The 230,686-nt window shown below is 35.1% G+C and carries 208 protein-coding genes, 2 tRNA genes, 3 pseudogenes and 1 riboswitch (2 of these 214 only partly in view); of the genes and pseudogenes, 128 read left to right on the top strand and 85 right to left on the bottom strand.

Annotation, left to right across the window (positions count from 1 at the left end; translation table 11 throughout):
* The 3 genes from ACFS3A_RS07650 to ACFS3A_RS07640 all read right to left on the bottom strand — a co-directional run.
* Positions 1–491 carry the 5' end (the start) of an anion permease gene (locus ACFS3A_RS07650; protein ID WP_379824769.1) on the bottom strand. It extends 940 nt beyond the left edge of the window, so the window shows 491 of its 1,431 coding nt (coding positions 1–491); it begins with the start codon at positions 489–491; its stop codon lies off the left edge, out of view.
* A gap of 19 nt (positions 492–510) precedes the next feature.
* Positions 511–1,659 (bottom strand): porin, encoded by a 1,149-nt coding sequence (locus ACFS3A_RS07645; RefSeq protein ID WP_379824768.1) that lies wholly within the window; start codon positions 1,657–1,659, stop codon positions 511–513.
* Positions 1,660–1,895: 236 nt separating this feature from the next.
* Positions 1,896–3,530, bottom strand: coding sequence for an ABC-F family ATP-binding cassette domain-containing protein (locus tag ACFS3A_RS07640; protein ID WP_379824767.1), 1,635 nt, complete (start codon positions 3,528–3,530; stop codon positions 1,896–1,898).
* A gap of 296 nt (positions 3,531–3,826) precedes the next feature.
* Here ACFS3A_RS07640 and ACFS3A_RS07635 point away from each other — a divergent pair, with 296 nt between their 5' ends.
* Positions 3,827–4,270, top strand: coding sequence for a PepSY-like domain-containing protein (locus ACFS3A_RS07635; protein WP_379824765.1), 444 nt, complete (start codon positions 3,827–3,829; stop codon positions 4,268–4,270).
* Positions 4,271–4,393: 123 nt separating this feature from the next.
* Here the strand turns inward: ACFS3A_RS07635 and ACFS3A_RS07630 are convergent, their stop codons facing one another.
* Both ACFS3A_RS07630 and ACFS3A_RS07625 read right to left on the bottom strand, forming a co-directional pair.
* Positions 4,394–5,569, bottom strand: coding sequence for a GlmU family protein (locus tag ACFS3A_RS07630; RefSeq protein WP_379824764.1), 1,176 nt, complete (start codon positions 5,567–5,569; stop codon positions 4,394–4,396).
* Positions 5,570–5,729: 160 nt separating this feature from the next.
* Complete coding sequence (locus tag ACFS3A_RS07625) at positions 5,730–5,984, bottom strand: type B 50S ribosomal protein L31 (RefSeq protein ID WP_031456968.1); 255 nt, start codon at positions 5,982–5,984, stop codon at positions 5,730–5,732.
* Between the two features lie 249 nt (positions 5,985–6,233).
* On the opposite strand from ACFS3A_RS07625, the gene ACFS3A_RS07620 reads away from it, so the two are divergent.
* The 5 genes from ACFS3A_RS07620 to ACFS3A_RS07600 all read left to right on the top strand — a co-directional run bounded on the left by ACFS3A_RS07620 (position 6,234) and on the right by ACFS3A_RS07600 (position 12,503).
* Complete coding sequence (locus ACFS3A_RS07620; protein ID WP_379824763.1) at positions 6,234–6,764, top strand: DUF4199 domain-containing protein; 531 nt, start codon at positions 6,234–6,236, stop codon at positions 6,762–6,764.
* A gap of 8 nt (positions 6,765–6,772) precedes the next feature.
* Entirely contained in the window at positions 6,773–7,729 is a 957-nt protein-coding gene (locus ACFS3A_RS07615; RefSeq protein ID WP_379824762.1) for a glycosyltransferase family 2 protein, read from the top strand.
* An 85-nt stretch (positions 7,730–7,814) separates the two neighbouring features.
* The gene (locus ACFS3A_RS07610) at positions 7,815–9,542 is read left to right on the top strand and encodes a phospho-sugar mutase (RefSeq protein WP_379824761.1); all 1,728 of its coding nucleotides are present in this window, start codon (positions 7,815–7,817) and stop codon (positions 9,540–9,542) included.
* Between the two features lie 301 nt (positions 9,543–9,843).
* Positions 9,844–11,673 carry an ABC transporter ATP-binding protein gene (locus ACFS3A_RS07605; RefSeq protein WP_379824760.1) on the top strand — a complete coding sequence of 610 codons (1,830 nt, stop codon included), beginning with the start codon at positions 9,844–9,846 and terminating at the stop codon, positions 11,671–11,673.
* A gap of 128 nt (positions 11,674–11,801) precedes the next feature.
* On the top strand, positions 11,802–12,503 hold the full coding sequence (locus ACFS3A_RS07600) for a DUF2971 domain-containing protein (protein ID WP_379824759.1): 702 nt from the start codon (positions 11,802–11,804) through the stop codon (positions 12,501–12,503).
* 406 nt (positions 12,504–12,909) lie between these two features.
* On the opposite strand, the gene ACFS3A_RS07595 is transcribed toward ACFS3A_RS07600, so the two are convergent.
* The 4 genes from ACFS3A_RS07595 to ACFS3A_RS07580 are packed head-to-tail and all read right to left on the bottom strand — an operon-like array spanning position 12,910 to position 18,479.
* Positions 12,910–13,629 (bottom strand): hypothetical protein, encoded by a 720-nt coding sequence (locus ACFS3A_RS07595; RefSeq protein ID WP_379824758.1) that lies wholly within the window; start codon positions 13,627–13,629, stop codon positions 12,910–12,912.
* 31 nt (positions 13,630–13,660) lie between these two features.
* Positions 13,661–14,323, bottom strand: a complete 663-nt coding sequence (locus tag ACFS3A_RS07590) for a hypothetical protein (RefSeq protein WP_379824757.1) — start codon at positions 14,321–14,323, stop codon at positions 13,661–13,663.
* The gene (locus ACFS3A_RS07585; protein ID WP_379824756.1) at positions 14,320–16,785 is read right to left on the bottom strand and encodes a TonB-dependent receptor; all 2,466 of its coding nucleotides are present in this window, start codon (positions 16,783–16,785) and stop codon (positions 14,320–14,322) included. The genes ACFS3A_RS07590 and ACFS3A_RS07585 overlap by 4 nt, the downstream gene beginning before the upstream one ends.
* Positions 16,786–16,796: 11 nt before the next feature.
* Positions 16,797–18,479: a M23 family metallopeptidase gene (locus ACFS3A_RS07580; RefSeq protein WP_379824755.1), complete on the bottom strand. Its 1,683-nt coding sequence runs from the start codon at positions 18,477–18,479 to the stop codon at positions 16,797–16,799.
* Between the two features lie 181 nt (positions 18,480–18,660).
* On the opposite strand from ACFS3A_RS07580, the gene ACFS3A_RS07575 reads away from it, so the two are divergent.
* From ACFS3A_RS07575 to rny, 3 genes are all read left to right on the top strand, one after another.
* Positions 18,661–18,951 (top strand): hypothetical protein, encoded by a 291-nt coding sequence (locus ACFS3A_RS07575; protein WP_095952164.1) that lies wholly within the window; start codon positions 18,661–18,663, stop codon positions 18,949–18,951.
* A gap of 4 nt (positions 18,952–18,955) precedes the next feature.
* A complete protein-coding gene (locus ACFS3A_RS07570) occupies positions 18,956–19,249 on the top strand; it encodes a cell division protein ZapA (protein WP_379824753.1) in 294 nt (97 codons plus the stop codon).
* Positions 19,250–19,460: 211 nt separating this feature from the next.
* Positions 19,461–21,020, top strand: coding sequence for a ribonuclease Y (rny, locus tag ACFS3A_RS07565; RefSeq protein ID WP_091497308.1), 1,560 nt, complete (start codon positions 19,461–19,463; stop codon positions 21,018–21,020).
* Positions 21,021–21,088: 68 nt separating this feature from the next.
* On the opposite strand, the gene ACFS3A_RS07560 is transcribed toward rny, so the two are convergent.
* From ACFS3A_RS07560 to ACFS3A_RS07530, 7 genes are all read right to left on the bottom strand, one after another.
* Positions 21,089–22,537, bottom strand: a complete 1,449-nt coding sequence (locus tag ACFS3A_RS07560; RefSeq protein WP_379824752.1) for a sensor histidine kinase — start codon at positions 22,535–22,537, stop codon at positions 21,089–21,091.
* A gap of 224 nt (positions 22,538–22,761) precedes the next feature.
* On the bottom strand, positions 22,762–23,658 hold the full coding sequence (gene xerD / locus ACFS3A_RS07555) for a site-specific tyrosine recombinase XerD (protein ID WP_379824750.1): 897 nt from the start codon (positions 23,656–23,658) through the stop codon (positions 22,762–22,764).
* A 78-nt stretch (positions 23,659–23,736) separates the two neighbouring features.
* Positions 23,737–24,243 (bottom strand): outer membrane protein, encoded by a 507-nt coding sequence (locus ACFS3A_RS07550; protein ID WP_379824749.1) that lies wholly within the window; start codon positions 24,241–24,243, stop codon positions 23,737–23,739.
* A gap of 106 nt (positions 24,244–24,349) precedes the next feature.
* Positions 24,350–24,862: a hypothetical protein gene (locus tag ACFS3A_RS07545; protein ID WP_379824748.1), complete on the bottom strand. Its 513-nt coding sequence runs from the start codon at positions 24,860–24,862 to the stop codon at positions 24,350–24,352.
* Between the two features lie 143 nt (positions 24,863–25,005).
* Entirely contained in the window at positions 25,006–25,587 is a 582-nt protein-coding gene (locus ACFS3A_RS07540) for a porin family protein (protein WP_379824747.1), read from the bottom strand.
* Positions 25,588–25,724: 137 nt separating this feature from the next.
* Entirely contained in the window at positions 25,725–26,303 is a 579-nt protein-coding gene (locus ACFS3A_RS07535; protein ID WP_379824746.1) for a porin family protein, read from the bottom strand.
* Positions 26,304–26,503: 200 nt separating this feature from the next.
* Complete coding sequence (locus ACFS3A_RS07530; protein ID WP_379824745.1) at positions 26,504–27,013, bottom strand: hypothetical protein; 510 nt, start codon at positions 27,011–27,013, stop codon at positions 26,504–26,506.
* A gap of 285 nt (positions 27,014–27,298) precedes the next feature.
* On the opposite strand from ACFS3A_RS07530, the gene ACFS3A_RS07525 reads away from it, so the two are divergent.
* From ACFS3A_RS07525 to ACFS3A_RS07515, 3 genes are all read left to right on the top strand, one after another.
* Positions 27,299–27,859, top strand: a complete 561-nt coding sequence (locus ACFS3A_RS07525) for a porin family protein (RefSeq protein ID WP_379824743.1) — start codon at positions 27,299–27,301, stop codon at positions 27,857–27,859.
* A 150-nt stretch (positions 27,860–28,009) separates the two neighbouring features.
* On the top strand, positions 28,010–28,423 hold the full coding sequence (gene aroQ / locus ACFS3A_RS07520; protein WP_379824742.1) for a type II 3-dehydroquinate dehydratase: 414 nt from the start codon (positions 28,010–28,012) through the stop codon (positions 28,421–28,423).
* 70 nt (positions 28,424–28,493) lie between these two features.
* A complete protein-coding gene (locus ACFS3A_RS07515; protein ID WP_379824741.1) occupies positions 28,494–30,983 on the top strand; it encodes a DUF5686 and carboxypeptidase regulatory-like domain-containing protein in 2,490 nt (829 codons plus the stop codon).
* A gap of 192 nt (positions 30,984–31,175) precedes the next feature.
* Here the strand turns inward: ACFS3A_RS07515 and ACFS3A_RS07510 are convergent, their stop codons facing one another.
* From ACFS3A_RS07510 to ACFS3A_RS07495, 4 genes are all read right to left on the bottom strand, one after another.
* Entirely contained in the window at positions 31,176–32,054 is an 879-nt protein-coding gene (locus ACFS3A_RS07510) for a cation diffusion facilitator family transporter (RefSeq protein WP_379824740.1), read from the bottom strand.
* Between the two features lie 116 nt (positions 32,055–32,170).
* Entirely contained in the window at positions 32,171–33,484 is a 1,314-nt protein-coding gene (gene murA, locus ACFS3A_RS07505; protein WP_379824739.1) for a UDP-N-acetylglucosamine 1-carboxyvinyltransferase, read from the bottom strand.
* 110 nt (positions 33,485–33,594) lie between these two features.
* Positions 33,595–34,326, bottom strand: coding sequence for a DUF4290 domain-containing protein (locus tag ACFS3A_RS07500; RefSeq protein ID WP_379824738.1), 732 nt, complete (start codon positions 34,324–34,326; stop codon positions 33,595–33,597).
* Between the two features lie 3 nt (positions 34,327–34,329).
* Complete coding sequence (locus ACFS3A_RS07495; RefSeq protein WP_066033683.1) at positions 34,330–34,626, bottom strand: DUF493 family protein; 297 nt, start codon at positions 34,624–34,626, stop codon at positions 34,330–34,332.
* 365 nt (positions 34,627–34,991) lie between these two features.
* Between ACFS3A_RS07495 and ACFS3A_RS07490 the strand changes: the two genes are divergently transcribed.
* The 7 genes from ACFS3A_RS07490 to ACFS3A_RS07460 all read left to right on the top strand — a co-directional run bounded on the left by ACFS3A_RS07490 (position 34,992) and on the right by ACFS3A_RS07460 (position 41,430).
* Positions 34,992–35,903: an alpha/beta hydrolase family protein gene (locus tag ACFS3A_RS07490; protein WP_379824737.1), complete on the top strand. Its 912-nt coding sequence runs from the start codon at positions 34,992–34,994 to the stop codon at positions 35,901–35,903.
* A gap of 10 nt (positions 35,904–35,913) precedes the next feature.
* Entirely contained in the window at positions 35,914–36,522 is a 609-nt protein-coding gene (locus tag ACFS3A_RS07485; RefSeq protein WP_379824736.1) for a hypothetical protein, read from the top strand.
* 324 nt (positions 36,523–36,846) lie between these two features.
* Entirely contained in the window at positions 36,847–37,380 is a 534-nt protein-coding gene (locus tag ACFS3A_RS07480) for an AAA family ATPase (RefSeq protein ID WP_379824735.1), read from the top strand.
* Between the two features lie 65 nt (positions 37,381–37,445).
* Complete coding sequence (locus tag ACFS3A_RS07475) at positions 37,446–39,341, top strand: RecQ family ATP-dependent DNA helicase (protein ID WP_379824734.1); 1,896 nt, start codon at positions 37,446–37,448, stop codon at positions 39,339–39,341.
* A complete protein-coding gene (gene fmt / locus ACFS3A_RS07470; protein WP_379824732.1) occupies positions 39,341–40,288 on the top strand; it encodes a methionyl-tRNA formyltransferase in 948 nt (315 codons plus the stop codon). The genes ACFS3A_RS07475 and fmt overlap by 1 nt, the downstream gene beginning before the upstream one ends.
* Before the next feature lie 180 nt (positions 40,289–40,468).
* Positions 40,469–40,741 carry an HU family DNA-binding protein gene (locus tag ACFS3A_RS07465; protein WP_008464760.1) on the top strand — a complete coding sequence of 91 codons (273 nt, stop codon included), beginning with the start codon at positions 40,469–40,471 and terminating at the stop codon, positions 40,739–40,741.
* 128 nt (positions 40,742–40,869) lie between these two features.
* Complete coding sequence (locus ACFS3A_RS07460) at positions 40,870–41,430, top strand: YqgE/AlgH family protein (RefSeq protein ID WP_179008189.1); 561 nt, start codon at positions 40,870–40,872, stop codon at positions 41,428–41,430.
* Here ACFS3A_RS07460 and ACFS3A_RS07455 read toward each other — a convergent pair.
* Positions 41,427–42,263, bottom strand: a complete 837-nt coding sequence (locus ACFS3A_RS07455) for an aminotransferase class IV (RefSeq protein WP_379824731.1) — start codon at positions 42,261–42,263, stop codon at positions 41,427–41,429. The two genes, ACFS3A_RS07460 and ACFS3A_RS07455, sit on opposite strands and share 4 nt — an antisense overlap.
* Positions 42,264–42,317: 54 nt before the next feature.
* The gene (locus ACFS3A_RS07450) at positions 42,318–42,710 is read right to left on the bottom strand and encodes an START-like domain-containing protein (protein ID WP_379824730.1); all 393 of its coding nucleotides are present in this window, start codon (positions 42,708–42,710) and stop codon (positions 42,318–42,320) included.
* Between the two features lie 151 nt (positions 42,711–42,861).
* Here ACFS3A_RS07450 and ACFS3A_RS07445 point away from each other — a divergent pair.
* From ACFS3A_RS07445 to ACFS3A_RS07395, 11 genes are all read left to right on the top strand, one after another.
* Positions 42,862–42,935 (top strand) — tRNA-Met (locus tag ACFS3A_RS07445).
* Positions 42,936–43,184: 249 nt separating this feature from the next.
* A complete protein-coding gene (locus tag ACFS3A_RS07440) occupies positions 43,185–43,640 on the top strand; it encodes a hypothetical protein (RefSeq protein ID WP_379824729.1) in 456 nt (151 codons plus the stop codon).
* An 81-nt stretch (positions 43,641–43,721) separates the two neighbouring features.
* Positions 43,722–44,396: a hypothetical protein gene (locus ACFS3A_RS07435; protein WP_379824728.1), complete on the top strand. Its 675-nt coding sequence runs from the start codon at positions 43,722–43,724 to the stop codon at positions 44,394–44,396.
* Positions 44,397–44,398: 2 nt separating this feature from the next.
* Complete coding sequence (locus tag ACFS3A_RS07430; protein ID WP_379824727.1) at positions 44,399–45,109, top strand: DUF1266 domain-containing protein; 711 nt, start codon at positions 44,399–44,401, stop codon at positions 45,107–45,109.
* A gap of 184 nt (positions 45,110–45,293) precedes the next feature.
* A complete protein-coding gene (locus ACFS3A_RS07425; RefSeq protein ID WP_379824726.1) occupies positions 45,294–45,551 on the top strand; it encodes a hypothetical protein in 258 nt (85 codons plus the stop codon).
* Positions 45,552–45,589: 38 nt separating this feature from the next.
* A complete protein-coding gene (locus tag ACFS3A_RS07420; protein ID WP_379824724.1) occupies positions 45,590–46,048 on the top strand; it encodes a GNAT family N-acetyltransferase in 459 nt (152 codons plus the stop codon).
* 199 nt (positions 46,049–46,247) lie between these two features.
* Positions 46,248–46,769 (top strand): RNA polymerase sigma factor, encoded by a 522-nt coding sequence (locus ACFS3A_RS07415; RefSeq protein WP_379824723.1) that lies wholly within the window; start codon positions 46,248–46,250, stop codon positions 46,767–46,769.
* A gap of 46 nt (positions 46,770–46,815) precedes the next feature.
* Positions 46,816–47,025, top strand: a complete 210-nt coding sequence (locus tag ACFS3A_RS07410; protein WP_179008074.1) for a hypothetical protein — start codon at positions 46,816–46,818, stop codon at positions 47,023–47,025.
* A gap of 12 nt (positions 47,026–47,037) precedes the next feature.
* Positions 47,038–47,883 (top strand): FecR family protein, encoded by an 846-nt coding sequence (locus ACFS3A_RS07405; protein WP_379824722.1) that lies wholly within the window; start codon positions 47,038–47,040, stop codon positions 47,881–47,883.
* 101 nt (positions 47,884–47,984) lie between these two features.
* Positions 47,985–50,603 carry a TonB-dependent receptor gene (locus tag ACFS3A_RS07400; RefSeq protein ID WP_379824721.1) on the top strand — a complete coding sequence of 873 codons (2,619 nt, stop codon included), beginning with the start codon at positions 47,985–47,987 and terminating at the stop codon, positions 50,601–50,603.
* 4 nt (positions 50,604–50,607) lie between these two features.
* On the top strand, positions 50,608–51,447 hold the full coding sequence (locus ACFS3A_RS07395) for a DUF4249 domain-containing protein (RefSeq protein ID WP_379824720.1): 840 nt from the start codon (positions 50,608–50,610) through the stop codon (positions 51,445–51,447).
* Positions 51,448–51,533: 86 nt separating this feature from the next.
* Here ACFS3A_RS07395 and ACFS3A_RS07390 read toward each other — a convergent pair whose 3' ends face one another.
* Entirely contained in the window at positions 51,534–52,670 is a 1,137-nt protein-coding gene (locus tag ACFS3A_RS07390) for an Atu1372/SO_1960 family protein (RefSeq protein WP_379824719.1), read from the bottom strand.
* Positions 52,671–52,737: 67 nt separating this feature from the next.
* Between ACFS3A_RS07390 and ACFS3A_RS07385 the strand changes: the two genes are divergently transcribed.
* Positions 52,738–53,538 (top strand): helix-turn-helix domain-containing protein, encoded by an 801-nt coding sequence (locus ACFS3A_RS07385; RefSeq protein WP_379824718.1) that lies wholly within the window; start codon positions 52,738–52,740, stop codon positions 53,536–53,538.
* Between the two features lie 35 nt (positions 53,539–53,573).
* Here ACFS3A_RS07385 and ACFS3A_RS07380 read toward each other — a convergent pair whose 3' ends face one another.
* The 11 genes from ACFS3A_RS07380 to ACFS3A_RS07330 all read right to left on the bottom strand — a co-directional run bounded on the left by ACFS3A_RS07380 (position 53,574) and on the right by ACFS3A_RS07330 (position 71,646).
* Positions 53,574–54,173: a DUF6624 domain-containing protein gene (locus ACFS3A_RS07380; RefSeq protein WP_379824717.1), complete on the bottom strand. Its 600-nt coding sequence runs from the start codon at positions 54,171–54,173 to the stop codon at positions 53,574–53,576.
* 10 nt (positions 54,174–54,183) lie between these two features.
* Complete coding sequence (locus ACFS3A_RS07375) at positions 54,184–55,107, bottom strand: HipA domain-containing protein (RefSeq protein WP_379824716.1); 924 nt, start codon at positions 55,105–55,107, stop codon at positions 54,184–54,186.
* On the bottom strand, positions 55,100–55,414 hold the full coding sequence (locus ACFS3A_RS07370; protein WP_379824715.1) for a HipA N-terminal domain-containing protein: 315 nt from the start codon (positions 55,412–55,414) through the stop codon (positions 55,100–55,102). Before ACFS3A_RS07370 ends, ACFS3A_RS07375 begins: the two co-directional genes overlap by 8 nt.
* A gap of 3 nt (positions 55,415–55,417) precedes the next feature.
* Complete coding sequence (locus tag ACFS3A_RS07365; RefSeq protein WP_379824714.1) at positions 55,418–55,627, bottom strand: helix-turn-helix domain-containing protein; 210 nt, start codon at positions 55,625–55,627, stop codon at positions 55,418–55,420.
* A 228-nt stretch (positions 55,628–55,855) separates the two neighbouring features.
* On the bottom strand, positions 55,856–57,658 hold the full coding sequence (locus ACFS3A_RS07360; protein WP_379824713.1) for a glycoside hydrolase family 2 protein: 1,803 nt from the start codon (positions 57,656–57,658) through the stop codon (positions 55,856–55,858).
* 424 nt (positions 57,659–58,082) lie between these two features.
* A complete protein-coding gene (locus ACFS3A_RS07355; RefSeq protein WP_379824711.1) occupies positions 58,083–59,501 on the bottom strand; it encodes a hypothetical protein in 1,419 nt (472 codons plus the stop codon).
* A gap of 349 nt (positions 59,502–59,850) precedes the next feature.
* Positions 59,851–60,750 carry a PKD domain-containing protein gene (locus ACFS3A_RS07350; RefSeq protein ID WP_379824710.1) on the bottom strand — a complete coding sequence of 300 codons (900 nt, stop codon included), beginning with the start codon at positions 60,748–60,750 and terminating at the stop codon, positions 59,851–59,853.
* Between the two features lie 197 nt (positions 60,751–60,947).
* Complete coding sequence (locus ACFS3A_RS07345; RefSeq protein ID WP_379824709.1) at positions 60,948–62,042, bottom strand: endo-1,4-beta-xylanase; 1,095 nt, start codon at positions 62,040–62,042, stop codon at positions 60,948–60,950.
* Positions 62,043–62,272: 230 nt separating this feature from the next.
* A complete protein-coding gene (locus ACFS3A_RS07340; RefSeq protein ID WP_379824708.1) occupies positions 62,273–63,865 on the bottom strand; it encodes a RagB/SusD family nutrient uptake outer membrane protein in 1,593 nt (530 codons plus the stop codon).
* A 44-nt stretch (positions 63,866–63,909) separates the two neighbouring features.
* Entirely contained in the window at positions 63,910–66,936 is a 3,027-nt protein-coding gene (locus ACFS3A_RS07335; protein ID WP_379824707.1) for a SusC/RagA family TonB-linked outer membrane protein, read from the bottom strand.
* Between the two features lie 576 nt (positions 66,937–67,512).
* Positions 67,513–71,646, bottom strand: coding sequence for a hybrid sensor histidine kinase/response regulator transcription factor (locus tag ACFS3A_RS07330; RefSeq protein WP_379824706.1), 4,134 nt, complete (start codon positions 71,644–71,646; stop codon positions 67,513–67,515).
* Positions 71,647–71,894: 248 nt separating this feature from the next.
* On the opposite strand from ACFS3A_RS07330, the gene ACFS3A_RS07325 reads away from it, so the two are divergent.
* The 3 genes from ACFS3A_RS07325 to ACFS3A_RS07315 are packed head-to-tail and all read left to right on the top strand — an operon-like array spanning position 71,895 to position 73,937.
* Positions 71,895–72,584, top strand: a complete 690-nt coding sequence (locus ACFS3A_RS07325; RefSeq protein ID WP_379824705.1) for a hypothetical protein — start codon at positions 71,895–71,897, stop codon at positions 72,582–72,584.
* A gap of 40 nt (positions 72,585–72,624) precedes the next feature.
* The gene (locus ACFS3A_RS07320; protein WP_379824704.1) at positions 72,625–73,452 is read left to right on the top strand and encodes an SIR2 family NAD-dependent protein deacylase; all 828 of its coding nucleotides are present in this window, start codon (positions 72,625–72,627) and stop codon (positions 73,450–73,452) included.
* 5 nt (positions 73,453–73,457) lie between these two features.
* Complete coding sequence (locus tag ACFS3A_RS07315; protein ID WP_379824703.1) at positions 73,458–73,937, top strand: hypothetical protein; 480 nt, start codon at positions 73,458–73,460, stop codon at positions 73,935–73,937.
* A gap of 19 nt (positions 73,938–73,956) precedes the next feature.
* On the opposite strand, the gene ACFS3A_RS07310 is transcribed toward ACFS3A_RS07315, so the two are convergent.
* A complete protein-coding gene (locus tag ACFS3A_RS07310) occupies positions 73,957–74,562 on the bottom strand; it encodes a 5'-methylthioadenosine/S-adenosylhomocysteine nucleosidase family protein (RefSeq protein ID WP_379824702.1) in 606 nt (201 codons plus the stop codon).
* Positions 74,563–74,745: 183 nt separating this feature from the next.
* Between ACFS3A_RS07310 and ACFS3A_RS07305 the strand changes: the two genes are divergently transcribed.
* The 4 genes from ACFS3A_RS07305 (at position 74,746) to ACFS3A_RS07290 (ending at position 77,106) form a co-directional block, all read left to right on the top strand.
* Positions 74,746–75,309: a DUF6642 family protein gene (locus tag ACFS3A_RS07305; RefSeq protein WP_179008042.1), complete on the top strand. Its 564-nt coding sequence runs from the start codon at positions 74,746–74,748 to the stop codon at positions 75,307–75,309.
* Between the two features lies 1 nt (position 75,310).
* The gene (locus ACFS3A_RS07300; RefSeq protein ID WP_379824701.1) at positions 75,311–76,231 is read left to right on the top strand and encodes a helix-turn-helix domain-containing protein; all 921 of its coding nucleotides are present in this window, start codon (positions 75,311–75,313) and stop codon (positions 76,229–76,231) included.
* 72 nt (positions 76,232–76,303) lie between these two features.
* Positions 76,304–76,504 carry a hypothetical protein gene (locus ACFS3A_RS07295; protein WP_379824700.1) on the top strand — a complete coding sequence of 67 codons (201 nt, stop codon included), beginning with the start codon at positions 76,304–76,306 and terminating at the stop codon, positions 76,502–76,504.
* 29 nt (positions 76,505–76,533) lie between these two features.
* On the top strand, positions 76,534–77,106 hold the full coding sequence (locus ACFS3A_RS07290; RefSeq protein WP_379824699.1) for a pentapeptide repeat-containing protein: 573 nt from the start codon (positions 76,534–76,536) through the stop codon (positions 77,104–77,106).
* A 94-nt stretch (positions 77,107–77,200) separates the two neighbouring features.
* Here the strand turns inward: ACFS3A_RS07290 and ACFS3A_RS07285 are convergent, their stop codons facing one another.
* The 4 genes from ACFS3A_RS07285 to ACFS3A_RS07270 all read right to left on the bottom strand — a co-directional run bounded on the left by ACFS3A_RS07285 (position 77,201) and on the right by ACFS3A_RS07270 (position 85,655).
* The gene (locus ACFS3A_RS07285) at positions 77,201–78,772 is read right to left on the bottom strand and encodes a DUF5123 domain-containing protein (RefSeq protein WP_379824698.1); all 1,572 of its coding nucleotides are present in this window, start codon (positions 78,770–78,772) and stop codon (positions 77,201–77,203) included.
* A 29-nt stretch (positions 78,773–78,801) separates the two neighbouring features.
* Positions 78,802–80,613: a RagB/SusD family nutrient uptake outer membrane protein gene (locus tag ACFS3A_RS07280; protein ID WP_379824697.1), complete on the bottom strand. Its 1,812-nt coding sequence runs from the start codon at positions 80,611–80,613 to the stop codon at positions 78,802–78,804.
* A 17-nt stretch (positions 80,614–80,630) separates the two neighbouring features.
* The gene (locus ACFS3A_RS07275; RefSeq protein WP_379824696.1) at positions 80,631–83,873 is read right to left on the bottom strand and encodes a SusC/RagA family TonB-linked outer membrane protein; all 3,243 of its coding nucleotides are present in this window, start codon (positions 83,871–83,873) and stop codon (positions 80,631–80,633) included.
* Positions 83,874–84,488: 615 nt separating this feature from the next.
* Positions 84,489–85,655 (bottom strand): MFS transporter, encoded by a 1,167-nt coding sequence (locus ACFS3A_RS07270; RefSeq protein ID WP_379824695.1) that lies wholly within the window; start codon positions 85,653–85,655, stop codon positions 84,489–84,491.
* Positions 85,656–85,756: 101 nt separating this feature from the next.
* Here ACFS3A_RS07270 and ACFS3A_RS07265 point away from each other — a divergent pair, with 101 nt between their 5' ends.
* The 11 genes from ACFS3A_RS07265 to ACFS3A_RS07215 all read left to right on the top strand — a co-directional run bounded on the left by ACFS3A_RS07265 (position 85,757) and on the right by ACFS3A_RS07215 (position 96,204).
* Positions 85,757–86,590: an AraC family transcriptional regulator gene (locus ACFS3A_RS07265; protein ID WP_379824694.1), complete on the top strand. Its 834-nt coding sequence runs from the start codon at positions 85,757–85,759 to the stop codon at positions 86,588–86,590.
* Between the two features lie 70 nt (positions 86,591–86,660).
* Positions 86,661–87,020 carry a hypothetical protein gene (locus ACFS3A_RS07260; protein WP_379824693.1) on the top strand — a complete coding sequence of 120 codons (360 nt, stop codon included), beginning with the start codon at positions 86,661–86,663 and terminating at the stop codon, positions 87,018–87,020.
* A gap of 99 nt (positions 87,021–87,119) precedes the next feature.
* On the top strand, positions 87,120–87,647 hold the full coding sequence (locus ACFS3A_RS07255; protein ID WP_379824692.1) for a DUF3347 domain-containing protein: 528 nt from the start codon (positions 87,120–87,122) through the stop codon (positions 87,645–87,647).
* Positions 87,648–87,649: 2 nt separating this feature from the next.
* On the top strand, positions 87,650–88,210 hold the full coding sequence (locus ACFS3A_RS07250; protein WP_379824691.1) for a helix-turn-helix domain-containing protein: 561 nt from the start codon (positions 87,650–87,652) through the stop codon (positions 88,208–88,210).
* A gap of 449 nt (positions 88,211–88,659) precedes the next feature.
* On the top strand, positions 88,660–91,194 hold the full coding sequence (locus tag ACFS3A_RS07245) for a heavy metal translocating P-type ATPase (protein ID WP_379824690.1): 2,535 nt from the start codon (positions 88,660–88,662) through the stop codon (positions 91,192–91,194).
* A gap of 210 nt (positions 91,195–91,404) precedes the next feature.
* On the top strand, positions 91,405–93,645 hold the full coding sequence (locus tag ACFS3A_RS07240; protein ID WP_379824688.1) for a multicopper oxidase family protein: 2,241 nt from the start codon (positions 91,405–91,407) through the stop codon (positions 93,643–93,645).
* Between the two features lie 34 nt (positions 93,646–93,679).
* Entirely contained in the window at positions 93,680–94,012 is a 333-nt protein-coding gene (locus ACFS3A_RS07235; RefSeq protein WP_379824687.1) for an EF-Tu C-terminal domain-related protein, read from the top strand.
* Complete coding sequence (locus tag ACFS3A_RS07230; protein WP_379824686.1) at positions 94,009–94,431, top strand: hypothetical protein; 423 nt, start codon at positions 94,009–94,011, stop codon at positions 94,429–94,431. Before ACFS3A_RS07235 ends, ACFS3A_RS07230 begins: the two co-directional genes overlap by 4 nt.
* Before the next feature lie 9 nt (positions 94,432–94,440).
* Complete coding sequence (locus tag ACFS3A_RS07225) at positions 94,441–95,127, top strand: hypothetical protein (protein ID WP_379824685.1); 687 nt, start codon at positions 94,441–94,443, stop codon at positions 95,125–95,127.
* Between the two features lie 118 nt (positions 95,128–95,245).
* Positions 95,246–95,404, top strand: a complete 159-nt coding sequence (locus ACFS3A_RS07220) for a hypothetical protein (protein WP_379824684.1) — start codon at positions 95,246–95,248, stop codon at positions 95,402–95,404.
* Positions 95,405–95,529: 125 nt separating this feature from the next.
* A complete protein-coding gene (locus ACFS3A_RS07215) occupies positions 95,530–96,204 on the top strand; it encodes a hypothetical protein (RefSeq protein ID WP_379824683.1) in 675 nt (224 codons plus the stop codon).
* A gap of 137 nt (positions 96,205–96,341) precedes the next feature.
* Here ACFS3A_RS07215 and ACFS3A_RS07210 read toward each other — a convergent pair whose 3' ends face one another.
* Positions 96,342–96,794: a DUF4442 domain-containing protein gene (locus tag ACFS3A_RS07210; protein ID WP_379824682.1), complete on the bottom strand. Its 453-nt coding sequence runs from the start codon at positions 96,792–96,794 to the stop codon at positions 96,342–96,344.
* Positions 96,795–97,049: 255 nt separating this feature from the next.
* Between ACFS3A_RS07210 and ACFS3A_RS07205 the strand changes: the two genes are divergently transcribed.
* The 5 genes from ACFS3A_RS07205 (at position 97,050) to ACFS3A_RS07185 (ending at position 101,319) form a co-directional block, all read left to right on the top strand.
* Positions 97,050–97,505, top strand: a complete 456-nt coding sequence (locus ACFS3A_RS07205; RefSeq protein WP_379824681.1) for a DUF4870 domain-containing protein — start codon at positions 97,050–97,052, stop codon at positions 97,503–97,505.
* A gap of 99 nt (positions 97,506–97,604) precedes the next feature.
* Positions 97,605–97,937, top strand: a complete 333-nt coding sequence (locus ACFS3A_RS07200; protein WP_008464689.1) for a PadR family transcriptional regulator — start codon at positions 97,605–97,607, stop codon at positions 97,935–97,937.
* A gap of 3 nt (positions 97,938–97,940) precedes the next feature.
* Entirely contained in the window at positions 97,941–99,662 is a 1,722-nt protein-coding gene (locus ACFS3A_RS07195; protein WP_379824680.1) for a PspC domain-containing protein, read from the top strand.
* A gap of 3 nt (positions 99,663–99,665) precedes the next feature.
* Positions 99,666–100,400: a head GIN domain-containing protein gene (locus tag ACFS3A_RS07190; RefSeq protein WP_379824678.1), complete on the top strand. Its 735-nt coding sequence runs from the start codon at positions 99,666–99,668 to the stop codon at positions 100,398–100,400.
* 85 nt (positions 100,401–100,485) lie between these two features.
* Positions 100,486–101,319 (top strand): GIN domain-containing protein, encoded by an 834-nt coding sequence (locus tag ACFS3A_RS07185; protein WP_379824677.1) that lies wholly within the window; start codon positions 100,486–100,488, stop codon positions 101,317–101,319.
* Between the two features lie 154 nt (positions 101,320–101,473).
* Here the strand turns inward: ACFS3A_RS07185 and trxB are convergent, their stop codons facing one another.
* Positions 101,474–102,421: a thioredoxin-disulfide reductase gene (gene trxB, locus ACFS3A_RS07180; RefSeq protein ID WP_379824676.1), complete on the bottom strand. Its 948-nt coding sequence runs from the start codon at positions 102,419–102,421 to the stop codon at positions 101,474–101,476.
* A 177-nt stretch (positions 102,422–102,598) separates the two neighbouring features.
* On the opposite strand from trxB, the gene ACFS3A_RS07175 reads away from it, so the two are divergent.
* Positions 102,599–102,673 (top strand) — tRNA-Pro (locus tag ACFS3A_RS07175).
* A 529-nt stretch (positions 102,674–103,202) separates the two neighbouring features.
* Here the strand turns inward: ACFS3A_RS07175 and ACFS3A_RS07170 are convergent.
* Together ACFS3A_RS07170 and ACFS3A_RS07165 are read right to left on the bottom strand one after the other, a co-directional pair.
* Positions 103,203–104,189, bottom strand: a pseudogene (locus tag ACFS3A_RS07170) (recombinase family protein); the annotation flags it as partial.
* Between the two features lie 326 nt (positions 104,190–104,515).
* On the bottom strand, positions 104,516–105,988 hold the full coding sequence (locus ACFS3A_RS07165) for a recombinase family protein (RefSeq protein ID WP_159333377.1): 1,473 nt from the start codon (positions 105,986–105,988) through the stop codon (positions 104,516–104,518).
* A 755-nt stretch (positions 105,989–106,743) separates the two neighbouring features.
* Between ACFS3A_RS07165 and ACFS3A_RS07160 the strand changes: the two genes are divergently transcribed.
* The 10 genes and pseudogenes from ACFS3A_RS07160 (at position 106,744) to ACFS3A_RS07115 (ending at position 115,943) form a co-directional block, all read left to right on the top strand.
* Positions 106,744–107,136 (top strand): single-stranded DNA-binding protein, encoded by a 393-nt coding sequence (locus tag ACFS3A_RS07160; RefSeq protein WP_260031493.1) that lies wholly within the window; start codon positions 106,744–106,746, stop codon positions 107,134–107,136.
* A gap of 45 nt (positions 107,137–107,181) precedes the next feature.
* Entirely contained in the window at positions 107,182–108,255 is a 1,074-nt protein-coding gene (locus tag ACFS3A_RS07155) for a DUF932 domain-containing protein (protein WP_260031494.1), read from the top strand.
* Positions 108,256–108,310: 55 nt separating this feature from the next.
* A complete protein-coding gene (locus tag ACFS3A_RS07150) occupies positions 108,311–108,787 on the top strand; it encodes a DUF1281 family ferredoxin-like fold protein (RefSeq protein WP_260031495.1) in 477 nt (158 codons plus the stop codon).
* Between the two features lie 204 nt (positions 108,788–108,991).
* Positions 108,992–109,594 carry a PRTRC system protein E gene (locus tag ACFS3A_RS07145; RefSeq protein WP_260031496.1) on the top strand — a complete coding sequence of 201 codons (603 nt, stop codon included), beginning with the start codon at positions 108,992–108,994 and terminating at the stop codon, positions 109,592–109,594.
* Between the two features lie 26 nt (positions 109,595–109,620).
* A complete protein-coding gene (locus tag ACFS3A_RS07140) occupies positions 109,621–109,839 on the top strand; it encodes a PRTRC system protein C (RefSeq protein ID WP_038330829.1) in 219 nt (72 codons plus the stop codon).
* Between the two features lie 17 nt (positions 109,840–109,856).
* Complete coding sequence (locus ACFS3A_RS07135) at positions 109,857–111,011, top strand: hypothetical protein (protein WP_260031497.1); 1,155 nt, start codon at positions 109,857–109,859, stop codon at positions 111,009–111,011.
* A gap of 10 nt (positions 111,012–111,021) precedes the next feature.
* Entirely contained in the window at positions 111,022–111,735 is a 714-nt protein-coding gene (locus ACFS3A_RS07130) for a PRTRC system protein B (protein WP_260031499.1), read from the top strand.
* A pseudogene (locus tag ACFS3A_RS07125) lies at positions 111,732–112,541 on the top strand (PRTRC system ThiF family protein). Before ACFS3A_RS07130 ends, ACFS3A_RS07125 begins: the two are co-directional and overlap by 4 nt.
* Before the next feature lie 367 nt (positions 112,542–112,908).
* On the top strand, positions 112,909–113,607 hold the full coding sequence (locus tag ACFS3A_RS07120) for a hypothetical protein (protein WP_260031505.1): 699 nt from the start codon (positions 112,909–112,911) through the stop codon (positions 113,605–113,607).
* Entirely contained in the window at positions 113,601–115,943 is a 2,343-nt protein-coding gene (locus tag ACFS3A_RS07115) for a DEAD/DEAH box helicase (protein ID WP_143884024.1), read from the top strand. The genes ACFS3A_RS07120 and ACFS3A_RS07115 overlap by 7 nt, the downstream gene beginning before the upstream one ends.
* A 3-nt stretch (positions 115,944–115,946) precedes the next feature.
* Here ACFS3A_RS07115 and ACFS3A_RS07110 read toward each other — a convergent pair whose 3' ends face one another.
* From ACFS3A_RS07110 to ACFS3A_RS07040, 14 genes are all read right to left on the bottom strand, one after another.
* Entirely contained in the window at positions 115,947–116,339 is a 393-nt protein-coding gene (locus tag ACFS3A_RS07110) for a response regulator transcription factor (protein WP_143884025.1), read from the bottom strand.
* Between the two features lie 299 nt (positions 116,340–116,638).
* On the bottom strand, positions 116,639–116,902 hold the full coding sequence (locus tag ACFS3A_RS07105) for a molybdenum ABC transporter permease (protein ID WP_143884026.1): 264 nt from the start codon (positions 116,900–116,902) through the stop codon (positions 116,639–116,641).
* A 105-nt stretch (positions 116,903–117,007) separates the two neighbouring features.
* The gene (locus ACFS3A_RS07100; protein WP_143884027.1) at positions 117,008–117,457 is read right to left on the bottom strand and encodes a DUF3872 domain-containing protein; all 450 of its coding nucleotides are present in this window, start codon (positions 117,455–117,457) and stop codon (positions 117,008–117,010) included.
* 11 nt (positions 117,458–117,468) lie between these two features.
* Complete coding sequence (locus tag ACFS3A_RS07095) at positions 117,469–118,029, bottom strand: conjugal transfer protein TraO (RefSeq protein ID WP_260031510.1); 561 nt, start codon at positions 118,027–118,029, stop codon at positions 117,469–117,471.
* Between the two features lie 21 nt (positions 118,030–118,050).
* Complete coding sequence (gene traN, locus ACFS3A_RS07090) at positions 118,051–118,953, bottom strand: conjugative transposon protein TraN (protein ID WP_260031512.1); 903 nt, start codon at positions 118,951–118,953, stop codon at positions 118,051–118,053.
* A gap of 23 nt (positions 118,954–118,976) precedes the next feature.
* Positions 118,977–120,329, bottom strand: coding sequence for a conjugative transposon protein TraM (gene traM, locus ACFS3A_RS07085; protein ID WP_260031515.1), 1,353 nt, complete (start codon positions 120,327–120,329; stop codon positions 118,977–118,979).
* Positions 120,316–120,603 carry a hypothetical protein gene (locus tag ACFS3A_RS07080; RefSeq protein WP_038330851.1) on the bottom strand — a complete coding sequence of 96 codons (288 nt, stop codon included), beginning with the start codon at positions 120,601–120,603 and terminating at the stop codon, positions 120,316–120,318. The genes traM and ACFS3A_RS07080 overlap by 14 nt, the downstream gene beginning before the upstream one ends.
* A gap of 10 nt (positions 120,604–120,613) precedes the next feature.
* The gene (gene traK / locus ACFS3A_RS07075) at positions 120,614–121,237 is read right to left on the bottom strand and encodes a conjugative transposon protein TraK (protein ID WP_260031519.1); all 624 of its coding nucleotides are present in this window, start codon (positions 121,235–121,237) and stop codon (positions 120,614–120,616) included.
* 20 nt (positions 121,238–121,257) lie between these two features.
* Positions 121,258–122,253, bottom strand: a complete 996-nt coding sequence (gene traJ, locus ACFS3A_RS07070) for a conjugative transposon protein TraJ (protein WP_260031522.1) — start codon at positions 122,251–122,253, stop codon at positions 121,258–121,260.
* A 3-nt stretch (positions 122,254–122,256) separates the two neighbouring features.
* The gene (locus tag ACFS3A_RS07065; RefSeq protein WP_260031524.1) at positions 122,257–122,889 is read right to left on the bottom strand and encodes a DUF4141 domain-containing protein; all 633 of its coding nucleotides are present in this window, start codon (positions 122,887–122,889) and stop codon (positions 122,257–122,259) included.
* A gap of 256 nt (positions 122,890–123,145) precedes the next feature.
* The gene (locus tag ACFS3A_RS07055) at positions 123,146–124,960 is read right to left on the bottom strand and encodes a reverse transcriptase domain-containing protein (protein ID WP_260031525.1); all 1,815 of its coding nucleotides are present in this window, start codon (positions 124,958–124,960) and stop codon (positions 123,146–123,148) included.
* 550 nt (positions 124,961–125,510) lie between these two features.
* The gene (locus tag ACFS3A_RS07050; RefSeq protein ID WP_379824674.1) at positions 125,511–127,901 is read right to left on the bottom strand and encodes a TraG family conjugative transposon ATPase; all 2,391 of its coding nucleotides are present in this window, start codon (positions 127,899–127,901) and stop codon (positions 125,511–125,513) included.
* Positions 127,898–128,227, bottom strand: a complete 330-nt coding sequence (locus ACFS3A_RS07045; protein WP_260031527.1) for a DUF4133 domain-containing protein — start codon at positions 128,225–128,227, stop codon at positions 127,898–127,900. The genes ACFS3A_RS07050 and ACFS3A_RS07045 overlap by 4 nt, the downstream gene beginning before the upstream one ends.
* An 11-nt stretch (positions 128,228–128,238) precedes the next feature.
* On the bottom strand, positions 128,239–128,544 hold the full coding sequence (locus tag ACFS3A_RS07040; protein WP_260031528.1) for a DUF4134 domain-containing protein: 306 nt from the start codon (positions 128,542–128,544) through the stop codon (positions 128,239–128,241).
* 193 nt (positions 128,545–128,737) lie between these two features.
* On the opposite strand from ACFS3A_RS07040, the gene ACFS3A_RS07035 reads away from it, so the two are divergent.
* Genes ACFS3A_RS07035 through acpS form a run of 7 tightly spaced genes read left to right on the top strand, consistent with a single transcriptional unit; the run spans position 128,738 to position 132,939 of the window.
* Positions 128,738–129,010 (top strand): hypothetical protein, encoded by a 273-nt coding sequence (locus ACFS3A_RS07035; protein WP_260031529.1) that lies wholly within the window; start codon positions 128,738–128,740, stop codon positions 129,008–129,010.
* Positions 129,000–129,338 carry a helix-turn-helix domain-containing protein gene (locus tag ACFS3A_RS07030; protein ID WP_228429942.1) on the top strand — a complete coding sequence of 113 codons (339 nt, stop codon included), beginning with the start codon at positions 129,000–129,002 and terminating at the stop codon, positions 129,336–129,338. The genes ACFS3A_RS07035 and ACFS3A_RS07030 overlap by 11 nt, the downstream gene beginning before the upstream one ends.
* Complete coding sequence (locus ACFS3A_RS07025; RefSeq protein ID WP_260031532.1) at positions 129,339–130,199, top strand: ImmA/IrrE family metallo-endopeptidase; 861 nt, start codon at positions 129,339–129,341, stop codon at positions 130,197–130,199.
* A gap of 4 nt (positions 130,200–130,203) precedes the next feature.
* The gene (locus ACFS3A_RS07020; RefSeq protein ID WP_143884041.1) at positions 130,204–130,947 is read left to right on the top strand and encodes a thymidylate synthase; all 744 of its coding nucleotides are present in this window, start codon (positions 130,204–130,206) and stop codon (positions 130,945–130,947) included.
* Positions 130,947–131,981: a nucleotide kinase domain-containing protein gene (locus ACFS3A_RS07015; RefSeq protein WP_260031534.1), complete on the top strand. Its 1,035-nt coding sequence runs from the start codon at positions 130,947–130,949 to the stop codon at positions 131,979–131,981. The genes ACFS3A_RS07020 and ACFS3A_RS07015 overlap by 1 nt, the downstream gene beginning before the upstream one ends.
* Complete coding sequence (locus tag ACFS3A_RS07010) at positions 131,978–132,562, top strand: hypothetical protein (protein ID WP_260031536.1); 585 nt, start codon at positions 131,978–131,980, stop codon at positions 132,560–132,562. Before ACFS3A_RS07015 ends, ACFS3A_RS07010 begins: the two co-directional genes overlap by 4 nt.
* A 2-nt stretch (positions 132,563–132,564) precedes the next feature.
* Complete coding sequence (gene acpS / locus ACFS3A_RS07005) at positions 132,565–132,939, top strand: holo-ACP synthase (protein ID WP_143884044.1); 375 nt, start codon at positions 132,565–132,567, stop codon at positions 132,937–132,939.
* Between the two features lie 6 nt (positions 132,940–132,945).
* Here the strand turns inward: acpS and ACFS3A_RS07000 are convergent, their stop codons facing one another.
* The 3 genes from ACFS3A_RS07000 to ACFS3A_RS06990 are packed head-to-tail and all read right to left on the bottom strand — an operon-like array spanning position 132,946 to position 134,797.
* Complete coding sequence (locus ACFS3A_RS07000; RefSeq protein WP_260031539.1) at positions 132,946–133,581, bottom strand: conjugal transfer protein TraD; 636 nt, start codon at positions 133,579–133,581, stop codon at positions 132,946–132,948.
* Positions 133,582–133,586: 5 nt separating this feature from the next.
* Positions 133,587–134,024, bottom strand: a complete 438-nt coding sequence (locus tag ACFS3A_RS06995; RefSeq protein ID WP_038330874.1) for a DUF3408 domain-containing protein — start codon at positions 134,022–134,024, stop codon at positions 133,587–133,589.
* A 5-nt stretch (positions 134,025–134,029) separates the two neighbouring features.
* On the bottom strand, positions 134,030–134,797 hold the full coding sequence (locus tag ACFS3A_RS06990; protein WP_038330876.1) for a ParA family protein: 768 nt from the start codon (positions 134,795–134,797) through the stop codon (positions 134,030–134,032).
* Between the two features lie 724 nt (positions 134,798–135,521).
* Here ACFS3A_RS06990 and mobA (ACFS3A_RS06985) point away from each other — a divergent pair.
* Together mobA (ACFS3A_RS06985) and ACFS3A_RS06980 are read left to right on the top strand one after the other, a co-directional pair.
* Positions 135,522–135,953: a conjugal transfer protein MobA gene (gene mobA, locus ACFS3A_RS06985; protein ID WP_038330878.1), complete on the top strand. Its 432-nt coding sequence runs from the start codon at positions 135,522–135,524 to the stop codon at positions 135,951–135,953.
* A gap of 8 nt (positions 135,954–135,961) precedes the next feature.
* A complete protein-coding gene (locus ACFS3A_RS06980; RefSeq protein WP_260031541.1) occupies positions 135,962–137,239 on the top strand; it encodes a relaxase/mobilization nuclease domain-containing protein in 1,278 nt (425 codons plus the stop codon).
* 160 nt (positions 137,240–137,399) lie between these two features.
* Here ACFS3A_RS06980 and ACFS3A_RS06975 read toward each other — a convergent pair whose 3' ends face one another.
* Complete coding sequence (locus ACFS3A_RS06975; RefSeq protein WP_065720163.1) at positions 137,400–138,551, bottom strand: NAD(P)H:quinone oxidoreductase; 1,152 nt, start codon at positions 138,549–138,551, stop codon at positions 137,400–137,402.
* Between the two features lie 83 nt (positions 138,552–138,634).
* Here ACFS3A_RS06975 and ACFS3A_RS06970 point away from each other — a divergent pair, with 83 nt between their 5' ends.
* Positions 138,635–139,414 (top strand): helix-turn-helix domain-containing protein, encoded by a 780-nt coding sequence (locus ACFS3A_RS06970; RefSeq protein ID WP_379824672.1) that lies wholly within the window; start codon positions 138,635–138,637, stop codon positions 139,412–139,414.
* A 108-nt stretch (positions 139,415–139,522) separates the two neighbouring features.
* Positions 139,523–141,520 (top strand): conjugal transfer protein MobC, encoded by a 1,998-nt coding sequence (mobC, locus tag ACFS3A_RS06965; protein WP_177766423.1) that lies wholly within the window; start codon positions 139,523–139,525, stop codon positions 141,518–141,520.
* Between the two features lie 55 nt (positions 141,521–141,575).
* Here the strand turns inward: mobC and ACFS3A_RS06960 are convergent, their stop codons facing one another.
* On the bottom strand, positions 141,576–147,026 hold the full coding sequence (locus tag ACFS3A_RS06960) for an N-6 DNA methylase (protein ID WP_177766421.1): 5,451 nt from the start codon (positions 147,024–147,026) through the stop codon (positions 141,576–141,578).
* Entirely contained in the window at positions 147,013–147,450 is a 438-nt protein-coding gene (locus ACFS3A_RS06955; protein WP_038330892.1) for a DUF1896 domain-containing protein, read from the bottom strand. Before ACFS3A_RS06955 ends, ACFS3A_RS06960 begins: the two co-directional genes overlap by 14 nt.
* Positions 147,451–147,627: 177 nt before the next feature.
* A riboswitch (Fluoride riboswitch) is annotated at positions 147,628–147,694 on the top strand.
* A gap of 30 nt (positions 147,695–147,724) precedes the next feature.
* Here ACFS3A_RS06955 and ACFS3A_RS06950 point away from each other — a divergent pair.
* The 3 genes from ACFS3A_RS06950 (at position 147,725) to ACFS3A_RS06935 (ending at position 151,176) form a co-directional block, all read left to right on the top strand.
* The gene (locus ACFS3A_RS06950) at positions 147,725–149,047 is read left to right on the top strand and encodes a voltage-gated chloride channel family protein (RefSeq protein ID WP_379824670.1); all 1,323 of its coding nucleotides are present in this window, start codon (positions 147,725–147,727) and stop codon (positions 149,045–149,047) included.
* A 298-nt stretch (positions 149,048–149,345) separates the two neighbouring features.
* Entirely contained in the window at positions 149,346–150,242 is an 897-nt protein-coding gene (locus ACFS3A_RS06940) for an NmrA family NAD(P)-binding protein (protein ID WP_038330895.1), read from the top strand.
* Positions 150,243–150,255: 13 nt separating this feature from the next.
* Positions 150,256–151,176 (top strand): helix-turn-helix domain-containing protein, encoded by a 921-nt coding sequence (locus ACFS3A_RS06935; RefSeq protein WP_038331139.1) that lies wholly within the window; start codon positions 150,256–150,258, stop codon positions 151,174–151,176.
* 46 nt (positions 151,177–151,222) lie between these two features.
* Here ACFS3A_RS06935 and ACFS3A_RS06930 read toward each other — a convergent pair.
* The 6 genes and pseudogenes from ACFS3A_RS06930 to ACFS3A_RS06905 form a co-directional block, all read right to left on the bottom strand.
* A pseudogene (locus ACFS3A_RS06930) lies at positions 151,223–152,034 on the bottom strand (ORF6N domain-containing protein).
* A 71-nt stretch (positions 152,035–152,105) separates the two neighbouring features.
* Positions 152,106–154,190 carry a type IA DNA topoisomerase gene (locus tag ACFS3A_RS06925; RefSeq protein WP_038330896.1) on the bottom strand — a complete coding sequence of 695 codons (2,085 nt, stop codon included), beginning with the start codon at positions 154,188–154,190 and terminating at the stop codon, positions 152,106–152,108.
* 2 nt (positions 154,191–154,192) lie between these two features.
* Positions 154,193–155,683, bottom strand: a complete 1,491-nt coding sequence (locus ACFS3A_RS06920) for a DUF3945 domain-containing protein (protein ID WP_038330898.1) — start codon at positions 155,681–155,683, stop codon at positions 154,193–154,195.
* Positions 155,684–155,788: 105 nt separating this feature from the next.
* Positions 155,789–156,070 (bottom strand): helix-turn-helix domain-containing protein, encoded by a 282-nt coding sequence (locus tag ACFS3A_RS06915; RefSeq protein WP_038331140.1) that lies wholly within the window; start codon positions 156,068–156,070, stop codon positions 155,789–155,791.
* A 37-nt stretch (positions 156,071–156,107) separates the two neighbouring features.
* Positions 156,108–156,236, bottom strand: a complete 129-nt coding sequence (locus tag ACFS3A_RS06910; protein ID WP_257213780.1) for a hypothetical protein — start codon at positions 156,234–156,236, stop codon at positions 156,108–156,110.
* Between the two features lie 262 nt (positions 156,237–156,498).
* Positions 156,499–157,344 carry an RteC domain-containing protein gene (locus tag ACFS3A_RS06905; protein WP_038330900.1) on the bottom strand — a complete coding sequence of 282 codons (846 nt, stop codon included), beginning with the start codon at positions 157,342–157,344 and terminating at the stop codon, positions 156,499–156,501.
* A gap of 211 nt (positions 157,345–157,555) precedes the next feature.
* Here ACFS3A_RS06905 and ACFS3A_RS06900 point away from each other — a divergent pair, with 211 nt between their 5' ends.
* The 12 genes from ACFS3A_RS06900 to ACFS3A_RS06845 all read left to right on the top strand — a co-directional run bounded on the left by ACFS3A_RS06900 (position 157,556) and on the right by ACFS3A_RS06845 (position 168,609).
* Entirely contained in the window at positions 157,556–158,119 is a 564-nt protein-coding gene (locus tag ACFS3A_RS06900; RefSeq protein ID WP_038330902.1) for a helix-turn-helix domain-containing protein, read from the top strand.
* 89 nt (positions 158,120–158,208) lie between these two features.
* A complete protein-coding gene (locus ACFS3A_RS06895; protein WP_038330904.1) occupies positions 158,209–160,620 on the top strand; it encodes a heavy metal translocating P-type ATPase in 2,412 nt (803 codons plus the stop codon).
* A gap of 87 nt (positions 160,621–160,707) precedes the next feature.
* The gene (locus tag ACFS3A_RS06890) at positions 160,708–161,649 is read left to right on the top strand and encodes a cation diffusion facilitator family transporter (protein WP_038330906.1); all 942 of its coding nucleotides are present in this window, start codon (positions 160,708–160,710) and stop codon (positions 161,647–161,649) included.
* Positions 161,650–161,706: 57 nt separating this feature from the next.
* A complete protein-coding gene (locus ACFS3A_RS06885) occupies positions 161,707–162,096 on the top strand; it encodes a hypothetical protein (protein WP_038330908.1) in 390 nt (129 codons plus the stop codon).
* 146 nt (positions 162,097–162,242) lie between these two features.
* On the top strand, positions 162,243–162,584 hold the full coding sequence (locus tag ACFS3A_RS06880) for a hypothetical protein (RefSeq protein ID WP_379824668.1): 342 nt from the start codon (positions 162,243–162,245) through the stop codon (positions 162,582–162,584).
* An 83-nt stretch (positions 162,585–162,667) separates the two neighbouring features.
* A complete protein-coding gene (locus ACFS3A_RS06875) occupies positions 162,668–163,585 on the top strand; it encodes an IS982 family transposase (RefSeq protein ID WP_063970545.1) in 918 nt (305 codons plus the stop codon).
* 253 nt (positions 163,586–163,838) lie between these two features.
* On the top strand, positions 163,839–164,180 hold the full coding sequence (locus ACFS3A_RS06870) for a four-helix bundle copper-binding protein (RefSeq protein ID WP_038330913.1): 342 nt from the start codon (positions 163,839–163,841) through the stop codon (positions 164,178–164,180).
* A gap of 350 nt (positions 164,181–164,530) precedes the next feature.
* Positions 164,531–165,886, top strand: a complete 1,356-nt coding sequence (locus ACFS3A_RS06865; protein WP_260031558.1) for an MFS transporter — start codon at positions 164,531–164,533, stop codon at positions 165,884–165,886.
* Positions 165,887–166,070: 184 nt separating this feature from the next.
* Entirely contained in the window at positions 166,071–166,580 is a 510-nt protein-coding gene (locus ACFS3A_RS06860; RefSeq protein WP_038330915.1) for a plastocyanin/azurin family copper-binding protein, read from the top strand.
* A 106-nt stretch (positions 166,581–166,686) separates the two neighbouring features.
* Entirely contained in the window at positions 166,687–166,926 is a 240-nt protein-coding gene (locus tag ACFS3A_RS06855) for a heavy-metal-associated domain-containing protein (RefSeq protein WP_038330917.1), read from the top strand.
* A gap of 102 nt (positions 166,927–167,028) precedes the next feature.
* The gene (locus tag ACFS3A_RS06850; protein ID WP_052217452.1) at positions 167,029–167,433 is read left to right on the top strand and encodes a helix-turn-helix domain-containing protein; all 405 of its coding nucleotides are present in this window, start codon (positions 167,029–167,031) and stop codon (positions 167,431–167,433) included.
* A gap of 105 nt (positions 167,434–167,538) precedes the next feature.
* Positions 167,539–168,609, top strand: a complete 1,071-nt coding sequence (locus ACFS3A_RS06845; protein ID WP_038330919.1) for an iron-sulfur cluster-binding domain-containing protein — start codon at positions 167,539–167,541, stop codon at positions 168,607–168,609.
* A gap of 96 nt (positions 168,610–168,705) precedes the next feature.
* Here the strand turns inward: ACFS3A_RS06845 and ACFS3A_RS06840 are convergent, their stop codons facing one another.
* On the bottom strand, positions 168,706–169,254 hold the full coding sequence (locus tag ACFS3A_RS06840) for a TetR/AcrR family transcriptional regulator (RefSeq protein WP_052217454.1): 549 nt from the start codon (positions 169,252–169,254) through the stop codon (positions 168,706–168,708).
* 108 nt (positions 169,255–169,362) lie between these two features.
* Between ACFS3A_RS06840 and ACFS3A_RS06835 the strand changes: the two genes are divergently transcribed.
* From ACFS3A_RS06835 to ACFS3A_RS06825, 3 genes are read left to right on the top strand one after another with little or no spacing between them, the layout of a single operon-like run.
* Positions 169,363–170,571 (top strand): NADH:flavin oxidoreductase, encoded by a 1,209-nt coding sequence (locus tag ACFS3A_RS06835; protein WP_260031560.1) that lies wholly within the window; start codon positions 169,363–169,365, stop codon positions 170,569–170,571.
* Positions 170,572–170,594: 23 nt separating this feature from the next.
* A complete protein-coding gene (locus ACFS3A_RS06830; protein WP_038330924.1) occupies positions 170,595–172,286 on the top strand; it encodes a 3-ketosteroid-delta-1-dehydrogenase in 1,692 nt (563 codons plus the stop codon).
* Between the two features lie 8 nt (positions 172,287–172,294).
* Positions 172,295–173,044 (top strand): SDR family NAD(P)-dependent oxidoreductase, encoded by a 750-nt coding sequence (locus tag ACFS3A_RS06825; RefSeq protein WP_177766401.1) that lies wholly within the window; start codon positions 172,295–172,297, stop codon positions 173,042–173,044.
* Positions 173,045–173,211: 167 nt separating this feature from the next.
* Here the strand turns inward: ACFS3A_RS06825 and ACFS3A_RS06820 are convergent, their stop codons facing one another.
* Entirely contained in the window at positions 173,212–173,523 is a 312-nt protein-coding gene (locus ACFS3A_RS06820) for a hypothetical protein (RefSeq protein ID WP_052217456.1), read from the bottom strand.
* Between the two features lie 42 nt (positions 173,524–173,565).
* A complete protein-coding gene (locus ACFS3A_RS06815) occupies positions 173,566–173,832 on the bottom strand; it encodes a hypothetical protein (protein WP_177766399.1) in 267 nt (88 codons plus the stop codon).
* 193 nt (positions 173,833–174,025) lie between these two features.
* Here ACFS3A_RS06815 and ACFS3A_RS06810 point away from each other — a divergent pair, with 193 nt between their 5' ends.
* The 13 genes from ACFS3A_RS06810 (at position 174,026) to lpdA (ACFS3A_RS06750) (ending at position 195,604) form a co-directional block, all read left to right on the top strand.
* On the top strand, positions 174,026–174,589 hold the full coding sequence (locus ACFS3A_RS06810; protein WP_038330931.1) for a helix-turn-helix domain-containing protein: 564 nt from the start codon (positions 174,026–174,028) through the stop codon (positions 174,587–174,589).
* Positions 174,590–174,812: 223 nt separating this feature from the next.
* Positions 174,813–175,883 carry an efflux RND transporter periplasmic adaptor subunit gene (locus ACFS3A_RS06805; protein WP_177766395.1) on the top strand — a complete coding sequence of 357 codons (1,071 nt, stop codon included), beginning with the start codon at positions 174,813–174,815 and terminating at the stop codon, positions 175,881–175,883.
* A gap of 3 nt (positions 175,884–175,886) precedes the next feature.
* The gene (locus ACFS3A_RS06800; RefSeq protein WP_177766393.1) at positions 175,887–179,003 is read left to right on the top strand and encodes an efflux RND transporter permease subunit; all 3,117 of its coding nucleotides are present in this window, start codon (positions 175,887–175,889) and stop codon (positions 179,001–179,003) included.
* Between the two features lie 17 nt (positions 179,004–179,020).
* Entirely contained in the window at positions 179,021–180,319 is a 1,299-nt protein-coding gene (locus ACFS3A_RS06795) for a TolC family protein (protein ID WP_143884071.1), read from the top strand.
* A 65-nt stretch (positions 180,320–180,384) separates the two neighbouring features.
* Positions 180,385–180,954, top strand: coding sequence for a DUF2652 domain-containing protein (locus ACFS3A_RS06790; RefSeq protein ID WP_143884072.1), 570 nt, complete (start codon positions 180,385–180,387; stop codon positions 180,952–180,954).
* Between the two features lie 113 nt (positions 180,955–181,067).
* Positions 181,068–181,517, top strand: coding sequence for a Fur family transcriptional regulator (locus ACFS3A_RS06785; protein ID WP_052217463.1), 450 nt, complete (start codon positions 181,068–181,070; stop codon positions 181,515–181,517).
* A 95-nt stretch (positions 181,518–181,612) separates the two neighbouring features.
* Positions 181,613–182,020: a hypothetical protein gene (locus ACFS3A_RS06780; protein WP_038330938.1), complete on the top strand. Its 408-nt coding sequence runs from the start codon at positions 181,613–181,615 to the stop codon at positions 182,018–182,020.
* A gap of 629 nt (positions 182,021–182,649) precedes the next feature.
* Positions 182,650–187,005 carry a CusA/CzcA family heavy metal efflux RND transporter gene (locus tag ACFS3A_RS06775; protein WP_084106824.1) on the top strand — a complete coding sequence of 1,452 codons (4,356 nt, stop codon included), beginning with the start codon at positions 182,650–182,652 and terminating at the stop codon, positions 187,003–187,005.
* A 5-nt stretch (positions 187,006–187,010) separates the two neighbouring features.
* Complete coding sequence (locus ACFS3A_RS06770) at positions 187,011–188,339, top strand: efflux RND transporter periplasmic adaptor subunit (RefSeq protein WP_083206661.1); 1,329 nt, start codon at positions 187,011–187,013, stop codon at positions 188,337–188,339.
* Between the two features lie 18 nt (positions 188,340–188,357).
* A complete protein-coding gene (lpdA, locus tag ACFS3A_RS06765; protein ID WP_065720933.1) occupies positions 188,358–189,761 on the top strand; it encodes a dihydrolipoyl dehydrogenase in 1,404 nt (467 codons plus the stop codon).
* A gap of 186 nt (positions 189,762–189,947) precedes the next feature.
* The gene (locus ACFS3A_RS06760) at positions 189,948–192,125 is read left to right on the top strand and encodes a heavy metal translocating P-type ATPase (protein ID WP_260031570.1); all 2,178 of its coding nucleotides are present in this window, start codon (positions 189,948–189,950) and stop codon (positions 192,123–192,125) included.
* A 64-nt stretch (positions 192,126–192,189) separates the two neighbouring features.
* The gene (locus tag ACFS3A_RS06755; RefSeq protein ID WP_065720931.1) at positions 192,190–194,082 is read left to right on the top strand and encodes an Nramp family divalent metal transporter; all 1,893 of its coding nucleotides are present in this window, start codon (positions 192,190–192,192) and stop codon (positions 194,080–194,082) included.
* Positions 194,083–194,191: 109 nt separating this feature from the next.
* A complete protein-coding gene (lpdA, locus tag ACFS3A_RS06750) occupies positions 194,192–195,604 on the top strand; it encodes a dihydrolipoyl dehydrogenase (RefSeq protein WP_219242891.1) in 1,413 nt (470 codons plus the stop codon).
* Between the two features lie 249 nt (positions 195,605–195,853).
* On the opposite strand, the gene ACFS3A_RS06745 is transcribed toward lpdA (ACFS3A_RS06750), so the two are convergent.
* From ACFS3A_RS06745 to hppD, 3 genes are all read right to left on the bottom strand, one after another.
* Entirely contained in the window at positions 195,854–196,264 is a 411-nt protein-coding gene (locus ACFS3A_RS06745; RefSeq protein ID WP_038330952.1) for an OsmC family peroxiredoxin, read from the bottom strand.
* A gap of 104 nt (positions 196,265–196,368) precedes the next feature.
* Entirely contained in the window at positions 196,369–197,196 is an 828-nt protein-coding gene (locus ACFS3A_RS06740; protein ID WP_379824662.1) for a helix-turn-helix domain-containing protein, read from the bottom strand.
* 105 nt (positions 197,197–197,301) lie between these two features.
* Positions 197,302–198,462: a 4-hydroxyphenylpyruvate dioxygenase gene (hppD, locus tag ACFS3A_RS06735; RefSeq protein WP_065720929.1), complete on the bottom strand. Its 1,161-nt coding sequence runs from the start codon at positions 198,460–198,462 to the stop codon at positions 197,302–197,304.
* 352 nt (positions 198,463–198,814) lie between these two features.
* On the opposite strand from hppD, the gene ACFS3A_RS06730 reads away from it, so the two are divergent.
* The 8 genes from ACFS3A_RS06730 (at position 198,815) to ACFS3A_RS06695 (ending at position 207,556) form a co-directional block, all read left to right on the top strand.
* Entirely contained in the window at positions 198,815–199,036 is a 222-nt protein-coding gene (locus tag ACFS3A_RS06730) for a heavy-metal-associated domain-containing protein (protein WP_065720928.1), read from the top strand.
* A gap of 40 nt (positions 199,037–199,076) precedes the next feature.
* A complete protein-coding gene (locus ACFS3A_RS06725; protein WP_065720927.1) occupies positions 199,077–199,520 on the top strand; it encodes a DUF3347 domain-containing protein in 444 nt (147 codons plus the stop codon).
* Positions 199,521–199,590: 70 nt separating this feature from the next.
* Complete coding sequence (locus ACFS3A_RS06720; RefSeq protein WP_065720926.1) at positions 199,591–201,951, top strand: multicopper oxidase domain-containing protein; 2,361 nt, start codon at positions 199,591–199,593, stop codon at positions 201,949–201,951.
* Positions 201,952–202,116: 165 nt separating this feature from the next.
* Positions 202,117–203,313 carry an MFS transporter gene (locus ACFS3A_RS06715; RefSeq protein ID WP_038330962.1) on the top strand — a complete coding sequence of 399 codons (1,197 nt, stop codon included), beginning with the start codon at positions 202,117–202,119 and terminating at the stop codon, positions 203,311–203,313.
* A gap of 119 nt (positions 203,314–203,432) precedes the next feature.
* Positions 203,433–204,290, top strand: coding sequence for a heavy metal-binding domain-containing protein (locus ACFS3A_RS06710; protein ID WP_228388405.1), 858 nt, complete (start codon positions 203,433–203,435; stop codon positions 204,288–204,290).
* A 105-nt stretch (positions 204,291–204,395) separates the two neighbouring features.
* Complete coding sequence (locus tag ACFS3A_RS06705; protein ID WP_038330965.1) at positions 204,396–204,617, top strand: heavy-metal-associated domain-containing protein; 222 nt, start codon at positions 204,396–204,398, stop codon at positions 204,615–204,617.
* A 161-nt stretch (positions 204,618–204,778) separates the two neighbouring features.
* The gene (locus ACFS3A_RS06700) at positions 204,779–205,609 is read left to right on the top strand and encodes an RteC domain-containing protein (RefSeq protein WP_038330969.1); all 831 of its coding nucleotides are present in this window, start codon (positions 204,779–204,781) and stop codon (positions 205,607–205,609) included.
* Between the two features lie 708 nt (positions 205,610–206,317).
* Positions 206,318–207,556 carry a site-specific integrase gene (locus ACFS3A_RS06695; protein ID WP_379824660.1) on the top strand — a complete coding sequence of 413 codons (1,239 nt, stop codon included), beginning with the start codon at positions 206,318–206,320 and terminating at the stop codon, positions 207,554–207,556.
* A gap of 129 nt (positions 207,557–207,685) precedes the next feature.
* Here the strand turns inward: ACFS3A_RS06695 and ACFS3A_RS06690 are convergent, their stop codons facing one another.
* Entirely contained in the window at positions 207,686–207,877 is a 192-nt protein-coding gene (locus tag ACFS3A_RS06690; protein WP_379824659.1) for a hypothetical protein, read from the bottom strand.
* 394 nt (positions 207,878–208,271) lie between these two features.
* Between ACFS3A_RS06690 and ACFS3A_RS06685 the strand changes: the two genes are divergently transcribed.
* Entirely contained in the window at positions 208,272–208,550 is a 279-nt protein-coding gene (locus ACFS3A_RS06685; RefSeq protein WP_379824658.1) for a helix-turn-helix domain-containing protein, read from the top strand.
* 139 nt (positions 208,551–208,689) lie between these two features.
* Here the strand turns inward: ACFS3A_RS06685 and ACFS3A_RS06680 are convergent, their stop codons facing one another.
* From ACFS3A_RS06680 to mobA (ACFS3A_RS06670), 3 genes are all read right to left on the bottom strand, one after another.
* Positions 208,690–208,905 (bottom strand): hypothetical protein, encoded by a 216-nt coding sequence (locus ACFS3A_RS06680; protein ID WP_379824657.1) that lies wholly within the window; start codon positions 208,903–208,905, stop codon positions 208,690–208,692.
* Between the two features lie 294 nt (positions 208,906–209,199).
* Positions 209,200–210,495, bottom strand: a complete 1,296-nt coding sequence (gene mobB / locus ACFS3A_RS06675) for a conjugal transfer protein MobB (RefSeq protein WP_379824656.1) — start codon at positions 210,493–210,495, stop codon at positions 209,200–209,202.
* Positions 210,492–210,923 carry a conjugal transfer protein MobA gene (gene mobA, locus ACFS3A_RS06670; protein ID WP_379824655.1) on the bottom strand — a complete coding sequence of 144 codons (432 nt, stop codon included), beginning with the start codon at positions 210,921–210,923 and terminating at the stop codon, positions 210,492–210,494. The genes mobB and mobA (ACFS3A_RS06670) overlap by 4 nt, the downstream gene beginning before the upstream one ends.
* Positions 210,924–211,153: 230 nt before the next feature.
* Between mobA (ACFS3A_RS06670) and ACFS3A_RS06665 the strand changes: the two genes are divergently transcribed.
* A complete protein-coding gene (locus tag ACFS3A_RS06665; RefSeq protein WP_379824654.1) occupies positions 211,154–211,834 on the top strand; it encodes a nucleotidyl transferase AbiEii/AbiGii toxin family protein in 681 nt (226 codons plus the stop codon).
* Positions 211,835–211,872: 38 nt separating this feature from the next.
* Positions 211,873–212,190: a DUF6922 domain-containing protein gene (locus ACFS3A_RS06660; protein ID WP_379824653.1), complete on the top strand. Its 318-nt coding sequence runs from the start codon at positions 211,873–211,875 to the stop codon at positions 212,188–212,190.
* Positions 212,191–212,342: 152 nt separating this feature from the next.
* Here ACFS3A_RS06660 and ACFS3A_RS06655 read toward each other — a convergent pair whose 3' ends face one another.
* From ACFS3A_RS06655 to ACFS3A_RS06630, 6 genes are all read right to left on the bottom strand, one after another.
* Positions 212,343–212,678 (bottom strand): hypothetical protein, encoded by a 336-nt coding sequence (locus tag ACFS3A_RS06655; RefSeq protein ID WP_379824652.1) that lies wholly within the window; start codon positions 212,676–212,678, stop codon positions 212,343–212,345.
* A 266-nt stretch (positions 212,679–212,944) separates the two neighbouring features.
* Complete coding sequence (locus ACFS3A_RS06650) at positions 212,945–213,286, bottom strand: hypothetical protein (protein WP_379824650.1); 342 nt, start codon at positions 213,284–213,286, stop codon at positions 212,945–212,947.
* Positions 213,287–213,337: 51 nt separating this feature from the next.
* A complete protein-coding gene (locus ACFS3A_RS06645) occupies positions 213,338–213,901 on the bottom strand; it encodes a hypothetical protein (protein WP_379824649.1) in 564 nt (187 codons plus the stop codon).
* Between the two features lie 6 nt (positions 213,902–213,907).
* The gene (locus ACFS3A_RS06640) at positions 213,908–214,441 is read right to left on the bottom strand and encodes a hypothetical protein (RefSeq protein WP_379824648.1); all 534 of its coding nucleotides are present in this window, start codon (positions 214,439–214,441) and stop codon (positions 213,908–213,910) included.
* A 12-nt stretch (positions 214,442–214,453) separates the two neighbouring features.
* The gene (locus ACFS3A_RS06635; protein ID WP_379824647.1) at positions 214,454–214,804 is read right to left on the bottom strand and encodes a hypothetical protein; all 351 of its coding nucleotides are present in this window, start codon (positions 214,802–214,804) and stop codon (positions 214,454–214,456) included.
* A gap of 8 nt (positions 214,805–214,812) precedes the next feature.
* Complete coding sequence (locus ACFS3A_RS06630) at positions 214,813–215,679, bottom strand: hypothetical protein (protein WP_379824645.1); 867 nt, start codon at positions 215,677–215,679, stop codon at positions 214,813–214,815.
* Between the two features lie 173 nt (positions 215,680–215,852).
* Here ACFS3A_RS06630 and ACFS3A_RS06625 point away from each other — a divergent pair, with 173 nt between their 5' ends.
* From ACFS3A_RS06625 to ACFS3A_RS06580, 10 genes are all read left to right on the top strand, one after another.
* Entirely contained in the window at positions 215,853–216,260 is a 408-nt protein-coding gene (locus tag ACFS3A_RS06625) for a helix-turn-helix domain-containing protein (RefSeq protein WP_379824644.1), read from the top strand.
* Positions 216,261–216,540: 280 nt separating this feature from the next.
* The gene (locus ACFS3A_RS06620) at positions 216,541–217,590 is read left to right on the top strand and encodes a helix-turn-helix transcriptional regulator (protein ID WP_379824643.1); all 1,050 of its coding nucleotides are present in this window, start codon (positions 216,541–216,543) and stop codon (positions 217,588–217,590) included.
* Between the two features lie 66 nt (positions 217,591–217,656).
* A complete protein-coding gene (locus ACFS3A_RS06615) occupies positions 217,657–220,116 on the top strand; it encodes an N-6 DNA methylase (protein WP_379824642.1) in 2,460 nt (819 codons plus the stop codon).
* Positions 220,117–220,118: 2 nt separating this feature from the next.
* Entirely contained in the window at positions 220,119–221,300 is a 1,182-nt protein-coding gene (locus tag ACFS3A_RS06610) for a hypothetical protein (RefSeq protein ID WP_379824640.1), read from the top strand.
* Positions 221,301–221,309: 9 nt separating this feature from the next.
* Positions 221,310–222,971 carry a type I restriction-modification system subunit M gene (locus ACFS3A_RS06605; RefSeq protein WP_379824639.1) on the top strand — a complete coding sequence of 554 codons (1,662 nt, stop codon included), beginning with the start codon at positions 221,310–221,312 and terminating at the stop codon, positions 222,969–222,971.
* Between the two features lie 2 nt (positions 222,972–222,973).
* On the top strand, positions 222,974–224,152 hold the full coding sequence (locus ACFS3A_RS06600; protein WP_379824638.1) for a restriction endonuclease subunit S: 1,179 nt from the start codon (positions 222,974–222,976) through the stop codon (positions 224,150–224,152).
* A 16-nt stretch (positions 224,153–224,168) separates the two neighbouring features.
* Positions 224,169–224,960: a S1 family peptidase gene (locus ACFS3A_RS06595; RefSeq protein ID WP_379824637.1), complete on the top strand. Its 792-nt coding sequence runs from the start codon at positions 224,169–224,171 to the stop codon at positions 224,958–224,960.
* Between the two features lie 47 nt (positions 224,961–225,007).
* Positions 225,008–227,056, top strand: coding sequence for a DUF262 domain-containing protein (locus ACFS3A_RS06590; RefSeq protein WP_379824636.1), 2,049 nt, complete (start codon positions 225,008–225,010; stop codon positions 227,054–227,056).
* On the top strand, positions 227,046–227,624 hold the full coding sequence (locus ACFS3A_RS06585) for a hypothetical protein (RefSeq protein WP_379824635.1): 579 nt from the start codon (positions 227,046–227,048) through the stop codon (positions 227,622–227,624). Before ACFS3A_RS06590 ends, ACFS3A_RS06585 begins: the two co-directional genes overlap by 11 nt.
* Before the next feature lie 12 nt (positions 227,625–227,636).
* Positions 227,637–230,686, top strand: the 5' portion of a protein-coding gene (locus tag ACFS3A_RS06580; RefSeq protein WP_379824633.1) for a DEAD/DEAH box helicase family protein. It continues 439 nt past the right edge of the window; the window shows 3,050 of its 3,489 coding nt (coding positions 1–3,050); the start codon lies at positions 227,637–227,639; its stop codon lies beyond the right edge, outside the window.

The raw sequence follows: 230,686 nt of genomic DNA, 5'->3' as shown, positions 1-230,686 counted from the left end.
CTCATTGACATAGATTTCATGATTGGATAAATGATCCCTCCTCCTCTCGCTGTATTACTCGGAACAGCTGGCGCTAAAACTAAATCAGCTAATCCTAAACCATAAGCTAATCCTAAAGAACTTTTTCCAAATATTCTAATAAACAAGAATGCAATTCTATTGCCTAAACCTGTTTTTATAAAACCTCTTGCGATAAAAAATGAAATTCCAATCAGCCAGATTACTTTATCCCCAAATCCTTTTAAAGCCAGTGTAATCGATTTACCGGCATCTCCCGGCGCTAAAACCTGAGTAAAAGCAGTTAGAGCAATTGCAATCATACACATGGTTCCCATTGGCGCCGCTTTTAGAATAATTCCTAAAATGGTAGCTACGAAAATGGCAAATAAGTGCCACGCTTCAATTACAACACCATTTGGTGCAGGAATCAACCAAATTGCAATTCCAATTGCCAACGTTATTAAAGTCTGAGGAATTTTTACTTCTTTCATAAAACAAGATTTAAGTGAATTAAAGTCGGAGCTGTAATTGAATTAAAAATAAATCGTCGTTGTAGGTTGACGTATTAGGCACATTTCTGTCAAATCGATCAATTTCAAATCCCATCTCAATGCGACCTGTGTATGCTTTACCAAATTCCAAACTTATCATTGGCGTAAAAGTCTGCCTTACATTTGAATCGACTTGATAATTTGGATCAAAAGTTTCATAACGACAGGACAATTCTAATGCAGTCAATTTTTTATAATTTACTACATATCTCAAATTCGGCAGAAAATAGACGCCTCGCATTTGATAATCCGAAACATCTCCTACTCTGTTTTCAACAGGCAAAGAGAAATACAAGTTATGATTTGTACCTTGTTTGTACTCTATCTGAAGATCAAAAGTAAAACGATCCGTCAGTTTAAAATCACTTGTAATATCGGCTCCGACTGCAAAAACATCTTCTTTAAACACTTTTCCAAAACCGCCATTTAAACCTAAATTTATTTTATGTTCTTTAGACAATTCAAAAACCCATCTTGTAGAATATTGCTTTCCATTATCCTTATCCATTTCTACATTTTTACCATTTCCGTTTAAAACAGAAACTGCATAATTAACGGGGATTTTGCCAATATCAAAAGCTCCGGTTGCCGAAGCTCCTATTTGAAAACTGGTCCAGCCATTTTTTCCAAATTCATAATATTGATTAGAGAAATCGAACGATTTAATGATATCAACAGGAACAAGCTCCTCAATACCAAATGCAGGACGAAACTGCCCTCCTGTTAAAGCGATATATTTATTAAAAGTATATTTTCCGTAAGCATTTTCAAGAACTTTGCCTTTGGTATCCGACTTGAAATCGGCTAAATTAACCAAGATTACAACTTCTGTGGCTTCACTTAGCTTTGTATTTAAGCCCACACGCATTCTTTTAATATCAAAAGATTGCTGAGTTACATCTCCTGTAGCATGATGAACTCCCAAAACATCTACATTATCTCCAAAGCTTTCGAGGTATCTTGCCTGCAAAAGTCCTTTAAGCTGATATTGTGGATATTTCACTTCACTTTCTGTTTTTTCTCCTGCATTTACATCGCCTTGAGCATAAATAAAAACTGGAGTCAGAAGAAAGAAAAAAACAATTGGAACTAGTAGAATTTTACTCATAGACTTCAAATAGATAAAATGTTATTTTTTATTTAACTGAATTCAAAGCATTGTACTTTTTGAAGACCAAAAAGCTAACTACTTCTAGTTAACACGAAATGGGAATACTAAAATAGCAAAAAAATATATTTGTTGTAAAAAAAATTGCATTAAAATAGTGTTATGAAAAATCAAAGCATAAAAAAAGCACAAGAATCAACTTGTGCTTTTTAATCTATAATCGATTCGATTTTATTTTATTTTTCTATTTCTCGCATTGAATCCATTTTCTTATGCGCAAGGAAACCTGCCACATCTTCAAAATGTTCTTTCACTCGTTTATTTCCAAATTCAAAAACTTTAGTCGCTAATCCGTCAAGGAAATCACGGTCGTGCGAAACCAGGATCAAAGTTCCATCAAAATCACGTAAAGCATCTTTGATAATATCTTTAGTTTTCATATCCAGGTGATTCGAAGGCTCATCCAGAATTAACAAGTTAACTGGCTCCAACAACAATTTAATCATCGCTAAACGTGTTTTTTCTCCTCCCGAAAGCACTTTCACTTTTTTAGTGATATCGTCTCCCTGAAACATAAAAGCTCCTAAAATATTTTTAATCTGAGTTCTGATATCTCCAACTGCAATACTATCAATAGTTTCAAAAATAGTAGCATTTTCATCCAATAAAGCCGCCTGATTTTGAGCAAAATAACCAATCTGAGCATTATGCCCAATTTCAACACTTCCGGAATCAACACCGATTTCTTTCATGATTGCTTTAATCATAGTCGATTTACCCTCACCATTTTTCCCAACAAATGCAACTTTCTGACCACGTTCAATAACTATATTCGCGTCTTTAAAAACAACATGATCTCCATAAGCCTTAGACATTTCTTTTACAATAACCGGATATTGTCCAGAACGTGCTGCCGGCGGGAATTTCAAACGCAATGCAGATGTGTCTACTTCATCAACCTGAACAATTTCAAGTTTTTCCAACATTTTCACACGAGACTGAACAGCATCTGTTTTAGAGAATGTTCCTTTGAAACGATCAATGAAAGCACGATTCTCCGCAATCATTTTTTGCTGTTCATCGTAAGCTTTCTGCTGGTGGATACGACGGTCTTTCCTTAATTCTAAATAATGGGTATATTTTGCCTTGTAATCATAGATTCTTCCCATTGTAACCTCAATTGTACGGTTTGTAATATTATCTACAAACGCTCTGTCGTGCGAGATTACCACAACTGCTTTTGCCTGATTCAACAAGAAATCTTCTAACCATTGAATACTTTCAATATCCATGTGGTTGGTAGGCTCATCCAGCAAAATCAAATCCGGTTTTCTTAAAAGAATTTTAGCCAATTCAATACGCATTCTCCATCCTCCTGAAAACTCAGAAGTCTGACGCGTAAAATCTTCGCGTTCAAAACCCAAACCAACTAAAATTTTCTCAACTTCAGCTTCATAGTTTACTTCTTCGATGGCATAAAATTTCTCGCTTAAGTCAGAAACTCTTTCGATCAATTTCATGTATTCGTCACTTTCATAATCCGTACGAACGGTTAACTGCTCATTGATTTCATCTATTTCAGATTTCATTTTAAAAATCTCACTGAAAGCTTTTGAAGCTTCTTCCATAACAGTTGCACCGTCCTCAGTAAGTAAATGCTGAGGCAAATAAGCAACTACAGCTTCTTTTGGAGCCGAAATACTTCCTGTTGAAGGCTTGTTAACACCAGCGATTATTTTTAAAAGTGTCGATTTTCCCGCACCATTTTTACCCATAAGGGCAATTTTATCATTTTCATTAATAGCAAAAGAAACATCGCTAAAAAGTGTAGTTCCACCAAACTGAACCGAAATATCGTTAACTGTAATCATTTGTTTTTGTTAATTTGTTTAATCGGTTAATCGTTTATTTGACTACCCATTTTTTTTGTGGTGCAAAGATAGATTAATTAGATAATTAGACAATTTGAAAATTAGATAATTTTGGAAATGTGTCGATTAGACAATTTTCTTTTTTTTACTACAGATTAAAAAATTAAAAAAATTAATCAGTGAAAATACTTTAATCTCTCGCAAAAAAGAAATTGGACTGATTTTAAAATTTATTGGGTTCTTCAATTTCAAAATTTTAATCTTATCTTGTATAATAATTTTAAAATCAGCAAAATATGAAAACGAAATTAAAACTGACCGTTTACTTAATCGCAGGATTACTATTTGGATTTTCTGCGAATGCACAAAAAACTGTCATTAAAAAAGAAGCTTTGCCGACAAACGCCCAAACATTCTTAAAAACTCATTTTGGGTCGAAAAAACCGAGCTATATATTAGAAGACAAAGAATTACTTTCTACAGAATACAAAGTCAAATTTGACGATCAGCTCGAAATAGAATTTGACAAAAAAGGAAACTGGAAAGAAGTTGACGGGAATAATTCTAAAATTCCGAAATCTATTATTCCAAAAAAAATTACTTCTTACATTAAAACAAATTTCCCTAAAGAGAAGGTTACCAAAATAGAAATTGGATCTTCCGGTTATGAAACAAAACTAACTAATGGTTTAGAATTGAAATTCAACTTAAAAGAAGATTTTATTAAGATTGATAAATAAGCTAAGTTTGAAAATGTGTCAATGAGAAAATTCTCAAAACATTAAAACAACAAAACCCGACAGGTTTTTAAAACCTGTCGGGTTACAAAAATTATCTGATTTTCAAATTGACTAATTATCCAATTAGTCTTTTCTCCACTTTTTGGTTTCTTCGAAAATGTGTTCCATAATCGCTACCTCGGTTGCATCGAATTCTATATTTCTTCGACTCATTACCAGTCTTGCTGTTTCAAAAGCTTTTTTGGTTACATAAGTCGTAAATCCTGCTGCGCCACCCCATGAAAAGCTTGGAACAAAATTTCTAGGAAATCCGGAACCAAAAATATTAGCACTTACTCCAACAACAGTTCCTGTATTAAACATCGTATTGATACCGCATTTACTATGATCTCCCATCATTAAACCACAAAACTGAAGTCCTGTCTTTGCAAAACCTTCCGTTTCGTAGCTCCATAATTTTACTTCTTCGTAATTATTTTTCAGGTTAGAATTATTAGAATCTGCTCCTATATTACACCATTCACCTAAAACAGAATCACCTAAAAATCCTTCGTGTCCTTTGTTGGAATTAGCAAAAAGAACTGAGTTCTTAACCTCCCCACCTATTCGGGATCCCGGACCAACAGTTGTTGCACCATATACCTTAGCCGACATTTTTACCATAGCGTTTTCACATAAAGCAAAAGGTCCACGAATTGCAGTACCTTCCATTATCTCCGTATTTTTACCTATATATATAGGTCCGTTCGAAGCATTTAAAGTAACGAATTCTAATTTTGCGCCTTCTTCAATAAATATATTTTCGGGAGCAATAACATTTACGCTTTTAGGAATTGGCTGCGATTTTCGGTCTTCAGTCAAATAAGCAAAATCCTGACGGATTGCAGCATCATTTTTAGAAAAAATATCCCACGTATGTTCGATGGTGATACAATCATCGTTGTATTGAATAATTTCGTAAGAATCGAAATCAACTTCCTCCTGATTTTCGCTTGCAAAAAAAGCTATTACATCTTCACCTTTAAATATCGCTTGATTTTCAGATAAATTAGAAACCATCTCGGCAAGAGCATCATTTGGCAAATACGCTGCGTTGATCATTACATTTTCTTCCATTTCAACCATCGGAAATTTCTCTGATAAATATTCTTCGGTTATAGTGGTAATTGTAGAACCTAAACGTCTTTCCCATTTTTGACGAATAGTCATAATTCCAACCAAAATATCAGCCACCGGCCGTGTAAAAGTAAAGGGTAATAAAGCATTCCGAACGGGCCCGTCGAAAAGAATGTAGTTCATAAATAATTGAGTGTTTGTTAAAATATTGATTTGGTTACCTGCTCCAAAGTTACAAATATTTTACTGGTTTAATTAAAAACCACTTTAACGAAAAGTAATATTTAACGCATAAAAAAAGCCTTTCGTTTCCGAAAGGCTTTTGTATAATTTAAAACAGCTATTATTTTTTAGCGTGTTTAGCATATTTAGTTTTGAATTTATCAATACGTCCTGCAGTATCGATAAGTTTAGATTTACCAGTATAAAAAGGGTGAGATGTTCTAGAAATCTCCATTTTTACAACTGGATACTCAACTCCGTCAACTTCAATTGTTTCTCTTGTATCTGCAGTAGATTTAGTGATAAAAACGTCATCATTTGACATGTCTTTAAATGCAACTAATCTGTAATTTTCTGGGTGAATTCCTTTTTTCATCTTTTCTTTTATTTATTGTTTTAGAGCATTTTTATTTTGAAGCTTTTTCATGATTAGAAAAAGGTGTAAACAACACTACTCTTTTTTGTTTAAAAATTTAATTATTTTTGAGTGTGCAAATTTACAATTCTTTTTTAATAAACAAATACTTAGCTCACTTTTTTTTAGTTTATTTCGAAAAGCTTTTTTTATCTCCGATTATAGTGGGAATTACTATATTTGTGGATTAATTTTAAAACCTATAGAAATATGATTAATGAAGTTATAAAAAAGAATGGAATTACTTATGGAATTGCTTTAGGAGTTATTCTGGCATTAATTACGGCAACTCTTTATGCTATAGATCTTAAGTTATTTGTTTCGGGCTGGATTGGCGGTCTTACTTTCGTTATTTATGTGGTAGTTGGAATACTATTACTTACCAAAACAAAGAAAGATATCAAAGGCTTTTTCTCTTTTAAAGATGCGTTTACCACTTTTTTTATAGCTACAATTATTGCCGTAGCTATCTCTTCATTATTTAGTATTTTATTATTTAACGTAATCGATCCGGAAGCAAAAAATACTTTAAGTGAATTACTGGTTAAATATATGGCTGAAACTTTACAGAAGTTCGGAACTCCGGCATCTGCTATAAATGAGGCTTTAACTAAAATGAGAGAAAACAATCCTTTCTCAGTAACTGAGCAATTAAAAGGACTTGTTTTCAGCATAATTGGCTATTCCATTTTAGGATTAATTTTAGCTGCATTTTTTAAAAGCAAATCTACACAAGAATAAAAATATAAATGAATTTATCTATACTTATACCGCTTCTAAACGAGGAGGAATCACTTCAAGAACTCTATACATGGATCATTAAAGTGATGCAATCTAACAATTACTCTTATGAAATCATTTTTGTAGATGATGGTAGTACAGATAATTCCTGGCAGATTATTGAAGGTTTTTCTAATGAGAATCCGAATGTAAAAGGCATTCGTTTCATGAAGAATTTTGGAAAATCTCAGGCTTTACATGCCGGTTTTGCAAAAGCAAAAGGTGACGTTATTATTACAATGGATGCTGATTTGCAAGACAGTCCTGATGAAATTCCGGAATTATACGAAATGATTACGGCTCAGAAGTACGATTTGGTTTCCGGATGGAAAAAGAAACGTTACGATTCTGTTGTTGCCAAAAATCTTCCTTCAAAATTATTTAACTGGGCTGCCAGAAAAACTTCAGGTGTTGAGTTAAATGATTTTAACTGCGGATTAAAAGCATATAAAAATGTCGTTGTCAAAAACATTGAAGTTTCGGGCGAAATGCACCGATATATTCCTGTTTTGGCAAAAAACGCCGGATTTGCAAAAATCGGCGAAAAGGTAGTGATCCACCAAGCTAGAAAATATGGTGAAACTAAATTTGGAATGGAACGTTTCATTAACGGATTTCTCGATTTAATTACAATTTGGTTTTTATCTCGCTTTGGAAAAAGACCAATGCACTTATTCGGAGCTATTGGTTCTATCATGTTTATCATCGGATTTTTATCTGCCGGTTATATTGGGGTTTCAAAACTATACCATATGTATAACGGAATGAAATATTCCTTGGTTACCAACAATCCCTGGTTCTATATTGCATTGACCACAATGATCTTAGGGACTCAGCTTTTCCTTGCAGGATTCTTAGGCGAAATTATTTTAAGAACCAAAAACAATGAGGAAAGATATAAAGTAGCACGTGAAGTGAATTTTTGACACCAATCAGGAAAAAATAATCTTTTCGGGTCAAATTAACTTTTGAAGAAAAACTATCTTTATTAAAACATAAAAGAAATTTTACATGAACATAGCACCTAATATTTTAAACGCTGTAAATGAATGGCTGACACCTACGTTTGATCAGGAAACGCAGGCAGCAGTAAAAGAATTAATGACAACCTCACCAAAAGACCTTGAAGAGAGTTTCTACAAAAATCTTGAATTTGGTACTGGAGGAATGAGAGGCGTTATGGGCGTTGGAAACAACCGAATCAACAAATACACATTGGGAAAAAATACTCAGGGATTATCTGATTATTTACACAAAGTTTTCCCAAATGAACCTTTGAAAGTAGTTATTGCTTATGATTGTCGTCATAACAGTAATACACTTGCAAAAGTTGTGGCTGATGTATTTTCTGCAAATGGAATTCAGGTATATTTATTTTCTGACTTAAGACCTACTCCTGAATTGTCTTTTGCTCTTAAACATTTAAAATGCCAATGCGGAATTGTACTTACAGCTTCGCACAACCCACCAGAATATAACGGTTATAAAGTGTACTGGCAGGACGGCGGACAAATTGTTCCTCCGCAGGATGGTGAAATCATTAAGGTAATCGAAAGTTTAGATTATGATAAAATTAAATTCAACGCAAACGAAAGCCTGATTCAATATATTGATACCGAAATCGACAAAGCATTCGTAAAATCATCAATCGAAAACGCAAGTTTTAATACCCCTGCTGAAGCAAAAGACAATCTTCATATTGTATTTACTTCTCTTCACGGAACTTCGATAAAATCTATTCCGGATGTTTTAGCACAGGCTGGTTACAAAAATGTTCACATTGTTCCTGAACAAGCAGTTCCGGACGGAGATTTTCCAACTGTAAAATCCCCAAATCCCGAAGAACCAGAAGCTTTAACAATGGCTTTGGCTTTAGCCGACAAAACAAATTCTGACATTGTTGTTGGAACAGATCCGGATTGCGACCGTTTAGGGGTTGCTGTTAGAAACAACGATGGCAAAATGATTTTGCTAAACGGAAACCAAACTATGGTTTTAATGACTTCTTTCCTTTTGAAACAATGGAAAAAAGCAGGCAAAATTAACGGAAAACAATTCGTAGGCTCAACTATTGTTTCAACTCCAATGATGATGGAATTGGCAACAAGTTATGGCGTTGAATGCAAAGTTGGATTAACAGGATTCAAATGGATCGCTAAAATGATCGTAGATTTCCCGGAACTTCAATTTATTGGAGGTGGTGAAGAAAGCTTTGGCTTTATGGTTGGTGACGCTGTCAGAGACAAAGATGCAGTTGCTGCCACTTTGTTAATATGTGAAGTTGCTGCTCAGGCGAAAGCTGCAGGTAGTTCTGTTTACAAAGAACTTTTACAGCTTTATGTTGAAAATGGTTTCTACAAAGAATATTTAGTTTCATTAACTAAAAAAGGAATGGAAGGTCTGGAAGAGATTAATCAGATGATGATTAATCTGCGTCAGAATCCTTTGAAAGAAATCAATGGTCAACGTGTGATTATGGTTGAAGATTATCAATCATCTACCGCTTTGAATTTATTGACAAATGAAGAATCTTCTATGGATATTCCAAAATCAAACGTATTGATTTATTACACAGAAGATGGTTCTAAAATTTGCGCAAGACCAAGTGGAACTGAACCAAAAATTAAATTCTACATCAGTGTCAACGCAGAATTAGAATCGGTTGCTGATTTTGATGAAGCAGAAAATTTCTTAGATCAAAAAATACAGAACATTATTGCAGATATGCAATTGAAGTAATAACAAAGGGTCACAGACTCTCAGATGCTTAATATAAATTATGCGATAAACAAACAACTGCACAATATATTAAGTTAAATTTTCAGAACTCTGATTTGCATTTGTTTTAAATGTAAATCAGAGTTTTTTTGATAAAAAAAAGCCAAAAAAAATTGAAAACACCCCAATTGGATTAATTTTGTGCAGTGAAAATGCCCTGAACAAATTAGTTTCAGGCTTTTAACCCAAACACCCAAAAAAAACATTAATGCTGAAAAAACTTGAAAGAGCTATTGACCAGCAGAAAACATAATTCACACCAATGAGTAACTTTAAAAAAATAGTTCCTTTTATATACCCATATAAAAAATACGCATTCTTAAACATCTTTTTCAATATTCTGTACGCGCTTTTTAGTACACTTTCTTTTGTTGCATTAATACCAATGCTTCAGGTTTTGTTTGACAAAGCTCCTAAAGTTATCGCAAAGCCTGTTTACACAGGAATTTTTGAAATCAAACAATATGGAGAAAGCTACTTAAATTATTACATCACAACATCCAAACAAAACCATGAACCAGGCTACGTTTTAGGTGTTATGGTCGCCATTATCATTTCGATTTTCTTATTAAAAAACCTTGCCGATTATCTGGCAATGTTTTTCATCAACTTTTTACGTAACGGAGTTTTAAGAGACATGCGTAATACATTATACAAAAAGACTCTGGAACTTCCTTTGGCTTTTTATTCTGAAAAAAGAAAAGGTGACGTAATTTCAAGAATTTCTGCCGATGTAAATGAGGTGCAGACTTCATTTTTAGCTATTTTGGAACTTATAGTAAAAGAACCTTTAACTATTCTTTTTACCATAAGCGCCATGCTTATCATTAGTGCTAAACTAACCTTGTTTGTTTTTATTTTTATTCCGGTATCAGGATACATCATTTCATTGATCGGAAAACAACTTAAAAAACAATCTAGTAAAGCACAGGAAGAACAAGGAAGATTTCTTTCTACTATCGAAGAAACTATCGGAGGGTTGAAAGTCGTAAAAGGTTATAATTCAGAAAACTATTTTAACACTGTTTTTAAAAACTCTACAGAACGATTTTTTGATTTATCAAACAGCATCGGAAATCGTCAAAACCTGGCATCCCCTGCGAGCGAGTTTATGGGAATTACTGTAATTGCTATTTTACTTTGGTACGGAGGCCAAATGGTTTTAATTGACAAAACGCTGGAAGGAGCCGCTTTTATCGCTTATATGGGATTAGCCTATAACATTCTAACTCCGGCAAAAGCAATTTCTAAAGCATCTTACGGCGTAAAAAGAGGAAATGCCGCCGCAGAACGTGTTCTGGAAATCCTGGATCAGGAAAATCCAATTACAAGCAAAGAAAATGCAATTGAAAAAAACACTTTTGACGACAATATCAACATTCAGAATGTAAACTTTAAATACGAAGAAGAAACTGTTTTAAAAGACTTTTCTCTAAAAATTAAAAAAGGGCAAACTGTTGCATTGGTTGGTCAGTCCGGAAGTGGAAAAAGCACCATCGCCAATTTACTGACTCGTTTTTATGATGTTAATGATGGAACTATTTCTATTGACGGAATCAACATCAAAGACTTCAACCTGCAGTCACTTCGTGGCTTAATGGGATTGGTTACTCAGGATAGTATTTTATTCAATGATACTATTAAAGCTAATATTTCATTAGGAAAACTAGACGCTACAGACGACGAAATCATCGAGGCTTTAAAAATTGCCAATGCATATGAGTTCGTAAAAGATCTTCCATCCGGAATTTACACTAATATCGGAGATAGCGGAAACAAACTTTCCGGTGGACAAAGACAACGTTTATCTATTGCCCGTGCCGTACTAAAAAACCCTCCAATTATGATTTTGGATGAAGCAACGTCAGCCTTAGATAGCGAAAGCGAAAAATTTGTTCAGGTTGCTCTTGAAAACATGATGCAGAACAGAACTTCAATTGTAATCGCGCACCGTCTTTCTACAATTCAGAAAGCAGACGTAATTGTGGTTATGCAAAAAGGAAAAATTGTTGAACAGGGAACTCATGAAGAATTAATTGCTCAAAATGGAACTTACAACAAATTGGTAACCATGCAGTCTTTCGAATCGTAAAACTTTCACATAACCAAATAATCAAACACAGATTAAGGAAACATTAAAACTACGTTTAATTTCTTTAATCTGTGTTTATTTTTATAACTTTAGGTTGGTTAAAGAATAAATCATTTAATCTCAAGAAAATGTATCTTAACAACCCCAACATTACACTTCCTGAAGATCCTGACACCATTGTTTGGAAATATCTTGATTTATCAAAATTCCTCGATTTATTGCTCTCAAAGAAATTATTTATGTCGCGTTCTGACAAATTTGAAGATCAATATGAAGGAACTTTCAGCGAACCAACTTACGAAGAAATCAAAAAGCTCGCTGTAGATAATCCCGAGTTTTTAAACTTCTACAAAACACATCGTGAAAGAGTAGCCATTAGCAGCTGGCATATCAACGAATACGAATCTTTTGCCATGTGGCAGATTTTCACAAAAAACAATGAAGGTTTAGCCATTCAGTCCACAATTGGAAGATTACAGAAAGCCGTAAAGCCTGAAAACAATTTTGATCAGTATATTGGCGAAGTCAATTACATCGATTATAAAAAAGAATATATTCCTTTTGATGATTTGTTTTTTCCCTTTTTATTTAAGCGAAAAAGTTTTCAATATGAACGAGAAGTCCGCATTCTTACCGACACTTCAAAAAGCGATATAAAACTAAACGACGGATTAAAAATCCATGTTGACATTAATCAATTAATTGAAAAGATTTACATTCATCCAAAATCTGAAAACTGGTATAAAAAACTGGTAATTGAACTGGTGGAACGTTTGGATTTTGGTTTTGAAATCGAAAAATCAGACTTGGAAAGTGATATTTTGATTTAGAGACGCTAAGATTCTGTTCTGAGATACTAAGGTTCTGAGACGCTAAGATTCTAAGTTTTTTTTAGCCCACAGATTAAAAGGATTAGAAGGATTTTTTTTTCAGTTTCTGATTTATGTTCCGTAGGAACATTTCATTGGTAGAAATTATATGTTCATGGTTATTGTACGTTCCGTAGGAACGTTTGATTTTGATATATTTTTTCGACAATCTAACACATAAAACGGTTCCTACGGAACGTAAATAATTATTCAACATTTTTTTCTACCGACCAGACATTCCTACGGAATGAAAAATAATTATAACAAAAAGGCTGTTACAACAAGTTGTAACAGCCTTTTAATATCTAAAAAAAAACCTTTAAATCTGTGGGCTAAAAAAAACTTAGAATCTTAGCATCTCAGAACCTTAGATAGGCTTATATGCCTTAACCTCCCATTTTTTTGAAGCTAAATCTATATAATTATAATGCAAAACATCATTTTTATCAAACTGACCATTTTGGTTGGTATCTTCAATTGTTCTAAAATACAGACGGTTTTTAGATTCAATTAAATTCCAGTCTACTAATTCTTCCAGATCGGCTGAAACTTTTGTAAAATTTTCTCCACTGATATCACTTAAATACAATGTTTTAATATCACTGGTATCAATTTTTCCGTCTTTATTGGTATCAGAATCTGTAAGCGTATAAACCATCACATTATTATGGGTTTTGTCGGCAATGGTTTTTAAATAAGTTGCCGTTAAAATCAAAACTGGTTTATCCGACAAAGGACGAATAGAATCCGAATCTACTTTCTGAAATTTTAAATTCTGCAGATATCCTGTAATTTCATATTCGCCTAAATTAGAGATTGTAAAACTCACATCGTTTACACTCGAAGATCCATAACGGGCTTTTGACCCTCTTTCAAAAACTCTTAAATCTCCAACCGGATGAATCAAGTAATTGGTTCCTTCCATTTGAATGGGCAAATCGGCAATTTCGATTTGAGTCGTATCTGTTTTGGCAATACTTACCTTGTTTGAAACATCATAACTTACTTTTGGCTTTTTTACTTCCTCTCGGCAACTAATTACTGTTCCGACAAGGATTAGGGCGATATATTTAAAATACTTTTTCATCTGCAACGATTATATACGATTATCAAATATACTATTTTTGATTGTAATTTCTGTTTTTATTGAATTTTACTAGTGCAAAGATGTTAATTAGAACAAGTCCAAAATAGCCCAGAAAAAGAATCCAATATTTTTTAAACAACGACAAAACATATTTTCGCCTAGCTTCCTGTTCCTCTTTTAACCAATCATCTGCACCAACGTTAAGACTTCCGCTTCCGCAAACAAAAACCTTAAGCCGCTTCAAGGATTTGTCTGGCTTTGGCTTTGGCTTTGGTATCATTAAAACAAAAAAATCATTATTATATTGCAAATAATTTGGCATTCCCTCAATTAAAAGAATATCTAAGATTCTAACATAAACTTCATAATTCATTTTATTTCCTAAATGAATTTGAATACCCTTTATTGTGTCGTTTTCACGATTCAATTTCCGAAGCTCTAACTGAAGATTATTTAATTTTGTACTTTCAGCAATTGCCGAACTATTAAAGTCATAAACTTTATATTTTCTTTCAACCGACAAAAATTTCTGTGTCGCTAAAGAATCTGAAGGAAACCAAACATCTATACAACCCTTATTAACAAAAGCATCTGTTTTATAAAAATAAACCATGCATATCAACGGAATCAAAACCAAAGAAATCATTCCTGGCACGTAAAAAATCTTTTTTCTTTTTTTACGTTGTTCGATCATAACCTCGCATTAATCTTAACATTAAAAACCCTCGAAGTCATATAATTTGGAATTGCATATTGATTTTTAGAATATACATCACGAACCCAGGTATTGGTAATCGCGTTTTGATTATTAAAAAGATTGAAAATTTCTAATCCTATAGCTAATTCTTTGAAGTTTTTCAACCAGCCTTTTTTCGTATTTTGCGTACTGCTGTCAACAAAAACTTTAGCAAAACCAATATCAGCTCTTCTGTAATCATTTAATCTGCTTTGATATAAATATGGATCAGAATAAGCTGGCGCTCCTCCCGGAAGACCTGTATTATATACTAAATTCAGATATACTTTTACACTTGGAATATTCGGCATATAGTCCTGAAACAACATGGCAAACTTTAGCCTTTGGTCGGTCGGACGGGCGATATATCCTTTGTTTTCGTAATTTTCCTCCGTTTTCATATAACCAAAACTCACCCACGATTCTGTTCCTGGAACAAATTCTCCGTTCAATCTAAAGTCTAAACCTTGCGCATAGGCTTTTGCATTATTATTGGCTACATAACGAATTCGGACATTATCAATCGAATATACATTGACATCAGAAAGGGATTTATAATACAATTCAGTCACCCATTTAAAAGGACGATTCCACATTTTGAAATTATAATCGTTACTCAAAACAACATGAACCGCTTCCTGTGCTTTCACATTCGGATTTACCACTCCATCCAAATCACGAAGTTCTCTGTAAAATGGCGGTTGGTGATATAATCCTCCTGAAATTCTGAAAACCATATCACCATCCCAATCTGGTTTTATGGCAAACTGCGCACGCGGACTTACAACGGTCTGATTTTTTCCTTCTTCTAAAGCTCCTGAAACATTCCAGCTTTGAAAACGAGCTCCAAGATGATACCAAACTCTACTTGAACCTATTTCAGATTGTTTATTCCATTGAGCATAACCAGAAAATCTATTGATGATATTAAAGTTCGTTGCACGAATATCCTGATATGGCAACAGAGGTCCTGTGTAAGGAGTGTATGGCTGATTATTTTCTGGCAAAATTGCGATTGGCGGATTTATAGAAAATCCAGCAGAATCAATCATTTCCCACTCTACTACTCTATCACGAATAGATTCTCTGGTATATTTTAAACCAAACTCCAGCTGACTTTCTTTCCATTCTTTTGTTCCCTTCAATTCGATATTGGCAATTAAAGCATCCAAATCATTTCGGGCATGATTCAGTTGTGAACCAATTCCACGAGTAAAATCAATTGCAGATGGATCCGTTGGATTTTCCGGATCAACATTTCCCAAACGATATTGTGCTAAAATGTCAAAATGTTCTTTTTCAGTAGTATGAAATAAAGATCCGATTAGTTTTAACGTAAACGAAGGCGAAGCTTTATAAGTTGTTTTCAAAGCTCCGAAATACGTATCATACTGATCTTTTTCCTGTCCCTGATAATAAACAGCAAGTGCCATCGGTTGATCAATTGTTCCGAATTTTGTTTCGCGCGTTAAAGGCTGATACAGATATTTGTTTTCTGAAATATTTCCGAGAAAACTCATTTGCCACTTTTCAGAAATATCATAATTAATATTGGTCTGAATATCTGCAAAAGTCGGGGTATAATTGGTTTGTGTATCCTGGCTATTTACCAACAGACTATTATTTCGGTAACGAACTCCCGTTACAGCTGACCATTTTTTATTTTTAGAAACCAAATCTACAGAAGCGCTTCCTCCCAAAAAACTCGCCTCAAAAGAAGCTCCAAACTGAGTGGGTTTTCTATAAGTAATATCCAGAACAGAAGATAATTTATCTCCAAATTTCGCCTGAAATCCACCCGCAGAAAAATCAACATTCTGCACTAAATCTGTATTAGTAAAGCTTAAACCTTCCTGCTGTCCTGAACGAATTAGAAACGGACGATACACTTCAACCTCATTTACATAAACCAGATTTTCGTCATAATTTCCTCCACGAACCATGTATTGTGAACTTAACTCATTATTAGAGTTCACTCCCGGAAGCGTTTTCAGTACATTTTCTATTCCCGCATTGGCACCCGGAATCTTTTTTATGGTTTCGGCATCAATCGTTGCAATTCCCTGAACTCGTTTTCTATTTCCCGAAGAGACAAAAACTTCTCCCATTTGTTCCTGAGAATTGTTCATAATCGGATTAAATACAAAAACTTCATTTGTTTTCAAATTAACCGTTAAACTGATCATTTTTAAAGAAACGTGAGTGAATATGAGAGAGACCTTTCTATTGGAAGGAACTGTAACTTCAAAAAAACCATTTGAATCAGATTGTACTGAATTTCCCTGCGAAGAAACATTGACACTTGACACTGGATGTTTTTCTGAATCTAAAATTACACCTTTAATACTGGCAGTCTGGGCTAATGAAATATAGCTGACAAATAAAAAAAGAAAAGCGAATATAAACCTGTTATTACTCAAAGATTAGGGTTTTATTTTTGTTGACTTCTAAAAAAATGAGTTTCAAAGATAGCAGTATTTCCTACATTATCAACTACTTCAACTTTTAAATCATTTGCGCCTTCATTCAATAAAGCTTCATCAAAAACATGCGTAATTCTTCTGGCTTTATTTTCATATTCAAACAAAACCCAATTTCCGTTAATATAACCGTTATATGATTTTATTCCCGACAAAGAATCTCCAATTGTAAGATCAATTTTCTTTTGATCGCTTATCCATTTGTCCTGAATCGGTTTTGCAATTTTAATAACTGGCGGAATAGTATCTAAAACCAAACCATATTGACCTAATATTTTTGCTTTCGCAGTAAACACATCGCCTTTTCTAATCGTTCCGTTATGACTTGTTCCTCTTCCGATATACAATTTATCTTTCAAATTTTCAGGATAAGAATCGTCTTTTATGGTAATAGTAAAATTAGAATGAACCGGCACGGTATCATCGTGAATGTAGAGTTTTTTATTCCGAACATCAAAGTTCATATTAAAATCTTCATAGAACGTTCCAGCCGGAAAAAATACCGACATATTGTCTTTTTCGAAATTAGAATCTTTGTTATATCGGATAAAATATTTTCCCGTAGCAGGTTCAGCTTCTACAATTGGTGTTGCAGCATCAAACTCAATTGGAACAGTAACCGTTCTTAAATTCCCAAAGTAATCAGAAACTTCAATTCTGTAAGTCGAGGCCAGATTAGGTTCCGTCTTTATAATACCGCGAAGCGAATCTGTTTTAATAATACTTAAAGCAAAAGGCGTTTTCATAAAAAGTTTCTGCACACGCTGACTCGTCTTTTTATATCGTGAATAATCAATAAAAGCATTGATGCAACGCATTTCATCAAAAGAATAGGTATTAAACTGGTAATTGTAGTTTTGATTTCCGTTTAAGAAACTGGTAACATTAAAAACCCCATTTTTATTAAAAGAAACATCATCTGTATCAATTGCATTAATTCCGAAACCAATCTTCCCATTCGCTTTCACTTTAGAAGCCAGATAATTCCCGTCTTTTTGAAGTGTCATAGCTAACAACAACGGCTGTTTAGACTGATTCACGGTTGCATTATCCAAAGGATAAACATACAGACTGGATAACGTTGGTTTTTTGGTATCTTTAATATTCTGGTCAAAGCCAAAGAAAATCGGATTAATTACAAATTCGGTTTTAGAATCTCTGATTTCAAAATGAAGATGCGGTCCTTCTGAAGAACCTGTATTTCCGGAAAGTCCAATAATCTGACCTTTTGTTACCGAAAGCTCGTTTGGTTTCAGGAACATTTCAATTTCATACGCTTTCTCTTTGTAATGCGTTGCTTTTACATAATCTAGAATTGCTCCAACCGGACTCTGCAAATGTCCATAAACCGAAGTATATCCATTTGGATGCGTAATATAAATACATTTTCCGTTTCCAAAGGTTGATATTTTAATCCTAGAAACATAACCATCAGCAACTGCATGAACACTTAAGCCCTCTCTTTGGTTGGTTTTCAAATCAAAACCCGCATGAAAATGATTGGGTCTTAGCTCTCCAAAATTACCGGAAAGCTGCATCGGAATATCAAGTGGAGGGCGGAAATAGTCTTTAGGATATTGCGTTTGAGCAAATAAAAAATTACAAATAAAAAGGGTAAGTACAGAAAATCTCATAAGCAACATTTTTGCTAAGATAAGTAAAAATAAGTCTAAAAAAGCAAGTAAAAAACTACAAAAAACACAATCAACTGAAAAACATTCATTTATCTATTTTAATGCAAAAAAATCGATAAAAAATTGCATTAATAAAAAGGAATATTAACTTTGTAGGATTAAGTAATGAATAGGATGTATAATGAGTGTAATTGCAGAAATAATTGATACTCTTGAATATAAAGTCGAAAAGCTTTTTGAAAAATCAAAAGGGTTAGAGAAAAATAATCAAGCATTACGATTAGAATTAGCTAAAGCTGCGCAAATTATCCAGAAACAATCTGAAGAAATTGAAGCTTTGAAGAAGCAAAATGAAACACTTAAGATAGCCAATTCGTTGCTTGGCAGCGACAATAACAAGAGAGAGACAAAGCTTAAAATAAATTCATTAATTCGCGAAATCGATTACTGTATAGCGCAATTATCAGATTAGTAATATGGACGGAAAGCTTAAAATTAAAATATCAATTGCCGACCGCGTTTACCCGTTAACGGTTGAACCGGCTCAGGAAGAAGGGCTTAGAAGTGCTTCTAAAAAAATTGATGCTATGATCAAGCAATTCGAAGAAAATTACGCGGTTCGTGACAAACAAGATGTACTGGCAATGTGCGCATTGCAATTTGCATCACAGGTTGAACAAAAACAGATTGATAACACAATCGATGGAGAAGAAACTATCGAGAGAATTAAAAAATTAAACCTGCTTTTAGATCAATATCTCGAAAATTAAACGTTCTTTACAAGAAACTAAGATACTGCCTACATTAGTTCACAATTGGTAAACTCAACACTAACAATTTAGAATGAGCAAATCGTCGCTACTATAGTATGCCCTCCTTTTTGGCTGGGAAACTTGAACAGTGAGTTAGCTCAAAACTTGTCTTTACGAGTTTATTCAAGCAATTAATGTAGGCTTTTTTTATATATAAACCCTAACAAACATGGACATCATAACGATCATTATTGGTATTGTAGGTATTGCAGCAGGATTTGCAATAGCTAAAATTATCGAGAAAAGTAATATTTCAAACCTAATCAAAAACGCTAAAAAAGAAGCGGCTTCCATCTTAAAAGACGCTAATTTAGAGGCCGAAAATATTAAGAAAGATAAGATTCTTCAAGCCAAAGAGCGCTTTATCGAATTAAAATCAGAACATGAACAAGTTATTTTAGCACGCGATAAAAAAGTGGCTGAAGTAGAAAAACGCGTTCGCGATAAAGAATCTCAAGTTTCAAATGAACTTTCTAAAGCTAAAAAAGTCAATGACGATTTTGAAGCTAAAACTGCCGAGTATAACAACAAAATTGAAGTCTTAGACAAAAAACAAGCTGAAGTTGATAAACTTCACAAAAGCCAATTGCAACAACTAGAAGTAATCTCTGGTCTTTCTGCTGAAGAAGCAAAAGAACAATTGGTTGAAGGTTTAAAAGCGGAAGCTAAAACAAAAGCAATGTCTCACATTCAGGAAACTATTGAAGAGGCAAAACTTACAGCACAACAAGAGGCTAAGAAAATTATCATCAATACAATCCAGAGAGTTGGAACTGAAGAAGCGGTTGAGAACTGCGTTTCTGTTTTCAACATTGAATCTGATGACGTAAAAGGTAGAATTATTGGACGTGAAGGACGTAACATTAGAGCACTTGAAGCAGCTACCGGAGTTGAAATTATTGTAGATGATACACCGGAAGCGATCATCCTTTCTTGTTTCGATCCTGTTCGTAGAGAAATTGCGCGTTTGTCTTTACACAAATTAGTAACCGACGGACGTATTCACCCTGCAAGAATTGAAGAAGTTGTGGCTAAAACAGCCAAACAAATCGATGACGAAATCATCGAAGTCGGAAAACGTACGGTAATCGATTTAGGAATTCACGGTTTACACCCAGAATTGATTAAAGTCGTAGGTAGAATGAAATACCGTTCTTCTTACGGACAAAACTTATTACAGCACTCTAGAGAAGTTTCTAAACTTTGCGGTATCATGGCGGCAGAATTAGGACTGAATGTAAAATTAGCCAAAAGAGCCGGTTTACTACACGATATTGGTAAAGTGCCGGATACAGAAAGTGATTTACCACACGCACTTTTAGGTATGCAATGGGCTGAGAAATATGGTGAAAAAGAAGAAGTTTGCAACGCGATTGGAGCACACCACGACGAGATTGAAATGAAATCTTTACTATCTCCAATTATTCAGGTTTGTGATGCTATTTCCGGAGCAAGACCAGGCGCAAGACGTCAGGTTTTAGATTCTTATATCCAGCGTTTGAAAGATCTTGAAGATGTTGCTTACGGATTCAGCGGTGTTAAAAATGCTTATGCAATTCAAGCTGGTAGAGAACTTCGTGTAATTGTAGAAAGCGAAAAAGTTTCAGATGATAATGCTGCAAACTTATCTTTCGAGATTTCACAAAAAATTCAAACAGAAATGACTTATCCGGGTCAGGTAAAAGTTACAGTTATTAGAGAAACCAGAGCGGTAAATATTGCTAAATAATCGAGGATACATACATAAAAAGAAAGGCTGTCAATTGACAGCCTTTCTTTTTATCCCTAATTTAAGCTTCACATATCATTAAAAACGATTTTAAAACTTGTTCCTACTCCTACTTCACTTTCTACCAAAACAGTCCCTTTCATCGCTTCAATTTGATTTCTGGTAATATACAATCCAATTCCTCTGGCTTCTTCGTGTTTATGGAAAGTTTTATACATTCCAAATAAAAGTTCTCCATACATCTTCAAATCAATCCCAAGTCCATTATCAGTAATCTTAAGCGATTTAAATCCTTCAGGCTCTATCGCAAAATCAAAAACAATCACGGGATCTCTATCAGGATGTGCATACTTTATTGCATTTGTGGTAAAGTTCAGCAAAACACTTTCCATATAAGCTGGATTAAAATTAATCGTCAAATACTTCGGAACGTTGTTTATAATTGTTACATTACGTTGTTTATCATAACCTTTAATTGTTGAAATTGTTTTTTCAATATATTCGCACAACATTAACGGAGCAACCGCAATGTTGATATTGCTCTGCGTTTTTACAATCTGAGTCAGATTCGAAATGGTTTCATTCAAATCATTTGAAACAGTACGCAAATGTTCCAGCATTTCTTCTACGGTTTGTCTGTTTACATCAGCATCTATAAAATCTAAAATCGATTTTATATTACCAGCCTGTGTATTTAAATTGTGCGAAACGATATGTGAAAAGTTCAGCAAACGACTATTTTGATCACTGTACAATTTCATCGTTTTTATAAGCTCCAGTTCTTTTTCTTTTTGTGCAGAAACATCGGTATGTGTTCCTATGACACGCAACGGCTTTCCGTTTTCATCGCGTTTAATCACTTTTCCACGATCCAAAATCCATTTATAATTTCCACTAGAAGTCATCACACGATGATAATTCTCATAGTATGGGATTTTATTATCAAAATGTTCCTGAATATCCGAGTAATATTTTGGAAGATCGTCCGGATGCACAATTTTGTCCCATCGTTCAGGATCATCAAAAATATCTGTAGATTCCAACTCCAGGATTTTAAGAGACAAAGAAGAATAAAAAACACTGTTAGTCACCATATCCCAATCCCAGATTCCTGCTGTAGAAGCACCAAGAGCAAACTGAAAACGTTCTTCGGATATCCGAAGCTTTTCCTCTTTGTCTTTTAAATCCGTTATATCCGAAACATGTCCGTAAAAAACCACTTTATCCTCTAAGATTAATTCTGTCTTTGCAGCAATTTTAAACCAACGCAGACCTTTTTTCGGAAGAATAGCCCTAAACTCAATCTCCCATGGCGTAATTTCTTTTCTTGCTTTAATCAAAGACTGAAAAAAATATTCGCGATCCTGCGTTACAATTCTATCGTAAATTATAAACTTAATATCATTAGTAAAATCTGCAGCAGAGAGTTCAAATATTTCATCTGCCGACTTGCTTACAAGCGGAAATGAATAATCATTATCAGCATCAATAATAAATTGAAAAAGTAAGTCAGGCATTTCGGCCAACAATTTTTTATAAAAATTATTTACCTCCAAGCAATCCTCATTTCCATACAAATCAAAAACCATATACTACTTCTTTATGTAAATAAAATATTTCGATTTTTCCTTTAAAAAAAGAGAGAAAAAATCACAACTTATTCTGTAATTGTTTTTATTACAACAATATTTTAACACAATATATAAATTTTTACAACAAAACAAACGCAACATTTAAAAAATTATTTCCTCGGATGAAAACTATGCATCACTTCTTTTAAGAAACTGCGATCCAAGTGCACATAAATTTCTGTTGTTGTAATTGATTCGTGACCGAGCATTAACTGAATTGATCTTAAATCTGCACCATTTTCAAGCAGATGTGTGGCAAAAGAATGTCTCAGCGTATGGGGGCTTATACTTTTTTTTAGGTTAATTTTTTGAGCCAAATCCTTTATAATAGTAAAGATCATAGCTCTTGTTAATTGATTTCCTCTTCGATTTAAAAACAAGGTATCCTCAGCTCCTTTTTTGATATTTAAATTCGGACGGACAGCATTTTTATAAATATCAATATACTTTTGAGTTAATGATCCTATAGGAACAAATCTTTCTTTGTTTCCTTTACCGGTAATTTTAACAAAACCTTCGTCAAAGAACAAATCAGAAATTTTAAGCGTCGTTAATTCAGAAACACGAAGTCCGCAGCCATACAATGTTTCCAGTATCGCTCTGTTTCGCTCTCCTTCATTGGTACTTAAATCTATTGCATCAATTAAATTATCAATTTCCTGAACCGACAAAGTATCCGGTAATTTACGCCCTGTTTTAGGAGCTTCTATTAATTCTAAAGGATTATCATTTCGGTAATCTTCAAAAACCAGATAATTAAAAAAACTTTTTAGTCCGGAAATAATTCGCGCCTGAGATCTTGGGTTTACCTCTTTTGCAACAGCATAAATAAACTGTTGTAAAGTCTCTTCGGAGATTTTTATTGGAGAAACCTCAATCTGATTGGTTTCCAGAAAAAGACACAAACGTTCGATATCGAAGCCGTAGTTTTCAATCGTATTTTTAGACAAACCTCTTTCTATCCTTAAATACGACTGATAATCTTTAATATATCTGCTCCAATTCATATTTACAAAGTAAGTGATTTTTTGGCATAAAAAAACCTTCCTGATTACAGGAAGGTTGAATTTTAAATATTGTAAAAACTAAAACTTATAGTTAAATCCGATATTTAAAGAAGATAGTGTTGCATCATCAGATATTCCTTTATAAGAAGCAAATACTTCAATTTTATCATTTTGGTAACCAAATTTTGGCTGATACAAAACACCTCCGTCTCCGCTTCCACTTCCTGCGTAGATAGCATATCCTAAATCAGCACCCACAAATAAATTATCTGTTATTGAATATTGCGCTGTACCAGCCACTGGAATAAAACCAGCATTATCACCTTTAATATCAACTGAAGTCATACCGTTATAAAAGGTATACGTTTTTGCAAAATAGGTTGTATAACCTGTTGTTGCTCCAACACTGAATTTATCAGCAACATTCCATAGGTATGCCACATCAACACCCAGATTAACAGAATAAGAATCTTTTAAATCACCTAAAACTACACCAGTGTGAGCTCCAACTTTAAAGTGTCCATCCTGTGCATTTGCAAATCCAAATGCCATAACTGCAATTGCAGATAAAATAATTTTTTTCATTTTTTTGTTTTTGGTTAAAATTAATTGAATCAAATATAAAAATTTACTTATAAAAAACTACATTAAAAGATTCCTGATATAAAAAAAAATCTCTTTACAGAAAAGGTCAAAATTTATAATTAAAACCAATATTTAAAGATGCTATATTCCCGTCATTTGTAATTCCTTTATAGGCAGCAAACAACTCTATTTTGTTAGTTTGATAACCAAATTTTGGCTGATACAGAATACCTCCGTCAGAAGTTCCTTTCTTACCGGTAAAAATTGCAAAACCTAAATCTGCTCCTAAAAATAAATTATCTGTAATCGAATATTGCGCAGTTCCTGCTACGGGAACAAAACTGGCATTAGGATTTTTGTGCACATATCCAGGATAAGGACCAGTATTGTAATTATACGATTTTTGAACATAAGCAGTAAAGCCTGTGGTTGCTCCCAGACTAAATTTGTCAGTAATACTCCATAGGTATGCGGCATCAATACCTAAATTAGCAGAATAGGATTCCTGTAAATCACCCACAACAGCTCCAGCATGAGCTCCAACTTTAAAATGTCCGTTTTGTGCATTTGCAAATCCAATAGCCATAAAAGCAATGGCAGATAAAATAATTCTCTTCATTATGTTTTAAAATTAAATTTGTCTGCCAAATATAAAAATATACTTACGATATATTGGTTTTTATTTTAACAATAAAAATACTATAGAAACAAAAAAACCTTTCATAATGAAAGGCTTTTTTTATATTCAAATAAATATTGAATTTATAATTTATATCCCACAGCCAAAGAAAACACGTTGTTTTTAATTTTATAATTAACATCTCCTACATGAAAATCTAAGGCATTTGACAAACCTAAGTTATAACGAAGATCTACCGAACAATCCTGCAGAAAATTATAGCCAATCCCAAAATTCAAACCAAAATCGATAGTTTTAACATGGTCCGTAATATTTAAATTGTTTTCTTCAGCATGCATTAAAAAACCAATTTGCGGGCCTGCCTGAACACTTAACCCCTGAGTGATAAAATATTTAGCCAGAATAGGTAAATTTAAATAACTTAATTTAACATCATTATCGTACGCTATACCATCCTTTACAAATTTATTTTTCACTCCATGAGTCGAGTACAGAATTTCAGGTTGAATCCCAAATTTTTCATCTGTCTTAATTTCCGAAAAAATACCCACCTGATAACCTATTAAAGTTTCATTTTCATAGAAATCACCAGAACTATTCGGAAAATTAACACCTCCTTTAATTCCAAATCTGCTCCCGGTTCCTTGGGCATTTGCAAAACCAAATACCATAAACGCAATCGCAGATAAAATAATTCTTTTCATTATGTTTAAAGATTAAATTTCTCTGCCAAATATAAAAATATACTTACTATAAACCGGCTTTTATTTAATAATAAAAATACTATACAAAAAAAAGCCTTTCATAATGAAAGGCTTTTAGTTATACTTATCAAGAAAGTTTAGAATCTATATGCAGCGTATAAAGCTAAGTTACTGTTTTTTGGACTATCATAGTACTCATCAAAATCATCAACATTGTAGTCAAGAACATTTGACAAACCTACCGTATAACGAATTCCAGCTGAGAAATTATCCGTAAAGTTATAACCTGCTCCAAAATTGAATCCAAGATCTACAGATTTAAAACTATCCTTCACGTCATTTCCATCAGCTTTTGCAGAAACTAAAAATCCAATTTGTGGACCTGCCTCAACAGTAAATTGTTTTGTTACATAAAACTTTGCCAATACAGGAACATTAATATAGTTCAATTTCCAGTCTTCGTCTTGTCCTCCAAAACCGTCAACTTTAGTCCCTTGAGTTGAAAATAAAAGCTCTGGCTGAATAGATAATCTCTCAATGATTTTAATCTCTGCAAAACCACCTACCTGAAATCCTATTAAAGCTTTTGTATCGTCAACATCTCCTCCAACTAAAGAAGATATGTTTAAACCTCCTTTTACCCCAAATCTGGTTTCCTGAGCATTGGTAAATGCAAATGCCATTATAGCTATGGCAGATAAAATAATTTTCTTCATCTTAATTTGTTTTGGTTAAATTTAATAACCAAATATAAAAATATTCTTCATAAAAACTAATTTGGAATTTAACAAATAAAATAGTAATAAGTGTATATAATGTTAATTTGAAATCAATTAAGTTTTAATTTATTAAGCAAAAACAAAAAAGCCTTTTCATTTCTGAAAAGGCTCTTAAAAAAAACCAACTAAATTTTTTTCTAGAAGTGTAATGCGAATCCAACGTTGAATTGGAAAACGCTTTTATAATAATCATCATTAAGAGAAACATTGTAGCGAATTCCTGGCTCGATAGAAACATTATTTCCTAAAAATATCGCATACCCTCCTTGTAATCCTAAGAAAGAAGGATTTTTCTCAGCATCTTTTATAGTCATTCCTGTATAAGATGCTTCTAAAGGAAATTTATTTAGTAAATAATATTTCGCTCCAACTTTATAAGAAAAAGCATTATCACTATGCCCAAAATCACTATAACCAAGACCTGCTTTAAGAGCTAAATTATCTGCAATAAAATAACCACCTTCAGCACCTAAACCCCAATTTGTTTCACCATCTGAAGAAGATAAATGAAAACCAGTATTTCCAACTTCTGTTGCTCCAAAACTTGTATTAGTTTCAATTAACCATTTCCCTTTTGCTGTTTGTTCTTGTGCATTAGCAAATCCAAAAGCCATAACTGCAATAGCAGCTAAAAATAATTTTTTCATGTTTTAATTTTTTAATTATTGTAAGTCAAAACTAAGATTAGACCTACAAAAAACACTCCCTCAGAAGTTTAAAAAACAATAAAATAAGACATAAAAAAAAGAGCAAAAACAAAACTGAAAATCAACATTATAACTGTAAAAATCCTCGTTTAACTACTCAAAAAATGATTTATAGTGGGAATTTTATTAATTATTTAATCTAAATTATAAGGCAATAAAATGCTAAATATGTAGTTTTGAACTTTAGAATAACATTTAAATACCAAAAATTTAAAAAACATTTTTATGAAAAAAATAATTGTAGCCGCTGTATTGTTCCTAGCAACATCAGCAACAATGAATGCACAATTTGTACAAATCGGGGTTAAAGCAGGGGTTAACTTTGCTAACCAAACTGGAGGTTCTAGTTTTGACGGAATTTCAGTTGACAAAGAAGGTATTACAAGTTACCACGCAGGTCTTGTAGCTGAACTTAAATTATTAGAAAAATTCTCCATTCAGCCAGAGCTTTTGTACACTACACAAGGAGCAGAATATAAAAGTGCTGTACAAGATTTTAAAAACGAAATGGGTTATATCGCTATTCCTGTAATGGCAAAAATCTATATGACTAAATCACTTAGCTTAGAACTTGGTCCACAAGCTTCATTTCTTGTAAGTAATAAAAAAGAATTTGACGTTGCAGATCCAAAAACATTCGACTTTTCTCTTAACGCTGGTTTAGGATTAAAAGTAGTTGGAGGTCTTTTTGTTCAGGCTCGTTACGGAATTGGTTTAACTGAAATTTCTAAAGAAGCTGACTTCAAAAACTCTGTATTCCAACTTTCAGCCGGATACATGTTCTAAAAGAATATCACATACTTTTATAAAAACCGTTCTATTAATTAGAGCGGTTTTTTTATTTTTACAAAGTTCAATGGCAAGGGCAAAAATCAATTGCAATTTCAATGTCAAAGTCAAAAGACAATATAATACCTCAACATAAATAATTAAAACATGAAAATCTGCATTATAAACGGACCCAATTTGAATCTTTTAGGAAAACGTGAACCCGAAGTTTACGGTAGCCAGACTTTTGAAGATTATTTTGAAACGTTGAAACAAAAATTTCCAGACATTGAACTTTCGTATTACCAAAGTAATATTGAAGGCGAACTGATTGGTAAAATTCAGGAAGTTGGTTTTTCATTTGATGGAATTATTCTGAACGCCGGGGCATACACTCATACTTCTATTGGTCTTGGCGATGCAATGAAAGCGGTTACCACTCCGGTAATTGAAGTTCACATTTCTAATACTTATGCCCGCGAAAGTTTCAGACATCAGTCCTATCTTTCAGGAAATGCTAAAGGAGTTATTTTAGGCTTCGGATTAAAAAGCTACGAATTAGCAATTCAGTCTTTTTTATAAAGCGTTATTTAACAAATTATTAATAAGCTCGTTTTTAAGTTATTCTATTTTTGTAAGAGAAACCACTTACATGAGAAACTTTACATTACTAGCCCTTTTATTTTTTTCGATTTCTAATTTTGCCCAAATCAAAGGAACTGTTACCGATGAAAAGGGAAATCCGCTTCCGTTTGTTTCCATTTTTGAGGAGGGAACTTATAGAGGAACTACTTCAAACGAACAAGGACAATACCAATTACAAGTAAAAGAAATTGGTAAAAACAGAATTGTTTTTCAATATTTAGGTTTTAAAACCCAAAAAATTACGGTTTCTTCAGAATCTAAAACCGTAACATTGGATGTAAAACTGGTGGAAGAAAGTTTTGCTTTAAATGAAGTTGTTATTGATCCTAAAAATAATCCTGCCAATGCTATTATAAAAAATGCCATTGCCAACAAAAAGGAAAACTCAGATAAAACAGGAAGATTTACAGCCGATTTCTATTCAAAAGGAATGTTTAAAGTCAAAGATCTTCCTAAAAAAATACTTGGTCAAAAAGTAGATCTTGGCGCTGATATGGCTTCCAATTTAGATTCGACCGGAACAGGAATTTTATATTTATCGGAAACGGTTTCTAAAATTGCTTTTGAAAAACCTGCCAAATTAAAAGAGAAAATTATTGCTTCTAAAATCTCCGGAAATAACCGAGGTTACAGCTACAACACTGCTGCCTTATCTACTTATGATTTTTATGACAATACTTTAGATTTTGACGTCAAAATGATTTCTCCCATTGCCGATAACGCTTTCAATTATTACAAATACAAATTGGAAGGTAGTTTTTATGACGACAATAACAATCAGGTCTACAAAATAAAAATCATTCCCAGAAGAGATAAAGAGCCAGTTTTTGAAGGCTATATTTATATTGTAGATGACAGCTTTGCGATTTATGCCATCGATTTAGACCTGAAAGGCTATCGAATGAAAAACGAGTTTACCGAAACAATGTCATTAACACAGAGTTTCAGTTATAATGCAAAAAATAAAATCTGGTCTAAAAACGCTCAGACACTTTCGTTTACGGCAGGTCTTTTTGGAATAAAATTCTCTGGAAACTTTAATTATATATATTCTAATTATGAATTTCCAGCTTCTTTTGAAAAGAAAACGTTTGGAAATGAAATTGTTTCTTTTGAAGCAAACGCCAATAAAAAAGACAATGCTTTCTGGAATGAAATTCGCCCTATTCCTTTGACGATTGAAGAAAGTAATGATTATACCAAAAAAGACAGTCTTTTAGTTATTAGAAAATCAAAAAAATATACGGACTCCATAGATGCTAAAAACAATAAATTCAAAGTTTGGGATATTTTGATGGGGTATGATTATAAAAACACTTTCAAACAATATTCTTTTAATTATCAAGGCTTATTGAACATTGCTTCTTTAAGTTTTAATACCGTACAAGGATTCAATTTAGATTCTGGTTTTTCATTTAAAAAAGAAAATGAAGAGAAAGGAAAATCTACATCAATTGGAACCACTTTTAATTATGGTTTTTCAGATGAACGTTTTAGAGCAACGGGATATTTTTCGCATAAATTCAACAATATAAATTATGCTACAATCGGAGCTTCCGGAGGAACGAAAGTAGCACAGTTTAATAGTGCTGAACCAATTACTAAATTAGTCAATTCTATAAGTTCTTTGTTTTTTAAAGACAATTACATGAAGCTTTACAATTTAGAATATGCGCAGGTTAATTATTCCCAAGACGTTTTAAACGGCGTTAATTTATTTGCGAAAGTGGCTTACGAACAGCGAAAGCCTCTTTTCAATACTACTGATTATTCTTTCTTTAAAAGAGAAGATTTGTATTCTTCCAACAATCCTCTCGATCCAAATGATTTCACCACTGCTCCGTTTGAACAGCATCATTTGTTTAAAACAGGAATTAATGCACGAATAAATTTTGGCAATAAATATATTTCAAGACCTGACGGAAGATATAATTTTAAAGATGATAGATATCCAACTGTAGTTTTAGGATTCGAAAAAGCTTTTGCCGCGAGTGAAAAGAAATACGAATTTGAACGAATTGGAACTTCTGTACAATATGATTTAAACCTAAACAATAAAGGAACCTTGGGCATGAATTTCAGGGCTGGAAAATTCTTTAATGCTGAAAATATTGCTTTTATAGATTATAGACATTTCAACGGAAATCAAACCCACATTGGAACGACGGGACGTTACTTAAATGTTTTCAATTTAATGCCTTATTATGCCAACAGTACGAATGACAGTTATCTTGAAATGCATCTGGAACACAATGATAATGGATATGTTACGAATAAAATTCCTTTATTAAATCTCCTAAAATCAACAATGAATATTGGGTTTCATTCTTTGGCAATCCCAGACCGAAAACCCTATACAGAATTTACGATCGGTTTAGATAATTTAGGTTTTGGCAAATTCAAATTATTCCGTGTAGATTATATACATTCTTACCAAGGCGGCATTCAGCAAAACGGAGTTGTTTTTGGATTGAAGATTTTGAATGCGTTAGACTAAGGTGCAAAGTAACAAAGGTTCAAAGGCTCAAAGTTTTGTACTAAGTCTAAATTCCTTCAAATATTCCCAACATCGCTTGAATTGATAACCTCATATAAAAAATCCGTTTACTCTTAAAAAGTAAACGGATTTTTTTTCTTCAATCTTTGGCCAAATATTTTCATCTATAAAAACCTTTGAGCCTTTGAACCTCTAACAATGATAATCATCCGGTTCTATATGAATCAGAACATTTCCTAACTGTGGAATTTGCTCTTTCAAGGTATCTTGTAATTTATGAGACAAATCATGCCCTTCTTTTACCGAAATTTTAGCTGAAACAATGGCATGTAAATCTACGTGGTAACGCATTCCTGCCTTTCTTATAAAACATTTTTCGGTTCCAAGTATTCCAGGAACTTTCAAAGAAACTACACGGATTTCTTCTACCAAGTCATCGTTTAGGTTTTCGTCCATGATCTCGCCAAGCGCTGGTCTGAAAATTTTATAACTGTTATATAAAATAAAAAACGCTGCAAAAAGCGCCGCCCAGTCATCTGCCGATTCGTAGCCTTTTCCCATAATTAAAGCAATCGAAATTCCAATAAAAGCGGCAACAGAAGTTATCGCGTCGCTTCTATGATGCCATGCGTCTGCCGCTAAAGAAGAACTGTTGGTTTGCTTACTTCTTTTCATTACTACTCTAAAAGAATATTCTTTCCAGATAATGATAGCTCCTAAAACGTATAATGTCCAGGATTTTGGCAAATCGTGGGAAGTCCCAATATTGGAAATACTTTCGTATCCAATAATTGTTGCCGATGTAATTAAAAAACCAACAACCAAAAAGGTGATTAAAGGTTCTGCACGACCATGACCGTAAGGATGATTTTCATCTGCGGGCTTATTAGAATATTTAATTCCGAATAAAACCAAACAAGACGAAAATATATCCGTCGTAGATTCGATTGCATCTGCAATCAAGGCATATGAATTGCCAAAAAAACCTGCGAGACCTTTTATAAGGGCCAGGCAGGTATTTCCTATTATACTAAAAATAGTAGCTTTTATAGCTTTTTGTTCGTTTGTCATTTAGACTATATTTTTTTAGCCACGACCCGAGCGATAGCGAACGGGCGAAGCAATTCACGAATTTTTATTTTCAAAGATTATAAAAAATAATTCGTGAATTGGTGGCTATCAAATTTTTAAGCTCTTACGATTTTCGCACCGATTGCTCTTAAACGCTCATCGATACGCTCGTATCCACGGTCGATTTGCTCAATATTCTGAATAGTACTTGTTCCTTTTGCAGAAAGCGCTGCAATCAATAATGAGATTCCCGCACGAATATCAGGAGATGACATTGTTGTAGCTTTTAATTGAGATTCGAAATTATGTCCCATAACCACTGCTCTGTGCGGATCACATAACATAATTTTTGCACCCATATCAATTAATTTATCCACGAAGAATAAACGGCTTTCGAACATTTTTTGGTGAATTAAAACATCTCCTTTTGCCTGAGTTGCTACAACCAAAACAATACTTAATAAGTCAGGCGTAAATCCTGGCCATGGTGCATCGGCAATGGTTAAGATAGAACCGTCGATATCTGTTTTTACTTCATATCCGTTTTTATGAGCCGGAATGTAAATATCATCATTACGTTTTTCGATAGTAATACCAAGTTTTCTAAAAGTATTTGGAATCAAACCTAAGTTTTCCCAGCTTACATTTTTGATTGTGATTTCACTTTTTGTCATAGCCGCAAGACCAATCCAAGAACCGATTTCGATCATATCTGGAAGAATTCTGTGCTCGCAACCTCCAAGGCTTTCAACACCTTCGATAGTCAATAAATTAGAACCAACTCCAGTGATTTTAGCTCCCATAGAATTTAGCATTTTACACAATTGCTGTAAATAAGGCTCACAAGCAGCGTTGTAAACTGTAGTTTGCCCTTTTGCTAAAACTGCAGCCATTACAATATTTGCAGTTCCGGTTACAGATGCTTCGTCTAAAAGCATATCTGTTCCCTGAAGACCTTCTTCCGGAGACTCTACTCCATAAAAATGATCTTCTCTGTTATATCTGAATTTTGCTCCAAGGTTAATAAAACCTTCAAAGTGCGTATCTAATCTACGACGACCTATTTTATCTCCACCTGGTTTTGGAATATATCCTTTTCCGAAACGAGCTAAAAGTGGCCCAACAATCATAATAGAACCACGAAGCGCTCCACCTTCTTTTTTGAAAGCTTCTGTTTCTAAATATCCAACATTAACTTCGTCAGCTTGAAATGTAATTGAACCTGGTTCGTTACGTTGAATTTTTACCCCTAAATTACCCAGCAAAGTGATTAATTTATTGATGTCTATAATATCAGGAATGTTATTAATTTTTACTTTCTCTCCTGTCAGCAGCACGGCACATAAAATTTGTAATGCCTCATTTTTTGCTCCTTGCGGAGTGATTTCTCCTTTTAAAGGAGTTCCTCCTTCGATTTTAAAAATTCCCATAGATCTTTGTTAAGGTTCTTTTTAAAGTTCCTAAGATTCTGAAATTCTAAGATTCTAAGTTTTTCTTTTCAAAAACCTTAGCACCTTAGTCGCTTAACATCTTAGCCTCTTTATTTATTTTGATTATTGTTTTTTTGAAATGTCTTTTTTTGACCGCCTTTGTTATTGTTGTTTTTATTGTTGTTCTGAATTTTCGGCTGAACACCAGAAGCTGTTTTATTAGACATGCGTTTGTTGGTACGCATTAAATCTGTTGTATTTAACAACTCTTCTGTACTATGCAATAAATTAATTTTTCCGCCTGATAATTCATATAAATGTTCGAAAATCACATCGTCTTTTACCGTGTCTTTATTCCAGCTTAAGAACGATTTTTTCATGTGATTAGCGATAACCATTACCAATGCCGTTTTCATATCTCCATCTTCCCATTTATTCGCAACATCAATCATGTACTTGATATTGTTTCCATAAAATCTGTATTTTGGAAAGTTCTGCGGATATTGCAAAACATCTGGTTTTAACTCTAAAACCTCTCTTGACGGAATTGGATATGGCGATTCTACATTCAGTTTAAAATCAGACATGATAAAAAGCTGATCCCAAAGTTTATGCTGGAAATCCGGAACATCACGCAAATGAGGATTCAAGCTTCCCATAACCTGAATAATGTATTTCGCTGCTTTGTTGCGCGTTTCATCATCTTCGATTGCAGTAGCCTGATCGATCAATTTTTGTAAATGACGACCATACTCCGGAATAATCAAACGCTGTCTTTCAGAATTGTATTCTAAATTATACACAACGTCGCTTGCGGCTTCTCTTTTATATTTTTCGATCATAAGTTATAATGAAACTATACCTTCTATTGTAGATACTTCTTTGTATTTACTAATCACATCGTCTGAGCTGTGCATCGTAACATCTACAGAAACACTGGTAAATTTACCTGTTTTAGATTTTGTTGTTTTAATAACCGCTCCCATTCGATCAAAAGCTTTTTCGACACGCTCTACATTATCTGCTACAGAAGGCACAATAAATTTGTATAAATATTCTGCTGGCCAAGTGTTTGCGTTATCAAGCTCTACTTTTAATCTTTCGTAAAATTCGGCGGTATTTTTTTCTTTATCGTTCTCCATTCGTAATTAAAAATAAACGCAAATATACGGTTTTGATTTTAGACTTTTGAGTTTAGATTTTAGATTTTTTTTGGGCTTAAAACTTTGTTTTAAAGGGACAAAGTTACAAAGGCGCAAAGGTGCAGAGAAAAAAGCAATCGAAGATTATTTCTTTGTAAAATTTACTGTTATATTTGAGAAAACATTACTACAAAATTTGCTCGCAAACATATAGGTTTTTGTTTTTGTCATCCTGAGGAACGAAGGATCACAATCGAAACTCGCCATAGATTGGAGAATTTCTATGTGGTGCTGCTTGCGTGATCCTTCGTTCCTCAGGATGACAAGTTAACATCTAGACTTTGCGAGATTAAAAACACATTACAATGAAAAAACTCCTTTTACTTTTTACAATATTCACTTTTTACAATATTCAGGCACAAGAAGTCAAAACACTGACTTATTTCCAAAACGACACTTTAAAACTGGATTTAGATTTATATCTGCCAAAGAAAAAAGCTGGCGAGAAAATCCCTCTAATTATGTTTGCTTTTGGCGGTGGATTTTCTGGCGGAGAACGTACAAGCGAAAAAGACTTCGGGAAATTTATGGCTCAGAATGGTTATGCCGTTGCGAGTATTTCGTATAGTTTATACATGAAAGGAAAAGATTTCGGATGCAAAGGAACTTTAACTGAAAAAATAAAAGCAATTCAAATTGGCGTGAGTGATATGTGGCAGGCGACAGCTTTTTTAATTGAAAATGCCGATAAATATAATTTGGACACTTCAAAAATCTTTATTTCCGGAATCAGTGCGGGAGCCGAAATTGGTTTTCATGCTTCGTTTTGGGATTATAAACTGATGAATCTTTACAAAAGCAATTTGCCTGAAAACTTTAAATACAAAGGTTTTATAGGAGGTTCAGGAGCCATTCAGGACATTAATTTGATTACAAAAGAAAAAGCGATTCCAATGTTATTGGCGCATGGAAGCAATGATGATACAGTTCCATATAGTGCGGGTTCTCATCGTTCTTGTCCGACAAATGCCTCAGGCTGGCTGATTCTTTTTGGTTCTTATGCCGTTTATAACCAAATGAGAGATTTACATAAAGACATAAAACTGATTACTTTTTGTGGTGGCGGACATGAATTCTCTGGTTATCTTTTTCATGAAGGTCAACAATATGTTTTAGATTTTGTGAATGATGTTTTGAAAGGAAAGAAATTTGAGTCGCATTTGATTGAACCTTCTAAAAAAGGGAAAGGCGCTGGGAAGTATTTATTTTGTGAATAATAAGCCAGAAATGAAACATTCAAAAAAACATATTGCCTTAACATTTATAATGTTAATTTCAATTTATAGTTGCAGAAAAACATCTGCACAAAAATGGGATCAGGTTATAATAGACCCCAAAATCAGTCAAAATAAAGCTTATAAAGAACTAAACAAAGAACAAGAAATCTTTTCATTTTTTGAACTATTAAAAAAACCTGATTCAACTAGTAAGAGATCAAGTGGAGTCTCTTATTATATTCGAAAAAAAAATGAACAAGCAAATAATTTTCCCAGAAATTATAATTGCAGAGCATATTTTTTTCCCCCCAGAGCAGATACATTATCAATAAATATTGGTATCGGAAATGGTTTTGGCGGAAATGGTTTTATAATAAATCTTAAAAACAATAAATTTTACACAGAAGCATATTACTCTACAGATGTAATTATTGAGGGAGAAACAAAACCAACTCATAAAGTCATTTATCAGAAGTTAATTCTAGACAAAGCCAACTACCGAATTGGAGATAGTTTGTTTGGATATATTGATTTTAAATCAATTGAAACCGATAAAGACAACAACCAAACCAACCATTCTGGAAAAGGTTATTTTAGAACAAAGGTTAAGGATTTTTAAGATATCAACTAAAGCCGAAATTTAACATTTTAAAAAAAAGTTTTTTTTTAAACCAATAAAAATTAAAACTCAAAATACACCTACAAGGTTTTGAAAACCTTGCAGAGATAGAGCCTCTAAAAAATAATCCCAAAAACAAAACCATACCTCTCCTCTAGCCCTGATGGAAGCGGAAATCCTTTTGCTTTTTCCTTTAAAAAGCAAAAGATTGCAGCGGACAGCAGGAACCCATGATTGCTAAAAATACCAAATCTTTCGCTTCTTATAAATATTCTTTTTAATTACGAATAAGTTTAGGTAAATTTGCGCTTTATTTTTAGAATTGTGCAAAAACAAATCATAGTTTTACTTGGCGGTCCCGGTACTGGAAAATCAACACTTATTAACGAATTGGTAGCTCGTGGCTTTTGCTGCTATCCTGAAATTTCCAGACAGGTTACCATGAAAGCACAGCAGGAAGGCATTGAGCAACTGTTTCTGGAACAGCCTCTTTTGTTTAGCGAAATGCTTTTGGAAGGTCGTATCGAACAGTACAAAAATGCTCTTGAAGAACCTGATAACGTCGTTTTTATTGACAGAGGAATTCCTGATGTTGTAGCGTATATGGATTATATTGGAGACCAATATCCGGAACGTTTTACTAAGGCTTGTGAAGATTATAAATATTCTAAAACTTTTATTCTGCCGCCTTGGCAAGAAATTTACCAAAGCGATACAGAACGTTACGAAAATTTTGAACAAGCAGTTAAAATTCAGGAACATCTTATCGAGACCTATAAAAATTACGGTTACGAATTGATTGAAGTTCCAAAAGATACGGTTGAAAACAGAATTCTTTATATCTTAGACAAAATTTAGCGAAAGGTTTTAAAGTTGCAAAACTAGAAACTGTTTTCTAAATTTTTAACTTTAAAACTTACGCAATGCTCGGAGCGCAGGATATTCTTCTAAAATACTGGAAACACGACAGTTTTAGACCGTTGCAAAAAGAAATTATCGATTCGGTTCTCGAAGGACAGGATACTTTTGCCGTACTTCCGACGGGAGGCGGAAAATCGATTTGTTTTCAGGTTCCGGCTATGATGCAGGAAGGTATCTGCCTCGTGATTTCTCCTCTTATTGCTTTAATGAAAGATCAGGTAATGAACCTGCAAAAAAGAGAAATTAAAGCTATTGCTCTTACGGGAGGGATTCACACGGAAGAAATTATTGACCTTTTGGATAATTGCCAATACGGAAACTACAAATTTCTTTATTTATCTCCAGAACGTCTACAGTCGGATTGGATTTTGGAACGCATCAAAAATCTTCCTATCAATTTAATTGCTATTGACGAAGCGCATTGTGTTTCGCAATGGGGGCATGATTTTAGACCTGCTTATCTTAAAATATCCGAGCTCAAAAAATTCTTTCCTAAAATTCCGTTTTTGGCTTTGACCGCTACGGCAACTCCGAGAGTTATCGAAGACATTAGAACACAATTGGAATTGAAAAATCCGAGACATTTTCAACAATCGTTTGAGCGTAAGAACATTGCTTACATGGTTTTTGAAGTAGAAGATAAATTGTACCGAACCGAACAAATTCTCAAAAAGAATCCACAGCCTTCTATCATATATGTCCGAAATAGAAAGTCCTGTTTAAACATGTCTTCACAATTGCAGTCGTTAGGATTCACTTCGACGTATTATCATGGCGGACTTTCGGCAAAAGAAAAAGACAAGAACATGCAGTTATGGATGTCACAGCAAGCACAAGTGATTGTGGCAACGAATGCTTTTGGAATGGGAATTGACAAAGACAATGTTAAAACGGTTATTCATACACAGCTTCCGGAAAACTTAGAAAATTATTATCAGGAATCCGGTAGAGCGGGACGAAATGGCGCAAAAGCTTTTTCGGTTTTGCTTTACAATAATTCAGACATGATCCAGACGGAACAACAGTTTATTAATGTTCTTCCAGACAAGAAGTTTCTTAAAACGATGTACATCAAACTCTGTACTTATTTCCAAATTGCTTACGGAGAGGGTTTAGATGAATCTTTTTCTTTTAAATTGAATCATTTTTGCAATAAATACGACTTCCCTACTTTAAAAACTTATAATGCACTGCAGTTTTTGAGTCAGCAGGGAATTATTACGATGTCTCAGGAATTCTCAGAAAAAATCAGTATTCAGTTTTTGCTTGAATCTAAAGAAGTGATTCGGTACATGAGTCTGAATCCTAATGATGAAGAAATTATGCTGGCCATTTTAAGAACCTATCCTGGCGTTTACGAAGTAAAATCAAATCTGAATCTGGGATTGATTGCTAAAAAATCCAATCATACAGAAGAACAAGTCACAGCACTTTTAGAAAAATTAAAGGAAAAGGAAATTATAGAATACAAATCTAAAAACAATGATGCTACTATTTTATTTAATGAAGTCCGCGAAGACGATCTTACTATAAATAGGGTTTCAAAATATTTAGAAAAACAAAATCAAGTTAAAAAAGAACAGCTTTTATCTGTTTTACATTATATAAAAGACACTAAAACCTGCAAAAACAGATTGGTTTTAGATTATTTTGGAGAAAAAACCAACGAAAACTGCGGCATCTGCTCCTACTGTATTACTCAAAAAGGAAAAATTACAGAAGCAGATTCGATTGCCGATAAAATTTTATCACTTTTAAAAACAGCTTCTTTGACTTCGAGAGAAATTGAAACTCAAATTAAAATGGACACAAAGGACATTATTTTGGTTCTTCAGGAATTGCTCGAAAACAATCATATCATTATACAAGCGAATAATAAATACACTTTAAAATCATAATGGAGAAATTGAGAATTATTTTTATGGGAACGCCAGAATTTGCTGTCGGCATTTTGGATACCATTATTAAAAACAACTATGAAGTTGTCGGCGTGATTACGGCTGCAGACAAACCGGCAGGACGCGGACAAAAAATAAAATATTCGGCTGTAAAAGAATATGCTTTAGCAAACAACCTTACTTTATTACAGCCAACCAATTTAAAAGACGAGAATTTCTTAGCAGAATTAAAAGCTCTAAACGCTAATTTACAAATTGTAGTTGCCTTTAGAATGCTACCAAAAGTAGTTTGGGAAATGCCAGATTTAGGAACTTTTAATCTTCATGCTTCTTTATTACCAAATTATCGCGGCGCAGCGCCAATTAACTGGGCCATTATAAATGGAGAGACCAAAACCGGAGTTACCACTTTCTTTATTGATGATAAAATCGATACTGGTGCGATGATTTTAAATTCTGAAATTGCGATTGAACCGGAAGAAACAGCTGGACAATTACACGATCGTTTGATGCATTTAGGAAGCACAACTGTAATTGACACTTTAAAAGTTATCGAAACAGGAAATGTAACCACTACGATCCAGGAAGATAATGACGATATAAAAACAGCTTACAAATTAAACAAAGAAAACTGCAAAATTGACTGGACAAAATCTGGAACAGAAATTAATAATCTTATTCGAGGTTTGAGCCCTTATCCTGCTTCTTGGTGTTTTTTGAAAGATCAAAATGAGGAACTTAACATCAAAATTTATGAAGCAAAACTAGTCTCAGAGTCCCATTCTTATGAGATTGGAAAATTAATTAGCAGTAAAAAAGAAATCAAGATTGCAATAAAAGAGGGTTTTATTCAGTTATTAAGTCTACAATTTCCAGGAAAAAAGAGAATGCTTGCCTCAGAAATATTAAACGGAGTGAGTTTTTCAGATGCTGCAAAAGTCTATTAACATCAGTAAAACAGGGGTTTGTACTTGATTTTCATCGATGAATAACATTCTTTATGAACAAAAAAAGCAAGTTATTAACAATTTTTGCTAAAATTAAAGAAAAGACTTGCACGCAACGGATTTCCTACTAAATTTGTGTATTAACAATTTTTTTTAACCAACAATTAATAACTAATTATTATGAACAAATCAGAATTAATCGATGCTATCGCTGCTGATGCAGGAATTACAAAAGCTGCGGCGAAATTAGCTTTAGAGTCTTTTTTAGGTAATGTAGGGACAACTTTGAAAAAAGGTGGAAGAGTTTCATTAGTAGGTTTCGGATCTTGGTCAGTTTCTTCTAGAGCTGCTAGAGATGGTAGAAACCCTCAAACAGGAAAAACAATCAAAATCGCAGCTAAAAATGTTGTAAAATTCAAAGCTGGTGCTGAATTAGAAGGTGCAGTGAACTAAGTAAGAAAGTTCTCTAAACTTACAATATAATTAAAACCTTCCTTATGGAAGGTTTTTTTATGCGGTTTAACGATTTTTTTTGTGATTTTAATTTTTTTATGATTAAATTTAATAAAAATTGTAACCGTATGATTTCAGAAAAATTAAAAAAAGGACACCTGCTTATTGCCGAGCCTTCAATAATTGGAGATTTATCTTTTAACAGATCGGTAATTTTATTAGCAGACCATAACAAAGAAGGATCAATAGGTTTTATAATTAATAAGCCATTAAAATATACTATTAGTGACTTAATACCGGAAATTGAGGCCAACTTTAAGATATATAACGGAGGACCTGTAGAGCAGGATAACCTTTATTTCATTCACAATATTCCTGAATTGATCCCAAATAGCGTGGAGATTTCGAACGGAATTTATTGGGGAGGTGATTTTGAGTCTACCAAAGACCTTATAAACAGCGGTGCTATTAGCAAAAACAACATTCGCTTTTTCTTAGGTTATACTGGTTGGGACGAAAATCAGCTTGAAAATGAGATGCAGGGAAACTCCTGGATTATTGCTGATAATAATTATAAAAATAAAATTATCGGAAAATCCACTACGCACTTTTGGAAAGAGCAGATTATTGAGCTTGGCGGCGATTATCTTATTTGGTCTAATGCACCTGAAAATCCATATCTGAATTAATTTTCAGAAATGGATTCGTTTAGTTTCTGCACTAATAAATGAACCAGATTTACTTTAAACTCCTTTTTTCGATATTTAGTTATCGGCTGTATTCCTGTGATCACATTTGTCAGAAATAATTCGTCTGCTTTTTGAAGATCAAACGGCGAAATTATTTCTTCTGACACCTCTATGCTTTCTATTTTCTTAGCTAAAGCTAAAATCTGTTTACGCATTACTCCGTTTAAAGCTCCCTCAGAAACAGGCGGTGTAATCAGCTTATTTCCGGAAACCATAAAGATATTGCCCTGAAGTACTTCTACAACGTTCTTGCTGTCATTTAGTAAAATACAATTCGCAAGATCATTTTCATTTGCATAAATACTTCCGGTAATATTAATCATTTTGTTAGTCGTTTTTAGCGACGATAACAATTGTTTTGTTACATAGAAATCTTTATACAAATCTACTTCGTATTCATTTGTATTTATAGTGTAGGCTTTGTTCCCAAGAGAAATAGCATTTATTAAAAATGAAATTTCATTACTTTTAGGAAGATATAAACCGCCATCATTTCTAAAAACGGTGATTCTGGCTCTTGCCGAAGTGGCTATATTTAATTGATTAACCAGATTCAAAATCTGTTCTTCAAAATATTCCATTGTAAAATCCATAGGAATCATCATTCTAACGACACGCATGGAAGCCATTAATCTGAAATAATGATCTTCAAGAAACAAGATTTTTCCGTTGACAATTTTTACTGTTTCGAATATTCCGTCGCCGTATAAAAAACCACGGTTTAGAGTTAGTATATTATCTTCCTGCGCAATGTTTCCGTTAAAATTAATCATAAAAAAACCCTGAATTTTGTTCAGGGCAAATATAAGGTATAAAAAAGACTTTTACTAAACAGATCCTATAAGATGTTTTAGGTCTGAGATTTGATTCTCCCACAATTGTTTAGCTTCACCTAACTCCTCTTTTTCGGCAAAATCAACCACCATTAATGATACGTCTTTAGTCAATTCATCTACTAAAATATGAAGTTCAAAAAAGTAATCAGTGTCTTTACTGCTTTCGTCAACCCATTTAAATTTTACTTTTTCGCCAGATTTTTTTGAAGCTAGACGTGCTTTTTCCTGCGAATCATTCCAGATGAATGTAAAAAATTCACCTCTAGAGTTAACATTGTCAGCGAACCATTCTTGTAAACCTGACGGAGTTGATATATATTGATACAATAATTGCGGCGAAGAATTGATCGGAAACTCGATTTCGTAACGTATTTTTGAATCCATGTGCTACTTTTAATTTTTTTGGAAATATAAGAATATATGTCCAAAAACAATGCGTTTTTAAAAATATTTTTTTTTCTTCATTTTATGCTTGCAAGCTTTAATATTATTTCTATCTTTGCACCCGCAATCAGGAATTCATGATAGCAGTCCAGGCGAGGTAGCTCAGTTGGTTAGAGCGCAGGATTCATAACCCTGAGGTCACGGGTTCAACTCCCGTCCTCGCTACTTGAAATAAAAAAACACCACTTTTGAAGTGGTGTTTTTTTCGTTTATAGCAATATGTAATACCACTAATAATCAGTTTGTTTTATAATTCAAAAGAGTTTTTTTTTACTCTCTTATTTCTAAACAACTCACTATCAACCTCGACATAGTTTATATTTCCAAAATACAGTTTTTATAATTACAAAACAGTTGTACAAAAGTCCAAAAGCTTTTCAACTCTCTATTTAGTAACCTTTAAACTATATTGATATGATTTTTTTTAAACAACCTTTATTCGCTGCATTAATTATAATGCTATTTTCTAATTCTATTGCCGCAAAAGTTAAAATTCCATTTGGAGAAAGAGAAGTATTAAACAAGGTTTATGACCTGCCCAATACAGATGAGTTTAAATTGAAAGATGGAAATTTTATGGATTTAGCGAGAATCCATAAAGAATTTAACATTGCCTACTTTCTCCCACTCTATATCATCGAAGAACCAAAAATAGTAGGTTACGATGAAAAAACGGAAACCTTTTATGACCTATCTCAAAATGAGATAGATGAAATTATAGCATCACAAAAGCTAAATAAAGAAAATCTTCTTCAGTTGCCATTCTATACAAAATATGGTGGCAAATTGGTCGCAGTATTAATTATTGGATTATTGATTTGGGGTTCTATACCATCGAAGAAAGACAAAGTTCAACCAAGAAACGTTTAACCTAACCCCTAAATTATGAACTATAATTATTCCCTTATTCCAATTGTTTTGATTTTGGCCAGTTTAATACTTTCAATAATTATGATTTTGATTTTGACCAGTTTAATACTCTCAAAAATTATGAAAAAGCGCCATCAATCTGCAAAATCTGAAATTGATTTTGATAAAGAACGAGCAAATTATGCTTTATATAAAAATGAACTCTTAAACAATGATTTTTCTTTCCTAAAAAAATGGATGAATGAAAAAACAATCGATGCTTTTACCTCTGCTTCTATTCCTCAAACTATGGGAAGTAAAATTAAAAATTTAATAAGCGATGGTTTAAAAAATGCCGCACTGTCAGCAGTTGGTGTAAAACTAAACTACATAGATACTGACGCTTTCTGGGTTTTAAGTGGCAATAATCTGCATTTTTTCACAACAGATACTGATGGAGAATTAGAAGAACATTTAATTTTTGATGTTTTTCGAATAGAAAAAGCTACATTACAATATTCAGGACTTTTAAAAACCCAAATAGGCTTTTACTCAAAACTTACGGAAGAATATTTGCCTAAAGTTCATGTTATAACCTTTGATATTGACGGACAGCAACTACCTTTAGAAATTCACGACAGAGTCATTTATCATGTAGATCCGACTGATGTATGGAGTGTAAAAAAGCAACTGCAAATCAGGACTAAACACTTAGTGGTTGGAGAAGGTTTTTTAGAAGAACTTAAATCTCGCTTTCCTCATTTAATTTCTCAATAATCATGATTTTGTTAAAAATATGGAGAGCTTTGTCTGGCTTACGATTAAACGACAAAAAGCCTCTAAACGGACAACAACTTGATTACATTTTAGTGAGCTCTATGTACGCCGCTCAACAATCGGCTTTCTTAAATTCTTATTCAACGGGTTTAAGTAAAAATGAAATAAAAAAAATCCTGAAAGATTATTGGGATATCAACACTATTGAAAGTGCACAAGAAACAATCGAAAGCCTATTAGAGAAAAACAATGATCCTTACATTTCTATTTTGTATGAAGCATTTGAAAATAAAGAAAACTATGTTGAAATATTAAAATCAAAATTACCTGATGATGAAAGTATACTACATTATTATGTTCAAATTTACAGAACTATAAATAATACAATTCCCAAAGTCACAGCCCAAGGTATATTTGAAAATTATTCCGAATTAAAAAAAACAAAAGACGCAGGATGGAATTTCGGAAGAGCTTCTTTCATTGCAAGATGCTGTTTTGAAACGGGATATTTATCTGAAAAAGAATTTAGACAATATTTACAAGCAAGCTATGAAGGTTTGAAAACCCATTGTAAAACCTGGAAAGAATACACTTCCAGCTATATTTATGGCAGAGCTTTATGGGGTGGTTCTCACAATGAAGGCATGATTTCCATTGCTAAAAATTTATTAAACAACAAAAAGAGTCCGCTAAAAGATAAAAAGTACATCTAAAATTGATTTTCATTTTCTTCCTAAAATTAGTATTGTATTTCTTTCTATAAACTAAAAGCACCACACCTTTTTAAGTGGTGCTTTTCTATTAATAACAACTTCCTAATTCCAAAAAAATTATAGTTTAGATTTTTTACAACCATCATTAAAAATAGTATTTTTGCAACGAAGTAATAAACACAATATGGATATAGTAAAATTTAAAATCACATCAAAAACGATAAAAGTAGAAGTACGAAATTCGAATAACTATGTTTTTAATTTCAATACTGCCTTAGATATTGCAAAAGAAGACAAAGATGTTTTATTGAAACTATATCATGCATTGGATCTTTTATTTAAAAAAGAAAATCCAATCGAAACGAAGAACTACATTTCGCCTAATCAAACGAATATCTTGGATCAAATTTCTGCTGTTGAAGACTTAGATAGCGAGAAATAATCAATTAATAAAGATTTCCGGCTAAACTTCAATCTAAAATGGAATTAAAATTTAGAAAAGCAAACAAAGAAGATCTTTATCAAATTATCGAAATGCTTTCTGATGATAAATTAGGACAATTGAGGGAATCTTTTCAAAATTCGTTACCGAAAAAATATTTTGATGCTTTTGACATAATTAATAATGATCCTCATCAGGAATTAATTGTTATAGAAAACTGTGAAATCGAAATTGTTGGAACATTACAATTGAGCTTCATCCAGTATCTTACTTATCAGGGCGGTGTAAGAGCACAAATTGAAGCAGTCAGAATTAAAAAAGAATTTAGAGGAAAAGGATATGGAACTCTTTTTTTTGAATGGGCTATCAAAAGAGCAAAAGAAAAAGGCGCACATTTAATACAATTGACATCCGACAAAAAAAGACCTGAAGCCATTCATTTTTATGAAAAATTAGGTTTTACTGCAACTCACGAAGGAATGAAATTACATTTGTAAATCTTTCGTCTTTAAAATAACCAAAAAAACATTTATCATTTCTTTGTAACATTTTCCAATTATAGCGTCAAAATATAGAATTAAATTACGGTTCTTTGTAACTTATTGCATTCATAATATAAAACTGATAATTTTTGAATGCAATAATATTGAAACCAATGAGTTTAGATTAGTTAAAACTAGTCGCGATATTTTCGTTATGGACAATAAAAAGTTTATTTTAAGTTTAAAAAAAGGGAATGAAGCAGCCTTTAAAGAGGTTTACTTCAACTACTATGATAAACTGATCAACATTGCCCGTCGATTTAACCTTACCGTACTCACTCCTGATGATTTTGTACAGGAAAGCCTTTTAAGACTTTATAATAAAAGAGAATTATTAAATGAAGATGTTCTCTTTGATAAACAATTATTTACCATCTGTAAAAACATCATTATCAATCATGTGAACAGAGAAAACAAAATTGTACAACTTGATTCTTCCCAAGTTCACATTTTAGACGAAGAAACCGATTCAGGAATTTTTGAAGAAAGACAAGAAAAGCTTCAAAATTTCATCAATCAGCTTCCTGAACAGCAGCAAAAAATATTTACTTTACACAAACTGGAAAACCTTAGCTATAAGGAGATTGCAGAGATGACGGATCTTTCTGAAAAGACCATTGCCAATCATATTTATCTCGCCAGTAAATTTATTCGAAAAAAAATCGAAAACCATTAGGAACTTTTTTGTTCTCGTTTGTTATCTATAAAAACAAGAACAAAAAATGCATATTGAGGCTTATAAAACCAATGTTCGAACTAAAAAAGACGCCAGTTTGATTGTTGCTCTTTTACAGTTTGTTATTTCCGATTGTATTATAAATTTTGATTTCACCAAACGAGAAAGAATTCTTAGAATCGAAACCAATAGAGAAATAAAGGAAATGGTTTATGGTGTTTTTACCAAACAAGGATTTTATTGCAAAAAGCTCTAACACTTAACAAACATGGAAAAGGAAAACTTTGATGATGAGTTTGATAAATTATGGAACGAAACTCCTGCTTCACATTCAGATGAAATAAAAAAAGCATCATGGGACGAATTCCATTCTAAGGCTTTCGCCGAAAAGAAACGCAAATCGCAACCGTGGCGTTATCTCGCTGCAGCATCTGTATTGCTTTTTGTTTTGATTGGAACCGGAATTTATTTTAATAATCAGCCTTTAGTAGAAAATACAATTGCATCAACAGAAAATGTAATTGAAAATACAACTTCAAAAATTAAATATATTGTTCTTCCTGATAGTTCTAAAGTAGAATTGAGCCCAAATTCCAGAATTTCTTACGGCAATAATTTTGCTTTAAACAGAAAAATTCAGATTGATGGTGAAGCTTATTTTAAAGTAAAAAAAGACAAGCAGCATCCATTTCAGGTTTTCTGCGATGAAACAACGACTACGGTTTTAGGAACTTCATTTATAGTGAAAGAATCCGAAAATGAACAAATAACGGTTGAACTTTTTGAAGGAAGTGTTCAAATGAATGTAAAAGGTCAGAATCAAAAATGGATTTTAAAACCGGGCGAAAAATTTACCTATGGAAATCAAACTGCTTCGGTAACCGAATTCATTCGTTTTATAGATTTTGACAACGAAAAACTAACGAACCTCAGCAAATATATAGAAGAAAACTATGGTTATAAAATTATTCTTCCAAGTGAATATCTGAATCAGAAAATCACAATCCGAATCAATAAAAAAGAAGATTTAAAAACAATTGTACAATTAATATCAGAAATGTATAACCTAAACTTTGAGATCAATGAAGATTTAAAGCAAATTACTTTTCAGTAGAAAAGAAAAAAGGATGTAAGCCGCGAAACTCCACATCCTCCTCATATTCAGGATAACACGAGGTTATTCCAGTTAATAATTATTCAAAAATACAAAATTTCATGAAGCATATAATTTCAGCATGCTTTTTTTTATTCAGCTTATGTATGTCCGCTCAAAGCGTTACAGTAACTGTAGATCAAAATGTAACTTTAAAAGATTTTTTTAAACAAATTGAAACCCAGACAGATTATAAATTTGCTTTTACAGATCAAATTGACACCAATAAAAAATACTTTAATCAAAAAAATACTTTTAAGCAGACTGATATTGAAAAGCTTATTTCGGAACTAAACAAAACGGCATCTGTGCAATTTTCTATAGTTGGCAATAATATTTTTGTGAAACAGAAATCTCAGACAACTAAACCGGCTAAAAAAAAAAGCAAGTTAACCGGACAAATTCTTGATGATGAAAAACAGCCAGTTATTGGTGCTAATATTTATATTATAGAATTGGAAACTGGTACTGTAACGGACTTAAATGGAAAGTACAGCATCGAAATTCCGAATGGAAGTTACACCGTTTCTGTCAGCTATATTGGATTTAAGAATAAGGAAAAACAGGTAAATTTAAATCATGATACAAATCTCAATTTCAACATAGAATCTGACAGTCAGCAATTAGGAGAAGTAATCGTTACAGGCTCTAAAGCTGTAGATACAAGAAATACTCAAATGAGTGTCAATAAACTTTCGATGGAAGATATTAAGCGAATTCCGGCCGCAATGGGAGAACCGGACCCCTTAAAATCGATATTAACATTACCGGGAGTCACAAATGCAGGAGAAGCTTCATCTGGTTTTAACGTACGTGGGGGCGCGGCAGATCAAAATCTGGTATTACTGGATGGTGCTCCGGTATTTGGTGATTCTCATATGTTTGGTTTCTTCTCTATTTTTAATGCTGATATGATTAGCGGCCTGGATTTATACAAAGGCGGAATTCCCTCTAAATTTGGAGGAAGGGTTTCTTCTGTTCTAGATGTAAACCAACAAACGGGAGATTTTGAAAATTATAAAGTAAACGGAGGAATTGGCCTGATCTCAAGTCGTCTTCTGGTACAAGGTCCTATAAAGAAAGGTAAAGGCTCTTTTATAATTGGTGGACGTACTTCTTATGCGCATTTGTTTTTAAAATTAACAGATATTAATAGCTCGATTAATTTCTATGATCTCAATGCCAAATTAAATTATCGTTTTGATGCTAACAACTCACTTAGTTTCTCGGGTTATTTTGGAAATGACCGTATATTTTTTACAGATCAAATTGATATGAATTTTGGAAACACTATGGGAACTTTAAGCTGGAAACATAAATTCTCAGATAGTTTAGATACCAACTTGTCTGTTTTTTATAGTGATTATAAATTTAATCTTGACTTGTTAATTCAGGATTTCAAATGGAAAAATACGGTTCAAACATATGGTTTAAAATACAATTGGAATCACATTTTGGCTTCAAATTTTAAAATGAACTACGGAGTTGAAGGCACTTTTTATAATTTTAATCCTGGTACAGTACAGCCTACAGGTGCAAATTCGCAGTATAATTACCAACAACTGGACAAAAAATATGCTTTTGAATCTTCTGCCTACATGGACTTCGAGCATCAGATTACAGAGAAATTAAACCTTCGATACGGACTTCGTTACAGTTTGTTTTATCGCTTAGGAAGTGAGGAAATAAGTACTTATGAAAACGGAAATGCTGTAGTTTACAATCCGTTATACAATATCTATGAAAAAGGAACTCCAACAGGATCGATATCTTACAAAAGTGGTAAAACGATAAGTAAATTTGATAATTTTGAACCGCGAGCGGCGTTGTCATATTCTTTTAACGATGACGCATCTGTTAAGGCAAGTTACAACAGAATGACACAATATATTCATATGTTGTCTAACACACAATCGCCATTGCCAATGAACATCTGGACACCAAGCGGGCCATTTGCAAAACCGCAACTTCTTGATCAATATGCATTAGGGTATTTTAGCAATTTTAAGGATCGTGATTATTCTTTTGAAGGAGAATTGTTTTATAAAAAAATCCAAAACCGTATTGATTATGTAGACGGCGCAGATATCTTGGCCAACAATAATATAGAACAAGTTATCCTGAGTGGTAAAGCCCGATCTTATGGTATGGAATTATTGTTTAGAAAAAATACAGGCCGATTTAATGGCTGGGTTTCTTATACTTTGTCGAGAGCTGAACAAAAAACTCCCGGAAGAACTGCTCAGGAGCCAGGCATTGCCAACGGAGAATGGTATTTATCAGGTTATGACAAATTGCATAACTTAAGTGTTGTAGGTACTTATCAATACAGTCCAAAATGGTCTTATAATGCTAATTTTTCGCTACAATCTGGTCAGCCGGTAACGTATGCAAACGGATATTATGAATTTGACGGATTTAATGTACCAAACTTTTCGCAAAGAAACGGCAATAGACTTCCTCTTTACCACCACTTAGATTTGGCTGCAACTTACACGCCAAAACCCGATAAAAAGAAAGGATGGCAAAGCTATTGGGTTTTTAGTATCTACAATATCTACAACAGAAAAAATGCCGCTTCTATAACATTTTCTACAAACGATGACACAGGAATAAACGAAACCAAAAAGCTATCTATTTATGGATTGGTTCCTGGTGTTTCTTATAATTTTAAATTTTAACAATATGAATAAAGCAACAAAAAATAATTTTAAAAGTAAATTACTGACCATATTTAGTCTTCTTTTTGTTCTATTGTTATCTTCTTGTGAGGAGGTTGTAAATCTTGATCTTGAAACAGGTGAAGCCAAAATAGTAATTGATGCCGAAATTCTTTGGAATAAAGATACTGACGGAAAAACACAAACTATAAAAATCAGCAAAATGGCTCCTTACTACAATACCAGTACTCCAAAAGTTTCTGGAGCGCAGGTAAGAGTGGTAAATAATGAGGGAACTACTTTTACTTTTGCAGAAACTGATCCGGGTTCTTATGTCTGTACTGATTTTGTACCTGTTCTTAATATGGAATACACTCTTTTTATTGAGGCTGAAGGAAAAAGTTTTACTGCCGTTGAAAAACTTATTTCTGTAACACCAATTAATAAAATAGAGCAAAGATATATGCCAGATGTGGATGGCGATGACTTATTGGTACTTTCTGTTTTTTATAACGATCCGGCTGATCAGGAAAATTTTTACCTGACTTATTTTACTACCGATTTTCTAAAAATTCCTTATTATCTAATTTCTAATGATAAATTTTCTAATGGAAATGAAATAAAAGATGAATTCTCAGACACTGATTTAAAACCAGGAAAAACTGTAAAAATCGTACATCGCGGCATTTCTAAAAACTTTTTTAATTATATGAATTTGATACTTGAAGCATCAAGCGCAAATCCGTTTGGGGGATCGCCGGCAAATATTAGAGGAAACATTGTCAATACTAATAATAGTAATGATTTTGCTCTTGGTTATTTCAGACTTTGTGAAGCCAATACCGTTTCTTATACTATGCAATAAATAAATTGTTTATATATAAAAGACAAAATCCCTTAAATTTTTTTATTTAAGGGATTTGTTTTTTAGCAAGACTTAAAGTTCATAAATTATTCCACTTCAAAAATAGCTTGTATTTCTACCGAAGAATTAACCGGAATTGATGAAGCTCCAAAAGTGGCTCTGGCATGTTTTCCTTTTTCTCCGAAGATTTCAACTGTTAGATTAGAAGCTATGTTCATTAAATCGGCGTGTTTGGTGTAATCGTCTTTTGTATTGAAAATTCCTGTCAGTTGCACACATCTTTTTACACGGTTTAAATCACCGTCGACAGCTTCATTTAAAACTGAAATTACGTTCAACATAGTTAATTGAGTCGCATCTTTAACTTGTTGTTCGTCAAGATTCACTCCTAATTTTCCAGGGTTTAAAATTTTTCCATCTTTCAAAGCAACCTGATTAATAAATATCAAATTTCCCGTACGAACATAAGGCTGATAATTTCCTGCCGGTTTTGGAACTTGTGGCAATACAATATTTTTTTCTTTTAAAAGATCATTTATTGAAGTGGGTTGTTTTTCTGCTATTTCTTTTTTCGAGAAAGTTCCTTTTAATGCCAATGCCACTTTCGCGAAGTTTTTTCCTTGCAATTCTGCCAAATAACGTTCATCTTTTGTTGGTCTTGCAACATCTTTCAAAGAAGCTAAACTAGTCGTTCCCAAAACCGAATTTCCCTGCGGAATCTTTTTATCTATTTTTTCGTTTCCTCTAATTCCGTTAGAAACCAAAACCATTCCGTGTACGGCCAGACTATTCCAAAAAGATTGTAAAGCCAATTCTTTTCCTGCGCCACTTCCTGCTGACATAAATACGGTTGCAGGCATTCCTTCCAAACCATGATTCAACCATAAATCAACCGTTTTTGAAAGAAACTCGCTCATCCCTGTACTGATATTTCCGAAATATACTGGAGAACCTAAAGCAATTCCGTCGTAACTTGTTAGTTCGTCAACTGTAGCAACCGGCACATCTTTAAGTTTTGCATTTGCAGATACTTTTACTTGTTTGATAACTGCCCTAACGTTTGGTTCACTTTCAATTCCTTTGGCTATTTCTTTTGCCAATTCGTAAGTGCCTCCATTATCAGAATGAATAAGCACTAACACTTTTGCTGTTTTACTTTGTGCTGAAGTTATCGTATTTGCCATTGCTAAAATCGCTATTAATAAAAATTGTAATCTTTTCATGTCTTTGTAAATTAAATCTATTTACAAAATTAGCAATGACGTTTTTATTAACTTTGCCAAAAAGTATATGCAAAACGCCAATTTAAAATGCGGATTATCTGAAAAAACTGAAGGTCATTATGTCGACAACATTGTGACAAATGCTTATGTCTGGTATGATAAAAATTGGAAACATGATGATTATGAGCACAAGCATCATCGTTCGCAGCTAACTTTTGTTGAAGAAGGTTATCAATATTTTCACATGGATGAAAAAGTATATCTCGTCCCGCAAAATCATGTGATCTGGATTCCTTCATCTAAAGAACACCGAATTACTTCAGAATCTAAAACCGTTAATCTGATGATTATACTTTTTAAATCGGTTCCTGAAAAAGAGTTTTATCAAAATGTACATGTATTTTCAGCGCCTTCTGTTTTAAAAGAAATGATTTTATATGCTTCTAAATGGGATAAGGAATTATTTGATAATGAAGAAAAAACTAATTTCCTAAATGCGCTTTTAACAAGTCTGCCTTCCTTTTGTCAGGAAAATAATTCTTTGCAAATTCCGGTTTCGGCAGACAGTCGTTTGATTCCTGTTTGTAACGAAATCAACAAAAACTATCAATACGCTTTTGATATTGATGAATTGGCAAAACTGGCTCAAATGTCGGTTCGAAGTTTACAGCGTATATTTAAACAGAACACCAATATTACGATTCAGAAATATTTACAGTTAATCCGGATTCTAAAAAGTATTGAATTGCTGGATACCAATCAATATACTTTGACCCAAATTGCTTTTATGGTTGGGTATAAAAGTCTATCGGCATTTAGTACTTCCTATTTTGCTGTGATTAAAGAGAAACCAAGGGTTAAGAAATGATTTCATTTATAAAATGTAATGCAAAAAATTATTCTCTATTTTATCCAGCCAGTCTTTTTTCGCCACTCCTCGATTTCCTGTTTTCTTTTTTCAAAATCTAATGGTGGCAATTGATTTTCATCTTTAATTCTTCTTCTCATGATCTCAATTTGTTCTTCCAAAGTATTGAAACCAATTTGTTTTCTTCTTTCGTTTACTTTGGTTAAATCATCAAAGAAATTGGGGCTCATCTCGCCGTTTACATCCCAATCAAACTGAGTTCCGTATAACTGAGGCTTATCTTCAAAAACAGTAATTCTATCCGAAAGATAAGCCAGATTTATTGGATCTGCTTTATTTTCGTTAACTGCTTTTTCTAATTCTTTGGCACATTTTCGCATAAAGTCTGGCTGTGCAATTGCATGCTGAATTATAATCCATGCGCTTTGGCTGGCTTCTTCTCCAACTTTATCTATTGACGGATAACCAATTTGATTTATTATAGCTTCTAATTGCTTTGCATTTTCATTATGCAATTTTTCCATTTCCACATTATATCCTGCTGAAAGCTGACCGTTTTGAATGAGTTTTTCTCTCAATTCAAAATCGGCATTTTTGAGTTCGATTATTTTTTCAGCTATTCTTTGATAATTCATTTTATCATTATTAAAATCTTCCAACGCGCTCTTTTAACAACTTAAAATACTTCTCTTTCATATCTTCAGACAAAAAGGAAATTTCAATCAATTCATTCCATTTTTCCACATTCTGAAACATTTTCTTTACTATTTCCTCAATAACTTTATCAGTTAATCCTAATCGGTCTTTTCCAAAATAATCAATTAGATCTGCCGATTTAAAATTGCTTTTTTTGCCTTTTAATTTTAGAGCCATTTCTTCCTGAGGATTTTTTATCGCAATAGAAGAGTTTAGAAAATCATAAGCAGGTGCTAAAGTTGTTTTTCCTGATTTTGTAATCAATGAAAAGTTTTTCAGATGCATATCTTCATTCCCTGTCACGAAACAAAATAATACTCTTTTAAAAAGTTCCGCTTTTTCAATGGAAGGAAATGTGCAGAAATCATCCAAAACCTTTATAATTTTCTCCATTGTAAAATTGTACTTGGTATCTCTGGAACTTCCTGTTAATTGTGCAAAATCTTCTGTGGCAAATTTTCTGCCTTTGCTGTAACGATCAAATCTTTTTATAAAATATGATTTTGAATCATCTTTAGAATAAACCAATCCATGAAGCGGCACTTCGATTCCGTAAAGTTTTGCCATACGCATAGTAAGATCTTCATTCTCTGGTAGCTCAGGAAAAATATCACTTTGAGGTTTGATAATGAAATTACCAAACTGATCTACGATTTCGAATTGTTCTTTTTTAATGGACAAAACAGCACTCAATTTAGGCTGAACACCTTGTATAGACAATTTACTGGCTCTATTAACCGCTTCTTGTCTCTGCTCTGATGCAGAAAAAGGAAGATTATGAAAAGAATTCAATTTAGGAGATAACATTCTTAAACCTTTACTACTGTATAATCCATCTCTACATAATTCATATGTTATTGGGCACCTATTCATAATCAACTTCTTTTACTGTTACCGCTCCCACTAAATCGCTTCCAGTTGCAATAAGTTGCGAAAAATAATCTTTCGTGTCTATTTTATTTATTTTTAAAAGTCCCTCCAGCATTATACCTTCTGGAAGTAATCCTTCAAAAAATGGTGGAAAATTTGAAAAAGAATATTTTTTATGAGCAACTGGCATTGTAAGCGAAACTGGTTCTGCTACATAATCATTATCATATTCAAATAGATAGCTGCCATTTTCTTCTTCTACAAGCTCGCCAGCTCTTACACCATGTACATAAACAATTGCTTTTCTCATCTCTTATTTTTTTAGTGGGCTAATAAATTGCACGTCAATATTCAAAACATTTAGAATCGCTTTTAGACTATCCCATCTCACAGATTCTTTATTTTTTTCAACATCAAATACAGTTGTTTTTCCTATACCTGCTAAATTTGCTAATTCAAGCTGTGTTAATCCTGCAGTTTTACGATGCTCTTTAATTAATTGTCCTAAATTAAAATCATTCATAATTACCGTTTTAACAGTAAATATATTGATTTTTTAAACACAAAAAATGAAATAGAGATATTTTTACCATTTTTTACCGCTATAACAGTAAAAATACACATTAAACAATCTTTTTTTATTCTTTTCAATCTGATTAACGAATATTTACTGCTACAACAGTAAAAAAGAAAAACCTTCAAAATCATTTCTGACTTTGAAGGTTTTTTCAACTCTATTTAAACTATTAACTTATTTATATTCTTTCTCTTTTTGAGCATACCAATCTTTCATCACGTAAAAAGCTTTCTTTTTTATTCCCTGATCCGAGATTAATCCTTTACGGTTGAAGAAATCCTGAATGTTTGGCAACTGTCTTCTTGGAGATCTAAAATCTACGAGAATCCAAGGCGAAACTCCTGCCAAACCTTCAATTCTATTAAACATTTGTGTATTCTGAATGTATAATTCTTCCTGATATTCTTCGTTCCAGCGTTCTTTTTTGTCGCCGTGAAGTCCTTGCAATGCTTCGCCTCCAAATTCACTAATAATAACGGGTTTATTGTACGGAATTACCCACTGCATATCTTTACATGATTCGTTTGTTCCTCTGTACCAGCCTAAATATTGATTGAAACTTACGATATCTACAAACTCATTCATATTATCATGAAGTGTATTTACATTGTTCGGACTTTTGGTCACTTCCATCGCCATGCTGATTAAACGAGTGTTATCCTGCGTACGAGCATATTTTGCCAATTTACTCAGGAAAATATCTCTTTCTTCACTATGTGGTGTTTCGTTTGCAATTGACCAAATCACGATACCACAACGGTTTTTATCTCTGTAAATCATATCGTGTAACTGTCGTTCTGCATTGGCATACGTATCCGGATTTGTCCATGAAATTGTCCAGTAAACCGGAACTTCAGACCAAATCATAATTCCCATTTTTTCGGCTTGTCTGACCATATTTTCGTTGTGCGGATAATGCGCCAGACGAACATAATTACAGCCTAATTCTTTTGCCCAATTCAGTAACGTAATAGCATCATCCTCTGACCAAGCTCTTCCCGATCTGAAAGGTGCTTCTTCGTGTATACTGATGCCGCGTAAAAAGACTTTTTTTCCGTTTAAAAGAATTTCTTTTCCTTTGGTTTCAATAGTTCTAAAACCAATTTGATCTACAATATTTTCATCAGCTTTAGAAATGGTTACCTCATATAATTTTGGTTTTTCAGGTGTCCATAAAACGGGATTGGCTTTGATTTCAAAATAGGCCATTCCTTTTGCATCTGTAGTAACGCTCTTTTTGATTTTCAATTCTGGAATTGAAACAGAAACCGACTCATTTGCTGTTTCACTATTCAGTTTTATCCAGCCGGAAATCTTTCCTTTTTCTTTTTTATCCAATTGAACTAAATAATCTTCGACATATGTATTTGGAACTTGAGCCAAAGTTACGTCTCTTGTAATGCCACCGTAATTCCACCAATCCATATTTACGGTTGGTACATTGTCTTTATGACGTTTGTTATCGACTTTTACAACTACGAAATTGTTTCCGTCTACCAATAAATCGGTTACATCAAAATTGAAAGGGGTGTAACCGCCCACATGTGTTCCAGCCAATTTTCCGTTTACATACACTTTTGCATCGTAATTGACTGCTCCGAAATGAAGAATCCCTTTGGTTTTAGTATCTTTTTTATAATTAAAGTCTTTCTGAAACCAAACAGTTCCTTCATAAAAAAACAATCTTTCGTCTTTGCTATTCCAATCTGACGGAATATCCATTGTGGCAGAAGTGGCGAAATTATATTCGGTTAAATCTGTGGTGTTCCATTTTTTGTTTTCGAAAAATCCGTTGTTTTTAAAAGGCATTAATCGGTAATCGTAATATCCATTTTCCAAAGGATCTACGATATAACTCCATTTTCCGTTTAAGGTAATATTGTTTCGGGCCGCAATATTGGAAACTAATGGAACTTCCTGCGCCATTGCTTTTCCCATCAATAGAAAAGTACAACACAGCATTACAATTTTTTTCATAGTTTTTATTTTTAATTATCTGATTTAATTCAGGAGCTGTATGAGGACACTGATTAAACGGATTCGTTATCACGAAGACGCGGATAAAAACGGATTTTTTTTCAACAAAATAAAATCTGTTTTTTTCTGCGCTTTTGCGAATGCAAATCTGTTTTATCCGCGTTCTATCTACGCAAACTAATTTATCTGCTGATCTGCTAAATCTGCGGGCGGAAATTTCTCTCGCAGATTTGGCAGATTAAGCAGATTTTATTTTTTAAACACATAGAAACATAGGTTTTCTTTGTGTGCAAAAGGCGTTTCACTTGCATAAATACACATAGCTGGATTTTACTAACAAAGTTTAGCTATGTGTTAGAAACTAGTTTCTTTTAGTATCCTTTTTTCAAGTCTAAAAAATCTATGTTTCTATGTGTTTAAACTTTTACATTTTATCAAAATAACGCGTCAATTCATAAGCATTATCATTAATCACTTTCATGTCTTTTAACAATGGCTGATACGGTTCGAAATTACTGTTCACAATTCCTTTATTTGAGTCTCTGTTCGAATAATCCGTACTTAAATCGAGCGGATCGTTATCCATATATTTGAACCAATGCCAGCCTACAGAATTTTTGTTTTTCAGCAATTCCAAAGTGAAATTCTGATAGAAAAGCCCTCGTTCTTTCTGTGTTCGAACCAGCCATCCAGCACCTGTATTATTGGGCAAACCTGAATCTTCTCCTTTGGTGTACCATTCTGTAATTAAAAACGGTTTTCCTGACCACTCGCCCCAATTGTTCATTAAATCCTGACTTGGTTCCCATTTTCTGTAATGATTGATGGAAATAATATCCATGTACTTTCCTGCCACTTTAAAAATCTCCGGATTGGTCAATTCCTGCTCTTTATCCTGATTGAAACGGCATCCTAAATACATGTGGTTGGGATCTGCTTTTCGAAGTGCTTCCGTTACCTTTTTCATGTAGGTTTCAAAATAAAAAGCGGTAAAAGCCATTCGGTCTTCCTGAGTAATATCCGAAGCGGAAGCATTAAAACCTTTTCTTTTATCTAACCATTCTTTTGCAGCAAGATATCCTTGTTCATCTTTGGCCAATAAAGTTAAATGTTTATCTAATGCGTCGTTATACCAAGGAAGTTCATTATCAGTAAAATAACCCATCAAATACTTATCATTTTTGTACTGCGCAACCTCTTTTACCGATTTTTCGATGTAAGCGTCAAATTCTTTATCAAAAACCATTACCAGATCAAAACGGTAATTCTGCCAGCTGGCTTCTTTGTATTTTCCGCCGTATTTCTTGATGTGATCGGAATGATACATTCCCATTGGCGAAATAATCACGGTATAAACCAACGGATTTTCAGCATTTCGAACTAAATCAACATTTGACCACGCTCCGACGCCGTTGAATCCGTTATCGCGAAGTAGTTTTGATTCCTGTTTTACCCAGTTTTCTTTGCTTCCGTATTTTTTATCAAAAGCTTTCTGCTGATTTACCGAACGTCCTGCATTGAAAACTGCAATTCCTTTATAGATATACGGATAACCTTCCGGATCAATAATCCACCATCTGTTGTCTATTTTTTCGGTTCTGAAAAATCCTGTTGCTTCTTTCTGCCAAACTTTCGATCCGCCGTAAATTGAAGTCGGTTCTTGCTTTTTTATTTTAAATCCAGGCAGTTTATCAATGGTTTTAGCATCATAAGCCACCCATTTTGGATCTAAAGCATTTTGTCTGGCTTCAACTTTTTGATAGGTAATTTTATTCTGAGCATTCAACGATATGACACTTGTAAAACAGAACAATACGCAAATGGAATGTTTCTTTAAATTCATTTTTTAATTATTTTTTTGAGAGGAAATAGCAGCTCTAATTTTTAACACATAGTCCCAATAGCTATCGGGATAGATTTACTTTGAGCATAAAAGGCGTTTCACTTGCATAAATGCACATAGCTAGATTTTATCTGCTGATCTGCGAGCTGATATTTCTCTCGCAGATCAGCAGATTTTATTTTTAAACACATAGAAACATAGCTCTACTTTGAGCATAAAAGACGTTTCACTTTCATAAATACACATAGCTGGATTTTACTAACAAAGTTCAGCTATGTGTTAGAAACTAGTTTCTTTCTATACCCTTTCCAAGTCTAAAAAATCTATGTCTCTATGTGTTTAAAAAAAATTATTTAGATAAATAAATGTGGTCAAAATCGAAAGTATAGTTGTTTAAAGCTCTTACATCTTCCGGATCAACGCTTCTTAATACTAAGATATCTTTGATCTTGGTTAAGTCTAATGCCGGATTTTGCTTTTTGTATTCTGCAATTGGAATTTGAACCATGTTCCAGCTTCCGTCTCTTTTCAGTCCGTACAAATTGCTTGTTGCATCAAATTCAACATAACCAGTATTAGTCGCATCTTTCATTCTAAATCTGATTTTTCCAGTACTTGTAGTTCTTACTGCCATATTGATATAAGTGTAAGATGAAATATCTGTGAAATTGACAAACTGCAGAATTGCCATTGCCCATTTTGCTTCTGCTGCAGGCGGAGTTGCCGGAAGAGAAAAGTTTCTGTAAGCGCCTTCATATCCATCTGTTGCTACTTCTTTAATTACAAACTGATTGCTTGAAACCCAATTTAAAACGGGAGCCGTTTTGGTAAAATCAGGATTTTCAGAATAGATTTTAAGAGCATCGGCCGGGATAACAATTGGCGGCGTAGGTGGTGCTTCTACCTCAACTGTGAACGTTTTCTTTTGAATGGTGTTATCTACAAAAGTGATTTCTAAAGTAGTTGTAAAAGTTCCTGATTTGGTATATTTTACTTCAACATTTGGTTCAATTGAAGCTCCCGGAGAACCACCCTGAAAAGTCCATTTTATGGCACGCACTTTTGTTGACGAATCGGTATAAGTTACTGTTTCCCCTCCTTGGATAGCTGTATTTGTTGAAGTCGCATTTAATTCTCCTTTTTTATAAAGATATACTTCGCGTACATCGTCTTCGCAGGAAAGCAAACCTACAAAAAGCACTAAAAGGAAATATTTTAATCTCGGTATATGGTTTAGTTTTATGGTCATGATTTTAATTTTTTTGGTTATTTTTTTATAGAAAATAGAACATCGATTATAGAGAAAAGACTTTTTTATTTTGAAGAATATAGAGAATAGAACATAGAAAAAAGACTTCCTTAAAAATCTCATTTGTGATATCTCTAGTTTCTATTTCCATATTGTATTTTCTTTGTTCTATATTCTATTCTCTATATTCTAAAATCCTATTTCAATCCTTCTAAAAATCCTTGGTAAGCTGGTTTTTTATTATAGTCAGCATCTAAAAGCAATGGATATTCTTTATAGTGCCAAAAAGTTGTCAGCCAAGTATATTTATCGGTTACGCCCCAAGTTGTAATGGCAAATTTCTGGGTTTGAGGCAGTTCTTCGTACATAGTCGTGATGTACTTGTAGGTTTCTGACTGTTTTTGAGCTTCTGCATCATTAAAAACATAGGAATCAGATTTGCTTGTATTGACTTTGATATCCAATTCTGAAATATGAATTAATAATCCAGTTGAAGCCATATCCGTAAAACCAGTTTTCATAGTTTGTCTATTGGTATCTGTGGCATAGTGAAATTGATCTCCAATACCATCAATCGGAACTCCGTTGGCTTTGAATCTGGTTACCATTTTTTTGATTGAAGCTCTTTTTCCTGCATCCAGTACTACGCTGTAATCATTGTAAAATAATTTCGCATCGGGATCGGCTGCTTTGGCATATCGAAAACATCTTCCGTAAAATCCGATTGGATCTTTAAATAATGAGTTTATCACAGTTTCGTTTCTCATTGCGCCGCCGTCAGCAAAAACTTCGTTGACAACGTCCCAGCTTTTTACTCTTCCTTTGTAACGTCCAACTACATCTGTAATGTAAACTTTTACTTTTGACTCGAAGGCAATAGAATCGTATTTGGCATTTTTAAACCATTCTGGAAATGAGTCGTACCAAACCAAAGTATGGCCGTGAACTTCCATATTATTGTCTTTGGCAAAACCCACTAAATAATCGGCTGCAGTATAATTGTAAGCCGTTGAAGAAGACCAAATAGTGGCCATTTTCATTTCAAATTCTGCCGAAATCTGACTGTAATGTTTTAACACAGCACTTTTGTAATTGGCTTCTCCCTGCAGATCTCTCATTTTGACTGCGGCTCCAATTTTAAACTTTGCTTTTTCTTTTAAGGTTTGCGTAATAGGATTTGGATTTCCTGTATCGCCTTCATCTGCATTAATAAAAACTACTTTTTCGTCGTTGCTGCAGGATGCAAACAACAAAACGGTTAGTATACCAAGAATATATTTTTTATTTATCATTTTGTGTCTTTTTAAATCCGGAAGTCAGATTAGGATTATTCCAACTTCCGGATGGGTTATTACTAACTTTTAACCTTAACTTTTTTGGGTGTGATTTTTTAAACACATAGAGACATAGTTTTTGAGAAACTTAAAAAAAGGCGTTTCACTTATTTAAATTCACATAGTAATCTGTGTGTGTGAAACTAGTTTTTTTATTTTAATCTATGTTTCTATGTGTTTAAATCAAATTAATTGTAACCAACATTAAATCCTGCTGGTTTTCCCATTAAATCGATTTGACTCTGCGGAATTGGCATGTTTACCATTGCTGGAGTCATTTTCAATTGTACTTCTCCGGAAATAGTTCCAGACGGACTTGAACGGAAATATAAATTTTGTCTTTCTACCAAAAGTCCAAGTCTTTTCAGCAGAAACCATCTGTTATTTTCGAATGCTAATTCTCTTGCTGATTCGTCTAAATAGTTATTTAATGTCCAAGCTGTCAAATCAAAAGTGGTTACAGTGCTTTCTGGATTTCCAGTGTATCCTCTTCTTCTCACTTTGTTTAAATAAGCCAAAGCTTTAGTATCATTACCTAAATTATGATACGCTTCAGAAGCCAATAAATAAGTTTCAGCCAGTCTGTAATACATATAATCTTTGTAACTATTAGAAGTCATTGGCAGTTTTTCTGAATCGTGATATTTCTTTAAACTCCAATGCCAGGCTCTGTAGTTTCCATTTGGCGCTGCAATGGCTGGATTGGTAATTGGCTGCCCAAATTTTGGATTACTTGGAACGTTGATTTTATAATCTTGATAATTATCTGAATAATAATACGTTTTAAATCTCAAGTCATTTGTCTGATCGTATAATGATTTCAAGTAATTATTTGGATAAAACCAACCTAAAGCCTGACCTCCATAAGCCACATCCTGAACCAATTCGCTTGTATTCAATTCGTAAGTTCTGTGAGTGAAAACACTGCTTAACCATGAACCTCCGCCACCTGCTAATTCATCACTTGGCCCTAATAAAAAGTCTTTTTGATAGGTAAACAGTGATTCTTTATGATTCCCGTTTTGTCCCCAAACATCAATAAGGTTTACCAAACCATGAGTTCCATCATTAATAATGGCATCAAATTGTGCCACCGCTTCTGTCCAGTCTTGCTGCCATAAAGCGCTTTTACCGCGAATGTGTCTGGCAACACCTTGTCCATAACGTCCCGGATCTACTTTAAAAGGCAGATTGGCAATTGCATAATCCAAATCTCCATCAATTAATTTGTAAACATCTGCGTCACTGGCTACTTTATATTCAACTGGATCGTTGATGTTTTGAGGTGTTGTCGGAATTGTATCGATTAGAATGCCGCCATACATTTGTTTTAAATCCAAATACAATTCGCCTCTAATCACTCTTGCCTGTGCTACTAATCTTTTCTTAGCCGCTTCATCCATTTTTATAGATCTTGCCGAGGTAATAATAGCCGAACACCTGTCAATAATTTTATATCCCTGAATCCATTTTGAACCTGTAAACGACTGTGGGTTATGACCAGTTCCGTAAGGTGTATTCCAGGTTCTGTGCAAACCTAAATCAGTTGCCACCATAAAGAATACATTGGCCCATAAATCGCTGTTGTCTCCAGATGGCAGATTGTAAAAACGCATCTGGTTGTAAAGTGCATTAACTCCAACTTCTAAACCGGCCGGAGAATTGTAGATATAATCTACAGAAACTTGATCTTTTACTGTTTCCTCCAGAAAATCTTCGCACGAAGTAAGTCCTAAAGAAAGTCCGAAAATCAAAACAAATAGAAAATTTATATTTTTCATTATCTTGTTATTTTTTATTTATTGAAATGTCTTAAACCTTATGATTAGAAACCTACCTGCAATCCGATAACACAAGTAACAGGTTCTGGATAATCGTATATTTCTTTTTCTGGACTGTACGATTGGTAATCGGTAAGCGTAACCAAATTACTTCCTGTTACGTAAAGTCTCATATTGCTTAATCCTAATGGTTTTAGTGTGCTTTCTGGGAATTTAAATCCAACAGAAACGTTTTGTAAACGTATGTATGAGGCATCTTGCAATCCTAAAGTATTGATGTACGGAGGATCATTTCCGTCTCTTGGTCTCGGCCAGTTTCCTCCTGGATTTTCTGGTGTCCAATAATCTTGTTTGATACCATTTTTAACTCCTCTTAAAGAACCTCCACGAACATAATCATACAAGAATAAGTTATCTCTTGTAACGCCCTGAACTGTATAAATATCTGCTGAGAAATCAAATTGTTTGTATTCTAAAGCAACAGAGAAAGTTCCAAACCAATCCGGCATTTTAGACGTAATTACTCTATCTTGATCTGGATTTGGATTGGCTCCATTTGACGGATCTGCATCCCACAATTTTATATCTCCAGGATATAAAGTAGTTCCTGTTACCAGCGGAATATTTTCTCCTTCCTGATAAATTCCAACTGCTTTATATCTGTAATAAACATCAATCGGTTTTCCAATGAACCATAAGTTTCCAACAGCGTCATCTTCTCTTCCGTCTCCGTCTGCATCTTTTCCGTAGATACTCACAATGCTGTTTTTGTTTTTAGTAAAAGTGGCTCCAAGATTCAGTCTGAAATCTTTTGTTTTAATTACATCACCATTCAAAGTCACTTCCAAACCTTTATTATTTACTTTTCCAATATTAGAAAGTTTGGTCGTGTAACCTGTATTCGCGTTAAGCGTTTCATAAATCAATAAATCTGAAGTATCGGTATTATAAACCTCAACTGTTCCATTCAATCTGTTTTTGAACAAACCAAAATCGGCAGCCAAGTTTAATTGTGTAGAAGTTTCCCATCTTAAATCCGGATTGGATAATTGCGAACCTGGTACATAACCCGAAACTTTTACACCATTGATAATGTAATCTCTTTGTGTCGCTGTTGCCATACTTTGATACGGATCTTTCGGCTGGTTTCCTACTTTACCGTAACTTGCTCTTAATTTCAGGTTGCTGATAACCGGAACGTGCTCTCTCATGAATTCCTCATTCGAAACATTCCATGCTGCGTTGACAGCTGGAAAGAATCCCCATTTATTATTGGCTCCAAAAACGGAAGATCCGTCAGCTCTTCCTGAAACTGTAAAATAATATTTGCTGTCGAAATCGTACTCTAATTTTCCTGCGAAAGAAATTAACGATCTTTCGTTTCCTCCAATTTCAGGTGTATTTAAGAAAGCACTTTCTAAACCATAAATCCCAAGAATATCACTCGGAATTCTACTTGCTGAGTTTCTAAAATCATTGTATTCTGATGAAGTAATCTCATAGACTCCAGTTACGTTAAAATGATTTTTTTCTGCTACATTTAAGTTATAATGCAAAATATTACTCAATTGATACTCTACGTTATCTTGAAATCTAATATAACCGCTTCCTTGTCCAGAGTTCGCAATTCCTGAAAGTGATTTTGAAGAATTGAAAGACATCGCTTTGTAGTTCCAAGATCTTCGGCTGGCATTCAATTTATAAGTAAAACCTTTTGCAAGATTAATATCCAGAAATATATTCATGATATCATTACGATTCAATTCGTTTGTATTGGTTTCGTAAACATCAATCAACGGATTTGGTGTTTCCTGAATTCCTCCCGGCAGATAACGGAAAGAACCATCTTCATTATAAACCTGTCCTAATGGCGATGTATTAATAGCATTATTCAAAATGTTCCCTACATTCGGGCGGTTCGATTCTGAATACTGAAGTGAAACATTCATTCCTACTTTCAGCCAATCTGTAATTCTCTGGTCGACATTTACTCGCATCGCTACCTTATCGTAATCCGAATTAGCAATTACTCCAGAAGTATTGATGTAGTTGATACTCGAAAAAATACTGGTTTTCTCAGTTCCAGATGAAATACTAACACTGTGGTTATTGGTTACACCCGTTCTTAAAACCAGTTTTTCCCAATCGATATATTTTCCGGATTGAACAGATTCCAATTCTAAAGGAGTGAAAACCTGATCGTCTGGTCTGTAAACTCCACCATTGCTTGTTCTGTAGGCTTCTCTTTTTAGCTGTGCAAATTCTTCTCCGCTATAAACATCGAAATTTCTGTTGATGGTTTGAACTCCCGAAAAACCATTGTAAGAGATTTTTGCTTTTCCTGTTTTTCCTCTTTTAGTCGTAATTAAGATTACACCATTTGAAGCTCTTGCTCCATAAATAGATTGAGCAGCAGCATCTTTTAAGATTTCTAGAGAAGCAATATCGTTGGCATTAATATCATTAATGTTTCCAATTACGATTCCGTCTGCAATAACGATTGGTTCGTTGCTTCCATTAATCGATTTTTTTCCTCTGATTTGGATGGAAGAAGAACTTCCCGGTCCGCCATCATTTAAACTTACTTGTACTCCGGCTGCTTTACCACGAAGCATTTCCCCAACATCTGAAGTTGCTACTTTGGTCATGTCGCCCGGTTTTACCGAAGCTACAGAACTGATGACATCGCTTTTCTTTTTGGTGCCATAACCTACAACGATGATTTCGTCTAAGGCTTGAGAACTTGGTTTTAAAACTACTTTTAGGTTTTTCTTGTTTTCGGTTTCCACCGAAACCTCATCCATTCCGATGAAAGAAAATACAAGCGTACTTTTTGGGGCAGTACTGATGGTGAAGTTACCGTCGAAATCGGTTTGGGTTCCTTTTGTACTTCCTTTAACGTGAACGTTTACACCCGGAAGAGGCAATCCTGCATTATCGACTACTTTTCCCGTAATCGGACTTTCTTGTGCACTCGCTGTGGTTGAGAGAATACACATAAACAGTAATAAAACTAGCTTAAGATATTTTCCTTCACGGCAAAACATCTTGACATGTTTGTTTTGTTTCATAATTTTTATTGGTTAGTTAGATAGAAATCAGTCATGATTTATGTTGCAAATGTGACTAATAAATGATGGTCTTAGGGGAGTAAAACATTCGCATTTGGGGGCGTGAATGTGTTTATTTGTATTTTAAAGCCTTTAAAAAGCATTATTCGTAATATAAACCTTAAAAAATTGTGAGGTGTTAATTTTAAATTTAAAATCATTTTAAGTACAAAATTCTAAATGCAAAACTTTTAAATAGGCTGAAAGCCTAAAAGCAAAAAAAGTAGTGCAAAGCACTACTAAAAAATACACCCCTACAAAATTACCCTGAAAGGGTTTTAATATGAATAAAGAATAAAGAGAACTATTAAATTGCTGTCGCCCTTACAGGGCTAGATTATGAATTGCTCTTTTTACTTATGATGCGATGCATCATGCTATTGCTTTTTGCTCTTTCAGAGCAGATTTATAACTTAAAATTACTTTACTTATAAAATCTCTTACTAATAGAAAATATAAAGTCTGTAAAGTTAAATATTAAAACTTTGCTCCCGATATTGCGTAAACCTTCGCTCCCGATAGTTATCGGGATTGCGGTTAAACTTTACTCTGAGTTCCTTTATACTCACTAGGAGACAAATTAAAAAATTTCTTAAACTCTTTACTAAAGTGTTTTCGATCATTAAAACCAACCATATAAGTAACTTCAGAAACCGAATAACTTGTATTAGCTAAAAGACTCGCCGCTTTCTTTAAACGCATATTTTTAATAAGGCCAGCCACAGACTGATTCGTCAACGTTTGCACTTTTTTATACAGTACCGTTCGGCTCATTCCAATTTCGTTGACCAGATCATTTACATCAAAATCAGTATTATCGAGATTGGCTTCAATAATCTGAATTAGTTTTTTTAGAAACTGTCCTTCGGGTGTATTTAGATTTTCCTGTTCCGTATCTTCAATAAATCCGTCGCCATATTTCTGACGCATGATTTCTTTTGCTGATAATAAATTCGCGATCGTCAGTTTTAATTCTTCAATACTGAAAGGTTTCGAAATATAAGCATCTGCACCAGTTGAAAGCCCTTCGATTCTGTTTAAAGTTGACGATTTTGCTGTCAATAAAATAACGGGAATATGATTGGTATTTTGACTTGTTTTTAAAATCGTACACAATTCAAATCCATCCATTTCGGGCATCATCACATCGGTTACAATCAAATCCGGAATTTCTTTTTCCATATATTCCAGCGCCTGGATTCCATTTATGAATTTCAGCACTTTATAATCGGTGTACAAAATATCGTAGACAAAAGAGAGTACTTCTTCATTATCTTCAATTACTAAGACGGTCTTTTTAGAAGTGTTTTCTGTATCCTCAACATATTCTGGTTCATAAAGATCAATTTCAGTTTTAACATCTGAAATCGGATTTGCATTTTCTTCAATCTTAACCGAATTTTCAACAATCTGCGATTTCTTAAAATGCTCTTTTCCTTTCTTTAAAGTAATTGTAAAAATGGTGTTGAAATTAGCGTCGGCTTCAGTCTGTACTTTTATTTCGCCATGATGTAATTCAACAATACTTTTACTTAGCGCCAAACCAATTCCGCTTCCTAAATTGGCGCTTCCGCGTTCGTCCAGCTGGAAAAAGTTCTTAAATATTTTCTTTTTCCTGTTTTCGGGAATCCCAATTCCGTTGTCTTTCACTTTAATTTCAATCGAATCAGAATCTTCTTTTTGCTCGACGGCCAAAGTAATTCTGCCATTCTTACCCGTAAATTTAAAAGCATTCGAAAGCAAGTTGTAGATTACTTTCTCCATTTGGTTTTTATCGAAATAAATCAAAGCTGTATTGATATTCAGTACAAACTTATAATCGATTTTTTTCTCGACCGCAATACCGCGAAACGATTCGTAAATATCAAAACAAAACGAAACAATATCCTGCTGTTCGCAATAGATTTTCATACTTCCTTTTTCGGCTTTTCTAAAATCCATTAATTCGTTAACCAATTTCAATAAGCGATCCGAATTGTTTTTGATGATTTTCAGCTTATGTTCCAGATTCGAATTCTTTTCGGCTCCATTTAATAATTCTTCAACCGGTCCGCTTATCAAGGTCAAAGGCGTTCTAATTTCGTGCGAAACATTCGTGAAGAAATCCAGTTTCATTTTATATAATTCTTCCTGTCTTTCTTTTTCAACCTGTTCCAGATAATACGCTTGTTTTAATAATTCACGGTTTCTTAAAAAACGGAACAATAAAACTCCGGCTCCTGCTAATAAAGCAATATAAATTAAGTATGCCCACCACGTTTTCCACCAGGGTGGTAACATGATAATTTTTAAAGTTTTAACAGATGGATTCCACTCTCCGCCTCCACTTGAAGTTTTGATTTTTAAGGTATAAGTTCCCGAATTCAGGTTCGTCAAATTGATATAATGTTGTGAACCTATTACATGCCATTCGTCTTTATTAAACGAACTTTCCAGTTTATACGCATATTCACTTTTTTCGGGCGAAATAAAATTCATGGCACTAAATTCTATTCCGATATAACCCTGATCATGTTTTAAAGTAATTTCAGAAGTTTCGCTAATGCGTTTTTCCAACGAAACCTCTTTATTTCCTGGTCTTATTTCTTCGTTATTTACGATTAATTTGGTTAGGACAATTGGCGCTTTATCTTCGGTTTTAATTAATTTCGAAGGATTAAAAAGCACTAATCCGTTCGAACAGCCAAAAGCAAGTTCTTTAGCATTCAGCTGTATACTGCAATTATTAGAAAACTGCTTTACTTTCAATCCATCTTTGGATGAATAAGAAGTAATTTCAAAATCGGAAATTCTAAAAGTCGGACTTAACTTTTTGGTTTTTAACTTATAAAGCAAATTATTATCGCTAATCCAGATATTTCCTTCTGAATCTTCCGAAATACTTTTAATGGTTTCATCTGTAAAACCCATTGAGCGATTGATTTCGAAGAATCTTCCTTTCTTTTCGTCAAATAAATTCACTCCGCCACTTTCGGCACCAATCCAAAATCGGTTTTTAGAATCGGTAAACATGACAGTAAGACTGTTGTTGGACAAACCACTTTTTGGGCCAGCTTTAAAAACTCTAGTAATGTGTTTTAGCTTTTTATCAAAATAATTCAATCCATATTGTGTGGCAATCCAAAGTCCGTCTTTTCTGTTTACCAAATCGGTAATAAAATTATCGCTAAGCGAATTATAACTTCCATCAGCCATATAAATTTCGACCGTTCCGTCGGGCATTACTTTTTTCAGTCCGTTTCCGTTGGTTCCAACCCAAAGATCTTCATTATCCATCAACAAAGAAGTAATCGGACGTTCTCTTTCTTTGGAATCCTTTCGCGAAAGCGAGATAAACTGAAACGTTTTACTGCTTTTATTGAATTTGAATAATCCATTGAAAGTCCCGCAAAACAGATTTTGCTCGTTCTGATTGACCAAAGCGGTAATCATATTCACGCTTTTGTCAAAATCATAACCTTCAATCTGATAGATGGTATTTCGGTTATTTCTAAAATCAAGATAATTTAAGCCTCCGCCATTCGTTCCAACCCAAAGTGCGCCGTCATTTTCTCGTGCAACAGCATTTACGAAAGCGGTATTTAATCCGAAATTTGGCTTAACTACTTCTCTGACATTGGTAAAATTGGCATTTGTTTTCTGAAAAAGATTGACTCCTCCTCCATTCGTCCCAATCCAAATATCATTGTGACGATCTTTTAAAAAACATTTTACATCATCGTCAGAAAGGCTGTAACTTTCTAAAGGATTGTGTCCGTATTTGGTAAACTGATTTCTGTCTTTTTTGTAAACACACAGACCGTTTTTTGTAGCAAACCAAAGCGTATTATTGTCCACAGCGACAATATCATTTACCCAGTTTGAAGATAAACTATTTCTATTATTTGTATTCAGAAGATAATTTTTGACAACATTTTTATCGACATCAAAATGAAAAACGCCATTGGCTTCGGTGGCAAACCATAAATCGCCATTTTTTTCTTTGATTACTTTCCAGATTTTAGATTTAAGCAAAGCTTCATTTTCTGCCAAAGCTTTTGGAAGTGTTTTTTTCGAACCGTTTTTAGGATCAAAACATTCTAATCCTTTAGAAGTTCCTACCAAAATGCCATAATTACGATCATAAAACAAAGACAAAACCCTGCTTTTTCTGAATGGCGAATTATGATCGTTTGAGATTTCTTCCAGCAAATATTTCTGTCTGTTCAGTCGTTTAATTCCGCCAAAAGTTCCAATCCAGATTCGGTTTTCATCGTCCTGAATTATAGATGAAATATAGTTTCTTCCGCCTTTTATTTTCTGAACATCAACCCGTACAAAACTTCTTTCGTTTTTATTAAAAAGATTCAGTCCGTTATTGGTTCCAATCCAAAGTTCTTTTTGATTGTCCTCCAGAATGACATTCACATGATTGTTACTGATGCTGTTTAGTATGTCTTTGTTGTAAACATATCGCAGGAAATCATATCCGTCATAACTAATTAAACCGTTCGCCGTTCCGATCCAGATAAAACCTTTTTTGGTCTGATGAATACTCGAAATCATACTCTGCGAAAAACTGGTATCATAGTTAATATGATCAAAGTACAAATCGGAACTTTGAGCAAATGAACTCACAACCATTGCAAAAAATAGAATAAAACTTAAAATGTAGTTTTTGATGCTTTTCATAAACAAAATAGAATAAACGTCCGAGTAATTTAATTGCAATAAACCTATGAAAAAAATCAATCGAATGCAGTGCAAAATAGCGCAATTGCAAAAAATAAAGGAGGGAGTTTTTTCTTTTTAAGGGGTGTAGATGTACTTAATTTAGTTTTCGTTTATATTTGTTTGAATTACATTAACTATAAGCAAGAATATTTATGCAACAACATAGACACTTCTGAAAGTTAATATCTAGTATTAAAAAATAGATTATGAAAATTATTTATAGAAACTCATTTAATAGGTCAATCTCAGAAATTGAAAACTTAAAAATGAATGATTCTGAAAAAGTATTTCTTGTTAATAATATTACTAAGAAAATTGAAACCAATTATCCGAGTGGAAGCTTTCATGTAACCTATTATAAAGATAACAACGAAAAGAATATTTTAGAAAAATTATCAAAAGAATACCCTAATGCTGACGTTTTTAAAATTAGAACTAGAAAAGTTACAGGCAATCATACTTTCGAAATTGAAGATTATATTGAAAATGGAGTTTTAGAGCTCAAAAACAATTTATTAAGGGATAAACGAGGAAGAATAGTCGCTTATAATCAAATTGACATTAGCAATAATCAACCTTCACACGAAGGATCTTTTAAATGTTTTTACAGCAAAACTATTTATAATAATTATTGTGTTCCTAACTTAGAATTTGATTCTTTCCGAGATAAAGATTTTGAAGTATTCAGTGCATCGTATGACAAGAGCGGTAATTTAATCGAAATACTACTTAATTCACAAAGTACGTATGATAAAGAATATTTTTTTCCTAATCAACCTTCTCCTTATGACCTTGAGACATGCAGGAGAATTTGTGATCTAACTAAAGAACAGATGAATTATTTTCTTACAGACGAATTGTTACCAATTCCTAATTTTACTATTAAAAATATATAAACTGATTCGTTAAAAACATTTCTACTTTCCAAAGCTAAACATGCAACAATTAGAAGATATAATACAATATGTTTCCACTAAAAACAAAAGAAACCTCTTTACCTTTTTGACAGGAGCCGGACTTTCTTCAGAAAGCGGAATTCCAACTTACAGAGGTGTTGATGGCATTTGGGTTAAAGGAACACAATTTCATAAACCGGAAGAATTCGGAACTTTTAAATACTTTAAAGAACATCCGGAAGAAGTTTGGCAATATTCGTTGTTTAGAAAGAAAATGTTTCAAAATGCCAAACCAAATGAAAGTCATTACGAGTTGGTTGAAATTGAAAACATCCTAAAAGACCGATTTCATCTTATTACGCAAAACATTGATAATTTACACCGGCAAAGCGGAACTGAAAGAATTTTCGAAATCCATGGCAACAATAGAGAAATAAAATGTTCAAATGGCTGTAAAGAAATCGTAAATCTGCCCGAAGAAATAAAAGGAAAAGAAATTGACGAAGATCTGACTCAAAGAGAAATAGAACTTTTAAAATGTCAAAGTTGCGGAAGCTGGATGAGACCTAATATTTTATGGTTTGATGAATATTACGATGAGAAAACCAATAAAAAATTCAGTTCGTTGAAAATTGCCAAAAATTCTGGAATACTATTTATTCTGGGAACTTCCGGCGCAACAAATCTCCCGATTGCAATTGCAGAAACCACTTTAAAATATGGCGGAACTATTGTTGACATCAATATAGAAGACAATCAGTTTACCGCTTTGATAAAGGATAAAAAGAATAAAATTATTATTCGTAAAACCTCAACCGAAGCTTTAAAAATAATTAAAGAAATGATTAAAAATATACAACGGACTTAAAAAACATGTGCAAATTTTACCTTTTCATAGTACTATCTTTTCTATTGATATCTTGCGATAAGAGAAGTGATATTACCCAAAAGTTATTAGATTCTGTATGTGAGATACATATACAAAACAGAGCAAATCATCGATTTGGAGGAATTAAAGAATATAGAATTACCGATAAAAAAGAAATAGCTTCTCTATGCAATGAATTATTATCATTAAAGCAAGAAAATAATTTACCTACAAAACCATTCGAAGGAACTATTCTTATCGAATTTGTTAGAAAAGATCATGATGGTACAAAAGAATATATTAATTTCCTCTCCACCGGAATTATTCTTAAACCTAATAATGACTATTATATAGATTTTTTAGTAGGCAAATATGTTTCAGATCATTTTTTAGCAAGAATTTTAAAGTATTTGCAAATAGATGCAACTAAAGTTTCTGCATTAAATAACTATCGAAAATCTCAGGAAAAGTCAGCCAAGAATTAGAAATAAAGAAGCCGTTTCACTACAAAACGACTTCTTTATTTTCTATCAATCCTAAAATTTTCCCATAAGCAATCGCCGCTTTATGAACCTGAACCGTCCAGTCTTCGGCAGCATTGTCATCAGCACCGTCTGAAATGTATTTTAAACTCAAAAACGGAATATTTTCTTTCATGGCAATCATGGCTAAAGCATAGGCTTCCATATCGACCACATTGTAAGCGTCAGATTTATGTTCCATTTCGAAGTTATCTCCTGTTCCGCAAATGCCTTCAGGCAAACCATCCATTTTTAAACCGTATTCCAAAACTGGATGCAGACCAGATAGCGGCGTTTCGTATAATGCAAAACCCAAACCGCGAACATCCATATCTCTTTGCACAAATTGAGTACAACAAATTACTTCGCCTTTTTGAAAACTGCTACTCCCAGCAGATCCCAGATTTATAATTACTGCAGGTTTTTTCTTTTGTATAGCTTTAGTCAATTCATAAGCCGCATTTACTTTACCAATTCCAGTAATTAAAACGTTATGTCCTTTAAAAACTTCAGCTGCTTCAGATTCAAGAGCAAATGAGAATAATATATCTTGGACAGCAAAAGATTCTGTCTGGTTAATTTGTATCATGCGTAATTTAATTTTCGGTTTACAAAAATACGTTTTAAAATTTACGCAGTTCTAACCTAAATTTAAAATCTAAAAAACACGTTAAATTCTGGTTTGAATGCGGGATTTTGTTTTTTAAAAAATACTTTTGTTAGAAACAGTTAAAAAGAATTTCCATCTCTAGAAACAAGAAAGAAAAACTGCATGGATAGCGAAAAATTTATTTTCTGCCTCGAAGGCGTGAAAGATATAGACGATCTTACCCCAACGCATGTGGTAAAATGTCTCGAAGAATTGGCTATTGACCAAGGCATTTCGAGCATTCATAAAACTTGCGATACCATTGAAGGTTTAGAAGAAAGTTTGAATATTTTATTGTATGAAGATCATAATTTTAAAGATTATGAAATCATTTATCTTGCCATGCCGGGACAGGAAAACAACATTTGTCTTCATGATTATTATTACAGCATAGAAGAAATCGCCGAACTTTTTGAAGGAAAAATGAAGGGCAAAATCATCCACTTTGCCAATCTTAAAGTTTTGGATTTAAATGAAGAAGAGTCGCAATATTTTCTAGATATAACAGGAGCAAGAGCCATTTCCGGTTATGGATCTACTTATAACAAAATTGCAAGCTGCAGTACGATTGATAAAGCATTTTTTAGTTTGTATCAGGAAAACGATAACTTGATTGAAGTTGTCGAAGACCTTTATGCTAAACATTATAATCTATGCAAACTGCTTGATTTTAGATTATACTATTAAAATGAAAAAGAAGCAGGCTGAGAAAATAAAGACATACAGTCCATCAGGATTTCGGGAGAAGTTTCTGGGAGAAGATAATCCCATACATTTACTTTTCAAATCCAATTCGGATCATTTTTTCTGTCTAGAGATTGAGGAAATCATGCAGATGCAGCATCCTGTTCCACCTTCTAAACATTCTTGTCATACTTTAATCTTTATTTCTTCCGGACAACATGTAATGAAATTGGGACATCAGGAATACATCACGACCGATAACGAAATGATTATGGTACCCGCTGGACAGATTTTCTCTCTTGAAAATGTCAACAACATACACAAAGGTTTTATCTGTCAGTTTCATCCCGATATTTTAATTAGAAAATACGGGAGCCGTGAACTGCTCAATGAATTTGATTTCTTAAAAATTTCAGGAAATCCGAAAGTTAGTCTTCCACAGGAAGATATCGGTTCTATTGTCAATATTTTAGAAAGATTGAAAAAAGAATATTCTGAAACTGCATTTACAGATCTTAATATTGTGCAATCCTATTTAATTACTCTTTTTTATGAAATGAATAAATATGCAGTGAAAACAGCAAAAGGAATTTCGGCTGCTGAGGTTATTACAGCCAAATTCAAAGAGCTCATTCACGATCATATAAAAAACCAGCATCAGGTCAACTATTATTCTTCTCTGCTAAGTGTCACTCCTAATCATTTGAATAAATGTGTCAAAACTGTAACTGGAAAATCGGCTGTAAAATGGATTGATGAAAACATATTGTTAGAAGCCAAATATTTACTGTTCCAAACCTCCCTTTCTGTAGGTGAAATCGCAACTCGGGTAGGTTTTGAAGATCAATCTTACTTTAGTCGTTTCTTTAAAAAAGCAGAAGGAATTTCTCCTATTCGATACCGAAAAATGATTGATAAGTCCTAATTATTGATTATTACATCCTAACAAAAAGCTTTACTTTTTTCAGAAATTTGCCTCTTGAAAAAAATGCAAATTATGATTTATGTTTTTAAAACTTCCGTTGACAGCCAGGCTAAATTTGAGTCGGCATCTGTATTACTAGATCAATTATTGCCCGAATCCCAGTGGAATTTTGATCTTGAAGACTGTGATAATATTTTAAGAATCGACAGTGAACTTGATATTCCGAATCTAATTCTCAATAACGGCATTTTTGATTGTATCGAATTAGAATAAAATTACCCTCAACCTCTTCATAAAAAAATATGGAAACCAAATTATATCAAAACCGAACTTTTGATACTGTAGATTACTCCGATCAGAGTTTATCGAATGTGGAATTTGTAAACTGCGAATTCATTAACTGTAACTTTTCTAAAAGTGATTTGAGTCATAACGATTTCTTAGATTCTACTTTTAAAAACTGTAATTTATCATTGGCTGTTCTTAAGAACACAGGTTTAAAAAACATCAAATTTATCGGATGCAAATTAATGGGATTGGATTTTAATGCCAGCAATAGTTTTTTATTCTCCATGAATTTCGAAGATTGTCTTTTGGATTATTCTACTTTCATTTATAAAAAGCTAAAGAAAACCAACTTTACAGATTGTTCTTTAAAAGAAACCGATTTCTCGAATACGGATTTGTCTTTAGCTGTTTTTAAAAACTGTGATCTTTCCGGTGCTACTTTCGTTGAAAGTATTTTGGAAAAAACCGATTTCAGAACTTCCAGAAATTATGCTTTCGATCCTTCAGAGAATAAAATTAAAGGAACTAAAGTTTCGCACATTGCACTTGCAGGATTACTGGAAAAATTTGATTTAGTTATTGAATAATTTAAAAGTTCTTCTTTTAGAATCATCATAAAAACAGAAAGCGGAATACAATTTAACTTGTATCCCGCTTTTCCTATTTATTAACCATGAATTCTTATTTTATCCAACGTGGATCTCCAATATTATTATCTTTTAATGTTTGATTACCAATTGTAAAATCGCCACTTGCAGCATTTGTAAACTGAGGGTTTAATGCAGACCCTGCAGAATCTGCTCTAAGAGGTGATGTTGGATTTGCTAAATTTAGCGTTGCTGCATTATAATAATTATTATTAGAGAACGTAGGTGCCACTGTTGCAGCTTGATTAGCATATCTCGCCACTGTTTCAGCAAATATTGAATTACGAACAGTAGTAGCATTTGAAACAAAACGAACATAAAGCACTTGATAACCACTAGCCGAAACAGTATTTGTAACTCCATAAAATGTACAACTATCAATTAATGTATTACTTGTTAGTCCTGTTCCTGACAAAGTTGCCGCTGCATCTAATCTGATAAAAGCTCTTGCAGCTGCACATTTATTAAATGTACTCTTTGTTAGAACAATATTATTAACATAACTAGTTCTAAAATCGATAAATTCTCCTGTAGCAGCTGTATCAATATTTGTGAAAATAGAATTTTCTATTGTAATTGATTCAATTTTAGCCACAATATTTGATGTTGTATTAGTAAATGATCCTAAGTAATCATGTACTGTGCATCCGCTTACTAATAATTTTCCATAATTACCATTTTGGTTGTATTTTACGATATCAGTCTGTGTATTATCCCCATTTAATTCTAAATCTACTAAATTTAGTGATGTAGCACCTGCATTGAGTGTGAACCTCACACTAAGTTTTGGTTTGTCTCCTGGACGTAGACCTCTTATGGTTATTGGTTTATTTAAAATAATTTCTCCTGTATAAACAGTATAATTTCCTGGCATCAAAACTAAAATTGCATCTGCGGCGGCAGCTTGAACTTTTGCATTCAGATCATCTTCTGGTTTAACTAAAATGCCTGTACCGATATCAATTCCTGTTTTAAATGTAGCATCTCCTCTTTTCTTTGTTCCATTGTACAAAACAGCAGTATAATCTGTTTCTGGTGTAAGTCCTGTTATTGTAGCAACTCCAGCTGTTTTTTCAGCCGGTGTTATTGCATGAATAATATTTCCGGGGTTTAAAACAATTTGAGTCACACTGCTATTTGGAGTCCATCTCAAAGTTACCTCTTTTGCTTCAATATCAGCATCCTGCACAGGAAACATGATTTGCTCAGATAAAGTAGTAGCAGTTGTAATCGACCATTTAGAATCTTCAATACCAGCAGCGCTTACTGCCTTTACTCTTATCGAATAAGTAGTTTCTCCTTCTAATGCTACTTGAATAGGAAGTTCTGTTGGTGCTACATTTATAGTTTTATAAATTGTGCCAAAACTAGGATCATCTGCACTAAATTCTACTACAAAATGATCTGCATTTTCGCCTTTTTTAACTGTCCAAGTCAATTCAACTGTAGTTTTATTTCTAATTGTAGCTTTAAGTCCAATTGGAGAAAATTCTCTTGTATTTCCTATACCGTCTAATAACGCTTCATTATAACTTTCACAGCTAGAAACAGCAATCGAAAGAAACAATACGGCTATTAATCCTTTAAATATATTTATTGTTTTCATGATAATAACTTCTAATTGATTATTAATTTCTAAAGATTTTCATAACCGTAATCATTTTTTAATTGACCATTACTTGCACTAATAAACACTTGCCATATTGGCCAAAATTGTCTGTTATCAGGATTAACTCCTGGTTTGTACAATGAAGCTATCTTAGTATCAGCTGCTGTGCCTGTCCAAGTCCATGAAGTAGATGAATACAATACTCCCGGATTTGTAGTTTCTCCGCGATTAAGCCCGTAAATATCTAAACTTACATTATCCGCTTTATATTTATAATACAAAGTTGCTGGCACATCAGCATACTGTCCTGAGCGAGCTGATAGTTCTGTCATTTTTTGTTTTGCTTCGTCTAATTTTACTTTAAGCAAATTCCAACGAATAAGCGCTTGTTTACGCTCCATTTCTCCTGTAAATTCATATTTATTTTCCAAAACAAGAGCATTAAACATTGCATCCTTACTAGTTAAACCATCTACATAAGCGTCAACTTTTACAGCCTGATTAGCTGATGCAAATGATCTTCTGCGGATTTCTTTTAAATAAGGTGCTGCTGCACTTGGTCCTTCTAATTCGTTTGCCGTTTCAGCAGCTATAAGAAGTACCTCAGCATAACGCATGTACATTTTATTAACTCCGTCATCATTTGTAGATGTCACATAACGTTTCATCCATTCGTAACGATATTTACCAAAATACCACGTATCTAATGAACCTAATTCTTGTTTTGCAATTCCATTAACTGCTGCACCATATTTATAAGGTACACAAGTAACATCTCTACGAGTATCTGCTTGATCGTAATCGTAGAAAACAAATGGCAATGGTCCAGCTACACCTCCACGGTTAGCACCATTAGCTTGAAATTGATCTGCAGCAGCAGTATGTTTTACAGCAAACGTAAACAACATTCTACCACGTCCGTCAGAAAAAGGAAGTTCCCATAGAGATTCTCCTCCTGCTGTAGTAACTTCTTCGTTGTATTTTCTCCATAATCCTTCAAAAGTAGATTCTAAACGAGCAGAACCACTTTGGATTACTTCACGAGATTCTTTTAATGCCAATGCATACATAGCAGCAACTGAAAGATCTGGATCATTACTTCTTCTTACTCCATCAGGATATTGTTGGAAACCACTTGCAGCCAAAGCCAAACGTGCTCTAAATCCTTTTACAAAAGCCTTATTAACGTGTTCTACTGTACTTGTATATGAAGTTTGATTAGGCCACGCCACCAACGTAGATGCCTCTCCCAAATCTTGAATTATTTGCTTGTAAATAACGTCTCTGCTTGATTTAGGCAAATATAAAGTTGCTGTAGATATTGGTTCAAAACGAGCTGGAACATCTCCCCAAGTTTTAAGCAAGTCAGCATAGTAAATCGCTCTAAGGGTTAAAGCCTCTCCTAGTAATTGCCCCATTTCGCTACCAGCCACAGGGTTTCCATATTGACGTAAACCTACAATACAAATATTGGCACGCTCAATACCTTGATACATCATTGCATAAGCATTATTGGTAGTATTCATTTCGGTATTGGTTGGCTTAGGATCATAAACGCAAAGATCTGCTTTGTCTCCTGCCGTTTGTGAAGCAGCAAACCATTCTACGTCAGTATTAAGTCCGTAATATGGTAAAAATCTTCCTCTATAAGAGTTTGTTTCAGCAAATGGCACTTTTATTCCATCAATAGCTCCTTTTGCAAGTGCTACTTCAGAAAAGATCAAAGATGGCTCTAGTGTCGATTTTGCAGGTGTATCTAGGTAATCATCTTCAAATTGCTGGCAAGAACTAAATAAACCCGAAATTATCAATCCTGCTATTATTATTTTATGTTTCATTTTTGTAATCGTTTAAATTAGAAATTAAGATTCATACCAAAAATCATTTGCCTGCTTCTTGGATAAGGACTCGAATCAACCCCAGGAGTAAGTGGAGTTTTTCTTTTTGTTGAAACTTCTGGGTCAGAACCAGAATAGTTAGTCCAAACAAAAATATTGCTTCCTGTCAAGTAAAATCTCAATTTAGAAACTCCAAGTTTAGATGTAAACATCTCAGGCATTGTATACCCTAATGTCAACGTATTCAATCTTAAGAAAGATCCATCTTCAACTGCCCAATCAGTAAAGATAGCTTGTCTCATATATGGAGACCACATCGTTGTATTGGCATTTAAATCTGCCAACGCTGTAGGATCTGTTACTAATTGGCCTGTTGCAGGATCTAAGTTAGTCCATCTTTTTCCATCAGCCATCGTAGAATTTAAGTTCTTATATTTTCCAGAAGCTGTAGCTGTAGAAAACTCAATTTTATCAGCATTGTATACGTCATTACCAATACTCCAGTTAAAAGCCGCCATTAAGTCAAAACCATAAGCGTTACCGTTAATAACAAAACCTCCTGAACTTTTAGGATTAACATTACCAATAACTGTTTTATCCTTACCATCTACTACGTTATCTCCATTAACATCTTTAAGTTTCATGTCTCCAGGTTTAAGAGAACTTCCGTCACCAACTAAAGAAGTAGAAGTATTCACTACACCACTTTTTAAGACATATTTTCCTCCAACATAATCAAAGTCTGAAACTTCATATCTTCCATCATTTTTGTAACCGTACATACTTCCTAAAGAAGAACCAACCGCTATAAGATAATCATCTCCAATTTGTGAAGAAGCCCAATTAGTAGCTGCACCAAAATCATTCATAATACCCAATGAGTTAATACGATTTTTGTTTACTGCCATGTTGAATGAAAAATTCAATCCATATTTCGCTTTTTCAATTGCAACAACGTTTATAGTAGCCTCGAAACCTTTATTTTGGTTTTGTCCCATGTTACGGTATTGAAAATCATATCCAACTCCTGAAACTGGGAAATTAAGCAATAAGTCGTTTGTTAGATTTTTATAGATATCAAAATTACCACTTAAGCGATTTTTGAAAAATGCAAAATCTAAACCAATGTTCTGAGTAACTGTTGTTTCCCATTTCAAATCAGGATTAGGCATTGTTTTAGAAGGTGCCCAAACGCTAGTAACTCCATTAAGCCATGTTGTTGGTGTAGATTGAAAAATTTGAATTTGCTGTCCAACAGGAATATTATTATTACCTGCTTCACCATAACTCGCTCTTAATTTTAAAAGACTTAACCAAGTTTTATTTTTTAGCCAATTTTCTTCAGACATTTTCCATCCTGCTGCAAAAGCTGGGAAATATCCCCAACGGTTTGTTCCTAAAAATTTACTAGATCCATCTGCACGGAATGTCGCTGAAAGTAAATAACGATTTTTGTAATCATAATTTGCACGTCCGAAGAAAGATAATAATCTATCATCAGGGCTGTAATAATTATCTACTGCTTGAGGAACACCTTGTGTCGTAAGTGTTTTTGCTTTTTCAAAATCAAAGAAACTTGGGTATCCATGTATTGTATTTGTTATTGTATTTGTAGTATAGGTAATACTTTCTTCCCCAAGAAGAGCAGTCAAATGATGATCCTCTCCCATTATTTTTTTGAAGTCGTAATTTAATGTATTAGCATTTCTAAAACGTTTCTGTTTGCCATCTGACATAATCATTGCAGGTAAACCTTGTAAAGTAGCTGTTGGCGAATTATTTACGTAATAAGTTGATCTTCCGTAAAAACGATAATCTGTAATGTTAGAATTATCTAAACCTAAATCTACTTTCAATTTCAAATTATCAACAATTTCCCATCCAAAACTTCCTAACATATTAAAGTTTTTACGAAACTGCTGTGCGTTATTATCTGATATCGCTGTAAAAGGATTTATTAAAACATCTGTTCCGTCTCCAGTAGTATCATCTGATGTCAAACCTTGTACAGGAAGCGGTGCGTAACCCACAATAGTACGCATACGAGAATCTGAAGAAGATTTTTCGTTTTGCTCGTTTACACCACCACCATCAATTTCTGTATCTGAATAACGCATTGTAAAAGCTACATCAATCTTATCATTTAATTTGCTTTTTAAAGCTAATGCTAAGTTGTTTCTTCTGTAATCTGAACCTACCATGATTGCTTTTTCATCGTAACGAGCATAATTAAAGTTATAATTAAGCTTATCCGTTCCGCCTCTAATTCCTAAATCACGGCTTTGCACCTCGCCTGTACGTCCAAAGATCTGCTTTTGCCAATTATCTCCTTTTAAACCATTGTACATGTCGTGATCTTCCCAATTTCCAAAATATTTAGTGTATGAATCTGGATTAGTAGGCACTTTTGTACCGCTTTGAGAAAGTAAAGCATACTCATATTGCCATTTAGTATAATCTTCTGGTGCCAAAACATCAATTTGTTTAGCCATTGTTTTCATACCGTAGAACATATTGAAGTTCACCGCCATTTTTCCATCTTTACCGCTTTTTGTAGTAATCAAAATTACTCCATTTGCACCACGTGATCCGTAGATTGCAGTTGAAGCAGCATCTTTTAAAACAGTCATGGAATCGATATCTGATGAAGAAATATCATTCATACTATTAATAGGAAATCCATCCACAATAATCAATGGTGAAGAATCTTGAGTAAGTGAACCACCTCCACGAACTCTAATTTTAATCTCTGCATCTGGAGACCCCTCTGCTGCAGTTACCTGCACACCAGCGATTCGACCTGTCAAAGCCTCAGCAACATTTGCTACTGGCACTTTCTTCAAATCATTACCTGAGATAGTAGCTACCGCCCCCGTCAAATCAGATTTTTTAGATGTCCCATATCCAATTACAACAACCTCATTCAGGTTATTAGAATCTTCGGTCATCGTTGCATTTACTTTCGATTTTCCTTCTGTAGAAATATCGATACCCTTAAATCCTATAAAAGAAAAACTCAATACCGCTTTCGGATTGGTTAATTTTATTTTATAGTGACCGTCAAAGTCGGTAGAGGTTCCGTTCTTAGTTCCTTTCTCCAGGACATTTACTCCCGGTAGAGAAAGTCCTGCGGCGTCTTTCACGGTTCCCTCTATAGTTGTGCCCTGTGCATACATTTGACTGCCGGTCAAAAAGCACAGTAAGAAAACAAGTTTAAAGCAAAAATTTGCTCCTTTGTTTAATAGTTCTTTAAAGTTCATGGTTGATTGTTTAAGTTGTTAATTTTTTTCGTTTTGGTTTAAGTGGTTTTTTGTGGTTACTTTCAATTCATTTTTTAAATTATTACAGGTATTATTTTATTCTTAATTTTCCTATATCCTCAAATAACAGTGTTAATTCCTGCTACTTTTTAGTTCTTATCACTTAATCGATTTCGAACATCAAAAAAAATGTTGTAATCGATTACACAAACATAGATATTTTTTTTAAACGAAAAATAAATTCTCATAAAAATTTGCTAAAAAAAATTACATATTGAAATTTTTATTGCTTTTTTATGTGAGATATATAATTTATCTTAACTTAAAATATTAAAAATATTATTACTAATCGTTCATTTGATTCTATTTTTATAAAAAAAACAATCGATTACATGAATATTAATTACGAAATTATTAGGTGTTATTTTTACACTTAAAAAATGAAGGAGATGCTAAAAAAAATGAAAAACCGAAATAAAACACCTTGTTTTTTAAAGCGTATTTTCCTATAAAAAGAAGAAAAAAGACAATATCAGACTCAAATCAATCAATCTTGAACATAAAAAAAGCCCTTAAACAAAAGTTAAGGGCTTCAAAAAGAAGTAAAAAATGTTTTTAAATATGCTGAACTGTTACTTGTTTACGGTGTAATCTCATCAATATGAATGTGATAACCATTCCTATAATTGACATTACAACACCGACTAAATTTGGTGATGAGTAACTAAATCCTGCCGCCAAAGGCAATCCGCCAAGAAAAGCTCCTAAAGCATTGCCAATATTAAAACTTCCCTGAAGGGAAGCTGAAGCAATCATTTCTGCTCCTTTTGCAGTGCGAATCATAAGCATTTGAATTGGCGCAATAACAGAGAAAGAAATCGCCCCCGTTAAGAATGTCAAAAATAACGATACGTATTGATTAAAAGAGAAAAAATAAACCAAAACCAAATCAGTTGACATTACTAATAATAATGCTAATGTAGTGGGTGCCGGCGAAAATCGGTCCGCCAATTTACCTCCTGCAAAGTTCCCTACAACCATTCCTAATCCAGCCAAAATCAAGATATACGAGACATCTTCTGGAGAAAATTTAGACACATTTATCAATAAAGGAGCAATATAACTGATCCAAGCAAATAATCCGCCGAAACCAATTGCCGTAATACCTATAATTAACCAGGCTTCTGTTTTCTTAAAAAATTGAAGCTGTGTTTTCATATTTACGCTTTCTCCTTTTTCTAGATTCGGCATCCAGAAATAAATAGCTAAAAATGTGAGCAGACCTACAATAGCAATCAATACAAAAGTATAACGCCAAATAAAGTGATGTCCAATATAAGTTCCAATTGGCACACCTATTAAGTTTGCAATTGTTAAACCGGCAAACATGATAGAAATTGCCTGCGCCTCTTTTCCTTTATCTGCCAAACGGCTTGCGACTACCGCTCCAACTCCAAAGAATGCTCCATGCGGTAATCCAGAAAGAAATCGGGAAGCAAATAAAACATTATAATCAGGAGCAATAATGGACAAAGCATTAAAAACTGCCAGCATTAAAGCTAAAATTAAAAGCATTTTTTTAGGCGCATAATTTCTTCCTGCGATTACCAATAAAGGTGCTCCAATAACAACTCCAAGTGCATAAGCCGAAATTAAATATCCTGCCACAGGAATTGAAACTTTCATATCTGAAGCAATATCAGGCAGTAAGCCCATCATTACAAATTCTGTAATTCCAATAGTTAACCCTCCTAATGAGAGTGCAATAAGACTTTTTTTCATTTTATTAAAAGTAGAAAGGAATGATTTCTACGTTGCAAAATTAACACCGTTAAGCGGAATAGAAATTGTATATTTACAACATAAAATTGTACATTTAAGTTATGCCGAAGTTAAATCAGTTTCAAACGCTTGTACTTGATGAATTTGAAGAAGAGAAATTTCATCTTCCGCCTCATACACATACCTACTATGAGATTATCTACATCAAAAAAGGAAGCGGTGTTCATCATTTAAACAACAATCTTCTTCCTTACAAAGCGGGAGATCTCTTTGTAATTTCGCCAGACGACGAACATTATTTTGATATCAAGAAGAGTACAGGATTCATTTTCATTAAATTCACAGATAATTATTTCAACTCGAAACAGAATCTGACCTGCGATGACTTTTTGGTCAATACTCCCGAAAGTTTCATGAGAGATAAAATTTTAAAAGAGACCGTTTTAAAGTTTGATGAACCTTGCAAAACGATTCTCAAAAACACAGTAGAAAACATTGTAACTTATGGTAAGTATATCGATGTTACCACTTCTCCAATTGTATTCTATCAGATTCTTTCGATTTTTGGTTTAATTAAGGAAACCATTCGAGGTATGAATTTACAAATGAAATCGACACATTTGGATAATGAACAAATTTCCAATTATATTCATCAGAATATTTATCAGCCAAAATTGGTTCAGATCAAAGTAATTGCCGCTCATTTTAATATAGCACAAACCTATTTCAGTGCTTATTTCAAGAGAACTTTTGGTGTTAGTTATCGTGAATACATTCATAACTTAAGAACTACCTTAATCGAAAAAAGATTTCATAACAATCAATTGCCGATTAAACAAATTGCGTACGAATTTGGTTTTACCGATGAAAGTCATTTGACAAACTATTTCAAAAAACGGAAAAACATGAAACCAACCGATTATAAGAAACTCTAGTTAGCAAAATCTTAAATAGTGATTTACTCGAACATTTTTAGTTAAATTTGTATTTCTAAAAACAATTTCTTTGAAAAAGAAAATCCATATAATACTACTTTTTATAACACTTAGTTTCTTTTTGAATCCGGGTTATACTTATGCATGCAATAATGGACATCACAAAGAAATGACTCAAAAAGATGAAAACAGCTGTTCTAAAAAATGCTGTGAAAAGAAAACCTCAAAACAAGAAAAGCATAATTGTGATGGAAAATGCCGCCATTCGGGCTGTACAACTTCTGCACTGCAATTTGTTATTTTGACTTCAAATAACTTTGATTTTCAAAATGATGTGTTCAATTTCGGTTTAAAAAATACTTTTTCTTATTACCCAGAAATAACCATTTCTTCTGGTTTTACTTCCATTTGGCTGAAGCCGAAAATATAATTATTGCATTTATGACAGCCCATATTGGGTCTTTTTTGAATCCAAAAATTTTAAATTAATCTAAAGGAATTTCAAAATTCTTTATCAAATACAAATACAATGAAAAAATCAATTATAGCTTTAACAGCAACAATCGCAGTATTATTTTCTACAACTATTATTCAGGCAAGCACAAATAATACTGAAGCAACAACAATCGAAATTGCCGACTCTCAATTACAATCTGTTTTCGATGCTTACTTTACTGTAAAAGATGCCCTTATTAAAAGTGACAGCAAACTGACTTCGGCGAAAGCTGCAACTTTATTAACTGCTATTACAGCGGTAAAAATGGATAAACTAAAAAGCAACGAACATACTGTTTGGATGAAAGTGGTAAAGAAATTAACCGCCGACGCTAAAAGTATTTCAGCAACAACAGATCTTAAAAAACAACGTGAGACTTTTAAATCTTTATCTAAAGGAACTTATGACTTAATAAAAGTTTCAAGTCCAACCGAACCAATCTACAAACAATATTGCCCAATGGCAGATGCTGATTGGTTAAGCAAAGAAAAAGCAGTGAAAAACCCATATTATGGTTCTTCGATGTTGACTTGTGGAAACGTGGTTGAAACAATCAAATAAATATGAAGCTTTACATCAAAAACATGGTGTGCAGCCGATGCAAAATGGTTGTGAAGTCTGAGTTTGAAAAACTCGGACTTCAAACTATTGCTGTAGAATTGGGAGAAGTAGAACTGAAAGAAGAAATCAGCAACAACCAGAAGGAAATTTTACTAGAAAATCTACAAGCTTTAGGCTTCGATTTAATCGATGATAAAAAAACAAAAACGGTAGAAAGAATAAAAAATCTAATCGTCGATTTAGTTCATCATAAAAACAATGATCTTAAAATCAATTTGTCTGATCATTTAGCTGAAAATCTAAATCAGGACTACAATTCCCTGAGCAATTTATTCTCTGAAATAGAAAACACTACAATTGAAAAGTATTTCATCAGTCAGAAAATTGAAAAAGTAAAAGAATTATTGATTTACAATGAGCTTTCGCTAAGTGAAATTGCTGATATTTTAAATTATAGTAATGTAGCGCATTTAAGCAATCAATTCAAAAAAATTACGGGTTACACTCCTACTTCATTCAAACAATTGAAAGAAAAAAAACGTATTCAGATCGAAAATATATAATTTCTCGCAAAGCCCCAGAGGCGCAAAGTTATTATTTCACGCAGATTTTTAAAGATTTAAGCAGATTCGGCAGATATTTATTTGCAAATTAATCTGCGATATCTGCATGAAAATTTTATTCCAAAGATTGTAAACATAGCCAATGGTTTCAACCATTGGAACACAATCATCAGTACCTAATAATTATCTCAAAGCAAATTCATCACAATACGTCCCCAAGGTTGAAACCTTGGGCTATGTTTAAATACAGTTCGCAAAGTAATCTACACAAAGCTTTGCGAACTTTTAAAAATCTCAAATAAAAAAAACTTATTCTCCTTTGCGTAAATCTTAGCGCTCTTTGCGGTTAAATAAAATTTAGTAAATCTTACAAATCATTCCCAAAATTCTACAAATCAAACTCGACAATAGTTAAGAAATTTGCATTGTAATACTTAAAAACCAATACAATGACTCATCAATATATAATTTCAGGAATGTCGTGCAATGGATGCCGAACTAAAGTAGAAAAAACTTTAAATGAAGTTGAAGGCGTTCAGGCAGAAGTAACACTAAATCCTCCAACGGCTACCATAACAATGGAAAAGCATGTTCCGACAGAAAAATTTCAAGAGGTTTTGTCTGCTGCAGGAAATTATACTATCGAAATGAATTCTCCTAAAAATCATGGAGAATCAGCTGTTAAATTATGCTGTTCAGGTCACAAAAAAGAGCATCATGACCAACATAAATCAGAAACAAAAAAAATGCATCAGAAGAGTGCAAATGGCGTTTATTACTGTCCAATGCATTGCGAAGGAGATAAAACCTATAACAAACCTGGAGACTGTCCAGTTTGCGGAATGGACTTGGTACCTCAAGTTGCAATAACTACAACACAATTTACTTGTCCGATGCATCCGGAAATTGTTTCAAACGAACCTGGCGACTGTCCGATTTGCGAAATGGATTTGGTTCCGATGCAGGCTTCTGAAAGTGAAGAAAACAAAACCTATTCTGATTTATTGAAGAAAATGAAAATTTCGATTTTGTTTACGCTTCCTATTTTCATTATTTCAATGTCAGAAATGATTCCGAATAATCCACTTTACAATATAATGTCTATTGAAAAATGGAATTGGGTTCAATTCTTATTTTCAATTCCTGTTTTGTTTTATGCGGGCTGGATGTTTTTTATTCGCGCTTACAAATCGATTGTGACTTGGAATTTAAATATGTTTACTTTAATTGGAATCGGAACCAGTGTTGCTTTCCTATTTAGTATTGTCGGAATGTTTTTTCCTGATATTTTCCCAGACGAATTCAAATCGCATCACGGAACGATTCATTTGTATTTTGAAGCAGCGACTGTAATTATCACTTTAGTTTTACTAGGACAATTATTGGAAGCCAAAGCACACGGACAAACAAACGGGGCGATAAAAGAATTATTGAAATTAGCTCCGACCGAAGCGACTTTAGTAGAAAAAGGAATTGATAAAGTAATCTCCATTCACACTATCCAAAAAGACGATTTATTAAGAGTAAAACCCGGAGAGAAAATTCCCGTTGATGGAAAAATCTATTTTGGTGAAAGCAGTATCGATGAATCTATGATTACGGGAGAACCTATTCCTGTTGATAAAAAAACAGGCGACATAGTAATTTCAGGAACGATAAACAGTACAAAGTCATTTGTTATGATTGCTGAGAAAGTAGGTTCAGAAACTATGTTGTCACAAATTATACAAATGGTAAATGACGCCAGCAGATCTCGCGCGCCAATTCAGAAATTAGCCGACCGAGTTTCTAAATATTTCGTACCGACAGTTGTTATTATTTCGATTTTGACATTCTTTCTTTGGGCAAAATTTGGCCCAGAACCCGCTTACGTTTACGGACTGATCAATACAATTGCCGTATTAATTATTGCCTGTCCCTGTGCGCTTGGATTGGCAACTCCGATGTCAGTTATGGTTGGCGTTGGGAAAGGGGCACAAAACGGAATCCTGATCAAAAATGCCGAAGCTCTGGAAAACATGAATAAAATTGATGTTTTAATTACCGATAAAACGGGAACCATTACGGAAGGAAAACCATCTGTAGAAAAAATATATTCGGTTAATAATGAGGAAAATTTCCTGCTTCAAAATATTGCTTCGTTAAATCAGCATAGCGAACATCCTTTGGCGCAGGCCGTAGTCAATTTCGCGAAATCAAAAAATAGTTCATTCAAAGAAGTTCAAGGTTTTGAAACTATTGCTGGGAAAGGAGTTTTAGGAACTATCGAAAACAAAAAAGTCGCTTTAGGAAATAAAAAATTAATGGATGAAATCGGTGTTTCTATTTCTAATGATTTAGAACAAAAAGTAACTGCTGAACAAAATCTTGGAAAAACTATTTCTTATATATCTATAGAAAAAGAAGTTTTAGGTTATGTTGCGATTACCGATGCTATTAAAGAAAACAGTGCAAAAGCCATTAAAGAATTAATTGCGCAAGGCGTTGAGGTTATCATGATGACGGGCGATAATCACAACACAGCAAAAGCTGTTGCGGAGCATTTGCATTTGAGTTCTTTTAAAGCGGATTGTCTTCCAGAAGATAAACTAAAAGAAATTGAACGCCTTCAATCACAAGGAAAAATTGTAGCCATGGCTGGAGACGGAATTAACGATGCACCTGCTTTGGCTCAATCCAATATCGGAATTGCAATGGGAACAGGAACTGACGTTGCGATAGAAAGCGCTAAAATCACTTTGGTAAAAGGCGATTTAAACGGAATCGTAAAAGCTAAAAACCTCAGCCATGCGGTAATGTCAAATATCAAACAGAATTTATTTTTTGCTTTTATATATAATACTTTAGGCGTGCCAATTGCAGCTGGGATTTTATATCCATTTTTAGGGATTTTGCTTTCGCCGATGTTGGCTGCGGTGGCAATGAGTTTGAGTTCTGTTTCGGTAATCGTAAATGCTTTGCGATTGAGAAATCTAAAATTGTAGGTTAGGCGTAATTATTTCAACACATAGAAACATAGCTTTGCATTGTGGTAAAGGCGTTTCACTTGCATAAATACACATAGCTATGTGTGGAAACTAGTTTCTTTTATGCTCTTTTTTTAGACAGAATCCCGATAGCTATCGGGAATATCTCTACGTGTTAAAAATAAATTGTGTTCAATGTAGACCAACGATTTAAAATTATAATGTATCATGAAAATCAAATACCTCTTTATATTTTTCTTAATTGCTTTTCAGTTAAAGGCCCAAAAAGTAGTGCGTTACGATTTACACGTTCGTGATACGATTGTCAATTTTTCAGGTAAAGAAAAACGTGCGATTGCTGTAAACGGACAAATTCCAATGCCAACTCTGACTTTTACCGAAGGTGATATTGCCGAAATTTACGTTCATAACGAATTAAAAAAAGAAACGACTTCGATGCATTGGCACGGATTATTTCTTCCTAATAAAGAAGATGGAGTTCCCTATCTAACTCAAATGCCTATTGAACCCGGAACAACTCATAAATATTCTTTTCCGATTATTCAGAATGGAACGTATTGGTATCACAGTCATTCGGGCTTACAGGAACAAATTGGTTTGTACGGACTTTTTATCATCAACAAGAAAAAAGACGATCCAACTATTCGAAAAGGAATTGATGATTTGCCAACGATTCCGGTTATTTTAAGCGAATGGTCAGATCTTAAACCAGAGAATATTCAGCGAATGTTGCACAATGCCAATGATTGGTTTGCTATCAAAAAAGGAACAACGCAAAGTTATTCCGAAGCTTTGAAAAAAGGGCATTTTTCAACCAAAGTTACCAACGAATGGAAACGAATGAATGCTATGGATGTCAGCGATGTTTATTATGAAAAGTTTCTCATTAATGGAAAAAACGAGCAACAGATTTCAGACCTGAAACCCGGCTCAAAAGTTCGATTACGAATTGCAAATGGAGGCGCTTCGAGTTATTTCTGGCTGACTTATGGCGGAGGAAAAATTACCGTTGTAGCCAGCGACGGAAATGATGTTGAACCTGTAGAAGTCGATCGTTTAATTATTGCCGTTTCTGAAACTTATGATATTGTCGTTACAATTCCAGAAGATCATAAATCTTTTGCTTTTTTGGCTACAGCCGAAGACAGAACGGGATCTGCATCTTTGTTTTTAGGAAATGGAGAAAAACAGCCTGTTCATCATCTTTCAAAACTAAAATATTTTGAAGGTATGAAAATGATGAACGATATGATGAAAATGAATGGCGAAATGAACGATATGGGTATGAATATGTCTCTGAACAAAATGGACATGAATGCCGTAATGTATCCGGAAATTTCTGGGGAAGATGAAAATGCAAAACCTGCGATGGATCATTCCAATCATAATATGGATGATATGAAGATGGAAAGTGACAGCACCGAAACTTCTGAAATTGTGACTCTGAATTATGGAATGCTGAAATCTCCTTTCAAAACCAATCTTCCAAAAGACGCTCCTGTAAAAGAATTGCGTTTTACACTTTCTGGAAATATGAATCGCTACGTTTGGAGTTTGGACAATAAAGTAGTTTCTGAAACCGATAAAATTTTAATCAAAAAAGGAGAAAACGTTCGTATCGTTTTATATAATGGATCAATGATGCGCCACCCAATGCATTTACATGGACATGATTTTAGAATCTTGAATGAACACGGCGACTATTCTCCTCTGAAAAATGTAATTGATATTATGCCAATGGAAACCGATACGATCGAATTTCAGGCAAATGCTGATGGCGACTGGTTTTTTCATTGTCATATTTTGTATCACATGATGGCTGGAATGGGAAGAATTTTTAGTTATGAAAATTCAGCTCCAAATCCGTTGATTCATCATCCGGAAATGGCTTTCAAAATGTTGAAAATGGATGATCGAATGTTTCATTTTATGGCAGAAAATGATTTTGCAACCAATGGAAATGACGGTGAAGCGATGTTCAGCAATACACGTTGGAGCATTGGAACGGAATGGAGATTAGGTTACAATGACAAACACGGTTATGAAACCGAAACTCATATTGGTCGTTATATCGGAAAAAATCAATGGTTAATGCCTTTTATTGGTTTTGACTGGCGCTATCGAAAAATGGGAATGGACGAACAGGAACAGAATCTTTTCGGACAAAAAAATACCAAAGACAATCGTTCGGTTTTCAGCATCGGTGCGGAATATACTTTACCAATGCTTATAAAAGCACAAGTTGAGGTTTATACGGATGGAAATGTGAGAGTACAATTTGAACGAAAAGACATTCCGATTTCGCAACGACTTCGAATGAATTTAATGTGGAATACGGATAAAGAATATATGGCGGGACTTAAATATATTGTCGCTAGAAACTTCGGAATCACAACGCATTATGACAGCGATATGGGAATTGGTTTTGGGGTTAATTTGAATTATTAATACTACATTAGCATAGAAATTTTATTCAATTACTATGTTTGGTGAACCTCATTTTATTGCATTATTACAATACAAAAGTACCGAAGAAGGCGGCCGAAAAACTGCAGCAAGCTCTGGATACAGACCACACATAAAGTTTTCATTTGATGAATATATGACTTCTGGAATGCAACTTTTCATTGGTACAGAATTTGTACTTCCAGGAGAATCAGTTTCTGCAGCGATAAGCATTTTATCTTTCGAATATTTTGAAGGCAAACTATATGAAGGTTTAGAGTTTGATTTTCGTGAAGGTGCACGCATAATTGGAACGGGAAAAATAACTGAAATTGTAAATCCGAAACTAAAACGTAATTTCCAAAAATGAAAAAAATAAATTTATTATTCTTGTTCCTCTTCACTTTTCTCCTAACAAGTTGCGATCCTTCACAAGGTATTCTTTTTACCAATAAAGGTGAAAGCAACGTAAAAGTAAAACTAATTATCAATTCGGCAGTTAAAAACGATCAATTGGATGAGATGAAAAAAGGAGATTCAATTGTTTTTAAATTAATTCCGCATAATCCGGAAGAAACAGAAGGTCATATTTATTTTGGAAGAGGACGATGGAACGATGAAAATATTAGCGAAATCAGTAAATCGATTAAAAGCATTGAAATTGAAAATGATAATTATAAGATAGGATACAAATCTCAACCTGCAATACGGAATTTACTAAAAGAAAACTATAAGGGTATAATCATGAAATCGTTAAACATTAAAATTGATGATGATTTTTTCAAATAAAAATTAACAATGAAGAAAATATTTGTCTTCTTAATAATGTTTACCAGAATAAATGCATCAGCGCAATTTGCAGTTATAAAAGACAATGACGGATACGTGAACATTAGAACTGAAGCATCGAAAGGAAATAATACTTCAGACAAATTGAATAACGGTTTTGTAGTGTATTGTTTTGAACCAAAAAACAATTGGATCAACATTGATTATTCCAAAAATGACAAAGACAAAAATGGTTATCTATACAAAGACAGAGTTCAATATTTAACTGAATTCACAAAAATTCCTTTAATCAAAGAAACTCAAACTAAAGTTATTTTTGAGAAAGATGATCTTATCATTAGTATTGAAAGCAAAAAATTCGAATCAAATTTGGAAAAATTAACCTTCTTAGGTAACAACAAATCTTTTCTAAAAGAAATTAACGGAAAATCCTTTTGGGGTACTGATGGTGAAATTCCTAAAATGACTTACAAAAAAATAACTTTAATTATTGACAAAAAAACTATTGAACTTCCTAAAAGCTCTTTTGATGATTTATTTGAACCTACTCTTTTTAACACTCGAATAAATTATGACTCAAAATCTGACATTCTATATATATCATCTAGTAATAGCGACGGAGCTGGTGGATATGAAATTGTTTGGATCATAGAAAAAGGACAATATAAAGAGCGTAAAGTTGCTTATGGCTTCTAGTAAAGAAAACTCACTTTTACCAAAACATTAACAAGAGAACTATTCTTACAAACAATAAATCCATCTATATTTGATTCACTCAATTATAATTCTTCTAACAAAAAACAATTAAAACAAAATGACAAAAGTAATCACAATCGTTACCGTTGCTTTATTTACAATTAGCGTAAGTGCTCAGGACACAAAACCGGCATCAAAAGATAAAGCTAAAAAAGAATCTTGTTGTAAAAAGACAGCAGACAAAAAAGACAAAAAATCTTGTTGTGCTAAAAAGTAACGGTAAGTTATAAAGTAAAAGGCTTCGAATTGTTCGAAGCCTTTTTTTGTAGTCAAAATAAAAACCAAATAAAATTCTGTATATATTTGAATTTCATTGCTTAAATAAACCAACACCTAAATTTTATGGGATTAGACATGAGACCTTTGGGAAAACCCAAACCTGGATTTGAAAATAGATTCAAACAAATAATGCATATTATTCAAGGAAAAGAAAAACAGGAACTCAGCTTCTTTGACAAACTAAAAGGGAAAAAGGTTTTGTCTAAAGAAGAGCTTCTGGAAGAATGGTTTGAAAACCAAATTCAGAGTTATGAAACTATCAAAGCACCTAGAGTTGGATATGATCAAATTGCGAATGACTGGATAAGGGAAAGGTACAATGAAAGTGATAAGGAACTCTCTGAAGAGGATTTTCTAAAAGAATATAATGGCTTTTATGTAATTGAACTATCTAAAGAACCTGATGCTGTACCAATTTACCGAGCAATGGGGCAAGATGAAAATGTATTTAGAGGCCAATTTCTATCTGATTGCGTCGATGTAATTGGCGAAGATTTAGTAAATGAAGCTTGGGATACTAAATTTGCTGACGAAGCATTAGATTATGGAAATCGTTTAATGGAAAAAGCTTTAAAAATTGCTAGAGAAAACAATCTGGAATATCTAAAAAATGAAAAATATCCGCCAGAAAATGCTGATGAAACAAGTATAGAGAGCAAATTACACATTGTTTTTTCATTAGCAAAATGGCTTATTTTTTATGGAAAAAATGGGCATGGCTATGAAGCAGACTTTTAAACTTAGAGAATAAACAAAAGGCTTCAAACAATTCGAAGCCTTTTTTATGTTTTTTCGCCACGAATTTCACTAATTTACACTAATAACTTTGCATTTAAAATTTGTGCTAATTCGTGAAATCCGTTGCAAACAAAACCTTATTTCACTCGAATACTCCATTCAAAATCCATTTCCGAAACTTGGACACCTTCTTCATTTGTTCCGATAGATTTCATCCAGAACGTCTGTCCATCTCCGGTTTCGATTGTTTTTTTAATCGCATCAGCAATTAAATGTCCGTCGTTGCATACGAAAGTTATTCTTCCGGTTGCTTTTTTGGTAAAGTTTCCTTTGTTATTGGCTACTAACATTGATATTTTCTTTCCGCTCTGTTGAATTTGAGAAATAACCAAAGCGCCTGTTGTCAATTCTGCCGCCATAGCCTGAACTGCAAAATACATCGAATTAAAAGGATTCTGATTAATCCATCTGTGTTTGACTGTTACAGTACAACTTGAATCATTTATATCCTTAACACGAACCCCGCAGAAGTAGGCTGAAGGAAGTTTAAACAGAACGAACTTATTAAGTTTTGATACAGAAAGTGCCATGTGATTTATTTTTTTATGTAAAAATACAAAAAAACTATGCGCGCACAATAAATTATTTGACTATCAGAATAAACTCAACAAATCCAATCCTTCCCGATGATTTTCAGCAATTTAAACAAAAAACTCACCTCTTCTTTTTGTTAAAATTATGTTAATATTTGGTACTATGCAAAACAAGATACTAGTTTTTAGACATATATTTGCATAAGAAATTACTATATACTTTTAATCATGCAATCATCAACACCACTCATCATGGAAAAAACATCAGAAAAGAATACAGCAGCATTTACTCATTTGAGTACATTAAGTCAATATATAATTCCGTTTGGGAACTATATTTTTCCGTTAATCATCTGGACAAATTACAGAGACAGATCTGAATTTGCAGATCATCACGGAAAACAGGCTTTGAACTTTCAGTTAAGCTTATTGCTTTATACTTTGATTTTAGCACTTATTGCTATACCAATTTTTATATCTGTCATCTTACAGAATATTCCAATAGAAGCTGTTTTTAATGATCGTGATTTTGTGATTAGAAACTTCGATTTTCAATCACATATCGGAATGCTAAGTGTAGGAATTACAGCTGTAGTACTTTTTGGATTACTAAAATTTGTTGAATTCTTTTTAGTGATTTATGCTTCAATAAAAGCCTCAAACGGAGAATTATATAAATATCCAATTACGATTCCTTTTATAAAGTAATCCTGAAACAGGTTAAAAGTTATATTCGAAATCAATCATCAATCAATCATCATCAATCAAAAAACGAATTGTTCAATCAAAAAAAAACAAAATGAAATTATGAACATTGAAAACACAAAAGCACAGATGCGCAAAGGTGTTCTTGAGTTTTGCATCTTATCAGTACTAAAAGAAAAAGATGCTTATACATCAGAAATATTAGACACTTTAAAAAACGCAAAATTACTAGTTGTAGAAGGAACTGTTTATCCGTTGTTAACTAGATTAAAAAATGACGGTTTACTTAATTATCGCTGGGAAGAATCGACCTCAGGGCCACCACGAAAATATTATGGATTAACCGAGATAGGACAAACTTTTTTAAATGAACTTAGCGGTACCTGGACAGAATTGTCTGACGCTGTAAACTTAATCACCAATCAAAATCAATAAGTCATGAACAAAACAGTAAATATTAACTTAGGCGGGATGTTTTTTCACATCGATGAAGACGCATACTTAAAATTGACACGCTACTTTGACGCTATAAAACGATCACTTAACAACTCTTCTGGTCAGGATGAAATTATTAAAGATATCGAAATGCGTGTTTCTGAATTATTAACAGAGAAACAAAAAAGTGAAAAGCATGTTGTAGGACTGAAAGATGTTGATGAAGTGATTGCGGTGATGGGACAACCGGAAGATTACAGACTGGAAGACGAAGAAAATTCAAATCAATCTTTTAATAATTACAGTCAAAGAAAACACAAAAAATTATACCGTGATAAAGAAAAAGGTTTAATTGGAGGTGTCGCTACAGGGTTAGGTCATTATTTTGGAATTGATGCAGTTTGGATTAAAATCATTTTCCTGATCTTCGTTTTTGCAGGTTTTGGAACTGGAATTTTAGCTTATTTCGTTCTTTGGATCGTAACTCCTGAAGCGGTTACAACTTCAGAAAAACTGGAAATGACAGGAGAGCCGGTAACTATTTCGAACATCGAAAAAAAAGTTCGTGAAGAAATTGACACCCTTTCTGAAAAATTCAAAAATGCGGATTATGACAAAATGGGAAACCAGGTAAAGTCGGGAGCTGAGAGAATAAGTAGTTCATTTGGAGACTTTATCATGACAGTTTTTAAAATTTTTGCTAAGTTTTTAGGTGTAATTCTAATCATAAGCGGAATCGCAACTTTAATCATGTTGTTAATCGGAGTTTTTACTTTAGGAACCAATATTTTTGTTGACTTCCCTTGGCAGAATTTTATTGAAGCCGGAAACTTTACAGAATATCCGCTTTGGTCATTTGGATTATTAATGTTCTTTGCTGTTGGAATTCCGTTCTTTTTCTTAACGCTTTTAGGCTTTAAATTGTTATCTCCAAACTTAAAATCAATTGGAAATATTACAAAATATACGCTGTTAGCAGTTTGGATTATTTCAATTGCCATTTTAGCAAGTATCGGAATTAAACAGGCAACTGAAATCTCTCATGATAATAAAGTAATTGAAAAGAAAACCATAAACATCAAAACAACTGACACATTGTATGTAAAGTTCAAATACAGTGATTATTATACAAAAAGTCTTAATCATTACAGAGAGTTTGAATTTGTACAGGATTCTGCTAACAATGAATTGATTTATTCAAATGACGTTCGATTACATGTTTTACATACAGACCAGACAGTTCCATTTCTTCAGATAGAAAAAAGTGCAAGAGGAAATTCTTTCACTAACGCTAAAAAAAGAGCAGAAAAAATCAATTATAAGTTTCAGGTTAATGGAAATCAATTAATTTTGGATAACTTTTTTCTGACAGATGTAAAAAACAAATTTAGAGGACAAGAAGTTGACATTTATCTATATCTTCCAGAAGGACAACTATTTAAACCAGATAGTTCTGTTAGAGATTATTTCAACTATGAAGACGATTTCTTTAACCTAAATTACAATGGAGATTACAATTATAAAGTAGAAGGATCTAAAGTTAAATGTCTGAACTGTCCGGCAGACGATAATGATGATAATGATTCAGAAGAAGTAACCACTATTGAAAATGACACTATAAATGAAGTTTCGGTTAAAATTAACGGAAAAGAAGTTATAAACGGCAAAAAAACCAAAGGAAAACTAACCACAGATAAAAACGGAGTTATAATCAAAATTAACTAAGCCATGATCAAAATAATCTTTCATATTACAAAATTTGTTATCGCAACCCTAACAGCATTATTGTTTGCTTCATGTAATTTTAACATGAATGCAATTGAAGGAAGCGGAAATGTTACGACTGAAAAAAGAACTGTTCAGGGTGATTTTACCAATATAAAGGTAAGCAACGCCATTGATGTAGTAATCGAACAAGCTGATTCTAAAGAAATCACTGTTGAAGCTGATGATAATCTTCAAAAAGAAATTGTTACTAAAGTAGAAAACGGAACATTGATTATTGAATGTAAGTACAGCTCTTTCCGTAATATTACTTCAAAAAAAGTAACCGTAAAAATGCCTGTTGTAGATAGGATTGAAGCTTCAAGTGCTTCATCTGTTCACACTAAAAATACTATCGAAGGAGAAAATATTACATTAGAGACTTCAAGTGCAGCATCTATGCAGGTAAACATTGAGTCGGACAAAATCTCTGTAGATTCCAGCAGCGGAAGCTCTGTAAATATTGAAGGTAAATCTTTAAGTGTCAGCACTTCAGTTTCAAGTGGAGGAAGTATTGATGCCGACAAATTAATGGCAAATGACATTCAGGCTGAAGCTTCAAGCGGAGGAACAATTTCTGTACGTCCAATTGTAAGTTTAAAAGCTAAGGCTTCCAGCGGAGGAAATATCAATTACAGTGGAACTCCTAAAACTATTGAGAAATCTGAAAGTTCAGGAGGAAATGTTAGCAAAAGCTAAAACAATGTAACTGTTAAATATAAAAGAAATCATTCATCAAAAGTGGATGATTTTTTTATATTTGTCAAAATCAAATCTAGAATTAATGAAAAAAAGTACAGCGCTGCTCCTATTATTATTTGTTACAACATTAACTTTCGCTCAAAAGAGAGAAAAAATTAAAGGTTCTAAAGTTGTAACGACTTCAGTAAAAGAAGTTGGTAGTTTTGACGCCATTGAAGTCGATGATAATTTGGAAGTTTATTTGGAGCAAGGAGAAAAAAACGAAATCAAAATTGAAGCCGATGATAATTTACATGATATCATTGGAATGGATTTAAGAGAAAAAACACTTCGCTTATATACGAACAAAGAATCTACAATCTTCAAGAAACTGGCTGTTAGAGTAACTTATACCAAATCATTAAATAAAGTTATTACTAAAAATGATGCGATTGTTTACGCTATACAAGAACTACAATTAGACGATATTACGATGAATTGCCTAGACTTTTCAAAATTATATCTGAATGTTAAAGCAAAAAAATTCACTTTAATTGCAGATGACAAATCTAAAACTGAACTGAATTTAAAAGCCGATGACGGAAGTTTACAACTAAGTAAATATGCTTCGATCAAAACATTGGTTTCTGCTATAAAATTCAAATGTGATTTGTACCAAAAAGCAAATGCTGCAATCGAAGGTATTGCTGAAAAAGCTACTATAAGATTAGACAATAATGCCGTTTTTACGGGAACTAAATTTACCTTGAAAGAAGCGAATGTTACAGCTGAAAATTTTGCAGTAGGAAGTATTTTTGCAGAAACAACCCTTTCTTTAGCTGTTGGGGATAAAGCAGAAATTTCTCTTTTAGGAAATCCTGCTATCACGCTGACCCGTTTTTCTGAAGAAGCTAAGCTGTTTAAGAAGATTAAATAATTTTGCCTGAGGCTTTTATTTTCTCAAGTTGAATTAGAAAACTAACTATAAAAAGAAAATCCCCGCTGAAGTTTTTCAACGGGGATTTTTTATTGCAAAGATTTCAGTGTTCCAACACTTGAAACAAAATAAACCTGAAAACTGAAACTATTTTTTACTCTTTAGAAGCCAAATATCTTTCAGCATCCAAAGCAGCCATACATCCTGTTCCTGCTGCAGTAATTGCCTGACGGTACACATGATCAGCTGCATCACCTGCTACAAAAACACCCTCAACATTGGTTTTAGATGTACCAGGAGTATTTACAATATATCCAGTTTCATCAAGAGTAATATAATCTTTAAAAATATCTGTGTTTGGTTTATGTCCAATTGCTACAAAGAAACCAGTTGCAGGAATTTCTATTGTTTCACCAGTAGTTTTATTTAAAGCTTTAATCGCATGAACCACATTGTTGTCTCCTAAAACTTCAACAGTATCGTGATTCATTAAAATCTCGATATTTTCAGTTTTACGAACACGTTCTTCCATAATTTTAGAAGCTCTGAATTTCTCACTTCTCACTAACATCGTTACTTTTTTACAAAGTTTAGACAAGTAATGTGCTTCTTCACAAGCAGAATCACCTGCCCCAACTATAACAACATCCTGATTTCTGTAGAAGAAACCATCACAAACAGCACATGCAGAAACTCCACCACCCATATTTAAATAGTGTTGTTCTGATGGCAATCCTAAATATTTAGCCGAAGCACCTGTAGAAATAATTACTGTTTCACAGTGCAATTCGATAGAATCATTAATCCAAACTTTATGAATATCTCCGGAAAAATCAACTTTTGTAGCCCATCCGTCACGAATATCAGCACCAAAACGTTTTGCCTGTTCCTGTAACTGAATCATCATTTCCGGTCCAGTAACCCCATCAACATATCCTGGGAAGTTTTCCACTTCATTAGTTGTAGTCAACTGACCACCTGGCTGCATTCCTTGGTATAATACTGGGGTCATATTTGCTCTGGCTGCGTAAATTGCTGCAGTATAGCCTGCAGGACCAGAACCTATAATAAGGCATTTTATTTTTTCAATTGTATCTGACATAGTATCTATAGTTTTTTTGAGTTGCAAATGTAAACTTTATTATAAAAAATTAGGGCTAAAATAAATCCTAAATAACTATGTCAAAATAAGTTTTATTTATTTTCATTTTTTCCTTTTGTAAATGAAATTTATTTCTATCTTTGCATCCGCTTTCGGGCAGTATTACAAATACATCTTCGGGGTGTAGCGTAGCCCGGTTATCGCGCCTGCTTTGGGAGCAGGAGGCCGCAGGTTCGAATCCTGCCACCCCGACTTCACGGGACAAAGTAGAAAAATCTACTTTTGTCCCGTTTTTTTTTGTATATAACTTTTTGTTTATCAAGTTGATATGTTGTATAAAATCGTTTCGACGAGCGGTTCGAACTTGGCTTTCTGAAAAAATGATTTTTTCAGGGTAAATTGAACCAATATCTTTTGATATCTCTGCAAGTTCTCCTTTCATTACATTTTTCTCTATCTCAATTATCTTGTTAATTCCTTGTTTTATAAGGTCTTGAATGTTATCTGAATCATAATTAACTCTATTTAGCTTTGCTTCCAGAGCAGAAATCTTTGAACTATAGACTGATTTCATTTCTCTATAGTCTTCAGCTTCAATCTGACGAGTAGCAAGCAGGTCTCGCGTGTGAGATAATCGATCTTCATAATCTTTAATTTCTGCCAAAATCTCCTTTTTTTCTGATTGTACTTCTAGTGTTCCACCTAGGTAGTCTTTCGAAATGGTTTCTTCATAGAAAGATCTATTTTGGATTTTAGGAAGAAATTCAATTAAGTCTTCTACAATAGCCGCGTTGACTTTTTCAGCATTCACACGATGCGTACATCCTCCGATACAATGATAATATGCATAGTAACGGCTTCTACCTTTTGATTTACTTCCAGTCAATAACTTACTGCATTCAGGGCAAACCAAATATCCTCTAACCGGAAACTCATCAATGGTTTTTATCTTGGGACGATAGTTTCGTCCGCGTCCATCTAATACGTCCTGTACTTCATAGTAGAGCGATTCAGATATGATTCCCTCGTGTTGCCCATCAACGAAACAGCTTTCTTCGTCTTTGAACTGGGGAACGAATATTTTACCACAGTACAATGGATTTCGTATAACCTGCCAAAAAGCATTCTTGCTACATTTCAATCCCTTTTCTTTCGCTTGCTTAAACACCTGCTCGGTATTGAATATACCTTTCGCTATTTCTTTAAATGCGTACCTTAAAACGGAAGCGTCAGGCTCTTTCGGTGCAATAAATTTCTTTCCATTTTCGGAAGTTTTATTTTCATATGCTACAGGAGCTAATCCCATATAGCGACCCTCTTTCTTCGCTCGGCGCATTCCGTAAAATACATTCAATGCACGACGGTCATTTTCAACTTCAGGAGCCGCAAGATAAAATGCCAGCATCATTTTATTCTCAGGGATAGACAAATCAAGTGGTTGTTCTATCGCCTGCGGTTCTACGCCCAACCCGCGAAGAATGTTAATCATTTGATAGGCATCACCAGCATTTCTGCTGAAACGATCCCATTTTGTGAACAGAATAAGGTTCACATTATTTTTCTTTTTTTTAAGTGTCAGTACAAGATTTTTCCATTCGGGTCTATTGAATGTCTTTGCGGAATGGTCCTCATAGATAATATTTCTTACCTCAATCGACTGATTGATGCAATACTTGCGCAACATCTCTTCTTGGTTTCTCTGTGAATAGCCCTTATCAGCCTGTTCATCTGTACTAACTCGAATGTATAAGTCTGCTATATTTCCCATCGCTAAAAATAATTTATAGACAACTCCGCACAAAAATTATACATAGATCCTGGAACCCTTAACAATAAACTATTTAAGTAATGTATCCTGTCTTTCAATGGTGCTCGTTGGCTTTGTTTGGCACTAAATTACAAAAATCAAAACACCTAACATCTTATTTTTCAGCAATGTTCATAAAAATTGTTTGTTTTGTTGTAAATTGAATTGTAGGACTGTCAGAGTTTAATTTCCTACAATCCTTTATGGGAAAATCAAAAAAAAATGCCCTATAAAGGCATATTTTGATTGAAACTTTATGTATTGAAAGCTTTTAGATATTTCAGATACTATACAATGTATCGATACCCCTTTTTCACTGCCGGACAGAATTTTGATTTTGTGAAAGATTCTCCATCAAATATCAATTTTTCAGGGAATAATATGTTTAGGAAAGCTCTTAAATCTTCACTACTGCTCTGACTTAGAACGCCATCAAGTTTAAGAAGTTCTGAAATATCATTTTTTAAAAGTTCTTCTATATCTGGAATTCTTCCGCTTACATCAGAAAACTTCTTATTTAATTGATCGATTGAGATACCGTATTGGCTCTTTATTTCATTGTATTCTGATGCGTCGATCTTGTCTGTAGCCAATAGGTCCCTTATATGGGATATCCGGTTTTCAAAATCTTTCAATTGTGTAAAAATTTGTTTTTTTGCAGTCTGTATATCTCTTGTTTGCTCAAAATAGCACTCTTTCAAAATTTCCTTATATACTTCTAATAATTCTTTGCGTGGTTTATATCTCCCTAATTCCTGTTCAAACAGTTCAGTTAATTTATCACTCCCAATACGCAGTGAACATCCTTTATAACAATGGTAATAGTTGTAATATCTGCTTCTACCTTTTGATCGGCTAGCTGTTAATAATTTTCCACATTTTGGACAGATCAGAAATCCCCGTAGTGGAAACTCATTACGTGTATCAATTTTTAAGCGATATTTTCTCCCACGCCCGTCTAGGATATCCTGGACTTCTTCAAACAGTTTTTCTTCTAGAATTGCCTCGTGTTGTCCTTCTACAAAATAACCTTCTTCATCTTTGAATGGCGGAATGAATATCTTACCACAGTAAAGCGGATTTCTTATCATCTGCCAGAACGCATTTTTACTGCATTTTAACCCTTTTTCTCTTGATTTTTTCCAAATCTGTTCGGTATTGTAAAGACCTTTCGCCAATTGTTCAAATGACCAACGCAAGACTGATGCATCAGGTTCTTTTGGTGTGATAAATTTGAGACCGCTCTCATCAACTTTATTTTTATAACCTACAGGTGCCAACCCCATATACCTTCCTTCTTTCTTTGCTCGACGCATTCCATAAAAAACGTTCAATGCACGCCTATCATTTTCAACTTCTGGAGCTGCAAGATAGAATGCCAGCATCATCTTATTCTCTGGTATTGAGAGATCTAACGGCTGTTCTATGGCTTGTGGTTCAATATTGAGGTCACGTAGAATATTTATCATTTGGTATGCATCGCCTGCATTACGGCTAAAACGGTCCCATTTGGTAAATAGAATAAGATCGATACGATTCTTGTTTTTCTTCAGATTAGCTATCAATTTTTTCCATTCAGGCCTATTAAAGGTTTTGGCAGAATGGTCTTCGTATATGACATGACGTATTTCTATGGAATGGCTTTCACAGTATTTGCGCAGCATTTCTTCCTGGTTACGTTGCGAGTAACCTTTATCGGCCTGTTCATCTGTGCTTACACGTACATAAATGTCTGCAATGGGCTCTCTACTTACTCTCATCTTTCCAAATATTTTTTTACAGCGATCCGTGCTAGTCTTTTTAAAAACAGAAGCATTCTCGTAGCATCTTCATTTGACATTTCCGTTTTATCACCTTTCATAACTTTCTTAAGTTTCTCAGCGGTGACCTTAGTTTTCTGTGAATTATCTCTCATAACCAATCCTATTTAGAAAATATGGATTTTGAAATTATGGATGATTTTAAAGAGAAAGCCCAAAGATGTAGTCTTTGTCTTTTAAAGGCAGTATTTGACCATATATTATTGGTGACCGAATGAGATAGAAAATAATAAGCTACTGATTGAACACTAAAGTGTTGTAAAACTCAGCCTCGATGGCTGCGTGTTTTCTACGCACATCGGGTCATTATCCAATACCTTTTCCATTGGCTTCCACATTATTTTTTATCCAAGAGCCGGTATGCTGTTTTTGTCCCATTTCAAGAGCAAAGGTATTTCAGTGTTCATAACGCAACAGCAAGGTCGTGCCCTTTGGGTTTGCAAAATAATCTCCACCCATGCGGGTCGTATTTTTTTGACAAAACCTTGCTGCTGCTAAACACTAACCTTTTATGCTCGTGAAACGAAACAAAGCATACTCCGGCTCTTTACACGAATAAAAAAAATGTCAGAAATGAAAAATATCAGCATTGGAAATGGAAAAAGTGAAACGAAAACAAGCACCTCCTCTCATTGCCGAATAAATCAAATCAAAAAAAATCGAACAGGAATTTAACAACGTAAAAATCGAAAATCATGAACATCACAGGAAGACTGACAAGAGATGCGGAAGTACGCACAACGTCACAGGACAAACAAGTAGTAAACTTTTCAGTAGCAACAAACGACAGCTACAAAAACAAGCAGGGCGAACGCATAGAACAAACAACCTATTTCGACTGCTCGTACTGGATAACTCCCAACGTAGCCAGACTACTCACAAAAGGCACACTGGTAGAACTGACAGGCAGAGTAAGTACAAGAGCGTGGAAAGGAAATGACGGAGAGCCAAAAGCAGGACTGAATTTCCATACCTCACAAATCAAACTGCACGGAGGTAGCAGGAAAACAGAAACCGCACAGGCTACTGACAATAACAACAAAGGCAAGGCTAAAGCGGAGCAAACCGAAGATGACCTACCATTTTAACAGCTATCAAATATTCATTTTTCAAACTTTTAAAATTTCAACAACATGGCACATAATATCAATTTCAACAGCAAAACAGGACGTTACTCATTTTTTAGCGTAAAGGAAAAAGCGTGGCACGGTTTGGGGCAAATCGTACAGGACTACCCAACAAGTGAGCAAGCTATCAGACACGCAGGGTTAGATTATGAAGTGGTAAAATCTCCACTCTTTACAAAAAGCTCAGGCATTATAGAAACTGCTAACGGTATCGAGATTGGAAATAGCGAACTGGAAGTACCTAACTATTTCGCCAACATACGCACCGATAACAATGCAGTTTTGGGTGTGGTGGGTAAAGACTATCATATCGTACAAAACAGGGATGCTTTTTCATTCTTTGACAGTATTGTAGGTGGTACGGACGGCATTTTATACGAAACCGCAGGAGCTTTGGGTAATGGGGAACGCATTTTTATCACCGCCAAATTACCTAGTTATATCCGTGTGGGCAATGGCGATGATGTGACAGAAAAATACATCTTCCTTACGACTTCGCATGACGGTAGCGGTAGTATTACAGCCGCTTTTACACCTATCCGTATCGTTTGCCAAAATACCTTAAATGCTTCTTTGCGTAATATGAGCAATGTAGTACGCATTAAGCACACCGCAGGAGCAAAACAACGTTTGGACAATGCACATAAAGTTATGGGAATTGCGAACCAGTTCAGTGACCAATTAGAAGGAATTTTCAATGAGTGGACGAAAGTAAAAGTTTCAGACCAAGAAGTTAAAAAGCTAATCCAACTGGCACTTTGCCCAAATAAGGAAACATTGGAACTGCTAAAAAAAGGTGCGGAAGATGAAGTTTCCACCGTATACAAAAACGTGGTTGAAGATGCTTTTGCTTATGCAATGGTAAGCGATACCCAACAGATGGACACCACAAAAGGTACTTTGTTCGGGGCATATAATGCAGTAACAGGCTATTATCAGAACGTAAGAAATTACAAAGACAACGAAGCCAAATTACAGAGTATTGTAATGGGCGGTACTGCTCAACTTAAATCACAGAAAGCATTTGAATTATGTACTTCTTTTCAGAAAGTTGGTGCAGACGTTTTTCAACTCAATTAATTAAACCATAGGCTACTGCCTTGCAAACGGTGGTAGCCTTTTAAAAACAAATATTATGGCGAATTGGTGCAGTAATACGGTTGTATTTGAGGGGAAACCCGAAGCAATCAGACAGATACAACAACTTTTTCAAACCCTAAAGGAAAAGGAAGAACAAGCCGAAGAGGGGCAATTGCCCGACTTTACAGACAGTACAAACGGTGGGTATTTCTTCAATATCTACTGGAACGAGGGCGATGAAGGGAATTTTCAGTACGAAACAAAATGGTCGCCAAACTCCGAGATACTGCGGAGCATAGCAGACCGCTACCAAGTTGATTTTATACAGGATTATGAGGAAATGGGAAACGGAATATATGGCAGGGCAATCTATCAAAACGGAATACTGGACGATGTATTTTTGAGCGATGAAGACCTAGAAGCGTATGATTTTGACGAAGATAAAGACACCTACCATTTTGAGGGAAAAACCTATGACAGCGATTACGAAATACTGGAAACGCTTTTGGAACGCAAATTATCATTGCTATGAAAGTAACGGATTTAAACGGATGCTCTATCGAAGTCACTGATCTTGATGAAGCCATAAAGATTAGCAAACGGTTCACTGGTTACAGGCACGAGGACGAAAGTTTTTCAGAGTTCGACAAGAGACAGAACGCCTACTGGACAGATATGTTCAATAAACTGACAGCTAAGAAAAAACGATTAGAGGATAAACAAAAAAATTAGAACGATGAACACAAATTTTTTCAATCAGATACAGCAGTTGGACTTTACAGGAGTATTGCAACTGAACATTTCAAAGGGAGCAGAAACCAAGCTAATCGTATCGGTTATGCTTAACAATGAACAATGCGGGGATAGTGCAAAAAACCTTATTCCGCCCCTTACATTCAATGCTACCGCACAGGAGTTTGATGAGGGATTTTTTGAACAGATAACCGCACCAGTACAGACCGTTTCGGGTTTGATGGTGGATATGGAGAAATTCTTGAAGCAAATGGAAGAAGTCAAAAAACAATCGGCAATGGAAAAGGAAAAAGCCGATAAGGAGAAGAAAGAAAAGGAAGCCAAGGAAAAGAAATATAAAGAAGCTATGGCAAAGGCTGACGAACTGGAAAAAGAGGGTAAATTCCGTGAAGCGTGGATGAAAGTGCCGAACCCTGCCGATTTTCCCGACTATGCCGATGCCATACGCAAACGTAAAACTTCACTATCGGACAAATTTGCCACACCGAGCCTTTTCGGTGCAACAGAAGAAGCAACACCCGAACCGATACAATCGGCAGAAGTTACAGACGATTACCCCATTGATAAAGCAGGAGAAGAAGAATAGAAGTACTAACCCAAAAATCAAATGTTATGTTATTAGCAACGCAATTACAACGAGTTTTTATATTGAATGATAAGGGGCAGGAAATCAAACTCAACGACCCCGAACCGCAATGGAGTGTACAAGCAGTAATGAATTTTTATTCCAATACATACCCCATTCTGACTACCGCAAAAGTATCAGCACCACAAATCAAGGACGATACCGTACAGTACCGTTTTGAAAGTGCAATGGGAACAAAAGGTTAAACTAAAACAGTAAAACAATGACTTATGCAACGACATACCGTATCGGGAACATTCCAAATGCCCCAAGAACCCAAGCAAAAGCAATTGCACCGTCAGTTGAGCGAGTTTGCAAACTGGATGCAACGACCGAAAGACGCAAACGAAATCCAAAAGGACAAACAGCAGTCCGTACCAGTAGCCATGTTGCCAATGGTTTTTTAAGGACTTCGTTTCTCCCAAGACTGAACGAAACAGAAACCGTACAGGCTTGCAGGGATAATGCTAAAATGGAAAGGGATTTTTATAGTTCCCTTTCTCAATTGGCAGAGCATTACGGTATCATTCCGAAATCAACGCAATCTTATGGCTACCCCTACAATATCGCATTGGCTTTAAAAGACACCGAAGAACAGCTAAAACTTAAAATAACGGATTGGGAAGAAATCAGACTGATACAGGATAGCAAGAAAGTGTTTTTTACAAGCGAGGAAAGATATAATACTGGTGCAACCCTGTATTACATTCCTGTAATACCCTTATTTCGTTGGTTGAAAGACCCAAAGCGAAAACATACCGCTCAACTGTTTTTGTCAGTTTGCAGTTATTTGTACCACATTGCCGACATTCCATACTACAGACAGGAAAGTAGTTATCTGTACTGGATGTATGAAATGCACAAAGATTGGGTAACCGAGGATGATTACGGAGAAGATACAGAAGCCTACCTCAGCGAATTTTCTCAAGCAGAATGGATTGGCGACCGTATGGAACAGAAAATTTACAACGAAGCTAATTTAAGGCTCTTTAAAGAACGGTTAAACCGTTTTAAATCGAAAGATAAGATTGATGCTGATTGCTTTAAAGTAGCACAGGAAGCCTATGCCATTTATCAGCAATACCCTAATGCAAACGTATTCCGCAATGCCCGACCAAATGGCGAAGCCAATGAAGAAGACATGGAAAATATCATTTCAATGGAGAAATATGTTTCATTCTGTGCAGACGGTACAGGCTGGCTTATGGATAATGTGGTAGAATCCGTTAACAACGAATTACAGGAATACGGACAGATGGAAGAACCCATTATTATCAAACGGTTTGACGGAAGTGATATAACCGCCAATACTTTGGATTTTGAAAACCGTTTGCTACCGATGATAAATGAATTGACATACATTTTGAATAATTTTTAAAAACAAAGCTATGAACGATATAACACAGGATTTCGGAACGCTATACTACCCAAAATCAGCATTGGTATTTTATCAGACTACTGGAAAGGGTAACAATACTTATGTAGAGCATTTTGATATGGATAAAAACGGTACGCCCATTAATGCACACCCTTTAACCGTAAAGGAAGCTAACCAACTGGCTAAGGCTTTGAAGACCGCCAAAGAGGAAAAAGAACCGTTATTGAAACCGCAGGGAATATTAAGCAATGAGGTTTTATACTTTGAGCCTAATGCAAACAAAGTAGTTTGGTTTACCAAAGCCACACAAAGGGAAATGTATTTTGTAGAAAGTCTGGGCATACCTAAAGGCAAAGCCAATGTACCGCCTATGCTGTGGGTAGCCAACCGAAAGGGTTTAGCAGTTTTCGCCTTGTCAAATAGCAGAAGACCTACAATAAAAACAAAGCTGTACAATGCTCCCTTTTTTAACGTGTATGAGGACGGCAATGTATGTATGGGTACGGTAGATGTACGCATAAAGAAAACCGCTTCATTGGAAGAATTTATAAACAAATGGGAAGGTTTTTTCTTTAACAGCTATTTCAGTCATTTAATGCACGGTCATAACCCGATAAATGGAAATTGCGTAAGCCATTGGGAGAGTTTAATTGTCACTGGCGAAGCCTTTCCAATGGAAGTATTGACAAAAAGTAATCTAACCTTAAAAGACATATTGCGATGAACAACGAAAAAATAAAAGTCCATTTTACAGACAGCAGTTTGATAAATGCTACCAATCCCATATCGGTAAACCTTATCGGTGCAGGTGGTACAGGCTCAAAGGTTTTGACCGCCTTAATGGAAATGAACCACAGTTTAATAGCTTTAGGACACGCAGGATTGTCCGTTCGCCTTTGGGATGATGATGTTATTACAGAAGCAAATTTGGGCAGACAGCGTTTCGCTGAATGTGAGGTAGGATTATATAAATCCGTTGCTCTCATCAACCGAGCAAACCGTTTTGCAGGTACAAACTGGAAAGCCGAAACGCAGAAGTTTGAAAAGGACAGTTTGAGCAAAGTTCCCGAAAACGCACAAGCGACAATCTTTATTACCTGCGTGGATAGTGTAAGAGCAAGATTTGGTATTGCTGAAATATTAAAAGCATTGGACTACGGAAAGTATTACCATCATACACCAAAATATTGGCTAGATTACGGCAACAGCCAATACACAGGACAGGTATTATTATCAACCATAGGAGATATAAAACAACCCAATTCCGACAGATACGAAACCGTTTCTAATCTGCCAATGGTTACAGAAGAATTTGGCGATTTGCTGAAGCAGTCCGAACAGCAAGACGACACACCAAGTTGCAGTTTAGCTGAAGCATTGGAAAAACAGGATTTGTATATCAATTCGTCATTGGCTCAAATGGGAAGTTCTTTGTGATGGGGTCTATTTCGTAACGGATTGACAGAATACAGAGGCTTTTTTCTAAATCTGAAAGACTTTCGTTCACAACCCATTCCAGTCGCCCGATAGCCGAAATCGGGCGGCAAAAAGATACTCCCTCCCGAAGGTCGGGGCAGTCTTTTTGCATCTAAGCGGAACAACCACTTTGCCAAAATGTAAGGCTACGAACCGTCCTCACGTCACATTTCATCAAACAGGTTGCGATCTGTTTTGCAGGGATATTCGTTATCCCTTTTTGTCGTTTATGATATGACTTCTTTTCTTTCCACGCATCGACCAAAGAAAAGAAGCAAAAGAACGTCGCTTGGTTAGGATAGATTTTTGTTTGCTAGTTGTTTAAACATTGCTTTAATTCAGTAAGTTTGTTATTTGTAGCAAGATTCGTTATTGAATTTCTATTTGACCAAAAATAAGTAATTATAAATCAGAACCACTAATGAATATTAACCATATTGATAATAAAATACTTAGTAAACTCCCAATTGGTTCTGAATGCAATATTAACTGCATTCATATAAGAATTGATGATTTTAAGCCTATCATTAAAGAAATAGAAACTAATATTTCTGATACGAGTTGGATAAATAATTTGGATGAAATTTCCAAGAAAGTTTTTAAAGCAAATGCTGAAAAAACTATTAACAAGATAGTTAATGAAATAATTGCAAAAGTTTCAACTACTGTGAATACGGATATTGGCGAATATATTGTTTCATACTCAGCACAACACGCGTTGGAAGTTAAATTCCTACATAAAAAAATACCTCTAGCCGAACTTTTGAAAGAAAAAATATCTGGTAATCCTGGTTTTGACTTTCACAGCATTAGTTCTGCTAATTATTTAATATTTGGAGAAGCAAAGTTTAGCACAAATGATACTCCAAGACCTGAAGCATTAGTACAAATAAATAATTTTATTAATGATAGAGATAATGGAGAATTACTTTGGTTACAACCATTTTTAGACGAAACTACAAAAAACAACATCATTAATGATGAAAAGGGATATGCCGCGGCATTTTCTTTCAATAGTGCTAGTATTATCACGATATTGAATAATGCTCTTGATTCTAAACCAATTAAAGAGATAATTAAAAACAAAGAATTATATTTAATCGCGGTAGAATTATGTTAAGTAACATTTTATTTCAGCAGAAGGTTGATGAACAAACTATTAAAGAAATTCTTTTTGACTTTCATAAATATGGACCTGTCAGCAACAGTCATTTAGAATCTTTATCGTATTTAAAAAAATATATACCAGAAGATTTTAAAAAATATGAAGGGAAATTAATGTTTCTTATGGGACTGTTTTACAAAACAAGCACACCTAATTCGTTCATCGAAACAATATATAATGTATATGCTGAATCAATAATTGAAGAAACAGGGCATAATTTTACACCTGTTCAAGCCGATGCGTATAATTCAATAAAGAAATACACCAATTTTTCGTTTTCTGCTCCAACAAGTGCAGGGAAATCTTTTCTATTTCAAGAACTGATAAAAGAATCCAAGGGAGATATAATTATTATTTTGCCATCACGAGCATTACTTTCAGAATACTTAATAAAAGTTAAAAAATTAGTTTCTAAGGAAACATTAGTACTTCAATTCATTGAAATTGTCAACACTAAGCGCACAAAAAACAGAATTTATATTATTACTCCTGAACGGGGTGAAGAGATTTTCAGGAATATAGATAATCTAAATTTAGAACTAATATTATTGGACGAGGCTCAGATTTCAGAAGAAGGAATTAGAGGAATGAAATTTGATTCTTTGGTTAGGAGAATTGATAAAAAGCTAAAAAATGTTAAAAAAATTTTTACTCATCCATTTGTACTCAACCCAGATGCTCAATTCAAAAAACATGACATTACAAACAACACAGATTCAGAAACATACAATCAAAAGACTGTCGGAAAAATATACATTGAGCATTTTGATAATGGTTTTAAATACTTTTCGCCTTTCGACGATAGAATAAAAGGAAGAGGTATAGATAATAATATTGTTAAAGAGATCATTCAAAATAATGGTACAGCTTTAATTTATATATCTAAATCAAAAATATATGATGGGAGTTTTATTGAAACTTTTGCCGAGTATATTGAATTGTGTCCTGAAATTTCAGATGAAAAAGGTTTATCTTATATCAGTAAACTTGAAGAGTTTTTGGGAACAAAAGATGACCGAGAAAAAAACTCTGTATTAATTTATTTAATGAAACGAGGAATTGTTATCCATCATGGTTCAATACCGCTTAAAGCTCGTTTAATAATCGAAGATTTCGTTAATGGACATCATGCAAAAATTTGCTTTTCAACATCAACTTTAATTCAAGGCATTAATATGCCTTTCGATATAGTCTGGATCAATAATTTCACATTTACTGGAAACGAAGATCAAAAAACTCTTAATCTAAAAAATTTGATTGGTAGAGCTGGACGGACAACAACTGAAAATGATTGTTTTGACTTCGGTTACGTAGTGATAGAGAAAAAAAACAAAAAGCTCTTTATAGAAAGGCTAAATAAAGAGTCGAAGTTAACAACTACATCTAATTTAGATGACACAACAGATCCTAACAATGAAGATTTTATAGATATTGTTGACGCAATTAAAAATGACACCTTTAATGTTGATTTACAGCTTACTGAGAGCCAGATTAAACGGATATCAGGTGCAAACCTTGATGACGAAATAGTTTTTATCTTAGATAAATTTCTAAATAAGCAATCACAACCGTTAACTGTAAAGGAATATTATAGACTAGAAGATGATCAAAGAAAAAAAATTAAAATATCGTTTGAAAATATATATAAAGCACATCTTAGGCGTACTGAGTTATCAAATGGAGAAAAAAATGTTCTCAGTACGTCTATTCCAATTTTACTCTGGCAAATTCAAGGTAAATCGTTTGCTGAAATTATTTCATTACGACATGCTTTTTTGTCAGAAAAAGATTATAGGAGGGCATTGAGAAGACAATTATTAAAAAAAGAGATAACTTCTAGAGAATTTAGACTATTATTATCAAAGAAAAAAGTTAGGTTTTCTTGCATCGCAGAACCTTTGCCAAATAAGACCTTTAAACGACCAGTTTCATTATTTCCAAGAGATACCAATATAGTTGATATTGATTTTGACAAGATAATATATGATACCTATGATTATATAGACAAAGTGTTGTCATTATCCCTTAAAGATCCTTTGTCAAGTGCCTTTATATTATATTTTCAAAAAACTAATGATATTAGAGCACAAGTTTTAAGCAATTATATAAAATACGGTACTAATAATGAGACTGAAATATGGTTAATTAAATACGGATTTAGTTTTGATGAAATTGAAGAACTTATCGAATATGTTGAAAAAATAGATGAAACAGAAATCGTCTTTAAGAAAAATATAGATGAATACACTGAAAATTTTGACAATTTTAAATTAATTGAAAGATATCTATAAATCCTAGCCATTGACAGCCTTGTCAATGGCTTTTTTAAAATTATCTACGTCACTACCAAGAATTAGATAATTTGAAAAACCAATATCCAAAAGAGCCTTGCCTACTTGCTCATCGTCAATATCACTATGAGCAAGTAGCTTAATCGATGGATATTTTGATCTCAATTTCTGTAGCTGTTCCAGTATATTCTTGTCGTAAAAATCAATGTCAATAATACAAACCTTTGGTATAGATTTTAAATCAGATAATTGAATTAATCCATCTTTAATACTTTCCGATCTAAACAACACTTCAATTCCTGAAGCTATGAGTTCGTTGTAAATCAGATCCAAAATTGGGCTTTTGCCATCGATAAAAGCAAGGGTGATTTTTTGTTGTGATGTACCAGTTTCCATATTTATTCTCGTATCAAATTAATGGATTGCCTGCACAAAAAAGAAGCGTAGGCAACTACAACTTATCGATACTGAGGCACTGGTATACCCGACAACGAATAAGCGAGCGCCCACGCCTAGCGTGAGCGTTCCTACTTATTGTCTTGTTGTCTTATTTTACTAAGTAAATATACTAAAGTCGTTTTAATTGATTAGCATTCTCTCTATAATTGTAACCCTTATCAATCTTTATCTCTTTTAAAAACAAAAAATCGGATAACCTTTTAGATATCCGATTCTCCTAAAAATGTAATTAGAAATTATTTTTGATTTGATTGCTCTGTTTTTATTGCCTTTTTTTCACGAGAGTAAACCCACACTGACAACAGCCCGAAAATAATCAGTGCATAAGCTATCCATTTACCAACTCGTTCAAGAAACTTAATGGTGACCTGCTTTTCATAAGACGAAAAGCCCTCTGCACCAGAGTGACTTCTTCTATAAAACTTTCTTCGGTTAATCCAGTAACGGAGTGCCAAACCTGCAACTAAAGATATTATCCCTATAACCAATGAAGAAATCATAACAAAATCACTTTAAATTCACATTTTAAATTTACAAAATAATTTTCCCACTCATTATCCTAAAAAAGAAATCCTGTCATAAAAAGGCAGGATTTCTTTTTCTTTTTAATCACTACTATTGAACTGAAAACTCAATTGTTTTTCGTTCCCAAAACTATCCGAAATCCAAACGTCAAAGGATTGTGAAACTGCTGAAGTTGAAGTATAATACAATCGAAATTGTTCCGATGCCAAAGGATACAAATCATTCGGAAGATACGGAGGCTCATTATAATACTGCAAAGTACCTTGTCCGTCGAATTGGAAGTAGCGTAGGAAATATTGTGTGTTGCTGTAATTTCCTGTACGCTGTATGGTAATGCGTATCTCAACGGTCTGCCCATTGGTAACATCTTTAGGCACTGGCATTACATTGACCTCGAAAGGAAAATCGTTCTTTATTTCGAGTTCATCATCTTTGCTACAAGATACCAAAGTAACCGAAGCTGTAAAGATTGCCAATAGTACATATATCGCTAGTAATCCTATTCTGAATTTATTAAATATTGCTATCATCGTTTTATGTTTTAAAAGTTAAACCTTAATCCCACACCTGCGGACAGTCGGAACTGTCGCAAATCTGTACTCCATAACACTTTGGTACGCCCTTGCAAAACCAATACAAATCTGTCAGACAGGTACGTTTCAAAGGTCAGGCGACCACCGGCACCGTAAATGAAATTATCCTCACTCATTATTTTCGCACCATCATACAGCATCGTTTCGCCACGGTTGATGTTTTCGTAACCAACAACACCTGTTATCCCGGCATTCAGTGTGATATTCTTACGGGCATCGCCTAATAAAAAGAAACTGTAACCTCCTTCAACGGTGTAGGTTTCCTGCGGTATTTGGAGCGATTTATAATCGTGGTATTGGTGTGTGTATTCCAAAGCCCATATCTGATAATTTCCGTTTTTACCGTTCACGGTCATACCAAGACTGATGTAATAATCATTACCGATTTTATCATCAGACAAAATACCTGTGCTTATTTCCAAACCTTTTTGTTTAGGTAACATTCTTTGTGCCTGTGTTACCATGATGGCCATAAAGAGCAACATCACGGTGTAGATATATTTTTTCATTGTAATTGCTTTAAAAGGTAATTAAAATTTCAGGTGTATATCATTGATTACACGGGCTTTGATTAAGTCCGAATTTTCTACCTGAAGTGTTTGGTGTCGTCCACCGTTTTTCTCAAAGATTTCAATTAGCAATACCTTATCATCGGCAATGGTAAACTGGTCTAACAGAAAAACATTTTGTTCGGTAGATTGTCCGTTTATTCCGTCTTCCAAAGGCTTGTAAGTGCGAAGCGGTATTATAGGTCGTTCCTGTATTACGGTACGTTTGGCTACCTTTTTATCTACTACCTTGAAATTGATAAAATCAATGTTAAACGGCACATTGCTTTTGTTCCTTAATTCCGTATGGAAATAGTATTTCCCATTGTGGATATAGATACCTTTCAGGATAAACTGAATACCGAAGCTCTTTGCCCCGATGTGTTTTACTATACGTTTGTCTTTCTTGTAAATGGTTTCCAATAACAAACCAGCCAAAGACGGAGAATTGTTGCCCAATTCTTCAAACAGCACATCGTTTCCGTTGGCTTTATCTACTGCTTTTTGCATTGTTAGCAGGTCGTAGCTCAACGCTTCCGGGTAAGAACTGTAATACACATTGAAAGAGTAAAAACGACCATCATTGGTAATGACGGAAAAGTTGGTTTCGGCTTCAAAATTCCGAACCGATGCTTTTACACGCAATACGTTTTCTGTATCTTCTGCTTTTCCGGCAATCAGGTACTCACTTCCTAAATCCACATAACGAATGGCAGTAGGGAAAATCAGGTGCGAGGTTTTATCGTAGGTTACTTCCATACGATATGGCTCAATTCTGCCCAATTCAAGGGGTGTTTTTACAGGTACACTATCCTGTGCAAAGGAGGTTACGGCAAAGCCGATGGTCAGGGCAACTGCCCAAAAGGTTTTAAAAATATTTTTCATTTGTCTAAATATTGAGTTTAACATTATTGTTTTGATACAAGAAAGACCTGATGTCCTGCTTTTAGCGAAACTTTTGGGGTACGTACTTTCTTGGCGAAATAGCCCGAAATGCCCTGCACCACGCCACGGCTTAAATCAGCAGCTACTTGTTGTCCTGCATTTTGGGTAAGCATCAGACTTGTTCCTGATTGTTGGCTCATATTACCCGCCATTTCGGTAAGAGCATTCATTTCCGGAGAATACGGAACATACAGACCTTGCTGTCCATCCAGATCATAGATAGTAATATCAACCGGAATGATATTACCTTCCAATTCAACAGAGGTAATTTTAAGCTGTAAACGTCCGTTTTGAAACTTGGCATTAGCCGTTACAACCGTTCCCTGCGGAATAGTACGGCTTGGTGTTTTTGCAGGTTCTAATAATCGTAACCGAACACCAGTTTCGCCAACCACCGTCTGTGCATCGTTTACACAGGCTTTGATACTATTTTTGGGCTGTACAATTTGTTCGGAAATACCTGCGGTATAAAATCCTCTGTTTCGGGTTTCGCTCCAATTTTCCAAAAACTCACTATCTGTAGGCTCCCGATATAAAGCAGATACCGTATTTTTCCTTGCAGCAGTAAATGATACAAAATGTTCTTTTTTATTCTCACCCGAAGCCACTGAAGTGGTACTATTTGTTGCAGGTACAGGTTGTTCTGCGGTGTTGGTATTCGTATTTGTCGGGAGATATTTTGCCGCCATCTGATAGGATTTTTCCATCAATGCAATCTGGTCATCTACAGTTGTAGGCTTTGGCAGATCTCTATCAGCTAGTTGTTCTTTCAACTCGTCCAATTGCTTGCGAAGTTCCATTGTTTCAGAATTGTTGTCCTGATAGAAATTACCCAATGTACTTTGTGCATTTCGATAGCTGTTCAATGCAGGATTACTGTTTCTTCCCGAATTTCTACTACCACCTCCATAGCCGGTGCTTTCATCATCATCTTCGGTAAATTCATCCACAGGCTCTTTCTTGTCATCGGTGTTCCAATAATCTGAAAGCGTTGCTAAACCATTACGCTTCTCCTGTTCTTTGCGTTCCAACATTTCAAGTTCATACGCCTTGCCTTTGTCGGCAGGCATTCCTGCTCCGGTAGCCTGTGGCACGTCATCGTTTAGCCCGATGTTTTCGATTTCCTTTTTGTCTTCCGACGGTTTAAAAATTAAATACATACAACCCACGAAAACAATACCCATCAAACCAAAAATCAAAGGCTTTTTGAGCTTTTCCGTTTTATTCTCCTTACCGTTTTGCAGTACATCCGCGGTTTCTTTCGGGTTACCCTCCGTTACCCGAACAACCGACTTTTTGTTCTCATTTTCTTTCATAAATCTGATTTTTTAAAATTGTTGATAATGTGTCCTGTAACCTTGCAGGACTTTCGTTCTTTTTAAGGACAGGGTTTTCAATATGCTCTATCTGTATATCGTTTTTTGAATTGCTTGTATCGTACCATACTTTGGTAACAACGCCTACAGTAAGCAGTAGATAACCAATAAAGAAGTACAGCGTGTATAGGTGTTGCTTCCTCAATGGTAAAGCCCTCCAACTGTTGTCCAGCTTGTCAAAAAACCTGTCCATATTTTCCTTGAATTTTTTCATATATCCTGTTTTAACGTTCGATGACCTCTATATCCTTGTTCTCTACCACCGCAAATTTTTCGATGTTAAAACCTTGGGGATTGTTGTCGGAACGAACGGAGTTTACGAGATAGCAGGAAGTAACCAGGTTACGACGTGTTACATTACTTGACCTAATGATGAACTGCTTTGCGTAGGTACGCACCGCATAAGGATAATTGTCAAAGTTGCACACTACACTATCTACCTCTATGCTTTGCTGTACATTACCCGAAATAATACGGCTGTAATACCCTTTTTCAGAAAGGTCTTTGTAATAATCAAAGGCTGATTTATCGGCAAGATTGAAAGCCCTGCTCATATTACTTTCAATGGCATTCTTGTCGGGAGCCAGCGTAAAGAACAGTTCATGAAAACGCCTAACGTGTTCCCGAGCCTCAACAGGTCGATTAATATTGGCATCTTGAGACAGGGCAAGCATTAAGGATTTGCCGTTATCCAGCACATAGATTTTTTGGCGTTGCTCATCGGCAAAGCTGTACGATTTCCATACGGCATATCCTACAACACCAATACAGAGAACTGCAAATACTATGGCATACAAACGTATCTGCCTAAAGCTGTTTTCTATATTTCTTAAAGTTTTAAATTCCATTTTTAACTGATTTAATTATTTTATTTTCCCATTAATTTGCCACCGATATTCCCTGCTGCCGAACCAGCTCCTGCACCTGCGATATTGCCAGTTTTCATAGCCGTTTGGTTTACGTTGCGTGTAAAGTTTCCTGCACCTCCGGCTTGGATTACCCAACCTGTCACTGTTGGTATGGTGAAGTATCCGATAATGCCAATAATCATAAAAATGATGTACACCGTATTGCTCGTATCAGGTATATAAGTTGGGTCTGCGAGCATAGCTATATCCCGTTCTAATATGAGGGATTGTATCCTTGCCAACATAGAGCTGAACAGATCTGAAACAGGTAGCCAGAGATATACACTGACATACCTGGTGATCCATTGTGTTAGTGTTGATTGAAAGCCATCCCACACGGAGATGGCAAAAGCAATTGGGCCGAGAATGCTTAAAACAATCAGGAAGAACGTTCGGATAGTATCAATGACTAAAGCCGCAGCTTGAAATAGTATTTCGAGTAGGTTACGAAACCAATCTTTGATGGCTTTTTCGATTTTGTAGGCTTGCCTATCCATATACATTCCGGCCATTGTTCCAATATCCGATGGCGACCAGCCCAGTTCCTCCAGCTTTTTATCAAACTCTTCGTCCGATACCATATAGGCTGTTTCGGGGTTTCTGACCATTGCTTCATATTCCAATTGGTCTTTCTGTTGTTGCAGTTTGTTCAGATCGAGTACCTGGTCTTCGAGTATTTGATGGGTTCCGGTTACAACAGGACTTAATACCGCATTAATGGTTCCCAACACGATAGTTGGGAAAAACATAATGCAAAGTCCTAAGGAAAATGGGCGAAGTAAGGGGAACACATCAATAGGTTCGGCACGGCTTAAAGCCTGCCAAACCTTTAATGCTACATAGAACAAAGCTCCCAATCCTGCCAAACCTTTCGCAACCGCAGCCATATCGCCTGCAAGAGGCATCATATCATCGTAGAGCGAACGCAGAAGTTCGTGAAGATTATCCCATTCCATGATTTACCAGTATTTTTGGTTAGAAGTTCCGTACAGATCAAGCACCCTTTTGGCATCGTTTTTCTTCTTTGCTCTTAGGTAGCTTACTGATATGTTCTTATTGGTGTAATAGCGTACAAGGCTGTGGTATTCTTTTACTTCTTTGTACACACGGTCAATAATATCCATACGCTCTTTGTCATTTAGCGAAAGACTTGATGCACTGATAATTTGCTTCAATTCCTTTAGCAGTTCTGTACTTTCATTCAGCAGTGCCGAATAACCGTTACCAATGGCTACTAACTCATTTGGTTTGAAATTTGGATCGTTCATCATCTTACCGAAATTGGTCACATACATCTCGGATACATCGCCCACGATTAAAACTGTTTGTTGCACCTTACGGGCATCTTTCACAAGGTTGTTGATGGCTTGGAGTTTATCGTAATATTCCTTGCCTTGTTTGTACACTTTTTCAACCTCTTTGAAGTTCTTTACCACATTGCTAACCGTAGAGGAAGTCTGTACGATTTCGTTCGCAGAGTTGAGAATACCTGATGCTAAATTTGCTGGGTCAGTTACGACAAATTGAGCTTTTGCTGACGGTGCTACGACAAACAGTATTGCCGTGAGCATCATTAAAAATATTTTTTTCATTGTCTTGAAATTTTAAATGATTACTTATTGATTTAATTCATCACGCCTTTGCATAGCGATATGCTTAATGGCGAGTTCCACATTACCGTCCAATTCGGAAGCGAGTTGCATCACTTCCATTTTTTCGGTTTCTTCTGTCGTGTAAGCGTAGGATAAGGACCCGGCGCCTTGCCATATTGACTATGGTAGGTTTCCAAGAACTCTCCCCCGAACCGTACGTACCTGTCTCCAGGTATACGGCTCTCCATCAATTTATTCAGTCTAACTTGCCTGCGTGTATCTTATCGTGGCATTTTGAGCATACTGCCAAGGTTTTTCTTCTCCTTGCACTCATTCGTTTTTCCCAGTCTTGCTTACCTTTCAGGTCTTTCAATTTGCGTATATGGTGCATTTCCAATTTCTCGTTGGCACCGCATAATTCGCATTTCTGGTTTTGCAACCTTGTTATAAGGCTGTTTCTTCCTCCTGTAATGGTAACTGTGACAGGTAAACTATCCACGTAAGCACCACGGGCAGCTTTTTGGCGTTTGAAACCCTCTTTGTAAAAGCGTCTGTACATTATATCTCCTTTCCTGTTTTTGTAGGGAATGGAAAACACTCCGTTGATACATCTTTTAGTCTTTTCCTGACTAATTGAAGTTTGGTATTTCAGTGCATACGTTTTGTACATACTGTACTCCAAGATGTAAGAAAATGACTGGACAAACGAGCTGTTGTTGGCAATTGAGTAATAATTGTAAAAGCCCCGTATTTCAGCGTTGTACTGACTGATGATTTCTAAGTCATCCAAGTCTTTCATGTAATAGCGTGAGCGTGGTTTCCAAACTTCTGTGCCTTTTTCATTTACCAGGTTCATGGCATTATAGCTCAGTAGCCTTTTCTTCATCACGTCTACTGTGACACGGAGTACAATCTTATCTCCGAAACATCTTACGGTTCTACCGTGCTTATCTCTCTTGGCTTCATCGGAGTTTCGCACGGAGACATCAAAGCCTAAGAATTTGGCTGGTTTCTTAGCATTAGTCACCAAGGTTTTTTCATCAGACAGTTCAAGTTTCAGTTTTTCATCAAGGTAAACCTTGATGTCTTCCTTTATCTTTTTGCAGTCTTCTTTGCTACCTATGACCCCGATAAGAAAATCGTCCGCATACCTAACGTATTTTAACTTTCTGAAACTACCATCCATCTTGTCATAAGCTGGATATTTGTTTCTTTCCTGTCTCAACTCTTTGATGTACTTAATCATCTGCTCTCTGACAGTTTCGTCTGTCTCACATTTGAGTTTCTTGGCCAAGCGGTATCGTCTCTGTTCGTGTAGCCTGTACTGGCGTGTTGCCGTAGTTCTTTTACCCTTATCGAAGTCCTTGATATAATCCTTGACATATTTATCGAGTTTATCAAGGTAAATGTTGGCAAGGATGGGGCTTACAATCCCACCTTGCGGTGTGCCACTGTATGTTTTGTGGTACACCCAATCTTCAATATACCCTGCATTGAGGAACTTTCGTATCAACCGAATGAACCTGTCGTCAGCGATACGCTCCTTTAGGATACCAATCAATATTTCGTGATTGATATTGTCGAAGAAGCCTTTTATATCGCCCTCGATGAACCACCGTACAGCAGTGAATGACTGTTGGACGCTTAATAGGGCTGTGTGACAGCTTCTATTGGATCGGAACCCATGTGAAGTATGCTCAAAGCTCCCCTCATAAATTGCTTCCAATATCATTCTGATAACCTCCTGCACTAATTTGTCATCAAAAGATGGTATACCAAGCGGACGTTTCTTCCCGTTCTTTTTCGGAATGTATGTCCTCTTGGATGGGTTTGGCTGATAGGTCTCGTTTCGCAACGATGCAATCAGCCTTTCAATGCGGGATATACTCATTCCGTCGATGGTCTTTCCATCAACTCCTGCCGTCATATTGCCTACTTTACTGTAGATTTTCTGATAGGCGATAAAGTACATCTCTTCATTGAACAGAACCTTGTACAGCCTTTCGAATTTATAGTCCGTGTTTCCGCTGTGCCTTATTAGACTGTTCAATACTTTTTCTGGATTTCTCATAATGTCTCTCACATTTTCCGTTAATCGTATTAAACTAAATTGACTGTCTCCCTTCGCCATGTACAGGGCTTTCCCCTGCTCGGACTACTACGGAGACTCCGTTGCCGTATCGGATATTCAGGAGCTTTTTCCATAGCCACGCCTGTGGCATTCCGACTTAGGCAATCCCCATTTAGACATATAGCAACTATTGGCACGTTAGATTGTCGGATGCGATGTTCGCCCTTTTCTGCTTATTGCAGTTACGTTGTGGTCTGTTTATGCTATCACTACTACCTGTCATTAGGATATTACCACAAAGTGACGTTGGTAACTGTCTTCCGTCACTGCCTAAGAACTGACCGTTCGGACTGTCGTTCAATCAATCAAGACTTCATCCTTATATCTAACTTTTCAACTCGCCATTCAGTCGCAACACGACAATTAGTTGACTTATGGCTTTTCCGACATGCTACACTCCCCGTCGGGTTTCCCGTTCGGATAAGTCGGCTGTTGATGGGCGTTATAAACACTTGCCCAGTGGTTGCCAAACCACATTCACTATATGCCCTTATGGGCGCACCAAATATTCTTCAAGGCTTACTTCCGTTGCGTACACTGCCGAGTGTGTTCCGCCCAATCCAATCCAAACTTCCTTGTACAAGCGACTGGCATCGTTATTCATGTTGATGGATAGTACCTGTGCTTTCTCTTTATCCGTAAGCCCCAGCATCGTCTGTATATCATCAAACTTGTTCATGTACTTACGCTGATCTAAGAGAATTTTACAATCTGAATTGTTGATGATACTTTCTTTGACGATGGGCGATTGAATAATATCATCTACTTCCTGGGTTACGACTATAGCTTCGCCGAAAAACTTTCTAACCGTTTTAAAGAGGTACTTTATGTACTCTGCCATTCCTTCCTTTGCGATTGCTTTCCAAGCCTCCTCAATCAGTATCAGTTTGCGAATACCTTTCAGTCTTCGCATTTTGTTGATAAAAACCTCCATGATGATAATGGTTACGATTGGGAAAAGTATTTTGTGATCCTTGATCGCATCAATTTCAAACACGATGAAGCGTTTAGAAAGTAGGTCTAACTGTTTGTCCGAGTTCAGCAGATAGTCATACTCGCCACCTTTGTAATAAGGCTCTAAAACGTTGAGGAAATTGGCTATATCAAAGTCTTTTTCACGAACCTGTTTTTCTTCGAGTACCTTGCGGTAATCTCCTTTTACATATTCGTAAAAGCCATTGAACGATGGGAAAATGCCCTCGTTTTTTATACGGTCGATATAACCTGAAACCGCATTGGAAAGAGCAACTTCCTCTGACCTTGTAGGCGGTTCATCGTCACGTTTCCAAAGCGTGAGTATCAAAGTCTTGATACTCTCACGCTTTTCAATGTCGAACACACCATCATCGGTGTAAAATGGATTAAAGGCAATCGGGTTATCTTCGGTATAAGTGAAGTAAACACCGTCTTCGCCTTTAGTCTTTCCTTTGATTAATTCGCACAACCCCTGATAGGAGTTACCTGTATCTACCAGCAGTACGTGAGCACCTTGCTCGTAGTATTGCCTAACCATGTGATTGGTAAAAAAAGATTTACCCGAACCTGACGGACCAAGAATAAACTTGTTCCGGTTCGTGATAATGCCCCGCTTCATTGGCAAATCCGAAATATCCAAATGAATAGGTTTTCCTGTAAGCCTGTCAGCCATCTTGATACCAAATGGCGATGGTGAATTGTGATAATTGGTTTCTTCGGTGAAGAAGCACAAGGCTGGCTCAATAAAAGTGTAAAAACTTTCTTCGCTTGGAAAATCACCTGCATTGCCTGGCATTCCTGTCCAATACAGGGTAGCTACATCCGTTGTATTGTGGCGTGGCTTGCATTCCATCAATGCTAATGCACTTCCGCAATCGTTCTTTAGTTGTTTCAACTCTGTAGAATCTTCCGACCAAGCCATAATGTTGAAGTGTGCCCTTACGGAAGACAGCCCAAACGAATGTGCTTCGTTCAGGTACTTCTCAATCCACTCTTTGTTGATTTGATTGGCACGACTGTACCGAGCCAGTGAGTGCATATTCCTTGCTGACTTCTCAAACTTTTGCAGGTTGTCTTCGCTGTTATCTAAAAACAGGTATTGGTTGTAGATGTGGTTACAGCTCAACAATAATCCCACAGGAGCAGCGAATGACAAACGACAGTCGCTTCGATCAGTGGAAAGTTTTTCAAATCGGGTATCCGCCGAAACGGTTGCAGGCAAATCGTCTGTATCCGACAAGGTATGCAGGGACAACCTTTTGTTTCCAATACGGACTTCTTCAGCACTGAGTGCTATATCCTGCATTGCCGTTCCGTTTTCTCTTGACAGCGTTAGGTATTGTTCCAGCAATCCCTGTGTTTCGTCCGTACCAATGATATCGTCTTCAGTCAAACGTCGCAGGCTTATAAAGCCGCTATCGTTCACAATACGCTCAAACTGAGCCACCACTTCCATAAATCGGTGTATCGTTTCTTTATTGATTTCCTTTGGAATAAGCGTACCCTTACAAAGCGAACTGAAATTACTTTGCATACGCATTCTATTCTTGGTCGTCTTGGTTAGAAACAGATAGCAATAATGGTTTAGGAATGGTCGCTCGTTAAAATGACGTTGGTAGGATTTTGACAGAAAACTTTGGTCTTCCTGTGCCAGATCGGGAGCGTAGTTTTCTTTGATGTACCAATCCTGTTTATGAATGACTGTAAAGTCTGGCAAGGTTTTGATTGCCTTGTGCCAAGCGGAATGGATAGCCTCGTATTCTGCCGACGCAACGGTAAACAGTTCTGGCAACCGTACTTCAAAACAGGCGGTAATGTCTGCATCTTTAGAAAGAATGCAGTTGTTCTCTATTGCTAGCAAAGGAAATTTGTTTTCCAATGTGGCTGTCTTAGCTACATTTCTCATACGGTTTTGGGTTTAGGAGTGAATCTTAAATACCTGTGTACAGGCTTGCGACAGATTATGTAGCGAGGATGCCTTTTTATGGCTCCCAACTTCATCAGTCCGTGTTCGCCATATTTCCTGTTCAGTGAAAAAGTCTGCCATACGATGAGTGAAGCACCTCCGGTTCCGAGTAATAGACAGATGTAAGAATTTACACCTGCCATATACATTATCATCACGAAGATTAAGGTACCGAGCAATCCACCTGCGAAGATGAAAAGGTACTGTGCTTTCAATCCCTTAAATTCTACCGTTCTTCCGATGCCTTTGTTGATATTGTAATTCATAAGGCAAAAGATTAAAGAAAGAATGAACGTAGAATAGTAGCCGCTACAATCAGGAAGATACACGCACCGAACCATGAAGCTGCCGTCTTCGAAGTATCGGGGTCGCCACTACTGAATTTGTTGTACACCTTAACGCCTCCGATAAGCCCAACCACCGCACCGATGGCGTAAATTAATTGGGTTGCGGGGTCGAAATAACTTGTTACCATTTGGGTAGCTTCGTTGATCCCAGCCGAACCATTTCCCTGTGCGAAAGAACCAATTCCTGACAACATCGCTACGGTTGCCAGCAAAACTTTTTTTCTTTGTTTTTCCATAATTGAAACACATTAATTTGTTTTTGTTATCCCACACCTTGCGGGCTTTCGGGACAAAGATGTTTCGGAAATCAAGGGGTTATAACAAAGTGGCAGTCAAAGGAATGATTTGGCGTTGAGTGGCATAAATATTTATCAAAATATTTTGATTGTAAGAAAATCTTACATAATTTTGTATGAAATTCTTACAATCATGGGAATATTAGAATTAGAAAAAGAAATAATTGAGATTATACAAGAAGTTTGTATTCATCAAGAAGTTGAAGAAGTCGTAAGTGGAAATTTCTATCCTGGAAATTTCATTATGAGTCAAGTGTTAGTTTCCATTTTTTCTCAAATTGAGATTAAAACAGGTATTACTATACCAAATGATTGCTATATTTTCCATGATCAAAAAACGAAGAAACAATTAAATATAAAAGAGGCTGCAACGAAGCTATTAAAATTGTCAAAAAATGAACAATAAGGGTACTATGACTGAAAGAGAACAAATTGCTGAAAGATTAAAAGAAGCAAGGGTTATGTCTGGCTTGTCGCAAGAAAATGCTGCAAAAATCTTACAAATACAAAGACCAGCTATTTCTGAAATAGAAAGTGGAAAACGAAAAGTAAGTGCAGAAGAGATTATTCAATTTGCTAAGTTGTACAAAGTAAGCACTTCATGGCTTTTGTTGAAAGAGGAAAATGAATCGGCTTTAGATGAGCAAACAAAAATTGCTGCAAGGGAATTGGGGAAAATGGATGAATCCGACAGAAAGAAGCTATTAGAAATCTTAAGAATACTTCCGAAATAAATGAATGAGTTATATACAAGTGCTATCCGAAAAGCAAGTGAAACAAGACTAAAATTAGGGCTCAGTTTATATGAGGCTATAAACATCTACGATGTTTGTTCTAAATTAAACATAGATGTACAATTCGTTGATATTAATATGGAAGGTCTTTATGTAAATAATATCATTATGAACAATACAAGCCAACCCAAAATTATAATTTCACGTCTACGTCCGCTCCCAAGAAGAATTTTTACTTGCGGACATGAATTAGGTCATCATGTTTTTAACCATGGATTAAAATTAGATATTCTTACAGACGAAAATGACAACTCAAATTACAAAAGTGATGATGAGAAATTAGTTGATGCATTTTCTGCACATTTGTTAATGCCAATTGCTTGTGTACAATCAGAGTTCAAAAAAAGAAAGCTTGATTTTAATACCGCAAGAGAAATTGATTATTATATAGTTAGTTCTGTATTAGGGGTTGGATATCAAACGTTAATTACACATTGTAAAGTCAATATGTTAATGAATGAATATAAATACATGGAATTATCTAAACATACACCTTCCAAAATATTCAAAAAGCATTTTGGCAACGTTGAAGAAAAAGCATATTTCAAGATTATTGATTTTAAAACAAATAATCAACCTATTGATTTAGAAGTTTCAAACTACTTAGTTATTCCTTCTGATTTAGAAGTTGATAATAACTATTTAGAAAAGATAAAAAGCACAGAAGTTGGGACACTATATTTAGCGAAAAAATCTGGAATATCTTCCATTTATTCAACAAGTGGTGAAACCAGTTGCTTTGTGAGAATCCAACCACAGAACTATATTGGTTTTGCGGAATATAGACATTTAGAAAACTAATAAAATGAATATACCAGTACTAATAGAAGAGAATAATTTATCGAAAGCATGGTGTAAAGTCTTACAACATATAATCGATAACTCGGGTAATGAAATTACACCATTAGTTTTGACTTTATCTGATTTTGACGAGGATAACACTATAAAAAACGAATTGAACAAAGATTTGGCAGAACACCAACTAGATTCAATTGATATTGTTTCTGAAACAATATTTCCACAATCTTTATATCTGTTTAACAAAAGTAACCGGCAAGAGTTGTTTAGATTGTATTTAGAAAACGTTTTACCAAGGCTAAAGAAAATTGATAAGCGAAACAGTGCAGGAACTTATTTTGAACGCCTTATAGCATTTGGAGACAGTAAAAAGAATCAATTAGAAATAATAATTGATTCTTTAAGTGAAGACTCTAAAATAAAACGTCGCTCGAAATCACAAGCTGCTATTTTTGACCCATTAAAAGACCATAAAAATGGCGTATTCCAGAGTTTTCCTTGTTTACAACATGTTTCATTCTATAAATCAGAAAATGGAGGATTAATAATAAATAGCTTTTATGCTATGCAGTATTTGTATCAGAGAGCTTATGGAAACTGGTTAGGGTTAATCAATCTTGGAAAGTTTGTAGCACAGCAAGCTGGATTAGAATTGGAACGATTTAATTGTTTTGTTGGAGTTGAAAAATTAGACCATTTAACAAAAGCTCAAGCAAAAGGATTAATAATTAAAATGAAGGTAGAAAACTAATGAGTACAATAGCTAAAAAGCAGAACACTTTTACAATATATAAGCCATTATTACCTGCTAAAACAACAGAGGTATTTGATAGCTATTGGAGGTTTGCGGTATTACGACAAGATGTTTTTTTTAGTCGAATACAAGGGGATAAATATCCTTGGACAAACGACCCCATTTTATCTAAACATAAATTTACAAATGCTTACAGGGCTTCGGATAGAGTAAGTCAGTATTTAATTAAGGAAGTTATTTACAATGATGATTATTCTAACTCACCCGATGAAGTTCTTTTTAGAATACTGTTGTTCAAATTGTTTAACAAAATTGACACATGGGAATTGCTAAAAAAAAATATTGGAGACTTAAATTATGAAGAATTTGATTTTAAAAGGTATGATAAAGTTCTAAGTAAGGCTTTCGCAGAAAAGAAGACAATCTATTCAGCAGCATATATAATGCCTTCTGTAAGGCAATTTGGCTACGAGCGAAAACACTCAAATCATTTAAAATTGATAGATTATATCTTGAAAAAAGACACTTCTATACAACTTATGGATTGTAACAAAATGCAACAAGCATTTGACATTGTTAAAAGTTTTCCGGGATTAGGCGATTTTTTAGCGTATCAAATTTTAATTGACATTAATTACTCTAATATAATTGATTTTTCAGAATCAGAATTTGTAGTACCTGGCCCTGGAGCTTTAGGTGGAATAAGTAAATGCTTTGCTAATACAGGAGGGTTAAGCAATGTTGAAATCATTAAACTAATGACCGATAGGCAGGAAATGGAATTTGAAAGATTACAGTTAGATTTCAAAACACTTTGGGGAAGGCGATTACAACTGATAGATTGTCAAAATTTATTTTGTGAAGTAGATAAATATGCAAGAGTAAAACATCCTGATATAAAAGGCAATAGTGATAGAGTAAGGATTAAGCAAGTGTACAAACTTAACTCTAAACCTATTGACTATTGGTTTCCTCCAAAATGGGGAATTAACGAAAACATTATTTTTGATTTAAAGAATAAAATACGATGATAAAACAAATTAAGAAAAAGTTTTTTGACGACAACTATATATCTAGGGAGCAAATCCCTAGATATTTTAACGTGTCATTTAAAGAAGTAGGAAATGACCAAAAGAACGAAGTAAGAGTAATTTCTAATGGAACTGAACAACTTGGAGATGTTATTAATGACAACTCTTATAAAAATGATTACTATCGTTATCATGATATATTTCATTATTCGTTTGCCGCTCTATTGGGATGGTCTCCATGTACAAGAGCCATGATGAAAAGAAAACGAAAAAGTAACAGTTTGGTTGATGAAATAGAAGACGGTGCAAGAGCCACAATTACGGAGGAAGCAATTTCTATGATTATATTTAATGAAGCAAAAAGAAAGAATTTTTTTAAAGGAAAATCAAAAGTATCAAAAACTACTTTGAGAATAATTAAAGAAATGACAGAGAATTTTGAAGTAAGCGTTCGTACCTCTGAAGAATGGGAATATGCCATATTACAATCTTATGCTGCTTTTAGATTTCTGATATCAAATCAGGGAGGTCTTATAGAATTTGATACAGCAAATAGAAAATTAAAACATATTTCATTTTAGTAATGATTATTTCAATTGGCTGTGATATAGTAGAACATACTGTTTCACGAAAGTTAGATTGGGAAAATAATAGAGCTATACAATCTAGAATCTTTTCTAATAGAGAGTTAGACCTCTGTCCAGCAAAAGGAACACTACAATTTCTTTCGGGTAGATTTGCGGCAAAGGAGGCTATTCTAAAATGCTTGTTTACAGGTATGGAAGACGGAATTGCTTTAACCGATATTGAAATATTAAAAGAAGATGCAGGAAGACCAAATATAATCTTATCAGGTACTCCACTACACCTATCTATATCTTTAGGGATTAAGAACTGGCATGTTAGTATAAGCCATTCTTCTTCTTTCTCTCAGGCTTTTGTTATTGCTGAAGGATAAAAATCCTTACACAAACTCCCCAATGTCAAAATCATTCAAATCACTTTTCCGCAAAGTGGAAGAACTGGCATCCGTTTCAGAAATGATTGTGCTATCCAAAAGCTCCGCAATTTTTCTGGATGCACCGTCCATGGAATTTTCCAGTAGGCTGAATAATTCGGTTCCCTGTATTTTATGAACTATAGCTATCGCTGTTTCCTTTTGGGCTGTTTCCAATTTTTCTTTTTGGAGCAATACCCCCACGGAGCTTAGTTCTTCAAAAGTAACCCCTTGGGCTAAACCATTATTGCCACCGGATATTCCATACCTGTTCCATTCTTCTTCCTCTTCCTCAAAATCAGGCGTATTACTAAAAACCTCATCCAGTTCTTCCTGCGGAATTTGAATACCTAAGTTTTCATTCTCGTCGTATTCTATGTCTAAATTAGCAGGATTAAACTGTAGGTCCTCCATTTGGCGTTCAGTGGCGGTGTTTGGCACTAATTGGCATCTTATAGGTTTCGGTTGCCCCATTATATCTGGAAGATTAGGATTGACTTTTTCCTGTTTCGGCTTTTGCTCCGACCTCTTTTTGATAACAATCTTATCATGCAACAATAGCCCAATGACTATCAGCAGGCATATTACAATTAATGTTTCCATAATTATTAAATAGGTTTATACTTGTCGTTATAACTTTTGGTAATCTGTTCGCTAAATTCCTGAAAATGATAATCCAGTAAGTTGTCCAAATAAGCATAAATAGTAATCTTATCTTCGCCAATCACCTGTATGATTCGTGTCAATTTTTCATGAAATTCTGGTCTGATATAAACTGTTTTTCCGTCACGGGCATTGGTGTCTGATTTCTTAAAAAATGTATTTTCGTAATCTATTTCAGAAGTTCTCTTACTACGGCTCTTATCCTTGACAGCCTGTTTATCCTGTGATAGTTCCTTTGGCTTAACGACCACAGTTTCGGTTGCTTTTGGTTCAGGTTCCGGTGGAAGCTGTAACCCTTCTTTCTTTACACCGTCAACCATCAGGTTCATCATTAGCTCCTCGTCAATATCAGGAGTAATTTTTTTCTTATTATCTTTTTCCATAGGGATTATAATTGAATGATTTTTAAAAATTCGTTCATAAAAAGGTCTAGTTGGCAGGCGTTCATCAACCTTTCGTCCGGAGGCATCAGCGTTGAGCGAAAAATAGCTTTGCTGTTCACTTCGCTTTCTTTGCGAAAGCGTGTGCTGTTTTTTACTTGGCTTTGCATCAGGCTAAATCCCAAATCATTGATAAGGTTGTTATACACATCGTATAAAGGTGTGCTCTCCCTGCCATCAACCTGGTTCCAGAACAGGTTGATCGTTTTTATGGACGTTTCGCCTTTTTTCATAATCACGTCTTGCAAGAGCTGTGTGAAAACGAGCGTGCTTTCCATTACTACACGATCTGCCGTGATTGGCGTAAAAATGTGGTGCATTCCCGCCAATGCTTTCAGAATACCCGGCGTGTTTACCGTTCCCGGAAGGTCAAAAAATACAGCATCAATTGAAACCGGAGAAGCCTCAACAAATTCGTTGGCTGCTTCCAGTACGCTATCCGCTCTGTGCTGAATAATTTCGTACGCCTTTTTGTTGATGGTGGTAAACTGTTTATACGCCAGCTTTTTCAAAGCCTCGTTTTCCATTACCATTTTCAAATCACGCTCTTTCATTTTCAACAGGCTATGCTGTGGAAAATCTGCATCAAATACAGCTACATTGTAGCCCAAACGATAATGCAGGATGCTTGCCGCAAGTGTTGTAAACGTACTCTTACCTACGCCACCTTTTTGAGAAGAAAAGGCGATAAAAACTGTTTTGTGTTTTGCATTCATCTCTTTAACTTTTTTTTAATTATTTATATACTCATTTACCTATTTGCGTAGGTGCCTATGTTTGCAGTCTGCTACCTATTTATCTCTGCATATAGATATGTTACTCAATACAGATATATTTAGGCAGGTATCTATACACCTAAACACATACCTCTGTAGGTGTGCAGGTAAGTAAGTTTGTATCGAAAAACCTATTTACTGATGTGCCTGCATCTCTACATGTAGAATTACACAGATAGGTATCTGAACATGTACTTTCCTATGTACTTGTTTTTTTATCTATCTACCTCGATAGTTATATACTTAGGTTGTTACGTGCATAACTATTTATGCACTTATATCCTTTTGTTGGTACAAATAAAAAGAGATAAATAAGCAGTTCTTTCAATGTGGCATTGTTTGGCGTTCAAAGGCATTGTTTGGCACTGTATCACAGTACAATGCTTTCAAAAACAGGTCTTTACTTTGTATAATGATTTTTATTAACGGATTTATGCAAAATCGAATGGACAAAATGGAGTTTAACAGCCACGGCATCGAGCCGTTTTTCCCTGTTAAAATCAATCCGTCCCGCAGGGCGGATTTTTGTGTTCAACAGAACACGGCAAGTTGTGTTTTGAGGCACTCGAAACCGAGTTCGTGTCTCAAAACAACTTGCCCTGCTGGGAGCTGAAAAACACTCTCCGAAGTCGAGGTTTTGTACGGATTAAAAAATGGATTAGTGATGAACGAGAGCAATAATAACAAACGAAATAAGGGCGGTCGTAAGCCAAAGCTTGACCCAAGTACCCACCGTCACGTTTTTCGTCTTACGGACGAAGAAAACGCCAAATTTTTATCGCTTTTTGAAGGATCAGGAATGCCCAACAAAGCAAAATTTATCATTACACAACTGTTCGGAAACAAAATGAAGTCCGTTCAGATTGACAAAGGAACGGTTGATTTCTATATGCGGTTGACTTCGTTTCACAGTCAGTTTCGTTCTATTGGTGTCAATTATAACCAGATTGTAAAGCTATTGTACAAGAGCTTTTCGGAGAAAAAAGCATCGGCATACCTGTATAAATTAGAAAAGCAGACGACAGAAATGGTTGAGCTGTTTAAAAAAGTGCTGGAAATAACCGAGGAATTTGACAAGAAATACCTCAAAAAATAACCTTAGAAATGATAGCAAAAATCGGTAGAAGTGCAAATTTGTACGGTGCGTTGGCATATAATAATCTAAAAGTAGAGAAAGAAAACGGACAAATCTTGTTTACAAATAAGATTATTGAAACGGCAAGCGGGCAATATTCCGTTGCGCAATTGGCACAATCTTTTGCTCCTTATCTTCTGGCAAATCAAAAAACCGAGAAACATACTTTGCATATTTCACTCAATCCCGACCCGAAAGATAATGTTAGTGATGATAAATATCGGGAAATAGCACAACAGTATATGCGGGAGCTGGGTTATGAAGAACAGCCTTTTGTGGTATTCAAGCACACTGATATTGACCGAAGCCATATTCATATTGTATCGGTTTGTGTTGATGAACAAGGCAAAAAGATTTCGGACAAATTCGAGAAAATGCGGTCTATGAACCTGTGCCGTGAACTGGAGCAGAAACATGGATTGATACCCGCAACCGATAAAGAGCGTAACCAAAATGACAATGTTTTCCTCCCGATAGATTATAAGGCAGGCGACGTAAAGAGCCAAATCGCTTCGGTTGTTCGTCACCTGCCAAACTATTACCAGTACCAGACTTTGGGCGAATACAATGCCCTGCTATCCCTGTTCAATATTACTACCGAAAAAGTGGAGGGCGAACTACACAAAAAGATGCGGCAGGGTTTACTGTACATCCCCTTAAATGAAAATGGCGAAAAAGCCGGGCATCCGTTCAAGGCTTCCCTGTTCGGAAAGAGCGCAGGGCTTCCGGCTTTGGAATTGCATTTTGCGAAATGCAAAACGGCTTTGAAAGACCACCCAGGCAAGCAGACCCTAAAAGCTGCCGTTACCGTTGCCCTGAAAACCACGAGCGACGAGCAGGGTTTTAAAAAGCAGCTAATTGAACAGGGCATTAACGTGGTGGTACGACAGAACGATACAGGTCGTATTTATGGTATCACATTCATAGACCATAATTCCAAAGCAGTTTGGAACGGTTCACGTTTAGACAAGGAGCTTTCTGCCAATGTCTTTAATGATTACTGGAATAATAATATCAAACCGGATATAAAAGAAGCTGCTGTACCAATCCCCAAACTATCCACATCAAATGATGCGGATCTTCCTGCGGAAGAACCACACCATTTGTTCGACTTCTTAACTACGGAAAAACACGAAGATGGTTTGATTGAAGCATTGGGCGGTTTGCTACCCGAAGCCCAGGGCGAGGATTATGAGGAACAGGATTTTGCTAACAAGATGAAGAAGAAAAGGAAGAAAAAAATGTAATTCTTCCTTTTATAGTTCACTAAAAATATATTGGATTCGTTCTTTAACATTACGCTGACCTTTCTGAAAGACAGTATATTGCAACATAGTGAATGAAAGAATGGTAATCAGAATTATTTTTCTCATTATCAATAATTATCTATCTGCGTATAACAGCTATCTACTCAACTTCAAAAATTGCCTGAATAGATACAGAAGAACCAACTGGTAAGGAATATGCCCCCGATGTATTTCGTGTATGCTTTCCCTTTTCTCCGAATATTTCCACTGTCAGGTCAGAAGCTGCATTCATCAACATAGCGTGCTGCGTATATGTTTCAGGAGTATTAAAAACGCCAATCAATTGCACACATTTTTTTACTTTGTTCAAATCGCCTCCCACTGCCTCTTTCAAAATTGCAATAATGTTGAGCATAGTAACTTTGGTCGCTTCTTCTACTTGTTGTTCAGTAACATCAATACCGACTTTTCCAGGATATAAAATCTTTCCGTCTTTAAGTGAAACCTGATTGATAAATACTAAATTCCCGGAACGCGAAAAAAGCTCGTAGTTTCCTACAGGTTTTGGTAATTCAGGTAAAACAATATTTTTCTGTTTCAATACCTCGTTGATATCCACTGTGTATGCAGATTTAGTTTCGATTGACTTTTGTTTGAAAGTTCCTTTTAATGCCGTGGAAACTTTAGCAAAATTTTCTCCCTGTAATTTGGCAAGATAACGCTCGCTTTTGCTTGGTCTTGTCACATCTTTTAAGGAAGCCAGACTAGTTGTACCTAACACCGAGTTCCCTTGCGGTATATTTTTTTCTATGTTTTCATATCCACGAATACCATTTGATACCAGTATCATACCGTGTACTGCCAGACTATTCCAGAAAGATTGCAATGCCAGTTCTTTTCCGGCTCCGCTTCCTGCAGACATAAAAACAGTTGCAGGCATACCTTCTAATTCGTGTTTTGTCCAGACATCTACCGTTTTTGATAAAAATTCGCTCATTGCCGTACTGATATTCCCGAAGTACACAGGCGAGCCAAAAGCTATGCCATCGTAGGAACTTAATTCATCAACGTTGGCTACGGGAATGTCTTTCAACTTGACATTATCTGATGCTTTCACCAACTTTATAGTAGCATTAGCATCGCTATTTTTCTCAATTCCTTCGGTAATGTTCTTTGCCAGTTCATAAGTGCCGCCATTATCAGAATGGATAAGCACCAGTATGTTTGTTTTCTTATTTTGAGCCATAGCAGTAGTGTTGATTGATAATAAAAAGGAGAGCGTGAAAACTAAAAATGAGATTGTTTTATTCATTGCACAGGAAATTTTTCTAATAATATTGCAAAATTAAATATTTCGTTTTTATTAGCTTTGCCAAAAAGTGTATTTAAAACGCAATGCTAAAATGTGGTCTTAAGGAAACAACTCCTGGCAATTATTCAGATGATGTTATAAGCGATGCTTATATATGGCAGCAACAAAACTGGAAACACGATGATTACGAGCATTCTCACGCACGTTATCAGCTATCCTATGTTACAGAGGGTTTTCAGTATTTTTACATAGAGAATAAGGTTTATTTTGTACCTCAAAATCACGCAATATGGATACCGTCAAATATAAAACACCGCATATCATCATCAGCAGAAACCGTTAATCTGACAGTATTGCTCTTTAAGTATATTCCGCAAAATCAATTTTACAATTCCGTAAAGATTTTCCGTGTTCCTATTGTCTTACACGAAATGCTCAATTATGCAACTAAGTGGAATAAACAACTTATTGAAGATGATAATCAGAAAGTCTTTTTATTAGCCATTTTGCAAAACCTTCCAAATTTTTATCAGAAAAATAATGCTTTGGAAATCCCTGTACCTTCAGACGAGCGACTAATTCCGATTTGCAGTCATATCAATGAAAATTTCAGATATGAGTTTAAAGTCGAAGATTATGTAGAAATTGCGAATATGTCGGTACGCAATTTACAACGTATCTTTAAAAATGAAACGGGGATAACCATACAGAAATATATACAGCTTACCCGTATTTTGAAGAGTATTGAACTAATTGATACTAAAAAATATACCCTTACAGAAGTAGCATTCAAAGTAGGATACAAGAGTTTGTCCGCATTCCTTACTTCCTATAAATCATTAATGAAATCCGCTCCTAAATAAATACACTGATTAAGCCAAATACCGCCACGTACTGCCTTAGACTACCACAATCTTATAACTATTCCGAACAGACTTTAAATTCACGCCCGAACATTAAAACTCAAAATAATGCAGGGAGAGGACGATTTAAGAGGCTTAGCCAAGATAATGGCTTTTATGCGGGCAGTCAGTATTCTATTGGTACTGATGCACCTTTATTGGTTCTGCTACGGGTTCTTTTTAGAACGTGGCTGGACACTGGAAGTAATCAACAAGATTTTAGGCAATTTCGACAGAACGGCGGGTTTGTTCTCACATACCCTATATACCAAAGCCTTTGCTTTGGTATTGCTCGCTTTAAGCTGTTTAGGCACTAAGGGCGTAAAGAATGAGAAGATAACCTGGACTAAAATTTACGTGACTTTGGGTATCGGTTTCGTGCTGTTTTTCCTGAACACACCATTGCTAAAGCTATCCCCGGCAGTAGGCACGTTCCTGTATATCCTGACTATATCGTTAGGCTATATCGCTTTGCTGATGGCGGGTGTATGGATGAGCAGACTATTAAAGAACAACCTGATGGACGACGTTTTCAATAATGAAAACGAGAGCTTCCAACAGGAAACAAAGCTGATGGAAAACGAATATTCCGTCAATCTACCCACAAAGTTCTTTTACAAAAACAAATGGAACAACGGTTGGATTAACATCGTGAACCCTTTTCGAGCCTCGATTGTGTTGGGCACACCAGGTTCGGGCAAGAGCTATGCAATTGTAAACAACTACATCAAGCAGCAGATAGAGAAAGGGTTTAGTATGTACATCTACGATTTCAAGTTCGACGACCTTTCTACTATTGCCTACAATCACTTACTGAAGCATCGGGATAAGTACGAAGTACAACCCAAATTCTACGTGATAAACTTCGACGACCCACGCAAGAGCCACCGTTGTAATCCACTCAATCCCGAATTTATGACGGACATATCGGATGCCTACGAAGCGGCATATACGATAATGCTAAATCTTAACAAGTCGTGGATTTTGAAGCAAGGGGATTTCTTCGTGGAAAGCCCAATTATATTGCTTGCAGCCATTATTTGGTATCTCAAAATCTACGAAAACGGGAAGTATTGCACTTTCCCGCACGCCATCGAATTGCTGAATAAAAAGTATTCGGACGTGTTCACGATTTTAACTTCCTATCCCGATTTAGAAAATTATTTGTCATCGTTTATGGATGCGTGGCAAGGCGGCGCACAAGACCAATTACAAGGTCAAATCGCATCTGCAAAAATTCCACTATCAAGAATGATTAGCCCGCAGCTTTATTGGGTAATGACTGGCAACGACTTCACGCTCGACATTAATAACCCGAATGAACCTAAGATTTTATGTGTAGGTAACAATCCCGACAGGCAAAATATATATTCGGCAGCTTTGGGTTTGTACAATTCAAGGATTGTAAAGCTCATCAATAAAAAAGGACAGCTAAAGAGTTCGGTTATAATTGATGAGCTGCCCACAATTTATTTTAGGGGACTGGACAATCTCATCGCAACGGCGAGAAGTAATAAGGTGGCGGTATGTCTGGGTTTTCAGGACTTTTCGCAATTAACAAGAGATTACGGCGATAAGGAAAGCAAGGTTATTCAGAATACCGTCGGTAATGTTTTCAGCGGGCAGGTTGTAGGCGAAACGGCAAAGAGCCTTTCCGAACGCTTCGGTAAAGTGTTGCAGAAACGCCAGAGTATGACCATCAACCGAAACGATAAATCTACCTCTATATCTACCCAGTTGGATAGCCTGATACCTGCCTCTAAAATTTCGACCTTAACGCAGGGGATGTTCGTAGGTTCGGTATCAGATAACTTTGACGAGCGTATCGAGCAAAAGATTTTCCACGCCGAAATTGTGGTAGATAATGAAACAGTTGCTGCCGAAACAAAAGCCTATCAGAAAATACCGGAAATCCTGTCCTTTGTTGATAAGCAGGGTGAAGATAAAATGAAGCAGGAAATTGAAGCCAATTACAAGCAGATAAAATCAGATATACTAAATATTGTTGTAAGTGAAATGGAACGCATCAAGAATGACCCCGATTTACAGCATTTGGTACAGGAGTGATAAAATAAAAGGGAGGTCTAACACCTCCCTTTTATTTTGCCCGTATGCTATATTACTACAATATACCACGGGGCATATGAACACCTTTTACCCGCACAATGCTTTCCTGAACCGTCGGGGTTTCTTTCTTCTTTTCTTCCTGCTCCGGAGCATCTGTTTTTGTTTCCGGCGTAATTGATAGCTGTATCTTCCGTTCTACCGCAGCCAGTTCCGTTTTGAGTTCGCTCAATCGGCTTTCCTTAGACCACGTACCGCTAAGCACTTCCTGAAGTATAGGCAGGTCTTTTTGTATTTCAGAAATTTTCTCCTGCTCCTGCTTAATAAAGCCCGGCAGCTTTTTTAAAGCCTTCAAAAAGTTCATTGCTGCGGTTTCAGGGTCTTTCGCCATTAAACCGTTGTTGTAGGTGTATTTGATGTTGCCCTCGCCCTGAACCAAAAAACGGTTTACCCTAATATCTGCCCCCTCTTTTTCAGACATTTCAGTTTTAACCAACAGCGTAAAACCGTACAAGCTGCCGATTTCTTCATATTGCCCTGCGGTACGAGCCCTATCCGCAATCTCATTAAGTTTCGTGCCGATTTGTTTCGGGTTTGCATTGGGCGGTAAGCCATCCAACAGCACAGGATTTGCGATTGTTCCGTCTGAATGCTTTTGTAGGCGTTGCTGCAAGTTTTCCCAGTCTGTACTCATCCGGTTCAAACGGGATTGAGCTTTGCTCAGTTCATCTGTAAAATCTTCCAGCTTGTATTTGGCACTTGACTTGGAACGGTTAAACGCCTGTTTTTCACTTTCCAATCCGGCAATCTGTTTTTCTACTTTGGCTTTATCCAGCAGATCGGTATTTCCCGACAGGATTGCCACATACTCGGAGAAGTTCATACCCGATTTTTCGTCCATACTGCCTTCATCTATGGTTCGCTTGCCGAGATTGTTGGATTTTAATTGGTCGATAAATAACTGTTTGTTGAAGAGCAGATTAAACTTATAACTATCCAATGATTTTTCAACGGCATAGATAACTACATCTACTTTATTATCGGCAAAGAACTTGGCAATCTCATTGCCTTTGCGGATTGCCCGACCGTCACGCTGGGCAAGGTCGCTTGGTCGCCACGGTGTATCTAAATGATGAATGGCAACGGCTCTTTTCTGTGCATTGACACCTGTACCGAGCATACTCGTTGAGCCGAACAGCACACGGATTTTGCCCTCGTTCATTCCTTTGATAAGCTCCTTGCGTTGGTTATCTGTTTTGGCTTCCTGAATGAAGCGTACTTCGTGTGCAGGTATACCGTGATCTTCCACGAGCTTACGTTTGATTTCGGAGTACACATTCCATTCGTTAGGTTTGTACGTACCCAAATCCGAAAAGACGAACTGCGTTCCTTTCTGTGCATTGAATTTGTTGTAATACTTGGCAATATTAGCTGCACAATGCGAAGCCTTGCTATCGGGATGATCTTCATAAGCTCCGCTTACCATTCGCATATCTAATGACATCTTACGAGCATAGTCCGTAGCAATCAGCATCTTTGCTTTTTCTTCTGTTGGAGATAAGGGCGGTCGTTCGAGCAAGACTGCATTTCCTGTTTTAGCAAACTCCATCAACTTTTTGATAAATACGCCCTGGTCGGGCGTTGGTGGAATGTTGTACAGGATTTCGTTTTTTACAGGTCGGTCAATGCCAATATCCTTTGCAGTACGGTAATCCGTAATTTCCGAGTAAAACTGTGCAAGCTCGGGTACTTTGATAAAGTATCGAAAACGTTCTTTCGCCACAATATTGTTGGCAACTGAAAACTCATAATCGGTCGTTTTACGGGCATAGATTGCTGCCCACGCATCAAAACAGTTAATACCTTGTTTTTCCAATGCCCGTGGTCGCAGGTATTTAAAGAGCAGGTACAATTCCGTCAATGAATTGCTGATGGTTGTACCCGAAAGAAAGGTTGCACCCATATCTGCATCGGTACGCTCCTGTATGGTTCTGATTGCAAACAGCAGGTTTAACGCTTTTTGGCTACCGTCCACGTTACCCAATCCAGCTACACGGCTGTGACGGGTGTTAAACATCAGGTTTTTAAACTGGTGGCTCTCGTCGATAAACAAATGGTCTATGCCCATCATTTTAAAGTCCACAATATCATCTTTGCGATTTTCAATATCGTGCTGTAAAGTCTTTAGCTTTACTTCGAGGTTTTCTTTCCGTTTAATGGACCCGGCAAGCATACCTCTTGTTACTTCAGCTCCCTGCGACTGCATCGCATCGAGGTTTCGCTCCACATTATCCAATTCTATTTCGAGGATTTCCTTTTGAATTTCTGGCGATTGCGGTATCATACCGAATTGGTCGTGTGTTAAAATCACACAGTCCCAATCGTTGTTTTTAATATCTCCGAAAATTCGCAGGCGTTTTTGCGGTGTAAAATCTTCTTTGCCCGGAAAGAGGATTTTAGCGTGCGGATAGGCAGTGCGATAGGCTTCGGCGATTTCGTGCACATTACTTTTCAGCCCGATTATCATTGGTTTATGAGCAAGTCCCAAACGCTTCATTTCCTGTGCTGCCGTACACATTATCAATGTTTTTCCTGTACCTACTTCGTGATCGCAGATAGCACCGTTATTGAGTTTAATCATCAATACGGCATCTTTTTGACTTCCGTACAGGTCTTCAATGCCCAATGCTTTACGGTCTAATCCCGGAAACTCCTGATGGCTTCCATCATAGTTTGGGCGAACAAAACAATTAAACTTATCATTGTATTGGTCGGTTAGCCTTTTTTTAAACTCATTGCTCTGTGCGTGTAACCAATCGGTAAAAGCGGTACGTATTTCGTCAATCTTAGTGTTTGCCATCTGTATGGCTTCCATATCCTTTACTTTGACTTCCTTGCCGTCTATTTCGACTTTTTTGGTGATATCGGGCGTCGTATTGACAAGAGCGTGTTTGAGCAGAGCAACGCCATCAAACGTCCTGCTTTCAGCCTTTACCGCATATTTTACCCATATATTTTGATTGCCCCGATTACAGATTACGGAAAAATCATCGGAACTGTCGGAATAATGGATATTCACTTCCGCATCGAACAGGTGCGAAGCAAATTTGGCATAAATACCTGTGGGTATCCAGCGTTCACCAAGGTTAAAGTCCAGTTCCTCAAATTCGATACGTCTTGGTCGGGCTTCTTCCAATACCATAAGGCTGTGCTTTGCTTCGGTATTTTCGGGATTGCTTTCTACATATTCTATTATTTCCTGTGCTTTTTCTACCACGTTACCGGCTATCCAGCGTTCGGAAATTTCGTATTCACTTTGCAGGGGATTATAAAAAATACGACCGTGCAGAGCATCTTTCAAGGCATCTGCGGACATACTGCTGATTTCGGACATATAGTCCAAATCAACACTTCCGTATTTATTCAATGAGGATGCTAATGCTTCTTCGGGATTATCGGTTGCTAATGTTGTCGTGGAAAAACTTACAGGATGGCTGAAAATATCCGCTTTATGGATAACACTCCCTTTTACACGCTCCAAATAAGGGATTTCTTTTCCGGCACTATCCGTCTTAATCAGCTTGATATTATCGGCACTGTTCAGACTACCGTACCTTTTTACAAAAGCATCGTACAGTTGGTTTAAATTTTCTCTTTCTGCCTTATGTTCGGTTTGTAGTTCCGCTTCTTTATTGTAAAGCTGTTGGTAAATATCACGTACTCCGATATACGCTTCGGCTCTTGCTTTCTGTAAAGAAGGTAATTGCAAGGGGTAGAACATTGCAGTTTTATCCACTTTATCTACTTCCTGTAAATGACCTACCCAACCATTATCAACCACAAGGCAATCGTTACGATGGAACGATTGCAATTCGCCACTATACGGAGCAGGCTTAGGAATGGCTGCAAGAACAGGTACGGAAATAGCTGGTTTATCAGCCTGGTCATTTCCGTTAGACTGCGAAAATAAATCGCGAATAATTTCCTGTTTTGTTCCGTTGGGTGGAACGGTTCTATTGACCGAGCCATTGGAAACTGAAGGCGTATAAGGTTGCTGCATTGCTGAACTGAACAGGTCGATTTGGCGACCAATGTTAGCCCGTTGTTTTTTGGTAGTTTGCTTTTTAGATTTCGTTGCTTTCTTTGGTGGAGTTAAAACCGCTATGTTTTCATCATCATTTTCAAACAGGTCGAAAATGCTTAACTGTTTTAATTCCTGCGGACTTTCCAGTATGATGGCTGATTGTGTTAAACGATGTTGTTCCGGCTGAATGATTTCACGCTCTTGAATTTCACGTTCAATAACTGGAGGTGTAACAATGGGCTGTGTCGGAATTTGAACAATAGGTTCATCATTCCGTTTTTCTTTGTACAAAGACAAGTTTAAATGCTTTCCAAAATCATCGGAAAGCATCTGTTCAAGGCTATTTGCAATGCCCTCAACACCCTTGTTGTGTGTATAGATTAAAGCAGGTTGCCCGTAAGGGTCGGTAGCTACTTTCCAATGTGTATGTACAATTTGTCCACTTTTATCTAACAAAGCATTGCTTGGCGTACCGTAGCCTGTTTTCGTACTTTGGCAAAATAAATCTTCTCTTTCGGTCAGATTTTGTTTTGCTGTATTCTTTTGGAGAATGATAAGATCACTGCCGACCTCAGTACCTGCATAATCAGTAAATAGATTATTGGGTAAGCGAATTACGGATACCAAATCGTTGTTTTCCATCAACGCTCTGCGTATAGGCTCGTTATTCGGACTGTTTAAAATCCCTTGTGAGGTAATAAAAGCCTGTAAACCGCCCTCACGGAGCATATCGTTACCTTTCAGAAAGAAATAATTGTGAATGCTTCGGGCAGCCTGAACTTTTGCACTCTCTTTACTACGAGAATACGAAAGGTCAAAAACAGAAGTATCGCCAAAAGGGATATTGCTGGCAACAACATCGTAACTGTTTTGTTCTTTTTCGGGTATTTCTTCAAAACCGCTTATACGGACAGTGCTTTCGGGATAAAGCTGTTTTAATATTTTTCCTGTGAGCACATCTTTTTCATAGGCTGTAACTTTGGTTTCGTTCCCTGCAAAGGATTCGACAAATGATCCGATACCTGCCGATGGTTCAAGGAACTTGTCAATGTGCAAACCCTTATCACGCATTGATTGCGAAATGGCATCTATCACCTGCGGTGGTGTATAAAAAGCGGTTAGTACCGAGCTTTTCATACTGTCCACGTACCTGCGGTATTGCTTTTCGTCTTGGGGATTTTCTTTTAGCAGTTGGTGGAGTTCCTGCACAATCGGGAAAAGGTTATGTTCGGTTTTTCTCCAATGGTTGATGTCTATATCATCCGCTATGGGGTTCAGCACGAATTTAAGACCGCCAAATCCGCTGTATTGCATCATTAGCAGTCTTTCGCCTACGGTGGCTTGACGGTTCTCCTTTTCCAGTTTAAAAGCAATTCGTAAGGCATCAATGTTTTGTTGGAGATGTTGCTTTTTACTGAAGCCCATTTTTCTCTATCCATATTGCAATGGTTCCAGTTACTTCGGTATAAAGAGCATCAAACTCATAGGTGTAAGCGAAATCATCAGTTAATTTATAGTTGGAGAAAACAGGCTCACAGACGGTGAACATTTTAAGAGCGAACGGTCGTAGTTCTTCGTCTGCCATTAGGGTATCAAACTCATTGCATACGACTTGGAAAACCGTATCGAATTTGGAGAAATGCAGATTTTCAAACAGGATATAATTGGCAATCTCGTTGCATTGCTCAACTACGTTTCCCGAACGGAAAGCCACCTCATAAGCATTGGCAGCCCACGATGAACGTTGGTCGATAAACTTTTGGTCGTGTGCCTTTTCAGGGAAGCTGCTGTTTAATAATTCTTGCAGTCGTAACCTGAAATACGATAGGTCTTTTTGCTGTGTACTCATACTATAATTTTGTTTAGAATTTTGCTTGAAGCCTAAAATTATAAGCGGAAGCAAATGCCTTTGTGAATGTTGCAGGGTTTGGCGTTGAGAGGCGGTATTTGGCGTAATAGAATGAAAAGACAAAAAGGATATTTCTTTACGGCAGATATATTATAATATTTTTTTAATACATTTGTCGTTCCAAAAGGAAATGGTGTTCTTCCTTACCCAACCGCTTTTAAAAGCTGATGACGCCTGATTAAATTAAATGTTTAACATTTTAATCGGGTTGGTTATGTCAATAAATAACAAAAAGTCATTCGGTCAAAAAATCAATTTATCTACGAAAGTATTTTTCAGAAAGTATCCTTCAATTTCCTACATCCTTAAATGGACATTTTTATGTTTGCTTATCGGACTTTGTGTTGGTAGTGCTTCAGCAGGTTTTCTGCAATCATTGGACTGGGTTACAAATTATCGTGAAAATCATTTATGGTTAATTGCATTATTGCCAATTGGTGGTTTTTTCATCGGTTTGCTCTATTACTATTTGGGCAAAGACATTGAATCAGGAAATAATTTGCTTATTGACACCATTCACAATCCAAAAGAAATTATCTCGTTCCGAATGGCTCCGTATGTGTATATCGGAACTATTGCTACGCATTTTTTTGGCGGCTCGGCAGGACGTGAGGGGACGGCTTTACAAATGGCGGGTGCTATTGCCGACCAATTTGTCAAACCTTTTCGATTGACAGAGAGCGAACGAAAAATTTTAATTATTTCGGCTATTTCCGCAGGTTTCGGCTCCGTATTCGGAACACCATTAGCAGGTGCAGTCTTTGGTTTGGAAGTTTTTCTAATCGGACGACTGAAATATGATGCTATTTTTCCTGCATTTGCCGCAGGAATTATTGCCGATTTAGTTACCAAACTTTGGCAGACACATCACACACATTATCACATCAATTTTGTACCCAACATTTCATTTCTAAATATTATATATGCAATTATTGCAGGGATTATTTTTGGGTTATGTTCCGCAACATTTAGCAAGGTCATTCATAAAACAAGTGCGATTTTTAAATCAAAAATTGAATTTGCTCCTTTTCGTCCCTTAGTTGGCGGAGTGATTGTGGCTTTTGCGGTTTGGGCAATCGGCACAACAAAATACATTGGGTTAGGTATTCCAACTATTGTTCACTCGTTTGACCAACAATTACCTGCATATGATTTTGCGTTGAAAATGGCTTTTACTATTATCACACTTTCGGCAGGTTTCAAAGGCGGCGAAATAACGCCGTTATTCTTTATCGGAGCAACTTTGGGAAATACTATAAGTTTATTCATTCCGTTACCAACAGGACTTTTGGCAGGAATGGGATTTGTTGCTGTATTTGCAGGAGCAACCAATACACCATTAGCTTGTATTATTATGGCAATTGAACTATTTGGTGTTGAATGTGGTGTATATGTAGCTATCGCTTGTGTAATTTCGTATCTCTTGTCAGGCCACACTAGTATTTACGGTAAACAAATGATTGGCGAACCAAAGAACCGCAGATTTTCAAATCACCAAGGAAAACGCTTAACTGAACTCAATGGAAATCATAAATAAACAATTTGTAAAGGATAAAAATATTAAATCCACTTAAATTGCTAACACACTTACTGACTACCCAATATTTGAAGCATCCTGCCGACTTCAATATCCATTCGGGAAGAGGCAAACCATTTTTTGCCGAGGTCTTTGAGTGATGACCCGATGTGGTAAAGCTCTGTCTTGTCAATAATTTAAAAACGGTCGTTGATATAGAGAAATTTTATACTTATTTTTTCGGTTACAACAAAGATAGATTTGGTTACATCCCGGATTTTTAAACCACTGAACTTTGTCAATAATTAAATTTTAAAATATGAAAATTGTATTGACAGGTTCTTTAGGGCATATCGGAAAACCACTTGCAGAAGGGTTGGTAGCAAAAGGACATTCCGTAACGGTTATCAGCAGTAATGTCGGCAGACAAAATGAGATCGAAGCTATTGGGGCAGTTCCTGCTGTTGGCTCGCTTGAAGACGTAGGTTTTCTTGTGAAAACTTTTACAGGTGCAAACATCGTTTATCTGATGGAACCGCCCGCAAATTATTTCAATAAAACTATCGATGTTTACGCACACAGGATAAGGATAGCTAATATTTACGTACAGGCTATTCTATTGGCAGGTGTAACCAAAGTGGTGCATTTGAGCAGTATCGGTGCACATACAGATCACGGAAACGGAATGCTCCGAATTCATTATGAGGTAGAGCAGATTTTAAAAGAATTACCGGAATCGGTTTCCCTGAAAGAAATGCGACCTGTTGGCTTTTACTATAACATGTTTGCATTTATACCTGCTATCAAATCACAGGGGGCAATTATCCAAAATTATGGTGGCGATAAAAAAGAACCTTGGGTTTCGCCTTTAGATATTGCCAGTGCCATTGTAGAAGAGATGGAAAAACCATTTAACGGCAGGACAATTCGTTATATTGCCAGCGATGAAGTTTCTCCAAACAAAGTGGCTCAAGTGCTGGGCGAGGCAATTGGAAAACCCGATCTGAAATGGCAGATGGTTTCTGATGAACAATTTTTAAATGCTCTGTTGGCTATTGGTTTCAATCCACAGGTTGCCAAAGGTTATACAGAAATGAACGCCAGCCGAAGAACGGATGCCTACGAAGATTACAATTTGTACAAACCGCAATCATTGGGTAAAGTAAAATTGACCGATTTTGCAGGCGAATTTGCAACCGTCTTCAATAAAAAATAAATATCTTTATACTGTGCAAAATAAGCCTACATATCGAATAAAAACCATTAGCGAATACCATAAGGTCAGGGAGTTGCCCAAGCCACAGCACCCTCTTATCAGTGTGATTAATTGTGCCGACATTCGACATATAGGCAACGTATGTGATTATAGATGGATGCTCGATTTTTATTCCATATCGCTCAAACGGTCTTCGTATTCTAAGGCAATATATGGGCAACAGGAATATGACTTTGATGAGGGGATTATGTATTTTTCTGCACCGAAGCAGTTATTTAGTTTTGAAATAGATAAAGAGGCAACGCCCGATTTTTCAGGGTGGATATTGCTTGTTCACCCTGACTTTTTATGGCATACGAGCCTCGCTGATAAGATCTTAAAATACGAGTTCTTTGGTTATGATGTACACGAGGCATTATTCCTATCGGAAAAGGAAGAATTACTATTGAAGAATATTATTCTGGGTATTCAGCAGGAGTATCACACGAATATGGATAAGTTCAGCCAACATATTATTATTTCACAAATAGAAACGTTGCTCAATTATGCCGAACGGTTTTATGAGCGGCAGTTTCTGACAAGAAAAATCACTAATCATCAAATTCTGGACAGACTGGATAAATTATTAAACGATTACTTTAACGACAACGATCTGGCTTCAAGAGGACTTCCTACAGTTCAATATGTATCGGATAAATTAAACGTGTCGCCAAACTATTTAAGTGGCTTACTTAAAATATTGACAGGACAGACCACGCAGCAACACATTCACGATAAACTGATTTTAAAAGCTAAAGAAAAACTTTCAACAACAGATTTGACGGTTAGTGAAATTGCATATGGATTAGGTTTTGAGCATTCTCAATCTTTTAATAGAATATTCAAAAGTAAGACTAACCAATCTCCTTTAGAATTTAGAAAATCATTCAATTGAAATTTGAGAATGGTATAAACAAACTCTTTATAGAAACGAGAGGTTTTTATTGTTTATTCAATATTTGAAGCATCCTGCAAACTTCAATATCCATTCGTGAAAAGGCAAACCATTTTTTGCCCAGGTCTTTGAGTGATGCCCCGATATGGTAAAGTTCCGTATCGTCAATAATCAAAAATCGGTCGTGAGCATCGGAGAAAATCTCAATCTCAATAATGGGAGGATATTGGATGTTGTACCGTTGTAAATCCAGCCGTAATTGATTGCTGATAGATTTGGTATGTATGGTGGAGGCTACATTTGTATTGCGCTTACTCAATAAGGTCAGCACCGTATCATCCACATAATTATCAAGCAGGATAATGGAATTTCCAGCACTACGGATAATATCAGAAACAAAAGCATCGGCATCAAAAACCTGTCCGTTGTAAAAGATACCTTTTTCGCTGTGGAGCTTGTCGTTTTCCAAAGCCTTAAAGATTTTCTCAAATTTTTGATCGGCTTGTAATTGCTTCAATTCAATCTTATCCAAACGATGAAATAAAGAGGCGTTACTGATTAGCATTCTTCTCATTTCTACGAAAGCTTCCATAATTTCAACGCTCACTTTAATAGCAATATGTGAACGAAGTATAGCAGATGCCATTGCAATACCTTGTTCGGTAAAAGCATAAGGTAGATAACGTCTTCCACCATAGTTTAAACTTGAGGTTCCAAATTGGAACCTCAAGTTTTCAAATTCTTCATCTGTCAATTGAAAGCAAAATGAAATAGGAAACCTTTCATATTTCTTTTTACCGCTTTGTTGAGGTTCTTTGTTTCCACTTGGTGTAAGGAAGCGAGGTCGCTATCTAGCATTACTTGCTTTCCACGTAAGGAATAAATCAGGCTCTTGATTTCCATTGTGCTAATGGTAGGTTTGTTTTCCATTACTTTTTGTAACTTTTGTTTTTTTCAAATTCAAAAGAGGTTTTGTATTCTTCATCCAATATGATAAAGGCATCGAACTTCTTTCCTGCCTTGCTTTTCATTCCTTTAATAAGTGAAGTTTTACCTTTATTGATAAGACTTTCAATATCGGCTATCCTGATTTGTACGCCACACACATTACGGAACTGTATCCAATTACAAACTTCATCAGGACACTTTACAATTTTATCCCGGATGATGAGTTGCTGGCTTTTACATTTCGGGCAATTCAGTTTAGGCAGGTTGTTTTGAGCAATGGAAGTTTGCAATAGTTCATCGGTAATAGATATTGCATATTTTTCCATTTCTGTTTGAAATGCTCCGACATCAGCTTCATTGTTTTCTATTTTCTGCAAGGCAAGTTCCCATTCAGCGGTCATTGCCACATCTGCAATTTTGCGGTCTTTTACTAGTTCATATACCTGCAATCCTTTTTCAGTGGGTATCAGGGATTTCTTTTCTCGTTGGATATAGTTGCGGGTAAACAGCGTTTCGATTATCGCTGCCCTTGTAGCAGGCGTGCCAATACCGATATTTTGCAGGGCTTTCCGTTCGTCCTCGTTTTCAATTTCCTTTCCTGCATTTTCCATTGCCGACAATAGCCCGGCTTCTGTATAAAGCACAGGCGGTTTGGTTTTCTTTTCTAAACAAATGGCTTCCTTAATGTTCAGTTCGTCACCTTTTTTTAAATCGGGTAAGTCCTGAATTGGTTCAGTGTCTTCGTCCGAGAAAGTTCCCTTTATCAAACGCCAACCTGCTTCCAAAACTTTACAGCCTTTCAACGTAAAATCGTAATGCGATACTTGCAACGCTATATCTGTTACTTCTTTGATACAAGGTTGTGATATGGCTTCGAGCAGTCGAAAGGCAATCATATTATAAACTTTCGTTTCGTCCGTTTTGAGAGCAGACGGAATTTTGTCGGTAATAAGTAAACCGTGGTGGTCTGTCACACGTAAATCGTTTACGATACGCTTATTAAACCGACCCCATTTTACTTTTGATACCGCTTGTTTAAATTGCTCATTATTCTGCAATGCTCTTACAAGGTTGGGAATTTCAGCCCACATATCTTCAGGGATATATTTACTTCCGGTGCGTGGGTAAGTGATAAACTTCTTTTCGTAAAGGCTTTGGGCAATATTCAGGGTTTCTTCGGCAGAAAGGTTGAGCTTTTTATTAGCTTCCTTTTGCAGTCCTGTAAGGTCAAACAACAAAGGCGGTTGCTCTGTAACGCTTTTGGTTTCTACCGATGTAATTGTTGCCGTATCGCTTCGCTGAATGGCTTTCAATGTATCATCGGCAAGTTTTTGGTTTTCCCATTTGGTTTTGGAAAGGCTTTTGAAATCAACATTTTCTTTGTTGTGTGATAGCTGAATTTGCCTATACTTCTTAATAGAGAAATTTTTGTTTTCCAAATAGCGTTTACAAATAAGAGCCAATGTAGGCGTTTGCACCCTACCTAACGAATAAATACCATTGCCTGCCGAAATACTCAATGCTTGTGTAGCATTGATGCCCACCAACCAATCGGCCCGGCTTCTGCCTTGCGCAGCCTGATACAATCCGTCAAATTCTTTGCCGTCTTTCAAGCTATCAAAGCCTTGCTTGATTGCCTTTTCGGTAAGTGAACTAATCCAAAGTCGCTCAAAGGGTTTACAGCATTTTAGATGCTCGTAAATATACCTAAAAATCAACTCGCCCTCACGTCCTGCATCGGTAGCAACGATAATGCTGTCGCTTTTGTTGAACAATTCTTTGATGATTTTCAGTTGCTTTAATGCTCCCGTATCGGCTTGGTAGCCCTTGTCTTTTTTGACCTTTCTAACGGTCAATATGAACGGGTTCGGGAGGATAGGCAATGAAGTCTTATCAAACCCCGAAATCCCGTAATCTTCGGGCATTCCTAAGCCAATTAAATGACCGAATGCCCACGTAATAAAATAGCCATTACCCGTTAAGTAGCCGTCTTTTTTATCAGATGCTCCCAACAGGCTGGCTATTTCTCTTGCTACGCTTGGTTTTTCTGCGATAACTGTTTTCATAATTAACTCACTTTTTTACCTTTTGATTTTGCTGGAGCTTTCGGTTTTTCCTGTTGCTCCTGTTGCTTTTCATTCTTCGGTTTTTGCTGTTCTTTTTGCAAAGGTTCTTTCACATTTTTGGTTGCTTCGTTGGTTTTTCCTTCAGAATTAACCGCAGTTTGTGTTTTGTGAGCTTCGGTAGGTTTTACACGTTCCTTATATTGATTTGGGAACTCAAAATTGGTTTTTCCATCTTGTTTATTGAAAGTGATGTAACCCTGGTAGGGCTGGTCCTTTTTGTCTTTCAACTCAATATATACGGTTTGTCCGTCTTTGAATTTGTTGTACTGCTCATCAGTCAGTTCCTTACCTCTGAAAGTTCTCGGAGCTTCGTGCGATTGCTTTTGTTGACTGGTTTGCTTATTACTTTGTTGCTTATTTTGGGATTGCTGGTTATTGTTGTTTCTGTCAAACAAAAACTCAACAAATCTTTTGTCAGCATTATACTGAACATTTGCATCAAAGGTGGTTCCCTTTGTAGAAATCATTCCCTCGATAAACAGAGGTTTCCCCTCCATTAAGGTTTGCTTTTGCACATCGTTCAGTTTTATCCCCTTTAATTCATCAGGGATTTTGATAAATTCTGTTTTTAAAGCAATCAGCTCATTGGTAAGCCTGTCCACACTGATAATGGACGGCATCATTTCTTCTGTTTTGGGATTTTTCAAATCTACCACACGCCCCATATTACCCGTATCGAGCAAGTTCTTTTTGTCTTCTTCGTTAAACTTGTGTCCAAAGAACTCAAAGTTTAGGTTGGGTTCACGTCTGATACCATGTACTGCCGCCACGATACTTCCATCTGGTGTAGGCTGTAACGATAAACGGGCATCTGTGCGTACTACTGCACCGCCAAGATTAATACTAATAGGTACAAGCTCATTAGTCTTGTAACCTTTCAATAATGGTTCAAGGAGGTTCTTTTTTTCAAGGTATTCCTTGCTTAATCCGAGATTGTTCATTGTTTCCCAATCAATCTGTTCCGGCTTGAAACGGTATTCGTTTGTTTCTGGTGTTGTGTGTGTTGTTGCCATATCATTTTTATTTTCTTGTTTTTGTTCTTTTTCGGGTTCATTTTTCACCTCGTGTTTTTCCATTTCTTTTTTACCCTCCGGTGTAGGGTTATCTACCTGCTTTTGAAATTTTTTTGCCTTTTCTACAGCTTCTCCTGCCGGCACTTTAAAGAATGTGAAATTGGTAGGATCTTTTAGCTGTCTCCAAAAATTGGATAGGAAATTGGAAACGAAATCGCCGTGTTTGTCCACACGCATAAAATCAGATTGGTTCTTTTTGGTAGGGTCAACGGTTTCCATTTTGCCGTTTTCGTCAATGCTCTTTACGGCTTGGATTTTCATTTTTTCCTTATCCAATATTAACAGTATGTCCGACAGTTGTTCTGGTACGTTCTGAACAGATTGCTCGGAGGTTTCCTGTTTCTTTGTTTCTTCGCTCATAATCTGAAAATTTTAAAGTTTTTATGCCGAAAGTAAAGGAAGTGCTTCCTGCTTAGCCTAAAGTGGCAGTCAATGGAAATGTTTGGCTTTCATTGGCGTTCTGTTCTATTTATTAAAGCTCTCTCTGATAAACTGATGTACATCTGATAATTTATAATACAATTTCCCGCTAATCGTGTAATATGGGAGCTTCCCAATAGAGCGATAACGTTGCAGAGAACGATTACTGACTTTCAGCATTTGCAAAATATCCTGATTGTCGAGTAGTTCCTCTCCATCAATGGTATTTCGTTTCTTTTTTAAATCGTTAATATTGTCGCCCAACATATCAAATCTGTCCATGATGCGTTCCATCCACGATATAAATTCCATTCTATCAATATTCATAGCACATGTTTTTAAGGATTTATTTTTTTGTCTGTTTTCAGCTTTCTGCCTTTTGCCATAAGTCATCATAGCTTGTATCATTCAGCCTTTGTAGATAATCAGCAATAGTATTTATCCAGTTATTAAGCTGTATCCCTGCTGCTGCTTCAATAGTTATAATTTTCATCGCATTGCTCTTTAATGTTTACAATGCAAAATTGAGAAAGGTGGCAGTGTTTGTCTGCCAAGCCTTGCCAATTGGTTTAGCGGTTTTTTGAAAATTTTACAATTTGACGGAAAGCCTTATTAAATAAGGCTTTCGTTAGATTTTCCGATTTGAGCCATGGTAAAACAAGCCCTTATGCCAGTTGGCATATATGGGCAGATGCAAACACAAAAAAGCAATACGGGATGCGTATCGCTTTCAAACTCTTTATTGATTGGAGTGTTTATAAGTCTTTATCCATATATTCTTCCAATGCCTGTTTCAACTGATCTAAAAACAAGGTTCGAGAACCTGCACGGGTTTTCATCCGGTGGAATGCGTGATGCACATCGGTCAGTGGTATTCGAAACAACACTTGTGAAATAGCAGTGAGCTTCCGGATGCCTAACTTACCGTCCGAAATAGCACCAGATGCGTATAGGGCATACGTTAGCTCAATCAAAGCATTCTTGCTGTCCGTCCAAGATAGCTCTTTAATTTCGCTGGTGCTGCTGAAAAATGTATCAGAGTTTTCTTCGGGACTGATTTTGGTTAAGAGGTAGGCATATAACAGGTCGTTGGAGAGAATACGAGCTAATTTGTAATCGTAATAGGTTGAGAAAAGCGGGTCGATTTCAAACACATAACTATTAAGCCCTTCGAGGTAATTTATCTGCCCCCGTTTAAAATATTCTTGATCTTTATCTATTCTGCCTGAACGGTAGTATCGGTAAAAGTGGGAATTGCAGATATGTTCCCTGAACTCAATCTTCAGCTCTGTTAAATGTTTCGAGAAATAGTTGCGGTAGATTTTTCCATTATTGACCGGGCACGAGGTTTCTATCCGGTACAGTTTATTATAGTAAATTAGCTTTCCGAGGATTTGGGGCTTAGTCATTTTAAAGAATTCAATCTCTTTTGCCTCGTTCTCAAATCCCGAACTTAACACATATTCTTTTGCCGAAACCAATAGCTCCTGAAGAAAGACCGTCATTTGAAAAGCTTCTTCAATTAGTCCCGAGCACGTGACTGAGAGTTTCCGTTCTTGCTCCTGAATTTCGCTAACAATATTGTTTATTGACTTTCTCATAAAGGAAGATTTTACTATCAATATCGGTATCACACAAATTTTACCAATAAATAGTAATTTAATAACCAATGTGTCCCTACAATGGGAAAGATTTTAATCGTTTTTCATCGGCGGTTTATCACTTAACCACCCATAAACGATAAATACTAAATTATTAATCATAAATTTGTATTTGTGTATTTATGTAAATTAAAAACTGACTTTGTGATATATGGGGACATTGTTTATAAAAAATATGGTCTGCAACCGCTGTATTCTCGTTGTTCAGAACGAACTCGATAAGCTCGGTTTAGAGGCTAGTAATATAAAATTGGGAGAAGTTTCTCTCGTGAAAGATCTGACTACAAAAGAACGAGAAGCAATAGAAAGTGCGTTAGATCCCTTAGGTTTTCAGGTCATTGATGACAAGAAAAGTCGCATGATTGAGAAGATAAAAAACGTAATTATTGAATTAGTGCATCATCAGGACAATGACGTAAAAACAAATCTTTCCGATGTTTTAAGTGATGCATTACATAATGATTACAATTATCTTTCTAATTTGTTTTCTGATATTGAGGGTACAACTATTGAAAAATATTTTATAGCTCAAAAAGTAGAAAAAGTAAAAGAACTTTTAGTTTATGATGAGTTATCATTAAGTGAAATTGCCGATCGCATGAACTATTCAAGTGTGGCTTATCTAAGTAATCAGTTCAAGAAGGTAACAGGTCTTACACCTAGCCATTTTAAACAAATTCGAGAAGACAAACGTAAGCCTTTAGATGAGGTTTAAGTAAATCTTACAAATCAAACCCATAATTTCACAATAAATATCTATCAATTTATTGTCAATTTTGTATTGTAAAATAAAGCAATCGAAATATGGCAACAAATAAAGAAATAATTTACATACCTCTAGAGGATGTAGAAAGCGAACATTGTGCATTAATCGTAGAAAAAGGACTTGCACAAGTAAAGGGAGTTGAAAGTCACAAAGTAGAAATAAATAATCACAGAGCGGCTATTACGGTTAAGGATGAAGAAGTAGTCGCTGATGCTGTAAATGCCATAAGAGATTTAGGTTATGGTGTACCAACAGTAAAAGCTAGTTTTCCGGTTTTGGGGATGACTTGTGCTTCATGTGCAGGTAGTGCAGAAAGTGTGGTGCGTTATGTGCCAGGCGTGGTTAATTCATCTGTAAACTTTGCTACTGGTAATCTATCTGTTGAATATTTTCCAAATATGACAGATGCCAATGCTATTCGAAAAGCTGTTCAAGCTGGAGGCTATGACTTGTTGATTGAAGATGAGTCTAAACAACAGGAAACTTTAGAAGCCATCCACGAAAAGAAATTCAAACAGTTAAAAAATAAAACCACCTGGGCGATCATTCTATCATTACCTGTAGTTGTTATAGGAATGTTCTTTATGGATATGCCTTATGCCAATGAAATTATGTTGGTATTTTCTACTCCGGTAGTGTTATGGATTGGTCGTGATTTCTTTATCAATGCCTGGAAGCAAACCAAAAATAAATCTGCCAATATGGATACTTTAGTAGCGTTGAGCACCGGTATCGCCTATCTGTTCAGTGTTTTCAATATGGTGTTTATGGATTTCTGGATGGCAAGAGGCATTCACCCCCACGTGTATTTTGAAGCCGCAGCGGTTATTATAGCCTTCATTCTTTTAGGTAAATTATTGGAAGAAAAAGCAAAAGGAAATACTTCGACTGCTATCAAAAAATTGATGGGATTACAGCCTAAAACCGTTATCGTCATTCAAAAAGATGGGACAGAAAAACAAACGGCTATTGAAGATGTAAATGCTGGCGATATTATTTTAGTAAAGCCAGGTGAGAAAATCGCAGTGGACGGAATGGTGATATCTGGTAATTCTTATGTGGATGAAAGTATGTTGAGTGGCGAACCCGTTCCTGTATTGAAAAAAGAGAAAGAAAAAGTATTTGCCGGAACCATCAATCAAAAAGGAAGCTTCCAATTTGAAGCCGTGAAAGTGGGTAAAGAAACTATGTTGGCACAAATCATCAGAATGGTGCAAGATGCACAAGGTAGTAAAGCACCAGTGCAAAAACTGGTTGATAAAATTGCAGGTATTTTTGTTCCCGTGGTTATTGGTATCGCTATTTTTACCTTTATTCTATGGTTAATTTTAGGCGGTGACAATGGTGTGGTACAAGGTCTGTTAGCAGCTGTTACAGTATTGGTTATTGCTTGTCCTTGTGCTTTAGGTTTAGCTACACCAACAGCTATTATGGTGGGAGTAGGTAAAGGGGCTGAGAGTGGTATTTTAATTAAAGATGCTGAAAGTTTGGAATTGGCTAAAAAAGTGCAAGCTATCATTTTAGATAAAACAGGAACCATTACCGAAGGTAAGCCAGAAGTAACCGGTATTACGTGGTTGAACAATGATGATACGACTAAAAATATTTTGTTGAGTATCGAAAAACAATCAGAACATCCATTGGCAGAAGCGGTGGTGAAAAACTTAGAAGGTATATCAACCGTAAGTTTGAGTGGATTTGACAGTATTACAGGTAAAGGTGCAAAAGCCGACTACAATAACGAAACTTACTATGTTGGAAACAAAAAGTTATTGTTTGAAAATAACATTAGTATTCCTGCTCAGTTACAATCTCAAGCTGATGAATGGGGTAAAGAATCAAAAACGGTAATTTGGTTTGCCAATAGTAAAGAAGCACTTTCTGTAGTGGCTATCTCTGATAAAATCAAAGAAACTTCAGTAGCTGCAATCAAAGAATTGCAAGATATGGGTATTGATCTGTATATGCTTACTGGCGACAATGAAGCCACAGCAAAAGCTATTGCCGAGCAAACTGGAATTGGTCATTACAAAGCTGAAGTATTACCACATCAGAAAGCAGAATTTGTAAAAGAACTACAGGCCCAAGGCAAAGTAGTTGCAATGGTCGGTGACGGTATCAACGATAGTACCGCTTTGGCAACAGCCGATGTAAGTATCGCAATGGGTAAAGGTTCGGATATTGCGATGGACGTAGCAAAAATGACCATCATCTCTTCCGATTTGACTAAGATTCCACAAGCGATCAGATTGTCTAAACAAACAGTAGCTACCATCAAACAAAACTTGTTCTGGGCCTTTATTTACAACCTTATAGGCATTCCAATTGCAGCAGGTATATTGTATCCAATTAATGGTTTCTTATTGAATCCGATGATTGCAGGAGCTGCGATGGCTTTAAGTAGTGTAAGTGTGGTTAGTAACAGTTTGCGTTTGAAGTGGAAGAAGTAAATCTTACAAATCAAACAAAAAATATCGAAATAGTTTAACACGTTTTGCTGCTGATATTTGCAGCAGCAAAACAATAATTATAAAATTATGGGACAAGAGCATAATCACTCGCATAGCGCAAACAAAAAGACACTAACCATTAGTTTGGTGATTATTACAGCTTATATGGCTGTAGAAGTTGTGGGAGGATTTTTGACAAATAGTCTTGCTTTATTAGCGGATGCTGGACACATGTTAAGTGATGCCATTTCACTATTCATTGCATTAATGGCTTTTAAATTCAGTAGCAAAATAGCCGATTATGCTAAAACCTATGGATATAAACGCTTTGAAATATTGGCAGCCGTTATCAACGGTGCAACACTAATATTGATTTCTGGATATATTATCTATGAGGCTGTTGAACGTTTTCAGAGTCCGCCAGAAATCCAGTCTAGCGGAATGTTGATTGTAGCATTTATAGGATTACTGGTTAATATCTTAGTGGCCTGGATAATGATGCGTGGAGCGGATGTAAAAGAAAACCTCAATATGCGTGGTGCCTATCTGCATGTCATCAGTGATATGCTAGGATCTGTAGGGGCAATTATCGCAGCCTTACTTATTATGTTTTTCGGATGGGGTTGGGCAGATCCTTTAGCAAGTATTATCGTCTCTGTCTTGGTTTTAAGAAGTGGATATCTGGTTACCAAATCATCTGTTCATGTATTGATGGAAGGGACACCCGATAATATCGAAATTGAGAAGGTAACAGAAGAAATCTTAAAAACCGAGGGTGTCCAAGCTATTCACGATTTGCATATTTGGACAATTACAAGTGGGTTAAATGCGCTTACTTGTCACGCTGTGGTAGATGAACAAATGACAATAGGTCAAAGTGAGACACTTCTTCGGAAAATAGAACATGAATTGGAACATTTAGGTATTAATCACGTAACTATTCAATTAGAGACACCCCAACATCAACATGATAATTCAATATTATGTAATGTAAAAGCTGTTCCTTCAGCACATGACCATCAGCATTAAACTTAAGAATCATTCAATAGTACTTAAATAAGCTTTAATCTTTAAAAAATAAATAAAATGAAAATGAACAAATTAATGATATCGGCTTTAGCCTCTTTAGCCATTTTCTTTACTGCTTGTGGAGGTGATACAAAAGCAGGAAAAGATGGACACGCACACGCAGAAGGCGATGGACATAACCATGCTACAGAACAACAAGTTGAGAAGTCTGTCGATAAAATTGCGGGCAAAGACAGAAATGAAAAAGGTGAATTGATCGATGCACACGGACACTTGATTACCGGTTGTCCCGGACATAAAGAAATGGTAGGCTCTGAAGGTGATATGTGTCCTAAATGCGAGTATATGACGATGATTCCTATTACCTGGGATATTACTGGGGTAGATACGGTAAGGGTAACCTCTTTACCTGATTATAATCCGCCTGCGGACAAGTTGAAAAAATAATAAGGTCGAGTAGCTTTATTGCGTTTGCTAAAGCGGTGGTTTCTGAAAAGGAACTACCGCTTTTTATTTGCCCAAAATCCGTAAAAATTACAATTGTTAATAGTCAAATTGCACTTTTGCTACCTTGCAGACAACTAGATTTGTGTATGGTCAAAATAAATGGAGGAATTTTTCATATGACGAATATTGATAGAAGAAATGCTAGCCTTGTATACCAAGCTATTGGAAATATAAGGACAGTTCTGATGAAAAAGAACATACAAGACGTAAAAATATCTGATATTACCTCAGTTGCCAACATTTCTAAAAGTAAGTTTTTTAGTTTCTTTGGTGGGATTAATACGGTATTGGAATTAGTAATAGCAGAGGAACTTGATAAGATTTATGAACTGATTGGATTAAGTATAAAAAATAAGAATGATAGGAAAAATCTGGTGTCTGAGATAAGTTTGTTGAGAACAATATATATTAACCTGAGTTCGGGATAAGAATAGAAATAAGATTTGTGTAAAATAGCAATAATTCGTATATTTAAGTATCTAACATTCAAATATTTAAACGAATTACTGCTATGGATTTGAAAGACCAAATTACGAATATTTTTGTACAAATTGATGATTTTTGTAAAGAGTTTAATGCTCAAATCAAGAAAATGAAACTTGAAGCACTCGGCGATAGCAAGAAAAGAAGAAACAGAGCCTCACTAATGTCAGATTCTGAAATGATCACCATTATGATTGGCTTTCATCTGGGCGCTCACAAAACGTTTAAGCATTATTATAAAGAAATTGTTTGTGGCTACTGGAAAGACTTATTTCCTAAAAGCCTGTCTTACAATAGATTTATTGAACTTCAGCAAAGAAGCTTTGTGGTTTTTGCCTTGTTTCTGAAAGAAAAATGTTTGGGAAAATGCACAGGAATAAGTTTTATGGACAGTACAACTTTGAAAGTTTGCAGAAATCAAAGAATCCATAATCACAAAGTTTTCAAAGGTTTAGCAGAGCGCGGAAAGTCTTCAATGGGTTGGTTTTATGGGTTCAAGCTTCATCTGATTTGCAATGAAAAAGGAGAGCTATTATCCTTTTATATAACGAAAGGGAATGTGGATGACCGAAATCCGAAACATATTAAAAATATGACAGATCAACTCTTTGGAAAACTCTTTGCCGACAAAGGATACCTTTCCAAAGCACTTTGGGAGATGCTTTTTGCAGATGGAATACAACTTTTCACAAAACTTAGAAAGAATATGAAAAATCATATTATGAAAATGGAAGACAAGATTTTGCTGAGAAAAAGAGCCATCATTGAGACAATAAATGATGAATTGAAGAACCATTGTCAGGTAGAACACACCAGACATAGAAGCGTGAACAATTTTATGATGAACATTTTGGGAGGGCTAACCGCTTATTGCTTCTTTCCAAAAAAACCGTCACTCAACTTGAAAAAAGTAAATGACGGTCAATTATTTTTAAACTTCGCTTAAACCGAACTCAGGTTATATTAGAAAAAATATCATACTCAAAAATTACTATCAAATTTCAGAACAATTACCCAGCCGATATGACAAATTGAAAGAGGCTATTTTTATTAAGGAACAGTATTTGCAGTTGAATATATTAAAGGAATGTTGATGTAGAACCTATAAAAATACCATTGAAGTTTATTAAAGTTAACTTAAAAAGAACTAAAATGACTTTATTTTGTTTTAAATTTAGTATTCACAAAAATATATAGATATGATACAGACAAAATTCCAATCGTGTATAGAAGCCTGCCTTGACTGTGTGGCGATCTGTAACCAGTGTGCTATTGCTTGCTTAAATGAGAAAGAAGTAGCTCATCTAAAAAAATGTATTCAACTCAATTTAGAATGTGTTGCAATTTGTCAGGCAGCAGCCAATATTCTAAGTCTTGACGGTAAATTTAGTAAAGACATTTGCAAACTTTGTATGGAAATTTGCAACGCTTGTGCTGAAGAATGTGAAAAACATGTTGCTATGGGAATGGAGCATTGTAGAGAATGTGCCGAAGCTTGTAGAAAATGTGCTCAAGCTTGTGAAGAAATGATGGCAGCATAATTTAATAAGTATTTTTCTAAAAAAAAGAGGGTATTACATCCTCTTTTTTTTATGTCTTGTACAATCAGTAAATATCATAAAACTAATAAAGAAAAGTATAATGGAAAGCTTGGTTGCAATACCGAAATTTGCAGTATAGAAGTTATAATTAAAGTAAAAACAAAATGTTGAACATTATTAATAGAATTATTTTTGGATTAACTCACTACCACAGTGAGAAATCTGATTGTTGTTGTCACTGTTGAGGACTATATTCAAACCCGATAAGACACTTTACTTTTTCTGGGTTTGGCAAATATCAATCCAACTCAAATTGATAAACAATTTTTTAATTCTTACAAATATTAATAATGAAACAAAATATTCAAGAGAGTGCCCTTGAGACAGGTTTGTCCAATCACTCTAAAACTAAAATAAAAAAATCCCCAGCCATTGTTATTGCATTAGCATTTATCGTCTTAGTATTTGATGGCTATGATTTAGTAGTATACGGAACAATAGTAAAATCTATTCTAGCTTATGAAGCATGGGGGTTAACTACCGCTGAAACAGGCTCTATAAATAGTCTGGCTCTTGTGGGAATGGCAATAGGGTCACTTACTGTTGGCTACCTTACAGATTTAATTGGACGTAGAAAAGTTTTAATTGGAGCAGTCACATTTTTTTCTCTCTTTATGATTGCGACGGCGTTGGCTCCTACACCGTTTCTGTTCGGGCTTTTTCGCTTTATTTCTGGTTTAGGTCTCGGTGGTGTAATCCCTACAGCAGTAGCTACAACAGTAGAGTTTTCAAGAGCAGGGCGTAAAAATTTCAATAACGCTTTAATGTTTTCCGGTTATTCTATGGGAGGTATTTTCGCCGCATTGTTGGCTATCGGTTTAGTAGAAACAATTGGTTTCCGTGGAATGTTAGGGATCGGTGCATTGCCATTAATTACCGTTGTACCACTATTACTCTATTATCTCCCTGAAAGTCCGGTATATTTAAGATCAAAAGGTCGCATTAGAGAAGCAGATACAATTATAGCAGAATATGGCTTAACACCCATAGAACCAACTTCGCCAATTAAAAAAGAAGTTCGGCAAGTCGAAAAAAAACGCAATCCTTTATTGGCAATCTTTACAGGTCGCTGGGCATTGATTACAATTGTGTTTTTGCTCGCAGCTATTTCTGGTCAGATTTTAATCTATGGACTTAATACGTGGTTGCCTACGTTATTAACTATTGCAGGTTATTCGGCTACTTCAGCATTAACGTTCTTGTTGGTCACGAATGCTGGAGCAGTAGCAGGTTCGCTAATTGCTTCCCCATTGGCAGACAAGTTCGGAGCAAAAAGAGTTGTTTCAGCGGCATTTGCGATGGCAGGCATTGCATTATTCCTAATGGCTCTTGGCTTTAGTACAGGCGACGGTAATGGATGGTCTATGAGCCTTACTTACTTGCTTGTAGCCGTAGTTGGTTTCGGCTCCATAGGTGCACAAATTTTGTTGAATGGCTTTATCGCTACCTATTATCCCGATGCCACTCGTGGTACAGCTTTAGGTACTATCCTTGCAGTAGGTCGTATAGGTGCAGCAGTTGCAATCATTCTTGGCGGTATTCTTATCGCATCAGAACTGTCCAACTTTGCTAATTTCGCAGTATGGGCAATTCCTGCAATTCTTGGTACTATTATCGTATTGAGCGTTCCAAATAGTCAAAAGTAACCTTATAAAATTAGAGGAACAGACACCCGTTGTAATAATTACAATGGGGGTTTTGCATTGCATCAACAATACAATTTTACAATTCAGTAAATATCATAAATCTAAAAAGGAATTGCATAATATTTAGGATAACAAATGTACTGAAATTTGCAGTATAAGATAACAATTTAAAATTACATAGAAAATGAAAAAGTTAGTTTTAGGCTTGTCAGTAATCATATTTACTGCTTGTAACAATAATAAGAAAACAGAACAAAGTGTACAAGAAAACAATCAGCCTGTATTAGAACAAACAACTGTCCCGACGGAACAAGCAAACGAAGTTGAGTTGACCATCAGTGGCGGTGATGATATGAAATTTGATAAAACCGAACTTAAAGTAAAAGAAGGACAAACTGTAAAGTTGATTCTTAAGCATACCGGAAAAGCACCAATTGAAGCAATGGGACATAATGTTGTTATTCTTGCACAAGGTACAGACTTCAATGCTTTCGCTAATGCAGCAATCAATGCTAAAGATAATGACTATATTCCAAAAGAAATGGAAAAAGCCGTTATTACCAAAACAGATATGATTGGTGGCGGACAAACTACCGAAATTACTTTTAATGCTCCTGCAAAAGGTTCTTATGATTTTTTATGTTCTTTCCCAGGCCACTACATCTATATGAAGGGTAAGTTCATTGTAGAATAAAATCATAATTTTAAAATCAGTAAAAGTCACAAATCTTACAAGGAATACCATAATAATAAGTATCAAATTAAGACGGAAATTTGTTAAACATTAAAAATAAGATAAAATGAAAAATTTGGAATTAAGCATACCAGACATGCAAAGTGCTCACTGCCAATCAAGAGTAAATGGAGCAATCAAAGATATTAATGGCGTTACTATTGAAAAATTAGAAGCAGGGAAACTTGCTGTTTCAATAGAGAATGATAGTGTGAAACAAGAGTTGGTCCAGGCTATTGAGAAAGCTGGCTACAAAGTAGATGGCGGAGATAGCGAAAAAACGTCAAGCTGCTCTTGCTGCGTGTAAGTTCAATATTGCTCGGGGATTTGCTGAATATATCCCTGGGCTTTTCTCCATTTACTCTTAGGGTACCAAAACAGTGTTTCCCAATCTCTAACATAAAAAGTTATGTTACATCAATTAAAATTAGGTGACTGTTCGGATGTAATAACGAAAGTACACCGGGTAGCAGATCAGATTATTCAGACCCAATTGGATACAGGTTCATCTGCTCCGTTTGCGATTCAGATAACAAGCGAACTCAATACGGATTATCAAGAACTGAACAATCTGTTTCTTTTAAAATGTGATGTCAGCCTTGAAATTATATTTACAAAGCGAATAATTGAAAAGGTAAAAGAATTGCTGGTATATACCGAGCAAACTATCACGCAAATTGCAAAATCGTTAGGTTATAAAAAAGCTTCGGAGCTTACCGAGCAATTAAAGACCTATACAGGATTAACGTCTGCCCATTTCAAACAGATAAGAAAAAACAAGCTGGCAATTATCAGAAGACAGCAAGAAAAGTAAAACGAAATTTAATTATCAAATATCATGTTTTGATGAACCTCTCTTTGTGAACAACAAGTAGAGGTTTCCTTTTAAAGATAACAAAGCAGATAGAAATTATTTAAAATGAAGAAATTTACATGGCGAACCCATAAAACTGTGAAGGAAACACAGGATACTCTGACCATATACTTTGAAACCGATCAACAACAATTTTCCTACTTGCCTGGTCAGTATCTAAACATCAGATGCAACATAGATGGAGAGATGGTAATTCGCTCGTATTCATTTAGTTCCAAACCCTCAGATCCTAATCCAGCTATTACTGTAAAAAGAGTAACTGGAGGAAAAATGAGTAACTATATTTTTGAAAATGCAGACCAAATAGAAATATGGGAAATTGAAGCACCGTTTGGGAATTTTGTTTTGGAAGATACAATAGCTGGACAATCCAAAATAGTTCTTTTGGCCGGTGGTAGCGGTATCGCACCTTTATTCTCTATGCTCAATAGTATTGATAGTAGTCGTCAAATTCCCTTACTGATATACAGTAATAAAACGCCAAGTGAAACTATTTTTTATAATGAACTGGAAACTTTAGAGATAAATGAAAGTCTCGAAATATGCTATTCCTTTACTTCCCCCGAATTTATCTCTACTAAAATCAATCATATTGCAGGACGATTCTCTCTATTGGTACTTCGTTCCATAATCAAACGACTTGTTCCTGAAATAAACGATGCCCATTACTACATTTGTGGACCTACCGGCTTAATGGATTTATATAAAAATGCCTTAACAGGATTGAATATTCCAGAAGAAAATATTCATTTGGAATATTTCGACCCAGTTCCAGTTGATGTGGGAGATTTGGAAACTGACGGTGTTGTAAAAGATGTGATTGTAAATTACTATGAGGACTACTACGAGAATGATGAAAAGCAGACCTATGAATGCACATCACTCATTGAGGTGCAGCCGAAGCAATCTCTTTTGGATGCAATGAAAGAGCATCATATCAAAGTAGCGAGTTCCTGCAAAAACGGAACCTGTGGGGCTTGTTGGGCAGTAAAAACAGATGGCGAAGTACGGATGCTCCATAATGGGGCTCTGACAGAACAGGATATTGCCGAGGGAATAATTTTATTGTGCCAAAGCTATCCGACAAATGCGGATGTATGTGTAACTGTATCGTGAATAAGAAAAACGATATTGATTAAATAATATGCTGTTAAGCCTTTAATTTGATATTAAAATACTGACGACATATCGAAATAGCTAGAGATGTGCAACTTACTCTTTTGTAACTACTTTAATTCCGTTCATAAGCAATTCTAATGTTCGCTCAATGGCAGATTGACCAGACATCTGAACATATGCAACTGCGCCACCTACCATTGATATTAATATCAGTAAATCTTTTTCACAACAAAAGTCATCTCGTAATAAGTTGCTATTTTTTGCGAGTTGAATTGGTTTTTCGAAAATCTCAAACAATCTGGAAGAAGTCAAGGTTTGTTCCTGTCCGTTGATATAAGGTAAAAAGTTATGATATTCCACCCGTTGTATCAATACCTTTTTTAACAACAGATAGAATCCATTTTTGTTTTCTTGCAATGCTTTAGCGTATAAATCAAGTTGATCTAGATTGTAATGAAATACTGCCGACACAAGAGCTTCCCGATCCGGAAAATGACGATAAAAAGTCATTCTGGAAACATCAGATTCTTTGGCAATTTCAGTCAATGGAATATCTATTCCTTTCTCCATGAATAGATTCAAAGCAGTTTTTACAATTTTTACTTTATTTTGAACAGAATCGGATCTAGCTTTCAAATTCATATAATGATTTTAATTGGTGCAAAATTAATAATTTTTTAAATGTTACACTATGTAACATTTATTTGTTATTTGTTTATCTTTGATAAGAAACAATAACTTCAATATCCTATGAATGCAATTAATCCTGATAAAGTATTTTCACCCGCAAAATTAGGACCCATTACTCTTCCGAATCGGGTTATAAAAGCGGCAACCAGTGAAGGCAGAAGCCCTGACGGAAAAGTTACACAATCATTAATAGACTTTCATGAGGGCTTTATAAAAGGAGGGGTTGGTATGACAAATATTGCCTACTGCGCTATTTCCGCAGAAGGTTTTGCAGCACCGGGAGAAATTTTGATGGTTCGTGAAAATATTTCAGGCCTCAAACAATTTACACAGGCGATGCATAAGGCTGGCGGAAAAGCCTCCGCACAGTTAGGGCATGCCGGTCCCGTAGCCACCAAACAAATCACAGGTGTACAACCAATTGCTCCGTCAAGGTTTAGAAGTCCTTCTAGTTTTCAGGTTTGTCGTGAAATCGGCCGAGAGGAAATGAAAACCATTATCAGGCAATTTGCGGATGCCGCAGAAGTTGCTGCCGATGCCAATTTTGATGCGATCGAACTTCATTTTGGGCATTTGTATCTGGTATCTTCTTTTTTCAGTCCTTGGATCAACAAAAGAAAAGATGAATATGGCGGTTCTATTGAAAATCGTACACGTTTTGCAAAAGAAATCCTTCTTGCCGTAAAAGAAAGGGTGAAAGACCGTTTGGCAATTATTGTTAAAATGTCTATGGATGATGGTATTAAAAACTCAATCTGGTTAGATGAGTCCACACAAACAGCAAGAATTCTGGACGAAACAGGCGCTGTTGATGCGTTTGAGTTAACGATGGGATCTTCGGTAAAAAATCAAATGTATCTGTTCAGAGGTGAAACTGATTTAGAGGGCATGTCAAAAACACAGAAAGGAATTTTCAGATTGGGGGTAAAATGGTTTGGAAAATTAGTGTTAGGTGAATACCCGTACGAACATCTTTATATGCTTAAATCGGCTCGGCAATTCCAGACAGTAGTGAAAAAAGCTCAACTGATTTTGTTGGGAGGAATTAATGATTATGTGCATTTGCAAACGGCTATGCAGGAAGGTTTTGACTTTGTTGCGATGGGAAGGGCATTACTTCGCGAGCCCGATATCATCAATAAATTAAAAGATAATCCGTTGGGAAGAGGAAGATGTATTCAATGCAATAAATGTATGTCTACTGTTTTTCAGACAACCAACTGTGTTTTTATACCCGAATACGCTACTTCGTCTAAACTACCTGTATAAATTATAATTAAAAAAGACTGAATATGAGCAAGAAAGAAATAATCCCGGGGCCAACAGCCACAGATATTACCGTAGATTTGGTAGTTGTAGGTTCGGGAACCGGTATGGCAGCTGCACTAGCAGCCCATGAATTAGGATTAAAAGTATTAGTTATCGAAAAAACAGCTTTGGTTGGTGGCTCTACTGCACGCTCCGGTGGTGCATTTTGGATACCGGCAAATCCTGTTTTGAAACAAGATGGTTCCGATGATACATTGAAAGATGGAGAAACATATTTAACGAATTTAGTTGGAGATAATGCTCCTAAATCCCGTTGGGAAAACTTCTTGCAAAATGGTTCAGCAGCAGTAGAAATGTTGGAGAGAACCACGCCTATGAAATTCTTTTGGGCAAAAGGATATTCAGATTATTTTCCAGAAGTTGTAGGTGGTAAAGTCTTAGGAAGAACCTGCGAATGTCGTCCTTTCAATATGAACTTATTAGGAAAAGACACAGCAAGGTTTCGCCCCGGTCAACTTGAGGCACCTGTACCAGTTCCAGTGACAGGTTACGATTACAAATGGCTCAACTTAATGACAAAAACACCATTTAAGTCTATACCGATTATGCTGAAAAGAGGAATTCAGGGAATTGGCGGATTGTTGATTGGAAAACGATTAGTTGGTGGTGGTCAGGCACTGGCTTCAGGGATGTTTGCTGGTTTGCTTCGGTCAGGTGTACCGGTTTGGACCAATACTTCAATTACAGAATTATTGTTTGATGGTGATAAAGTAACTGGAATAAAAGCGGTTCAAAACGGAAAATTGGTTCAGATAAATGCGAAGAAAGGTGTGGTTTTGGCAGGAGGCGGATTTGATCATAATATGCTAATGCGCCACCAATACCAATCTCCCTCTTTAAAAAATGTAAGTTTAGGTAGCGAAGGCAATACAGGTGATACCATTCTGTTAGGAGAAAAGATTGGAGCAGAAATTACCAATATGACTTCAACATGGTGGTTTCCTGCTATAGCTCCATTAACAGAAGAAGGCGAACCACAAGTATTATTGGCAGAGCGTTCGCTTCCGGGATCATTTTTGGTAAACTATACGGGAAAAAGGTTTATAAACGAAGCGGTGGATTATATGAGTTTTGGACAAATCGTTTTAGAACAGGAAAAGTATGGAACGCCTATAAAAGATATGTGGTTGATTTTTGATCAGAACTACAGAAATAGTTATCTGCTTGCCGGCACACTTTTTCCGGGAATGAAAATTCCACAAGAGTGGTTTGATGCAAAAATTGCTTTTACGGCTGAAAATGCATCTGAACTGGCTCAAAAAGTGGGATTACCTGTCGAAGCGTTTACGGAAACATTTGGCAGGTTCAACACCATTGCAGCTACAGGAAAAGATACCGATTTTGGAAAAGGCAACAGCGCTTACGACCGTTATTATGGAGATCCAACACAAATGCCTAATAATTGTCTTCGACCGCTTTCTGGAAAATTATATGCGGTAAAAATCGTTTTATCAGACTTGGGAACATGCGGTGGAATGATGACAAACGAACATGGACAAGTATTGAAAACCAATCAGGCCGCTTTCCAGGGCTTGTACGCTTTGGGAAATAATGCCTCAAATATTTTTGGAAATAAATATCCCGGAGCTGGCGGAACCATCGGGCAGGGATTGGTATTTGGTTATATTATAGCACATCACGCAGCAAAAAAATAATAAGATATATGAGACTAAATAATAAGGTAGCAATAATAACTGGGGCAGCTTCCGGAATGGGGGAAGCTATGGCTTATTCTTTTGCCAAAGAAGGAGCAAAAGTAGTAGCGACCGATATTCAAAAAGATAAATTAGAAACTATTGTACAAAAAATCAAATCAGATGGTGGTGATGCCATTGCTCTAGTACATAACGTATCAAAACGGGAAGACTGGTTTGAAAAAGTACTTCCAGAAACAATCAGCGTTTTTGGAAAACTGGATATTTTAATCAATAATGCTGGGATTTCAGTGGCAGTTCCTTTTGAAGATCAAACCGAAGACACCTGGAAAAAGGCATATGACATCAACATAAGCAGCGTGATGCTGGGGATGCAGGCTGTATTACCACACCTGAAAGAAAGAGGTGGGAGTGTCGTGAATATTTCTTCGATTGCCGCTTTAACCGGAATGTCAGGTCCCGGAGTTTATACGGCTTCCAAAGGTGGGGTTTCAGCAATTACCAGAGCAGCCGCCGTGGATTTCGGACCTTTTGGAATTAGAGTAAATGCCATTAATCCGGGCTATATCTTAACACCTATGAGCGAGGCATTTTTGAATAGTCCAGACTATCAAGCCTATTTTTTAGGAATTATTCCGATGAAAAAATTGGGAATGGCTGAAGATATTTCGAATGCTGCATTATTCTTGGCATCAGAGGAAGCAAAATACATTACAGGGGTAAATTTACCAGTAGATGGAGGAACAACAATCAAATAATGTAGCCCTATATTAATATTCAAAAGCCAGGTTACAACAATTTAACCTGGCTTTTTTATCTTCTCATTTATCAAAAAGTTATGTTAATAGTATTGTTTATGAAACAAGAACATAATTTTTTCTAATAACTTTCTATTAGGTCCTTAAATCAAATGGAAATACAATTTCTACTCATTTTTAAGCGATAATTTCCTAAGCATCGCAGCACTCATTCCATCTGTATAAGCACCGTAAGCAGTGACCAAAATTCCCTTTAAGCCATCTTTTGAGGCTATTCCATAAACAGTAGATTCATCACTGGGGTTGCTATCTCCCTCATATCGGTAGACTTGCTCAATTTCAAAGTCATCAATAGTATATTTATTGTTGCCACAAATTAAGCAGTTGTCTTCAAGATTAAAATCTACATCGTAACCTTCCTTGCGAAGATTTTCAATCGCTACCAACACTGTGGCATATTTGTACATTACATTTGTCATATCATAATATTATTAAGTTACTATTATTCTATCGCTGTACTTTTAGAAATCCTCCTGCAACAAATCTTTTAATTTTTGGTGTTGTACGGACAAGTCAGCATACATTATTTTTAATCGGCTATTTTCGTCGTTTAAATTTACCAATTCTAAAAGGATATCGGATCTTAAATCCTTATATTTTGATTTCAATTCAAAAATATTTGTACCATATATACCATATTTCTCAAAAAGTTCCAGACCGGTTTTACCTGCGTTATAATCTTTCAATATATCTAAAACTGGATGTTCGTTTATTTCTTTACTATTCATTTTAATGGATATTGTCTATTACAAAATTCGTTATGATTAATGGTACTGGATATATACTTTTCCTTGATTAGTTTATGATATTTAATGTTGTTGAATATACTTTCTTAAAATATCACAAAAGAAAACCGAAATATCATAAAGTCTTATTTTTAGTAAATGCTGAATTTTGTTTTTTAAATATAATATAGAGCTTATGACACTGTTAATAAAAGGAATGGTGTGCAATAGATGTATGTATGTTCTTGAAAAAGAGTTAACTATTTTGGGTTTTGAAGTAGTGGATGTAAAACTAGGAGAAGCGATAATAAAAGATACAGTAGCTTTTTCGCAAAAACTGGGAGCAATCGAAGCGATGCTGAAAAGTAATGGCTTTGAATTAATGTATAATAAAAACCAAAAAGCAATAAACAATATTAAAGAGTTGGTTGATAATGGTATTAATATGCAATTGGAAAGTGGAATACCTACAAAATTTACAGCTCTTATAAGTAATAAGTTAAACAAGAATTACGATACACTGAGTGCATTGTTTTCTTCAGAAGAAGGAATAACACTTGAAAAGTACATTATTCACTGTAAGATTGAAAAAGTAAAAGAACTTTTGATGAATACAGAAATGTCTTTGACCGAGATTGCTAATGTATTAGGTTATAGTAGTCAGGCATACCTTTCCAATCAATTGAAAAAGCATACAGGCTTTACATCAAGCTATTTTAAACAGCTAAAGGATAGGGATAATCAAACTTTGATTCTTTAAATCAAAAGACTGAATTATTCACGTCCTGTTATTTAAGTTAAATGTAACTGTGAAGAGCTACTGATCATTCAGTAGCTCTTCGTTTTATGTCAATTATTACACCTTATGAAAAGTAAATTTCACAACTTTTAGCGGTCATTTCGTATAGCTGTTTGTATGTTGTAAACCGACCTTTGTCCCTGAAATCTAAAGTTAAAATAAACGTAACAAAATAAATGTAAAGATGAAAACAGGTAAAATAGGTTTACTATTCCTTTTCCTAATAGGGATAGGTTTGATACAGAGTTGTAAACAAAAAGAAGAAAAACAATTAAAAGATGAGCCTCCGGTTGTAACAGTAGGTACGATCCAAAGTTCAGAAACAGAAGAATCTGTTGTTTATTCAGGTTCCATCGTTCCAGATAATATGACCACCGTGAGCTTCGCTGTTCCCGGAACAATCAATAATGTGAGTGTCAATGAAGGTCAAAAAGTTAGTAAAGGACAGTTTTTAGCAAGTATAGATGCTACAGAATATGAAGCGGCCTTGCAAATAGCCAATGCTACATTAGAACAGAGCGAGGATGCATTCAGAAGGTTTGATGAATTGTATAAAAAAGGAAGTTTTCCTGAAAAAGATTACATCGATATCAAAACTAAAGTTGCACAGGCACAGGCAAATAAAAAAATTAATAAAAAGCGTATTGCCGACAGCCGTTTAATGTCGCCTACTAATGGAATAATTACAGTTAAATCAGCTGAAATCGGAGGTATGGCAGCACCAGGAGTACCGGCTTTTACAATTGTTAAAACAGATCTTGTATACGCTCAATTCTCAGTACCTGAAAGCGAAATAGGAAACTTCAAACAAGGTATGCAGGTAGAAGTAAACATACCTACACTGCAACAAAATTTCACCGGTAAAATTACAATTATCAATCCTGTGGCTGATGAAATTTCCAAAGCATATACTTTAAAAGTACGTCTTGACAATTCAAAAGGTGTTTTAATGCCTGGGATGATTAGCGAAATATTTGCAGGTATTCCGGCTAAAGTTAAACAAGTGCGTGTACCACTTACAGCTATCATAAACAATGTTGATAAAATCCCTCACGTGTATGTGATAGACAAAAATAGCAATGCAAAACTGACAAGGGTTACTGTTGGTAAAATTGCAGGCGATGAGGTTATAATAACCAACGGACTTGATGAAAATCAAACTATTATCCTTGCCGGGCAAAATAATGTAAAGGACGGACAAAAAGTAAAAACCGAAACAGCTTCAGTAAATACAACTGCTTCAAAAACAGAATAATTTATGAAAAAAAAGATAAACCTCGTTGAGGCGGCAATGAAATATCCACAGGTACCGATAGCGATTACCGTTATCATGGTGCTTGCAGGTTTGATTTCATTATTGACAATGCCAAGGAGTGAAGACCCGCGTATAACAGTTAGACAAGGGCTTGTCGTTGCTTTTTATCCAGGAAGTGACGAAGAACAGATGGAGAAAGAAGTAACGGATAAACTGGAACAATATCTGTTCGGTTTTGAAGAAATAAAGAAGGAAAAAACACATTCAGAAAGTAAACCTGGACAGGTTGTAATCACAGTTGAATTACAGGACTATGTCAAGGATACTAAAAAATTCTGGAATACTTTACAGCACGGTTTAGATGCCAATATGCCTTTGATACTTCCGCGAGGCGTACAAGGGCCGTATGTGAACAGTGATTTTGGTGACGTGGTGGTTCAGATGATTGCTGTGTCTGCACCAGGACGTACATATGCCGAATTGGAAAATTATCTGGATGAATTGGAAGACGGTATTAAAACGATTCCTCAAGTTTCAAAAATAAAACGTTACGGAGGTCAGAAGCAACAGATATATGTCACACTTCGTGAAGATGTATTAAAACAATATGGTTTTGGCATCAATGAAATTGCTTCCACATTGAGCCAGCAGAATGTTACGATCCCAAGTGGAGATATTGAAATTGACAAAAATCGCTTATTGATTTTTACAGATGCTCAGTACCAAAATGAAAATGAAATCGGTAATCTGATTGTATATAGTTCTCCTCAAGGTGGTAATATCCGTTTGCAAGATATTGCCAAAATAGAACGAAGATATGAAGACCTAAAAAGTAAAATTACTGTAGCTGGTAATGATGTAATGATGCTTACTGTAGAAATGCAACCTGGTCAGAATATTGTTGACTTAGGTAAAGCATTGACCCAAAAAGTAACAGAAGTAAAAGAAGTTTTACCTGCAGATGTACAGGTCAATACCATTGTAGATCAGCCTGCTGTAGTAGATATGAACTTAGGGCATTTCTTTATTGAGTTTGCAATTGCCATTGGAGCCGTTATTCTGGTGGTAATGATTTTGCTTCCGTTTAGAGTAGCTACGATTTCTGCTATTGCGGCACCTGTAACCATTTTGGCGACATTTGCCATTCTGAATATGATAGGTGTAGAAATGCACCAGGTTAGTTTAGCTGCATTGATTATTGTACTTGGAATGGTCGTCGATGATGCCATAATTGTCGTAGACAATTATATAGAAAAAGTAGATGAAAAAGTACCGTCATGGACTGCTGCCTGGCAAAGTGCAACACAGCTTATGGTTCCGATATTCACTGCGACACTTACTATTGTTCTATCATTCTTACCATTAGCATTTACACTAACAGGAATGACACGAGAGTTCGTACAATGGATACCAATTACGGTTAGCATAGCCTTGGCAGTTTCATTCTTAGTCGCGTTGTTTCTTACACCATATATGTGTTATCATTTCCTTAAAAAAGGATTGAAAAACCATGATACACAAAAACCTAAAAAACGTAATTTCTTAGATAGAATGCAGGATGGTTTCGACAGAGCTATAGAGTTCTGTATGAAATATCAGAAAACGACTTTGTTTGCAGGTCTGGCGATTTTCTTCCTTTCATTTGTAGTAGGAAGCCAAGTGAAAACCGAGTTTTTCCCAATTGTGGAAAGAAATCAGTTTAATCTTGAATTGTGGATGGACAACGGTACAAATATTCACGAAACAGAAGCGGCAGTTAAAAAGATTGAAAAGGAAATCGCAGGAGACAAGCGTATTGTTACCACAGCAAGTTTTATTGGTACAAGTTCACCACGATTTTATTCAACATATTCACCGGAAAACCCGCGAGAAAATTTTGCGCAAATATTTATCAATACAGAAAGTAATGATGCCACAAATGAAATGATAGATGAATATGTTCAAAAATTCAATAATTTCCTGCCAAATGGATATGTCCGCGTTAGACAGTTAAGTAAAAAACAACAGCCTGCTCCGATTGAGATCCGTGTGATTGGTAAAGATATTACGCAACAGAAAAAAGTAGCCAAAGAAGTAGCTACAATACTAGAAAACACAAAAGGAGCAAACTGGGTACGTACAGATTATCAGGATGATTATGTAGGCCTTAAGGCTGTAGTAAAAGAAGATGTCGCTTTACGATTAGGTGTTACCAAAGCACAGATTGCACAGGCTTTAGGTGCTAAAATAAAAGGTTTTCCTATATCACAAATGTGGGAAGGTAACAAAGCCATAGATATACTATTGCGTACGGACGAAGCTGACAGGCAAGATCTGGATGCTTTGGGAAATATGTACATCACCTCATCATTTGGAGCTAAAGTACCTTTAAAACAAGTAGTGGATTTACAACCTTCATGGCATACGGGAGCTATTGTACACCGTAACGGATTGCGAACATTAACTGTTTCTTCTGAAGCACAATTGGGTAGAAAACCTGCTGAAGTGTTCGCCGAGGCACAACCGAAAATCGATAGCTTAGAACTACCTAAAGGAGTTAAAATTGCCTATGGAGGAGAGTATGAAGATGGTCTGGAAAGCGGTCCTAAAATGGGAAAAGCTTTTATGATAAGTTTCGTGTTGATATTCTTAGTTCTGCTATTCCAATTCAAACGAGTGGGCAAAGTGTTCATTGTACTGGCATCATTCCCATTGAGTTTACTTGGAGCGATGCTGGGATTATTTCTTACAGGTTATGAATTTGGTTTTATGGCAATTATCGGTATTACAGCCTTATTGGGTATTGTAGTTCGAAACGGAATTATCCTTGTAGACTACGCTGATGAATTGGTGCGTGATCATGGACACACGATTAAAGAGGCAGCTCTATTAGCGGCTAAGCGAAGAATGAGACCCATTTTTCTTACTTCTATGGCAGCAGCTATTGGATTGATCCCGCTAATGTCGAGTGGTTCTCCTGAGTGGGGTCCAATCTCGAGTACAATATCAATAGGTATTTTAGTCTCTATGGTTACTACCTTATTTATAGTTCCGGTATTGTATAGCAGATTCGTAAAACCGTCAAAGAAACCCTTGAATAAAGGTATACACGAGAAATATGATTTTCATCACGAAAGTTAATTGAAAAAAAATAAATCATGTTACAAAGAAAATATAAAATATTCGTAAAAGCTTTTGTATTTGCTTTTGCTGTTTTACAGGGAACAGATAACCTGTTTGCCCAACAGCAATTAACTCTTGCAGAAAGTAAAGAACTAACCCTGAAAAACAATTACAGGATTAGTAAAGCCAAAGAAGATGTTACTGCTTCCAGATCTGAGAAACAAATATCAGACGCGACGGCAAGACCCAAAATAGATGCTTCTGCAACTGCATTTTACTTTGGTGAGCCATTAAATTCCATGCTTCCTGAGTACGGTTTCGCCCCGATGGTAAGCGTTACTCAGCCTATTTATACAGGAGGAAAGATTAAGTACGGTAAACAAATGGCGGAAACCAATATAGAGATGAGCAATGCTCAGCAGAGATTGGTCGAAGACGATGTGTTGTTAGCTACCGAAACTGCCTATTGGATTGTAGTACAGGCTAAAGAAGAAATAAAAATGGAGAAACAAGTTAAAAGACAGTTAGCTTCCCATTATACTTTTTTAAATAATCAATTCCAGGCAGGTATTATTTATAAAAATGATGTGCTTCGGGCAAAAGTACTTCAAAATGAAAATGAAGCTCGATTACAGGCGGCTGAGAACAAACTAATATTAGCCAAAAAAAGATTAATCCAGTTAACTGGAATAGAAGAACAAACGGATATTGATGTAGTTGGTTCATTGAGTGATGATGAATTTAGAAACTATGAGATGTTACAAAGCGTACAAGTAAATCGTCCTGAAGTAGACTTAGCCACAAGTGCCATAAAAATGAGTGAACTTACAAAGAATATGCTCAGAGCCGATCTAAAACCGACAGTTGGCTTATCACTTAACGGAATGGCTGCCTTTGGAAAAGAAGGTATTAATTTTGGAGATCCAACCAAAAACAGTATGCTTACTTATTTCGGAATGTTAAGCGTAAAGATTCCCGTATTCGATTGGGGAAGTAAGCGAGAGAAAGTAAAGCAACAGGAAGCTAACATACGTTCGGCAGAATATGGATTGAGAGAACTTCAAAGCCAGATTAATGTGGAGATAGAACAAGCAACACTTAACCTTCAACTGCAGGCAAACAATATAGATTTAATGCAGGCTTCACTAATTGAAGCTGATGAAAATCTAAAATTAAGTAATGATCGTTTTCAAGCAGGAACTATCACTGGAGAAGATGTATTAATAGCAGAAACACTTTGGCAGCGTGCGTATAGCAGTATGCTTGATGCAAAAGTAAGATACAAAATTGCTGAAGCTGTTTATCACAAAGCCATCGGACAAATAAAACAGTAGTCATTAACAATATAATGTAGAGGCTCAATATGCCTCTACATTTTTAAAATTGAAATTATGATAAAATGATACAAGAACAGCATACTGATAACCCAAAAGGTGTATTGATGATACCGGATATTTCAGGCTTTACAGATTTTGTTGTCAAGTCGAATATGTTTGTTGGAAAATATATAACAGAAAATCTCCTGAAAGTAATAATGGATAGTAATATTCTGTGTTTTGAAATTTCTGAAATTGAAGGCGATGCAATACTTTTCTATAAGTACCAAAACTTACCGACGTTTGAAGAGAGTTTAATGCAGATAGAGCTTATCTACGGTAATTTTCAAAAGGAATTACAGCGCTTATCTCAACAGTTAGCAATAGAAATACCTCTTTCTTTAAAGACAATAGTCCATTACGGTGAATTTACCCAGTACAAAATCGGAAAATTTGAGAAACTTTATGGTGCACCTGTAGTAGAAGCACACAAAATGCTTAAAAATCATATTGCAGAATATCCCCCTTATGCTTTGTTTTCAAATGCTTTTTTACAAGCCAATTTTGAGCAACCTGAACAATCAACATTAGAATACGATAATTGCGAAGACTGTAAATATTTGCCCGAAATAGGCTACATTCACTATTTATAAGACAGTAACCAGTAAATCTCGTAAATCTATCAAAGAATATTACAAGATGGAATAAAATCGACTTCTATACTTTTACATTGGATTTATTAGCTCATTTAATCCATAAAAGCAAGATGAAAAGTTTAGAAGAAAGGTTAGAAAAAAGAAGTATAAAACCAACATCAGTTAGATTATTAATTTTTCAGACAATGTCTGAATTTAAAAAAGCATTTAGCCTGACCGATTTGGAAACGGAACTAGAGACGGTAAATAAATCTACTATTTTTAGGACCTTGACCCTTTTTCATGACAACTTACTCATTCATACGATCGATGATGGTTCCGGCTCAATGAAATATTCAATTTGTAGTGATTCATGTATGTGCAATGTAGGTGACCTACATGTACATTTCAACTGTAACCGCTGTAAGAATACTTTTTGTCTTGAAAGTATTGCTATTCCACCGATTCAGCTGCCAGATAGTTTTTTATTGGAAAGTATAAATTTTGTAATGAAGGGAATGTGTAATGAGTGTTCGAGATTTTTTAAGAAACAAATAACTCCAAATAAAACCGCATTTTAAAAAACAGCCATATGTAAATATGGCTGTTTTGCATTTGCAACCAGGTTCCCAAATACTACAGCTAATTTTGTTGTGTAAAAATTCATAATATAGATATGGAAAATAGATATAATAATAACTCGAAAATAAAATCAGGTTACGTAGATAACCCAGATTTTGAGGTAAAAAAAATTGAATGTGTAGTTTCTGAAAAAGAAACAATGTATACCTATACATCAATACTTCAATCTATGTCATCACACCCTATAGCAAGAGCTATTTTTAAAGTGTTGCCATCTGTACAATTATCAGACTATAGAATTGAAAAAGTTGAAGAAATACAAGGAGGAATTAAAGGTTTTATTGATAATCATGAAGTAATTATTGGAAATCTTGAATTGATGAAATGTTACGATTTTTATTATGATGAAAGCTTGAATCATATCAATGAAAAGGTGATTCTTGTAATGATAGATGATAGATATACAGGCTGCTTTATAATGAAAGAGGTGTTAAATGACTAAATTTATTTTAAATAAATTGCTAATTACATAATCTTTTATAGATTTCATTCATGAGAAAAATAACTTATTTGTTAAGTTGAGTGCTATTATATTTTTTGTAAGTTTGTACCGACTTATTGGATGGATTATCAATCAATTAAAGTTTAAAATTAGAGAGGTGAAAATATTTGTATTTATATTCAGTGTTTATATGTTAGGGATGTCAATAACTTCCCTGCACAGACGCTTTGTATGAATGTACAGCAAATAACAACCAGTTAGTAGAAATTGGACTATCACATGAAGATAATCATAAAACGGAACACAAAGATTTTTGTAGTCCTTTTTGTTCTTGCCAATGTTGTGGAACCATTACTGTAGCTATTTCGGATTTCAACATAACCGAAGTAGTATCCCCAAAACTTAAATTGAACGCTAAACAAAAGGTTTCTCTTAGAAATGTAAATCTCTATTCCCAATACTCCGGGAGCATATGGCAACCGCCAAAGATTAATGTTTAAAAAGTAATTACTAGTCTTTTCTCTTGCGCTTGTGAAGAATATTTCTTCGTGTGCGTCAGTAAAAATTATTGTACTATCATTTTAAATGATAGAAATCGTATATACTTTAAATATTAATACTAATCAAAAATGTTAGATAACATAATTAAATTCAGTATCAAGAATAAGCTCATTATTGGAGTAATGACTTTGCTGCTGATAATATGGGGCGTATGGAGTGCTACAAAACTTCCTATAGATGCCCAGCCTGATATTACAAATAATCAGGTACAAGTTATAACTCTATGTCCTACTCTAGCGGGGCAGGAAGTTGAACAATTAGTTACATTTCCAGTAGAGCAAAGTATTGTCAATCTTCCTGATGTGGAAGAGATACGAAGTATTTCCCGTTTTGGACTTTCAGTCGTTACCGTTGTTTTTAAGGATGAAGTAGACATCTACTTTGCTAGACAACTAGTTAATGAGAAATTGAAAGAAGCTGAGGAGCAAATTCCTGAGGGTGTAGGCACACCGGAACTATCCCCTGTTAGCACTGGCTTAGGTGAAGTGTATCAGTATATACTACATCCTAAAAAAGGTAGCGAAGACAAATATACCGCTATGGATCTGAGAACAATGCAAGATTGGATTGTTGCTCGTCAACTATATGGAACACCAGGAATTGCTGAAATCAATAGCTTTGGAGGGCTGCTGAAGCAATATGAAGTTTCTGTCAATCCAGATCGTTTAAGAGCTATGGATGTGAGTATTTCCGAAATATTTTCTGCATTGGAAACTAATAACCAAAATACAGGAGGTGCATATATTGACAAGAAACCCAATGCATATTTTATTAGAGGTGTAGGTTTGGTAAACACACTTGAAGATGTAGGGAATATTGTTGTAAAGAATATTTCAGGAGTTCCTATACTGGTAAAAGATGTAGCAGAAGTACGTTTTGGTAATGCCATTCGTTACGGTGCGCTCACCTACAACGGAGAGGTAGATGCTGTGGGAGGAATCGTCATGATGCTCAAAGGAGAAAACAGTGCCAAAGTGGTAGAACGTATTAAGGAGAAAATTCCGACAATACAACAATCTCTACCAGACGATATCGTTATCGAACCTTATCTCGACAGAACAGACCTTGTTGGACGTGCCATAGATACGGTTGAGAAAAATCTTATAGAGGGAGCTTTAATTGTAATTTTTGTCTTAATTCTGTTTCTAGGTAATTTAAGAGCTGGTTTAATTGTCGCTTCTGCTATTCCTTTGTCAATGCTATTTGCATTAGGTATGATGAGATTGTTTGGAGTGAGTGCCAATCTGATGAGTTTAGGAGCTATAGACTTTGGTTTGATTGTGGATGGTTCTTTGATTGTAGTGGAAGCAACAATGCATCATCTAGGGCTTAGAAAATCAAATAAGAGACTTACACAGGGAGAAATGGATGAAGAAGTGTTCGATTCTGCAAGAAAAATACGTACAAGTGCGGCTTTCGGAGAAATCATCATTCTTATTGTATACATCCCAATATTAACATTAGTAGGGATCGAAGGAAAAATGTTTACACCAATGGCTCAAACAGTCAGTTTTGCAATTATTGGAGCTTTAATTCTTTCATTCACCTATATCCCTATGATGAGTGCACTGTTCTTGTCAAAGAAACCTATCACAAAAAAGAACCTGTCAGATAAAATGATGGATTTCTTAAACAAAGTGTATCAGCCCCTTTTAGAAAAAGCTATTAGATTAAAATATGTAGTGATAGGATCAGCGGTAGGTTTATTTGCAATCAGCTTATTCTTATTTTCCCGAATGGGTGGTGAATTCTTACCGAAACTAGGTGAAGGAGATTTTGCAATGCATTGTATTCTACCTCAAGGGACTTCTTTAAGTCAAAGTTTGGAGACATCTATGCAAGCGTCTCGAATTCTGAAAGAATTTGACGAAGTTAAAATGGTGGTAGGAAAAACAGGTGCCGGTGAGATACCTACTGATCCGATGCCTCCGGAGGCTACAGATTTAATGGTCATTCTTAAGCCACAAAAAGAATGGAAAGAAAAAAAATCTTATGATGAGCTTTCAAACGAAATGATGGAAAAACTAGAAAGTATCCCAGGGGTTTTCTTTGAAGCTAATCAGCCTATTCAGATGAGATTCAATGAATTAATGACGGGGATTCGTCAGGATGTGGCAGTGAAAATTTTTGGAGAAAATCTGGATTCTCTATTGGTGTATGCTAATAAAGTTAATACTATAGTACAGACAATTCCGGGAGCGACTGCGCCACAAGTAGAAAGAGTGGATGGACTCCCTCAAATCAACATTGATTATGATCGGGCGAGAATTGCCAACTATGGTTTAAAAATTCAAGATATTAATGACATTGTGAGTACTGCCTTTGCAGGAAAAGCAGCAGGTGTAGTATATGAAAATGAGCGAAAATTTGATCTGGTAGTTCGTCTGGACAATGAGCACAGAACCTCTATAGAAGATGTAAGTAATCTATTCATACCAACGCCTAGTGGAGAACAAATTCCGCTTTCTCAAGTAGCTGATGTCAACTATAAATTAGGTCCAGCACAAATAAGCCGTGAAGACGGAAAACGTCGTATATATGTTGGCTTTAACGTTCAGGGAAGAGATGTTGCAAGTGTGGTGAAAGATATTCAAGACAAACTCGCTCAAGAAGTGAAACTTCCGAGCGGCTACTATGTAACGTATGGTGGTCAATTTGAAAATTTACAAAAAGCAAGCGATCGTTTACTCATCGCAGTGCCGATCTCACTTCTTCTAATATTTGTACTTCTTTACTTTACATTCCGTTCACTTAAAGAAGCGGCACTTGTATATGCTGCAATACCTATGAGTGCCATAGGTGGAGTATTTGCATTGTTGTTGAGAGATATGCCATTTAGTATTTCAGCCGGAGTTGGTTTTATTGCTTTGTTCGGTGTGGCGGTACTAAACGGAATCGTACTTATAGCAACATTCAATAGGTTAGAAAAAGAAGGTTGGGATGACATAGTTGCACGGGTAATTGAAGGAACCAAAACAAGGTTACGTCCTGTTCTAATGACGGCATCTGTTGCCAGTTTAGGTTTTCTTCCTATGGCTTTAAGTACCAGTGCGGGAGCTGAAGTACAAAAACCTCTTGCTACCGTAGTAATTGGCGGGCTGATTTCAGCTACAGCATTAACACTCTTTGTTCTTCCGCTACTGTATTTGGTATTTATGAAAACAAATAAAGCAATGAATAATAATAAAATTAAATCGATAACTCCAATAATATTATTGGGCATATTTTTAGGTCTCTCACAAAATATTCAAGCACAAGATATTTCCGCAGATAAAGCTGTCCGAATTGCATTAGAAAATAATTCAGGAATTAAATCTAAAGATTTAGACGTAAGGGCAGCTGAAAGTCTGAAACGAACAGCTTATGAATTACCGAAAACCGAACTAAATATTCAATACGGAAATAACGAAGGATTTGAATATAATGATGGAGTTATGATTTCTCAAAACATTCCTTTTCCCACACTATTTGGAGCAAAAAAGGATCTTATTAAAGAAGAAATTAAAAGCAAAGAATGGGCAAAGGCTCTTTCAGAAAATGAATTAAAGAAGCAAGTACGTACCTATTATTATCAGTTGGAGTATCTTGAAAATAATGCTAAAAAACTTCAATACCTTGATAGCATTTATCTTGATTTTATAAGAGTAGCTAACTTGCGATATAAGACTGGTGATATTGGTAAAATTGATGTAAGTACAGCAAACACTAAACGAGGTGAAATCAACCTTCTTGCTCAACAAAATGAGGTATTAAGAAAAAATGCATACCTGAATTTAAAAAATCTAATGCAGATTGAGGAGGATTTCACCATCGAAAAAGCACTAGAATATAAGCCTGTATTTATAAGTGACATAATAGATAATGATGCTGTTAGGAATCATCCAAGTATTCAATCTCTGTATCAAGAAGCACTTGTTGCTGAAAAAAGTAAAAAGGTAGAAAGAGCGAATGGATTGCCAGACTTTACTTTAGGTTACAGCAATATCTCATTGATTGGTGAACATAGCAAAAATGGTGTAGAAAAGTTTTATGGAAGAGGTCAAAGATTTGGATTTGTCGATGTAGGAATTTCTATTCCAATTTTTACAACCACAAGATCAAGGGTTCGTTCGTTGGAAATTCAAAAAGAATCTGCAGAAATGAATGCGCAATGGCAGGAAAATGTTTTGAAAACAGAAATGAAAAATGCCATGACTCAATATGAGCAAAATGTGAGTCAGTTTAATTATTTTATTGAACAGGCAATTCCGAATGCAGAAGAAATTATAAATGCTTCACGTTTGGGATATAGCACAGGAGACCTTTCTTATGTAGAATATCTGTATGCCGTTCAAACAGCTACTGATACCTATTTAAACTATCTTAAAAGTATACAGCAAATAAATGAATCTGTGATTGTTATCTATTCATTAACAAATAAATAAACAAAATGAAAGTCAATATAATAAAAGTAACATCGGTGTTAAGTATTATTCTAGCATCCTTATTTTTGATATCATGTGGAGGTAAAGAGCATAAAGAAGGAGATGGACATGACCACTCTACTTCCCAAGAATCATCAAAAGAAAGTCACTCAGAAGAGGCTGAAAATATAGCAACGTTAACTGAAGACCAGATAAAGACGGCAGGAATTGAATTAGGAAGTATTGAGCAAAAGTCTCTAACGGCATCTTTAAAAGCCATCGGTAAACTTCGGGTTCCGAATAAGAGCAAAGCTAATGCAACTTCCTTGTTTGGTGGAGTTATTAAAACCTTAACTGTTGAACTTGGTGATTATGTAAGAAAAGGTCAGGTGATTGCAACTATCTCTAACCCTCAGTTTGTTCAGTTACAAGAAGAATACTCTTCCATCCAAAGCAGAATAACGTTTGCAGAACAAGAGTTAGAGCGTCAGAGAGAGTTGAACGAAGGAAATGCAGGAGCTAAAAAGAACTTACAAAATGCTACTGCAGAATTAAGTACTCTAAAAGCTAGAAAAGCTTCATTACAGCAACAAATTCAGATGATGGGAATTAACCCCAACAATATTGCTAATAATAATTTTCGTTCAAGTCTAACGGTAACAAGTCCAATTGATGGTACCATCAGTGATGTATTTGCAAAAATTGGAAGTTATGTGGACGTTTCCTCGCCTATTGTTGAAATTATTAATAATAGCTCTATTCATTTAGATTTACAGGTTTTTGAAAAAGATCTTCCATTAATCAAGGTAGGACAGAAAATTAACTTCACTATTACTAATAATCCGCAAAAAAGCTATGCCGCTAAAGTAACTACTATAGGATCATCTTTTAGTGGAGAAAGTAAATCAATTGCTGTTCATAGTGAAATTATTGGAGACAAATCAGGTTTAATAGATGGAATGAATATCACTGGGCTCGTAAGTCTTGATGATGTGTTGACTTCTGCTGTTCCAAATGAGGCAATTGTGGAAGCGGATGGTAAATACTACATATTTATTAAGACAGATAAGGAACCGGAAGAACATAATGAGGGAGGTCATGACGATCATGGTCATGGTCATGATGAAGGAGAAGCAACACATGGGCATAAAAATGAAAAAGAAGCTTCTGAGCATGCTACCCAAGCAGCACAGAAATTGAATTTTGAAAAAATTGAAGTAGCAAAGGGTACTTCAAACATGGGATATACAGCTATTACTCCGGTTAAAGAGATTCCACAAAATGCTCAGATTGTAACTAAAGGTGCTTTTTTTATTAATGCTAAGCTTAGTAATACAGGTGGTCATAGCCATTAACATAATTTAAAAAAAATCATGAAAAATAATTTTGATGTAATCATTATCGGATCTGGACCAGGTGGCTATGTAACCGCAATCCGTTGTGCTCAATTAGGCTTAAAAACAGCTATTATCGAAAAATATGCAGTACTTGGAGGAACTTGTCTAAATGTAGGATGTATTCCTTCAAAAGCAATGTTAGACAGTTCTGAGCGGTACCATGAAATCAAGGATAACGTAAATGTTCATGGGATCTCTGTTGATAATTTGCAAGTTGATTTGGAAAAAATGATTGCCAGAAAAGCAGATGTTGTTTCTAAAATAAACGGCGGTGTAAGTTATCTGATGAAGAAGAATAAGGTTGAAGTATTTCAGGCAACGGGATCTTTTGTGGATAAAAACACCATTCTTCTGAAATCCGAAAACGAAGAAAAAACAATTACCGGTAAAAATATCATTATAGCGACGGGCTCTAAGCCCGCTTCGCTTCCGGGAATTGACATTGATAAAAAAAGAATCATCAGTTCTACCGAAGCGTTGGTTTTAAAAGAAATTCCGAAACATCTTATCGTAGTTGGTGGTGGTGTAATCGGAATGGAATTAGGTTCGGTTTACGCAAGATTAGGAAGCAAAGTAACCGTACTTGAATATACAGGAGGAATACTTCCGAGTATGGACAAAAAAATGGGAGTCGAACTTCAAAAATCTTTAAAAAAGAATTTAGGTTTTGAATTTTTGCTAAATCATAAAGTTACCGGAGCAACCAATAATGGTGATAATGTAACCGTTACTGCCGAAGATAAAAACGGTAATACCGTAGCAATTGAAGGGGATTATTGTCTAATGGCAATAGGTAGAAAACCTTATACAACAGGTTTAGGTTTGGAAAATGTTGGAGTTGAATTGACTCCACGCGGACAGGTTGCCACCGATAGCAATCTTGAAACCAATGTAAAAGGAATCTATGCCATCGGTGATGTTGTTGTAGGACCTATGCTTGCTCACAAAGCGTCTGAAGAAGGTATTTATGTGGCAGAAATCATCGCTGGGCAAAAACCTCACATTGATTATAATTTAATTCCTGGAATTGTTTATACCAGTCCTGAAGTTTCAAGTGTAGGGAAAACCGAAGAAGAGCTGAAAACTGAAGGGAAAAATTACAAAGTAGGACAATTTCCTTTTTCTGCATCAGGAAGAGCTATCACAAGTGGTAAAACAGAGGGTATTGCAAAAGTCTTGACAGATGCGGAAACGGATGAAATTTTAGGTTTTCACATTATTGGTGAAAGAGCCTCTGATTTAATAGGTGAACCGACTGTAGCAATGGCATTCAGAGCTTCAGCAGAAGATATTGCACGCATTTCGCACGGGCATCCAACGTATTATGAAAACTTGCGTGAAGCTTGCCTTGATGTTGATAAGATAGCTATTCATATTTAGATGAAAATTTTACAAGCCTTAATGTTTTTTTAGTAGCAAATTAAGGCTTGTATCAGTTTTTCGGGGAGTCTGAAAAGCAGTTTTGTATTTGCAACCAGGTTCCCAAATTTAGATTATAATTTTGCTGTACAAATAGGAATTAGTTAAAAACGACTACTAATACAGTTTACTAAAAAAATAATAATTATGTCAAAAATATGTTGCAGCACCGATGATGGTGGCCTGGATCTTACGGGTAAAAAACCGCACAAACATAAATATGATACTCAAGGTAATCAGTTATGCTGTTTAAAAACAGAAAAAATTTATAAAAATGCCGGTGCGGCAGATTTGTTGAAAGATGCCAATCACGACGATCACGACCATAGTGGACACGATCATGGCGATGGTGATGGACACGATCACGAGAGCCACAACGATCATGACCATAGCGGACACAATCACGACCACCACGGGCACAGCCACGGTGATGACCACGACCACAGTCACGACATAGAGGGTAAAACCACCTTTCAGTTATTTATGCCTGCGGGTATATCTTTAGCTTTATTACTTGTTGCTATTGGTTTTGATAATTACTTTCCCCAAACCTGGTTCACGGGTTGGGTTAGAATTGCCTGGTACGTTATCGCTTATTTGCCTGTTGGGTTGCCAGTAATCAAAGAAGCTGTTGAAAGTATCAGATACAAAGATTTCTTTTCAGAATTTTTCTTAATGGCTATTGCAACAATCGGTGCATTTGCACTTGGCGAATATCCTGAAGCAGTAGCTGTAATGCTGTTCTACTCCGTAGGCGAAGTCTTTCAGACTATTGCAGTATCAAGAGCAAAAGGTAATATTAAAGCCCTGTTAGACCAACGCCCTGATGAGGTAACGGTTATCAGAGCAGGTAAGCCTATTGTTGTAAAAGCTGAAGATGCCTACATAGGTGATGTTATTCAATTAAAGCCGGGCGAAAAATTAGGATTGGACGGGGAGTTAATTTCAGAAACCGCCTCTTTCAATACAGCAGCCCTTACAGGAGAAAGCAAACCTGATACAAAAAGTAAAGGTGAAACTGTATTGGCAGGTATGATTAACCTCAACACCGTAAGCCAAATAAAGGTAACAACCGATTATTCGGATAGTAAGTTGAGCAGAATTTTGGAACTGGTTCAGGATGCTACATCACAAAAAGCACCAACGGAGTTGTTTATCCGTAAATTTTCCAAAATTTATACGCCGATAGTCGTATATCTGTCTATTGCTATTACCTTACTTCCCGCACTTTTCGTAGATAATTATGTATTCAGTGAATGGTTGTATAGAGCATTGGTATTCCTTGTTATCTCTTGTCCTTGCGCTTTGGTAATCTCCATCCCTCTGGGTTATTTTGGTGGTATTGGGGCCGCAAGTCGAAATGGTATTCTGCTTAAAGGGTCTAATTTCCTTGATATTCTTGCCAAAGTAGAAAATGTAGTGATGGATAAAACGGGAACCCTCACCGAAGGTGTTTTCAAAGTACAGGAAGTCTTTATCAAACCAGAATTCAATAAAGACGAAATTCTCAACCTCGTCAACGTATTGGAAAGTCAAAGTACACACCCTGTTGCAACGGCAATCCACAATTATTGGGGAGAGGTAGATGCCGACGTAAATTTAGCAAATGTTGAAGAAATAGCAGGACACGGATTAAAAGCCACCGTTAACGGTAAAGAGCTTTTAGTAGGTAATTTCAAATTGCTCGATAAATTCAACATCAGCCATGATGCAGATACCGCAAACATCGTTTACACGGTAATAGCTGTTGCTTATGATAGAAAGTTTGTAGGATATTTAACCATTTCGGACAGCATTAAGGTAGATGCAAAAGCAGCAATTGAAAAGCTGCGTAAAATGGGTGTAAAAACCACAATGTTGAGTGGTGATAAAAATACCGTTGTTCAGTTTGTTTCGGGACAGTTGGGCATTGACAGTGCCTACGGAGATTTATTACCTGAAGACAAGGTTAATAGAGTAAAGGAAATCAAATCCCGTAATGGCAGCGTGGCGTTTGTTGGAGACGGTGTAAATGATGCGCCTGTTATTGCGTTGAGTGATGCTGGGATTGCAATGGGAGGATTAGGTAGTGATGCCGCTATTGAAACTGCTGATGTTGTCATTCAGGATGATATGCCATCCAAAATACCAATGGCTATTAATATCGGAAAACAGACTAAAAAAATCGTCTTTCAAAATATAGCATTGGCATTCGGAGTAAAAGCAATAGTGCTTATACTCGGTGCAGGAGGATTAGCCACTATGTGGGAAGCCGTATTTGCAGATGTAGGTGTAGCTTTATTAGCTATTCTAAATGCGGTTCGAATTCAAAAGATGAAGTTCTAACTAAGAAGCTAGACTGCCGCAAGAAATCTTGCGGCAGTTTTTTTATCCTAAAAATATTTGTGAAATGGCTAAAAAACAATCACAATCTTCATTAAGCGAAGTACATAATTCTGTAGACACGACTGTTCCTGGTCAATCTCGCTGGCGAAGAGTTTTGGCTTTTTTTGGACCGGCTTATCTTGTCAGTGTCGGATATATGGATCCAGGCAACTGGGCAACAGGCTTGGCCGGTGGTAGCCAATTTGGCTACTCATTACTCTGGGTTTTAGTAATGAGTAGTATTATGGGCTTGTTGCTACAAAGCTTGTCTGCCAGGTTAGGGATTGTTCGAAATAGAGATTTGGCACAGGCAAACCGGGAAACTTATCCTAAGAAGGTAAATTTTGTATTATATATACTTGCTGAAGTCGCTATTGTTGCGACAGACCTTGCAGAAATATTGGGGATGGCAATTGGTTTACAGTTGCTCACGGGAATGCCTTTGATTTGGGGTGTTGCTATTACAGCCTTAGATACATTCCTGTTGATGACTTTGCAAAAATGGGGAATGCGCAAGCTCGAAGCCTTTATCATCGGTTTGATATTCGTTATAGGAATGTCGTTTCTTGTACAAATATGGGTAGCTGACCCTAATGTAGATGAAATTGCAACAGGACTGATACCACATATACAGAATGATACTGCATTGTACATTGCTATCGGTATTATCGGTGCAACGGTAATGCCACATAATTTATACCTACACTCTGCACTGGTGCAGACACGTAAATTTAATCGTGATGATGCCAGTATCAAAAAAGCAATTAAGCTCAATTTTTGGGATAGTGCCATTGCTCTAAATATGGCATTGCTTGTAAATGCAGCTATATTAATTCTTGCCGCTACAGTTTTTTATAAAACCGGACGTTCCGACGTGGCAGAGCTAAAGCAGGCTTATGAATTATTGCCACAGCACCTCGGAAGCGATTTTACAGCAAAACTATTTGCTGTAGCTTTGATTGCTGCCGGACAAAGCAGTACCATTACGGGTACGCTTGCCGGACAAATAGTAATGGAAGGTTATCTACGCTTTCGAATGAACCCTTTGTTGCGAAGACTTATCACAAGGTTACTTGCCATAGTTCCAGCGGCTTTGGTAATTCTCATTAATGGTGAAGGTAATGTCGATAGCCTGCTTATCTTCAGCCAGGTAGTGTTAAGTATGCAATTAGGTTTTGCGGTCATTCCTCTTATCCATTTTGTAAGTGATAAAAAGACAATGGGCAAATTTGCCATCAAGCCCGTAATAAAAATAGCGGCTTGGATTATAACCATCGTACTGGTATATCTCAACTCCAAACTATTGGTAGAAGAGGCTATCACTTTCTTTGCTACTTCAGGTAATATAGTCTGGAAAGGATTAATCATTTTGGGTGGGATTGGTTTTATGATCTTGTTGGCATATACCACATTATATCCTTTGTTTAGCAGAAAAGCGTTTTGTGAAATAACACCGCATGATAAACCTGAACCTTTGCAATTAAAATTTTATGCTTCATTTAATAAAATTGCCATTACTGTCGATTTCAAACAACTTGACCAAAAGGTTATCAACTATGCTATTACACAAGGTGGAAAAGATTGTACTTATACACTTATACACGTTGTAGAAAGTGTTGCCTCTGCCTCCCATCTTCAAGATAGTACAGATGAAGAAACGGTAAAAGATCGCGAATTTTTGGACGAATATGTAAAGCAACTACAACAACAAGGCTATCATGCAGAAGCAAAGCTTGGTTTTGGAAAAACAGCCGACAGCATTGGAGAGATTGTAAATAAATCCGGGGCAGAGCTTATTGTAATGGGTGCACATGGGCATAAAGGATTAAAAGATCTATTGTATGGTGCAACGATAAATCAAGTACGCCATTTAGTAAAAATCCCAGTACTGGTTATTCCAGCAATAAAAGACAATTAGAAAGATTAGAATTCAGTAAAAATCATAAATTAAACAAAAAATCGTACAATAATCGTAAATGTTATTTTAAATAGCTTTAAAGAAAGATTTAACCGTAAAAAGTAATGCTATGACATATGATGTAATTATTTTAGGAAGTGGTCCAGGAGGCTATGTAGCAGCTATTAGAGCTTCACAATTGGGGCTTAAAACAGCCATTGTAGAAAGGGAAAGCTTAGGAGGAATTTGCTTAAATTGGGGGTGTATTCCTGCAAAGGCTTTAATGAAATCTGCAGAAGTATTTGAATATCTTGCTCATGCAGAAAACTATGGAGCAAAGGTAGATGGGTATTCTGCAGATTTTGCTACCATTATAAAACGAAGTCGCGGTGTTGCTGACAAAATGAGTAAAGGCGTTCAGTTTCTGATGAGAAAGAATAAAATTGATGTCATTAGCGGTGTTGGTAAAGTTATCTCCAAAAATGAAATAACTGTTAAAGGGTCAGATGGAAAAACAGCAACTTATCAGGCAAAATACATCGTTCTTGCTACAGGTGCACGAGCTAGAGAATTGCCAAATCTTCCAATAGATGGTAAAAAAATCATTGGCTATCGTGAGGCAATGGTATTACCTGAACAACCCAAATCCATTATCATTGTGGGAAGTGGAGCGATAGGTGTAGAATTTGCCTATTTCTATAACAGTATAGGTACTAAAGTGACTGTAGTGGAATACTTGCCTCGTATTGTTCCTGTGGAAGATGAAGATATTTCGAAAGAATTGGAAAAAGCCTTTAAGAAAAAAGGAATTGAAATAATTACCAATGCTTCTGTAGAAAAAGCAGATGTTTCAGCTACAGGAGTAAAAGCTACAATTAAAAAGACGGATGGTAGTGGCGAACAGGTATTGGAAGCGGATATACTGTTAAGTGCTGTAGGCATTGTAACAAATCTTGAAAATATTGGTATTGAAGAGTTGGGGATTAAAACAGAACGTGGAAAAGTGCTGGTAGATGAAGGGTGTAAAACCAATATAGATAATATATATGCAATCGGCGATATTATTCCTGGTCCTGCGTTGGCTCACAAAGCGATGAAAGAAGCTGTAATTTGTGCCGAAGCTATAGCTTTTAAAGAAAGTAAATACGACCATCAACCAACGCCTTTAGATTACGGAAATATGCCAGCATGTACCTACACTGGACCTGAAATTGCTTCGGTTGGTCTAACCGAAAAGCAGGCACGTGAGGCGGGAATGGATATTAAAGTAGGTAAATTTCCATTGATGGCAAGTGGTAAAGCGAGTGCAGTAGGTGCTACTGATGGTTTTGTAAAAGTGATTTTTGATGCCAAGTATGGAGAATGGATTGGAACGCATATGATTGGCTATAATGTAACGGAGTTGATAGCTCAAACCACAACTGCGCGTAAATTGGAAACAACATGGCACGAGCAATTGGATACTATCTTTCCACATCCAACTATGAGTGAAGCCATAAAAGATGCTATTGAAGATGCCTTAGGTGAGGCAATACATCTATAAATAAATACAAAATACTTTTAAATTTATCTTTAAATTGATTGATTATGAAAAACAGACTAAACTGTTGGAAGTGTGTACTGTTACTGTCTTCACTTCTCGGATTGTTGATACAGATCTAAAATCCAGATTTGGTAATTTTTAAGAAGGCAGATATTTTCATCTGCCTTTCCTCTATCTATTAATTCAATTATTAAAAAAGTCACGGAATATAAAACGTGACTTTTTTAATAAGAATAAACGAAATTAGTCTTAATTTAGAGTAGCTACTAGTGAAACTTCTAATTTATAAGCTTTTCCTACCGGACACATAGCTTTTGCTTGTTCTGCATAGTTTAAAAATTCTTCTTCATTTAAACCTGATATTTTTGCATTTAGCACTAAATCAGAGTTCGTAATATCGAAGCTGGTTGCTGTTATTGTACAAGATGTTTCTAAAGATTCTGCCTCAATCCCTTTGCTTGTAAGTATATAGTTTAACGTCATTGTATAACATGCAGCGTGTGCTGCGGCCATCAATTCTTCTGGATTTGTAGCGGTATTTTCTCCTTCAGATTTATTGTGTTTAAAAACACTGCTTCCAATGGCTGAATGTGCTGCATCGAAATTACCGCTTCCATTTTTAAAATTACCTTGCCACTTAGCTGTTACTTTTGCTTTCATTTTTAAATTTGTTTTAAATTACTTGACAAAATTACTATCTAAAAAACGTGTCATCAATGCATATACTTCATTCTTAATAGGACTTTTTTCCTTTAACGAACACTTTAAAGAGCGTTTCGGAAAGAAAGGGGGGGTAGACCCGTTTGAGATTTGAAAAATCGCACAAAATAGGAGTAGTCTTCATACCCGAGATAATCAGCAATTTCTTTAATGCTTAAGGTTGTATTGGCAAGTAACCTTTTAGCCTGAAGAATAATTCTTTGCTTAATAATGATGCTTGGTGCTACCTGTTTTTCAGATACAATTTTTTTATTGAGGTTTTTAGGTGTGATATTCAGCATATTTGCATAGTCAGAGACATTATGGTGCTTTCGATAATGAAGCTCGACCAATTGACTGAATTTTCTAGCTAACTCCTTATCATATGAAATGATTTGACTATCATTATTTGATTTTATCAAAGTTCTGGTTGCTGAAATGATTATTTGTTTGATGTATGTTTTTATCATTTCTTCAGCCCAAAAATCTTTTTGATTAATTTCTCTTTTTATAGACGAGATTAGTTTTAAGAAAAGTATGTCCAGATTCGTCGACAAATTTAGATAAGGCATCTCGAATACATTATCAAAAAGGAGCCCGCCACAAGCAAGCTCTTTATCATGGAAAGCTATGCAATAAAAATCAGGATTGAAATAAATAATACTTCCTCTAGATTCCTTGGATATTTGAAAATGCTTACCAATACTGAAGAAAAGCAAGACGTTTTCTGTAAAGCTGTACTCTACGAAATCCACAATAATGCTACCGTTTTTCTCCATATAAATGATTTTATAGTAATCTTCCAGCAGCGTATTGCTATTTATCCTATTTCCAGATTTATCATCAAAATCCAGATATCCTATCGATTGTCTTTTATTTAATCCGGCATCCATTTTTTATCAATTTATGAGTATTAGTCCGAAGGTTTGTCATTAATAACAAAGCCCTTAAAAGATTTAGGGCTTTGTATATATTAAACTAAAATTACACATTATACATTACAAGGTACCTCTGCGTTCCTGTTCTCTTTCAATTGATTCAAAAAGAGCCTTGAAGTTTCCTGCACCAAAACCTCTAGCTCCCATTCTTTGAATAATTTCGAAAAAGAATGTAGGTCTATCCTGAATCGGTTTGGTAAATATCTGTAACAAATAACCTTCTTCGTCAGCATCAATCAGAATTCCCAGTTTTTGCAATTCATTTAAATCTTCCTTGAAATTGTCGGCATGAGCTTTGATGCGATCCGGTATAGCATCATAATATGCCTGTGGCGGAACGGATAGGAACTCTACACCTCTTTTTTTCATTTCTTCTACCGTTTTAATAATATCATCGGTAGCCAAAGCTAAATGCTGTACACCGGCGTCTTCATAAAAATCCAAGTACTCTTCTATTTGAGAACGCTTTTTACCTTCAGCAGGCTCGTTAATCGGGAACTTAATTCTTCCATTACCATTTGCCATAACTTTTGACATTAGGGCAGAATATTCAGTAGAAACCTGTTTATCGTCAAAAGATAAGAAATTAACAAATCCCATTACATCTTCAAACCATTTTACCCATGTATCCATTTCGTTCCATCCTACATTTCCAACCATATGATCAATAAATTTCAGACCAACAGGTTCCGGATTATAGTCTGATTCCCATTTCGTAAATCCAGGTAAAAAGATTCCTTTATAATTTTTACGTTCTGTAAACATAAAAACTGTTTCACCATATACAAAAACACCAGCTTGGATTGCTTCTCCGTGTTCATCTGTAGTAACGGTAGGTTCCATAAATGGCTTTGCTCCACGTTTGGTAGTTTCTTCAAATGCACTTTTGGCATCCTCCACCCACAAAGCAACTACTTTTATTCCGTCTCCATGTTTTTTCACATGTTCCCCGATTGGAGAAGAAGAGTTAAGTGCAGTGGTCAGTATAATACGGATCTTGTCTTGTTTTACCACATAAGATACTTTGTCTTTTACTCCGGTCTCTAACCCTGCATAAGCTTCAGATTGGAATCCATAAGCCGTTTTGTAATAATGCGCTGCCTGAAGGGCATTCCCTACATAAAATTCTACATAATCAGTTCCTAATAGTGGAAGAAAGTCTTGTGCTCCTTCAAATATTTTTTCTAAACCGTATTCAACGCTTTTTAATTTATTTGTCATTGTTTTTTATTTTTATAATATGATTTTGATACATGATTTGTGTACACTTGATGAAGTGTAGTTGCATTTAGAACTTGTATACCAGCTATAACATAGCACGATGCAAAACCGATAGAAAGGTTTTGATAGACATTTTATAATTAGTTATTCCTCTGTAAATGTATTTCACTTATTTATAACAAACACTATAATCAGTAAAAGTCACAAAACAAACCCGAAATATTACAAGTGGAACTATTTTATGGTAAATAATCAGTAAATGTCATAAATCAAACAAGGAATATCACAACCAATATTACCTGTTATCTTATGAACTTTGTACTCAAGAAATACAATTAAAAAGTTCAAAACAATGGAAAGCAAAAACCTTCAATTCAAGACAAACCTTAACTGTGGTAACTGTGTTGCTAAAGTACAGGGTGATTTAGATAGCGCTAATGGTATCAGCGAATGGAATGTAGATACTACAAATAGTGATAAAGTCCTTACGGTTAAATCGGAAGGAATCAGCGAAGACGAAATCGTTACAATTATTAAGAAAAAAGGGTTTAAAGCCGAACCTATTTCACAATAATATAATAAGCAATTCATTAATCATAAAAAAGAGATAAAAAATGAAAAAGTTAATAATAGCAATAACCGTAATGTTGTTTGGATTTTCTGCCTTTGCACAAAACACAAACAATCTGTTAAACAGTTACATCAGTGTAAAAAACGCTTTAGTAAGTAGTGATAGCAAAGCAGCGAGCACCGCAATTTCGGTTTTCAACGATGCAGTAAAAGGTGAAGATAATTTTTCACAGAAAACTGATCTGTTAAAAGCGACAGAAAAATTAAACAAGGCTGGAAACAATATTGAAAAGCAAAGAGCAGCTTTTAACGATGTTTCTACTATAATGTGGAAACTGGTAAAGTCGTCTGATAAAGTAATTCAACCTGTTTATTATCAGTATTGTCCTATGAAAAAAGCATATTGGTTGAGCAAAGAGAAAGATATTAAAAATCCTTATTATGGCTCATCAATGCTTACCTGTGGCAAAGTTGCAGAAACTAAATAATAAAAACCTTTAAGGCATTGCTTATTGAGCAATGCCTTTTAATCTTTGTATAACCAATGCGATTTTTAAAATGAATAATAAAAAATTTCTTCACAAAAAGTTGTTGCTGCTAACTCTGTTAGCGCTCTTCATATCACAGGTCGGTATAGCCCAAAAAGTAGTACGTTACGATTTGTATGTAAAAGATACCATCGTAAACTATGCAGGCAAAGAAAAAAGAGCAATCGCTGTAAATGGGCAAATACCAATGCCAACACTTGAATTTACTGAAGGCGATACGGCAGAAATAGTGTTACATAATCAACTTAAAGAAAGTACCTCATTGCATTGGCACGGATTATTTCTACCCAATAAAGAAGACGGAGTTCCTTTTTTAACGCAAATGCCAATTGAACCTGGTGAAACCTTTACGTATCGTTTCCCTATTATTCAAACTGGAACGCATTGGTATCATTCTCATTCAGGATTGCAAGAACAGATAGGTATGTATGGGAGCTTTATCATGCATAAGAGAGCTGATGATAAAACATTTAGAAAAGGGATTGACGATTTGCCAGAAATACCCATTATGTTAAGTGAATGGACAAATCTTAAGCCGGAAAACGTTCATCGCATGCTACATAACGCAAGCGACTGGTTCGCTATACAAAAAGGAGCTACTCAAAGTTATGCAGAAGCTATTCGTACAGGAAATTTCAAAACAAAACTGAAAAATGAATGGAAACGTATGATGGCGATGGACGTAAGTGATGTTTACTACGACAAAGTATTGATGAATGGAAATCATTTGACAGATTTAAAATCAATTGATGGTAAACCTTTGAAAGCAGGTGATAAAGTACGTTTGCGCATTTCTAACGGAGGTGCATCGTCCTACTTCTGGTTAAGATATGCTGGTGGTAAAATGACAGTGGTGGCTAGTGATGGAAATGACGTAGAACCTATAGATGTTGATCGTCTAATAATTGCGGTTTCCGAGACCTATGATGTGGTGGTTACCATTCCCGAAGATGGTAAAGCTTATGAGTTCATGGCTACAACAGAAGATCGTACCCAATCTACGAGTTACTTTATCGGGAATGGAGAGAAAACAATGGTGGGTGCCATGCCTCGTCTTAAATATTTTGAAGGCATGAAAATGATGAACGATATGATGAAAATGAATGGGGACCTTGATGATATGGGAATGAATATGAGTTGGAATCAAATGGATATGAATGTCGTTATGTATCCAGAGATTACGGGCGAGGAAAAGAAAAAAGTAAAGAAAATGGACGAAGCTATGGATCATAGCAAAATGGATCATGGAGATATGAACATGAAGCAAAGTGCTGAAAAAACCGATCATAGTCAAATGAACCATGGTGAGATGAATATGAATGAAGATCCAAATCGCTATAATGCGAATGCATTAAGCGAGATTGTAACGCTTAATTATGCCATGCTGAAATCTCCAAATAATACTGAACTACCTAAAAATGCACCCGTAAAAGAATTGAAGTTTACATTGACCGGAAATATGAACCGTTATGTATGGAGTATGGATGATAAAGTACTATCTGAAAGCGATAAAATACCTGTAAAGAAAGGCGAAGTATTGCGCATTACACTCTATAATAATTCGATGATGCGACATCCTATTCACTTACACGGATTCGATTTTAGATTACTAAACGATAAAGGAGAAAACGCTCCGATGAAAAACATCATTGACATTATGCCGATGGAAACCGATACCATTGAATTCCTCGCAAATGAAGAAGGTGATTGGTTTTTTCATTGTCATATATTGTATCACATGATGGCAGGTATGAACAAAGTTTTTGCTGTGGGTGATTATAAAAACCCTTATTTGCCCAATAAGGATAAAGCCTATAAAATGTTACAGCGTGAAAGTAATATGATCCATTTTATGGCTCAGAATGATTTTGCGACCAATGGTAATGACGGTGAAATGATGTTTATGAATGCTCGATATAGTTTGGGTACAGAATGGAGATTAGGTTACAATGATATGCACGGTTACGAAGTGGAAACTCATTTTGGTCGTTATATAGGAAAAATGCAATGGTTGATGCCTTTTATTGGTTTCGACTGGCGTTATCGTAAAATGGGAATGGATGAGCATGAAAAAAATCTTTTTGGACAAGTAAATAAAAAAGATAAACGAGGAGCATTTAGTCTTGGTGTTATGTATACCTTACCTATGTTGGTTAATGTACAAGCGGAGGTATATCACGATGGTATTTTTCGTGTTTCGCTAATGCGAGAGGATATACCTCTTTCCAAAAGATTGCGAGCAGGGTTTATGGTAAATACGGATATGGAATATATGGCAGATTTGCGATATATCCTTACAAGACATATCGGTGTGAGAACACATTATGATAGCGATATGGGCTTTGGAGTAGGTTTATCAGTTAATTATTAATATTAACAACAAAGGGAAATAAAAACGGTTATTACATTACGTCATAACCGTTTTTTATTTTACACAAGTACGGAATAATCAGTAAACCTCATAAATCAAACAAGAAATATCACAACAAGAAGATTAAACTAATTTGACAATTTTGTATTGTAAATTTTTAAGATTATGACAGCTAAAATAAAATGGAATAATGTATACCTCTTGTTTTTATCACAAGCATTATTTCAGACCGCATCGATATTAGTCATTACACTTTCAGGAATTGTAGGAATGGTTATGGCTTCTGATAAAAACATGTCAACCATTCCAGTTGCGATGATTACAGTTGGCGCAGCAGCTATGATGATTCCAGCGTCAATAATTATTAAAAATTTAGGTCAAAGGAAAGCCTTTATGATTGGAACATTGATAGGCGTTCTTGCTGGCTTAGTTTCTTGGTATGGAATTGTTCAGAATTCGTTCTGGATTTTTGCTATTGGAAATATGTTGATTGGCGCTTATCAAGGGTTTTCACAGTATTATCGTTTTGCGGCTGCAGATTCTGTGCCGGATAATGCAAAGAGTAAAGCCATTTCTTTTGTGATTGCCGGAGGTGTCGTTGCAGCATTTGCGGGACCTAATTTGGCAAGATTTACACAGCATTTGGGAAGCATGCCTTATGCATATTCTTTTTTTTCTATTGTACTTTTAAGTGTCTTGGCATTTGGAGTAGTTTCGTTACTTAAATTTCAAGCAAAGCCGGTAGCTCGAAATAATGAATCTTTAAAAAAAGGTCGTTCATTAAAAGAAATTTTCAAAAGTAAAGATGCCGTTTTAGCTGTGCTTTCATCAGCTACAGCATTTGCGGTGATGGGAATGTCTATGACGGTTACGCCTATTGCAATGCATGGTTTCGGTCATAGTTCTGATGATTCGGCAACTGTAATTCAATGGCATGTGTTAGGTATGTTTTTGCCCTCATTTTTTACAGGCATCCTCATTCAGAAATTTGGAGTTTATAGAATCATTACAACTGGATTGTCGATTTTGTTTCTCTATATTTTCATTGCTCTTTCTGGTACCGATTTTACACATTTCGTATCGGCATTATTTATTGTTGGTTTAGGTTGGAACTTCTTGTTTATTGGTGGATCCGCATTATTAACACAAGTATATAGACCTGAAGAGAAAGAAAAAACACAAGCATTTCATGACTTCACGGTTTTTGCAGTAATCAGTATTGCCAGTTTTTTTGCAGGAAGTTTATTTAATAATTGGGGCTGGAATGGCATTAATATTGTTTTAATTCCAATGCTTCTTATTACATTAATTGCGGTAATTAAAATTACAATGACAAATAAGAGCGCGCACGAGAATCAGTAAAAATCACAATTATCTTCCAAAAAATCGTAACTAATAAAAACGAAATAATAAGGAACTTTGTAATTAGAAAAGAATCAAGTTATAATATCAAAATAATTAACGTTTTAAAAAAAAATATTATGAATACACAACATCAATCCAGCAGCGAAAATATATTTATTTGCCCTATGCACCCAGAAGTCAAAGGGAATAAAGGTGATAAATGTTCAAAATGTGGAATGAATTTAGTTCCAGAAAATAAAGGAACAGCAAAACATTTTGATGTGATTATATCTTCTGAACCTGAAGTTATTGAAGCAGGGAAATCGACGCAGTTTAAAATCATTGTAAAGAACGAAGATAAAGTTGTGTCATTAGAAGAAGTACATGAAATGAAAATGCATCTTCTAGTTGTGAATGAAGAACTAACTTGGTTTGACCATATCCATCCCATTGAACAAGAAGACGGTTCTTATCTTATTGATGAAATATTTCCAACTGCTGGGGACTACTTATTTTTTGTAGATTATAAGCCTGAGAACGAGGAAGGGAATGTTTACAAACATTCGTTAAATGTAGTAGGAAATACTACAGAAATAGCACAGTTAGATACAAATGCAAAATTTGAATCGGAATCAGATGGTTATACTGCCAAATTATTGAATGGTGCAGATTTGAAAACAAATACAAGCCAGCCATTGCAATTTGAGATTCTAAAAAATGGTAACAAGATTAATGACGCTGAATTGCAAAACTATTTAGGAGCAAAAGCTCATATTGTAATGATAAGCAAAGCTGAAAAAGAATTTTTGCATATTCACCCAATGTCTAATGAAAGTTATCAGATTTATGCAGAAACACTAATCAAGAAACCAGGTTTATATAGAATGTGGATGCAATTTAAGATTAGTAATAAAGTGCACACTGTAGATTTTACGGTACATGTTGCTGAGGGTAACAAAACGAGCGAAGGTCATAATCATCATCACAAACACTAAAAAAAATCAGTAAAAATCGTAAATCAAACAAGGAATATCATAATAAAAAAAATAAGAAAATACAGAATTTTGTAGTATAAATATACATTATAAATAAATTAAAAAATGGAAAATAAAGAATTTCAATTCAAGACAAACCTTAATTGTGGAGGATGTGTATCAAAAGTAAAAGCAGATTTTGACAGTGCGGAAGGTATCTGTGAATGGAATGTAGATACAGCTAATAATGATAAAATCTTAACTGTAAAATCAGAAGGAATTACAGAAGATGAGATCATCGCTATCGTTAAGAGAAAAGGATTTAAAGCAGAACCTTTAGCAGAGTAATTTATCACTCTATATTTTATCCTGAGAGTGATAATGGATAGTATTCTTTTAAATAATTGTACTATCGCAATTTAAAATGAGGTAATTTATTGTAGGATGCCTGCAATTATTACCTCATTTTATTTTTTATGCCAGTTTTTAAATTTAAAATCCTTGTTTTAATGATAGATTATTGCCATTCTTTGATGAATGAATTGGATGATAGAATAACTGAACTGACTTACGAGCATAGCAATAACTCGTTAGAGTTGTATGAAAATGCTATTGTATTAGTTTTACAAAGGCTTGATTCGGCAAAGGAATATGTCAAGAAAAAAGGATTCAAAGATGAAGATGAAGAAATATTCTTTTTCAAACAACTTAAACCTCAGTTAGTTTCAAAATTGATATATTTAAATTCTATATATAAAATTGAAACAAAACGGCCCAGAGGAGGTGATAAAATTATTAAACAATATCTCAATCTTGAGCTTAGTAAGATCAAGCGTTTTTTTGATGCTAATTTGGAATTTTATAAATACTACAGAACTAATAGCACCCATTTAGATAAAAAATACTTTATCAGAGGAAATCATGATATAAAATTAAGCTTAGATACTTATTATTTTGAAGCAGATCATAAATTTGCAACCTCACACGATTATAAAGTAGCTAAAATTATTGCCAACGATTTAATACAGGTATATCTTGAAGACCAATTGAATAACAATAATAAAAAACATATATCAAAAAATTTAAGTTTAAATTGGACTGGTAGTAAAACAGCTTTGGTTGAGTTAATCTATTCTCTACATTCCAATGGTTCAATTGAAAATGGTAATATTGATATTAAGGTTATAGCAAAAACATTTGAGAATATGTTTAATATTGATTTAGGAGACTTCTATCATTCTTATTTAGAATTAAAAGGAAGGAAGATAAATCGAACCAAATTTCTCGATAGTCTTCGCGATGCACTTATCAAAAGAATGGATGAGCAGGACGAAAAATGAAAACAGAGTTTAAATGTGTGACATTTCATACACTAAATGAAGTTATGTATGTATAGTTATATAAAAATTAAATGCTGTAAATACAATTTACTAAATTATTACCAATAACATTTTTAGCGTTTATAGAACTCATATTATTTGCAAATACTGATTAAATTAATCTTTTATGCTTTAAAATTGTCTTATAATTTTAATTAAAGTATTGGCATAGAGTTTTTTATAAATTATTTCGAAATTTTCGCAACGAAATTGTTGCTTTGTATTACTATAAATGCATATTTTTGCACCGTTAATAAAAAAAGATAAAGTTCATTTACTTGAATTTTCTATGATATTAAAAGTCAATATCGGACAACAACAGTTTTAAATCATTAATAAAATGGTTCGAAAATTGTCCCGACAGGACGACTAATGAGCCTTTCAAAGGCAGTCAAAACCCCTTAAATCGTATGATTTAAGGGGTTTTTCTTTTTATTCAACTCCAAAATATTCAAGTTATATCAAACAAAATGGGACCTATTCGGCTACCCTTTTTCTTTTTTTACCTTTAGGTCTCACAAAAAAATTTAATCATTTAATTATCAGTCAATTGTACTCAAATTTTAACATTTGATGCTTCCTAAATAGTGTACGTACTGTTCTTAAAAGCGAGCACTGTTGGGACCCATTTTAATGTGCAAATGATCTGAAACATTAAATTTTTGAGATATGAAAACAGCAGGAATTACATTCGGGGTCCTCTTCTACCTAAAGACCCAAAAAACCACGATCCAAGGTTCGGCTCCTATCTGTGCCCGAGTAACGGTAAATGGAAAACGGACTGAGATTTCAGTCAAGCGTTCCGTTAAGGCAACCGAATGGGATGAAAGAAAAGGCATGGCTAAAGGAAACCGCAAGGAAATTACAGAACTCAACATTTTTCTTAACCAGTTCAAGGCAAAAATTATAAACACCTATCAGCAGATGCTATTGAATGATGATGCTATAGACGGCCCTGCGATACGCGACCGTGTAATGGGCACGGACAATACAACTCCAACCCTAATGGCTCTGATGGAATATCATAATGAACAGCAGATGCATAAACTTGCTCAGGGAACCATGAAGAATTACCATACCACGCAACGGTATTTAAAAACATTCCTGAGGGAGAAACTCTACAGAAATGATATTGCCCTTTCTCAGCTTAAGTACAAATTTATTCTGGATTTTGAACGCTATCTATTTAATTATGTTCCCAAGGATCATCAGAAGCCACTTAATAACAACGGCATCATGAAGCATATCGAAAGATTGCGAAAAATGATAAATATGGCTGTCAAGCTGGATTGGCTGGTCAAAGATCCTTTTGCCAGCTTCAAAAAACATTTTGACAAAGTGGAACGGCATTCATTGAACGGTAAAGAGCTTACAGCACTGGCATACAAAGAGTTTTCCATTGAGCGTCTTAGACATGTCAGGGATATGTTTCTGTTTAGCTGTTATACGGGTCTCTCGTATATTGAACTCGCTGAACTAACTCCAAACAAGATTGTCACAGGCATAGACGGGTGTCTATGGATATCTACAACCAGGGCAAAAACTGACACAGGGGTGCTTGTGCCTCTACTTCCACAGGCAACTGATTTAATGGAAAAATACCGTGATGACCCAAGGGCGCTGAATAACGGCACCGTATTCCCCGTAATTTCAAACCAGCGAATGAACGGCTATCTAAAAGAAATTGCTGACATCTGCGGTATAACAAAAATTCTTACCTACCATATTGCCCGTCATACTTTTGCAACTACTATTACCCTGAGCAATGGAGTGCCTATTGAAAGCGTATCCAAAATGCTTGGGCACACAAGCATTCGCACTACTCAAATCTATGCTAAGGTGGTTGAACAAAAACTCAGCGAGGATATGCGCAAGCTGGAACAGCGGATGTCTGCAAACGTGTCCTAATATCCCTAATCCCATGAGTTTTTTTTATAGGTTCAAATCTTCATCATCCAAAAAAAAAGTAATTTGAACCTATAAAAAAGGCTTTAGTATTTTTTACTATCCTTAATACAAACAAAAGACAGCGATATATCAGCTTTTTCTATCTGCTTTTGGCGTGAGTGAATCATCATTATCTTCACCATACAATTCTTTTAATGTCAGTGAAACTATAATCTCTATCATTAATTTTACAAATCTTTCTTCTTTCTCACGCTCCAAATCATCATAAGTTTTTGAAATACTATTTTCCTCATCAGTATTTTCTTGTCGATTATCGATCATTTTAAACCTCCTTTCTTTATGCTTTAATTGTTAGTCTATATTTGATATTCATTTCCATGATAAATTAAACTGTTGCTTTTAATTCACTTTTAAAAACACCTTATTGTGAAACTAATATTATTGAATTATAACTGAGATTATATTGCCAATATCCATTACCTACAAAGCTTTGATCTTTGATGATTAACCCCATTCTTATATATTTTACAATACTAATGTTTGATAACTGAAAAATTTACTTAAAAACATCAAATGACGCTTTAACAGAAAAAAAGAGCAAAAGCCTGCCAAACGGTACACCATTTTGCCTTCTAATGCTATTACGGTTTTATTTTGTTCTTATCTGAAACCAACTTCATTATTGTGATGATAAACTAATTTAAATGTGAGTATCATGAATGTAGACCTTATTACGAGAGACGACCTTGAAAAGTTTAAAAAAGAATTGCTGGAAGAAATTAAGCGATATCAGCAGTATCCTCGCAAGAAAGGTGAGGAAACGCGCATATGGCTCAAAAGTTATGAGGTACGTAAACTTCTAAGTATTTCAGCTGGAACTCTTCAGAATCTTAGATTAAACGGCACTCTTCCCTATAATAAAATTGGCGGACTTATGTATTACCGCTATGACGATATCCAAAAACTGATGGATGGCGTAAGCAATACCAAGTAAATGATATTCCTTACGCTATTCCAGACTTTTATTTAGTGACTGCTGTTTAGAGCTTACCAATTACATTCCAAATTCCTTTAATCTCATCCTTTTGAGTTAGTTTTTCTTTCTGGAAGTTTTCATTACTTATAATTTTAGTTTAAAAATTATAAACTATTACTGCTAACCGGAACAGGCTTTCAATTATATCCTGTCCCTCCCTTTCTGATACTGTTTCAAAACCTTTAATGCTTCTTAATTCTTCGATAGTTAATTTTTCAGTTTTTTGTTTCTGATCGCAAAAATTGCTTTCTTTTTGTTCCAGTGTTACATCCCGACTTTCAACCTGTATCTTTACCAAACTTCTACTTGCCATGATTCTTCTTTTAATAGGTTATTCGTTGACTATCTGTCAACTTCTGCTTTAAACTTCAAAAGACCGTTTTCACAATCTCTACTAATTATACATTCTTTAAATGAAAATGCATGCTATAAATTACTTCATTACTGGCACTGCTGATACCCTTTGTATTTTAATGTTATTATATTTAGCAAATATTTAATGCAATTAATTAAATGTTAAGGATGTATCCTATCAATCCTTTATATACAGTACATTGAAATTTGTGTTTCATACATTTGATTTAAATTATAAATTCCAGAAACATATTTAAAACTTTGGTTTCCTGCGGTTAGCCTTTCGTTTCAACTGATTGGCAAAATCAGTTTCCTGAAAATCTTCTCCCTGAGCCAGAGGCAGTAAGCTTCCAAATGTTTCAAAAACATTATTCTCCTGTTCGCTGGAAGGCGCATTTTCCTTTCCTAACGAATCAGGCTGGCTATTTACGTGATTGATCTGATTACCTTCACGGAAAGTCTCCTTTGCTTTGGTATTATTTTTTAAAGCCAGATCTGTTTTGTTACCTTTATTCCACCAGTCATTGAATACATTAGCAGAAAGGTTTTTAGCGAGCTCTGATCCGTTCCAGACACTGCGGGATTTGTGGTCAATAAAAGTGATGCCGTAAATCCTTCCTTCAGCATTTCGCCTTACAACAATATTGATCCTTTCTTCCATCAGCTTTTTCCTAAAATCTAATTCGTTTGATACAGTCTGCAATACTGATTCGATCCTGTCTTTAACTGATTCCTTAGCAGAACTGTCCTTTAGTTTTATTCTGTTTTGGTCGCACTGGGATTGCAGTTGTAGATAACCAGCATTTTTGCCAAACAGAGAAGCCTTAAAAGGATTACCTGCTTTTTCTCCCTTTTCATTCAATGCAAAATATACCAATCCTTGTTTTGGAATTCCGTTATATTCCCCTTTGACTTCCTGGGCAGTAATATTAAAAAGCGAAAGCACGGCATTATATCCTCCAAAGGTCTGGAACTGGTAATATTTAGGCAGATAACGCAGTACTGAAGCCATCTGGCTTTTTATATCTCCTGCCTTATAGTCAACTGGTTTGAATGTTAAGTTGTGCACCTCCTGTTGTTTATCTACAGCTGATATAAGACCGTACTGTTTTTCAAGTTCACGGCAGAGAGCCATAGAACGCCTTTTTTCAAACTTGTCAGATATTTTCCTGCCGTCCTCATCCACGCAGACAGACACCATATGAATATGTGCACGATCTATATCAGTATGTTTAAATACCACAAAAGGCTGATTACCGTAGCCCATCTGCCTCATATAGTCCTGCGCCATACTCTCAAAATCAGTATCACTTAAATTGTCTTTCGGATCAGGATTTAAGGAGATATGAAGTATCGGCTTTTCTGTCTTTCTGTTAGCCAGCAGGTGCAGTTCAAAAGATCGGGAGAGCTGTTCTAAGGAATAACTACCATCAGGGGATTGGATTATTTTTTGGGTAAACAAAACCTGTGCACTTTCTTTTTCAAGTTTTTGATAATTATAGGCTAATGCTCCGTACAGACTGCTCCCTCTTCCTATTTTTGCAATCATTTTTTGAGGTGTTTCTCTTCAAATTCAGCTGTAAGCTGTATTATCTTTTGAGCTAAAAGAGCAAACTCCATTGTTTGATTTACCAATTTGCAGAGATGCACGGAAGCTTTCTTTTCAGAAAAATTGCGGTGCATAATCTTTACAACCTGATTGTAATTAACCCCAATAGCGCGGAACTGCCCGAATAAGGAAGTTAGAAGTACGTAATAGTCCATTGTCGCTTTATCAATCTTAACTGTCTTGATTCCTTTTTGAAAAATACAAGCCGTAATAAAATGTGCCATTACATTCATGTCCGAGCTCTCAAAAAGGGTCAGAAACCTTGCATTTTCCTCAGCATTGAGACTAATTGAATAGCGATGAATTGCAGGATCTATTTTGGGATGCCTGCCTCCTTTATGCGGGTTCTTCTTTTGTTCATTTTCCATGACTTCAATTATGGGTATCGTTAAAAAAAATTAAATCCAATATATTTTATAATCAGCAGTTAAACTCCAATTTGGAAGTTAGTGGAAGTGCTTGGAAGCATTTGGCTTAATCGTCCTGAAAAAAATTTCAAAGCTTTAATAGTCGACGTTCCCTGCCAAATAAAGCCATAAGAGGACACCCTTAAAGAGCAGGGCTTTTTCAGAATTAATTTTTCTGAAAATATAGAATTATGCTTCACAAGGAAACTGTAACCGAGCAGATGTGGAAACTTCTCCAAAGGCTTATGAAAGATGAAAAATTAAAAGAATTTAATCTTGTAGGAGGCACAGCATTAAGCCTTATGATAGGACATCGATTAAGTATCGATTTAGACCTTTTCTCTACGCAAGATTTTGATGTACAGTCTATGCTTTCGCATTTAAGCAGGGAACATCCAGTTACAGTTAGGGAGCTGTTGAACAACACAATGCTTTTGGATATAGGCAAGGTTAAAGTAGATATTCTAGCTCATAAATACCCGTGGCAGAAACCTGTTCAAACCCAGCAGGGAATCAGACTGGTATCTCTGCATGACATAGGTGCTATGAAGCTTCATGCTATATTTCAAAATGGTACAAGAATAAAAGATTTTGTGGATATGTATTTTCTTTTGGAGTATCATCCGCTTAAGACCTATCTAGATGCTTATCAGAACAAATACAATGGAAATCCCTCATTGGTCGCGCATTCATTACTGCAGCATGAAAAAATAGACAGGGAAGAAAAAGTCAAACTATTGAAAGGGAAAGAAACCAGCTGGGCAAAAATGACCCACCGTATAAAAAAAGCAGTTTTTAATCCTTCTTTTGATTTTTCTGAGCCAAAGAATCAGATGCCTCCACCCAATAAAGGGCGTGGATTTAGGAGATAAAACTTGATTATTAAGCTTAAAAAACGTATTTTTACTACATGGCAGTAGCTAAAAAAAATAATAGAATTCCTAATTTGGATCGGGTCTTTTTTTGGGATTTCGATATCGATGCTATGGACTTTGATAAAGCCTACAAAACTATTATCGCACGTATCATAGAACGTGGAGGGCAGGATGAAATGGATGAAATCGTACGCTTTTATGGACATGAAAAAGTTATAAAAGCTATTCGTAAGGAAATTTATTTCCTTCCCAATTATGCCATTGACCGCGCTTTAAAATTCTTTCCCGAGCTCCAGAAGGAAGAAATGTACTGTTACCTCAACCGCAAGGACAAACCCTATCACTGGATTTAATCCTGCATCTTCACTTAAACACAAGATTCTTTTACTTTATAATTTTACCAAAAGAAATAAAAAGAAAACAAAGGTATGACGGGCTGATTCAGTCTGCCAAAAAGACTACGGCATAACGTTTTGCTCGTGCCTCACAAACCACCCTTCGGGACTTATTCCGTTTCCTTTTTGTCTGCCTGCATCCCGTCCTGTAAAATTGCTTTCTTTTTCTTTTTTCCGTTTTTCTGTTTCTTTTGGGAAAATATTTCTTTTTGCTGGAACTGCTTGAATGCCTGAGTACCTGCTGACCTTTGTATATACTTGCAGGCTTGATTACTTGAGTACGGGACTGCGTGCAGGCGTGCAGGCAGGAATGCCAACCTGCGTACATGCTTACATGCGCATTTGAAAACATGATTACTTGAGTACCTGAATGAAAGGATACCTGTGGAATTGCCCGCCTGCCTGCATACATATTTTTCTATTTGTACGCCAATATCTTTTCCCACTTTATTAAAACCTGCATTGTGCTAAGACTGTAATGTACAGCCAGTATTTCATTACTTCAGTAAAATAATTATTTCATTGCCATTAGAAAAAAAAAGGGCTTCAGCCCTTTCAAATAATAATCATCAGTAATAATATTTTCGAGAGAAAATAGCAAGTTGTGTTTTGAGATGCTTGAAATGAATTCAGCATCTCAAAACAACTTGCCCTGCGGGGCTGGAAAACACCTCCGAAGTCGGCATTTTTTTAAAAATTAATAACGCAAAAATCAGTCCGCACTGCTTTTTTTATTCTGCTTTAAATATTTCCTGTGGAGGATGTCCAGCAGATCACCCTCTTCCAATGGAATCAGCATTTCAATCACTTTGAGAAGACTGTAGACATATCTTTCAGTCTGCTTGTGATTATTCTCGCTTATTTCAATTCCTTCCAAAGCCAGCATTCCTGCCTTAAGCAGATCCATAATCATGGTAAAAAGATCAGAATATCCACTAACATTTATGTTGAGATTGTATACATCTTTTCTTGTTTTTGATGCCGGCTTGAGAATTACAAAATAATGCTCTGGATTCTCAACCATATCACTTAATTTGATTTTATTTTTTCCCATATCATTGTATTTTATCAGTTAAATCGATTCTCTCTGGATGATGCAGTAATTTCATTGTTCTGCAATGTCTGTACTCAGGCTCACTTTTTTTATTTTTTCAATCCCTCTATCTCGCATAAGCTGGCTTGCATCAAGCATCTTAACAAGATAGATATAGGGAGTTATGAGATCATAATCAAATTCCTCCGTAAATGGAGAGAGTGACAGGTGCGAGATTTCAAAAAGGAAAAATTCAAATTTATCTATAGTATTCTGCTCAAATGCTTTTTGAAATACTGTGAATGGATTCTCATACTCCTGCTCAGTCAGTGAAGCCATGTCAAGTTTTGACTTACAGGCACATGATTCTTTAACTTTCCATTTTCTGTTTTTGTACTGCAGAAGAAAACATGCTTTCACAAAAGAGCTGAAAGCACTTCGAAAAACCAGCACCTGTCCGGGATATCTTATCCTGCATACTTCTGTTTTATGGATATACAGAAACGTCTCACTGAGCACTTCCTTATATGAATCAAGATGGGCAAAGTCAAAAAAAGCATCCATAACCTCAAAAGGATTTTTGATCTCATAGCCTGCCCAAAACTTGGTTTCAAAGGATTTTATATTCTTTTTCATATCATGTTACTTTTTTGTTTTTTCAATGCCTCTTTCATTGACAAGCTCTCCTGCATCCAGCAGTTTTATCAAGTGGATATATGGAGTGGTTATATCAGAGTCGGGATCTGAACCGAAAGGAGATAATGAGAGCTCTGTGATTTCGCTTAAGAAGAATTCAAACTCCTGCAGTGTTTTCTCTTCAAATGCATTTTGAATCGCCAGATAAGGATTGTCGTATTCTTCTTTGGTCAGGGAAGAAAGATGAAATACCGTTTCAGAGCGGGTTGACTCTTTCACTTTCCATTTTTTGCTTTTATCCAGCATCCAGTAGCAGACTCTTACAAACGAACACACAGCAGTATAAAAAACAAAAACGTTGCACGGAGTTTCCTGTTTATATACTTTACCCTTATAACAGTGGAGCACTGCTTGGGTTAGGTTCTGTTTATAGTAATCAAGATGGGCAAAATCAAAAACTGCATCTAACGCGCTGTAAGGGTTTCCCGTTCTGAAGCCTGCCCAGAATCTTGTTTCGAAAGATATTTTATTCTTTTTCATAATTTCCAGTAATTATCCGTTATCATTTTCCTTATTGATCTCCAAATAAAGCTTGTGCAGTTTATCAAGCCCTTCGGATTCAGAGCATGGCAGGAGCTGTAATGCAATTTCCAGAATGCTTGTAAGATGGAAAGCGGGATCTTGAATCTTGCTGGAGTTTTCCAGATCGGAATTCTCAAGCGTGTGGAGGGCTATTTTCAGAAGATCCTGCACAGTAAACATCAGATTGATGTAGCCTGTGAATTTTAGGCTTGCATAATAAGCGCCTTCTTTGTCTTTCTGCGGGGTCAGGGTTCTGAAAAAGAAACTCTCTTTCAATTCTTTGATAAATTCATCCGCAGTTCTGGTTTCATTTGTTTCCATAATTTCTGCTATTTTATTTTCTCAGGCACTTCCTTTTCAGCTTTCTCCAGCCTGTCAAGCTGATCTTGTATCAGAATATTAGCCTGCTTTCTAAATTTCCCGCATCTTTCTTCCATAAGCTGGTAATAGAGATAATCCACATCGTTAGCCTTGGCGAAACGCAGTACGTGGGACTGCTGTTTAAGCAGGCTGAACATAGCTCTGTCTTCCTTGCTCTGGCGTGGAAAGAAATCTGCTGTAATGCTTGAAAAGTATTCGCAGAGGCTGAACAGATGCTCCATTGCAAAATGGCTTGGGGTGTAGCCTGTAAAAACACGGATCATGGAAAGGCAGGTCTGCTCCACTATCTGATGAAGGGAAAACATTTTCACCTCATCCGAACTTGAAGCATCATCATCATTGTAAACCCAGTCCCAGATTGTAGCAATAATATTTCTCCTGCTTCCTACATAATTTGATGTAAGCTGTAAGTTCCTTTTTGGAGTTTCATTTATATTTAAATAGGGAGGATTGTTTATGTCCTGAAATAAAAGCTCTGCATTCTGCATGATCTGCCAGAAGAAAAACTGCTGGTCTTGACCAAGGTTTTTCAGGCTCTGCACATGATGTAAAAGAATCGTTGTGGTCAAAGCCCCTTGAGTCTTCGTTTTAATCTTATCGCTTATGTCATTGCTTGCATTCTCTATAGTTTCCGATACAAAAACCAAAAGGTACAAATGCAGATGTTCTTTCTGGATCCCATAATCGGAATAAACCTTTCTGCTTGAGCTGTAAGCCATATCATTACTGCCGAAACAGTAAACTGCTGATGTCTTGATGTGCTCTGTAATTACCTGAATTACTTCTTTTTGCTGTGAAATCTCAATTGTTTTCATAATTTTACTTTTTTTAGTTAATACTTGTGTGAAAAATTGTATTTTTGTTTAACACACAGCCAAGTAAGTGATTAGTCGTACTGTACCGTATCAATTTGTATCATACCGTACAGTAAAAATTCTATATCATACATCAGACTTACTTTTTTATTCTTAAATATTATCTTTGAGCTATGACTACATTAACAAAACCAAATCACATGGGGCGTAAAATCAGCCGTATCCGTGAACTGAAAGACATGAAACAGGAAGCATTGGCACAGGCTATGGGAACAAACCAGCAGGCGATTTCTATTATGGAAAACAGCGAAACGGTAGAAGAAGAAAAACTAGTTGAAGTAGCAAAAGCTTTAGGTGTAACTGTAGAAGCAATTAAGAATTTTTCAGAAGAAGGCGTATTTAATTACTTTAATACTTTTACTGAAAATAAAGGGCCAATTTATGCTGGACATCATTGTACTTTTCATCCTTTGGATAAACTTATAGAATCCGTAGAAGAGAATAGAAAGCTTTATGAAAGGTTATTAAAATCCGAGCAAGATAAAATCGAATATTTGGAGAAATTACTAAAAGCAAAATAATGCTTTTATAAAAGATATATTAATTCTAGTAGAGACTCAAAAAGAGTCTCTTTTTATTTTATAATATTTCGTTATATGTTTATTGTAAAACAAATTAAATCCGTTGGATTTCAGCACTATAAAATTAACTAATTTCTATTTTTTAAATAACCTTCTTAAGCATTCTCGTCTTATAACCAGAAGCAGATAGAATAAAAATAAATGATTCTTCAGTCTATGAATAAATGTTCAAATAGGTTATTTATTTTATATAAACTAATTTTACAAATTAATAAAAGAAGTGAAAATTGTATACACAATTAAATTTCAAAAAGTAAATATGTTTACAACTAAACACCAGATACTAAGATATAATAAACTAGATAAGTGTTTTCAAAACACTGGAAAAGAATACACTATCGATGATTTATTAGATGCAGTCAATGAAGCTTTAAGGGAATACGATCCAAATAGTGATGGAATTCAAATTAGGACTCTAAGAAAGGATATCTCTTTTATGAAACGCGAATCAGGTTACAATGCACCTATTGAAGCGTTAAAAGGTTCTAATGGGAATTACTATTACAGATATACAGATAGAAACTTTTCTATAAATAGCAGTCCTCTTAACGATACTGAAGCAGAACAATTAAAAAACGCTGTATCGATTTTAAACCGTTTTGAAGGTAGTCCGGAGTTTGAATGGGTCAATCAACTTGGACCATTATTGAATGATAAATTTGGTTTAAAAAATCAGGAAAAAAAGGTTATGTCGCTAGAATCTAACATAGATTATAAGGGATACGACCATATTACCCCTTTGTTCAATGCTATTATTAATAAAACGGTTCTTAAAATAAATTACGAACCATTTGGTAAAGAATCCTATGATGTTATCTTTCATCCCTATTTCTTAAAACAATACAATAACCGTTGGTTTGTTTTTGGATACAACGAATTCAATCAAAATCCACATTGGAATTTAGCCTTAGACAGAATAAATGGCAGTATTGAAACAATAAAGGAAAAGTATAAAAAGGACAAGACTGACTGGCAAGAATTCTTTGACGATATAATTGGTGTTTCAAAAGATCCAAATAAAGAACTGGAAGAAGTTAAACTAATTTTTAGTAAAGAACAAGCACCCTATATCCAAACCAAACCTTTGCACTGGTCTCAAAAAAGTAAATTACTAGACGATGGAACACTGGAAGTGAGAATAAAAGTTATAATCAATTACGAACTAGAAACGCGTATTTTGTCCTTTGGTGAAAAAGCGAAAGTAATAGAACCTTATGAATTAGTAAATAGGATTAAAGAAAGAGTAAATCAACAAATTACGAACTATTAATCAACTGTGCACTTATATTACACAGATAGTTTAGACCTTTGAATCATAATAATAAATAATCCAATTATGCCAGAAATAGTTTATTCAAAACCAGTAGAGTTTGTATCATTTAAGATTTTTGGTCTTTTCGATGCTTTTAGAAATAATTCTAAATTAAATAATCTTGAAGATTCTGTACAAATTACCCTTCTATTAGTATCACTTTACAAAGACCGTATAATAGATGAAAGTTCTTTTTCGAATGATCTAGAAGTTGAGGTTCTCAAAAAGCTGGTAATAAAATCAAACTTAAATAATGAGAATAAGGAAACCTATTTGCTAATTCTTGATGCTCTGAGTGATTCTTTATCGAAAGTATTTAGTCAATCGCTCACTTATCTATCCTTTCTCCTTTTTCAAATTGAAAACGAACTGCTTGTGAAACATTTTCCGAGCGTAGTCGATGATGTAATCTATAGAATTGCTCATGCTCATGGCCGTACATCAGGAGAGTTTATTCAGCCTGTTGAGTTAACCCGCTTTATGAATGGTCTAGCTAATCTAAATATAGATTCAAAAGTGTATAATCCTTTTGCAGGACTAGCTTCTTTCGGGATAGATCTTAATCAAGATCAAAATTATTTTGGTCAAGAGCTCAATCAGAGAATATGGGCATTGGGAGCATTAAGGCTCATGGCATATAACAGACCCGTGAATTTATCATATCGCTGTGAAGATTCTATTTTAAACTGGCCTGACAGTTCAAAAAAATATGATTTGATTATTTCTAATCCTCCTTATGGTACTCGACTTGATAATATATATAAAGAGATTGCTGTCCAGTATAGGACCATTGAACATTTTTTAATAGAAAATGGAGTGCAATCTTTAAAACAAGAGGGTAAATTGATTGCGCTTTTACCACAAGGATTCTTGTTTAGAGGAATGCAGGAGCATCGTTTAAGGGAATCTCTAATTGAGAATGATTTAATTGACTCTATTATTTCATTACCAGCAGGCCTGCTATTAAACACGGGAATTCCGTTAACAATTCTAGTGATTAACAAGTCCAAAGCACAACCAGGCAAAGTTAAATTCATTGATGCAACTAGATTTGTGTCGCATGTCGACTCAAGACTAAAAGTGTTAGATGATACTAAGTTAATTACCGTTATTAACAATGAAATAATTGATAACGATATTATACGTATTATAGATAACCAACAAATTCGTTCGAACGACTATAATTTGAGCGTTGCACGCTATTTTCAAGAGCAAATTAATGGTGTTAAACTAAAAGATATTATAGAACCTTTTAGAGGGCAAAGAAGTAATTTGCCTGAAGTTGGTAAGTTAATGCGTATTCGGGACTTAAAAGATGATAATGTAGATTTTACGTTAGACGAATCGGCTATCGGCGACTCAGATATAAATAGAAATATGATTTATCAAATAGATGAATCCTGTCTATTACTGGCAATGCGTTGGAAAACCTTAAAGCCAACCTACTTTGAATTTAAAGGAAATCCAATTTTCAAAAATTTGGATATATTTTCAGCTAAGGTTGATGAATCAAAAGTGTACATTGCTTATTTAATCAATGAACTGCAGTCTGAATATGTCCAAAAGCAATTAGATGCATACCGTCTAGGGGGTACAATACCATCTATTCGTCAGAATGATTTACTTGAAGTAGTAATTAAATTACCCTCATTAGAAGAACAAAAGGCGAAAATCCAAGGTATTTATGAATTAGCAAATAAGATCAAAGTTCTTCAGGAAGAAAGAAATGCACTAGTTCACGGCAAGGCAATTAAAGATTTTAATGAATTTGCTTCTCTGAAACATACATTAGGAAGACCTAGACAAAATATTTTAGATTGGTCTGATAATTTGTTGGATTTCATAAATAGAAATCAGTCTGGTTTTGAAGAGATGAACAAGGCTTTTATTGAATTTTATGAAGTTGATATGGTCTCGGTTCTTAAAGAAATCAAGCGAGATGTGAATTTTATTACGGAAGTTTTAGAGAAAGGTGAAAATGGCCTTGTTTTATCAGCATATGACAAACAACTTATTTCGCTTTCAGACATTAATAGTGTTATCAACGAGCTGTCAAGTAATGGATTTAACTTTAAGATTAAAAAGTTACTTCTGAAGAGTGAAAACACTAGAAAGAGGGGAATCCTAGCGAACAAAACGCTATTAAAAACTTTACTCGATAATCTTTTAACAAATGCAAACAAATATGCTTTTGATAAAAAAGAAGCAGGAAATGAAGTGGTTATTGAGCTAAACGACGTAGATGATTTTCTAGTGGTAGAAATTAAAAACAACGGAAAACCTTTTCCTAAAAATTTTGATAGGGAAAAGTATATTGCTAAATACTCCACAGCAGATAAAAGTACCGGTAGTGGTTTAGGAGGCTATGATATACACCGAATAGCCTCTGACTTTGATAATCCAGATTGGATATTAACTTTAAATGATGATCCACTCTATCCCGTTGAATTCAAATTTCAATTTCCAATCAAATTGATTAATTAAGTATGGAAGATATCGTATACAATATTTTATGGATAGATGATGAGCATGAAACGCTCACAGGCACTAAAGGTCGCGCAAAAAGAAACGGAATACAGTTAATTCCTTTCAAATCGTTGAATGCCGGAATGAGCGAGTTAGAACAAAACTATCCGTTCTATGATGGGGTATTATTAGACGCCAAGTTCTTTGAAAATGAAGATGACATAGAAGGTTCAGAAGACACCGATAATGTCCATAGAGCAAAAGAACAATTATTGCAATTGAAGAAAAAGTTCGAAATTTTTGTTCTTACAGGTCAAGCAGAAGCTTATGAGGATAGTACTTTTAACAAAGCCTTTAAAAAGGTTTACAAAAAAGGTAGCGATGAAGATATTGAACGATTGTTTGAAGACATAAAAAATGCAGCTGCCAATCAAGAGGATACACAACTTCGTCATTCGTACAAGCGTGTTTTTGATGTTTGCAATGAAAAGTATATAGGTGAAATGTCAGGACAAGATATTTTAAATCTCTTAAAAGTAAATGATGAAACTAATATTGACAATCATTTTAATACGATAAGAAAAATTGTAGAAGATATTTTTGTAGCATTTGCTAAATTTAATTTGTTGCCAAGTGAATTTGTTTCGCCTAGTGTTTCTTTAAATGAATCTAGTAAGTTTTTGGCTGGTAAGAGCCCTGATGGTGTGTTTTTTACAGAAAAAGGTTATCAACATAAAGAAGAAGCTCATTTACCAAAACAAATTGCTTTTTATTTACGAAATATATTATCAGTTACGCAAGCTGGTTCACACCGATCTGAAATTGATTCATTTGTCAAGTCACTCAAAACATCCTTCTTATTAAAAAGTGTGTTCTTTCAGCTCCTTGACGTAATCGTTTGGTTTAAAACATATGTAGATTCTAATCCAAAAACACAAAATTGGTTTAAAGTTGAGGCAGATACAGATATTAATGATATAGAAACCGATACTATTATATCAGGTATCGTAATTAATCTTAATACCCAAAAGGGATTTGCATTCTTTAAACCAAATACAGGAAGTGATAATATTTTTATTCCACCTCATTTAGTGGCTAATTATTCGTTGGTAAATGATAATCCAGTTGAGGTTGCGGTTGAAGAATATATAGATAATCGTACATTTGAAACCAAAACAAGAGTTAGTAAAATTATAGTATAACATCCAAATATGATCACTGGAGAATTAAAAACGCAAATAGACACAATATGGACCACTTTCTGGACAGGTGGGGTTACCAATACCATTACAATTGTAGAGCAACTAACCTACCTAATATTTATTAAAGACTTAGACGAAACTGAAATACGTAACGAACGCAAAGCGCTTCGCGGATTCAAATACACACCCATTTTTGCTCCATTCAAAGGAGAAAAAGACGAAGTAAATCAACAAAATTTTCGTTGGAAAAACTTGAAAGAAATGGATGTCACTGCTAGACATGATATTTTTACAAATACTGTCAATGGTATTTTCCCATTTATCCGCTCTTTAGGGAAAGAAACCAGTCTTTTCGCTACGCACATGAAAGGAGCAACCTTCAGTATTTCTAAAGCCTCTACACTCGATCAGGTAATTGAGAAATTAGAGAATATCGACATGTCCCACCAGGATACCAAAGGAGACATTTACGAATACTTACTTTCGAAATTAGAAGGTGGTGGAACAGCGGGTCAATTCCGTACACCTCGACACATCATTAAACTGATGGTTGAACTAATGCAACCTACATTAGAAGACACCATTTGCGATCCTTCAGTAGGAACGGCAGGGTTTTTAGTTGCGGCTAAAGAGTACATTGATAAACACAATGAAGTGACCAAGCTGGACAAATATGCCGATCACATCAACAAAAAGATGTTCAACGGTACAGAGTTCGATGCTACTATGCTACGCATTTCTTCTATGAACTTGTATTTACACGGCATCGAAGAACCAAATATTATCGACGTTGATGCAGTTTCTAAAGACAATAAAATTGCTAATGCTTATACGTTGATATTGGCAAATCCTCCTTTTACAGGGACAATTGACAAAGAAAGTATTGCTCCAGGTTTGAAAAACGTGACAGATACTACGAAAACAGAATTACTTTTTCTAGCACTTATGCTCCGTCAATTAAAAACCGGTGGACGTGCAGCAGTAATCGTGCCTGATGGTGTATTGTTTGGCAGTGGAAAAGCCTATAAAAGTATCAGACAAGAAATCATTGCCAACAATAAATTAGAAGCCATAATATCACTGCCTAGTGGTGTTTTTAAACCCTATTCTGGAGTAAGTACAGCTATTATTGTTTTTACCAAAACAGGTTCTGGCGGAACTGATAATGTTTGGTTTTATGATATGTTAGCGGATGGAAAATCATTGGATGACAAACGAAGTCTTTTGGTCGATGAAGAGTTGTTTATGGATTTTGCTTTTGGAAATGCTTTCGAAAATACAACTACTGAAGTAAAAAGCAAATTGCATAATGATTTTAATCTCCCTCAAATACTTGATCATTACCGATATTACAAAAGCGATTACTTCAAAAAAAAACACAGCATAACTGGCGAACTTTTACAGGTAAATGATACGCCTCAAAATTTAGGATTTGAACAGTTTATGAGCGAAACCTGCACCCATGACTTTAGCGACAGAACATCACAAAGTTTTTTAGTTCCTTTCGGAGAAATTAAAGAAAACGATTGGGATTTATCAATAAATCGCTATAAAGAAATTGTTTACAGCGAAATAAAATATGACGCCCCTAAAGATATCCTGAAAAGAATAAAACAGATCAATACTGAAAGAGAAATCATTGCAAAGCAATTAGAAAAAAATCTGAATTAATTATGGCATATCTCAAAGAATTAGTCAATAAGCCTATTAGTGGAGAATGGGGTTCTGATGGAGAAGGAATTAAAGTACTGAGAACAACCAATTTCACAAATAAAGGGGTTTTAAATTTTGATAATGTAGTTACGCGAGACATTTCTGCTAAAATTATTGAACAAAAAAAACTTCAAAAAGGCGATCTTATAATTGAAAAATCTGGAGGTAGTCCAACTCAACCTGTTGGAAGAGTAGTTTATTTTGATGAAGAAGGTGATTTTGTGTGTAATAATTTCACTTCTATATTAAGACCAAAAAGAGAAAAAGTATTTCCTAAATATTTACTTCACATGCTTTTTGCAAATCATAAATTTGGTATAACAAAAATGTTTCAAAATAAAACAACCGGAATTATAAACTTGCAATTAACTAGATACTTAGAAAAATCAAATATTCCACTCCCTTCATTAGAAACTCAAAAAAAAATCGCTCAACTTCTAGATGAAGCCACTTCTTTACGAAATAAAACACAGGAGATATTAAAAGAATATGAAACATTAGCCCAATCTATATTTTTAGATATGTTCAGTGATCCTGTTACCAATAAATTTAAGTTCCAAAAGGGAACCATTAGAGATTTAATAAATGAAGCTAAATATGGAACCAGTGAAAAAGCAAGTGATGAAGGTAAATATCCGTATCTTAGAATGAATAACTTAACATATGAAGGGTATATGGATTATTCAAATATAAAATATGTTAATATTCCAGATAAAGATTTACATAAATATTTGGTAAAAAAAGGAGATTTATTATTCAATCGAACTAATAGTAAAGAACTTGTTGGCAAAACAGCAATTTTTGATTCTGCTGATCCAATGGTTATTGCAGGATATCTTATTAGAGTTAGGTTTAATGAAAAGGCAAATCCTTTTTTTGTAAGAGCATACCTTAACTCCAAATATGGCAAATTAGTATTAAGAAATATGTGTAAGAGTATTGTAGGGATGGCAAATATAAATGCTCAAGAATTACAAAATATTTTGATTTTACATCCACCTATTGAACTTCAAAACAAATTCGCTGAAAAAATTACTTTAATAGAGCAGCAAAAAGAATTAGTAAAACAAGAACTCAAAGAAAGTGAAAATTTACTCAATTGCTTACTTCAAAAGGCTTTTAGAGGAGAATTAGTTTAAATGTAATAATTTTAATATGGCTAAAAATATAGAAGCAATTAAAAAAGCAAATAAATTAAAAAATAAAATATTTTACCCTAGGCTTTATTCTGCTTTTCAATCCACAATATGTTTTTTTTGTAATGATGAAAAGTCAAATATAGTTCCTGCAGGCAGTGGTGTTTTCATCAATTATAAGAATAATCATTATGTTGTAACGGCAGCACATGTACTTGCGGAACATAGCAGTGATACTTTTGTAATACTCCATGATAAAGAATTAATAATTGGTGGTAAGCTAATCAGTTCACCCATGCCTGCAAGTGGAGATAGAAAAGATGATAAAATTGATATTTCTATCCTGAAGATTGATAGTCAAAGCGTTGATGATTTATTAACAAGATTTACACCTATTGATGTTTCAGAAATTGAAACAAATCATATTTTAAAAAATACAGCTACATATTTTTGTGTAGGTTTTCCTTTAACTAGAACAAAGAAGATTTGGGGTAAAGACGAAATAAAATCCTTGGGTTTCACCTACCAATCTGAGGCAATAATAAATTTTGATTTTGAAAAATTTGGTTTTAATAAAACCTCAACTTATGCAATCAAATATGATGGAGAAGTAACTAGTGCAAAAATCCCACAAGTTCATTTATCCCCAAAAATAATTGGAATAAGCGGAAGTGGATTATGGCATTTTTATGGAGAAAATAAAAAATCTTTAATTGGAATAGTTTTGGAAAGAATTAATGAACCAAGTAACAAAGCAATTTTAGCAACTAAAATTGAAATCGTACTTAAAATGATTGAAGCAATGGAGTAATGTCTCTTCTAATTCATTTTGAATATATATTTAAAACAAAAGATATTTTGAAAGATACCTTTACGCTACAAGAAATAGCCAATTGGCAATTAGATTTTGAAACATCTATAGTAGAATTACCCTCTGTTCAAAGAGGTTTTGTTTGGAAACCAAAACAAATCGAAGACTTATGGGATTCCATTTTAAGAGGCTATCCCATAGGTTCATTTTTGTTTTCTAAAACCACTAACAAATTAAACTTAATGGACGGTCAACAAAGAGCGACCTCCATTTTCTTAGGTCATTTCAATCCGTATTGCTTTAGTAGTGAAACGAAAACTTGGTCCATCAAAGGAGAATTACCGGTTGTTTGGTTGGATATCAAACCAGAACAAAAACCAGATACAAGTAAATATTTAGTACGTCTCACATCTCGTTCCCATCCTTGGGGTTACCAACACAGAGAGAACAACAAACCCTTAAGCGTTTCCGATAGACGTAAAGCTTTAGAGTTATTCCAAAAACATCCAAATAATACTGGTGGTTATACTACTTTTAAAAACACGACGACCTTTCCTGTTGATGCGTGGTTTCCATTACCATTAGTCTTTTTTATAGAAGCCAATTCTCCTGATGAGGTAATTGAAAAAGCAGAACTGCATTTACCTGATTATTTTGCAACTTTAAGAGGTAGTTTCGAAAATAAAGAGACTTTCATTACTTTGTTAAAAACCGATTTAAAGCAGGATTTAAACGAAATTTGTAATACCGTAAACAAGATAAAATCAATTGTAATTAAATCCAACATAATCGAAGATCGGGTTCTAAACGAAGAAAATGAAGAAGAGAATCCTACGCTTTTTGTGCGTATAAATTCTTCTGGTACTACGTTAACAGGTGACGATTTAATTTATTCCATTTATAAATCATTATTCCCAAAAGCAAAAGATTTTATTGAAACGAGTGAACTCAATTTTATACCACCAACGCAAATATTATCGTTAGCGTCACGTTTCGTTGCCTCAAACCTAGATGAAAATCATGCTTACATCAAAAAAATGAATGTGCGTGATTTTCAACGTCGATTAAAAAATGAGGATTTTAAAACAAAACTAGAAAGATTCATAATAGGTGAGCAACTAGATCAATTGTTTCAAAAAGCAATTTGTATGCTGTCATGCAAAGACAATCCGCTATTTGATGGAGAAATCCCACCAGTACTAATCAAACATTTTATTAAAAGAAATCAAGATTTGTTTCTCTTCTTAGTATATTGGCTACACCTACATAAAACAGAAATAACAAAGGAATTAGAACAAAAGATCGTTGGTAAACTATATACATTTGCATGGTTCGGTTTTGATAATATTCCACATTTGTGGAATCAAAAAATAAAAAATAAAAATTTCTGGAACGAACCTTTAAATGAATTGATTTGGTGGACAGAAGAAGATGGAACACATTTCTTAATAAAACCCGATTTACTAAAAGCATATTACGCTCAACCTAAAATTCTCGATATGTTCAGAACAAAAGATGAACATAGATGGGGTCTATGGATGGAAGGCGCTGGAAATGATATCATAAATTATTTTAAGAGTGTAAAAACCAAAGGTTACAACTCAGAAAAAGCCAATGACTATTTTTGGCAATTTATTGGTAAAATTCGTCACAATAGACCACTCATTTTATTGGCACAGCGAGAATATATAAACACAACATTTACCGATTACAATCAATTAGAAGATGTCGAAGACACCAATGCTCCATGGGATTGGGACCATATCTATGCTAGCGAATGGGTATATTATAAAAAAAACATCAATTCTGGAATTAAAGAATGGAACAATACCAATGGAAATTTCAGGGCTATTTCCTTAGAACAAAACAGAAAAGAGGGGCATAGAGTTAAACCAAATGAAAGATTATCATTAGAAGATGATAGAAAAATTTCTTTTGTTAATGAAGATTGGAATTATTGGATGAATATTGAAGCTAGAATTTCTGATAATAACATAGTAAATCATTTCCAGGCCATCACTACCCGCATGATCAATATCTATGAGAAATTCTGGAATGATTTTAAAATTGGTGAAATGATAAAATATGAATTATAAAAAAGAACCATATCCAGATAGTCTTGAGGCTTTACTCGAGGGAGCTAAGAATTTAGCCAACGAAATACTTCAAAAGCTAAACAAAGATTCTTGCAAAAAAATAAACGAATTATACTTTTTAGATAAGAATAGAATTAAAAGGCATGAAGAAAATTTTAATACATTAGGCTACATTCCAAATACCTTTTTAAAAAATAATTCAAAAAACACAGCAAATAACGAATTTAAAGGACTTTACATTTTTGGTGATGAAGTTGATGGAAAAATAACTCCGGTTTATGTAGGGATTAGTCGTTCAATTTTCCGTAGATTAAAACAACATGCTTGGGGAACAAAGCATAATGAATGTAGCTTGGCCTATTTGAAAACCAAACATCAGTGGGAATTAGAAAAGAAAAAAATTAGCAGAGCTACTACTACAAGTCGAGACATGTTATCCGCTAAAGATATAATTCAAAATTACAGAGTAGTTTTAGTCGAAGTGCAAAACGATTACGATTTGTATTTCTTAGAAGTAGCTTTGGCAGGAATTTTCAGAACAAAATGGAATAGTTTCAAAACACATTAGTATCTTAGCGATATGGTTACCAACTTCCAATTTTTAGCAACAGAATGGACTGCCTTTTACGAACGTAGTGTAAAAGCAGAGCAATGGGTGTTTACAGACCCGCGCACGTCATTAACCTATGCCCGTATGGCATTAGAGTTGGCTGTCAATTGGATGTTTACCAACGATGAAGAACTTATCCTGCCTTTCGATACCTCTTTGAATTCGTTAATGAAGCAGAGAGAATTCCAGGAACAGTTTCCGCATAAACTGTACAACGAAATTGACCTGATTCGTAAAACAGGCAACTTAGCAATTCATAATAAAGCAGTAACCAAAACAGATGCCGAAAAGATAATCGAACACCTGTTTTATTTTTCACGTTGGTTCGCACAATCCTACACGCAAAATAATTTAGGCACTATTCCCATGTTCAATTGGGAATTGATTCCGGTCGAAGGTCAGGATGCCTTATCTAAAAAAGAATACCAAAAAATACAGACCCAGTTTGATATTGATTTAGACAAATTCAAATCCAAATTGGAAGAAGCGGCCGAAAAAAATGCGGAACTGGCCAAGGAAAATGAATTGTTTCAAAAACAAATTGAAGCCTTACAAGCCCAAATCGAGGCCAATAAACAAGTAGCCAATACGGCCGATGAAACAAACCATCCGCGCAACGAATATGAAACACGTAAATATTTTATTGATGTGTCACTTCGTGAAGCAGGCTGGGATTTATCGAGTAGCAAAGACAAAGAGTTTAAAGTGCAGTTTATGCCTGCTTCCACCAATATTTCGGAAACAGGCTATATCGATTATGTACTTTGGGACGATGATGGCTTACCTTTGGCAGTAGTCGAAGCCAAAAAAACCATAGAAAATGCTAGTAAAGGCGAAAATCAAGCCCAATTGTATGCAGAATCTTTAGAAAAAATGTATGGTCGTAAACCGGTCATGTATTATACCAATGGTTTTGAGACCTACTTATGGGATGATCAATTTTATAAAAAGGCAAGACCGGTACATGGATTTTACACCAAAAAAGAATTACAGACTTTAATGTTTCGAAGAACGAATCGTGAAGACATTAGAGAAAAAGCAATCGATACTACGATAACAGATAGAGCCTATCAATTGAGAGCCATTCGCTCCGTTGCCGAGCATTTTACCGGTAACGATAAAATTAACGGTAAACTAATTGGCACACACAGAGCCGCTTTATTAGTCTTGGCAACAGGAACAGGAAAAACACGTATCAGTATTGCCATTTCCAAATTGCTATTAGAAGCCAATTGGGCAAAAAGAATATTGTTTTTAGCTGATAGAAAAAGTTTAGTGAGCCAGGCTAAAAATAACTTTGTAAAGTTAATGCCGGAGCATTCTTGTGTAAACTTGCTACAGGAAAAAGACAATCCCGAAGCCCGTATTGCTTTTTCAACCTATCAAACGATGATGGGTTTAATTGATGGTAGCAAAGAAAACGACAAACGTTTTTATGGGGTGGGTCATTTTGACTTAATTATTATAGATGAAGCACACCGCTCGATATATAAAAAATACCAGGCTATTTTCGATTACTTCGATTCCTTATTTTTAGGACTTACTGCTACACCTAAAAACAGTATTGATAAAAATACCTATGCCATTTTTGGATTGGCAGATAAAACACCTACCGATGCTTACACCTTTGAAGAGGCAGTAGGAAATAAACATCTGGTGCCTTATCATTCAATTGAAGTACCCACCAAATTTCACAGATCCGGAATTCATTATGATGAATTATCGGAACAAGAAAAAGAAGAATTTGAAGAGGAAATTTTGGATGGTGAAAAAGCAGAAGGTCATGAAGTGATTCCCTCTAACGAATTAAACAATTGGTTATTTAATGAGGATACGGCTTTAAAAACCTTGAAGTATCTTATTGATAGCGGTATAAAAAAAAGAAGTGGTGATGAAATTGGAAAAACCATCGTCTTCGCTCGCAATAAAAAACATGCTCATTTTTTAAAAGACATGTTCTTAAAATTAGACCCCGAACTTTTTGGAAATGATTATGTAAAAGTTATAACACACGGTGAACCAAAAGCAGAAGAGTTTATTCAGCGTTTTTGTGACGAAGAAAAAGACAGATTACCACAAATTGCTATTTCAGTAGACATGATGGATACAGGGATTGATGCACCAAGTTGCGTGAATCTGATGTTTTACAAGCCCGTGAAATCCTACGCCAAATTTTGGCAAATGATAGGTCGTGGTTCCCGTTTGCGTTCCAATTTATTTGGTGATGGTGAAGACAAAAAAAAGTTTCTGATCTTTGATTTATATGGGAATTTTGAATTCTTCAGAGAAAATCCAAATGGTATCGAAACAGGTACACAAAAAAGTTTAGGTGAAATTGTTTTTGGGCTAAAATTACAATTAGCCTTATACCTAAAAGAAGAAAGCATTAAAAACGATACAGAATTACAAAAGTACAGCGTCAAACTGCTTGACGAACTTCATAAGGCAATTATAGAATTAAACAAAGACCGTTTCGATGTAAAAATGAAAATCGAAACCGTTATGGATTTTTCCAATCGCGAAACTTGGAATCATTTAGATAAAAGCGAGAGTAAAACAATTCAAGAAGTTTTAGCTCCTTTAATAAGACCGTCTAAATCCGATACCGATTTAGCACGTTTTTACGATAAAATGATTTACATGTTGATGCTAAAACGAATTGAAACACCAAATACAGAGGAATTTTTAGCTAGATTAAATGTGCCTATTACAAAAGTAGCTATCATTTCAAAAAAACTCTTAAAGAAAACTACTATTCCTGAAATTAAAAACAAGGAAGAACTAGTGAAATTGCCACTAAATGAAGATTTTTGGAAAAACAATGGACTAAATCATTTAGAAAAAATTCGTGTAGCCATACGTGAACTGGTAAAATACATCGAACCGGTCGATCAAAAATACGTGACCACTAATTTTGAAGATGCCATTCTGGAAAATGAAATTGTAATAACTTCTTTTGGCGAACCTGATAAAGCAACCTATACGAATCCTTTCGTTAATAATACTCACCGTTTAGAAGA

Source organism: Flavobacterium notoginsengisoli, assembly GCF_042686225.1.
Lineage (GTDB): Bacteria > Bacteroidota > Bacteroidia > Flavobacteriales > Flavobacteriaceae > Flavobacterium > Flavobacterium notoginsengisoli.
The sequence above is the reverse complement of the archived record's forward strand: the minus strand, read 5'-3'. Positions and strand labels throughout refer to the sequence as shown.

Coding starts and splice junctions, on each gene's coding strand:
- ACFS3A_RS07645 (WP_379824768.1), bottom strand. CDS start 1,659: ATGAGTAAAATTCTACTAGTTCCAATTGTTTTTTTCTTTCTTCTGACT.
- ACFS3A_RS07640 (WP_379824767.1), bottom strand. CDS start 3,530: ATGATTACAGTTAACGATATTTCGGTTCAGTTTGGTGGAACTACACTT.
- ACFS3A_RS07635 (WP_379824765.1), top strand. CDS start 3,827: ATGAAAACGAAATTAAAACTGACCGTTTACTTAATCGCAGGATTACTA.
- ACFS3A_RS07630 (WP_379824764.1), bottom strand. CDS start 5,569: ATGAACTACATTCTTTTCGACGGGCCCGTTCGGAATGCTTTATTACCC.
- ACFS3A_RS07625 (WP_031456968.1), bottom strand. CDS start 5,984: ATGAAAAAAGGAATTCACCCAGAAAATTACAGATTAGTTGCATTTAAA.
- ACFS3A_RS07620 (WP_379824763.1), top strand. CDS start 6,234: ATGATTAATGAAGTTATAAAAAAGAATGGAATTACTTATGGAATTGCT.
- ACFS3A_RS07615 (WP_379824762.1), top strand. CDS start 6,773: ATGAATTTATCTATACTTATACCGCTTCTAAACGAGGAGGAATCACTT.
- ACFS3A_RS07610 (WP_379824761.1), top strand. CDS start 7,815: ATGAACATAGCACCTAATATTTTAAACGCTGTAAATGAATGGCTGACA.
- ACFS3A_RS07605 (WP_379824760.1), top strand. CDS start 9,844: ATGAGTAACTTTAAAAAAATAGTTCCTTTTATATACCCATATAAAAAA.
- ACFS3A_RS07600 (WP_379824759.1), top strand. CDS start 11,802: ATGTATCTTAACAACCCCAACATTACACTTCCTGAAGATCCTGACACC.
- ACFS3A_RS07595 (WP_379824758.1), bottom strand. CDS start 13,629: ATGAAAAAGTATTTTAAATATATCGCCCTAATCCTTGTCGGAACAGTA.
- ACFS3A_RS07590 (WP_379824757.1), bottom strand. CDS start 14,323: ATGATCGAACAACGTAAAAAAAGAAAAAAGATTTTTTACGTGCCAGGA.
- ACFS3A_RS07580 (WP_379824755.1), bottom strand. CDS start 18,479: ATGAGATTTTCTGTACTTACCCTTTTTATTTGTAATTTTTTATTTGCT.
- ACFS3A_RS07575 (WP_095952164.1), top strand. CDS start 18,661: ATGAGTGTAATTGCAGAAATAATTGATACTCTTGAATATAAAGTCGAA.
- ACFS3A_RS07570 (WP_379824753.1), top strand. CDS start 18,956: ATGGACGGAAAGCTTAAAATTAAAATATCAATTGCCGACCGCGTTTAC.
- rny (WP_091497308.1), top strand. CDS start 19,461: ATGGACATCATAACGATCATTATTGGTATTGTAGGTATTGCAGCAGGA.
- ACFS3A_RS07560 (WP_379824752.1), bottom strand. CDS start 22,537: ATGCCTGACTTACTTTTTCAATTTATTATTGATGCTGATAATGATTAT.
- xerD (WP_379824750.1), bottom strand. CDS start 23,658: ATGAATTGGAGCAGATATATTAAAGATTATCAGTCGTATTTAAGGATA.
- ACFS3A_RS07550 (WP_379824749.1), bottom strand. CDS start 24,243: ATGAAAAAAATTATTTTATCTGCAATTGCAGTTATGGCATTTGGATTT.
- ACFS3A_RS07545 (WP_379824748.1), bottom strand. CDS start 24,862: ATGAAGAGAATTATTTTATCTGCCATTGCTTTTATGGCTATTGGATTT.
- ACFS3A_RS07540 (WP_379824747.1), bottom strand. CDS start 25,587: ATGAAAAGAATTATTTTATCTGCGATTGCGTTTATGGTATTTGGTTTT.
- ACFS3A_RS07535 (WP_379824746.1), bottom strand. CDS start 26,303: ATGAAGAAAATTATTTTATCTGCCATAGCTATAATGGCATTTGCATTT.
- ACFS3A_RS07530 (WP_379824745.1), bottom strand. CDS start 27,013: ATGAAAAAATTATTTTTAGCTGCTATTGCAGTTATGGCTTTTGGATTT.
- ACFS3A_RS07525 (WP_379824743.1), top strand. CDS start 27,299: ATGAAAAAAATAATTGTAGCCGCTGTATTGTTCCTAGCAACATCAGCA.
- aroQ (WP_379824742.1), top strand. CDS start 28,010: ATGAAAATCTGCATTATAAACGGACCCAATTTGAATCTTTTAGGAAAA.
- ACFS3A_RS07515 (WP_379824741.1), top strand. CDS start 28,494: ATGAGAAACTTTACATTACTAGCCCTTTTATTTTTTTCGATTTCTAAT.
- ACFS3A_RS07510 (WP_379824740.1), bottom strand. CDS start 32,054: ATGACAAACGAACAAAAAGCTATAAAAGCTACTATTTTTAGTATAATA.
- murA (WP_379824739.1), bottom strand. CDS start 33,484: ATGGGAATTTTTAAAATCGAAGGAGGAACTCCTTTAAAAGGAGAAATC.
- ACFS3A_RS07500 (WP_379824738.1), bottom strand. CDS start 34,326: ATGATCGAAAAATATAAAAGAGAAGCCGCAAGCGACGTTGTGTATAAT.
- ACFS3A_RS07495 (WP_066033683.1), bottom strand. CDS start 34,626: ATGGAGAACGATAAAGAAAAAAATACCGCCGAATTTTACGAAAGATTA.
- ACFS3A_RS07490 (WP_379824737.1), top strand. CDS start 34,992: ATGAAAAAACTCCTTTTACTTTTTACAATATTCACTTTTTACAATATT.
- ACFS3A_RS07485 (WP_379824736.1), top strand. CDS start 35,914: ATGAAACATTCAAAAAAACATATTGCCTTAACATTTATAATGTTAATT.
- ACFS3A_RS07475 (WP_379824734.1), top strand. CDS start 37,446: ATGCTCGGAGCGCAGGATATTCTTCTAAAATACTGGAAACACGACAGT.
- fmt (WP_379824732.1), top strand. CDS start 39,341: ATGGAGAAATTGAGAATTATTTTTATGGGAACGCCAGAATTTGCTGTC.
- ACFS3A_RS07465 (WP_008464760.1), top strand. CDS start 40,469: ATGAACAAATCAGAATTAATCGATGCTATCGCTGCTGATGCAGGAATT.
- ACFS3A_RS07460 (WP_179008189.1), top strand. CDS start 40,870: ATGATTTCAGAAAAATTAAAAAAAGGACACCTGCTTATTGCCGAGCCT.
- ACFS3A_RS07455 (WP_379824731.1), bottom strand. CDS start 42,263: ATGATTAATTTTAACGGAAACATTGCGCAGGAAGATAATATACTAACT.
- ACFS3A_RS07450 (WP_379824730.1), bottom strand. CDS start 42,710: ATGGATTCAAAAATACGTTACGAAATCGAGTTTCCGATCAATTCTTCG.
- ACFS3A_RS07440 (WP_379824729.1), top strand. CDS start 43,185: ATGATTTTTTTTAAACAACCTTTATTCGCTGCATTAATTATAATGCTA.
- ACFS3A_RS07435 (WP_379824728.1), top strand. CDS start 43,722: ATGATTTTGATTTTGACCAGTTTAATACTCTCAAAAATTATGAAAAAG.
- ACFS3A_RS07430 (WP_379824727.1), top strand. CDS start 44,399: ATGATTTTGTTAAAAATATGGAGAGCTTTGTCTGGCTTACGATTAAAC.
- ACFS3A_RS07425 (WP_379824726.1), top strand. CDS start 45,294: ATGGATATAGTAAAATTTAAAATCACATCAAAAACGATAAAAGTAGAA.
- ACFS3A_RS07420 (WP_379824724.1), top strand. CDS start 45,590: ATGGAATTAAAATTTAGAAAAGCAAACAAAGAAGATCTTTATCAAATT.
- ACFS3A_RS07415 (WP_379824723.1), top strand. CDS start 46,248: ATGGACAATAAAAAGTTTATTTTAAGTTTAAAAAAAGGGAATGAAGCA.
- ACFS3A_RS07410 (WP_179008074.1), top strand. CDS start 46,816: ATGCATATTGAGGCTTATAAAACCAATGTTCGAACTAAAAAAGACGCC.
- ACFS3A_RS07405 (WP_379824722.1), top strand. CDS start 47,038: ATGGAAAAGGAAAACTTTGATGATGAGTTTGATAAATTATGGAACGAA.
- ACFS3A_RS07400 (WP_379824721.1), top strand. CDS start 47,985: ATGAAGCATATAATTTCAGCATGCTTTTTTTTATTCAGCTTATGTATG.
- ACFS3A_RS07395 (WP_379824720.1), top strand. CDS start 50,608: ATGAATAAAGCAACAAAAAATAATTTTAAAAGTAAATTACTGACCATA.
- ACFS3A_RS07390 (WP_379824719.1), bottom strand. CDS start 52,670: ATGAAAAGATTACAATTTTTATTAATAGCGATTTTAGCAATGGCAAAT.
- ACFS3A_RS07385 (WP_379824718.1), top strand. CDS start 52,738: ATGCAAAACGCCAATTTAAAATGCGGATTATCTGAAAAAACTGAAGGT.
- ACFS3A_RS07380 (WP_379824717.1), bottom strand. CDS start 54,173: ATGAATTATCAAAGAATAGCTGAAAAAATAATCGAACTCAAAAATGCC.
- ACFS3A_RS07375 (WP_379824716.1), bottom strand. CDS start 55,107: ATGAATAGGTGCCCAATAACATATGAATTATGTAGAGATGGATTATAC.
- ACFS3A_RS07370 (WP_379824715.1), bottom strand. CDS start 55,414: ATGAGAAAAGCAATTGTTTATGTACATGGTGTAAGAGCTGGCGAGCTT.
- ACFS3A_RS07365 (WP_379824714.1), bottom strand. CDS start 55,627: ATGAATGATTTTAATTTAGGACAATTAATTAAAGAGCATCGTAAAACT.
- ACFS3A_RS07360 (WP_379824713.1), bottom strand. CDS start 57,658: ATGAAAAAAATTGTAATGCTGTGTTGTACTTTTCTATTGATGGGAAAA.
- ACFS3A_RS07355 (WP_379824711.1), bottom strand. CDS start 59,501: ATGAATTTAAAGAAACATTCCATTTGCGTATTGTTCTGTTTTACAAGT.
- ACFS3A_RS07350 (WP_379824710.1), bottom strand. CDS start 60,750: ATGACCATAAAACTAAACCATATACCGAGATTAAAATATTTCCTTTTA.
- ACFS3A_RS07345 (WP_379824709.1), bottom strand. CDS start 62,042: ATGATAAATAAAAAATATATTCTTGGTATACTAACCGTTTTGTTGTTT.
- ACFS3A_RS07340 (WP_379824708.1), bottom strand. CDS start 63,865: ATGAAAAATATAAATTTTCTATTTGTTTTGATTTTCGGACTTTCTTTA.
- ACFS3A_RS07335 (WP_379824707.1), bottom strand. CDS start 66,936: ATGAAACAAAACAAACATGTCAAGATGTTTTGCCGTGAAGGAAAATAT.
- ACFS3A_RS07330 (WP_379824706.1), bottom strand. CDS start 71,646: ATGAAAAGCATCAAAAACTACATTTTAAGTTTTATTCTATTTTTTGCA.
- ACFS3A_RS07325 (WP_379824705.1), top strand. CDS start 71,895: ATGAAAATTATTTATAGAAACTCATTTAATAGGTCAATCTCAGAAATT.
- ACFS3A_RS07320 (WP_379824704.1), top strand. CDS start 72,625: ATGCAACAATTAGAAGATATAATACAATATGTTTCCACTAAAAACAAA.
- ACFS3A_RS07315 (WP_379824703.1), top strand. CDS start 73,458: ATGTGCAAATTTTACCTTTTCATAGTACTATCTTTTCTATTGATATCT.
- ACFS3A_RS07310 (WP_379824702.1), bottom strand. CDS start 74,562: ATGATACAAATTAACCAGACAGAATCTTTTGCTGTCCAAGATATATTA.
- ACFS3A_RS07305 (WP_179008042.1), top strand. CDS start 74,746: ATGGATAGCGAAAAATTTATTTTCTGCCTCGAAGGCGTGAAAGATATA.
- ACFS3A_RS07300 (WP_379824701.1), top strand. CDS start 75,311: ATGAAAAAGAAGCAGGCTGAGAAAATAAAGACATACAGTCCATCAGGA.
- ACFS3A_RS07295 (WP_379824700.1), top strand. CDS start 76,304: ATGATTTATGTTTTTAAAACTTCCGTTGACAGCCAGGCTAAATTTGAG.
- ACFS3A_RS07290 (WP_379824699.1), top strand. CDS start 76,534: ATGGAAACCAAATTATATCAAAACCGAACTTTTGATACTGTAGATTAC.
- ACFS3A_RS07285 (WP_379824698.1), bottom strand. CDS start 78,772: ATGAAAACAATAAATATATTTAAAGGATTAATAGCCGTATTGTTTCTT.
- ACFS3A_RS07280 (WP_379824697.1), bottom strand. CDS start 80,613: ATGAAACATAAAATAATAATAGCAGGATTGATAATTTCGGGTTTATTT.
- ACFS3A_RS07275 (WP_379824696.1), bottom strand. CDS start 83,873: ATGAACTTTAAAGAACTATTAAACAAAGGAGCAAATTTTTGCTTTAAA.
- ACFS3A_RS07270 (WP_379824695.1), bottom strand. CDS start 85,655: ATGAAAAAAAGTCTTATTGCACTCTCATTAGGAGGGTTAACTATTGGA.
- ACFS3A_RS07265 (WP_379824694.1), top strand. CDS start 85,757: ATGCCGAAGTTAAATCAGTTTCAAACGCTTGTACTTGATGAATTTGAA.
- ACFS3A_RS07255 (WP_379824692.1), top strand. CDS start 87,120: ATGAAAAAATCAATTATAGCTTTAACAGCAACAATCGCAGTATTATTT.
- ACFS3A_RS07250 (WP_379824691.1), top strand. CDS start 87,650: ATGAAGCTTTACATCAAAAACATGGTGTGCAGCCGATGCAAAATGGTT.
- ACFS3A_RS07245 (WP_379824690.1), top strand. CDS start 88,660: ATGACTCATCAATATATAATTTCAGGAATGTCGTGCAATGGATGCCGA.
- ACFS3A_RS07240 (WP_379824688.1), top strand. CDS start 91,405: ATGAAAATCAAATACCTCTTTATATTTTTCTTAATTGCTTTTCAGTTA.
- ACFS3A_RS07235 (WP_379824687.1), top strand. CDS start 93,680: ATGTTTGGTGAACCTCATTTTATTGCATTATTACAATACAAAAGTACC.
- ACFS3A_RS07230 (WP_379824686.1), top strand. CDS start 94,009: ATGAAAAAAATAAATTTATTATTCTTGTTCCTCTTCACTTTTCTCCTA.
- ACFS3A_RS07225 (WP_379824685.1), top strand. CDS start 94,441: ATGAAGAAAATATTTGTCTTCTTAATAATGTTTACCAGAATAAATGCA.
- ACFS3A_RS07220 (WP_379824684.1), top strand. CDS start 95,246: ATGACAAAAGTAATCACAATCGTTACCGTTGCTTTATTTACAATTAGC.
- ACFS3A_RS07215 (WP_379824683.1), top strand. CDS start 95,530: ATGGGATTAGACATGAGACCTTTGGGAAAACCCAAACCTGGATTTGAA.
- ACFS3A_RS07210 (WP_379824682.1), bottom strand. CDS start 96,794: ATGGCACTTTCTGTATCAAAACTTAATAAGTTCGTTCTGTTTAAACTT.
- ACFS3A_RS07205 (WP_379824681.1), top strand. CDS start 97,050: ATGGAAAAAACATCAGAAAAGAATACAGCAGCATTTACTCATTTGAGT.
- ACFS3A_RS07200 (WP_008464689.1), top strand. CDS start 97,605: ATGAACATTGAAAACACAAAAGCACAGATGCGCAAAGGTGTTCTTGAG.
- ACFS3A_RS07195 (WP_379824680.1), top strand. CDS start 97,941: ATGAACAAAACAGTAAATATTAACTTAGGCGGGATGTTTTTTCACATC.
- ACFS3A_RS07190 (WP_379824678.1), top strand. CDS start 99,666: ATGATCAAAATAATCTTTCATATTACAAAATTTGTTATCGCAACCCTA.
- ACFS3A_RS07185 (WP_379824677.1), top strand. CDS start 100,486: ATGAAAAAAAGTACAGCGCTGCTCCTATTATTATTTGTTACAACATTA.
- trxB (WP_379824676.1), bottom strand. CDS start 102,421: ATGTCAGATACAATTGAAAAAATAAAATGCCTTATTATAGGTTCTGGT.
- ACFS3A_RS07165 (WP_159333377.1), bottom strand. CDS start 105,988: ATGAGAGTAAGTAGAGAGCCCATTGCAGACATTTATGTACGTGTAAGC.
- ACFS3A_RS07160 (WP_260031493.1), top strand. CDS start 106,744: ATGAACATCACAGGAAGACTGACAAGAGATGCGGAAGTACGCACAACG.
- ACFS3A_RS07155 (WP_260031494.1), top strand. CDS start 107,182: ATGGCACATAATATCAATTTCAACAGCAAAACAGGACGTTACTCATTT.
- ACFS3A_RS07150 (WP_260031495.1), top strand. CDS start 108,311: ATGGCGAATTGGTGCAGTAATACGGTTGTATTTGAGGGGAAACCCGAA.
- ACFS3A_RS07145 (WP_260031496.1), top strand. CDS start 108,992: ATGAACACAAATTTTTTCAATCAGATACAGCAGTTGGACTTTACAGGA.
- ACFS3A_RS07140 (WP_038330829.1), top strand. CDS start 109,621: ATGTTATTAGCAACGCAATTACAACGAGTTTTTATATTGAATGATAAG.
- ACFS3A_RS07135 (WP_260031497.1), top strand. CDS start 109,857: ATGACTTATGCAACGACATACCGTATCGGGAACATTCCAAATGCCCCA.
- ACFS3A_RS07130 (WP_260031499.1), top strand. CDS start 111,022: ATGAACGATATAACACAGGATTTCGGAACGCTATACTACCCAAAATCA.
- ACFS3A_RS07120 (WP_260031505.1), top strand. CDS start 112,909: ATGAATATTAACCATATTGATAATAAAATACTTAGTAAACTCCCAATT.
- ACFS3A_RS07115 (WP_143884024.1), top strand. CDS start 113,601: ATGTTAAGTAACATTTTATTTCAGCAGAAGGTTGATGAACAAACTATT.
- ACFS3A_RS07110 (WP_143884025.1), bottom strand. CDS start 116,339: ATGGAAACTGGTACATCACAACAAAAAATCACCCTTGCTTTTATCGAT.
- ACFS3A_RS07105 (WP_143884026.1), bottom strand. CDS start 116,902: ATGATTTCTTCATTGGTTATAGGGATAATATCTTTAGTTGCAGGTTTG.
- ACFS3A_RS07100 (WP_143884027.1), bottom strand. CDS start 117,457: ATGATAGCAATATTTAATAAATTCAGAATAGGATTACTAGCGATATAT.
- ACFS3A_RS07095 (WP_260031510.1), bottom strand. CDS start 118,029: ATGAAAAAATATATCTACACCGTGATGTTGCTCTTTATGGCCATCATG.
- traN (WP_260031512.1), bottom strand. CDS start 118,953: ATGAAAAATATTTTTAAAACCTTTTGGGCAGTTGCCCTGACCATCGGC.
- traM (WP_260031515.1), bottom strand. CDS start 120,329: ATGAAAGAAAATGAGAACAAAAAGTCGGTTGTTCGGGTAACGGAGGGT.
- ACFS3A_RS07080 (WP_038330851.1), bottom strand. CDS start 120,603: ATGAAAAAATTCAAGGAAAATATGGACAGGTTTTTTGACAAGCTGGAC.
- traK (WP_260031519.1), bottom strand. CDS start 121,237: ATGGAATTTAAAACTTTAAGAAATATAGAAAACAGCTTTAGGCAGATA.
- traJ (WP_260031522.1), bottom strand. CDS start 122,253: ATGGAATGGGATAATCTTCACGAACTTCTGCGTTCGCTCTACGATGAT.
- ACFS3A_RS07065 (WP_260031524.1), bottom strand. CDS start 122,889: ATGAAAAAAATATTTTTAATGATGCTCACGGCAATACTGTTTGTCGTA.
- ACFS3A_RS07055 (WP_260031525.1), bottom strand. CDS start 124,960: ATGAGAAATCCAGAAAAAGTATTGAACAGTCTAATAAGGCACAGCGGA.
- ACFS3A_RS07050 (WP_379824674.1), bottom strand. CDS start 127,901: ATGAGAAATGTAGCTAAGACAGCCACATTGGAAAACAAATTTCCTTTG.
- ACFS3A_RS07045 (WP_260031527.1), bottom strand. CDS start 128,227: ATGAATTACAATATCAACAAAGGCATCGGAAGAACGGTAGAATTTAAG.
- ACFS3A_RS07040 (WP_260031528.1), bottom strand. CDS start 128,544: ATGGAAAAACAAAGAAAAAAAGTTTTGCTGGCAACCGTAGCGATGTTG.
- ACFS3A_RS07035 (WP_260031529.1), top strand. CDS start 128,738: ATGGGAATATTAGAATTAGAAAAAGAAATAATTGAGATTATACAAGAA.
- ACFS3A_RS07030 (WP_228429942.1), top strand. CDS start 129,000: ATGAACAATAAGGGTACTATGACTGAAAGAGAACAAATTGCTGAAAGA.
- ACFS3A_RS07025 (WP_260031532.1), top strand. CDS start 129,339: ATGAATGAGTTATATACAAGTGCTATCCGAAAAGCAAGTGAAACAAGA.
- ACFS3A_RS07020 (WP_143884041.1), top strand. CDS start 130,204: ATGAATATACCAGTACTAATAGAAGAGAATAATTTATCGAAAGCATGG.
- ACFS3A_RS07015 (WP_260031534.1), top strand. CDS start 130,947: ATGAGTACAATAGCTAAAAAGCAGAACACTTTTACAATATATAAGCCA.
- ACFS3A_RS07010 (WP_260031536.1), top strand. CDS start 131,978: ATGATAAAACAAATTAAGAAAAAGTTTTTTGACGACAACTATATATCT.
- acpS (WP_143884044.1), top strand. CDS start 132,565: ATGATTATTTCAATTGGCTGTGATATAGTAGAACATACTGTTTCACGA.
- ACFS3A_RS07000 (WP_260031539.1), bottom strand. CDS start 133,581: ATGGAAACATTAATTGTAATATGCCTGCTGATAGTCATTGGGCTATTG.
- ACFS3A_RS06995 (WP_038330874.1), bottom strand. CDS start 134,024: ATGGAAAAAGATAATAAGAAAAAAATTACTCCTGATATTGACGAGGAG.
- ACFS3A_RS06990 (WP_038330876.1), bottom strand. CDS start 134,797: ATGAATGCAAAACACAAAACAGTTTTTATCGCCTTTTCTTCTCAAAAA.
- mobA (WP_038330878.1), top strand. CDS start 135,522: ATGAACGAGAGCAATAATAACAAACGAAATAAGGGCGGTCGTAAGCCA.
- ACFS3A_RS06980 (WP_260031541.1), top strand. CDS start 135,962: ATGATAGCAAAAATCGGTAGAAGTGCAAATTTGTACGGTGCGTTGGCA.
- ACFS3A_RS06975 (WP_065720163.1), bottom strand. CDS start 138,551: ATGAATAAAACAATCTCATTTTTAGTTTTCACGCTCTCCTTTTTATTA.
- ACFS3A_RS06970 (WP_379824672.1), top strand. CDS start 138,635: ATGCTAAAATGTGGTCTTAAGGAAACAACTCCTGGCAATTATTCAGAT.
- mobC (WP_177766423.1), top strand. CDS start 139,523: ATGCAGGGAGAGGACGATTTAAGAGGCTTAGCCAAGATAATGGCTTTT.
- ACFS3A_RS06960 (WP_177766421.1), bottom strand. CDS start 147,026: ATGGGCTTCAGTAAAAAGCAACATCTCCAACAAAACATTGATGCCTTA.
- ACFS3A_RS06955 (WP_038330892.1), bottom strand. CDS start 147,450: ATGAGTACACAGCAAAAAGACCTATCGTATTTCAGGTTACGACTGCAA.
- ACFS3A_RS06950 (WP_379824670.1), top strand. CDS start 147,725: ATGTCAATAAATAACAAAAAGTCATTCGGTCAAAAAATCAATTTATCT.
- ACFS3A_RS06940 (WP_038330895.1), top strand. CDS start 149,346: ATGAAAATTGTATTGACAGGTTCTTTAGGGCATATCGGAAAACCACTT.
- ACFS3A_RS06925 (WP_038330896.1), bottom strand. CDS start 154,190: ATGAAAACAGTTATCGCAGAAAAACCAAGCGTAGCAAGAGAAATAGCC.
- ACFS3A_RS06920 (WP_038330898.1), bottom strand. CDS start 155,683: ATGAGCGAAGAAACAAAGAAACAGGAAACCTCCGAGCAATCTGTTCAG.
- ACFS3A_RS06915 (WP_038331140.1), bottom strand. CDS start 156,070: ATGAATATTGATAGAATGGAATTTATATCGTGGATGGAACGCATCATG.
- ACFS3A_RS06910 (WP_257213780.1), bottom strand. CDS start 156,236: ATGAAAATTATAACTATTGAAGCAGCAGCAGGGATACAGCTTAATAAC.
- ACFS3A_RS06905 (WP_038330900.1), bottom strand. CDS start 157,344: ATGAGAAAGTCAATAAACAATATTGTTAGCGAAATTCAGGAGCAAGAA.
- ACFS3A_RS06900 (WP_038330902.1), top strand. CDS start 157,556: ATGGGGACATTGTTTATAAAAAATATGGTCTGCAACCGCTGTATTCTC.
- ACFS3A_RS06895 (WP_038330904.1), top strand. CDS start 158,209: ATGGCAACAAATAAAGAAATAATTTACATACCTCTAGAGGATGTAGAA.
- ACFS3A_RS06890 (WP_038330906.1), top strand. CDS start 160,708: ATGGGACAAGAGCATAATCACTCGCATAGCGCAAACAAAAAGACACTA.
- ACFS3A_RS06885 (WP_038330908.1), top strand. CDS start 161,707: ATGAAAATGAACAAATTAATGATATCGGCTTTAGCCTCTTTAGCCATT.
- ACFS3A_RS06880 (WP_379824668.1), top strand. CDS start 162,243: ATGGTCAAAATAAATGGAGGAATTTTTCATATGACGAATATTGATAGA.
- ACFS3A_RS06875 (WP_063970545.1), top strand. CDS start 162,668: ATGGATTTGAAAGACCAAATTACGAATATTTTTGTACAAATTGATGAT.
- ACFS3A_RS06870 (WP_038330913.1), top strand. CDS start 163,839: ATGATACAGACAAAATTCCAATCGTGTATAGAAGCCTGCCTTGACTGT.
- ACFS3A_RS06865 (WP_260031558.1), top strand. CDS start 164,531: ATGAAACAAAATATTCAAGAGAGTGCCCTTGAGACAGGTTTGTCCAAT.
- ACFS3A_RS06860 (WP_038330915.1), top strand. CDS start 166,071: ATGAAAAAGTTAGTTTTAGGCTTGTCAGTAATCATATTTACTGCTTGT.
- ACFS3A_RS06855 (WP_038330917.1), top strand. CDS start 166,687: ATGAAAAATTTGGAATTAAGCATACCAGACATGCAAAGTGCTCACTGC.
- ACFS3A_RS06850 (WP_052217452.1), top strand. CDS start 167,029: ATGTTACATCAATTAAAATTAGGTGACTGTTCGGATGTAATAACGAAA.
- ACFS3A_RS06845 (WP_038330919.1), top strand. CDS start 167,539: ATGAAGAAATTTACATGGCGAACCCATAAAACTGTGAAGGAAACACAG.
- ACFS3A_RS06840 (WP_052217454.1), bottom strand. CDS start 169,254: ATGAATTTGAAAGCTAGATCCGATTCTGTTCAAAATAAAGTAAAAATT.
- ACFS3A_RS06835 (WP_260031560.1), top strand. CDS start 169,363: ATGAATGCAATTAATCCTGATAAAGTATTTTCACCCGCAAAATTAGGA.
- ACFS3A_RS06830 (WP_038330924.1), top strand. CDS start 170,595: ATGAGCAAGAAAGAAATAATCCCGGGGCCAACAGCCACAGATATTACC.
- ACFS3A_RS06825 (WP_177766401.1), top strand. CDS start 172,295: ATGAGACTAAATAATAAGGTAGCAATAATAACTGGGGCAGCTTCCGGA.
- ACFS3A_RS06820 (WP_052217456.1), bottom strand. CDS start 173,523: ATGACAAATGTAATGTACAAATATGCCACAGTGTTGGTAGCGATTGAA.
- ACFS3A_RS06815 (WP_177766399.1), bottom strand. CDS start 173,832: ATGAATAGTAAAGAAATAAACGAACATCCAGTTTTAGATATATTGAAA.
- ACFS3A_RS06810 (WP_038330931.1), top strand. CDS start 174,026: ATGACACTGTTAATAAAAGGAATGGTGTGCAATAGATGTATGTATGTT.
- ACFS3A_RS06805 (WP_177766395.1), top strand. CDS start 174,813: ATGAAAACAGGTAAAATAGGTTTACTATTCCTTTTCCTAATAGGGATA.
- ACFS3A_RS06800 (WP_177766393.1), top strand. CDS start 175,887: ATGAAAAAAAAGATAAACCTCGTTGAGGCGGCAATGAAATATCCACAG.
- ACFS3A_RS06795 (WP_143884071.1), top strand. CDS start 179,021: ATGTTACAAAGAAAATATAAAATATTCGTAAAAGCTTTTGTATTTGCT.
- ACFS3A_RS06790 (WP_143884072.1), top strand. CDS start 180,385: ATGATACAAGAACAGCATACTGATAACCCAAAAGGTGTATTGATGATA.
- ACFS3A_RS06785 (WP_052217463.1), top strand. CDS start 181,068: ATGAAAAGTTTAGAAGAAAGGTTAGAAAAAAGAAGTATAAAACCAACA.
- ACFS3A_RS06780 (WP_038330938.1), top strand. CDS start 181,613: ATGGAAAATAGATATAATAATAACTCGAAAATAAAATCAGGTTACGTA.
- ACFS3A_RS06775 (WP_084106824.1), top strand. CDS start 182,650: ATGTTAGATAACATAATTAAATTCAGTATCAAGAATAAGCTCATTATT.
- ACFS3A_RS06770 (WP_083206661.1), top strand. CDS start 187,011: ATGAAAGTCAATATAATAAAAGTAACATCGGTGTTAAGTATTATTCTA.
- lpdA (WP_065720933.1), top strand. CDS start 188,358: ATGAAAAATAATTTTGATGTAATCATTATCGGATCTGGACCAGGTGGC.
- ACFS3A_RS06760 (WP_260031570.1), top strand. CDS start 189,948: ATGTCAAAAATATGTTGCAGCACCGATGATGGTGGCCTGGATCTTACG.
- ACFS3A_RS06755 (WP_065720931.1), top strand. CDS start 192,190: ATGGCTAAAAAACAATCACAATCTTCATTAAGCGAAGTACATAATTCT.
- lpdA (WP_219242891.1), top strand. CDS start 194,192: ATGACATATGATGTAATTATTTTAGGAAGTGGTCCAGGAGGCTATGTA.
- ACFS3A_RS06745 (WP_038330952.1), bottom strand. CDS start 196,264: ATGAAAGCAAAAGTAACAGCTAAGTGGCAAGGTAATTTTAAAAATGGA.
- ACFS3A_RS06740 (WP_379824662.1), bottom strand. CDS start 197,196: ATGGATGCCGGATTAAATAAAAGACAATCGATAGGATATCTGGATTTT.
- hppD (WP_065720929.1), bottom strand. CDS start 198,462: ATGACAAATAAATTAAAAAGCGTTGAATACGGTTTAGAAAAAATATTT.
- ACFS3A_RS06730 (WP_065720928.1), top strand. CDS start 198,815: ATGGAAAGCAAAAACCTTCAATTCAAGACAAACCTTAACTGTGGTAAC.
- ACFS3A_RS06725 (WP_065720927.1), top strand. CDS start 199,077: ATGAAAAAGTTAATAATAGCAATAACCGTAATGTTGTTTGGATTTTCT.
- ACFS3A_RS06720 (WP_065720926.1), top strand. CDS start 199,591: ATGAATAATAAAAAATTTCTTCACAAAAAGTTGTTGCTGCTAACTCTG.
- ACFS3A_RS06715 (WP_038330962.1), top strand. CDS start 202,117: ATGACAGCTAAAATAAAATGGAATAATGTATACCTCTTGTTTTTATCA.
- ACFS3A_RS06710 (WP_228388405.1), top strand. CDS start 203,433: ATGAATACACAACATCAATCCAGCAGCGAAAATATATTTATTTGCCCT.
- ACFS3A_RS06705 (WP_038330965.1), top strand. CDS start 204,396: ATGGAAAATAAAGAATTTCAATTCAAGACAAACCTTAATTGTGGAGGA.
- ACFS3A_RS06700 (WP_038330969.1), top strand. CDS start 204,779: ATGATAGATTATTGCCATTCTTTGATGAATGAATTGGATGATAGAATA.
- ACFS3A_RS06695 (WP_379824660.1), top strand. CDS start 206,318: ATGAAAACAGCAGGAATTACATTCGGGGTCCTCTTCTACCTAAAGACC.
- ACFS3A_RS06690 (WP_379824659.1), bottom strand. CDS start 207,877: ATGATCGATAATCGACAAGAAAATACTGATGAGGAAAATAGTATTTCA.
- ACFS3A_RS06685 (WP_379824658.1), top strand. CDS start 208,272: ATGAATGTAGACCTTATTACGAGAGACGACCTTGAAAAGTTTAAAAAA.
- ACFS3A_RS06680 (WP_379824657.1), bottom strand. CDS start 208,905: ATGGCAAGTAGAAGTTTGGTAAAGATACAGGTTGAAAGTCGGGATGTA.
- mobB (WP_379824656.1), bottom strand. CDS start 210,495: ATGATTGCAAAAATAGGAAGAGGGAGCAGTCTGTACGGAGCATTAGCC.
- mobA (WP_379824655.1), bottom strand. CDS start 210,923: ATGGAAAATGAACAAAAGAAGAACCCGCATAAAGGAGGCAGGCATCCC.
- ACFS3A_RS06665 (WP_379824654.1), top strand. CDS start 211,154: ATGCTTCACAAGGAAACTGTAACCGAGCAGATGTGGAAACTTCTCCAA.
- ACFS3A_RS06660 (WP_379824653.1), top strand. CDS start 211,873: ATGGCAGTAGCTAAAAAAAATAATAGAATTCCTAATTTGGATCGGGTC.
- ACFS3A_RS06650 (WP_379824650.1), bottom strand. CDS start 213,286: ATGGGAAAAAATAAAATCAAATTAAGTGATATGGTTGAGAATCCAGAG.
- ACFS3A_RS06645 (WP_379824649.1), bottom strand. CDS start 213,901: ATGAAAAAGAATATAAAATCCTTTGAAACCAAGTTTTGGGCAGGCTAT.
- ACFS3A_RS06640 (WP_379824648.1), bottom strand. CDS start 214,441: ATGAAAAAGAATAAAATATCTTTCGAAACAAGATTCTGGGCAGGCTTC.
- ACFS3A_RS06635 (WP_379824647.1), bottom strand. CDS start 214,804: ATGGAAACAAATGAAACCAGAACTGCGGATGAATTTATCAAAGAATTG.
- ACFS3A_RS06630 (WP_379824645.1), bottom strand. CDS start 215,679: ATGAAAACAATTGAGATTTCACAGCAAAAAGAAGTAATTCAGGTAATT.
- ACFS3A_RS06625 (WP_379824644.1), top strand. CDS start 215,853: ATGACTACATTAACAAAACCAAATCACATGGGGCGTAAAATCAGCCGT.
- ACFS3A_RS06615 (WP_379824642.1), top strand. CDS start 217,657: ATGCCAGAAATAGTTTATTCAAAACCAGTAGAGTTTGTATCATTTAAG.
- ACFS3A_RS06610 (WP_379824640.1), top strand. CDS start 220,119: ATGGAAGATATCGTATACAATATTTTATGGATAGATGATGAGCATGAA.
- ACFS3A_RS06605 (WP_379824639.1), top strand. CDS start 221,310: ATGATCACTGGAGAATTAAAAACGCAAATAGACACAATATGGACCACT.
- ACFS3A_RS06600 (WP_379824638.1), top strand. CDS start 222,974: ATGGCATATCTCAAAGAATTAGTCAATAAGCCTATTAGTGGAGAATGG.
- ACFS3A_RS06595 (WP_379824637.1), top strand. CDS start 224,169: ATGGCTAAAAATATAGAAGCAATTAAAAAAGCAAATAAATTAAAAAAT.
- ACFS3A_RS06585 (WP_379824635.1), top strand. CDS start 227,046: ATGAATTATAAAAAAGAACCATATCCAGATAGTCTTGAGGCTTTACTC.